Source organism: Bradyrhizobium sp. Ken51 (genome assembly GCF_055807435.1).
Map to the genome: position 1 here is coordinate 57,397 of NZ_JBVVPB010000013.1, position 173,551 is coordinate 230,947.

171 protein-coding genes, 2 tRNA genes and 1 pseudogene are annotated in these 173,551 nt (G+C 64.1%); 80 read left to right on the forward strand and 94 right to left on the reverse strand.

Features of this window, described 5'->3' with window-relative positions; genetic code table 11:
• Positions 1–80: 80 nt before the first annotated feature.
• From AC0L27_RS21920 to pncA, 15 genes are all read right to left on the reverse strand, one after another.
• A complete protein-coding gene (locus tag AC0L27_RS21920) occupies positions 81–416 on the reverse strand; it encodes a hypothetical protein (protein WP_354210279.1) in 336 nt (111 codons plus the stop codon).
• A 158-nt stretch (positions 417–574) separates the two neighbouring features.
• A tRNA-Ser gene (locus AC0L27_RS21925) sits at positions 575–664 on the reverse strand.
• A 287-nt stretch (positions 665–951) separates the two neighbouring features.
• Positions 952–1,278: a hypothetical protein gene (locus AC0L27_RS21930; RefSeq protein ID WP_354210001.1), complete on the reverse strand. Its 327-nt coding sequence runs from the start codon at positions 1,276–1,278 to the stop codon at positions 952–954.
• Between the two features lie 237 nt (positions 1,279–1,515).
• Positions 1,516–3,366: a dihydroxy-acid dehydratase gene (gene ilvD, locus AC0L27_RS21935; RefSeq protein WP_354210002.1), complete on the reverse strand. Its 1,851-nt coding sequence runs from the start codon at positions 3,364–3,366 to the stop codon at positions 1,516–1,518.
• Between the two features lie 272 nt (positions 3,367–3,638).
• Positions 3,639–4,499, reverse strand: coding sequence for an ABC transporter permease (locus AC0L27_RS21940; RefSeq protein ID WP_354210003.1), 861 nt, complete (start codon positions 4,497–4,499; stop codon positions 3,639–3,641).
• Positions 4,496–5,425, reverse strand: coding sequence for an ABC transporter permease (locus AC0L27_RS21945; protein ID WP_219684331.1), 930 nt, complete (start codon positions 5,423–5,425; stop codon positions 4,496–4,498). Before AC0L27_RS21945 ends, AC0L27_RS21940 begins: the two co-directional genes overlap by 4 nt.
• A complete protein-coding gene (locus AC0L27_RS21950; protein WP_354210005.1) occupies positions 5,425–6,417 on the reverse strand; it encodes an ABC transporter ATP-binding protein in 993 nt (330 codons plus the stop codon). Before AC0L27_RS21950 ends, AC0L27_RS21945 begins: the two co-directional genes overlap by 1 nt.
• Positions 6,414–7,397 carry an ABC transporter ATP-binding protein gene (locus AC0L27_RS21955; RefSeq protein WP_354210006.1) on the reverse strand — a complete coding sequence of 328 codons (984 nt, stop codon included), beginning with the start codon at positions 7,395–7,397 and terminating at the stop codon, positions 6,414–6,416. Before AC0L27_RS21955 ends, AC0L27_RS21950 begins: the two co-directional genes overlap by 4 nt.
• A gap of 3 nt (positions 7,398–7,400) precedes the next feature.
• Complete coding sequence (locus AC0L27_RS21960) at positions 7,401–9,038, reverse strand: ABC transporter substrate-binding protein (protein WP_275172529.1); 1,638 nt, start codon at positions 9,036–9,038, stop codon at positions 7,401–7,403.
• A gap of 29 nt (positions 9,039–9,067) precedes the next feature.
• Positions 9,068–9,883, reverse strand: a complete 816-nt coding sequence (locus tag AC0L27_RS21965) for a sugar phosphate isomerase/epimerase family protein (RefSeq protein WP_473320323.1) — start codon at positions 9,881–9,883, stop codon at positions 9,068–9,070.
• A gap of 451 nt (positions 9,884–10,334) precedes the next feature.
• Entirely contained in the window at positions 10,335–11,624 is a 1,290-nt protein-coding gene (locus tag AC0L27_RS21970) for a DUF1236 domain-containing protein (protein WP_354210008.1), read from the reverse strand.
• Between the two features lie 110 nt (positions 11,625–11,734).
• Positions 11,735–12,121 carry a GrlR family regulatory protein gene (locus AC0L27_RS21975; protein ID WP_354059418.1) on the reverse strand — a complete coding sequence of 129 codons (387 nt, stop codon included), beginning with the start codon at positions 12,119–12,121 and terminating at the stop codon, positions 11,735–11,737.
• A gap of 14 nt (positions 12,122–12,135) precedes the next feature.
• On the reverse strand, positions 12,136–14,169 hold the full coding sequence (locus AC0L27_RS21980) for an NAD(+) synthase (RefSeq protein WP_354210009.1): 2,034 nt from the start codon (positions 14,167–14,169) through the stop codon (positions 12,136–12,138).
• A gap of 151 nt (positions 14,170–14,320) precedes the next feature.
• A complete protein-coding gene (locus tag AC0L27_RS21985; protein WP_473320326.1) occupies positions 14,321–15,436 on the reverse strand; it encodes an alpha/beta fold hydrolase in 1,116 nt (371 codons plus the stop codon).
• 16 nt (positions 15,437–15,452) lie between these two features.
• Complete coding sequence (gene pncA / locus AC0L27_RS21990) at positions 15,453–16,091, reverse strand: bifunctional nicotinamidase/pyrazinamidase (protein WP_354210011.1); 639 nt, start codon at positions 16,089–16,091, stop codon at positions 15,453–15,455.
• Between the two features lie 254 nt (positions 16,092–16,345).
• Between pncA and glk the strand changes: the two genes are divergently transcribed.
• From glk to AC0L27_RS22005, 3 genes are all read left to right on the forward strand, one after another.
• Positions 16,346–17,317: a glucokinase gene (gene glk, locus AC0L27_RS21995; protein WP_354210102.1), complete on the forward strand. Its 972-nt coding sequence runs from the start codon at positions 16,346–16,348 to the stop codon at positions 17,315–17,317.
• Positions 17,318–17,461: 144 nt separating this feature from the next.
• The gene (locus AC0L27_RS22000) at positions 17,462–17,665 is read left to right on the forward strand and encodes a hypothetical protein (protein WP_018457896.1); all 204 of its coding nucleotides are present in this window, start codon (positions 17,462–17,464) and stop codon (positions 17,663–17,665) included.
• A 142-nt stretch (positions 17,666–17,807) separates the two neighbouring features.
• The gene (locus tag AC0L27_RS22005; protein WP_007590942.1) at positions 17,808–17,963 is read left to right on the forward strand and encodes a hypothetical protein; all 156 of its coding nucleotides are present in this window, start codon (positions 17,808–17,810) and stop codon (positions 17,961–17,963) included.
• Between the two features lie 61 nt (positions 17,964–18,024).
• Here the strand turns inward: AC0L27_RS22005 and AC0L27_RS22010 are convergent, their stop codons facing one another.
• Together AC0L27_RS22010 and AC0L27_RS22015 are read right to left on the reverse strand one after the other, a co-directional pair.
• Positions 18,025–18,402 (reverse strand): response regulator, encoded by a 378-nt coding sequence (locus AC0L27_RS22010; RefSeq protein WP_354210012.1) that lies wholly within the window; start codon positions 18,400–18,402, stop codon positions 18,025–18,027.
• A 111-nt stretch (positions 18,403–18,513) separates the two neighbouring features.
• On the reverse strand, positions 18,514–19,305 hold the full coding sequence (locus tag AC0L27_RS22015; RefSeq protein ID WP_354210013.1) for a Spy/CpxP family protein refolding chaperone: 792 nt from the start codon (positions 19,303–19,305) through the stop codon (positions 18,514–18,516).
• Between the two features lie 482 nt (positions 19,306–19,787).
• On the opposite strand from AC0L27_RS22015, the gene AC0L27_RS22020 reads away from it, so the two are divergent.
• The 6 genes from AC0L27_RS22020 to AC0L27_RS22045 all read left to right on the forward strand — a co-directional run bounded on the left by AC0L27_RS22020 (position 19,788) and on the right by AC0L27_RS22045 (position 25,925).
• Positions 19,788–21,128, forward strand: a complete 1,341-nt coding sequence (locus tag AC0L27_RS22020; protein WP_354059404.1) for an ABC transporter substrate-binding protein — start codon at positions 19,788–19,790, stop codon at positions 21,126–21,128.
• A gap of 134 nt (positions 21,129–21,262) precedes the next feature.
• The gene (locus tag AC0L27_RS22025; RefSeq protein WP_275171099.1) at positions 21,263–22,201 is read left to right on the forward strand and encodes a carbohydrate ABC transporter permease; all 939 of its coding nucleotides are present in this window, start codon (positions 21,263–21,265) and stop codon (positions 22,199–22,201) included.
• On the forward strand, positions 22,201–23,112 hold the full coding sequence (locus AC0L27_RS22030) for a carbohydrate ABC transporter permease (protein WP_027517994.1): 912 nt from the start codon (positions 22,201–22,203) through the stop codon (positions 23,110–23,112). Before AC0L27_RS22025 ends, AC0L27_RS22030 begins: the two co-directional genes overlap by 1 nt.
• Positions 23,113–23,118: 6 nt before the next feature.
• Complete coding sequence (locus AC0L27_RS22035; protein WP_354210015.1) at positions 23,119–24,219, forward strand: ABC transporter ATP-binding protein; 1,101 nt, start codon at positions 23,119–23,121, stop codon at positions 24,217–24,219.
• 33 nt (positions 24,220–24,252) lie between these two features.
• Entirely contained in the window at positions 24,253–25,242 is a 990-nt protein-coding gene (locus AC0L27_RS22040) for a hydroxyacid dehydrogenase (protein WP_275171101.1), read from the forward strand.
• Positions 25,243–25,409: 167 nt separating this feature from the next.
• Positions 25,410–25,925, forward strand: a complete 516-nt coding sequence (locus AC0L27_RS22045) for a hypothetical protein (protein ID WP_275171102.1) — start codon at positions 25,410–25,412, stop codon at positions 25,923–25,925.
• Positions 25,926–25,958: 33 nt separating this feature from the next.
• Here AC0L27_RS22045 and AC0L27_RS22050 read toward each other — a convergent pair whose 3' ends face one another.
• Positions 25,959–26,456, reverse strand: coding sequence for a DUF1993 domain-containing protein (locus AC0L27_RS22050; RefSeq protein WP_354210104.1), 498 nt, complete (start codon positions 26,454–26,456; stop codon positions 25,959–25,961).
• A 138-nt stretch (positions 26,457–26,594) separates the two neighbouring features.
• Here AC0L27_RS22050 and AC0L27_RS22055 point away from each other — a divergent pair, with 138 nt between their 5' ends.
• From AC0L27_RS22055 to AC0L27_RS22080, 6 genes are all read left to right on the forward strand, one after another.
• Complete coding sequence (locus AC0L27_RS22055) at positions 26,595–27,377, forward strand: transporter substrate-binding domain-containing protein (protein WP_354210016.1); 783 nt, start codon at positions 26,595–26,597, stop codon at positions 27,375–27,377.
• Between the two features lie 172 nt (positions 27,378–27,549).
• Positions 27,550–28,458 (forward strand): DUF2147 domain-containing protein, encoded by a 909-nt coding sequence (locus AC0L27_RS22060; RefSeq protein WP_473320330.1) that lies wholly within the window; start codon positions 27,550–27,552, stop codon positions 28,456–28,458.
• A gap of 324 nt (positions 28,459–28,782) precedes the next feature.
• Positions 28,783–31,695 carry a PAS domain-containing protein gene (locus AC0L27_RS22065; RefSeq protein WP_473320333.1) on the forward strand — a complete coding sequence of 971 codons (2,913 nt, stop codon included), beginning with the start codon at positions 28,783–28,785 and terminating at the stop codon, positions 31,693–31,695.
• 35 nt (positions 31,696–31,730) lie between these two features.
• On the forward strand, positions 31,731–33,320 hold the full coding sequence (locus tag AC0L27_RS22070) for a CHAT domain-containing protein (RefSeq protein ID WP_354210019.1): 1,590 nt from the start codon (positions 31,731–31,733) through the stop codon (positions 33,318–33,320).
• 19 nt (positions 33,321–33,339) lie between these two features.
• The gene (locus tag AC0L27_RS22075; protein WP_354210020.1) at positions 33,340–34,578 is read left to right on the forward strand and encodes a hypothetical protein; all 1,239 of its coding nucleotides are present in this window, start codon (positions 33,340–33,342) and stop codon (positions 34,576–34,578) included.
• A 149-nt stretch (positions 34,579–34,727) separates the two neighbouring features.
• Positions 34,728–35,084 (forward strand): hypothetical protein, encoded by a 357-nt coding sequence (locus AC0L27_RS22080; protein ID WP_354210021.1) that lies wholly within the window; start codon positions 34,728–34,730, stop codon positions 35,082–35,084.
• A 144-nt stretch (positions 35,085–35,228) separates the two neighbouring features.
• Here AC0L27_RS22080 and AC0L27_RS22085 read toward each other — a convergent pair whose 3' ends face one another.
• Both AC0L27_RS22085 and AC0L27_RS22090 read right to left on the reverse strand, forming a co-directional pair.
• Positions 35,229–35,633: a (R)-mandelonitrile lyase gene (locus AC0L27_RS22085; protein WP_354210022.1), complete on the reverse strand. Its 405-nt coding sequence runs from the start codon at positions 35,631–35,633 to the stop codon at positions 35,229–35,231.
• 25 nt (positions 35,634–35,658) lie between these two features.
• Entirely contained in the window at positions 35,659–36,357 is a 699-nt protein-coding gene (locus tag AC0L27_RS22090) for a ribonuclease activity regulator RraA (RefSeq protein ID WP_354059388.1), read from the reverse strand.
• A 247-nt stretch (positions 36,358–36,604) separates the two neighbouring features.
• Between AC0L27_RS22090 and pxpB the strand changes: the two genes are divergently transcribed.
• From pxpB to AC0L27_RS22105, 3 genes are read left to right on the forward strand one after another with little or no spacing between them, the layout of a single operon-like run.
• Positions 36,605–37,336, forward strand: coding sequence for a 5-oxoprolinase subunit PxpB (gene pxpB, locus AC0L27_RS22095; protein WP_354059386.1), 732 nt, complete (start codon positions 36,605–36,607; stop codon positions 37,334–37,336).
• The gene (locus AC0L27_RS22100) at positions 37,333–38,370 is read left to right on the forward strand and encodes a 5-oxoprolinase subunit C family protein (protein ID WP_354059384.1); all 1,038 of its coding nucleotides are present in this window, start codon (positions 37,333–37,335) and stop codon (positions 38,368–38,370) included. Before pxpB ends, AC0L27_RS22100 begins: the two co-directional genes overlap by 4 nt.
• Positions 38,371–38,402: 32 nt before the next feature.
• Positions 38,403–39,173 carry a LamB/YcsF family protein gene (locus AC0L27_RS22105; protein ID WP_354210023.1) on the forward strand — a complete coding sequence of 257 codons (771 nt, stop codon included), beginning with the start codon at positions 38,403–38,405 and terminating at the stop codon, positions 39,171–39,173.
• Here the strand turns inward: AC0L27_RS22105 and AC0L27_RS22110 are convergent, their stop codons facing one another.
• The 5 genes from AC0L27_RS22110 to AC0L27_RS22130 form a co-directional block, all read right to left on the reverse strand.
• Positions 39,174–39,326 carry a hypothetical protein gene (locus AC0L27_RS22110; RefSeq protein ID WP_007590908.1) on the reverse strand — a complete coding sequence of 51 codons (153 nt, stop codon included), beginning with the start codon at positions 39,324–39,326 and terminating at the stop codon, positions 39,174–39,176.
• A gap of 200 nt (positions 39,327–39,526) precedes the next feature.
• Complete coding sequence (locus tag AC0L27_RS22115; RefSeq protein ID WP_354210024.1) at positions 39,527–41,146, reverse strand: sulfite reductase subunit alpha; 1,620 nt, start codon at positions 41,144–41,146, stop codon at positions 39,527–39,529.
• On the reverse strand, positions 41,143–42,924 hold the full coding sequence (locus AC0L27_RS22120; protein ID WP_354059379.1) for a NirA family protein: 1,782 nt from the start codon (positions 42,922–42,924) through the stop codon (positions 41,143–41,145). Before AC0L27_RS22120 ends, AC0L27_RS22115 begins: the two co-directional genes overlap by 4 nt.
• A 331-nt stretch (positions 42,925–43,255) precedes the next feature.
• The gene (locus tag AC0L27_RS22125) at positions 43,256–44,419 is read right to left on the reverse strand and encodes a CmpA/NrtA family ABC transporter substrate-binding protein (RefSeq protein WP_473320345.1); all 1,164 of its coding nucleotides are present in this window, start codon (positions 44,417–44,419) and stop codon (positions 43,256–43,258) included.
• Positions 44,416–45,006 (reverse strand): ANTAR domain-containing response regulator, encoded by a 591-nt coding sequence (locus tag AC0L27_RS22130; RefSeq protein ID WP_106944809.1) that lies wholly within the window; start codon positions 45,004–45,006, stop codon positions 44,416–44,418. Before AC0L27_RS22130 ends, AC0L27_RS22125 begins: the two co-directional genes overlap by 4 nt.
• Positions 45,007–45,117: 111 nt before the next feature.
• Between AC0L27_RS22130 and rimO the strand changes: the two genes are divergently transcribed.
• Complete coding sequence (gene rimO / locus AC0L27_RS22135) at positions 45,118–46,443, forward strand: 30S ribosomal protein S12 methylthiotransferase RimO (RefSeq protein ID WP_354128242.1); 1,326 nt, start codon at positions 45,118–45,120, stop codon at positions 46,441–46,443.
• A 59-nt stretch (positions 46,444–46,502) separates the two neighbouring features.
• Here rimO and AC0L27_RS22140 read toward each other — a convergent pair whose 3' ends face one another.
• The 3 genes from AC0L27_RS22140 to AC0L27_RS22150 all read right to left on the reverse strand — a co-directional run bounded on the left by AC0L27_RS22140 (position 46,503) and on the right by AC0L27_RS22150 (position 48,405).
• Positions 46,503–46,940 (reverse strand): carboxymuconolactone decarboxylase family protein, encoded by a 438-nt coding sequence (locus AC0L27_RS22140; RefSeq protein WP_473320349.1) that lies wholly within the window; start codon positions 46,938–46,940, stop codon positions 46,503–46,505.
• Positions 46,873–47,304 carry a MerR family transcriptional regulator gene (locus tag AC0L27_RS22145; RefSeq protein WP_275171114.1) on the reverse strand — a complete coding sequence of 144 codons (432 nt, stop codon included), beginning with the start codon at positions 47,302–47,304 and terminating at the stop codon, positions 46,873–46,875. Before AC0L27_RS22145 ends, AC0L27_RS22140 begins: the two co-directional genes overlap by 68 nt.
• A gap of 153 nt (positions 47,305–47,457) precedes the next feature.
• Entirely contained in the window at positions 47,458–48,405 is a 948-nt protein-coding gene (locus tag AC0L27_RS22150) for a hypothetical protein (RefSeq protein WP_275171384.1), read from the reverse strand.
• A 404-nt stretch (positions 48,406–48,809) separates the two neighbouring features.
• Here AC0L27_RS22150 and AC0L27_RS22155 point away from each other — a divergent pair, with 404 nt between their 5' ends.
• The gene (locus tag AC0L27_RS22155; RefSeq protein WP_354210027.1) at positions 48,810–50,006 is read left to right on the forward strand and encodes an acetylornithine transaminase; all 1,197 of its coding nucleotides are present in this window, start codon (positions 48,810–48,812) and stop codon (positions 50,004–50,006) included.
• Positions 50,007–50,099: 93 nt separating this feature from the next.
• Here the strand turns inward: AC0L27_RS22155 and AC0L27_RS22160 are convergent, their stop codons facing one another.
• The 3 genes from AC0L27_RS22160 to pcsA all read right to left on the reverse strand — a co-directional run bounded on the left by AC0L27_RS22160 (position 50,100) and on the right by pcsA (position 52,648).
• Entirely contained in the window at positions 50,100–51,074 is a 975-nt protein-coding gene (locus AC0L27_RS22160; RefSeq protein ID WP_247499072.1) for a quinone oxidoreductase family protein, read from the reverse strand.
• A 75-nt stretch (positions 51,075–51,149) separates the two neighbouring features.
• On the reverse strand, positions 51,150–51,884 hold the full coding sequence (locus tag AC0L27_RS22165) for a TerC family protein (RefSeq protein ID WP_354210028.1): 735 nt from the start codon (positions 51,882–51,884) through the stop codon (positions 51,150–51,152).
• A complete protein-coding gene (gene pcsA / locus AC0L27_RS22170; RefSeq protein ID WP_354210029.1) occupies positions 51,881–52,648 on the reverse strand; it encodes a phosphatidylcholine synthase in 768 nt (255 codons plus the stop codon). Before pcsA ends, AC0L27_RS22165 begins: the two co-directional genes overlap by 4 nt.
• Positions 52,649–52,735: 87 nt before the next feature.
• Between pcsA and AC0L27_RS22175 the strand changes: the two genes are divergently transcribed.
• On the forward strand, positions 52,736–53,920 hold the full coding sequence (locus AC0L27_RS22175; protein ID WP_354210030.1) for a UbiH/UbiF family hydroxylase: 1,185 nt from the start codon (positions 52,736–52,738) through the stop codon (positions 53,918–53,920).
• A 6-nt stretch (positions 53,921–53,926) separates the two neighbouring features.
• Here the strand turns inward: AC0L27_RS22175 and AC0L27_RS22180 are convergent, their stop codons facing one another.
• Positions 53,927–54,880, reverse strand: coding sequence for an AEC family transporter (locus AC0L27_RS22180; protein WP_027566999.1), 954 nt, complete (start codon positions 54,878–54,880; stop codon positions 53,927–53,929).
• A gap of 106 nt (positions 54,881–54,986) precedes the next feature.
• Between AC0L27_RS22180 and hspQ the strand changes: the two genes are divergently transcribed.
• Positions 54,987–55,319 (forward strand): heat shock protein HspQ, encoded by a 333-nt coding sequence (hspQ, locus tag AC0L27_RS22185; protein WP_007590865.1) that lies wholly within the window; start codon positions 54,987–54,989, stop codon positions 55,317–55,319.
• Between the two features lie 79 nt (positions 55,320–55,398).
• Here the strand turns inward: hspQ and AC0L27_RS22190 are convergent, their stop codons facing one another.
• Positions 55,399–56,208: an invasion associated locus B family protein gene (locus tag AC0L27_RS22190; protein ID WP_275171120.1), complete on the reverse strand. Its 810-nt coding sequence runs from the start codon at positions 56,206–56,208 to the stop codon at positions 55,399–55,401.
• A gap of 261 nt (positions 56,209–56,469) precedes the next feature.
• Between AC0L27_RS22190 and AC0L27_RS22195 the strand changes: the two genes are divergently transcribed.
• The 3 genes from AC0L27_RS22195 to AC0L27_RS22205 all read left to right on the forward strand — a co-directional run bounded on the left by AC0L27_RS22195 (position 56,470) and on the right by AC0L27_RS22205 (position 61,139).
• Complete coding sequence (locus tag AC0L27_RS22195) at positions 56,470–58,320, forward strand: extracellular solute-binding protein (protein WP_354210031.1); 1,851 nt, start codon at positions 56,470–56,472, stop codon at positions 58,318–58,320.
• A 4-nt stretch (positions 58,321–58,324) separates the two neighbouring features.
• Positions 58,325–59,827 carry an AMP-binding protein gene (locus tag AC0L27_RS22200; RefSeq protein WP_473320361.1) on the forward strand — a complete coding sequence of 501 codons (1,503 nt, stop codon included), beginning with the start codon at positions 58,325–58,327 and terminating at the stop codon, positions 59,825–59,827.
• An 85-nt stretch (positions 59,828–59,912) separates the two neighbouring features.
• Complete coding sequence (locus AC0L27_RS22205; protein WP_354210033.1) at positions 59,913–61,139, forward strand: GGDEF domain-containing protein; 1,227 nt, start codon at positions 59,913–59,915, stop codon at positions 61,137–61,139.
• 125 nt (positions 61,140–61,264) lie between these two features.
• Here the strand turns inward: AC0L27_RS22205 and mfd are convergent, their stop codons facing one another.
• Positions 61,265–64,783, reverse strand: a complete 3,519-nt coding sequence (mfd, locus tag AC0L27_RS22210) for a transcription-repair coupling factor (protein WP_473320365.1) — start codon at positions 64,781–64,783, stop codon at positions 61,265–61,267.
• Positions 64,780–65,070 (reverse strand): FAD assembly factor SdhE, encoded by a 291-nt coding sequence (locus AC0L27_RS22215; protein ID WP_275171124.1) that lies wholly within the window; start codon positions 65,068–65,070, stop codon positions 64,780–64,782. The genes mfd and AC0L27_RS22215 overlap by 4 nt, the downstream gene beginning before the upstream one ends.
• A gap of 184 nt (positions 65,071–65,254) precedes the next feature.
• Between AC0L27_RS22215 and recG the strand changes: the two genes are divergently transcribed.
• Positions 65,255–67,363 (forward strand): ATP-dependent DNA helicase RecG, encoded by a 2,109-nt coding sequence (gene recG / locus AC0L27_RS22220; RefSeq protein WP_473320368.1) that lies wholly within the window; start codon positions 65,255–65,257, stop codon positions 67,361–67,363.
• Here the strand turns inward: recG and panE are convergent.
• Positions 67,360–68,289, reverse strand: a complete 930-nt coding sequence (panE, locus tag AC0L27_RS22225) for a 2-dehydropantoate 2-reductase (protein ID WP_473320371.1) — start codon at positions 68,287–68,289, stop codon at positions 67,360–67,362. The two genes, recG and panE, sit on opposite strands and share 4 nt — an antisense overlap.
• A gap of 247 nt (positions 68,290–68,536) precedes the next feature.
• On the opposite strand from panE, the gene AC0L27_RS22230 reads away from it, so the two are divergent.
• Positions 68,537–69,052, forward strand: a complete 516-nt coding sequence (locus AC0L27_RS22230) for a P-loop NTPase family protein (protein WP_473320373.1) — start codon at positions 68,537–68,539, stop codon at positions 69,050–69,052.
• Positions 69,053–69,080: 28 nt separating this feature from the next.
• Here the strand turns inward: AC0L27_RS22230 and AC0L27_RS22235 are convergent, their stop codons facing one another.
• The 3 genes from AC0L27_RS22235 to glmS form a co-directional block, all read right to left on the reverse strand.
• Positions 69,081–69,938 (reverse strand): NAD(P)-dependent oxidoreductase, encoded by an 858-nt coding sequence (locus AC0L27_RS22235; protein WP_473320375.1) that lies wholly within the window; start codon positions 69,936–69,938, stop codon positions 69,081–69,083.
• 104 nt (positions 69,939–70,042) lie between these two features.
• Entirely contained in the window at positions 70,043–70,813 is a 771-nt protein-coding gene (locus AC0L27_RS22240; protein WP_354210040.1) for a DUF502 domain-containing protein, read from the reverse strand.
• A gap of 88 nt (positions 70,814–70,901) precedes the next feature.
• Positions 70,902–72,728 carry a glutamine--fructose-6-phosphate transaminase (isomerizing) gene (glmS, locus tag AC0L27_RS22245; RefSeq protein ID WP_473320376.1) on the reverse strand — a complete coding sequence of 609 codons (1,827 nt, stop codon included), beginning with the start codon at positions 72,726–72,728 and terminating at the stop codon, positions 70,902–70,904.
• Between the two features lie 219 nt (positions 72,729–72,947).
• Here glmS and AC0L27_RS22250 point away from each other — a divergent pair, with 219 nt between their 5' ends.
• Positions 72,948–73,166, forward strand: a complete 219-nt coding sequence (locus AC0L27_RS22250; protein ID WP_106944786.1) for a hypothetical protein — start codon at positions 72,948–72,950, stop codon at positions 73,164–73,166.
• 6 nt (positions 73,167–73,172) lie between these two features.
• On the opposite strand, the gene glmU is transcribed toward AC0L27_RS22250, so the two are convergent.
• Positions 73,173–74,528 (reverse strand): bifunctional UDP-N-acetylglucosamine diphosphorylase/glucosamine-1-phosphate N-acetyltransferase GlmU, encoded by a 1,356-nt coding sequence (glmU, locus tag AC0L27_RS22255; protein ID WP_473320378.1) that lies wholly within the window; start codon positions 74,526–74,528, stop codon positions 73,173–73,175.
• A gap of 174 nt (positions 74,529–74,702) precedes the next feature.
• Here glmU and AC0L27_RS22260 point away from each other — a divergent pair, with 174 nt between their 5' ends.
• Positions 74,703–76,040, forward strand: a complete 1,338-nt coding sequence (locus tag AC0L27_RS22260) for a hypothetical protein (RefSeq protein ID WP_473320380.1) — start codon at positions 74,703–74,705, stop codon at positions 76,038–76,040.
• A gap of 112 nt (positions 76,041–76,152) precedes the next feature.
• Positions 76,153–76,308, forward strand: coding sequence for a hypothetical protein (locus AC0L27_RS22265; RefSeq protein ID WP_473320382.1), 156 nt, complete (start codon positions 76,153–76,155; stop codon positions 76,306–76,308).
• Between the two features lie 24 nt (positions 76,309–76,332).
• On the opposite strand, the gene AC0L27_RS22270 is transcribed toward AC0L27_RS22265, so the two are convergent.
• Positions 76,333–76,479: a hypothetical protein gene (locus AC0L27_RS22270; protein WP_275171134.1), complete on the reverse strand. Its 147-nt coding sequence runs from the start codon at positions 76,477–76,479 to the stop codon at positions 76,333–76,335.
• Positions 76,480–76,492: 13 nt separating this feature from the next.
• Between AC0L27_RS22270 and AC0L27_RS22275 the strand changes: the two genes are divergently transcribed.
• Together AC0L27_RS22275 and AC0L27_RS22280 are read left to right on the forward strand one after the other, a co-directional pair.
• The gene (locus AC0L27_RS22275; RefSeq protein ID WP_473320384.1) at positions 76,493–76,666 is read left to right on the forward strand and encodes a hypothetical protein; all 174 of its coding nucleotides are present in this window, start codon (positions 76,493–76,495) and stop codon (positions 76,664–76,666) included.
• Entirely contained in the window at positions 76,663–77,043 is a 381-nt protein-coding gene (locus tag AC0L27_RS22280) for a hypothetical protein (protein ID WP_275171135.1), read from the forward strand. Before AC0L27_RS22275 ends, AC0L27_RS22280 begins: the two co-directional genes overlap by 4 nt.
• Here the strand turns inward: AC0L27_RS22280 and AC0L27_RS22285 are convergent.
• The gene (locus AC0L27_RS22285) at positions 77,003–78,562 is read right to left on the reverse strand and encodes a glycoside hydrolase family 17 protein (RefSeq protein ID WP_473320386.1); all 1,560 of its coding nucleotides are present in this window, start codon (positions 78,560–78,562) and stop codon (positions 77,003–77,005) included. The two genes, AC0L27_RS22280 and AC0L27_RS22285, sit on opposite strands and share 41 nt — an antisense overlap.
• Positions 78,563–78,891: 329 nt before the next feature.
• Between AC0L27_RS22285 and AC0L27_RS22290 the strand changes: the two genes are divergently transcribed.
• From AC0L27_RS22290 to AC0L27_RS22310, 5 genes are all read left to right on the forward strand, one after another.
• Positions 78,892–79,488, forward strand: coding sequence for a beta-1-3, beta-1-6-glucan biosynthesis protein (locus AC0L27_RS22290; protein WP_354258212.1), 597 nt, complete (start codon positions 78,892–78,894; stop codon positions 79,486–79,488).
• 214 nt (positions 79,489–79,702) lie between these two features.
• The gene (locus AC0L27_RS22295; protein ID WP_354210043.1) at positions 79,703–82,378 is read left to right on the forward strand and encodes a glycosyltransferase; all 2,676 of its coding nucleotides are present in this window, start codon (positions 79,703–79,705) and stop codon (positions 82,376–82,378) included.
• Positions 82,379–82,694: 316 nt separating this feature from the next.
• Positions 82,695–82,770: transfer RNA gene (locus tag AC0L27_RS22300), tRNA-Lys, on the forward strand.
• Between the two features lie 356 nt (positions 82,771–83,126).
• Positions 83,127–83,438: a hypothetical protein gene (locus AC0L27_RS22305; protein WP_354210044.1), complete on the forward strand. Its 312-nt coding sequence runs from the start codon at positions 83,127–83,129 to the stop codon at positions 83,436–83,438.
• A gap of 538 nt (positions 83,439–83,976) precedes the next feature.
• On the forward strand, positions 83,977–84,357 hold the full coding sequence (locus AC0L27_RS22310; RefSeq protein WP_354210045.1) for a hypothetical protein: 381 nt from the start codon (positions 83,977–83,979) through the stop codon (positions 84,355–84,357).
• 89 nt (positions 84,358–84,446) lie between these two features.
• On the opposite strand, the gene AC0L27_RS22315 is transcribed toward AC0L27_RS22310, so the two are convergent.
• Complete coding sequence (locus tag AC0L27_RS22315; RefSeq protein ID WP_275171141.1) at positions 84,447–84,632, reverse strand: hypothetical protein; 186 nt, start codon at positions 84,630–84,632, stop codon at positions 84,447–84,449.
• Between the two features lie 202 nt (positions 84,633–84,834).
• Here AC0L27_RS22315 and AC0L27_RS22320 point away from each other — a divergent pair, with 202 nt between their 5' ends.
• The 4 genes from AC0L27_RS22320 (at position 84,835) to AC0L27_RS22335 (ending at position 86,176) form a co-directional block, all read left to right on the forward strand.
• Complete coding sequence (locus AC0L27_RS22320) at positions 84,835–85,191, forward strand: hypothetical protein (RefSeq protein ID WP_275171142.1); 357 nt, start codon at positions 84,835–84,837, stop codon at positions 85,189–85,191.
• 110 nt (positions 85,192–85,301) lie between these two features.
• On the forward strand, positions 85,302–85,685 hold the full coding sequence (locus AC0L27_RS22325) for a hypothetical protein (protein WP_354210046.1): 384 nt from the start codon (positions 85,302–85,304) through the stop codon (positions 85,683–85,685).
• A 47-nt stretch (positions 85,686–85,732) separates the two neighbouring features.
• On the forward strand, positions 85,733–85,924 hold the full coding sequence (locus tag AC0L27_RS22330; protein ID WP_084777559.1) for a hypothetical protein: 192 nt from the start codon (positions 85,733–85,735) through the stop codon (positions 85,922–85,924).
• Positions 85,925–85,993: 69 nt separating this feature from the next.
• Positions 85,994–86,176 carry a hypothetical protein gene (locus AC0L27_RS22335; protein WP_473320389.1) on the forward strand — a complete coding sequence of 61 codons (183 nt, stop codon included), beginning with the start codon at positions 85,994–85,996 and terminating at the stop codon, positions 86,174–86,176.
• Positions 86,177–86,815: 639 nt separating this feature from the next.
• Here the strand turns inward: AC0L27_RS22335 and AC0L27_RS22340 are convergent.
• Together AC0L27_RS22340 and AC0L27_RS22345 are read right to left on the reverse strand one after the other, a co-directional pair.
• The gene (locus tag AC0L27_RS22340; protein ID WP_354210047.1) at positions 86,816–86,944 is read right to left on the reverse strand and encodes a hypothetical protein; all 129 of its coding nucleotides are present in this window, start codon (positions 86,942–86,944) and stop codon (positions 86,816–86,818) included.
• A 35-nt stretch (positions 86,945–86,979) separates the two neighbouring features.
• Positions 86,980–88,476, reverse strand: a complete 1,497-nt coding sequence (locus AC0L27_RS22345; protein ID WP_354210048.1) for a DUF6056 family protein — start codon at positions 88,474–88,476, stop codon at positions 86,980–86,982.
• 220 nt (positions 88,477–88,696) lie between these two features.
• Between AC0L27_RS22345 and AC0L27_RS22350 the strand changes: the two genes are divergently transcribed.
• On the forward strand, positions 88,697–89,770 hold the full coding sequence (locus AC0L27_RS22350) for an acyltransferase family protein (protein WP_354210049.1): 1,074 nt from the start codon (positions 88,697–88,699) through the stop codon (positions 89,768–89,770).
• Positions 89,771–89,911: 141 nt separating this feature from the next.
• Here AC0L27_RS22350 and AC0L27_RS22355 read toward each other — a convergent pair whose 3' ends face one another.
• A complete protein-coding gene (locus tag AC0L27_RS22355) occupies positions 89,912–90,118 on the reverse strand; it encodes a hypothetical protein (RefSeq protein WP_275171148.1) in 207 nt (68 codons plus the stop codon).
• A 177-nt stretch (positions 90,119–90,295) separates the two neighbouring features.
• A complete protein-coding gene (locus tag AC0L27_RS22360) occupies positions 90,296–90,958 on the reverse strand; it encodes a hypothetical protein (RefSeq protein WP_275171149.1) in 663 nt (220 codons plus the stop codon).
• Positions 90,959–91,445: 487 nt separating this feature from the next.
• On the opposite strand from AC0L27_RS22360, the gene AC0L27_RS22365 reads away from it, so the two are divergent.
• The 4 genes from AC0L27_RS22365 to AC0L27_RS22380 all read left to right on the forward strand — a co-directional run bounded on the left by AC0L27_RS22365 (position 91,446) and on the right by AC0L27_RS22380 (position 92,937).
• Positions 91,446–91,616, forward strand: coding sequence for a hypothetical protein (locus AC0L27_RS22365; RefSeq protein ID WP_018457957.1), 171 nt, complete (start codon positions 91,446–91,448; stop codon positions 91,614–91,616).
• Positions 91,617–91,937: 321 nt separating this feature from the next.
• Positions 91,938–92,180: a hypothetical protein gene (locus AC0L27_RS22370; RefSeq protein ID WP_007610592.1), complete on the forward strand. Its 243-nt coding sequence runs from the start codon at positions 91,938–91,940 to the stop codon at positions 92,178–92,180.
• A gap of 122 nt (positions 92,181–92,302) precedes the next feature.
• Positions 92,303–92,542 (forward strand): hypothetical protein, encoded by a 240-nt coding sequence (locus AC0L27_RS22375; RefSeq protein ID WP_275171150.1) that lies wholly within the window; start codon positions 92,303–92,305, stop codon positions 92,540–92,542.
• A 104-nt stretch (positions 92,543–92,646) separates the two neighbouring features.
• On the forward strand, positions 92,647–92,937 hold the full coding sequence (locus tag AC0L27_RS22380; RefSeq protein ID WP_275171151.1) for a Zn-ribbon containing protein: 291 nt from the start codon (positions 92,647–92,649) through the stop codon (positions 92,935–92,937).
• 1 nt (position 92,938) lies between these two features.
• Here AC0L27_RS22380 and AC0L27_RS22385 read toward each other — a convergent pair whose 3' ends face one another.
• Positions 92,939–93,325, reverse strand: a complete 387-nt coding sequence (locus tag AC0L27_RS22385; RefSeq protein WP_027518066.1) for an NUDIX hydrolase — start codon at positions 93,323–93,325, stop codon at positions 92,939–92,941.
• 145 nt (positions 93,326–93,470) lie between these two features.
• A complete protein-coding gene (locus AC0L27_RS22390) occupies positions 93,471–94,574 on the reverse strand; it encodes an AI-2E family transporter (RefSeq protein WP_354210052.1) in 1,104 nt (367 codons plus the stop codon).
• A 148-nt stretch (positions 94,575–94,722) separates the two neighbouring features.
• Here AC0L27_RS22390 and AC0L27_RS22395 point away from each other — a divergent pair, with 148 nt between their 5' ends.
• From AC0L27_RS22395 to AC0L27_RS22410, 4 genes are all read left to right on the forward strand, one after another.
• A complete protein-coding gene (locus AC0L27_RS22395) occupies positions 94,723–95,010 on the forward strand; it encodes a hypothetical protein (protein ID WP_354255322.1) in 288 nt (95 codons plus the stop codon).
• A gap of 84 nt (positions 95,011–95,094) precedes the next feature.
• Complete coding sequence (locus tag AC0L27_RS22400; RefSeq protein ID WP_275171154.1) at positions 95,095–95,322, forward strand: hypothetical protein; 228 nt, start codon at positions 95,095–95,097, stop codon at positions 95,320–95,322.
• A 118-nt stretch (positions 95,323–95,440) separates the two neighbouring features.
• Positions 95,441–97,489, forward strand: a complete 2,049-nt coding sequence (locus tag AC0L27_RS22405; RefSeq protein ID WP_354210053.1) for an acetoacetate--CoA ligase — start codon at positions 95,441–95,443, stop codon at positions 97,487–97,489.
• Positions 97,490–97,581: 92 nt separating this feature from the next.
• On the forward strand, positions 97,582–97,884 hold the full coding sequence (locus AC0L27_RS22410; RefSeq protein ID WP_027518070.1) for a hypothetical protein: 303 nt from the start codon (positions 97,582–97,584) through the stop codon (positions 97,882–97,884).
• Positions 97,885–97,887: 3 nt separating this feature from the next.
• Here the strand turns inward: AC0L27_RS22410 and AC0L27_RS22415 are convergent, their stop codons facing one another.
• Both AC0L27_RS22415 and AC0L27_RS22420 read right to left on the reverse strand, forming a co-directional pair.
• The gene (locus AC0L27_RS22415) at positions 97,888–98,124 is read right to left on the reverse strand and encodes a hypothetical protein (protein WP_275171156.1); all 237 of its coding nucleotides are present in this window, start codon (positions 98,122–98,124) and stop codon (positions 97,888–97,890) included.
• A 338-nt stretch (positions 98,125–98,462) separates the two neighbouring features.
• Positions 98,463–98,750 (reverse strand): hypothetical protein, encoded by a 288-nt coding sequence (locus AC0L27_RS22420; RefSeq protein WP_473320394.1) that lies wholly within the window; start codon positions 98,748–98,750, stop codon positions 98,463–98,465.
• A 190-nt stretch (positions 98,751–98,940) separates the two neighbouring features.
• Between AC0L27_RS22420 and AC0L27_RS22425 the strand changes: the two genes are divergently transcribed.
• From AC0L27_RS22425 to AC0L27_RS22435, 3 genes are all read left to right on the forward strand, one after another.
• Positions 98,941–99,528 (forward strand): formyltransferase family protein, encoded by a 588-nt coding sequence (locus AC0L27_RS22425; RefSeq protein ID WP_027567035.1) that lies wholly within the window; start codon positions 98,941–98,943, stop codon positions 99,526–99,528.
• Between the two features lie 212 nt (positions 99,529–99,740).
• Complete coding sequence (locus tag AC0L27_RS22430) at positions 99,741–100,085, forward strand: hypothetical protein (protein ID WP_007610621.1); 345 nt, start codon at positions 99,741–99,743, stop codon at positions 100,083–100,085.
• Positions 100,030–100,575, forward strand: coding sequence for a hypothetical protein (locus AC0L27_RS22435; RefSeq protein WP_275171158.1), 546 nt, complete (start codon positions 100,030–100,032; stop codon positions 100,573–100,575). Before AC0L27_RS22430 ends, AC0L27_RS22435 begins: the two co-directional genes overlap by 56 nt.
• A gap of 52 nt (positions 100,576–100,627) precedes the next feature.
• Here AC0L27_RS22435 and AC0L27_RS22440 read toward each other — a convergent pair.
• Positions 100,628–101,025, reverse strand: a pseudogene (locus AC0L27_RS22440) (RidA family protein).
• Positions 101,026–101,176: 151 nt separating this feature from the next.
• Between AC0L27_RS22440 and AC0L27_RS22445 the strand changes: the two are divergent.
• Positions 101,177–102,052: a DMT family transporter gene (locus AC0L27_RS22445; RefSeq protein WP_354210054.1), complete on the forward strand. Its 876-nt coding sequence runs from the start codon at positions 101,177–101,179 to the stop codon at positions 102,050–102,052.
• A gap of 203 nt (positions 102,053–102,255) precedes the next feature.
• The gene (locus AC0L27_RS22450; protein WP_354210055.1) at positions 102,256–103,686 is read left to right on the forward strand and encodes a caspase family protein; all 1,431 of its coding nucleotides are present in this window, start codon (positions 102,256–102,258) and stop codon (positions 103,684–103,686) included.
• 75 nt (positions 103,687–103,761) lie between these two features.
• On the opposite strand, the gene AC0L27_RS22455 is transcribed toward AC0L27_RS22450, so the two are convergent.
• Together AC0L27_RS22455 and cysK are read right to left on the reverse strand one after the other, a co-directional pair.
• Positions 103,762–104,004 carry a BrnA antitoxin family protein gene (locus AC0L27_RS22455; protein WP_275171161.1) on the reverse strand — a complete coding sequence of 81 codons (243 nt, stop codon included), beginning with the start codon at positions 104,002–104,004 and terminating at the stop codon, positions 103,762–103,764.
• A gap of 3 nt (positions 104,005–104,007) precedes the next feature.
• Positions 104,008–104,985 (reverse strand): cysteine synthase A, encoded by a 978-nt coding sequence (gene cysK / locus AC0L27_RS22460; protein ID WP_354210056.1) that lies wholly within the window; start codon positions 104,983–104,985, stop codon positions 104,008–104,010.
• 223 nt (positions 104,986–105,208) lie between these two features.
• Here cysK and AC0L27_RS22465 point away from each other — a divergent pair, with 223 nt between their 5' ends.
• Complete coding sequence (locus AC0L27_RS22465) at positions 105,209–105,427, forward strand: hypothetical protein (RefSeq protein ID WP_275171163.1); 219 nt, start codon at positions 105,209–105,211, stop codon at positions 105,425–105,427.
• Between the two features lie 33 nt (positions 105,428–105,460).
• Here the strand turns inward: AC0L27_RS22465 and tgt are convergent, their stop codons facing one another.
• Entirely contained in the window at positions 105,461–106,609 is a 1,149-nt protein-coding gene (tgt, locus tag AC0L27_RS22470) for a tRNA guanosine(34) transglycosylase Tgt (protein WP_354210057.1), read from the reverse strand.
• Between the two features lie 203 nt (positions 106,610–106,812).
• Between tgt and AC0L27_RS22475 the strand changes: the two genes are divergently transcribed.
• Complete coding sequence (locus tag AC0L27_RS22475; protein ID WP_354210058.1) at positions 106,813–107,997, forward strand: patatin-like phospholipase family protein; 1,185 nt, start codon at positions 106,813–106,815, stop codon at positions 107,995–107,997.
• 134 nt (positions 107,998–108,131) lie between these two features.
• Positions 108,132–108,878: a TetR/AcrR family transcriptional regulator gene (locus AC0L27_RS22480; protein WP_354210059.1), complete on the forward strand. Its 747-nt coding sequence runs from the start codon at positions 108,132–108,134 to the stop codon at positions 108,876–108,878.
• A gap of 77 nt (positions 108,879–108,955) precedes the next feature.
• Here AC0L27_RS22480 and AC0L27_RS22485 read toward each other — a convergent pair whose 3' ends face one another.
• Complete coding sequence (locus AC0L27_RS22485; RefSeq protein ID WP_354210112.1) at positions 108,956–109,129, reverse strand: hypothetical protein; 174 nt, start codon at positions 109,127–109,129, stop codon at positions 108,956–108,958.
• On the opposite strand from AC0L27_RS22485, the gene AC0L27_RS22490 reads away from it, so the two are divergent.
• Both AC0L27_RS22490 and AC0L27_RS22495 read left to right on the forward strand, forming a co-directional pair.
• Positions 109,128–109,730 (forward strand): PepSY domain-containing protein, encoded by a 603-nt coding sequence (locus tag AC0L27_RS22490; protein ID WP_354210106.1) that lies wholly within the window; start codon positions 109,128–109,130, stop codon positions 109,728–109,730. The two genes, AC0L27_RS22485 and AC0L27_RS22490, sit on opposite strands and share 2 nt — an antisense overlap.
• A gap of 218 nt (positions 109,731–109,948) precedes the next feature.
• Positions 109,949–110,986, forward strand: coding sequence for an aspartate-semialdehyde dehydrogenase (locus AC0L27_RS22495; protein ID WP_354210060.1), 1,038 nt, complete (start codon positions 109,949–109,951; stop codon positions 110,984–110,986).
• Positions 110,987–111,081: 95 nt separating this feature from the next.
• On the opposite strand, the gene queA is transcribed toward AC0L27_RS22495, so the two are convergent.
• The 5 genes from queA to coaD all read right to left on the reverse strand — a co-directional run bounded on the left by queA (position 111,082) and on the right by coaD (position 114,290).
• Entirely contained in the window at positions 111,082–112,152 is a 1,071-nt protein-coding gene (queA, locus tag AC0L27_RS22500; protein WP_354210061.1) for a tRNA preQ1(34) S-adenosylmethionine ribosyltransferase-isomerase QueA, read from the reverse strand.
• 143 nt (positions 112,153–112,295) lie between these two features.
• Positions 112,296–112,760, reverse strand: a complete 465-nt coding sequence (locus AC0L27_RS22505) for a peptidylprolyl isomerase (protein ID WP_007590736.1) — start codon at positions 112,758–112,760, stop codon at positions 112,296–112,298.
• Positions 112,757–113,182 carry a hypothetical protein gene (locus tag AC0L27_RS22510; protein ID WP_354210062.1) on the reverse strand — a complete coding sequence of 142 codons (426 nt, stop codon included), beginning with the start codon at positions 113,180–113,182 and terminating at the stop codon, positions 112,757–112,759. Before AC0L27_RS22510 ends, AC0L27_RS22505 begins: the two co-directional genes overlap by 4 nt.
• 8 nt (positions 113,183–113,190) lie before the next feature.
• The gene (locus AC0L27_RS22515; RefSeq protein ID WP_354210063.1) at positions 113,191–113,754 is read right to left on the reverse strand and encodes a peptidylprolyl isomerase; all 564 of its coding nucleotides are present in this window, start codon (positions 113,752–113,754) and stop codon (positions 113,191–113,193) included.
• A gap of 41 nt (positions 113,755–113,795) precedes the next feature.
• Positions 113,796–114,290, reverse strand: coding sequence for a pantetheine-phosphate adenylyltransferase (gene coaD, locus AC0L27_RS22520; RefSeq protein WP_275171172.1), 495 nt, complete (start codon positions 114,288–114,290; stop codon positions 113,796–113,798).
• Between the two features lie 248 nt (positions 114,291–114,538).
• Here coaD and AC0L27_RS22525 point away from each other — a divergent pair, with 248 nt between their 5' ends.
• Positions 114,539–114,796, forward strand: a complete 258-nt coding sequence (locus AC0L27_RS22525) for a hypothetical protein (RefSeq protein WP_275171173.1) — start codon at positions 114,539–114,541, stop codon at positions 114,794–114,796.
• A gap of 215 nt (positions 114,797–115,011) precedes the next feature.
• Positions 115,012–116,865 (forward strand): potassium transporter Kup, encoded by a 1,854-nt coding sequence (locus tag AC0L27_RS22530; protein ID WP_473320433.1) that lies wholly within the window; start codon positions 115,012–115,014, stop codon positions 116,863–116,865.
• Between the two features lie 135 nt (positions 116,866–117,000).
• Here AC0L27_RS22530 and gyrA read toward each other — a convergent pair whose 3' ends face one another.
• Together gyrA and AC0L27_RS22540 are read right to left on the reverse strand one after the other, a co-directional pair.
• The gene (gene gyrA, locus AC0L27_RS22535; RefSeq protein WP_354210064.1) at positions 117,001–119,745 is read right to left on the reverse strand and encodes a DNA gyrase subunit A; all 2,745 of its coding nucleotides are present in this window, start codon (positions 119,743–119,745) and stop codon (positions 117,001–117,003) included.
• Between the two features lie 372 nt (positions 119,746–120,117).
• Entirely contained in the window at positions 120,118–120,612 is a 495-nt protein-coding gene (locus AC0L27_RS22540; protein ID WP_354210065.1) for a single-stranded DNA-binding protein, read from the reverse strand.
• A gap of 460 nt (positions 120,613–121,072) precedes the next feature.
• Here AC0L27_RS22540 and AC0L27_RS22545 point away from each other — a divergent pair, with 460 nt between their 5' ends.
• The 4 genes from AC0L27_RS22545 (at position 121,073) to AC0L27_RS22560 (ending at position 126,302) form a co-directional block, all read left to right on the forward strand.
• Complete coding sequence (locus AC0L27_RS22545; protein WP_354210066.1) at positions 121,073–121,768, forward strand: outer membrane protein; 696 nt, start codon at positions 121,073–121,075, stop codon at positions 121,766–121,768.
• 284 nt (positions 121,769–122,052) lie between these two features.
• Positions 122,053–125,040 carry an excinuclease ABC subunit UvrA gene (gene uvrA, locus AC0L27_RS22550; RefSeq protein ID WP_354210067.1) on the forward strand — a complete coding sequence of 996 codons (2,988 nt, stop codon included), beginning with the start codon at positions 122,053–122,055 and terminating at the stop codon, positions 125,038–125,040.
• Between the two features lie 47 nt (positions 125,041–125,087).
• On the forward strand, positions 125,088–125,651 hold the full coding sequence (locus AC0L27_RS22555) for a DinB family protein (protein WP_354210068.1): 564 nt from the start codon (positions 125,088–125,090) through the stop codon (positions 125,649–125,651).
• A gap of 18 nt (positions 125,652–125,669) precedes the next feature.
• Positions 125,670–126,302: an HAD-IA family hydrolase gene (locus tag AC0L27_RS22560; protein WP_354210069.1), complete on the forward strand. Its 633-nt coding sequence runs from the start codon at positions 125,670–125,672 to the stop codon at positions 126,300–126,302.
• A 72-nt stretch (positions 126,303–126,374) separates the two neighbouring features.
• Here AC0L27_RS22560 and AC0L27_RS22565 read toward each other — a convergent pair whose 3' ends face one another.
• The 3 genes from AC0L27_RS22565 to AC0L27_RS22575 form a co-directional block, all read right to left on the reverse strand.
• On the reverse strand, positions 126,375–127,328 hold the full coding sequence (locus AC0L27_RS22565; RefSeq protein ID WP_354210070.1) for a YVTN family beta-propeller repeat protein: 954 nt from the start codon (positions 127,326–127,328) through the stop codon (positions 126,375–126,377).
• 2 nt (positions 127,329–127,330) lie between these two features.
• Entirely contained in the window at positions 127,331–127,888 is a 558-nt protein-coding gene (locus AC0L27_RS22570) for an SRPBCC family protein (protein WP_354210071.1), read from the reverse strand.
• Between the two features lie 885 nt (positions 127,889–128,773).
• Positions 128,774–129,541 (reverse strand): AAA family ATPase, encoded by a 768-nt coding sequence (locus AC0L27_RS22575; RefSeq protein WP_354210072.1) that lies wholly within the window; start codon positions 129,539–129,541, stop codon positions 128,774–128,776.
• 271 nt (positions 129,542–129,812) lie between these two features.
• On the opposite strand from AC0L27_RS22575, the gene AC0L27_RS22580 reads away from it, so the two are divergent.
• Positions 129,813–131,885: a DUF1217 domain-containing protein gene (locus AC0L27_RS22580; RefSeq protein WP_473320405.1), complete on the forward strand. Its 2,073-nt coding sequence runs from the start codon at positions 129,813–129,815 to the stop codon at positions 131,883–131,885.
• 16 nt (positions 131,886–131,901) lie between these two features.
• On the opposite strand, the gene AC0L27_RS22585 is transcribed toward AC0L27_RS22580, so the two are convergent.
• Positions 131,902–132,762 (reverse strand): PCC domain-containing protein, encoded by an 861-nt coding sequence (locus tag AC0L27_RS22585; RefSeq protein ID WP_354210074.1) that lies wholly within the window; start codon positions 132,760–132,762, stop codon positions 131,902–131,904.
• A 9-nt stretch (positions 132,763–132,771) separates the two neighbouring features.
• Positions 132,772–134,379 (reverse strand): acyl-CoA synthetase, encoded by a 1,608-nt coding sequence (locus AC0L27_RS22590; protein WP_354210075.1) that lies wholly within the window; start codon positions 134,377–134,379, stop codon positions 132,772–132,774.
• A 179-nt stretch (positions 134,380–134,558) separates the two neighbouring features.
• On the opposite strand from AC0L27_RS22590, the gene AC0L27_RS22595 reads away from it, so the two are divergent.
• Positions 134,559–134,915 (forward strand): hypothetical protein, encoded by a 357-nt coding sequence (locus AC0L27_RS22595; RefSeq protein ID WP_354210076.1) that lies wholly within the window; start codon positions 134,559–134,561, stop codon positions 134,913–134,915.
• Between the two features lie 63 nt (positions 134,916–134,978).
• On the opposite strand, the gene AC0L27_RS22600 is transcribed toward AC0L27_RS22595, so the two are convergent.
• A complete protein-coding gene (locus AC0L27_RS22600) occupies positions 134,979–135,905 on the reverse strand; it encodes a tetratricopeptide repeat protein (protein WP_354210077.1) in 927 nt (308 codons plus the stop codon).
• Positions 135,906–136,008: 103 nt separating this feature from the next.
• Here AC0L27_RS22600 and AC0L27_RS22605 point away from each other — a divergent pair, with 103 nt between their 5' ends.
• Positions 136,009–136,284: a GNAT family N-acetyltransferase gene (locus AC0L27_RS22605; RefSeq protein ID WP_018458006.1), complete on the forward strand. Its 276-nt coding sequence runs from the start codon at positions 136,009–136,011 to the stop codon at positions 136,282–136,284.
• A gap of 54 nt (positions 136,285–136,338) precedes the next feature.
• Here the strand turns inward: AC0L27_RS22605 and AC0L27_RS22610 are convergent, their stop codons facing one another.
• A complete protein-coding gene (locus tag AC0L27_RS22610; RefSeq protein ID WP_275171186.1) occupies positions 136,339–136,722 on the reverse strand; it encodes a DUF3597 domain-containing protein in 384 nt (127 codons plus the stop codon).
• Between the two features lie 331 nt (positions 136,723–137,053).
• Here AC0L27_RS22610 and AC0L27_RS22615 point away from each other — a divergent pair, with 331 nt between their 5' ends.
• Positions 137,054–137,962: a DUF2189 domain-containing protein gene (locus AC0L27_RS22615; RefSeq protein ID WP_275171187.1), complete on the forward strand. Its 909-nt coding sequence runs from the start codon at positions 137,054–137,056 to the stop codon at positions 137,960–137,962.
• A gap of 130 nt (positions 137,963–138,092) precedes the next feature.
• Positions 138,093–138,917, forward strand: a complete 825-nt coding sequence (locus tag AC0L27_RS22620; protein ID WP_354210078.1) for a lytic murein transglycosylase — start codon at positions 138,093–138,095, stop codon at positions 138,915–138,917.
• A 66-nt stretch (positions 138,918–138,983) separates the two neighbouring features.
• Here the strand turns inward: AC0L27_RS22620 and AC0L27_RS22625 are convergent, their stop codons facing one another.
• Positions 138,984–139,310 carry a hypothetical protein gene (locus tag AC0L27_RS22625; RefSeq protein WP_354059208.1) on the reverse strand — a complete coding sequence of 109 codons (327 nt, stop codon included), beginning with the start codon at positions 139,308–139,310 and terminating at the stop codon, positions 138,984–138,986.
• A gap of 625 nt (positions 139,311–139,935) precedes the next feature.
• Here AC0L27_RS22625 and AC0L27_RS22630 point away from each other — a divergent pair.
• The 5 genes from AC0L27_RS22630 to AC0L27_RS22650 all read left to right on the forward strand — a co-directional run bounded on the left by AC0L27_RS22630 (position 139,936) and on the right by AC0L27_RS22650 (position 144,663).
• Positions 139,936–140,088, forward strand: coding sequence for a DUF1127 domain-containing protein (locus AC0L27_RS22630; protein WP_007590701.1), 153 nt, complete (start codon positions 139,936–139,938; stop codon positions 140,086–140,088).
• A 126-nt stretch (positions 140,089–140,214) separates the two neighbouring features.
• On the forward strand, positions 140,215–141,642 hold the full coding sequence (trmFO, locus tag AC0L27_RS22635; protein WP_354210079.1) for a methylenetetrahydrofolate--tRNA-(uracil(54)-C(5))-methyltransferase (FADH(2)-oxidizing) TrmFO: 1,428 nt from the start codon (positions 140,215–140,217) through the stop codon (positions 141,640–141,642).
• 7 nt (positions 141,643–141,649) lie between these two features.
• On the forward strand, positions 141,650–142,744 hold the full coding sequence (locus tag AC0L27_RS22640) for a serine/threonine protein kinase (protein ID WP_354210080.1): 1,095 nt from the start codon (positions 141,650–141,652) through the stop codon (positions 142,742–142,744).
• Between the two features lie 83 nt (positions 142,745–142,827).
• Positions 142,828–143,406: a CAP domain-containing protein gene (locus AC0L27_RS22645; protein WP_354255340.1), complete on the forward strand. Its 579-nt coding sequence runs from the start codon at positions 142,828–142,830 to the stop codon at positions 143,404–143,406.
• A gap of 78 nt (positions 143,407–143,484) precedes the next feature.
• A complete protein-coding gene (locus AC0L27_RS22650) occupies positions 143,485–144,663 on the forward strand; it encodes an aminotransferase class V-fold PLP-dependent enzyme (protein WP_354210083.1) in 1,179 nt (392 codons plus the stop codon).
• A gap of 17 nt (positions 144,664–144,680) precedes the next feature.
• Here AC0L27_RS22650 and AC0L27_RS22655 read toward each other — a convergent pair whose 3' ends face one another.
• From AC0L27_RS22655 to yajC, 6 genes are read right to left on the reverse strand one after another with little or no spacing between them, the layout of a single operon-like run.
• Positions 144,681–145,925, reverse strand: a complete 1,245-nt coding sequence (locus AC0L27_RS22655) for a threonine ammonia-lyase (RefSeq protein WP_354210084.1) — start codon at positions 145,923–145,925, stop codon at positions 144,681–144,683.
• 45 nt (positions 145,926–145,970) lie between these two features.
• The gene (locus AC0L27_RS22660; RefSeq protein ID WP_354210085.1) at positions 145,971–146,834 is read right to left on the reverse strand and encodes a phytoene/squalene synthase family protein; all 864 of its coding nucleotides are present in this window, start codon (positions 146,832–146,834) and stop codon (positions 145,971–145,973) included.
• A complete protein-coding gene (locus tag AC0L27_RS22665; protein WP_007590678.1) occupies positions 146,831–147,214 on the reverse strand; it encodes an Mth938-like domain-containing protein in 384 nt (127 codons plus the stop codon). Before AC0L27_RS22665 ends, AC0L27_RS22660 begins: the two co-directional genes overlap by 4 nt.
• A gap of 60 nt (positions 147,215–147,274) precedes the next feature.
• A complete protein-coding gene (secF, locus tag AC0L27_RS22670) occupies positions 147,275–148,294 on the reverse strand; it encodes a protein translocase subunit SecF (protein ID WP_275171196.1) in 1,020 nt (339 codons plus the stop codon).
• 10 nt (positions 148,295–148,304) lie between these two features.
• Positions 148,305–149,909, reverse strand: coding sequence for a protein translocase subunit SecD (gene secD / locus AC0L27_RS22675; protein WP_354210086.1), 1,605 nt, complete (start codon positions 149,907–149,909; stop codon positions 148,305–148,307).
• Between the two features lie 47 nt (positions 149,910–149,956).
• Positions 149,957–150,322, reverse strand: a complete 366-nt coding sequence (gene yajC, locus AC0L27_RS22680) for a preprotein translocase subunit YajC (RefSeq protein WP_007610701.1) — start codon at positions 150,320–150,322, stop codon at positions 149,957–149,959.
• A gap of 180 nt (positions 150,323–150,502) precedes the next feature.
• Between yajC and AC0L27_RS22685 the strand changes: the two genes are divergently transcribed.
• Positions 150,503–151,519, forward strand: a complete 1,017-nt coding sequence (locus AC0L27_RS22685; protein ID WP_354210087.1) for an ATP-binding protein — start codon at positions 150,503–150,505, stop codon at positions 151,517–151,519.
• Between the two features lie 170 nt (positions 151,520–151,689).
• On the opposite strand, the gene AC0L27_RS22690 is transcribed toward AC0L27_RS22685, so the two are convergent.
• Positions 151,690–153,078 carry a LysM peptidoglycan-binding domain-containing M23 family metallopeptidase gene (locus AC0L27_RS22690; RefSeq protein WP_275171199.1) on the reverse strand — a complete coding sequence of 463 codons (1,389 nt, stop codon included), beginning with the start codon at positions 153,076–153,078 and terminating at the stop codon, positions 151,690–151,692.
• Positions 153,079–153,187: 109 nt separating this feature from the next.
• Positions 153,188–153,838: a protein-L-isoaspartate(D-aspartate) O-methyltransferase gene (locus tag AC0L27_RS22695; RefSeq protein ID WP_354210088.1), complete on the reverse strand. Its 651-nt coding sequence runs from the start codon at positions 153,836–153,838 to the stop codon at positions 153,188–153,190.
• Positions 153,839–154,064: 226 nt separating this feature from the next.
• Between AC0L27_RS22695 and AC0L27_RS22700 the strand changes: the two genes are divergently transcribed.
• The gene (locus AC0L27_RS22700; RefSeq protein WP_007590670.1) at positions 154,065–154,436 is read left to right on the forward strand and encodes a response regulator; all 372 of its coding nucleotides are present in this window, start codon (positions 154,065–154,067) and stop codon (positions 154,434–154,436) included.
• Position 154,437: 1 nt separating this feature from the next.
• On the opposite strand, the gene surE is transcribed toward AC0L27_RS22700, so the two are convergent.
• The 12 genes from surE to AC0L27_RS22760 form a co-directional block, all read right to left on the reverse strand.
• Positions 154,438–155,205: a 5'/3'-nucleotidase SurE gene (gene surE, locus AC0L27_RS22705; protein WP_354210089.1), complete on the reverse strand. Its 768-nt coding sequence runs from the start codon at positions 155,203–155,205 to the stop codon at positions 154,438–154,440.
• Positions 155,206–155,309: 104 nt separating this feature from the next.
• Positions 155,310–155,672 (reverse strand): hypothetical protein, encoded by a 363-nt coding sequence (locus AC0L27_RS22710; RefSeq protein ID WP_354255344.1) that lies wholly within the window; start codon positions 155,670–155,672, stop codon positions 155,310–155,312.
• A 94-nt stretch (positions 155,673–155,766) separates the two neighbouring features.
• Positions 155,767–157,098 (reverse strand): serine--tRNA ligase, encoded by a 1,332-nt coding sequence (gene serS, locus AC0L27_RS22715; protein WP_354210091.1) that lies wholly within the window; start codon positions 157,096–157,098, stop codon positions 155,767–155,769.
• A gap of 197 nt (positions 157,099–157,295) precedes the next feature.
• Positions 157,296–158,108: a twin-arginine translocase subunit TatC gene (tatC, locus tag AC0L27_RS22720; protein WP_354059181.1), complete on the reverse strand. Its 813-nt coding sequence runs from the start codon at positions 158,106–158,108 to the stop codon at positions 157,296–157,298.
• Positions 158,105–158,659, reverse strand: a complete 555-nt coding sequence (gene tatB, locus AC0L27_RS22725; protein WP_354210092.1) for a Sec-independent protein translocase protein TatB — start codon at positions 158,657–158,659, stop codon at positions 158,105–158,107. The genes tatC and tatB overlap by 4 nt, the downstream gene beginning before the upstream one ends.
• A gap of 88 nt (positions 158,660–158,747) precedes the next feature.
• The gene (locus AC0L27_RS22730; RefSeq protein ID WP_007610722.1) at positions 158,748–158,984 is read right to left on the reverse strand and encodes a twin-arginine translocase TatA/TatE family subunit; all 237 of its coding nucleotides are present in this window, start codon (positions 158,982–158,984) and stop codon (positions 158,748–158,750) included.
• 167 nt (positions 158,985–159,151) lie between these two features.
• On the reverse strand, positions 159,152–159,904 hold the full coding sequence (scpB, locus tag AC0L27_RS22735; protein ID WP_354210093.1) for an SMC-Scp complex subunit ScpB: 753 nt from the start codon (positions 159,902–159,904) through the stop codon (positions 159,152–159,154).
• Between the two features lie 21 nt (positions 159,905–159,925).
• A complete protein-coding gene (locus AC0L27_RS22740; RefSeq protein WP_007590654.1) occupies positions 159,926–160,765 on the reverse strand; it encodes a segregation and condensation protein A in 840 nt (279 codons plus the stop codon).
• A complete protein-coding gene (gene nagZ / locus AC0L27_RS22745) occupies positions 160,762–161,790 on the reverse strand; it encodes a beta-N-acetylhexosaminidase (protein WP_354210094.1) in 1,029 nt (342 codons plus the stop codon). Before nagZ ends, AC0L27_RS22740 begins: the two co-directional genes overlap by 4 nt.
• 45 nt (positions 161,791–161,835) lie before the next feature.
• Positions 161,836–163,401 carry an SPOR domain-containing protein gene (locus AC0L27_RS22750; RefSeq protein WP_354210111.1) on the reverse strand — a complete coding sequence of 522 codons (1,566 nt, stop codon included), beginning with the start codon at positions 163,399–163,401 and terminating at the stop codon, positions 161,836–161,838.
• 139 nt (positions 163,402–163,540) lie between these two features.
• The gene (gene argS, locus AC0L27_RS22755; RefSeq protein ID WP_354210095.1) at positions 163,541–165,331 is read right to left on the reverse strand and encodes an arginine--tRNA ligase; all 1,791 of its coding nucleotides are present in this window, start codon (positions 165,329–165,331) and stop codon (positions 163,541–163,543) included.
• Positions 165,332–165,340: 9 nt separating this feature from the next.
• The gene (locus AC0L27_RS22760) at positions 165,341–166,549 is read right to left on the reverse strand and encodes a deoxyguanosinetriphosphate triphosphohydrolase (RefSeq protein WP_275171210.1); all 1,209 of its coding nucleotides are present in this window, start codon (positions 166,547–166,549) and stop codon (positions 165,341–165,343) included.
• Positions 166,550–166,683: 134 nt separating this feature from the next.
• Here AC0L27_RS22760 and erpA point away from each other — a divergent pair, with 134 nt between their 5' ends.
• Complete coding sequence (gene erpA / locus AC0L27_RS22765; protein ID WP_007610737.1) at positions 166,684–167,013, forward strand: iron-sulfur cluster insertion protein ErpA; 330 nt, start codon at positions 166,684–166,686, stop codon at positions 167,011–167,013.
• Between the two features lie 9 nt (positions 167,014–167,022).
• On the opposite strand, the gene AC0L27_RS22770 is transcribed toward erpA, so the two are convergent.
• Positions 167,023–169,353, reverse strand: coding sequence for a hybrid sensor histidine kinase/response regulator (locus AC0L27_RS22770; RefSeq protein ID WP_473320422.1), 2,331 nt, complete (start codon positions 169,351–169,353; stop codon positions 167,023–167,025).
• Between the two features lie 134 nt (positions 169,354–169,487).
• On the opposite strand from AC0L27_RS22770, the gene xth reads away from it, so the two are divergent.
• The gene (gene xth / locus AC0L27_RS22775) at positions 169,488–170,285 is read left to right on the forward strand and encodes an exodeoxyribonuclease III (protein WP_354210097.1); all 798 of its coding nucleotides are present in this window, start codon (positions 169,488–169,490) and stop codon (positions 170,283–170,285) included.
• A 15-nt stretch (positions 170,286–170,300) separates the two neighbouring features.
• Here xth and AC0L27_RS22780 read toward each other — a convergent pair whose 3' ends face one another.
• Together AC0L27_RS22780 and ilvD (AC0L27_RS22785) are read right to left on the reverse strand one after the other, a co-directional pair.
• Positions 170,301–171,122, reverse strand: a complete 822-nt coding sequence (locus AC0L27_RS22780) for a tetratricopeptide repeat protein (RefSeq protein WP_354210098.1) — start codon at positions 171,120–171,122, stop codon at positions 170,301–170,303.
• Entirely contained in the window at positions 171,109–172,833 is a 1,725-nt protein-coding gene (gene ilvD / locus AC0L27_RS22785; protein ID WP_275171213.1) for a dihydroxy-acid dehydratase, read from the reverse strand. The genes AC0L27_RS22780 and ilvD (AC0L27_RS22785) overlap by 14 nt, the downstream gene beginning before the upstream one ends.
• Positions 172,834–173,551: the final 718 nt, after the last annotated feature.

A 173,551-nucleotide genomic window follows, 5' to 3' on the forward strand; every position in this document is an offset into this window, starting at 1 on the left:
CCCCCATGCTCCCGGCTGCCGATCAATTGCGGATCAGAGCGCCGGGAGCGACGCTAGGACTTCCCAGACTCCGGAGGTCGCTATCGCCACAGCCGGCGCGTGATGTTGAACAACGCCGCAAGCGGGATGCCCGCCAAGACACCCAGCATGCTGCACGACGTGACCAGCAGCGCAGCGCTAAGCGGCCCCGCGCTTATCGCAAATCCATAGGCTGCGCCTAAGCCTCCCAGCGTTCCGGCAAAGACGACCATGTTGCGGTCGTTGCGCGCCTCGACGTTATAGATCGGGGGCCATTTGCGGTGAAGAATGGGAGGACCGAACGGCACCTTCGAGCCGCAATTTGGGCAGGCCGACGCACTCGGTGAAACCGGGTGGTCGCAGTCGTGGCAATCGATCAGCTTTTTGGTCCGTCCCATGCCGCAAATCGTAGCGGCGGGGCGGCCAGTCCACAAGTTCGGCAGCTACTCCCAGCACACCGTCCTGCATGACCACAGCAGGGCCGCTCTGATCCCCGCATTCCCCGCGTTTGACTGGCGTTAAAAACCTGCGCGCCGTGCGCCATCGGACTAGGAGATGGCGGAAGGGGTGGGATTCGAACCCACGGTACCCTTGCGGGCACGCCGGTTTTCAAGACCGGTGCCTTAAACCACTCGGCCACCCTTCCAAGTCCGGAATGGCTGTCGCTTAACGCACTCGACGGCCCAAGGCAACGCGAAGTTGGCGCCGGACCCGAAACCCCTCCGCCGCACACGATCTGTCAGGCGAGCGTCAGCCTGTTCCCTTAGCCTGTACGCCTCAGCCATCCGGATAGTGGCGACATCTCCCAAGGCATCGCCGGTTGCGAGGCCCGGTTGGGTACGTCTCCCATCTCAGAGTCTCGTTTGCTGCCTGCAAAAGAAAAACGGCGCCCCGTGAGGAGCGCCGCTTGGAATTCATCGTAGCTGGGTTGGCTCAGTAGCCGCCGCAGGACGCACACCCCATCTGCACTGGCGCGTAATACGAATAGCCCGGCTGGACCATCTCGACGCGCTGGCGCGTGGCGTATTGGGGCGGGATGCGCTCGTACTGGACGCTCGGCGGGGCCACCATCACGGTCTGCGGCACCATCACGGTGCGGTACTGCGCCGGCGCGCGATGCGCCACGACGGAGCCGGGCGACACCATCACGGTCTCATCGACGGTGCGGTATTGCGGCTGCACATATTGCTGCTGATAGCAGGTCGTGCACGGCGGCGGCGTGTAGCAATTGTAGCAGCCGGCGGAAGCGGCAGTCGTCATGGAAATCGCAGCGACGACGGTCGAGAAAACGACAGCGAGAGTGCGAGACATTATTGTTGTGCCCCAATTGCCCGAAATGGATTTGCGAAGGTCGCATCAGTATACGCGGCAAAACCTCGCCTTGCCGAAGTTCGTCGGGGCATCCTTAATGCAAACGGCCGGCTTGCGCCGGCCGTTCAGAACTTGTTGACCATGCGCGATGCGCGATCCTTGCGATCACGCCGGCACGAGACGCTGTTACTTCGAGCGCCGCTTCACCTCGCGCACCGCGCCGCGCGCGGCGCTGGTGGTCAGCGCAGCGTAGGCCTGCAGCGCGGTCGAGACGTTGCGCTTGCGGCCGATCGCCTGCCAGGCGGCATCGCCCTTCGCCTCTTCGGCGGCGCGGCGCTTGGCCAGCTCCTCGTCGGAGACATCAAGGGTGATGCTGCGGTTCGGGATGTCGATGGCGATGCGATCGCCGGTCCTGACGAGACCGATGTTGCCGCCTTCGGCTGCTTCCGGCGACAGATGGCCGATCGACAGGCCCGACGAGCCGCCCGAGAAGCGTCCGTCGGTGACGAGCGCGCAGGCTTTGCCGAGGCCCATCGATTTCAGATAGCTGGTCGGATACAGCATCTCCTGCATGCCGGGGCCGCCGCGCGGTCCTTCGTAGATGATGACCACGACCTCGCCGGCAACGACCTTGCCGCCCAGAATGCCTTCGACCGCGGCGTCCTGGCTCTCGAACACGCGGGCGGGGCCGGAGAATTTCAGGATCGAGGCGTCGACGCCGGCGGTCTTCACGATGCAGCCGTCCTGCGCGAGATTGCCGTAGAGCACGGCGAGACCGCCGTCCTTGCTGAAGGCGTGTTCGAGGTTGCGGACCACGCCCTTCTCGCGGTCGGCATCGAGCTCGTCGTAGCGGCGCTCCTGGCTGAAGGCGACCTGGGTCGGGATGCCGCCGGGCGAGGCACGGAAGAAGGTGCGGACGGACTCGCTCCTTGAGCGCTTGATGTCCCAGCGTTCCAGCGCGTCGCTCATGGTCGGCGCATGCACGGTCGAGACCGAGGTGTCGATCAGGCCGGCGCGGTCGAGCTCGCCCAGAATGCCCATGATGCCGCCAGCGCGATGCACGTCCTCGACATGCACGTCGGCCACCGACGGCGCGACCTTGCAAAGCACGGGCACGCGGCGCGACAGGCGGTCGATGTCCTGCATGGTGAACTCGACCTGCCCTTCATGGGCGGCGGCGAGCAGATGCAGCACGGTGTTGGTCGAGCCGCCCATCGCGATGTCGAGCGTCATCGCGTTCTCGAACGCCTTGAAGTTCGCGACATTGCGCGGCAGCACCGAGGCATCGTCCTGCTCGTAGTGGCGACGCACGATATCGACGATGGTGTGGCCGGCCTCGACGAACAGGCGTTTGCGATCGGCGTGGGTTGCGACCACCGTGCCGTTGCCGGGGAGCGCAAGGCCAAGCGCTTCCGTGAGGCAGTTCATCGAATTGGCCGTGAACATGCCCGAGCACGAGCCGCAGGTCGGGCACGCCGAGCGCTCGATCACCTTGACGTCCTCGTCGCTGACCTTGGAGTCGGCGGCTGCGACCATGGCATCGATCAGGTCGACCGCCTTGGTCTTGCCCTGCAGGGTGACCTTGCCGGCTTCCATCGGTCCGCCCGAGACGAACACGGCGGGGATGTTGAGCCGCAGCGCGGCCATCAGCATGCCGGGGGTGATCTTGTCGCAATTCGAAATGCAGACCATGCCGTCGGCACAATGGGCATTGACCATGTACTCGACGCTGTCGGCGATCAGCTCGCGCGACGGCAGGCTGTAGAGCATGCCGTCATGGCCCATGGCGATGCCGTCGTCGACCGCGATGGTGTTGAACTCTTTCGCCACGCCGCCGGCCTGCTCGATTTCGCGGGCGACGAGCTGGCCGAGGTCCTTCAGATGGACGTGGCCGGGCACGAATTGGGTGAAGGAATTGACCACCGCGATGATCGGCTTGCCGAAATCGCCATCCTTCATGCCGGTCGCGCGCCAGAGGCCGCGGGCGCCCGCCATGTTGCGGCCGTGGGTGGTGGTGCGGGAGCGATAGGCTGGCATGGCGGTTTCCGTCCTCGGGTTTGGCTGGCCGGGCGGGGCAATTTTTCGAAGCCGCCTCAGGCCTTTCCGGCCGGATAGCGCACGGGGGGAACGCGCGCAACGGGAACTTGGGCCCGACCGGGCCTGATCGGCCTTGCGCAGGCCTCCCCTGCTCCCGGCGCGGGAGCACAGGCGATCTCAGCCGTCATGCCCGGGCTTGTCCCGGGCATCCACGTTCTTGATGCCGCGGAAAAGATCGTGGATGGCCGGGACAAGCCGGGCATGCAGAAGCATTATTGCAGCTCGGGATCGAGCCGGTCGCGCAGCCAGTCGCCGATCACGGAGACCGCCAGCGTGGTCACCACGATGGTGGTGGCCGGCGCCAGCATGATCCAGGGCGCCCGGGTCAGGTACTCGCGGCCGTAGCCGACCATGTTGCCGAGGCTGGTCATCGGCGGCTGCACGCCGAGGCCGAGAAACGACAGGCCCGACTCCATCAGGATCACCTCGGGAAAGACCAGCGTGGTCGAGACGATCAGGGTCGAGGCGATGTTGGGCAGGATATGCCGGAGGTAAATCCGCGCCGGCGTCGCGCCGAGCTGGCGGACCGCCGCCGCATAGCCTTGCGCATTGGCCGAGATGGCAAGTCCCCGCGCGATCCTGGCGTAACGCTCCCAGCCGAAGAATCCCATCAGGCCGATCAGGAGCGGCAGCGAGTTGCCGAAGAAGGCGAGCACCGCGAGCGCCATGATCAGGAAGGGCATGCTGGCCTGGAAGTCGGACAGCATCAGCACGAGCTGCTCGACAGGCCCGCGGAAATGCGCGGCAAGGAAGCCGAGGGTGGTGCCGACGATGGCCGAGATTGCGGTGGCGCCGAACGCAATCAGGAGCGAGATGCGGATCGAGACGAGCAGCCGCGACAGCACGTCGCGGCCAAGCTCGTCGGTGCCGAGCCAGTGCGCGACATTGCCGGGTGTAGCGAGACGATTGCGCAGGTCGAGCTGGGTATAGCCGTAGGGGGCGATCTTCTCGGCGAAGGCCGCGATCACCAGCATCGCGACGATCCAGCCGATCGCGACGGCGACCGAGACCGGGATCGCCGGGAAGCTCATGCGGCGGCGGACAGACGTGTCCTTCAGCGTCGCGTCAGTCATGCATGCGCTCCTTTGGCGCGCAGCCGCGGGTCGAGGAAGCCGTAGAGGAAGTCGACGATCAGGTTCGAGGTGACCATGGTCATCGCCACCAGCAACAGAATGCACTGCACGACGGCGAGGTCGCGGTTGGCGACGGCGACGACGAGCAGGCGCCCTACCCCCGGCCACGAAAACACACTCTCGACCACGACCGCGCCCGCGATCAGCGTGCCCACCATGAAGCCCAGAATGGTAACGGTCGGAATCGCCGCGTTCGGCAGCGCATGCGACGTCACGACTTTTCGCCACGGCACGCCCTTCGCCGAGGCGGTGCGGATATAGGGCTGGCCCAGTACCTCCAGCATGGCGCTGCGCGTGAAGCGCGCCAGCACCGCGGCGCCGCCAAGGCTGAGTGTCACGATCGGCAGGATGGCGTGACGCCAGCTGTCCTGCCCGCCCGAGGGCAGCCAGCCGAGCTGCACGGCAAAAACCAGCACGAGCAGCAGCGCCAGTACAAAACTCGGCACGGTGAAGCCGGCGACCGCCGTCATCATCACCGCGCGGTCGATTCCCGAACCCCGATGCAGCGCGGCGTAGATGCCGGCGGGAATGCCGAGCGCGACCTTGAATGCGAAGGCCGGCAGCGTCAGCGCCAGCGTTGCCGGTATTCGCTCCAGCACAAGCTCGATCGCAGGCCGCCCGTCACGCATGGAACGGCCGAGCTCGCCTTTGGCGATCGCGCCAAAATAGTCGAGATACTGAAACCAGATGGGATCATCGAGGCCCCACGCCTTGCGGAAGGCGGCGAGGACCTCCGGCGGTGCTTCCGGTCCCAAAATCATCAAAGCAGGATCGCCCGAGAGACGCAGCACCACGAAGGCGAAGGTGACGACGAGCACGATCGTCAACGCCGCGCGTCCGATGCGAATGGCGAAATAGCGTCCCATCACGCCGCGTCCCGCGTCTCGACTTGCGGCCCGGTCACGAGATGACAGGCGACTTGCCTGTTGCCGCCGACGTTGGACAGCGCCGGCACCTCGCTGCCACAACGCGCGATCGCGCGCGGGCAGCGCGGATGGAAGGCGCAGCCCTGGGGACGGGCCGCCGGGTTCGGCGGATCGCCCGCCAGCACGATGCGGCCTGCGCTGCGGCGACCCGGCGCGGGCGATGCAGAAACCAGTGCCTGGGTATACGGATGCTCCGGCCGCGCGAACAGATCATCGGCGCACCCGATCTCGACGATGCGGCCGAGATACATCACGGCCACCACATTGCTGATCTGCCGGACCACCCGCAAATCGTGGCTGATGAAGAGCAGGGTCAGCGCAAGCTGCGCCTGGAGATCGGCGAGCAGATTCACCACCTGCGCCTGGATCGAGACGTCGAGCGCGCTGACCGGCTCGTCACAAACGAGAAAATCCGGCTTTGTCGCCAGCGCCCGCGCCAGCACGACGCGCTGGCGCTGTCCGCCGGAGAGCGCACCCGGATAGCGCGCGCCATGTGCGGGTGTCAGTTCGACCGCGCGCAGCAATTCGCGGACACGCTCCTCGCGCTCGAGGGGCGTACCGAGGCCGTGAATGTCCAAGGGCTCGCGGATTTGGGCGGCGACCGGCAACCGCCGGTCCAGCGCCCCCAGCGGATCCTGAAAGATCATCTGCATGTGCGCGCGTTGCGCACGCCATGCGGTCGTTCCGGGCGTGGCCATCGGCTTGCCGTCGAACCGCACCTCGCCCTGATCCGGCGGCTCGAGGCCGAGCACGATGCGGCCGGTGGTCGATTTTCCCGAGCCGGACTCGCCGACGAGGCCGAGCGTTTCGCCCTTGCGGATTGTCAGCGACACGCCATCGACCGCATGAACCGCGGCACTTCGGCCGAACATCCCGGAGCGCATGCTGTAGCTGCGCGAAATCGCGGAAACGTCGACGAGCGGACTGCTCATTCGGCAGCCATCCCGAGCAGCGCGCGACGCGAAGCCTCGGCGCGGACGCAGGCAACGGCGCGATCCGCCGCGATCGGCGCGAGGGTTGGGGCCACAACGCCGCACGGCGCCTCTGCGAGCGCACAACGCGGCGCGAAGGCGCATCCATCAGGCATCCTCGCGGGATCGGGCACGGTGCCGGGAATGGCGGTCAGGCGGCGCCTCGGCCCGTCGAGCGGAGGCAACGCGCCGATCAGGCCCTGCGCATAGGGATGGACGGGATCGGCGAAGAGCTGGTTCGCCGGCCCCTCCTCGACGATGCGGCCCGCATACATCACGGCCACGCGGTCGCAGTTTTCCGCGACCACGCCGAGGTCATGGCTGATCAGGACCATCGCCATGCCCATCTCGTGGCGGATGGTCGAGAGCAGCTCTAGAATCTGCGCCTGAATGGTGGCGTCGAGCGCGGTGGTCGGCTCGTCCGCGATCAGCAGGTCGGGATTTCCGGCGAGCGCCATCGCGATCATGATGCGCTGGACCTGGCCGCCGGAGAACTCATGCGGATAGGCTTCGAGCCTGCGCGCCGCGTCGGGGATGCCGACGAGATCGAGCAACCGCCGCGCTTCCGCTTTCACCGCGCCGCCCGAGAGATCGCGATGCAGCGCCAGGGACTCGCAGAGCTGCCGGCGGATGGTCAGCACGGGATTGAGTGCACTCGCGGGGTCCTGGAAGATCATCGCGACGCGTCCGCCCCTGATACGGTCGAGTTCGGCGGCCGGCGCACCAAGGATCTCGCAACCCTCGAGACGAACGGAGCCCGAAACGCGGGCATTCCGCGGCAAGAGCCCGAGTGCCGCAAGCCACGTCACCGACTTGCCGGATCCGGACTCGCCGACGAGGCCGAGCGCCTCGCCCTTGTGCAAGGCGAGATCGACACCGCGCAGGACCGGCACGCCGTGGAAGGCGACACTGAGGTCCCTGATGCTGATCAGCGGCGTCACCGATCAAGCCTCGAAATTGCCGGCGCGGAAATCCATCGCGAACGCCGGCGACGCCTTCCACTTGATCGACTTCGGCTTGGCCGTGAAGGTCGCGTTCTGGTGCAGCACCGTATAGGCTGGGTCTTCGCGCTCGGCGATCTCCAGCATGCGGCGGAACGCCTTCTTGCGGGCGGCCCGGTCGATCGAGGTTTCCAGGAACTCCGAAAGCGTGTTCAGCTCGGCATTGGTCCACTCGCCGATCTGCTGCTGCTGGCCGTTGGGTCCGTGCTGGGCAACCAGCGAGGACACCGGATCGTTGAAGGCGGCCGAGTTCGACCAGTCGCGTACCGCGCGCGTCGGCGCGCGTTCCATGATTTGCGACCAATTCTCCTTGGTCTCGATCTGGACGTTGAGGCCGACCGACTTCCACATCTCGACCAGCACCTGCGCGGTCGCGACCTGGTTGGTGTAGTAATTGTTGAGCAGGCGATAGGGAATCGGATCGCCCTTGTAGTTCGCCTGCTTCAGCAGGTCCTGCGCCAGCTTGGGATCGTAGGCCGGCACGTTCCAGTCGGCATTGAACATGTCGCCGTAGAACTCCCACTGCAGGCCCTTCGGGACGCGGGTGCGGCCGGCCCACAGGCTGTCGACGATCGCCTGGCGGTCGATCGCGTGGGTGAAGGCGCGCCTTACAAGCGGATTGGCGAGCTGGGCGTGGTTCTTGTCGAATACGGTCAGGCGATGATTGAGGATGGTGCCGCCCTGCACTTCGAAGGCTGAATTTTTCTCGATGCCGGCGATCTGGTCTGGCGGGATGTCGCAGGCAAACTGGTACTCGCCCGACAACAGGCCGTTGATGCGGCTCGCGACCTCGGGGACCTCGAGGAAGCGAATGCGCTTGAGCGGTGGACGACCGCCCCAATATTCGTCGTGCGCTTCGAGCGTCAGCGACACGTCGGGCTTGAGTTCGACGACCTTGTAGGGGCCTGTGGTAACAGGCTTGCGCGCCCAGTCGAGATAGCTCGCGGATTCAGCCCAGGCGCGACGGTTCGCGATGTCGGAGCCGTAGCGCGACAGCCGGCCCTCGATCGTGACGTCGGGCGTCGCGTTGTAGAAGCGCACCGTGTACTTGTCGACGGCATCGACGCGGACGAGATCCGGCCAGATCCGGCGTGCAACCGCCGGAACATCAGGCGGCAGCTCCTTGCCCGGCCGCGGCGTCGGGATCTTCTCGAAAGCCTGGATGGTGCTGCGGCTCTTGGCTTCGGTCTCGCCGAACATACGCTCGCGGCTGAACGTGAAGACGACGTCCTCGGCCGTCAGCTCGTCGCCATTGTGGAATTTGACGCCCTGGCGCAGCTTCACCTCCACAGTCTGGTCGTCGATACGGCGCCACTCGGTGGCAAGCCCCGGCACGGCCTCAAGGCTGCCGCGCCAGTTCTTGGAGATCAGGCCTTCCCAGATCGACGAGAAGAACACGCGCTCGCCGACATTGGACTGCTCGCGCAGCACGTCGAGCACGTTCGAATTGGTCACCTTCTGGACGGCAATCGTCACCGAAGGACGGTTGTCGGCCTGCGCGATGGCAAAACGCGGCAGAAGCAGTGTGCTTGCGGCAGCGCCGCCTGATTTCAGAATGGTGCGACGGGTAAGCTTGCTCATGACGGGAACCCCTGCCCTGGATGATGCGGTTATTCGGCGAGACCAAGCGCGGCGAGATGGGCTGCGCCGGCGCGGACGTCGTCGTGATTGCGAAGTTCGAGGATCAGGCGGGGGTTGGAATTCAGCCGGCCCAGCGCGCGGAATACGGCCACCCACGGGATATTGCCTTCGCCCGGGGCCCAGTGCCGGTCGGCAAAGCCATCGGTGTCCTGCAGGTGGACATGCGTCAGCATGTCGCCGGCGGTCTCGACATAGTAGTCGACCGGCGGCGCGCCGGTGGAGATGTGCGCGTAGTTGGCGTGGCCAGTGTCGAGGGAGACGCGCACCTTGCTGCTTTCGATCGCCTTGGCGAGACGCACGCGATCGCGCGGATCCTTGTCCTCGATGTTCTCGATCACGATCTCGCAGCCGATGGTTTCGGCGCGCACAATCACCTCGGCGAGTGTCGCCTTGACGCGTTCGACGATATTCACGCGATTATCTGGATAGAGATCGAGATTGTTGTGGTCCCAGGTCGTGAACGGCGAATGGATCACCATCTGCGTCGCGCCGAGGAACTCGGCGGCATCCAACCCCTGAAGCAGACGTCGGGTCACCGCCTGACGGATCATGGGATCGTGGCTGTCGATCTTGAAGCCCCAGAACGGGCCGTGGATGCCGAGCCGGCCGGTATGGCCCGAAAGCATCTGCTTGATCTCGCCGGCCGTGCTCCGCCAATCGCTATCGAGCAGATCCGCGCGAAAGAAATCCTGGATTTCGAGGTCGCGCTGCCGTTCGAGAAGCCAGTCGCGATGCGCAGGGATCGATTTGATGGACAATGCGGCGCCCAGTACCGGCTTCGACATGACTTGCTCCTCGGCCGTCAACAATGACGGGAGCAGCGCTAGACCAGTTCAACGACAGGCCGGTGAAATGCAGGTTCCGAAGCGCTGAGGAGATGTGGACATCCCGGCGATCGCGTGCATCGAATTCAGGCAATGCGATTGCGGCGCGTGCAGACGCATGCATCCGGGCGCGGATCAAGCGCGTTCGAGTCCGTAGTGATCCGGAATGGAATCCTATTCCGATGTCGCGTACATCGCGGGACATCGATCGGCGGCCTTCCAAGGGCATCACCCTCTGATCGCGCTACATGGGGTTGGGGGACCACATGGGGCGGGGGGATCAAAGGCTGAGGCAAGGTTACGAGGTCCGGACTCCTAGGCACTCCGGACCTCGGGACTTTCAAGATTGAACGTGATTTCGCGCCGCCGGCTTGATCAGCCGTGCGGCGCGAAGTCGTTTTGTGGGTGTTTCTTAACGCGTCTGCGGCTCGATCGTCACCGTGCAGTCGCCCTGCCCTTGCGTCGCCACCACGATGTTACCCGCGGGAGCACCGAGGGCGATCGGCGCGGACGAGCCGCCGCCGGGCATCTGGACCGTCACGCTCAGGGAATCGGTTCGCGCGGTCGAGCCTACGGTCGAGGGTTCTGCCTGGGCCACATTGCCCGACGCGTCACGCCGCATGATCTGGCAGTTCACATTACTGCCCCCGGCGCTGTCCCCGGCGGCCGCCATGCTCGATGAGGTGCCGCCGCTCATTTGGGCGCGGGCTCGCGACGGATCGCGAGGCACCTGGCTGACGATGCGATGGGTCCGCGGCTCCACAATGACGACCTCGTCACCCGTTGAGAAATACTCGTAGTCTCGATACTCGGGCTCGATCGCGACGATCTCGGGCGGAAGCCTGTGAAGGCGCACGCGCGAGGGAATGGTCTCGCCGACCCGGATCGAGATGTTCAGATTACGCTCCGGCTCCGCCAGGCGTGCGCGGCTCACCGTTTCGGAGATCCGCACCTGCTTCTCGGACGTCACCTGGGTCTGCTGATTGACCTGCGTGTTGGTCTGGGTCGTCTGATTGGCTTGATTGGTCTGCGTGCCCGAGGTGGCAGGCGCGGTCTGCGCATTGTTGGTCGGGGCCGTCCGGTTTGTGTCGGTGGCGGTGGCCGGTCGGTTGTTCTGCTGCGCCGGCGGCTGCTGCTCGGCCGCATTGCGCGGCGGCTGGGTCTGGTTGCGCTCGTTCTGGTTGGCCGCCGTGCCCGGGCGCTCGTTCTGCTGGCCAGTCGAGCCGGACTTGGACTTCTCGGACTCCGCCGTTGATTTCTGCGGCGCGGACTTATCCTGCTTCGTCTCGGCGCTGCTCTTGCTGTCGCGTCCCGGCTTGGTGTTCTCGGCGTCGCGGTTGCGATCGCGCGAAGGCTCCCGGGAGGGCTCGCGGGAGTCTTGGGCCTGATCCTTCGACTTCGGCTGGTTGCGCTCGGCAGAACTGGCCGGCTGGCGCTTGTCGTCACTCGCGTCCTGCCTGGCAGCGCCGCCCTTCTCCTCGCGGCCGGCGCCCTGCGATCTCTCCTGGGCGCCCTGCGCGCGCTCTTGAACACGCTCTTGAACGTGCTCTTGGGCGCCGCCGCGCTGCGGCGCAGCGCCTTTCGCTGGCTCCTCGGTCCGTCTCGGCTCGTCCCTTCGCTCACCGGGCGCCTGGGCGTAGGCGATGCCGGAAGCAAGCATCAGTCCGATAGCTGCGGTCGATAACATCAAGTGCTTGCGCATGGTCCCTCTCCTCGGAAATTCGCAACAACAGACGCGAACGTTCTATGGGTGCGAAGGTTCCTGACCAGGAACGAGGGCCGATCACGCGGGTCTCACATTTCAGGCGGGTCTCACATCGGGTCCTTCAGCGTGAGCCGCGCCGTGAATGTCACGCTGGTCTTGCCAACCAGCGCCATGCCTTCGACTTCGGCGCCGTCGGCGGAATAGTCGCCTGAAAAGCCGCAGGTCACTTCCCTGCCACCGAACGCGAGCGGCTTGCCAACGGCCTCGGTGTGCTGATTGACGGTCATATCGCCGCGCCATTTCCCGTTCCGGAACGTGTAGCTGCCGGTGTAATAGAAATAGCTGTCGCCGCCCATGATACGGCCATCGCAGAGCACGACGACGCCTTTGGCCTGGCCGCGCTTGCCGTCGCGCATCTCAATCTCAAAGATGTAAAGGCCGTTGAGGACCTTCTTTGGGTTGCCGCCCTGCTCGGGCCCATCGCCGGCCGACATCGCTCACCTCCCGATCAGTTCGGCACATTCCGTTCGAGATCTTCAAGCCACGCCGCCGCGCTCGAATCCGACGGCGCACGCCAGTCGCCCCGCGGCGACAATGAGCCGCCGGCCGAAACCTTGGGGCCGTTCGGCATCGCCGAGCGCTTGAACTGGCTGAAAGCGAAGAAGCGGCGCAGGAACACCTCCAGCCAGCGGCGGATCTCCTTGAGATCATAGGCCTTGCGCCTATCGGTCGGGAACGCCGGCGGCCATTCGCCCTGGGCAACGTCCTTCCAGGCCTGCAGCGCCATGAACGCGATCTTCGACGGCCGCATGCCGAACCGCAGCGTGTAGAACAGGTTGAAATCCTGAAGCTCGTAGGGACCGACGGAGGCTTCCGTGCTTTGCGGCTTCTCGCCGGGCTCGACCGGAACCAGTTCAGGCGAGATTTCAGCAATCAGGATCGAGCCAAGCGTCCGATTGACGTCGTCGCTGAACTGCTTGGAGGCAATCACCCAGCGGATCAGATGCTGGATCAGCGTCTTCGGCACCCCGGCGTTGACATTATAGTGCGCCATCTGGTCGCCGACGCCGTAGGTGCACCAGCCCAGCGCGAGCTCGGAGAGATCGCCGGTTCCGATGACGATGCCGCCATGATGGTTGGCTAGCCGGAACAGATAGTCCGTGCGCAGGCCCGCCTGCACGTTCTCGAATGTGACGTCGTAGACCTTCTCGCCCTTGCCGAAGGGATGACCGATATCCTTCAGCATCTGCGTCGCCGTGGTGCGAATGTCGAGCTCCTGCCAACTCGTCTGCAACGCCGTCATCAGCGCCAGCGCATTGGTCTTGCTCTCGCTGCCGGTGGCAAAGCCGGGCATCGTGTAGGCGAGAATGTTCTCGCGCGGCAGGCCAAGAAGATCGACGGCCTTGGCAGCGACGATCAGGGCGTGGGTGGAATCGAGCCCGCCCGATACGCCGATGACGACGCGCTTGGTGCCGGTCGCCCGCATGCGCTGGACGAGGCCGGCGACTTGAATGTTGTAGGCCTCATAGCAGTCCTGCTCGAGCAAGCTCTCGTCGCTCGGCACGAACGGAAAGCGCTCGACCTTGCGCAGGAAGCCGATATCGGCGGCCGGCGGCTTCAGGGCGAAGCCGACTTTCCGGAAGAAGGCCTCGCGCTGCCGGCGATTGTCGTCGAACGTTCCCATCAGCGCGCGTTCCTGCCTGAGCAGGTCCAGATCGACATCAGCCAGCGTGATCTGGCCGCCCTGCCGGAACCGCTCGCCCTCGGCCAGCAGCACGCCGTTTTCGTAGATCGAGGTCTGGCCGTCCCAGGCAAGATCGGTGGTCGATTCCCCTGCCCCGGCCGCGGAATAGACGTAGGCTGCGAGACAGCGGGCCGAAGTCGATTGACACAAGAGCGCGCGCGAGCGGGCGCGGCCGATCGTGATCGGGCTGCCCGAGAGATTGATCAGCACGCTCGCGCCCGCGAGCGCGAGCTCGGAGGCTGGCGTCACCGGGATCCACATGTCCTCGCAGATCTCGACGCCGATGGTCAGGCCCGGAACGTCGTCGGCCGCGAACAGGAGGTCGATGCCGAACGGGGCATGCAGCCCGCCAAAGGCGACCATCTCTCCGACGATGCCCGCACCGGAGGCGAAATGCCGTCCCTCGTAGAATTCGCGATAGGTCGGCAGGTAGCTCTTGGGCACGACGCCGAGGACTTTGCCGCGATGGATGACGGCCGCGCAATTGTAGATCCGATTGCCAAAGCGCAGCGGCGCGCCAACGATCAAAACGGTCATCAAGGACGAGGATGCCTCGACGATGGCCACGAGCCCGCGCTCGACTGCATCGAGCAGCGGATCCTGCTTCACCAGATCTTCGATCGCATAGCCGCACAGGCACAGCTCGGGAAACACGGCAACCGCCACCGATTGCGCGTGGCAGTCCTTCGCCGTCGCCAGAACCGCAGCCGCGTTTGCGGTGGGATCGGCCACATGAGAGGTGGTGACGCAGGCCGCCACACGCGCAAATCCGTGGGCATAGATCGAGTGGAAACTCATCGAGCACAGTCCCTTTGTCTCGTCGCGACCGGCCTCCGCCAGCTCTGGACTCCATTTAACCCATCGACATGGCCCCGTGCAGGCCCTTCAACGGCATGCATAACGGATTTGCAGCTTCGCTGCCCGGCGCCGCGACCCTTTGGGGGCAGTCTCAGGCGCTGCGCGCCAGCGTGCCGGGCAGATCATCGCGCAGCCACTCGGCGATCCGGAGCCAGGCATGAGCGTGGGTCCGCGCGCCCATGAACAGGCCAAGATGGTTGCTGGGCTCGGAGGTCGCCGTGATGAAGGCCGGTGGGGTGCCGAGCAAGCCGGCGGTGGCGAGCGCCTGCGCAGCCGGCACGACGTCGTCATCGAGCCCGCCCAAAAGGAAGACCGGCGCCTTGACGTCCTTCAGATCTGTCACGCGGCCGAGTGCCGTGAACTGGCCGCGCGCGATCCGGTTCTCCCGGAAAATCCAATTGACGATCTCGAGATAATAGGTGCCGGGCAGATTGAGAGGCTCGGCGTTCCAGCGCTCGAACCGTGCCAGCAGCGCCGCACCCTTCTCGCCGGAGAGGTCTCTCTGCAGCGCCGTCGCGATATCGTCGCGGCTCGGCGCCTTCGACCAGACACGCAGCATCTCCTCGCCGCTGACATTGCCGCCCCCGCGCGCGACGAGCTGGTCGTAGACCATCGCCGGCGCGTTGCGGGCGAGCTGCGACAGCCTGGAGTCGATCGAGAGGTCGACGGGCGCGCCTGCTAGCACCAGCCGCCGCACCTTGGCGGGAAAGCGCGCCGCATAGAGCAGCGACAGCCAGCCACCCTGGCACAGGCCGACGAGATCGACCGGCGCGCCGATCTCGTCGATGGCGACGTTGAGATCGCCGAGATAGCTGTCGATCGAGAGATAGCGCATGTCGGGTGCGGCCGAGCGCCAGTCGGTAAGATAGACCCGCTCGATGCCGCCATTTTGTAGGGATTGCACCACGCTGTGGCCGGGGGCGAAGTCGGCGATCAGGGCCCGGTGCAGCGCATAGGGCGCGCAGACCAGTGCCGGCTGGCCGGACCCCATCCGCGTGCAATCGCGCAGGCGCATGGTCGCAAGCTCCAGCGCGACAGAGTTGGGCGTGGTCCACGGCAGGCTGCTATCGGTCGGCTCCGGCGAGCCGCGCTCGAGCCATCCGAAGCAGGCGTCCATGGCAAGCCGAGCCGCTGCGAACGGCCACAGCAGCGGGTCATCGGGGACCGGCCCCGGTGCGCGCTGCTGTTTTCCGGTCTTCTCCGCCATGGCTATCTCACGGCGCTCACAGGAAGGCCTCGAAGCTGACGAGCGAAATACCGCGCTCCCGAAAACTCTGATGGGTCGCTGCCACCGAGCCGTCGAGATCGATGCCGCGGCAGGCGTCCTCGATGACGGCGACCTCGAACCCCGCCTTGCGCGCATCCTCCGCCGAGAAGCGGACGCAGAAGTCGAACGCGAGGCCCGCCACGAAGACGGTGTTCAACTCGCGTTCGCGCAAATATCCGAGCAGGCCGGTCGGCGTCTTCCTGTCGTTCTCGAACAGCGCCGAATAGGAATCGATGCCGCGCCGAAACCCCTTCCGCACCACCAGACTTGCGCGAGCGGCGTCGAGATCGCGGTGAAATTCAGCGCCCGCCGTGCCCTGGACGCAATGGCTCGGCCAGAGCACCTGGACGCCGTAGTCAAGCACGATGGTCTGGAACGGCTGTTTGCCCGCATGGTTCGGCGCAAAGGAGACATGATCGCGGGGATGCCAGTCCTGCGTCAGCACCACATTGGCGAATTTTTGGGCGATCCGATTGATGGCGGGGACGACTTTCTCGCCGCCGGGCACCGCGAGCGCCCCGCCCGTGCAAAAATCGTTCTGCACGTCGATGACCAGCAACACGTCCCGGTCGGAAATCTTCATCGCAAGGTCCATTAAAGGCCATCCCGCGCGACCGGCGCCGAACGCACGTCTCCAGTGTCGATCTTCCCGCGCTCCTTCGCAACCACCCGCAGGTGCGGCCATCTGCGCAAATGCCCCCGTCGGTCCCGGGATGCAACGGTTTGGGCTCATGCGTGTTGACTAGATCCACCCGGGGACGGATTCTGATAAGCCGTTCGCAACTTGCGATCGGATAGAGCGGAGGAAGCGGTTCCCGCAGCCAAAAGGGCTGCGGCAGCCATATGGACATGACCATCGGCAAGACAGGACAGATTCTTCTCGCCGATATCGGCGGCACCAATGCGCGCTTCGCGCTCAGTCAGGGCAACCAGACCGGACCGATCGACTACGTCAAAGTGGCAGACTTTCCGACCGTCCGGGAAGCCATTGCCGATGTTCTCGTGCGTCACTCCGACGGCAAACCGCCCCCAAGGGCCGTGCTGGCCGTCGCGGGCCCGGTGACCAACAACCGCTGCGTCATGACCAACAGCCCGTGGGTCATCGACGGCAATGAGCTCCAGCCGGCCCTGGGCTTCGACAGCGTCCATGTTCTCAACGATTTCGAAGTGGTGGCCTGGTCCCTCCCCGCCCTGCAGCCCGCCGACCTGATCCCGCTCGGCGGACAAGATGGCCTTCCCGGAGAGCCGTTGCTGGTGGTTGGCCCTGGAACCGGCTTTGGCGTTTCCTGCCTGGTCGAGCGCCACGGCTCACGTCTGGCCGTCGTCACCGAGGCCGGCCACGCCACCTTGCCGGCGGAGGACGAGCGCGAGGAACGCGTGATCGCGTGCATGCGCCGACGGCTCGGCCACGTCTCCATCGAGCGTGGCGCGTTGTCCGGTTCCGGCCTGCAAAGCCTCTACGAGGCGCTGGCCGAGGTGGAAGGCGCTCAGGTGCCGCATCGCGATGCCGCCGCCATTACGAAGGCGGCGTTGGAGGGCAGTTGCGAGCTCTGCCGCGCGACGCTGGAGATGTTTTGCGCCATCCTCGGCTCGGTCGCGGGCAATCTCGCGGTGACCTTCGGTGCCCGCGGCGGCGTCTATATCGCCGGCGGAATCGTGCCGCGCTTTCCCGAGTTCCTTGCAGCCTCCGCATTCCGGGCGCGCTTCGAAGCCAAAGGACGCTTCCAGGATTATCTGCGCAACATCCCGACCAGGCTGGTCACGAAACCTGATGCGAGTTTCCTCGGCCTGACGATGTTCGCGGAGCACAACCAGCCTTAACGGCGCGCGTCTCCGTTCGCGCGAGTTCGAGTAATTCACAGCTGATTAACGAGCACGCGCGCCCGAAGCGGGATCATGCTTGCGCGCACGTCTCGGATGAGAAACAATCCTGGCTTGTGTGTGGCGTAGTTGCGGGGGCGTGACATGCGTAAGCAGGATTTGGGTTTCGACTATCACCGCTATCACCGCCTGCTGCTCGAGGCGGACGACGAGGGCAAGCGGCTGGCGCTGATCGAGCTCTTGATCGAGGAAAAGGCGCGTGACCGCCTCGCCGCCCAGCGCGCTTCGGACCGCGCCGCCATGACAGCCCATACCATCGCTACGGTGTTGAAGAACGGGCGCCACTGAACGAGTGATCGCGCTCCAGTGCCTGAAAATGCGGGATCGATTGCGATTACGTTAACGATCCCTCGAAAGCTCGCGTCAAACTTTTTGCTGTAGGAGTTCCCTTACCTGATCCAATTCAGGGGCAACAAAGGGGGGAATGAACATGAGCATGATTTCGATCGCCGCGATGCCGGCCACCATCGAAACGCGTTTGGCCGATTCTTCGTTCAAGACCATCTTGCTGTTTTGCTGCACGGGCCTGGTCGCCTCGTTCGGCCTGATGGCGCGCGGCATCGATCTCGGCGCCGGCCTGATGTGAGACCGCGACGAATTCCGTCGCGAATGGCCGCCCTGACGGGCGGCCATTTTTTGTTTTGGTCTCAGTGCGGCGTCTTCGCTGCTGCTTCCGGAAACATCGAATCGATCATCGCTTTGAGCTGATCGATCGAAATCGGCTTGCGCAGGATCGGCCGACGCCGGAGCAAGGATGGCAGCAGCTCCGGGCCGTAGCCCGTGGCAAACAGAAACGGCTTGCCGCGGCGCTCGATCAGGTCGGCGACCGGATCGACGTAGAGGCCCTTGAGATTAATGTCGAGGATCGCAAGATCGTACTGCGCGGTCATGGCGAAAGCACTGGCGTCCCGGACATTGTCCGCTTCCGCGGCGACGTGGTGGCCGAGTTCCTCCACCATGTCCGCCATCATCATCCGGATCAACGTCTCGTCTTCGACCAGGAAAACGGAGAGTCCGTCCGCCATATCAACCCCGCAATCAGCTTCCGAAGCTAATCATAACCGAATCGCGAAGAGGATTCACGACTTCGTGGCGGGGGCCGTTAATTCAAACGCGCCCGATCCGATTCAACTTGATCAATCCAGTCCTCGTTCGTGGCTGAGCCGCACCATCTCCTGTACGAAGACCTGCTTTTGCTTGTCATCGAGGCTCGAATAGAGGGGCTCGGCGGCGTCGGCGACATTGCGTTGGTCGGCAGCGCGGTCGATGAGGAATTGGGCCTCGTTGCGCATCTGCTCGACGATGTCGTCGGGCGGATCCCGCTTGGCGCGCGCAACCCGCAGGTTGAGCCGCTCGGCACCGTTATGCCCGAGGTAGTGCATGGCGCTCGAGAAGCCGTACCAGTGCTTCTCCTGGTCAGGCGTGAGGTTCAGTTCGGCCTTGATCCGCTCGATGTAGGAGTCGCTGTTGGTGACGATCTGGTCGGCGGTCAATTGCGGCGCGCCGGTCTGGGTGAGGACCGTGACATCCTTGTCCTGCGGCGCGTTCTTCGCCTCCTTGCTCGCCTTGGCGCCCTTGCCTGACTTGGCGCTCTTGGCGTCCTTGTCCTTGCCGGCACCCTGCTTGGCGTCCTTGGCAGCGTCCTTGCTCGAGTCCTTGCTCGGATCTTTGGCGGCAGGCGCCTGATTGCCATTATTGCCAACGCCGAGCACGCCGGTGAAGACACCGACCACACCGCCGATCGCGCCGCCGAGCACGCCGCCGACCGGACCAGCCGCCTTGTTCCCCGCCGCGGCTCCTTCCTGAACCCCCTTGACCAGGCCTTGAGCGTTCGCCACCGCGGCTGCGCCGAGCAACATCACGAGAACGGACCCCAGCGCGAACCATCGTCGCAGGTTAAGCCGCGCGGGAGGCGCCGGGTTGATCATTCTGGTCTCCATCTCGATTTGTCGGGCTGTTGGGGGTGAGAACCCCTCGCCAGTTGCAACTCTATCGTTTTCACCGCTTCGAGGTCTAGCCGCCGCAAATGCTATCCACGCCCGAAAAGTGTTTGGCGCGAGGCGCTTATGCAGGCTTATTCGAAACTGCGGCGTATTTGCGCATGTATCGCCCGGGCGGACGGCGCAAAGTGTGCGTCGCAAAACGGCCGAGCGTGGTTCATGGCCCGCGCACGACCATCGAGCGCACTGCCGCGTTCCCGGACACAACGTTAGTTCTAGGCGCAAGCCGTTCGGCTTTCTCGACAGACGCCATCAATCATGATCTGATCGCGCTACCAATTTGCCTTCGAAGCCGACGGCATCAATAAGAAACGTCGAACAAGAAACTTTCAAAAACAAAATCAAAAGTAGAACTCGGAAGAGTTCAGAGGAAACGCCAGAACAATAAAACACCCAAGCGAGGAAACGAGATGTCACGCAAGACACTGACGCGACGTCAATTTGTGGCTGCCACTGCAATGTCCTCTGCGGCGCTGATCACGGCGCCCTATGTCCGGGGCGCCTACGCCGCCGGTAAGCTCTCGATCGGCTTCTGGGACCACTGGGTGCCGGGCGCCAACAAGGCCTCCACCGACCTCGTCAACGAATGGGCGGCGAAGGAGAAGGTCGAGGTCTCCATCGACTACATCACCAGCAACAACAAGAAGCTCGAACTGACCGTCGCCGCCGAGGCGCAGGCGAAATCCGGTCACGACATTCTCCAGATGCCGACCTGGTGGCCGCACGCCTATGCGGACCAGCTCGAGTCGGTCAGCGACATCATGGAGCCGATCATCAAGCAGAACGGCGAGGTGAACGGCACGACCAAATATCTCGGCCAGGCCGGCGGCAAATGGCTTGCCGTCCCTGCCACCGTCGGCAGCCAGATCAAGGGCCCCTGCTCGCGCATCGACCTGATGAAGAAGCATGCCGGCATCGACGTTCAGGAGATGTATCCGGCCGGTGGCGTGCCCAAGGACGAGAACTGGACGATGGACGCCTTTCTCAAGGCCGCCGAAGCCTGCAACAAGGCCGGCGTCCCGTTCGGGATCGGACTCGGCGAGACCACCGACAGCGTCGATACCGCTGGCGCGATCTTCCAGTCGTTCGGCGCCGAGCTCGTCAACGCCAAGGGCGACATCACCGTAAAGACTGACGCCGTGCGTCAGGCTCTCGAATTCTACAAGAAATTGATCGCGGTGCTTCCGGCGGATGCGGCCTCCTGGGATGATGCGTCCAACAACAAATGGCTGATCTCAGGCCGCGGTGCACTGATCCTGAATCCGCCGAGCTCATGGGCCGTCGCCAAACGCGACGCACCACAAGTCGCCGAGCAATGCTGGACGCACGGCATGCCGGCCGGTCCGAAGGGCCGTTTTGCACCCTTCCTGCCGTATTTCTGGGGCGTCTGGGCGTTCGGCAAGAACAAGGAAGCCGCCAAGAGCCTGCTGACCCATCTGTCGCAACCGTCATCGATCGAAAAGTTCGTCGCGGCGAGCGGCGGCTACGATCTCCCGGCTTTCGCGAACATGACGAAGCTGAAGACGTGGGCTGAGGAAGGGCCGCCGAAGGGCACGCTCTATAGCTATCCCGACCCACATGGCCGCCAGACGATGTCGATCGCGGCCTCGCCGGCGCCGCCGAAGATCGCACAGCAGATCTACTCCCAGGCGACGCTGACCAAACTGGTGCTGCGTTACGCACGGGGCGAGACCATCGAGCAGGCGCTCGCCTGGGCCGAGGGCGAGTGCGAAGGCTTCATGCGGAGCTGATGCCGGGCATGTGCCGTGGCGGTTCACGCGTTCGCGCGTGAGCCGTCCGGGATTCACCCTTTCCATCGCCTTCCAAGGGATGCCGACCGATGCGGGCGGCTTCCCTTTCTAACGTCCCGTAAGAAAGTCTGACCATGGCCGATGTCGTCGTTCAGCAAGCTCGCTCCGTCCGTGCCGCGAGCCCGCGCAAACGGGCGAGCCTCAAAAATGCACTCCGGCGGAAGTCGACGATGGCGTTCTTCCTGACGCTGCCGCTGATTCTCCTGATCGCGCTGTTCGTGCTCTATCCTGCCTTCTACTCGATGCATCTCGCCACGCTGAACAAGTCGATGCAGAAGTTCGTCGGCTTGAGCAATTTCACCTTCCTGTTCAAGCGCGACACCTTCTGGATGGTGGTGAGGCAATCCTGCATCTTCGCCCTCACCGCGGTGTTCTTCAAAGCGCTGATGGGCTTCATTGTCGCTCATTTCGTCCACAACCTTCCGGCCAAGGGCCAGCGCAAGTGGCGCGGCATGCTGCTGGTGCCCTGGGTGATCCCGCCGGCGATGAGCACCCTGGCCTGGCTGTGGCTGTTCGATCCCTCCTACAGCGCCTTCAACTACACGCTGTCGTTCTTCGGTGTCGGCCCGATTCCCTGGCTTGGCGACACCTTCTGGGCCCGTTTCTCCGTCATTCTCGTCAACGTCTGGTACGGCGCACCGTTCTTCATGATCATGTATCTGGCCGCGCTTAAATCGGTGCCGGACCAGCTCTACGAGGCTGCCGCCATTGACGGCGCCAATTGGTGGCAGAAGATCTGGCACATCACCCTGCCGATGATGCGCAACATCATCGCCATCACGACGCTGTTCTCGTTGATCGTCACCTTCGCCAATTTCGACATCGTGCGCATCCTGACCTCGGGCGGCCCGTTGGATTCGACGCATCTGTTCGCCACCTGGGCCTTCCAAGTCGGAATCCAGAGCAGCGATATTCCGCTCGGCGCATGCGTCTCGCTGTTCATGGTACCGATCCTCGCAGTCGCGGCGATCTTCATCCTGCGCGATGTCAACAAACGTGGGAACGAAGCCTGATGAGCACGCTTGCAATCGACAAGGGCGGTCCCACGCGCAAGGTCAAGTACCGGAGCATGAGCCGGGATCGGACCTGGGCGCTGCGCTGGTCCTACTTCTTCCTGGTGCTGTTCGCGATTTTTTCGCTCGTCCCGCCGATCTACATGCTGATCACTTCCCTCAAGAGCAGCGCGGAGATTTCGGCGGCGACCAATCCCTGGTGGGTATTTCATCCCACCCTGGCGAACTACGTCGAGCTGTTGACGTCGAACCAGTTTTTGCGCTTCTTCTGGAATTCGGCGGTCGTCTCCATCGTCGTTGTGTGCGTCACCATGCTGATCAGCATTCCTGCGGCCTTCGCGCTGGCAAGGATGAAGTTCTGGGGCTCGACGACGCTCGCGACCGGTGTTTTTCTGACCTACCTGGTTCCGGACAGCCTGTTGTTCATTCCGCTGTTCAAAATGCTCGCAGCGGTCCAGGACATCACCGGCATCACGCTCCTCAACCGATGGTACGTGCTGCTGTTCATCTATCCGACGCTGACCGTGCCGTTCTGCACCTGGATCATGATCGGTTATTTCGCCTCGATCCCGAAGGAGCTGGACGAGGCGGCTCTCATCGACGGCGCCTCATGGCTCCAGACCCTGACGCGGATTTTCATCCCCGTCGCCCTGCCCGGCCTGATCGCGGCGACCATCTTCGCCTTCACTGTCTCATGGGCGCAGTTCCTCTATCCCCTGGTGTTCACGACATCCATCGACCAGCTCGTGCTGCCGGTCGGCATCACCACCACGCTGATCAAGGGCGACGTCTTCAATTGGGGTCAGATCATGACCGGCGCGCTGCTGGGCGCGGCCCCGCCGCTGATCATCTACGCCTTCCTGATGGACTATTACATTGCCGGCCTGACCGCCGGCGCGACAAAGGGTTGATGTCTTATGGCTGAAGTTGCGTTGCGGAAGGTCGTCAAGCGTTACGATGAGGTCGAGGCGGTGCGCGGCATCGATCTCGACATCTCGGACCATGAGTTCATCGTGCTGGTGGGGCCATCGGGCTGCGGCAAGTCGACGACATTGCGGATGATCGCGGGACTCGAGGACATCACCGACGGTGACATCATGATCGGCGGGGACGTCGTCAACGACGTGCCGCCGAAGGACCGCGACATTGCGATGGTGTTTCAGAACTACGCGCTCTATCCGCACATGACCGTCGCGGAGAACATGTCGTTCGGGTTGCGGCTCAAGCACTATCCCAAAGCCGAAATCAAGGCGCGGGTGACCGAGGCCGCCCGCCTCCTCGACATCACCGACCTGATCGACCGCAAGCCGAAGCAGCTCTCCGGCGGTCAGCGCCAGCGCGTCGCCATGGGGCGGGCGATCGTGCGCAACCCAAAAGTCTTCCTGTTCGACGAGCCGCTATCCAATCTGGACGCCAAGCTGCGCGTGCAGATGCGGATCGAGATCAAGAAGGTGCACCAGAAGGTGCGTACCACGACGGTCTACGTCACCCACGACCAGGTCGAGGCGATGACGCTGGCAGATCGCGTGGTGGTGATGAACAAGGGCCGCATCGAGCAGATCGGCACCCCGAACGAGCTCTACCACAAGCCGGCGACGCGCTTCGTCGCGGGCTTCATCGGCTCACCGGCGATGAACTTCATTCCGTGCCGGCTCGAGGACGTCGGCGGCAAGCTCAACATCCGCCTGACGGACCGCATCTCGTTCCCGTTGCCGTCGGCCCGCGCCGCCCGTTACAGCGCGCTGCCCCGAGCCGAAAACCTGTTGCTCGGCATCCGTCCCGAACATCTCACGGAATCGCATGCCCATCTGGAGCCGGGAGTCGAGACCTTCGACACTGTGCTTGATGTCACCGAGCCAATGGGAATGGAGACGCTGGTCTATTTCGGCCTGGAAGGCACGCCAATTTGCGGCCGTGTCGATCCCAATGCGGGCGCCAAGGACGGCGGCCCCATGCGTTTGGCGATGGACCTCAACAATATGCACCTGCTAAACGAGGCGACCGGCGTCGTATTGTGACGACCGGTCGGGAAACTCGCGCAGGTAGGAACGATGTCGACCAACAAGAAGAAAATCTTTGTCACGCAAACTTTGTCGCAAGGGGCGCGCGCCCTCCTCACCCAGCGAGATGACATCGAGCTCATCGAGTTTCCGAACCTGATCTCCGCTAGGGATTTCGAGGCCTTGCTGAAGAGCCACGCGCCGGTCCATGGCGTGGCGCTCGGCGCCACCGCTTTCGGCGAGACCGAGCTCGAAGCCTCAAAGGATATGAAGGTGGTGACCCGGATCGGCGTCGGCTACGACGCCGTCGACGTTCCCGCCCTCTCCCGCCGCAAGGTGCCGCTGATGGTCGCGGGCAGCGCGAACTCGCCCTCCGTCGCCGAGCAGGCGCTGTTCATGATGCTGACACTGGCCAAACGCGCGCAGGAGATGCACGCCTGCGTCAAGGACGGCAAATGGGCCGACCGCCTCGGCATGCTGCCGTTCGATCTCTACGGCAAGACCGTCCTCATCATCGGCTTCGGCCGCATCGGCACCCGCACCGCCAAGCGCTGCCTGGCGATGGACATGAATGTGCAGGTCTATGATCCCTACAAGGGAGTCGCAGAGATCAAGGCGGCAGGCTGCGAGCCGGTCGCCGATCTCGATGCCGCGCTGCCACACGCCGATTTCGTCACCATCCACTGCCCGAAGACGCCGGAGACTGTCGGCCTGTTCGACGCGGCGCGGATCGGACGGATGAAGCCGAAATCCTACCTCATCAACACCGCGCGCGGCGGCATCGTGAAGGAGGCGGCGCTGTACGACGCACTGGTCTCGGGCAAGCTCGCCGGTGCCGGCATCGACGTGTTCGAGGTCGAGCCGCCGCCGGTCAGCAACGCGCTGTTCGCGCTGCCCAACGTCATCATGGCCCCGCATGTTGCGGGCGTCACGGTCGAGGCGGTGAGCCGGATGAGCGAGCAGACCGCGCGAAACATTCTGAGTGTGCTGGACGGCGATCCCATCCGGCAGAACATCATCAATCAGGATGTCCTGGGCTGAGTATTTCCAGGGCGGCCCGGCCGCCCCCCGCCTTCGGAACGCCAGAATGAGTCCCATTTTGGTGCAGATCGAGCCCTCACTCAGCCTTAATCAAACCCGCGTAATAGGTCCGGCCGCGGCGGCAATGGGACAGACTTGCCGGCCGCGTCGAGCTGGAGGATGGACCCTTGTCAGAGATCGACCCGACCGACCACGCGTTGGCAACCATCGCCAGCATCCTGGAGCACCCTGAACCCGTCCTCGTCGTGCGCGAGACCGAGACCGTGCGCGAGACCGAAACCGTGACCGTGACCGAAATGGTGGTTGCTGGTGAGCATGGGGTCGCCGACGAGCACCCGTTAGTCGACGAGCACCCGATGGTCGATGAGCATCCCGTCGTCGAGGAGCAGCCGCTGGTGCCGGAGCACACCGATGCCGACGGCTACAGCAAGGTCGGGCCCGGGCCGATGGTGGCGATCCGTCTGAAATGGACGGTCCATCGCGGCGATGACGGCCAGTTCTACGTCCACGAGACCATCGGCGAGCAGTCCGTGCCCGTGGTCAGCGGCCCGATGACCGGCGAAGCCGCAGTGCATTTCGTCGACGCGCACGAGGACGAGGCACATCGGCGCTTCGAAGAGCTGCGCAGCGAGATCGCTGGCCGCAGCTCGCTCGCCGATTACGAGCGCAAGGGCGAAGCCTAGCGCGCTTTCGAACGAAGTGGATGCCGGTTCGGCCTATCGTCGTCCGAGATAATCCTTCTTCACGAGCTCGACGCCTGCGTGCCGCAACAGGTCGTAGGCGGTCGTGACGTGAAAGAAGAACTGCGGGACGCTGAAGGTCAGCAGCAGCGTCCGCCCGGTGAAGGGCAACTCGGTCCCGTTCTTCAGCCTGAAGAAGACATTCCGTTCCGCCGCAGCATTGATCTCCGCGCGCGGCAGGCCTTCGATGAACTCGATTGACGTCGCGATGCGGGCCTGGAGTCCGGCCATGTCGTGCTCCAGCATCGGCAGCATCACCGGCTCGCGGTCGGCCAGCAAGGCCGCGGCGACCGTGGCATGGCGGCAGGCCTCGCCGATCTGTTGCGCCAGATCGTACATGTCGGGCGCAATGCGCATGCCGAGCAGGACGGCTGGATTGAACTTCCGGGCTTCGGCATAGGCTAAGCCCTTGTCGAGCAGTGCGGACAGGTTGCGCAGATACGGCACGAAGACGCCAACCGAGGCGTCATGCATCGAGATCGTCACTTCAGAATTCCCTTCAATTCCGCCTCGCCAGCGACGGGCATCTGGTCTAAATCCAAGCCTCAAGACAGGCATCGAGAGCTGCACAATGACAGCTCGGGCATGGGTGGAAAAGAGATGATCGTTCGAATGACCAGTCGAATTTTGGCGACTTTGGCCGTGGTCCTGCTGGCAAACGTTTCGGCCCACGCGCAGCCGGCGGCGCCGTCCCGCCTCGACGAGATCGTCAAGCGCGGCACTTTGCGCGTCGGCATGACAGGCGACTACAAGCCCTTCACCTATCTCGACAAGACGACGCAGCAGTTCAACGGCTTCGACGTCGACATGGCGGAGGCGCTCGGCAAAGCGCTCGGCGTCAAGGTCGAATTCGTGCCGACGGCATGGCCGAAGCTGATGAAGGATTTCGAGGCCGACCAGTTCGACATCGCCATGGGCGGCGTCTCGGTCACGCTCGACCGGCAGAAGAAGGGTTTCTTCTCCACGCCGATCATGCGCGAGGGCAAGACGCCGATCGCGCGCTGTGCCGACGTCGCCAAATACCAGAGCATCACCGACATCGACAAGAAGGGCACCCGCGTGATCGTCAATCCCGGCGGCACCAACGAGCGCTTCGCGCGTGCCAACATCAAGGAAGCCGACATCACGGTCTTCCCGGACAACACCGTGATCTTCGACGAGATCGCCAAGGGCAATGCCGACCTGATGATGACGGACGCCTCCGAGACGCGCTACCAGCAGAAGCAGCATCAAGGCGTGCTCTGCGCGGTGCACCCCGACAAGCCGTTCGACTTCTCCGAGAAGGCCTATTGGCTCCAGCGCGACATGGCGCTGAAGGCGTTCGTCGATCAATGGCTGCACATTTCCATGCAGGACGGCAGCTACAAGAAGATCTACGCCGCCTGGTTCGATTAGGGACCGCGTCCTCCTGTCGCTTGCCCCGGCCAAACTTTGGACCGGCTGCGGTGTTATTGAACCCGAAACCGCCGGACCACGACTCATACGGTGACAGTGATCTAGATCACTTTTTGCGATCGAACCGGGGCGTAGCGTCGGTCCGGGGACCACCTGTTTCAGGAGACGCGAAATGAGGAAGCTGTTGGCCACGGCCGCATTCCTTCTGGCGAGCACCGCTGCGCAGGCGCAGTACACCTTCGACTATGGCGGGCGTACTATCCGCATCGATCCCGACCGCGGCACGGTGCAAATCCCGGGCGTCTACGACAACACCGGCCAGGGCAAGGCGAAGAAAACCAAGAACGATGCCAAGGGGGCTCCAAAAGCGGACCCGCAGGCACCGCAACAAGCCAAGGCTGACCCGCAGGCCCCCGCCAATCCGGCGCCGGCCCCGGCACCTGTCACGGCGCCGCCGGCGGCCGAGCAAGCCCCCGTCCAAGCCCCCATCCAAGCTCCCGTGGCCGTCGCGCCTCCTGCCCCGCCGCCGCCTCCGGCCGCCACGGCCAACAATGCTCCGGCCGAAGACGCGCTAGTGCCGCCGCCTCAGCCGACCCCGAGTGCTGCCCCGACCGTGGCGGCAGTCCCGCCCGCACCGCCTCCGCCGCCCGCCCCGACGGTCGCAGCAGCGCCTCCGGCTCCGCCTCCCGTTCCGGCACCTGCGCCCGCCCCCGTTCAGTCGGCTGCCGTCGCGCCACCGGCTCCCGCAACCGCGCCTACGCGCGATCTCAATTCACCGCTCGGCGTCTGGCTCACCGAGGAGAAGGAGGGCAAGGTCCGGATCGAGCAATGCGGCAGCAATCTCTGCGGCTACTCGGTCGATTCGAAATCGAACCAGAATGGTGAGCAGGTTCTGATCAACATGAAGCCCGGCAAGGACCAGAACAAGGACCAGAAATGGTCCGGCCGCATCCTCGATCCGAACTCCGGCTCGACCTACGATTCAACCATCGCGCTGAAGGGCACCGATCGCCTGCGCGTACAGGGCTGCGCCTTCGGCGGCATGTTCTGCGGCGGCCAGACCTGGACGCGGGTGAACTGAAGGTCCTGTCACGCGCGCGTGACACGGTGGGATTGAGCGTTACCCTGCGCCAGCGGGCAACGAGGATTGCCGCTGCGCCTGTGCTTGCCCGGCAAAGACACAGCGTCGGACCCGATCGCTGAAATTCAGGCCGTTTCTGTGAACTAGTTAATACTAGGACGGCCGCGATCGCCTCTAGCTTAGGTTGAACGACGAAATTCCGCGGTCAAAAGTCGCCTTGGCGCCTCTGATCCCGCCGATGCGCTCAGACCGACAGCCCTCGAATTTTTGTGCCGGCTCAAGCACCTTATCGTTTCGCTCCACAGTTGCGTTAGCGAGGTTGTTATGGAGGAACTCCGTGCAGCGCCATCGCTCATCTCAGGTGACTGGGACCAGGATTACTTGAAAACTGAGCAAGGTATCCGGCGCCATGTGATCGGCGCGCTCAGGAGCAGGCAGAACGGCCTGAAGACCGCGCTCAAGCCCCTCGTCGACGAGCTGGCCCGAATGCTCGTTTCGGAGTTTGGTCTGGCCGCCGAAGCCGTCGACAAGATCCTTCAATCGCAAACCACGCTCCTGAGTGTGCTTTCCGATCGGTACGACGCGCTCGATGAGGCCGCGCATCACAGCGACATCCCGTTCGTCGAACTGGCAGGCGATGGCCGCATCGTCTATGCGAATGCGGCGTTCGACAAGCTCGTTCCCGACGGCCGCAACGCTCCGTTTCCCCGGCTATTCGGGTCCCGTGCGGCCGACGTGGGCGCAGCCCTCAAGGCAAACCACAACACAAGCCTGCGCGTAGACATCCGGACCAATAAGTTGATCCGCCAGGTCAGGGTCGAGATCGGCCCGCTGCGCGACGAAGACGGGCAGCAAGGCAATTATGCCCTCCTCCTGGATCAGAGCGCCGAACGGAGCCGCCTTGACGCCTTGCAGGACGGCGTGCTCAGGACCGATCGGGCGGGCAAGATCCGGTTCGCAAACGAGCGAGCCGTGCAGATTCTCGGGTTCGCCGAGGCGGCTCTCAAGGAGATGTCGCTGTCCGATGTCTTCGCGCCCGACGACGAAGGCACGACGAGCCGGTTTGACGAATGGATCGGCACACAAACGGGATTTACGGATTTCGTGCGGCTTCGCCCGATGGATGGCCGTTCCGTTCTGGCGAGAGTCAGTGCAGCGCCGTACATGGAGGAACAGAATAGCTCGACCGGGCTGTTGTTGTTGTTCGCTCCCCTCAACGAGGATTTGGCGCGCCAGCAGCTGAAGACCGTTCTTGCCGAGCACGCAGACCCGCAAGAGATCATCGAGGCCATGCTGCGGGTCGTCGAAAAGGTCATTCCGTTCGAGATGTCTGCATTCGGGGTCTACAACGACCTCAGCGACCATTGGCGAGCGCTCACCGTCTTTCCTAAACCTCGCTGGGAGTGGAGTACACGCTGGTTCAAGGTAACGGCCGATGTGATTCAATGGCTCGAACAGGGCAAGACGTGGAATAACGACCTGAGCAAATTCGTCGAGCAGCTCAACCCGGAGGAAAAGGACAACCCCGTCAGCAAGGCGATCCTCTCCGACGATTTCAAATCGATGGTTGTGTTGCCGATTCGGAAGGCGGGCGGCCGGTTCGGAAGCTCGCTGGCTCTCATGTCCCGTAACCACAAATATACGGCCGCCGACCTCCGGACCCTGCAGAATCTCGGAGTCGAGGAAATCCTGCAGGCTGCGGACGCGGCCATCGAGCACGCTCAGGCGCGCGCCTTGCGCGAGCTCAAGGACAATTTGAACAAGGCGCCCAGCGCCCGCACCATTGCCACACTGCTGGCGACCGGCACGACACAATGCTTCGGCTGGGAGTACGTCGGTGTATTCCGGGTGGACCGCGCCCGTGGCAAGTTCGTGCTGGTCGCCGAGCACGTCAAGAACGACCGAAACCTGCTCGTGAAGTCCGCCGCCCAAAAGTCCGAATACATCCAGGACCTATCCAGCGGAATGCTCGGCAGCTGTCTCGTCCAGCGGTCCATTCTTGTCGTTCCAGACATCAGCGATTCCAAGCGGAACTACGGCTTCATTCAGACCGCGCCGGATCAGCGATCCGCGATGACCGTCCCCCTCTTCGTGAATGGCAAGATCGAGATGATCCTCGATATGGAATCTTCGGAATCCAACGCCTTTCTCGGACCCGATCGCGAAGCGGCCCGCGGACTCGCCGCCGACTGCGAGCAGATTTTTGCGGCGCGCTGGCACGAAGCGATCGAGCTGGCGCTTATGAACAGGATTGAGCAGGCGGCGGTCATCGTCGACGCGGTCGGCAAGATCTGTCACATGAATGTCGCGGCCGAGAGCATTTTTGGTCAGGCACGAGACCGCGAACTCGTGTCGTTCGGGGCACGAGACGAAGATATCGAGGAACTGTCGCAATCTGGTATCCAGCACCGACTTCACATCCACCTGACGATCGGCGAGGCACCGCGCACCGAGGTGACCACCCTTGCAAACCGCGAGCCGTTGAATGACGACTATGGCCACCACCTATGGCTGTTCACGAGCCTCGCCGATCAAAGCCGAGAGAGCGACTGGGGATATCTGGAGGAGACGGTCACGGCTGTTGCGCGCGAGACCCGGGCTCCCCTGCTCATGGCCGATGGTTTGTTGCGCAGCGCCCAGTCCCTTCTAAGCAAACCCGAACTGATGAGAAATTGCGCCAACATGCTGGAGCAGGCGGCCAATCATCTCCTGAAGGCTGATCTCACCTTCGAACGTCTGTCCGAACGTTTGACCGTGCAGCAGACGCCGCAGGAGGCACCGACCTCGTTCAACGTATTGGAAGCGCTCTATCACGAGATCGAGGGCCTTCCCGTCGACGATCGTGACGCGATCGATATAGAGGGCGACATCACGGACGAAGCTCGTCTGATCGTCAGCGGCTGGCTGGAGCGATTGAGCTTCGCATTTCGTTCGGCGCTCAGCTCGCTTCTTTCGCTCCGCGTCGCCCCGACCGATCGGCTCACCGTGACCATCGCGGAACGACCACCGCATCGTCTGTTCGTATCCATGCGCATCCCTGCGGTCACCGCGCAGCCGCTGGATCCGTCGGCCGCCGATCTGATCGAGCGGAGTCAGTCCCGGGCTCGGCAAATGGCCAGCGTCGCCGTAGAGGCGATACAGAAAGCCGTCGAGCAGCATGACGGGAGCTTGACCGAACTGGACGGCATGGGATTCGAATTCGACTTGCCATTATGTGCGCAGGAGGCATCAGCATGACCGCAAGGATAGCGATAGCCACGGCCGAACCGGGCATGTTCGAAACACTGCGCACGCATCTGCTCGCGGCAGGCGTCGATCCCGAGAACCTGCACGACAAGCAGCTGATGACTACGGACCAGACCAACGAGTGGCTCATTGCGAACGACACCGAGTTGCTCGTCCTCGATGCCGGATTGCCGATGGACCCGCGCGTCCATCGCGACACGCGAACGACAGTCGCCGCGCAGGATTTGCTCAGCACCGTCGTGCAGGCCCGAGACCCTCACACGTCCGTCCTCGTCATCGCTCCGTCGTTCGGGGCCTGCCCTGATCTCGAGCAGGAGTGCAGCAGAGCCGACAACGCTCTGATCCTGCCAATGGACGCCCTGCAGCTCCACCGGCATCGAATCCTCAGGCCGTTCATTGCGATGCTGACCGGGCATCCCGATGAGAAGGGCGCCATTCCTGGCGCGTTCCGGGTGATCGAAACGGAAATCCATAGCGCCAAGGTAGAATGCCGTCTCGGAACCGGCGACGACGGCTCGCCAATGCTGCGCTGGAACACAGTCAGCGATCTGGATGATCTGAAGTCTGCCGCCCGGGATTATGGGCGGGACGAGATACCCCAGGACCGCGCGGATGCGGGTCACTGGATCGGCACCAGCCTGCCCAAGAACTGGCTCGCCCAGACGCGGGGTGTCGGAACACGGCTGTTCAAGAGCTTCGTCGTCAAGGCGATCGGCGAGCACCTGTTTTCGCAGATCGAGAGGGCGGCCGGTGGGCTGGCAGGACTGTCGTTCCGCTTCGTGATCAACGATGCCGGATATTATCCTGTCCCCTTCGAGGCGAGCGTGCGGTATCTCGCTGAAGAGAACGGGCCATTCGTGCTTCTTCATGCCCCGATCGTCCGACGCGTGCCGTCGGTTATTCGGCTGCAGAGAGGGGCGAGAGCCGAGCGCGGGCGCATCGAGCCAGGCTCGAGGCTCATGTTCGTTCGCTCGCAGGTCGGCGAGCACCCAGACCGCAAGCTCGAACGGGTGATCTGTGACGGCAAGACGTTCGACAAGCTCGGCAATATCGACGTTGAACTCCGATACCTGAAGGAATTGGCCGCCACAGGGTGCTTCGAGCTGGAGGTTGTCGACCTCTCCGGCACTCCCGGCAATGAGGCCGTGCCCCATTTGCTGCAGCGGCTTGCTCATTTTCGGCCGTCGATCCTCCACTACGCCGGCCATGCCTGGAGTGACGGCCAGAAAACCGTGTCTCTCGTCCTTCCCGGCACAAGGCCGGAAGAAGCGATCGGGCTGAAGCTCGACAGAATGGTCGCATCCGAAGGTCTTTCGTCGACCACGCTGGTCTATCTCTCCGCTTGCCGCGGCATCTCCAGGGGCAGCGTGCAACAGCTGGTGATGAACGGAATCCCCTATGCCTTGGGATTCCGCTGGAACGTGGAGGATGACCGCGCGCCTCATTTCGCCAAGGCGTTCTACAGCGAACTGCATGAAACGCGGTCCGTTTGCCTTGCGTTCCGGAAGGCATGCCGAGCTTCTTGGGAGCGTCTCGCCGACGACGAGGACAGCCCGATCTGGCTTTCGCCCATCTTGCTCGCGCAGTCGACGGATTGGGCAACACGCTGCAATTGAGCCGAGATCGGATCCTGTCATGACTGTCTGGACCACATTCAAGAACACTGTCGAACATTGGGCGAGCCGCGAATTGAAGCGTCCCTATGTCGGCTATGTGCCCGCTTCTGGCGACAACGCGATTTCGACGGGAGCAGCCTTCGTTCCCGAAGCAAGCTACTTCGGACTCCGCATGGTCGAGATGGGACTGAGCGAAGGCGGCAAATTCTTCAGTTCGTTCCTGCCGCTTGGCGTCGTCCTGACGGAGTTCAGCTTTGGCGACGGCCGGCAGCGCAGGCCGACGATCTTGAGCAATGACGAGATCGCCGCCCAACTCAAGTCCGCGGGGGCGGCTGCTCCGGGCTATATCGAGTTCAGGAATATCTACGCCGTCAGGCGCGCGCCCATGAAGGAAGACAATCTGTCCCTGTTCGTGGGCCTGTTCCGCCTGCCCTACCATGACGTCGCCCAGCAAATCCTGCAACTTGCGGCCGACCTGACGACGCAGACCGGGCTGGTGCCCGGCGTGTCGGAGGGCGTGCGTGTCGCAGAAAAAGTCTACGACCGCGTCGCTGGCTTGTTCGGACTCAACATCGTCACGCCACTGTTGTCCTATGCGGACGGAAACGCGCTCGGCCGCAGCGGCTATCTCCTGGTCGCAGGCCCCGAACTCGACGAGGCCGCGGCAAAGCGATTGGTCGTCACCGACGACCAGCTGTTGTCGGACGGCAAGCGTGTCGCCGGATTGAACTACTGTCTGCTCGCCGTCGAGTTTACGGGCACTCTGTTCGCCGACGGACCGGACACGATCAATCCGCTGACGCAGCTGGGCTTCCATCGGCGCTGGCAAGACGTCGCACGCGTCGTCATGATGCGAGATTTCGACCGTGCAGAGGAGCAGATGCTGGCGTTGCGCTCCGAGGTCATCACGTCGCCGGAATTGGCTGAAAACGATCGCCTCATCGCCATCGGCGCCTACCAAACGAGCTTCGACAAGCTCGTCGAACGAATGACGCCGAAAAACGCCCACCGCGGCTCACGGGGACCTCTCTTGAACGGAGCCCTCGGCAAAAGCGCAACGCCGGCCGTGGCGCAGGTTCTGGGAGGGATGCAGCTCAGCCTCCTCTCCGGCGTCACCGGAGCCCCGGACGATCCGGACAGACTTTTCGCATCCGAGGCGTCCGAATTGAGGAAAACGATCGCCAAGGTGGCGCGGGTCGATGCCAACTCCGCCGTTGCGCTAGCGCGCGTGCTCGATCGCACTTCGACGTCAAAATGACCGTTTATGGCAGGCCCGTCCGGGCTTGAAGCCGAGCAAACCCATTCCGACACCCCGGAACACTGCTCCGGTGAGGTGCGTGACGCCCCTCACATCGTCCGCCCGCCGCGTCTGTCATGGTGCCCCCGGATCAACCCAAGGGGCGTGTCATGAACGGATTTCGCAAGGGTCTCTTCGTCACCATTGTCGCCATCGCCTTCCCGCTGACGCAGGCAGGCGCGGCCACCTCCACCTTTGACGGCGCATGGAATGTCCGCATCTCGTCATCGAGCGAGACCTGCGGCAACGGCGCAACGGTCGCGATCGGGATCAGCAACGGCCAGATCGCATCGAGCAGCGCCGTGGTGTCCGCGTCGGGCCGCGTCGCGGACGCCGGCAGCATCAACGTCACCTTGAGCACCGGCATCAAGCGCGCCGTCGGCTTCGGCCGGCTCAGCGGCACCTCTGGCTCCGGCACGTGGCGCGGCAGCATGTGCAAGGGCACGTGGACGGCGGAGCGGATGTAAGTGCTCTTGTCCCGGACGCGGTGCAGCGTGCAACGCTGCTCCGCAGAGCCGGGACCAAGCATTCTTCGTGGGTCCCAAATCGCTGAGTCCCGGATCGGCGCCGCATCGCCTTGCGGCGACGCGTCTTGTCCGGAACACGAGACGCTAGCCGACCGGAGCCCCATACTCGACGTCGGTCACCGGCTCCAACCAGGTCGAGAACACGCCGTCGAGCGCTTCCTGCATGGCGATGTGGGTCATGCCGTTGGTCGGCGACCCGCCGTGCCAGTGCAGCTCGCCCGGTGGAATCCAGACGGTGTCGCCCGGACGGATTTCGATGACAGGCCCGCCCTTGGTCTGGACCCGCCCGACCCCCGAAATCACATAGAGCGTCTGCCCAAGCGGATGGTGATGCCAGTTGGTGCGCGCACCCGGCTCGAACGAGACGCGCGAGCAGTTCAGCCGCGCCGGCGCGGGCGCCATGATGACGGGGTCCTGCCAGACCGTGCCGGTGAAGTGTTCCCCGGGCGCACGACGGGTCGGCCGCGTGCCTGCAACAGTGATCTCCATTGGATTTACCTCACTTCTTTCCCGGTCACTTCTTGCTTGCGGCGTAGCGCGCCTTGGTCTCGGCGTTCATGGGATAGAGGCCCGGGAGCACCGCGCCATTGTTCACCTCGTTGACGATCCAGGCTTCCATCCGCTCCTGCTCGACACCCTCGTTGAGCACGTGCTCGAGCATCGCCTGCGGGATCAGCACGCAGCCGTCCTGGTCGGCGACCACGATGTCGTTCGGGAAGACCGCAACGCCGCCGCAGCCGATCGGCTCGCCCCAGCCGACGAAGGTCAGACCGGCAACTGACGGCGGCGCGGCATAGCCGTCGCACCAGACCGGCAGATTAGTGCCGAGCACGCCCTCCACGTCACGCACGACTCCATCGGTTACGAGTGCGGTGACGCCGCGCTTCATCATGCGCGCGCACAGGATGTCGCCGAAGATGCCGGCGTCGGTAATGCCCATGGCGTCGACCACGGCGACGCAGCCCTCCGGCATCGCCTCGATCGCGGTGCGGGTCGAGATCGGCGACGACCAGGATTCCGGCGTCGCCAGATCCTCGCGCGCCGGCACGAAGCGCAGCGTGAAGGCCGGTCCCACCAGGCGCGGCAGACCCGGGCGCAGCGGACGCGCGCCGCGCATCCAGATGTTGCGCAGGCCCTTCTTCAGCAGGACCGTTGTGATGGTGGCAGTGGTGATGCCGGCGAGGGTCTTGCGGGCTTCGGGGGACAGCGACATGGAAACAGACGAGCTCCGGATGGGCGGGAAAGAACGCGCGCATCTTGCGGGGTGCGGGCCTTGCGTCAAGGGCCAACAAGCTACCAATCATGCAGGGCCGCAGCGCTGTTATGCGTCGCGATAACAAGGCATTATCGTCTCCCCCTGCATTAATTTATTGGACTTGCGGGCGCATTTACGCGAAGCAGGAACAAGCGGACCTCAAGGCCGAGCCCGCGTATCTCCAGAAGCCCGATTTCGACAGCCCATGTCCGCGACGCTTCCCCCGCCCCGCCTTCTGCCCAGTGGCGACAGCGCCGTCACGGTCGAGTTCAGCCGTACCATTGACGACGACGCCAACCAGCGCGTGCTGGCGCTCGACAAGGCGCTCGCGGCAAGCGCGATCGATGCCATCACCGAGTCCGTGCCGACTTATCGCTCGCTGCTGGTGCATTACGACCCGGGCAAGATCGGCTTCGACGCGCTCGGCGAAAAGCTGCTCGCGCTCGCCAGCCAGCCGCTGCCGCCGGCCACCAAAGCGCGCCGCTGGCGTATTCCCGTCGCCTATGGCGGCGAGCACGGCATCGACCTCGAGGACGTCGCGAAGGCGCTGAATACCACACCCGACGACATCGTCGCGCGTCACGTCGCCGGCGACTACAAGGTTGCCATGATCGGCTTCACGCCGGGGTGGTCCTATCTCAGCGGCCTCGACAAATCCCTGCAGATGTCGCGGCGGCAGAATCCGCGGCTGCTGACGCCTGCCGGCACGATCTCAATCGGCGGCATCCAGGCCGGAATCCAGTGCCTGGCAGCGCCGAGCGGCTGGCACCTGCTCGGCCGCACTCCAGTGCGGACCTATCAGCTCCACCGCAATCCGACCTTCCTCACCGAACCCGGCGATCGCGTGACGTTTTTCGCCATCGACCACAAGACGTTCGAGGAACAGGACCGCGCCGCCGAAGCCGGCGAGATCATTGCCGAGCAGGTGGTCGCATGAGCCGGCTCGTGATCGCCAGCATCGGGCCTGCAAGCTCGGTCCAGGACGGCGGACGCCATGGAGCGCAGCGCTATGGCCTGACGGTCAGCGGCGCGATGGACCGCCTCTCGCTCGCGGCAGCGAACACGCTTGTCGGCAACGAACCGTTCGCAGCCGTTGTCGAGGTCGGCCCGTTCGGCGCCTCGTTCACCGCGCGCGACGGTGCCGTGCGCGTCGCCATTTCAGGCGCGCCGCGCAATGCGGAAATTGCCGGCAGTCCGGTCGCCATGGACACATCGGTGACGCTGAAGGACGGCGAGACGCTGACGCTGGGTTTTGCCCGCGGCGGGGCGTTCACTTATCTGGCGATCGAAGGCGGGATCAAGGGCGAGCCGGTGTTCGGCAGCCTTGCGGTCAACGCCCGTGCCGGTCTCGGCAGCCCCTACCCGCGCCCGCTGCAGGCCGGCGACGAATTCACCGTCGATGCCGCAAGCGGTGCACCGGACCTGCGCATCGAACTGCCGAAGCCATCGAGCGGTCCGATCCGCGTCCTGCTGGGACCGCAGGACGACGAGTTCGACGACGCCAACAAGGCGCTGTTCCTCGACAGCGAGTGGAAGATCTCGGCGACCTCCGATCGCATGGGCTACCGGCTCGAGGGCCCCGCGATCAAGCATCTGCATGGCCACAACATCGTCTCCGACGGCACGGTCAACGGCAGCATCCAGGTGCCCGGCAACGGCGCGCCGATCGCGCTGATGATGGATCGCGGCACCTCCGGCGGCTACCCGAAGATTGCGACCGTGATCACGGCCGATGTCGGCCGTCTCGCGCAAACCTCGGCAGGAACCGCGTTCCGCTTCAAGGCGGTCAGCATGGCCGAGGCGCAGGACGAGGCGAGAAAATTCGCGCAGCTGATCCGCAACCTGCCCGATCGCCTGCGCTCCGCCGACACCGTCGCGCTCAACATCGAAGCGCTCAGCGATGCCAACGTCGCGGGCTATGCTGTCAGTGCCGTCGACGCCCGGACCTGGCAGGTTGCGGCCGAGCCGTAAACGACAAGACGACCAGAGATGGAGAGCACCCCATGAAGACGATCGATCTCAATTGCGATCTCGGCGAAGGTTTTGGCGCGTGGGAGATGGGCAACGATGCCGCCATGATCGAACTGGCGAGCTCGGTCAATGTCGCCTGCGGCTTCCACGCCGGCGATCCCGATATCATGCGCCGGACGGTCGAGCTGGCGAAGGCGCGCGGCGTCTCGGTCGGCGCGCATCCTGGCTATCGCGACCTGCACGGCTTCGGCCGCCATCCTATCGCGGGCCTGAAAGCCTCCGAGATCGAGAACCTCGTCGTCTACCAGATCGGCGCCCTGCAGGCGATCGCGACCGCGGCCGGCCACAAGGTGACGCACGTGAAGGCGCATGGCGCGCTCTCCAATGTCGCCTGCGAGGACGACATGACCGCGAAGGCGATCGCCGCCGGCATCAAGGCGGTCGATCAGAGCCTGATCTTCGTCGTGCTCGCCAATTCGAAGCTGGTGAAGGCCGGCGAAGCCGCCAATCTGCCGATGGTGCACGAGGTGTTCGCCGACCGCGCCTATGAGGACGATGGCAATCTCGTCTCGCGCAAGAAGCCGGGTGCGGTGCTGCATGACGCTAAGGCGATCGCCGACCGCGTGGTGCGCATGGTACAGGACGGCGCGGTGGTCTCGGTCACAGGCAAGGTCATCAAGATGCGCACCGACACGGTGTGCATCCACGGTGATACGCCGGGCGCCGTCGACATCGCGCGCGGTTTGCGGCAGGCCTTGAAGGATGCAGGGATCGAGGTCGCGCCGTTCAAGCGCGGGGCGTGATCAGAACGGGTGCACCGACAGCGTGCCGAACACGATCGCGGCGATAACCGCGAAGGCGCTGTACATCGCGGCATGATGCACGCTCGCCCCGGTCCGCCGCGAGAGCGAACGCGCGTAGAAGTGCAGCCGGGCTTCCGCCGATAGTTCGCGCATGGTCGATCTCCAACGCCCCATATGCGGGATTATGAGGGATCAACCGGGGTGGCGGGCAAGAGACCCGCGGAAATAGCGATGCGGGTTCTCTGAAAACCCCGCATCGCAGGACCAAATTCTACCCGCCCGCAGGTTCCGAGAATCTTATTCGTTCAAATCCGAGCCAGTTGGAACCGGCTCGGATGACGGTGGGATGACAGCTAGTAGACGTCAGCCTGGAAGCGGCCCGTCTTCTTGAGCTCGGCGACAAAACTGACGGCTTCGTCGGTCGAACGCGCCCCGAACTGGGCGACGATATCGACCAGCGCGCGCTCGACGTCCTTGGCCATGCGCTTGGCATCGCCGCAGATGTAGAGATGCGCCCCCTCGGCAAGCCACGTCCATAGCTCGCGGCCGACCTCGCGCATGCGGTCCTGCACGTAGAACTTCTTCTCGCCGTCGCGCGACCATGCCAGCGACATGCGCGTGAGCAGGCCCGAGGTCTTCATCGCGTTGAGCTCCTCCTGGTAGAAGAAGTCGCAATCGCTGCGCTGGTGGCCGAAGAACAGCCAGTTCTTGCCGGGCGCACCGGTCGCCTTGCGGTCGAACAGGAAGGCACGGAACGGCGCAATGCCGGTGCCGGGGCCGATCATGATGATCGGCGTCTTCGGATCCTGCGGCAGGCCGAAATTGTGCGCCTTCTGCACATAGACCTTGAGCTTCTCGCCCTCGGCGATGCGCTCGCCGAGGAAGGTCGAGGCGACGCCGATGCGCTTGCGTTTGCCGATCACGTAGCGCACGGAATCGACCGTCAGCGAAAGCTTCCCAGGCGTCGCATTGTGCGAGGACGAGATCGAATAGAGCCGCGGCTGCAGCGGCTCAAGCGCCTCGACGAAGGCTTCAGGATGCGGCCGCGTACCCGAAAACTTCTGCAGCGCAGCCATGACGTCGAGCGCGGCGGCGTCGCCATCGGGATCCTCGCCTTGCGCCAGTGCCCGTGCCCTCTCGCGCTGCGCGCCGCCGGTGATGAAGGAGAGCAGTTCGAACAGCGTGTCGGGCGCCGGCGAGAGCGAAACGTCGTCGATCAGCACCTCACGCAGCGTCTTGCCGTTGACCTTCGTCGTGTGGGAGGCACCGAGCAACGCGATGACCTGGTCGACGAGGCCGAGCTCGTTGCGGGCGAACACGCCAAAACTGTCACCGACGACATAGTCGAGCTTGCTCTCGGAAAGATCGAACTCGACGTGATAGGTTTCCTTCTCCGACTTTCCCTTGTTGAGAAGACGGCGCGACAGGAAGGTCGCCGCAACAGGATTGTCGCGCGAGCGGCCGGGCTCGGCGATCGTCACGGTCACGGCGGGGGCCGCCACCGCGTCGACCTTGTCGGACGCCTTGTCGCCAGCCTTGGCCGCCGGCGCCTTGTCCAGCTCTTCGTGCAGCGACTTCAGCATCCGCGCGGTTTCCTTGCCGCCGGGGACGCAGAGGTTGAGCCGCGCTTCACTGCGGCTCGCGATCGCCTCCGAATAGTCGTGGCAATTGTAGCCGCACTGCCCGCAATCCTGCTGCGCCATCGCCGCCATCATCTTGCGCCGCACGGGACGGCCTTCGGCGAGCTTCATCCGATCGGCGATCGGCATGGTCTGGTCGTGCCAAGGCGCTTCACCGTCGTCACCATCACCGGCTTGCATGACCGCGGCGCCCTGCTCGGCCGACAGCGGCGCGGCCGCGTCAGGCGACAGCAGCCCGGCAAAGAAGCCGTTCAGCCAGGAGCGTTGGGCGTCGGAGAACGGGGCGCTCGTGGGAATGATGTCGATTTTCGGCGGAGGGCTGATCTGGTTCATGAAGACACCTCGGCATCGGCAAGCTTGCGCAGCGTCTCGCCGTCGTGGCGGCGCGCAAAGGACAGGAAGGTTTCGTCGGAAGACGAGCGATGGGCGATATAGGCCTTGAGCAGTCCTTCGACTGTCTTCGGCGCGTCCTCGGCCTTGAGGTCGTGATAGACCTCCTGCCCGACGTCGGCGTCAGGACCGAACCCGCCGCCGGTGAAGAGATGATAGCCCTCGACCGTGTCCTCCTCGTTGACAGGCACGCGCGCCCCGATCAGGCCGATGTCGCTGATGTAATGCTGGGCACAGGAATGGTGGCAGCCGGTGACGTGGATGTTGACCGGCTTGTCCATCTCGACGCGCGGCTCGCACCAGTCGCCGATCTCGGCGGCGTGGCGCTTGGTGTTGGAGGCGGCGAAGCGGCAACCGGCATTGCCGGTGCACGCGATCAGGCCGGCGCGGATGTGCGAAGCCTCGACCGCAAGCCCGATCTGCTTGATCGCCGCGATGGCAAGCTCGACATTCTCGTCGCGCACCCCTGATATCAGCAGGTTCTGCCAGACGGTCAGACGGATCTCGCCGTCGCCGAGGTCCCGCGCCACCTTGGCGAGGCCCCGCATCTGATCGCTGCTGATCTTGCCGAGCGTCAGCGACACGCCGATCCAGTTCAAGCCGTCCTGCTTCTGCTTGTGCACGCCGATATGCGCCATGCGGTCCGCGGCCGGCCGCGGCGCAAACGCCTCTTCCGGCACGCGCGTGAATGGTGTCTTCAGCCGTTCCTCGACGATCTTGAGAAAGCCGTCATGGCCCATGGCGTCGAGCACGTATTTCAGCCGCGCCTTGTTGCGGTTGGTGCGGTCGCCGTGCTCGATGAACACGCGCACGATGGCGTCGGCAACGGCGGTGGCGTCTTCAGGCTTGACGACGATGCCGGAATATTTGGCAAAGTCCTTGTGGCCGGTGATGCCACCGAGGCCGAGGCGGAACCAGATCCCGGGCTCGACGCCGAAGCCGTCCTGCACCTCATATGCCGTGAAGGCGATATCATTGGTCTCCTCGAGCACGGCGATCCTGCCGGCGCCGTCGAAGGCGACGTTGAACTTGCGCGGCAAGCCATACAGCGAGCGATCGTTCAGGATGTGGTAGTGCCACTCGCGCGCATAAGGCCGCGTGTCGATCAGCTCCTGCGGGTCGATGCCCGCCGTCGGCGTTCCCGTCACGTTGCGGATGTTGTCGGCGCCGGAGCCGCGCGAGCACAGGCCTAAGTCCTGAATGCCTTCGATCAGCTTCACGGCGTTCTTCGGCGGGATCTCGCGAAGCTGCAGATTGGCGCGAGTCGTGACGTGGCTGTAGGGCCCGCACGTTTCATCGGCGAGATCGGCAAGGCCGGCCAGCTGCCAGTGCTTCATGATGCCGTTCGGAATGCGCAGACGGCACATGTAGGAGTCCTGCGTCGGCGCGACGTAGAAGATGCCGTAATAGCGCCAGCGGAAATTGTCCGCCGGACTCGGCGGCGTATTGTCGAGCGCCTGCTGGCGGAGACGCGGATAGGCATCGAAGGGATGCTCGTCGCGCTTGACCTTCTCCTGGTCGGCGAGCTTCTTGCCCGCCGCGATGACCTTGTCCTGCGCCTTGATGTGCACGGCATCGGGACCGGTGGGCTCGGCGTTCGCCTTGCCGGCGCCGCCGCCAAGACCGCGACCGACGCGACTGATCTGCAGACCGGTCGTGAAGCCTTCGAGGTAGCGTTTCTGGTCGTCGGTAAAGTCGACTGAGACGGTGTCGATTTTCATGGTCAGTAACGAAGCTCCTGCGGCCACCTGAGTGGTATCGACGGAAAGTGCACGACCCGCGAGGAGCTCGGCTGGCTCGAGAGCCGGCTGCGCACCCAACGGTCCGATCAGCTTCGTTGCTGGGGACTGGCGCAGCAGGCATCTGTGACAGGCTGGCCGCACTGCAACATTCAATTTGCGTGCCAGCTTTGACGAAATGAAAATGTGTCTAGTATCAAGCAGCTAAGAGCACAAAAGGGAACTCAGGGCCCTGGAGCTCTTACGAAATTCGAGCAGTCGGCCTAAAATTTAGACGCGGATCCCCAGCGCTCAAAAACGATGCAGGCCCGAATCACGCCTTCCAGCGACCCACCTCGAAGGCCTCAAGATGACCCCGAATATTGGCGGGATCAAAAGCCGGCCCGGCGAATGCGCCGAATGCCGCGGGGGCCTGGCCGGGGGGCTGGCGGCCGAGGGCGCCGTCGTAGAGGTCGGGCCTGAACACGGCCATGGCCGTCTTGACGCCGTCGGGCGTCAGCGTCGTCTGCCCCCAGCGCACCATCTGCGCATAGAGCCAAGCGGCCTGGACCGGATCGGGGCGCCCTGCTTCCTCACGTCCCACCAGAAGGTAGCTGCCGCTCTCGCGAACGGTGCCGTCCGGCGAAATCTTGAGGCGCCCGGTGAGGGTGCGCTGGATGACTTCGGCATCGACGCCGATCCGCTCGGGCTGCGCCAGGATCTGCGCCGCTTCGGTCCGGTTTTCCGGATGCTCGATGAACTCCGCGGCTTTCACCGCCGCGCGCACCAGGCTCGCGACCACGTCCGGATTCTTGTCGGCCCAGACCTGGCGGAGCGCCAGCACCTTCTCCGCCGCATGGGCCAGGATGTCGGAGACGAAATGCAGGATGTGGCCGATCCCGAGATCGACCGCGATCGAATTCCAGGGCGCGCCGACGCAGAACGCATCGACATGACCGTTGGCGAGACTGTCGACCATATAGGGCGGCGGCAGCACCACCAGCCGCACGTCCTCGTCGGGATCGACGCCGGCCGCCGCCATCCAGAACCGCAATTGATAGTTGTGGGTCGAGAACGGGAAGGTCATACCGAAGGTCAACGGATCGGCCCCCGCTTTGCGCCGCTTGGCGACCACGCGCGCCAACGCTTTTGCCGTGGCGAGCGGATCGAAGCGGTCGCCGTCGATCTCCTCCATCAGCGCGGCATGAAGCGCCGGCGAGACCGTGATCGCATTGCCGTTGATGCCGAGATTGAAGGGCGCCGCGATCGGCACCTTGACATGACCGAGCCCGAGCGAGGACGCAATCGCGACGGGCGCGAGCAGATGCGCGGCGTCGAACAAGCCGATATTGAGCTTGTCGCGGACGTTGGACCAGGAGACCTCGCGGACCAGTTCGACCTCGAGCCCTTCGGCCCCGGCAAATCCCTTGTCGACGGCGACGATCAGCGCTGCGGCATCGACCAGCGGAATGAAACCGATGCGGAGGGGAACGGTCATTTCAGCATCTCCGACGCGGTGATGATCGACTGGGCGATCTCACCGATTTTCTTTTTCTCGCGCATCGCGGTAGAGCGCAGCAGCACATAGGCCTCGTCCTCGGTCAGGCCCTTCACCTTCATCAGGATGCCCTTGGCCTTCTCGATGACCTTGCGATCCTCGAGCTGCGACTTGGTGCGCTCCAGCTCCTCCTGGAGTTTTGCGAAGGCATTGAAGCGCGACACGCAGAGGTCGAGGATAGGCTTGATGCGCTCCTTCCTCAGCCCGTCGACGATGTAGGCGGAGACCCCCGCCTCGACTGAAGCCTGGATCGAGGATGAATCGCTCTGATCGACGAACATCGCGATCGGGCGCCGCACGGCGCGGCTGACCTGGAACATCGCTTCCAGCACGTCGCGGCTGGGGTTTTCCAGATCGATCAGGATGATGTCAGGGTCGACCGCATAAATACGGGCGAGCAGGCTTTGCATCTCGCTGATATGGACGATCTGCGTGAATCCGGCCTCCCGCAACCCTTCCTCGAGGATCGCAGCCCGGATCGGGCTTTCGTCGACGATCACGATTTTGGGCGACTGTTCGGCGCTCATTGCTCACTCACCACCAGTGATTCATCCATAGCATGCCCTCAGGCCCTGCAAAGGGTTGTAATTATGGGCAATTGGGACTAGCTCAACCCTGTCAATCAGGCAGATTTGGATATGGATCAGACGGCTGCGCCCAAGGTCAGCTTCGTGTCGCTCGGGTGCCCCAAGGCTTTGGTGGATTCCGAGCGCATCATCACGCGCCTGCGCGCCGAGGGTTACGAGCTCGCCCGCAAGCATGACGGCGCCGACATCGTCATCGTCAACACCTGCGGCTTCCTCGACAGCGCCAAGCAGGAATCGCTCTCGGCGATCGGCGAGGCCATGGCCGAGAACGGCAAGGTGATTGTGACCGGCTGCATGGGCGCGGAACCCGAGCAGATCGAGCAGGCCTATCCCGGCGTGCTCTCCATCACCGGCCCGCAGCAATATGAGAGCGTGCTGGACGCCGTGCATCGCGCGCTGCCGCCCGCCCACAATCCGCATCTCGATCTGGTGCCGCCGCAGGGCATCAAGCTGACACCGCGCCACTACGCCTATCTGAAAATCTCCGAGGGCTGCAACAACCGCTGCACCTTCTGCATCATTCCGAAGCTGCGCGGCGATCTCGTCTCCCGTCCGGCCAACGACGTGCTGCGCGAGGCCGAACGCCTGGTCGACGCCGGCGTCAAGGAACTGCTGGTAATCTCGCAGGACACCTCGGCCTACGGCGTCGATCTCAAATACGCCGAGAGCCCGTGGAAGGATCGCCAGGTCCGGGCCAAATTCATCGACCTCGCGCGCGAGCTCGGCGAATTGGGCGCCTGGGTCCGCTTGCAATATGTCTACCCCTACCCGCATGTCGACGAGGTCATCGCGCTGATGAACGAGGGCAAGGTGCTGCCCTATCTCGACATCCCGTTCCAGCACGCGAGCCCCGAGGTGCTGAAGGCGATGAAGCGCCCGGCGGCGCAGGACAAGACGCTGGCGCGCATCAAGCGCTGGCGCGAGCAATGTCCCGATCTCGCTTTGCGCTCGACCTTTATCGTCGGCTTCCCCGGCGAGACGGATGCCGATTTCGCCTATCTGCTCGACTGGCTGGACGAAGCCGAGATCGATCGGCTCGGCTGCTTCAAGTACGAGCCGGTCGCCGGCGCGACCGCGAACGCGATCGAGAACCCCGTGCCGGAAGAGATCAAGCAGGAGCGCTACAACGCGCTGATGGCGCGCCAGCAGAAGATTTCCGCGCGCAGGCTGAAACGTAAGGTCGGCACGCGCCAGCAGATCATCATCGACGAGGTCGGCCCGACCGTCTCAAAAGGCCGCTCCAAGGCCGATGCGCCGGAGATCGACGGCGCCGTCTACCTGTCGAGCCGCCGCCCCTTGCGCGTCGGCGAGATCGTCACCGCGAAAATCGAACGCGCCGACCAGTACGACCTGCACGGCAGCGTCGCGGGATTCTGAGATTCCGCCTGCGGCACACCGGCAAGACCGGCGCGCCTCAGGCATTCCACCAGCCGGCGTCAGGCTGGGCGTGCCGAACATGTCACTTCTCCCGACGCCTGCTGTTCGTCACGCGCGGCGAATACTTCCTTGGCTGCGAACAGCCCGTTCAGCGCCGCCGGGAAGCCCGCATAGACGGCCATCTGCATGATGATCTCCACGATCTCGTCGCGAGACAGCCCGACGTTCAGACCCGCCTCGAGATGCACCTTGAGCTGAGGCGCGGCATTTCCGACCGCCGTCAGCGCGGCGATCGTGGCGATCTCTCGATCGCGCAGGCCGAGGCCGGGGCGGCAGTAAATGTCGCCGAACGGAAACTCGATCACGTATCGTGCGAAATCCGGAGCGATGTCGGCGAGTGAAGCGACGACCTTTTCGCCGGCGCTGCCGTCAATGCGTGACAGGGCCCGCTGGCCGCGATCGAACCGGCTTGCGTCTTGTGTTTGGGCGTGCGTCATTTTCCTTCGTCCTCTGTTCGTCGCTGGCATAGCCGGCGATCTTGGTATCAAGGACGAGCAGGCATTCCTGGAGTTCGGCGATCTGCGTGCGCACCTGTTCGCGGTGGACTTCCAGCATCTGCCGCCGGCTTGTGCCGGTAGCGTCGCCTTCGTCACGAAGCGCCGCGTAACGCAACATGTCCCGGATCGACATTCCCGTGGTCTTGAGCCGACCGAGGAATTCGATCCATCTGAGGATCGATGCGTCAAAGTCACGCTGGCCGGAGCGATCCCGGTCAGCGTATGGCAGCAGCCCGATGCGCTCATAATAGCGCAGCGTGTGCGTCGACAGGCCGGTCCGTTTTGCGAGGTCGCCGATCTTCATGTGTGCCCGTTCTCGTACTGACGCACGTACAGATACCCCTTCGAGCGCGCTCTAAGTCAAGATCGAAGGTGCCGTTCCCGCAACGTCGTGATAGCGCGGCAGCGGAACATTTCGGTGCGCGAGCTGGGCGGCAGCATCGCGGGATTCCGAGCTTCAGGATCCCGCTAGCCATTTCGGCACCCAGCGCTCCGGCCGCGGCGCGCAGGCAAGATCAGCTTGCGCCTCCGAGAGCAGCGCAGGCTCGCCGCCGATGCTCGGGCGCAGATCGTATTCGAAGTTCGGCATGACGCGGCCGTCGGCATAGAGGCCGAATTTCATCGCGTACCACAGCCCGAGCTCCGGCTGCGCGCGGCGCATCTCCTCGCGCAGATCGCGCAGCAGGGATTCGATCGAGGCGGCTTCCTCGAACGCCTGCGGCCCGCGCGTCAGGACGCGCGCCTGGTATTGCCTGCCGACGATCGCGATCTCGAAGCTCGTCCTGTCCCAGGGCTTCTTGCCCTTCGGCAGATGCGCGGCGAGGCGCCAGCCGAGTTCGGCCATCAAGCGATGATTGGCCCAGTAGTCTTCGCGATCCCGGCTCCATTTTTCCATGAAGCCGCGAAAGTCGGGCAGCTCCGACGGATCGTCATCGGGCGCCACCATCTCCCCGCTCAGCCGCCCGGTGAGCCATTGCGCGAGCTCGACCGTCTGACATTCGACTTCGTCGTGCGGCTTCAGATCGCTCCAAGCATTGTCGAATTGTTGCGACGTCAGTTTTGCGAGCAGGCCATCGAGGCTTGGCGCCAGCAGCTCGTAATCGCCCTCGGACCCAAGCCCCACGATCGGCGGATTGTCGCGGTCGAGACCCGCGCCATACCAGCCGCCAACAGCCGAGCCATCCGGCAGCCGCATGAACAGCGAAAACCGGTCGCGCAAGGGACTGCCGTCGACAATCGGCGCCTGATCGGAAAACTGGCCCTGCAGCGAGAAGCAGCCGACGCTGCCCCAGGGGCGCCCGTTCAGCCATCCGGCGAAGTCCAGCAACAGCGACGGCGCCTCGATGCCCGGCGGAAACGCGCCGCGAATGCTGTCGAGGTCGATCGGATAAGGCGTGTCGGACAAGGCTTTAAAAACAATCTGGTTGGTCCCGCCCCTCTTGGTCCGAACCGTCATGCGTTCGGTTCGAACCAATTCGCGTGCTGTGATCACAAACGCGCTAGGGACGTAATGGTTTCCAGGGGCGCATCTTTCACCTACCCCATGCACGCTGCGCGTGTGGCCTGTAAAGCGCCCGCTTGACAAGCCGTGCCATTCGCATGTATTGCCGCGCCCCATGATCAACGCTCGGACCCATCAGCGCACCGAAATGCTCCGCCGTCGCTTCCGCGACGATGAGAGGGTGCGCCATGTCCGACGACGCCGCTGAACCACTAAGTTCAGCCCCGTTCTCGAAAAGGCCGCACCCGCAAGGTGCGGCCTTTTTGCTTTTCCCGCGGCCTTTCCACCCACCTCCAGAGGAGTTCGACATGACCAACGCCACCCATCCGTATGCCGCGTTGATGGACATCACCGCCCGGCCCAAGACCGTGTTCGTCCGCGGCGCCGGCTCCTACCTCTGGGACGACAGCCGCAAGCGCTATCTCGATTTCGTGCAGGGCTGGGCCGTCAACTGCCTCGGCCACTCCCCGCCCGCGATCGCCGACGCGCTTGCCGCGCAGGCCAAGCGGCTGCTGACGCCGAGCCCGGCCTTCTACAACGAACCCAGCCTGAAGCTCGCTGAGCAGCTTGTCGCAAACAGCGCGTTCGACCAGGTGTTCTTCGCGAATTCCGGTGCGGAAGCCAACGAGGGCGCGATCAAGCTCGCGCGCAAATATGGCGGCATCCATCGAGGTGGCGCGTTCGAGATCATCACCTTCGAGGGCGGCTTTCACGGCCGCACGCTGGCGACGATGTCGGCCTCAGGCAAGAAGACCTTTGAGCCGCTGTTCGAGCCGAAGGTCGCCGGTTTCAAGAAGGCGAAGCTGAACGACATTGCGTCAGTCGAAAAGCTGATCAACGACAACACCGTCGCCGTGATGCTCGAGCCGATCCAGGGTGAATCAGGCGTATGGCCGGCGACCGATCAGTTCTTGCAGGAGTTGCGCGCCCTCACCCACGCGCACGGCCTCCTCTTGATCTTCGACGAGATCCAGACCGGGATGGGCCGAACCGGCAAGCTCTTCCACTACGAGCACACCGGCATCGCGCCCGACGTCATGACGCTCGGCAAGGGCATCGGCGGCGGCGTGCCGCTCGCAGCGTTGCTCGCGACCGAACGCGCGGCCTGCTTCGAGCACGGCGACCAGGGGGGCACGTTCAACGGCAACCCGATCATGTGCGCGGTGGGGCTCGCGGTGCTCGACGAAGTCAGCAAGCCGGATTTCCTCAAGACGGCGACCGAAACCGGGCTGCTGCTCGAAAGCGAATTGCAGAAGGTCTCGGCGCGCCACGGGCTCGGCGAAGTGCGTGGCCGGGGGCTCCTGCTCGCGCTCGACCTCAAGCTGCCGATCGCACCCGGCATCGTCGCACAGGCATTCGAGGCCGGCGTGCTCCTCAACGCGCCGCAAGTCGACACGCTGCGCTTCATGCCGGCGCTGAACGTCACACGGGCCGAGATCGCCGAGATGATCGATTGTCTGGACGGGATTTTGACCAGGGCCGGCGCGGCACGGCGCGTGGCGTAAGCTCGTCATTGCGAGGAGCGCAGCGACGAAACAATCCAGACTGCCTCACGGAAAGATTCTGGATTGCTTCGCTTCGCTCGCAATGACGGTGAGTTACGGCTTCAAGATCGACGCACCCGTAGTCTTGCGGCTTTCGAGATCGATATGCGCCTTGGCGGCGTCCTTGAGCGCGTAGGCATGGTTGATCGGCACGTGCAGCTTGCCGTTGATGACGGCGGCAAACAGCGTGTCGGCGCCTTCGAGCAACTCCTTGCGCGTACCGATATAGTCGTTGAGCTTCGGCCGGGTCGCAAACAGCGAGCCGTGAGTGTTGAGTTCGGCGATCGAGAATGGCGGCACCGGGCCTGAGGCATTGCCGAAGGAGACGAACATCCCGCGCGGCTTCAGGCAAGACAGCGAGCCCGGGAACGTCGCCTTGCCGACGCCGTCATAGACCACGTCGCAGCCCTCGTTGCGGCTGATCTGTTTGACGCGCGCGACGAAGTCTTCCTCGTTGTAGAGGATGACATGGTCGCAGCCATTGGCCTCGGCAAGCGCAGCCTTCTCGCGCGAGCCGACGGTACCGATGACGTGGGCGCCCATTGCCCTCGCCCATTGGCAGGCGAGCAAGCCGATGCCTCCCGCCGCGGCATGGATCAGCACGCGATGATGCGGCTCGACCTTGAAGGTCTTGTGCAGGAGGTACCAGACCGTCAAACCCTTCAGCATCAGTACGGCGCCCTGCTCGTAGGTGATGTGGTCGGGCAGCTTGACCAGCCGCTCCCAGGGGATGTTGCGCTCCCCGGTATAGGCGCCGAGATTGTGGTAGTAGGCGACACGGTCGCCCGGATGGAAATTCGTCACGCCCGGCCCGACCGCGACGACTTCGCCCGAGGCTTCGTTGCCGGCGATGAAGGGCAGCCCCGGCGCCTTGTAGAGGCCGGTGCGGTAATAGACGTCGATGAAGTTCAGGCCGACGGCATGCTGGCGGATGCGCACCTCGCCGGGCCCGGGCGCCGGAACATCGACGCTCTCATAGACCAGGGCTTCGGGGCCTCCGACCTTGTGCACACGGACGGCTTTGGTCATCACCTGACCTCCTCTTCTGGCGGGCCAGCGAAAGACATCGCGCCCGCCTTGTCAACTCGACGCCGGCTGGAACGTCTAGACCGACGGCTTGCGGCTGTTCCTGCGGTTGCGTTTCGCCAGCACGTTGAAGAACTCGACCGTCGCCGAGAACGCAATCGCGAAATAGATGTAGCCGCGCGGGATGTGGAATTGGAATCCGTCCGCAACCAGCGCCACGCCGATCAGCACCAGGAAGGCCAGCGCCAGCATTTTCGTGGTCGGATGCTCCGCGACGAATCGCGACACCGGTCCGGACGAAATGTACATGATCACGCAGGCGATCACGACGGCCGCGATCATGATCTCGATGTCCTGCGCCATGCCGATCGCGGTGATGATCGAGTCCAGCGAGAACACGATGTCGATGATCACGATCTGGACGATGACCCAGAAGAAAGCGCTACGAGGCGACCTCGCGTCGCCCTCGCCGTCATCGGCTTCGACCTCGCCGTGGATCTCGTGCGTCGCCTTCGCGATCAGGAACAGGCCGCCGCCGATCAGGATGAGGTCGCGCCACGAGAAGCCGTAGCCCGAAAACGAAAGCACCGGGGCGGTCAGGCCGATCAGCCAGACCAGGAGGCTGAGCAGGATGATGCGGAAGATCAGCGCCAGCGCGAGCCCGATCTGGCGGGCACGGTGCGCCTGCTTCTCGGGAATGCGCGAGACGATCACCGACAGGAAAATGACGTTGTCGATCCCCAGCACGATTTCGAGCGCGGTCAAAGTCAGGAGCGCGGCCCAGGCTTCGGGGCTGGTCAACAGGTGCATCATGCGAAGGATCTTGTCAGCCGTATCAATGCGTCGCTGAAGCTGATCCAGAGCGCGATCGCGCAGAGCGCGACAGTCACGCCGGTGCCGACGCGAAAGTCCATCTGCAGCGTGTAGAAGGAGAGCAGAGCCCAGATCGCAATCAGCGTCATCGTCAGCCAGCGCAGCCGCACGACGCGCACCGGATGCAGCACGTGGAAGGGCACGAAGGTCAGCACCACCAGGCTTGCGACCAGCAGCGTCGACAGCAGCGGCGGCCAGTGCAGCAGGAACAGATAGAACGCCGCCGCATTCCACAGCGCCGGAAAGCCGCGGAAATGATTGTCGTCCGCCTTCATGCGCAGATCGGCGAAATATAATGCGCTGGTGACGATGATGGCGACGCCGAGCAAGGGAGCAGCGACCGGCAGCAGCAGGCCGCTGGCCACGATCGCATAGGCCGGCACGAAGACGTAGGTGACGAAATCGACCACGAGATCGAGCACGTCGCCCGACCAGTTCGGCTGCACGTCCTTGACGTTGAGCCGGCGCGCAATCGGCCCGTCGATCGCGTCGATGATGAGGGCGACGCCCAGCCATTGAAACATCGCCGCCCAGTGCTCGCGCACGGCCTCAAGCATCGCCAGCAGCGCGATCGCCGCACCGAACGCGGTGAAGATGTGCACCGAGAAGGCAGCGGCGCGGATCGCGGGCCTGGGCTTCAGGGAATCCTCTTGGCTGTCCATGGCTTCTGCTACCAGAATGACACCGATTTGCACATAAGCCATTGCGGCGCCCGGTCGCACAATTCGTCATAAAATCAGGGAAATATGACTGGGCTTGAATTTGCCGCGGGGCGTGTCCAATGTCGTTCCATGACAGATGCATCGACACTCTTTGACGCCGCCGTGATCGGCGGCGGACCGGCGGGACTTGGCGCGGCCATCGCATTGGCGCAGGCGGGCGCGCGGACCGCGCTGGTGGCGCGTCGCGTGCCCTATGCCGACAATCGCACCACGGCGCTACTCGGTGCCTCCGTCGATCTGCTGGAGAGCCTCGACGTCTGGCCGCGCTGCAAGGACAAGGCGGCCGCGCTCGAAATCATGCGGCTCGTCGACGACACCGGTCGGCTCTTCCGCGCGCCTGAGGTCCGGTTCTCCTGCCACGAAATCGGCCTCGATGCCTTCGGCTACAACATCGACAATCGCTCGCTGATGCTGGCGCTGGAAGCGCGCGCGGCCGAACTGCCCGGTCTCGTCCGTTTCGACGACGAGGCCGAAACTGTCGTCATCGAAGCCGATGACGTCGCGATCCGCACGGCCGCTGCGCAATTTCTCTCGGCCCGCCTCGTGGTCGGCGCCGACGGCCGGCATTCGCTTTGCCGCGAAGCCTCCGGCATCGCGGTGACGCGGCGCCAACTGACCCAGACTGCGCTGACCTTCAACGTCGGCCACGCGCGGCCCCATCGCAACGTCTCGACCGAGTTCCACACGCCGCAGGGCCCTTGCGTGTTCGTGCCCCTGCCTGGCGATCGCTCCAGCGTCGTCTGGGTCTCGGCGCCTGCGGACGCCGAGCGGCTTCGTGGCCTGAGCGACGAGGAATTGTCCGCCGCGATCGAGAAGCAGTCCCATTCGATCCTCGGACGCATGACGGTCGAGCCGGGCCGCCATCTGTTCCCGCTGGCGATCGAACGTCCAAAATCCTTCGGCCGCGACCGCATCGCGCTGGTCGGCGAAGCCGCCCATGTAGTTCCCCCGATCGGCGCCCAGGGTCTCAATCTCGGTCTCCGCGATGCCGCCGACATTGCGAGGCTTGCAGGTGAGGCCATCGCATCAGGCCAGGATCCCGGCGCAGCAGACGTGCTCAAGCGCTACGACCGGGCCCGGCGTCCGGACATCATGAGCCGGACCTTTGCGATCGACATCGCCAACCGCTCGCTGCTCAACGATTTCCTGCCGCTCCAGCCGGTCCGCGCGGTCGGCATGCACCTGCTCGGCGCGATCGGCCCTCTCCGGCGTTTTGCGATGCGCGAAGGCCTGACGCCGACTTGGCGGCGCTAGGCCCGCTTACGGAAACGCCAGCCGGCCGGTCTGGATCGCCCACATCACGCTGGTCAGGGTGACTACGGACGCAAACGTCCCGAGCAGCACCGCGACCGAGGCGGATTCGATCCAGGCGTCGTTCTGCCGGGCGATGACGAACACGTTCAGCGCCGGCGGCAGCGAGGCCATCAGCACGGCGGTCGCAGCCCAGGGCTGCGCGAACGGGCCGAACGCCAGCATCAGGCCGAAAGCTGCGAGCGGGTGGATCAGGAGCTTGACCGCGATCACGCCCGGCACTTCCCACGGGACCCGATCGAACGGACGAAGCGCCACGGTCACGCCGAGCACGAACAGCGCGGTCGGGGCGGCTGCGTTCTGGAGGAAGGTGATGGTGCGATCGAGTGCGACGGGCATCTCGATATGCAGCGATGCGAAGGCCGCGCCAAAACATGCCGACATGATCAGCGGGTTGAGCACGATCTGCTTCAGCACGACGCCGAAGGCATGCACGATCGAGGGATGATCGCGGTCCGAGAGCTCGATCAGCAGCGGCACGATCGTGAACAGGAAGATGCTGTCGCAGCAGAAGATCAGCGCGGTCGGCGCCGAGGCCTTCGGCCCGAGCACGGCGAGCGCCAGCCCCGGTCCCATGTAGCCGATATTGCCGTAGCCGCCGGAGAGCCCGGCGAGCGTCGCCTCGCGCAGCGTCAGCCCGCCGAGAACTTTGCCGACGACTAGCGCGAGTGTGAACGCCGCAACTGTCGACAGCGTGGTCGCGACCAGGAACGGCGGGTTGTTCAATTCGGAGAACGGCGTCTTCGACATGATCGCAAACAGCAGCGCCGGCAGCGACACATAGAGCAGGAAGAAGTTCATCCAGGCCAGGCCCGATTCCGGCAGCGATTTGACCTTGCCACAGGCGAATCCAACGAAGATCAAGCCGAAATAAGGTAGAGCCAGATTGAGGATATCGACCATTGATGAAGTGTTTTCTGAACATTGGGGGGCTATCTGCCCCGCAACCGCGGGTTAATTCCAGATCAGGGCACTAGCATCGGCCACAATCCTGGTCTATCGACGGGGAATGATTAAAGCGCGGACCGCCAAATTCCAGATCGGACAGGTCGTGCGCCACCGGATCTTCTCGTTCCGGGGCGTGATCTTCGACATCGATCCGGAATTCAACAACACCGAGGAGTGGTGGCTGTCGATCCCCGAGGAGGTGCGGCCCCACAAGGACCAGCCGTTCTATCACCTGCTTGCGGAGAACTCGGAGTCGGAATACGTCGCCTATGTCTCCGAGCAGAATCTCGTGCCGGACGATTCCGGCGAGCCGGTCCGGCATTCCCAGGTCGCCGAGATCTTCGTCAAGGACAAGACCGGCGGTTACCGCCCGCGCAATCCGTCGCTGAACTGAGTTTTCGCAGCCATCAACTGGCCAGCAAAAAAGGCGCTCGAAACCGAGCGCCTTTTTCATGTCCGGGATCGGGTCCCGATTACTTCTGGCCGGCGGGCGGCGTGCCCTGCTGCTCGAGCTTCTTGCGCTGCTCGTCAGCCTTCTTCTGAAGCTCTTCCTGGAGCTTCTTCTGGGTCTCCTCGAACACCTTCGGATCCGTCGGCGGACCATCATAGGCCTTCTGGAATTCGCCGGCGAGCGGCAGCGGCAAGGTCAGCGGTGCGCCGTTCGCATTGATCGCCTGAACAACGAGGTTCTGACCCTTCTTCATGTTGTTGATGAACTCGGGCGTGGCCTCGTAGTCGGACATGCAGCCGTTCTGGAAACAGATCACATAAGGGCTCTGCAACGGCGGATTGTTGTCCACGATGATGCGGGTACCGTGCACCAACTGCATGCCGAGCGGCAGCGTCACGCGCAGGATCTTCTTCGGCTCGCCTTCCGGCTCGATGATGACGGCCGCGATGACCGGCTGGCCCGACTCGATACGACCGTCCTTGCCGGTGAAGCAGACCTGCTTGGCATTGGCGTCCTGGCCCTTGAGGCAGAACTTGGTCCAGGGGGCATAGATCAGCTGGATCTGCTGATCGGCCGGCTGGGCCGCACCCTGCTGGGCCGGCGCTCCTTGTTGGGCGGGAGCCGGCTGGGCGGGTGCCTGAGCGGCCGGCGCCGGCGCTTTTGGGGCAGCCTTCGGGGCGGCCTTCGGGGCAGCCTTGGGCGCGGGCGCGCCCGGAGCTGGCGCGGGAGCCTGGGCCTCGGCGGCAAACGGGACGGCCAACGCCGTCGCCGTCAACAAGGCGAGAAGTCGCCCGCGCGGCCGGACGGACGCGGCCAAGTAACGGAAATTCATTGCGGAAAACCCTTTCTGAACGGGAAGTGCCCGAACCGCTTCGACGCACCGAGCCTGGCCGCGTTGGGCGCGGCTCTCTCCCCGTCAAATGAGGCGGATAAGTGACGGGCTCGGCGCTCTTGCGCGATTGCGTGCCTTCTTAACGTGGCCGACGAAAAGATCAATGCCGACAACCGTCTTTGGCCGCGTGCCGGCGTGGGCCCGGGGAAAATCCCTGTGATAGGATTCAGGCCCGCCCGGTCCTCGAATCAACGTGTCCAGATGTTCATGTTCCAGCGCCTTCTCGAGGGCCGCCCAGTGGGTCTTTGCGTCCGCCTCTGTATACTGGCTTTCGCCTTGGGGCTTCCGGCAAGCGGTGCAGGGGCCGGGGAAGCCCACGCCATCGCCATGCACGGCAAGCCGGCGATGCCTGCCGATTTCACCCACATGCCCTACGTCAACCCTGACGCCCCCAAGGGCGGCCGGCTGACCTGGGGCGTTCTCGGCACCTTCGACAGCCTCAATCCCTTCATCGTCAAGGGACTGGCCGTGCAGCCTGTACGGAACTACGTGGTCGAGAGTCTGCTCGCGCGCGGCAATGACGAGCCGTTCACGCTCTACGGCCTGCTCGCCAGATCGGTCGAGACCGATGACGAGCGCAGCTTTGTCACGTTTCACATCGATCCCCGCGCCCGCTTCTCCGACGGCAAGCCGGTCCGCGCCGAGGACGTGCTGTTCTCCTGGCAGTTATTGCGCGACCACGGCCGTCCCAACCACCGGCAATATTACGGCAAGGTCGCAAGTGCCGAGGCGCCGGATCCGCTCACCGTCCGCTTCGACCTTGCGGGCGCCAATGACCGCGAACTGCCGCTGATCCTCGGCCTGATGCCGATCCTGCCGAAACATGCGGTCGACGTCGCGGCTTTCGAGGAGACGACGCTGACGGGCCCGGTCGGCTCCGGCCCCTATCGCGTCACCGCAGTGAGGCCCGGTGCCAGCGTGACGCTCACCCGCAATCCCGACTATTGGGGCCGTGACCTCCCCATCAATCGCGGGCTCTACAATTTCGACGAGATCAGGCTCGACTATTTTCGCGAGGCCAACGGCCAGTTCGAAGCCTTCAAGCGCGGCCTCTATGATTTCCGCATCGAGCACGAGCCGCTGCGCTGGCACGACGGCTACGACTTTCCCGCGGCGAAGAATGGCGATGTGATCCGCGACACCTTCAAGCCGGGCGTGCCGCAACCTTCCGAATTTCTGGTGTTCAACACGAGGCGTCCCATCTTCGCCGACATCCGCGTGCGCCAGGCGCTGACGCTGCTGTTCGATTTCGAGCTGGTCAACCGCAACTACTTCTTCAACCTCTACTCGCGCGTCGCCGGCTATTTTGCCGGCTCGGACCTGTCAGCGTATGGCCATCCCGCCGATGCGCGCGAGCGCGAGCTGCTCAAGCCGTTCGCCGCGCAGATCCCGCCTGACATCCTGGACGGCAGCTACCGCCTGCCGGTGACCGACGGTTCTGGGCGCGACCGTACCACTCTACGCGCGGCTCTGAAGTGGTTGTCGGAGGCCGGCTACGATCTCGACGGCACCGTGCTGCGCAACCGCGCCACCAAGGCGCCCTTCACCTTCGAGATCCTGGTCACGACCCGCGACCAGGAACGCGTCGCGCTTGCCTTTCAGCGCGACCTCAGGCGCGCCGGCATCGAGCCCAGCGTCCGATCGGTCGATCCCGTGCAGTTCGACCAGCGCCGGCTCGCCTACGAATTCGACATGATCCAGAACCGTTGGGACCAGTCGCTGTCGCCCGGCAATGAGCAATATTTCTACTGGGGGAGCGCTGCCGCCGACAGTCCGGGCACCCGCAACTACATGGGTGCCAGGGATCCCGCGGTCGATGCGATGATCGCCGCACTGCTGGAAGCCCGTGAACATACGGCTTTCATGTCGGCAGTGCGGGCGCTCGATCGCGCTTTGATCTCCGGTTTCTACACAATCCCCCTGTTTAACGTATCCGAGCAATGGATCGCGCGCTGGAATCGGATAGAACGGCCAGAGGCCACCTCGCTGTCCGGCTATTTGCCGGAGACCTGGTGGTCGAAGGGGCAGCCGCAAGCTCATCAAGCAAAGTGACGCCGTGAACCAGCCAGCCGTATCGCCGACGCTCGACACGCTGTTTCAGCGCACGCTGATGCGGCAGCCGCACGCGACCGCTCTGCTCGACCCGCTGAACAAGTTCCGCGTGACCGGGCACCAGCCGCGGCGGATGAGCTATGCCGAGGCTGACACGGCCATCGAGGCGCTGTCGGCGTATTTCGTCGAATCAGGCCTGCCGGCCAATTCCGTCATCGCCATCCAGCTGCCGAATACGGTCGAGTTCGTACTCACCGTCCTCGCCGCCCATCGCGCGGGACTCGTCGTCGCCGTGCTGCCGCTGCTCTGGCGCCATGCCGAACTGACCGCCGCTCTGAACCGCACCGCGGCGCGCGCCATCGTCACCATGAGCAAGGTCGACGGCGTCAACTATGCCGACCTCGCAATGCATGCGGCCGCGGAAGCCTTCTCGATCCGCCATGTCTGCGGCTTCGGCACCGACCTGCCCGAAGGCTTGGCCTCGCTCGACGACGTCTTGGCCCGTCCGCCCGGCACCGCGCGCGCCGTGATTCAGGATGGCCGCAAGGCGGCGATGATCTCCTTCGACGTCACCGCGGAAGGCTTTCGTCCGGTGCCACGGCCGCATTTCAGCCTGATCGCCGGTGGGCTCGCGATGTCGCTGGAAGCCGACATCAGGCAAGGCGCGACCGTGATGGCGGCGTTCACGCCGATGTCGTTCGCAGGGCTCGCCTCCTCGCTCGCGGTGTGGCTGCTGTGCGGCGGCACACTGGCGCTGCATCATCCGTTCGAGAACGACGTGCTGGAGCAGCAGATCAACGCGCACGAATGCGACGTGCTGATCGCACCGGCGCAATTTGCCCAGCGGCTCGGCGATTCCGATCTCGCGGCGCGGATGCCGACCTTGCGCAACGTCATCGGCCTGTGGCGCGCCCCCGAGCAGGTGGCGGCGAGCGAGGCATGGATCGCGCCGCACGCGCCGTTCACGGACGTCTATCTGTTCGGCGAGGCCGGATTGTTCGGCGCCCGGCGTGGCGAAGACGGCATGCCGGTGCCGGTGATGCCGGGACCGCACGGCGCGCCGCGCGAGCAGTCGGGTTCGTCGATCGCCGGCGAGATTCTGCTGACGCCGAAAGGCACGCTCGGCCTGCGCGGCCCGATGGTGCCGATCGCGGCCTACGCCCCGCCGCCGCCGGTCGGCGACACCCTGATCGCGCAGCCGCCACGCGACTATGTCGATACCGGCTATGCCGCGCGGCTCGACCGTCCCAGCGGCGCGATCTGCATCACCGCGCCGCCCTCCGGGATCATGGCGGTCGGCGGCTACCGCTTCCTCTCCAACGACCTCCAGGAATGGGCGCGACGGCTCGGCCAGGGTGCGCTGCTGACCGCGCTGCCCGACCGGCTCTCCGGTCACCGGCTCGCGGGCCGCGCCCAGGACAATGCCCGCGCCCGCGAGGCGCTCAGCGAACTCGGGCTTAACCCGCTGATGGTCGAAGCTTTTCGCGATCGATCCGGGCCGGTCTAAGCGAAGTTTCGACCGTTCCATTGACGCTGCATTAAGGCGGCCGGACTAGATTGCGCGGCACCTGTCGCGTGATCAGAGTCTCTCGATGTCCCAGGCTGGCCCGATCCTGTTTGTGTCCAATGGCGAACGGCCGGCCTTCATTGCGGCGCTGGACGAGGCGCGATTCTTCCCCGTGATCGACACCGGCTGGGCCGGCGCGGTGCGCGCGGTCGAAGAGGTGCAGCCGGCCGTGGTTCTCGCCGCGATGCATGCCGGGCACGAGCCGCATCTGGCGTTGCTCGCCAGGAAGATCGCGGAGCAATCACCCTACCTCCCCTTCGTGGCGCTGGATGCGGCGGGCGCGCTCCCGCACAACGCCCTGCCTTTCTCCTCCTCGCGCGGCGGCCATTCCGAACGCCTGATTGCGCGGCTTCGCGCCGCGCTGCGCATTCGCACCCTTCATGCCACGGTGCTGCGCCGGCTGCCCGAGGTGAAAGTCGCGCTACCGGAGGCCGATCCCGCACGCGATGCTACGGTGCTTCTGATCGGCCGCGGCTCGGCTTACCCTGCGCTTTCCGTCGCGCTCGGCGAGCGCGTCGGCGTCGTCGGAGCGCTCTCGATCGAGGCCGCGGCCAAGCATCTCAACACCCGCGACCTCGACGGCGTCGTGCTCGCCGAAGGTTTTACCGCCCGCGTGACCGATGCCTTCCTCACGGTGCTCGCCGAGGACACCCGCTTCCGCAGCCTCCCCGTGATCCTCACCGCGCATCAGTTGACGCAGACCTACGACCTGCCCAATCTCGAACTGATCCCGGGCGAGCCGGCGAAAGTCGCCGCCAACGCACTGCCCCTGATCCGCCAGCACGCGATGGAAGCTCAGCTGAGCCGCACGCTGCGCTCGATCGATGCCGGCGGCTGGCTCGACCCGCGCAGTGGCCTGCTCACGGTGGAAGCTTTTGCGCGCGATTTTGCCAAGGCGGTCGAGCAGACGCTGGCCCGCGGCGGCGGCCTCTCGGTCGCGCGCTTCGCCTTCGACCCCGGCAATTCCCGCGCCCAGCTCGATGCCGCGCGTATTCTCAGCCGCCTGATGCGGCAGATGGATTTTGGCGCGGCGCAGAAGGACGGTTCGGTCATCGTCGTGTTCGCGGAGACCGACTTCCGCACCGCGCACATGATCGCCCGCCGTCTCTCCGCGGTGATGCGGCACACCTCGAACGGCAAGCACGAGATGCGCAGCGATCCCGTCGTCTCGGTGGATTCGCTCTCGCCGTCGGATACGGCAAGGTCGCTGCTCGGAAGGCTGTCGGCCGACGCCTCACGCGCGGCGTCGTAGGTACCTCGCGAGCTGCCACAACAAACACCGTCATTGCGAGCGTAGCGAAGCAATCCAGACTGTCTCCGCAGAGGGACTCTGGATTGCTTCGCTGCGCTCGCAATGACGTGGTGAGACCTGAAGCCTCACGCCGCCTTCTTGCTCTGCGCGAGCTGTGCCAGCTGGCGCATGATCTCGGTGGTGCCGGCCAGACGATCTTCCGGCGTTTCCCAATCCTGCAGGAACACCACCTTCATGTCCGGCCGCACCTTCGCGGCCTGGCCGTGGCTGCGGATGAAGCTCACCAGGCGATCGGGATGGGCAAACGAATTGTCGCGGAAGGCGATAACGGCGCCCTTCGGGCCGGCATCGATCTTGCCGACATTTGCCTGACGGCAGAACGCCTTGATCGCGGCGACCTTGAACAAATAGCGCACCTCGTCCGGCAGCACGCCGAAACGATCGCGCATCTCGGCGCCGAAGTTCTCGATCTCCTCCTCGCTGTCGAGGTCGGCGAGCCGGCGGTAGAGCGACAGCCGCACCGAGAGATCGCCGACATAGTCCTCCGGAATCAGCACGGGCATGCCGATGGTGATGGTCGGCGACCAGCGATCGGCGGCGGGCTCCGACACGCCGGCCTTGAGGTTGACGATCGCCTCCTCCAGCATCGACTGGTAGAGTTCGAAGCCGACCTCCTTGATATGGCCGGACTGCTGCTCGCCCAGAATGTTGCCGGCGCCGCGGATATCGAGGTCGTGCGAGGCGAGCTGGAAGCCCGCGCCCAGCGTCTCCAGCGATTGCAGAACGGTGAGCCGGCGCTCGGCCTGCGCCGTGATCTTCTGCTGCGCCGGCAGCGTGAACAGCGCATAGGCCCGCAGCTTGGAACGGCCGACGCGGCCGCGGAGCTGATAGAGCTGGGCGAGGCCGAACATGTCCGCGCGATGCACGATCAGCGTGTTGGCGTTGGGGATGTCGAGGCCGGATTCCACGATCGTGGTCGACAGCAGGATGTCGAACTTGCCATCGTAGAACGCGGTCATGATGTCCTCGATCACGGCGGGCGGCATCTGCCCGTGCGCGACCGCGACCTTCATCTCCGGCACGTTCTTGTCGAGGAAGTCCTTGACCTCGGCGAGGTCGTCGATGCGCGGCACCACGTAGAACGCCTGGCCGCCGCGATAGCGCTCGCGCAGCAGCGCCTCGCGGATCATCAAGGGGTCGTGCGGGGCGACGAAGGTGCGGACCGCGAGGCGGTCGACCGGCGGCGATGCGATGATCGAGAGCTCGCGCACGCCAGTGAGCGCCAGCTGGAGCGTGCGCGGGATCGGCGTCGCCGACAGCGTCAGCACGTGCACCTCGGCGCGGAGCTGCTTCAGCCGCTCCTTGTGGGTGACACCGAAATGCTGCTCCTCGTCGACGATCAGCAGGCCGAGATCCCTGAACTTGATCGACTTGCTGAGCAGCGCATGCGTGCCGACGACGATGTCGACCGAGCCGTCGGTGAGCCCTTTCTTGACCAGATTGAGCTGCTTGGCCGGGACCAGGCGGGAGGCCTGCGCGACCTGGACCGGGAAACCCTTGAAACGGTCGGTGAACGTCTTGTGATGCTGACGGGCGAGCAGCGTGGTCGGCACCACGACCGCGACCTGCTTGCCTTCGAGCGCCACGGCGAAGGCGGCGCGCAAGGCCACCTCGGTCTTGCCGAAGCCGACGTCGCCGCAAATCAGCCGGTCCATGGGACGGCCGAGCTCGAGGTCCTTCAGCGTGGACTCGATCGCGCCAAGCTGATCCTCGGTCTCGTCATAGGGGAAGCGCGCGCAGAACTCGTCGTAGAGGCCCGGCTGCACCGGCAGCTTCGGCGCCTCGTGCAGGTGGCGCTCGGCGGCGATCTTGATCAGGTCGCCCGCGATCTCGCGGATGCGGTTCTTGAGCTTGGCCTTGCGCGTCTGCCAACCCGAGCCGCCGAGACGATCGAGTTCGACCGAGGTCTGGTCGGAGCCATAGCGCGACAGCAGCTCGATGTTCTCGACCGGCAGGAACAGTTTTGTCTCGGCGGCATAATGCAGCTCGAGGCAGTCATGGGGCGCGCCGGCGACGTCGAGCGTCTGCAGGCCGATGAAGCGGCCGATACCGTGATCGACGTGGACCACGATGTCGCCGGCGGCGAGGCTCGTCACCTCCGAGATGAAATTGTCGAGCTTGCGGTTCGCCTTGCGCGGCCGGACCAGGCGATCGCCAAGGATGTCCTGCTCGCTGATGACAGCGATCTCGTCGGTCTCGAAACCGCTTTCCAGGCCGAGCACGGCCAGCATGGTCTCGTTGCGCGGGGTGGCCTGCACCGTGCGCCAGCTGTTGACGCTGGTCACTGGGGTGAGCTTGTGATCGCGCAGCATCGAGGTCATGCGGTCGCGCGAGCCCTCCGTCCAGAGCGCGATGACCACCTTCTTGCGGCTTGTCAGCAGCACATGCACATGTGCGACGACGGCTTCGAAGACGTTGACCTTGCTATCGTTGCGCTCCGGCGCGAAGTCGCGGCCCTTGCGTGCGCCGGCATCGACCACGCTGGTACCATCTGCAGGCACCGAAAACTGCGTCAGCCGCACCAGCGGCATCCCGCTCTCGCGCTTGCCCCACTCCTCCTCGGTCAAATAGAGCCTGTCAGGCGGCAGCGGCTTGTAGATGGCGCCGCCGCCCGGATGCTCCATCGCGTCGCGGCGGGCCTGGTAATAATCGAGGATCTGCTTGAAGCGCTCGCGGATGGCATCCTCGGCCTGCGGCTCGATCGCGACGGCTGCCCCTTGCAGATAGTCGAACAGCGTGTCCATCCGGTCCTGGAACAGCGGCAGCCAGTGCTCCATGCCAGGATGGCGGCGGCCCTCGCTGACGGCTTCGTAGAGCGCGTCGTCGCGTTCGGGTGCGCCGAACTCGGCGACATAACCCATGCGAAAGCGGCGGATGGTGTCGGTGACGAGCTGGAATTCGGAGATCGGCACGAGATTGAGCGCGCGCATGTCGAGCAGCGTGCGCTGGGTCTCGGCATCGAAGGTGCGGATCGATTCCAGGCTGTCGCCGAAGAAGTCGAAGCGGACCGGCTGTTCCAGGCCGGCCGGAAACAGGTCCAGAATGCCGCCGCGCACGGCGTATTCGCCGGGCTCGCGCACGGTCGAGGAGCGGTTGTAGCCGTTGTGTTCGAGCCAGGCCACGATGGTGTCCATCGGCACGACGTTGCCCGGCGCGACCGACAGCGCCTGCGCCGCGACGAGCTCGCGCGCCGGCACGCGCTGGACGACCGCGTTCACCGTGGTCAGCACGATCAGGGGCTTGTCGCTGCCGGTCAGTGACGCCAGGCGTGCCAGCGTCGTCAGGCGCTGGGCGAGAACGCCGCCATGCGGCGAGACGCGGTCATAGGGCTGGCAGTCCCAGGCGGGGAAAGTCAGCACGGGCAAATCGGGCGCGAAGAATTGCAGCGCACGTTCGAGCTGCTGCATCCGCGGCCCGTCGCGGCAGATCACCGCGAGGCTGACAGCCGGCTTCTTCGGCCGCGCCGCGATGGCGCGCGCGAGATCGGAAACGACGAGGCCCTCGGCGCCCTCGGCGACATTGGCAAGCGTCAGCGCGCGGCCGGGCGTGAGCAGCTCGGCCGGCGATTTCATCCCCTGCTTCATACGTCGCGGTCCGCGATCGGAAACGCCTTGATGCGCGCAAACAGCGGGCCGATGACTTCGGCGGGAAGCACCTTGTCGCCGGTGATGGCGGCATAGAGGTCGGGATCGGCCTCTTCGAGCAGGGTCTCGAGCTGCGTCAGTTCGTCATCGGACAGATTGCCGATCTCGGCATCCGCGAAGCGGCCGAGGATCAGGTCCATCTCGCGCGTGCCGCGGTGCCAGCAGCGGAACAGAAGCCGCTTGCGGCGGTCGTCCAGCCCGTTGCTCGATCGTGTCGTTCCCGTCATGTCTCAATTCCAGTCAAACGCCAAAAGCCCGGACGTGCCGGGCCGGGGTGATATAGCCACTCGGGCGGGCCCTGTCAGCCCTCGATTTGTCATGGCCCGGTGCCGCCGCGGGGAAACGAAAAAACACGTGGATGCTGGGCATAAAGCCGGGCATGACGAGCGAAAACGATCCTAGGTTCGCCTGATGCGCCCCAGCCTGCTCAATCCGCTGTTTGCCCCCGTGACCAGCCTCTCCGGCGTCGGTCCGAAGCAGGACAAGCTGCTGCAATATCTGCTCAGCCGCAATGAGACGCCGCGGCTGATCGATCTGTTGCTGCATCTGCCGAGCCAGGTCATCGACCGCCGCGCCCGGCCGAAGATCCGCGACGCCGCGCAGGGAACCATGGTGACGCTGGAGGTCACCGTCGACCGCCACCGCCCGCCCCCGCCACGCAATGCGCGCGCGCCGTATCTGGTTTACGCCAGCGACGATACCGGCGACGTCGTGCTGACGTTCTTCCGCGCCAAGCCCGGCTATGTCGAGAAGCTGCTGCCGATTGGCGAGAAGCGCTTCGTCTCCGGCACGCTCCAGATGTATGACGGCATTCCGCAGATCGTGCATCCCGACCGGGTGCTGGACGAGGAGGCGATTTCAAAACTCTCCGGCATCGATCCCGTCTATCCCTTGACCGAAGGCCTCGCACTCGGCTCGCTTCGCCGTGCGGTCGCGCAGGCGCTGCAGAAGCTGCCGGCGCTACCGGAATGGATCAGTCCGGAAGTGCTGCGCCGCTGCGGCTTCCCGCCGATCGCCGAGGCGCTCACCCGCGTGCATCAGCCGGTGGAGCTCACCGACATTCTGCCCGACCAGCCGTTCTGGTCCCGGCTCGCCTTCGACGAGTTGCTCGCCGGCCAGCTGGCCCTTGCCTTGATCCGCGCCCAATTGCGTCGCCCGGCCGGCGTGCGCAATGCCGGCGATGGGCAGCTCCGCAACAAGATCATCGATGCCCTGCCCTATGCGCTGACGTCATCCCAGCGCGACGCAGCAGCCGCAATCGCCAATGATCTGCAACAGCCGGTGCGCATGTTGCGTCTGCTCCAGGGCGACGTCGGCTCCGGCAAGACCGTGGTCGCGCTGCTCGCCGCCGCTGCCGTCACCGAGGTCGGCAAGCAAGCGGCGCTAATGGCGCCGACCGAAATTCTGGCCCGTCAGCACATCAAGACCATCGCACCGCTCGCAGAGCGCGCGGGCATGCGGGTCGCGATCCTCACCGGCCGCGAAAAGGGCAAGGAGCGGCGGGAACTGCTGGCACAACTCGAAGCCGGCGAGATCGATCTGCTCGTCGGCACCCATGCGCTGATCCAGGACGACGTGATCTTCAAGGATCTCGCCCTCGCCGTCGTTGACGAACAGCATCGTTTTGGTGTGCGCGAGCGGCTGGCGCTGACGTCAAAGGGCGAGGCAGTCGACGTACTGGTGCTGAGCGCCACGCCGATCCCGCGCACGCTGGTGCTGACTTATTTCGGCGACATGGACATCAGCGAGCTCAGGGAGAAACCCGCCGGCCGCCAGCCGATCGAAACCCGCACCATCTCGATGAGCCGCCTCGGCGAGGTCACCGACAGCATCGGCCGCGCGCTCGAATCCGGCAAGCTGGCCTACTGGATCTGCCCACTGGTCGAGGAATCCGAGGCCGAGGGTACCGAGCACCTGACCAATGCGACCAAGCGCTTCGAAACTCTGCAAAAGCGTTTCGGCGACCGTGTCGGCCTCGTCCACGGCCAGATGAAGGGCACCGAGAAGGACCGCGTGATGGGCCAGTTCGCCGCCCACGAGATCGGTCTGCTGGTCGCGACCACCGTGGTCGAGGTCGGTGTCGACGTGCCGGCGGCGACCATCATGGTGATCGAGAACGCCGAACGCTTTGGGCTCGCCCAGCTTCATCAATTGCGCGGCCGCATCGGGCGCGGCTCGGAAGCCTCGACCTGTCTTCTGCTCTACTCCGATCCGCTCGGCGAGATGTCGAAGGCACGGCTCAAGGTGATCCGCGAGACCACCGACGGTTTTCGCATTGCCGAGGAAGATCTGAAGCTGCGCGGCGAAGGCGATGTGCTCGGCGTGCGCCAGAGCGGCCTGCCCGGCTACCGCATCGCCCGCTCCGAGGTGCACGGCCAGCTCATCACGCAGGCCCGCGACGAGGCGCTGCGCATCCTGAAGGACGATCCGAAACTCAAGGGCGAGCGCGGCGAGGCGCTGCGATGCCTGCTGTATCTGTATGAGCGCGATGAAGCGATCCCGCTGATCGGGGCGGGTTAGCTGACCGCTCTCTGCCGCCCGATCTCGTAGGCCGCCACATGCGCCCGGGCGAGATCCAGCAGGGGCGTGTCGATGCCGAGCATACGGGCGCGATTGGCCATATCGCCAAGGATATGCTCGGCCTCGGTGATCGAGCCACGCTCGATATCACGCAGCATCGAGGCCTTGAGCGGGGAGTCTGGAGTCGTGAACAGTTTTCGGTCAAACTCGATGAAAGGCGCTCGCGGCTCAAAACCCGAGGCGGTCGCGACGGCGCAGCATTCGGCGAACAGTCGGAAGATGGATTGCTCGCCGTTCGGCACGGCCAGAATGTCTCCGATGCTTGCACGCATCAGGCAGGTGATGCCGGCGAGCGTCGAGAGCTGGACGAATTTCTCCCACATGTCCTGCATGATCGCTTCGCTGGCGCGCACGTCGATACCGGGCACGTGCAGCAGCGTCTCCAGGGCCAGCACACGCTCGCTCAATGAACCCTCGATCTCGCCGAACACGATGGTCTGATTGGCCATGAACTGAACGACACGGCCATCCGCATCGAGCCCGGCACTGACGTTCGCAAGCCCGCCGAGCACCTGCGCGGCGCCGAACCGCACAGTCAGTGCGTCGACATGTTTCAACCCGTTGAGGATCGGCAAAATCATCGTGTTGGCGCCGACCGCTGGGGCAAACTGGGCCATCGCATCGTCGAGCGAGTAGGATTTCACGCCGACGAGCACGACGTCGAACGTTTCCTTGAGATCGTTGGCCAGGATGACCTTCGGCTGCACGGCGAAATCGCCGTGCGGGCTCACGACCTGCAATCCATTCCGCCGCAATTGCTCCGCACGCCCAGCCCGCACCAGAAAGGTCACGTCGCCGCCGGCTCGGACCAGGCGCGCTCCGTAATAACCTCCGAGCGCACCCGCGCCAATCACAAGTACTCTCATTCGAACTCCCGTTGCGGAGGAATTGCCTCCGCAGAAACAATAACAGATGGGCCACGCGCCGTCTCCTCCTCGTCATTGCGAGCGCAGCGACTTGTCCGCCGAAGCTTTAGCGAAGGCGGAAGAAATCCAGAATCTTTCCGCCGAGGGACTCTGGATTGCTGCGCTTCGCTCGCAATGACGATGCGGATAAGCCCGGCTCTTAAGACTCCCCCTTTCATCGCGGCTGGCTTTGTGAAATCTTCCCATCATGCGCCGGATCATCGTCGTAGGCTGTCAGGGTAGCGGAAAGACGAGCCTCTCCCGGAATCTCGGGCGAATGCTCGGGCTGCCCGTGGTGCATCTCGACGTGCTCTACTGGCGGCCGGGATGGAAGCCATCCGACAAACCGAGCTTCCGGGCGCGTGTCACCGATGCGATCGCGGGCGACGAATGGGTTGTCGACGGCAGCTTCTCGGGACTCGCATTCGATCTCACACTCGCGCGTGCCGATACGCTGGTCGTCATCGACCGCCCGCGCTGGCTCTGCCAGTGGCGCATTCTCCTGCGCTCCGCCCTTGATCGCGACAAGACCCGGCCTGACCTCCCGGAAGGGTGCCCCGAACAGTTCGACTGGAAATTGATGCGCGAGGCGTGGCGCTACGACACCGAGCGCGCGCCGGTCATCGAGGCCGAGCGTGTGCAGTACGGTGCTGACGTCCCGGTCGTGCGCTTGAGACGCGATCGGGACATCCAGGGTTTTCTGGATTCGGTGCACGGCAGATGATCGATGGCCGTGACGTGAGACCGGACGATCAGGATTTCTTCTGCGCGATACGCGCGGCGAATGCCTTCATCAGGTCGGTATCCGCTGCGTCGCCTTTGGCGTCCTCGGCGAGATGCTCGAACCAGCGCGCAAAGCCTTCGTAAACTTGGCTCGCCGGATGATCGGGGCCGAGGAAGCCGGAAATCTCCCGCATCTCCGCGACCCAGCGATAGGCTTTCGGGATCATGTCCGGCAGCGCGACTTCGAGCCGGGCCAGAACCGCGGGCTGGCTGAGCGCGAGTTCGTCGCGCAGCGCATCGGCCGCGCCCGCTTTCGTTGCCGCGACCACCATCGCCGAGCCGATGCCGGCGAGGCCCTTGACGATCCCGGCATATGACATTTTCAGCGCGGACGCGGCACCGACCGGCCCTTCGACGATCCGCACGTCGAGCCCGAGATCCTTCAGCACGGTGACGTCCTTGGCGTGCTCGCCGGACATGTAGAAGGCCGGGCTCTTGCCGCCGGGCTCGGGCGGGAACCCGATGATGCCGGCATCGACGAACGGCGCCTGTGCCGAGGCGATGATCTCCTCGATCCTCATCACGGTATCGACGTTGACGGCATTGCAATCGACCACGACCGGCTTCTTCTCGCGCCGGACGATCAGCCCCGCCAGCCGCTCGGCGAGCGCCACGGCTTCGCCCGGCGGCACGATCGAGAGGATGATGTCGGCGTCCGCGATCGCGTCGTCCTCGGCGCCGATCATGCCGGCATCCGCCGCGCGTTTGCGCGTCGCCTCGCTCCGCCCATTCAACGACGTCAGCACCCGCGCACCGTGCTCGCCGAGACGTTGGGCCACCGCACTGCCCATGGCACCGGGCGCGAGGATCGCAATGGTTTTGGACATCGTGCACTCCAGATCGAATTCCGAGCAATGCGCTCGGTTCAACCGGAGACTAGCAGAGGACGGGACGCCCGCGTGATCGGCGGCCATCCCGCAGAGGAATGGCCCTACTCCACCTTCGCAGGCTGAGGCTGGAGCGCCGAGGCGTTGGCAATACGCGCGGCATTCGCCATGCCCGCCAGCGCCGCTGCCTTCTTCGAATCGGGCGCCGAGCCCGGCTGCACCACGCCGGCCGACATGATCAACGTCGCGGCGTCCTCGGTGCTCATGTCGACCTCGACGATCTTGCTCTTCGGCACGTAGAAGAAGAAGCCGGTCGTCGGGTTCGGCGAGCACGGCAGGAACACCGAGACGTGCTCCTCCTGACCCGGCAGGCTGCGGGAGACATCCTCGTTCGGCGATTGCGAGATCAGCACGATCGACCACATGCCCGGCGAGGGAAACTCGACCAGGCCGACTTTGCGGAAGCTCGAGCCCTTGCCCGAGAACAGCGTCTCGAACACCTGCTTCAGGCCACGGTAGATGGCGCGCACCGCCGGGATCCGGCCGAGGAAGGTCTCGCCGACATCGACCAGCGTTCGGCCGATGAGATTGGCCGCGAGGAAGCCGACCAGAGTCAGCGTGAAGAATGCGACGATCAGTCCCCATCCGGGGATGACGTACGGCATGTAGGTTTCGGGTCGGTAGGCCAGCGGCACGAACGGCCGCACCACGCCATCAACCCAGGTGACGAACCACCAGACCAGATAAAAGGTGATCGCGACCGGTCCCGTCACCACGAGACCGGTGAGAAAATAATTGCGGAAGCGGCCCATCAGGCCGGTATGCGGCTCCGGCAGGGGATCAAGAGGCGCAGGCGCGTCGTCACGGGGGTTCATTCGGGTTCCAGGTCGGTCGCTTCGTCCAAGCTAGGGTCTTCTAGCAGGTTTTGGAAGACCACGAAGCGTTCCGGCCCGGCCCTTCTGCCTATTCCACCGTCACGGATTTCGCGAGGTTGCGCGGCTGGTCGACATCGGTCCCCATGATCACCGCCGTATGATAGGCGAGCAGCTGAACGGGGACGGCATAGACCATCGGCGTGAACGCTGCCGCCATATCAGGCATGACGATGGTGACGAGGGACTCGACGGTCGCCTCCGCCACGCCTTTGGCATCGGTCATCAGGATGATCTTGCCGCCGCGAGCGGCGACCTCCTGCATGTTGGAGACGGTCTTCTCGAACACACGGTCGTAGGGCGCGATAACGACGACCGGCATGGTCTCGTCGATCAGCGCGATCGGCCCGTGCTTGAGCTCGCCGGCGGCATAGCCCTCGGCGTGGATGTAGGAGATCTCCTTCAGCTTCAACGCGCCTTCGAGCGCGAGCGGGAAACTGGTGCCGCGGCCGAGATAGAGCACGTCACGCGATTTGGCGATCTCGCGGGCGAGCTTCTCGATCTGGACCTCGGTGGTGAGCGCATCCGACATCAAACGCGGGATCTCGACGAGCCCGTGGACGAGCTTGGTCTCGTCCTCGTCGGACAGTTCGCCGCGGGCCTTGCCGGCCGCGATCGCAAGATTTGCCAGCACCATGAGCTGGCAGGTGAAGGCCTTGGTCGAGGCGACGCCGATCTCCGGGCCGGCCAGCGTTTGCAGCACGGTCTCGCTTTCGCGCGCGATCGTCGAGGTCGGCACGTTGACGACGGCCACCGTGTGCACGCCTTCGGCCTTGGCGTAGCGCAGCGCAGCCAAGGTGTCGGCGGTCTCGCCCGATTGCGAGATGAAGATGGCGAGATCACCCTTGCGCAAGGGCGCCTCGCGGTAGCGGAATTCGGAAGCGACATCGACCTCGACCGGCACGCGCGCGAAACGCTCGAACCAGTATTTTGCGACGAACCCGGCGTAGCTCGCGGTGCCGCAGGCCGTGATGTTGATGCGTTGGATATTCTTGAAGTCGAACGGCAGCTTGACCGGCAGCGAGACGCGCTCGGTCGCCATGTCGACATAGCGTGCCAGCGTGTGGCCGACCACTTCCGGCTGCTCGTGGATCTCCTTGGCCATGAAGTGGCGGTAATTGGCCTTGTCGACCAGCGAGGTCGAGGCGGCGTGCTTGGTCTTCTCGCGCTGGACGGCGTGGCCGTCCTTGTCGAAGATCGCAGCGCTCGTGTGGGTCAGCACGACCCAGTCGCCGTCCTCGAGATAGCTGATCGTGTCGGTGAACGGCCCGAGCGCGATGGCGTCGGAGCCGAGATACATCTCGCCGTCACCATAGCCGATCGCGAGCGGCGGACCGTTGCGGGCGCCGATCATCAAATCGTCCTCGCCGGCGAAGATGAAGCCGAGCGCGAACGCGCCGCGCAGCCGCGCCAGCGCCAATTTCACCGCTTCCACCGGCTTGTTGCCGCGCGTGAGCAGATCGTCGACGAGATGCAGCACGATCTCGGTGTCGGTCTGGGTGTGGAACACCGTGCCTTTCTTCTCGAGCTCCTCGCGCAGCTCGCGGAAATTCTCGATGATGCCGTTGTGAACCACGGCGACACGCTCGGTCGCGTGCGGGTGCGCATTGTTCACGGTCGGCTTGCCGTGGGTGGCCCAGCGGGTGTGACCGATTCCGGTCGTGCCCTTGAGCGGCTCGGCTTCCAGCCGCTTCTCCAGATTCTTCAGCTTGCCCTCGGCGCGGCGGCGCTCGAGATGCTTGCCTTCGAGCGTGGCGACGCCCGCGGAATCATAGCCGCGATATTCAAGACGTTTGAGCGAATCCACCAATTGCTCTGCAACCGGCTCGCGCCCGAGAATGCCGACAATCCCGCACATGCGGATCACTATCCCCCAAATCGTCGAAAAATCGCCTAAACGACGCGCTCGGTTTTTAGCGAAGTTCCTAAGGAACCAGATACTCAATAATTATTGCTGATTGAGACAGCACCGACGGCAACGAGCCTCGCCTGCGTCGAACTGGCTGGGCCATAAACCGCGCGCGTTAACTTGTTGTCAACAAATTTGGCCAACCCTCGCGTATCAAGGAGAGAGGCCATGAAAGGCTCATCCGACCGCAAAAGTCTGTCATCGATGTCTGTGCGCGCCAGCGAGACTACCGGCACGCACCTTGCGCACTGGCCGCCGCCCCAGCGCGGCAAGGAAAGCAAGCCCGTCTTCATCAAGCACGTCGCCGGCGAGCCGGCGAAGCGTGCCAAGCCGCGCGGCTGGCGCCTGACTCGCGCGATCTTCTCGGAATTCGCCGACGACGAATAGCGGCGCTCATTTTTCCGGCTTCTTGCCACCCGTCTTCATCTCGCGATAGCGCGCCGCGCCACCGTCGCGGATGGTCTGCGGGCTGCGCTCCAGCGCCATGGCGTCATCAGGCACGTCGCGCGTGATCACCGAGCCCGAGCCGATATAGGCGCCGTTGCCGATTGTAACAGGTGCGACCAGCGAGGAGTTGGTGCCGACGAACGCGCCCTGCCCGATGATCGTCTTGTGCTTCTTGAAGCCGTCGTAGTTGCAGGTGATGGTGCCGGCGCCGATGTTGGAATTGGCACCGATTGTGGCGTCTCCAATGTAGGAGAGATGGTTGACCTTGACGCCGGCCTCCAGCGTCGCGGCCTTGGTCTCCACGAAATTGCCGATGCGCGCGCCGTCGCCGAGCGAGGTGCCGGGCCGCAGCCGCGCATAGGGGCCGATGGAGACCTTCTTGCCGAGCGACGTCTCGACGATATGCGAAAAGGAATGGACCACCGTGCCGTCGCCGATCGAAACGCCGGGGCCGATCACAACGAAGGGCTCGATCGTCACGTCCTTGCCGAACACGGTATCCCCGGCGAGGTAGACGGTGTCGGGCGCGATCAGCGTCACGCCGGACTCCATCGCTGCCTTGCGCAACCGCGCCTGCATCACGCTTTCGGCCTCGGCGAGTTGCGCCTTGGTGTTGATGCCGCGCACTTCGTCCTCGCTGGTTTCGATCACCACGGCATCCCACCCCTGTTCGCTGATAATGCCGACCGCGTCGGTCAGATAATATTCGCCCTTGGAATTCGCATTGCCGATCTTGTCGAGGATCGCGAGCGCGCGGCGGCCGTCGATCGCCATGACCCCGGCATTACAGAGGTCGATCCTGCGCTCCTCGGCGCTGGCATCGGCCTGCTCGCGGATCGCGACCAGGCGGTCGCCCTCGACGATAAAGCGGCCATAGCCGGTGGGATCGGCGGCACGGAATCCGAGCGCCGCAATTGCGGCGCCTTTGGCCAGCGGCGCGCGCAGCCGCGCAAAGGTCTCGGCCGAGATCAGCGGCGTGTCGCCAAACGCAATCAGCAGATCATCCACGCCCCCCGCAATGGCATCACGCGCCGCCAGCACCGCATGCGCGGTGCCGAGCCGGTCCTGTTGCACGAAGGTGAGCGCGTCGGGGCGGATGCGCTTTGCTTCGTCCGCCACCGCCTGATGGTCGGGTCCGATCACGACCGCGAGCGAGGTGCCGGTTCCCCTGGGCGCCGCGGCAAGCACGTGGGCGAGCAGGCTCTGGTGCGCGACCGGATGCAGCACTTTCGGCAGGTGTGAGCGCATACGCGTGCCTTCGCCGGCGGCGAGCACGATCGTGAGGCTGGAACGGGCGGTCATCGAAATCCTGTCAATCGGCCGAATCGATCGGCGCCAGCGGGCGACGGGCCGCCCTCATCAGCTATCGCCTTGCTACCCCCGCAAACGCCCGGAGTTCAAGTGCGACACGCTTTTCCTGTTAATGTTCCCTGATTGATTCGGGGAAGCCGGACAGGGGTTGGGCACTTAACGTTCATGGCAAAGGATTCCGACCCACTGGCGGATGCCTTCGGCGACAAGGAGACCGGCGGGCTGTTCTCCGGCCTCGTGGCCGAGGAGAGTTCGTTCGATCGCGGCATGATGTGGCGGCTGGGCTCATGGGGCGTGGCGGCCGTCGGCGCCGTGGTGATTGCCGTGTTCGCCAACCAGGCCCAGCTCGGCTGGCGGCGCGACCAGGTTGCGTCCGCCGATCTCGCGCGCCAGGCCGACCGGCTCCAGATGCTGACCAAAGAGAGCCAGAACGAGGCCCGACGCCTCGCCTCCGCCATCGAGACGCTGAACACCGATCGCGACCGGCTCTATTCGCGCGTCACCGTGCTAGAGCAAGGGCTGGATTCCGTCACCGGCGCCATCGCCAAGCAGACGACAACGCCGCCGCAGGCATCCGTTGCGAAACCTCAGGACGCGCCGGCTTTGATCGGGCCGCCGGCGCCCGGCATCGGGCCGGTCGCCTCGACACCGGCTTTGGCCAACGACAAGCCGCGCGCAGAGGCTGCAAAGGAGCCATCGAGCCCGCCGCCACAAAGCGCGGCCGCGGCCTCGCTGGTCGCGCAGTTGCCGGCAACGAATTCGGCACTGCCGATGCTTCCGCTGGTCCCATCCAAATCGATCATGGCGCCGCCCGATCCGGCCGCCCCGAAACTGGTTCAGCCCGAGACCACTGAGAAAGCTGCCGAGAAGAAGCCCGATCCGGCGCCCGCGCCCATCGAAGTCGCCGCTGCACCAGCCAAGCCGCCGGAGGCCGCCGAAAGCGAGGCTCCCGCGATCGCGGTCCAGCAGACGCGCTTTGCGATTGATCTCGGTGGCGCCAACTCGCTCGAAGGCCTGCGCGCATTGTGGCGCGGGGTCACCAAATCCAATCCTGAGATCGCAGCGTTGCGGCCGATCATCATGATCAAGGAAGGCAACACCGGCCTCGGCATGCAGCTCCGCCTCGGTGCCGGCCCGCTGATCAACGCAGCGGCTGCAGCAAAACTCTGCGCCGGCCTCGCCGAGAACGACCGCCACTGCGAGACCACCGTGTTCGACGGCCAGCGGCTGTCAATGCGCGGCGGGCAGGAAAAACAAGAAAAGACTCAGGATCGAGTTCAAGAGAAGAACTCCGACAAGAACCAGGACTCGGTGCCACAAGCCGAGACCGTCCCGGCGCCCGCGCCCGCCGCCAAGCCTGACAAGCATCGCCGCAGCTATTCCTCAAAACGCTCATCGAAGCGCGAGGAGCCCGCGCCTGCTCCTGCGGCGCAGCCGGCCGCACAGCCGAAGCCGGAGACGGCGTCGGCGGGATCGACGCTGTCGTCGTTCTTCAGGCGGTAGACGCGGCATCCGCTCTGCGGCGAAGACCATCTCGCGTCCGACGTATCAAACGATACGAAGGCCTCAGACCCAAGACGGCAGTATCCGCGACGAACAATGATTCGGAGCGGAGATGGCGGACGAGACGTTTCTGCGCGAGCACCTCGCGCTCATCCGCGAGCTGGCCGAACAGGCCGACCCCTATATCAAGAGGCGATTGCTGGCCTTGGCCGAAAAATACGAACGTCGGCTGAGCGAGCAGAACCGGACGATGCAAAATCGGCCTTGATGCCTCATCGGCGCACGCAATCACTTACTCCATGCGCGCCTTTTCCTTCAGGTCGCGAATGCGGTTCTCAGCTTCATCCCTCGACTGGACCAGTTCCGACCAATCCTCGACCCGAGCTTCCTTGCTCAGCCTCTTGAGTTCGTCCAGTTGCTCCCGAGTTGGCTTTTCCATGCTCGCTCCTTGCATGCAGCATGCGTTGCGCGGTCACACCGTTTCAAACCTGCGCGACCCCAGCCTGTTCCTGGATATCTTCGGGCCGGGCGCGGCCGCCTTGCTCATTCCGCAAGGGCCCGCGATCGACATAAAGTCACCTTCCCTGTTGCCCGCCCGCGCCTTCCCGACCATATTGCCACCATGACAAAAAAGCCCTTCCGCCTCACGCCCTATCAGGTGCAGTTCCTGATCGTCGTCGGCTTCGCCAGCGTCGGCTATGCGCTCTATCTGCGCTACCTCGGAATCGAAAACTCGCAGGTCGGTCTCGCCTGCGACGCCGGGCTTCAGACCCTGGTCTGCAAGGCGCGATCGGTCGCGACCGTGCTGTTCAAGAATTCCGTGTTCGGCATCGTCGCGCTGGTGGTGGCGACGTTGAACCTGATGCGGCCGTCGATCGTGCTGCTGACCGTCGGCATCATCGCCGCCGGCCTCGGCATCGTGCTCTACAATGTCGTGCTGTCGGGCCTGGCGATCGGCCTGCTCATTCTTGGATTTGCTCGGCCCGCGCCCGCCACAGCGTGAGCGCGAACAAGAGATAGATCGCGCAGGTCCACAGCGACTGCCAATTATCGCGGCCCTCGTTGACGAGCACATAGGCCGCCGACAGCGTCAGCACGCCGGCGAAGACGGACTCCGCGATCGGACGCTGGCCGATCTGCGGCCGGTTCAGCATCAGCAGCGCGAACGGCACCACCGCCATCGTCAGCGCAGCGTAAGGGAAATCCTTGTAGCGCGGATCGAACACGAAGCCGAGTGCGGTCTGCGCCGCAATCACCGCCGTCACTGCCAGCGTCAAGCCGAGCACAGCGGTGAGCTTCGACCATTTCCGGCCCTCGCGCGGACCGAGCAGATCGAGAAAGGTCGGAAGGCTGCGGCCGATCACCATCGCCTGCGCGCAGAAGATCGGCGATAGGATGCCGGCCGCGAGCAGCGTGCCCCACAACAGCCAACCGCCGATGCCATAGCTCTCGTAGTACATCTTGTCGGCGCCGATTCCGAGCAGGATGCCGGCCGAGGTCGCCGAGATCGCCACGCCGAGCCAGGCCGAGAAGCGCGGCGTCCACGGCCTGCGCCGCAACGTCAGGCCGGCCACCGCGAACACAAGCACGGAGAGGCCCATGCCTGCGCCCATGTACCATTTCCAGTACGGGAAATTGCTGATCGGCTGGCCCGGCGGATATTTCAGACTCCGGCGCACCGAGTCATAGAGGCCCCAATAGCCGCCGACGGTGCCCTCCAGCTTGCGCTTCCACGGCTGGTCGTAGGATTCGATCAGATTGACGCGGAATTTCTGCGCTTTCGCCAGGCTCAGGATCTCCGAGACCACGCGCGCCTGGTTGGTGCGCGACGGCAGCGCGCCCTCGCGCATGCGCCCCTCGCTCGGCCAGCCGGTCTCGCCGATCAAAATTTCCTTGCCGGGAAATGCGACCGCCATGCGCTCGCGGATCTGTTCGACATGGGAGGCGGCAAACTTCGCCTTGACCGGGAAGTCCTCCCAATAGGGCAGGATGTGGATCGTGACGAAGTCGACGGCGTCATAGATCTCGCGATTCCTGAGCCAGAACTCCCAGACATCGGCATAGGTGACGGGCACGCTGACCTGCGCCTTCACCGAGCGGATGATGGAGACGAGGTCCGCGGTCGTCATCTCGCCGCGCAGCAGCACTTCGTTGCCGACGATGATGCTGGTGATGATTCCGGGGAAATCCTTGGAAAGACGAATGGCGAGCGCCGCCTGCTCGAAATTCTTGGTGCGGTTGCTGGAGAGCCAGATGCCCTGGAGCACCTTCAGCCCGCCGATCCGGGCCGCGATCGCCGGCACCTGGTCGAGCCCGTTCTCCATCGAATAGGTGCGGACGCAGTCGGTGATCTCCTTGAGCTGGCGCAGGTCCTGCTCGATCTGGTCGGCCTCGATATGGGTCCATGCGTTCAGCGGCGACTGCTCGCCGCGGAACGGCGCGTAGGAGACGCATTGGACCTTGTCGGCGGGATCGATCGGGGCGCGCGCGAGCGAGATCGGCGTGGCAAGCCACCACCACACGGCAGCGATCGCACCCAATGAAACGAGCAGAAGCGCCAGTGGCGTACGAAGAGAAATCGGTTCCGTCCTCCGCGAAGGGCCGTCGATTACCTGCTAGCACGGCGTCTGCCAAGGGGGTGACTCCGTTATGGATCCATCCCTCCCCTGAGGAATTTACCTGCGGCCGTTCGACCGAGGCCTAGGATCGTGACTTTGCTGGACAAAATTCCAGATTCAGGCCATGGACTCGGGAGGACTTTTCCGCCGCATTGGAGACCCATTTGGACGCCATCACCGGGCGCGTCCGCGAAGGTCCTGACGCGGACGGGCAGTGATATATTGGGGAATTCATGCGGCAACGGGTGTTCGAGTTACGAAATGCGGTCCTGCGGCAGTTCGCCGCCACCTTGGCCGTTTCTTCCCTTGTCATCCTGATGGGTATCGGCGCGGCCTCCGCCCAGAGCGGCACGCCCGCTCCAGACCAGAGCAAGGCAGCCGCCCAGCCCGCCGACGCGGCCAAGGATGCCGCCCAGAACCAGCGCCGCACCGACGAGTTCGCCGAAGCAGCCCAGGTCATCAACGGTCCGGCCGGCAACCCCGAATGCGTCTGGCTCGGCCGGCGCGTGGTGCGGCTGATGTGGCGGGATGACCTCGATACCGCATTCCGCCATCTCGACCTCTACGATCGCTTCGGCTGCCCCGGCGGCCACATCCAGGCCGCCTTCCGCTGCTTGACCCGCTTCGGTGGCCAGATCGATCCCAAGGTCGCCGAGACCCTGGACAGCCGCGTGCACGCTTGCTGGATCAACCCGGCGTCGCAGCCGCAGCAGGCGGCGGCCGCGGCCGCGGCCTCGCAGCCGGCCGCGCCGGCAGCGGGCAATGCGCAGCCGCAGCCGGCCGCGAGCCCCTCGCCGGCGGCAAGCCCGTCACCGGCGCCCCCGAAATAGCCGCGATTGTTTCAGCCTCCGTTCAGGAACGATCGGCGATAGAGGCAATTGGCACTGCTGCGAATTTCGAAATGTGCATGCCCTCATACGGTCATGAGGCGATGACAGTTGTGAAACCGCGCGGCAGAGGTATGCTCCATTTGCCGCGGACTTGGTCGGATCTCGGGGTCGGATCCGCTTCCCTGCCCCCTCAGCCCCTTTTGGTTTAGCCGCGATGCGGGTTGTCGCCGCCGTTCTGTTGCTTGTGTCCGCGCTCCACGCCGGCCTCTGGGGAGTCTTGCGCGACAAGGAACCCGCGCCCGACTTCAAGGGCTTGCTGCCCAGTGTCTCCTACGCGCCGTTCGAGGGCTCGGCTCACCCCGACATCGACAACATTCCGTCGGTGGAGAAAATCCGCGCCGACCTGAAGACGCTGTCGACGATGACGCGCGCGATCCGTCTCTATTCGTCCACCGGCGGCGTGGAACTGGTGCCGCCGATCGCGGCCGAGTTCGGCCTCAAGGTCACCGTCGGCGCCTGGATCGACAAGGACAAGGATCGCAACGAGCGCGAGATCAAGGCCGCCATCGAGCTCGCCCGCAAGAACAGCAACGTCAACGGCGTCGTCGTCGGCAACGAGGTGATCTATCGCGGCGAGCAGAAGGTCGAAGACCTCATCGAGATGATCAAGAAGGTCAAGGGCTCGGTGCGCGTGCCCGTCACGACCGGTGAAATCTGGAACATCTGGCGCGACAATCCCGACCTCGGCTCCAACGTCGACTTCATCGCCGCCCACGTGCTGCCCTATTGGGAGAACTTCCGCTCGGACCAGGCGGTCGATCAGGCCGTCGACCGCTACAATCTGTTGCGCAACCTGTTCCCCGGCAAGCGCATCGTGATCGCCGAGTTCGGCTGGCCGAGCGCGGGTTACAATTTGCGCAACGCCGACCCCGGTCCGTTCCAGCAGGCACTGACCTTGCGCAACTTCGTCAGCCGCGCCGACGCCATCGGCATGGAATACAACATCGTCGAGGCCATCGATCAGCCCTGGAAATACTTCGAAGGCGGCGTCGGTCCGTACTGGGGCATCCTCAACGCCAGCCGCGAGCCGAAGTTCGCCTGGACCGGGCCGGTGGAGAATCCCGACTATTGGAAGCTGATGGGCGTCGCCCTCCTGGTCGGAATCCTGCTGTCGCTGCCGATCCTGCGGCTGCAGCAGCCGACGGCGAAGCAGGCGTTCCTGCTGTCGGCCACCGCCAATGGCGTCGGCGCCTGGGCCGCCACCGTGTTCGCGTTCTGGAACGGACACTATTTCATCTTCGGCTCCGCCTTCGCGCTCACGCTCGGCATGATCCTGCTTGTTCCCCTCGTGCTGATCGCGATGGCGCGCATCGACGAGATCGCGGCCGTCGCGTTCGGCCGGCCGCCGCAGCGGCTGCTCACGAAAGGCAAGCCGGTCGAGGACGTGCCCGAGAATTATTACCCGAAGGTCTCGATCCACATTCCCGCCTATTTCGAGCCGGTCGAGATGCTCAAGCAGACGCTCGATGCGCTGTCGCGGCTGAATTATCCGAACTACGAATGCGTCGTCATCATCAACAACACGCCCGACCCTGCCTTCTGGCAGCCGATCCAGGATCATTGCCGCGCGCTCGGTGAACGCTTCAAGTTCATCAACGCCGAGAAGGTGCAGGGCTTCAAGGCCGGTGCGCTGCGCATCGCGATGGACCGCACCGCCGTCGACGCCGAGATCATCGGCATCCTCGACGCCGACTACGTCGTCGATCCCGACTGGCTCAAGGACCTCGTGCCGGCGTTCGCCGATCCCAGTGTCGGCCTGGTGCAGGCGCCGCAGGAACATCGCGACGGCGACCTGTCGATCATGCACTACATCATGAACGGCGAATATGCCGGCTTCTTCGACATCGGCATGGTCCAGCGCAACGAGACCAACGCCATCATCGTGCACGGCACGATGTGCCTGATCCGCCGCGCCGCGATGGACATGGCCGGCGGTTGGTCGTCCGACACGATCTGCGAGGACAGCGATCTCGGCCTTTCCATCCAGCAGCTCGGCTGGACCACGCACTACACCAACCACCGCTACGGCCAGGGCCTGCTCCCCGACACCTACGAGGCCTTCAAGAAGCAGCGTCACCGCTGGGCCTATGGCGGCCTCCAGATCGTCAAGAAGCACTGGCGGAACTTCCTGCCCGGACGGAGCCGGCTGACGCCCGACCAGAAGCGCGAATATGGCCTGGGCTGGCTGAACTGGCTGGGTGCCGAAAGCCTCGGCGTGGTCGTGGCGCTGCTCAACCTCGTCTGGGTGCCGATCGTCGCCTTCGCCGACATCGCCATTCCCGACAAGATCCTGACGCTGCCGATCATCGGCGCCTTCATCGTCTCGCTCGTGCACTTCTTGTCGATGTACCGTGCGCGCGTCGCGATCAAGCCCGGCCAGATGCTGGGCGCGATGATCGCGGCGATGAGCGTGCAGTGGACGGTGTCGCGCGCGGTGGCGCAGGGACTGATCACCGAGCACATTGCGTTTGCACGCACGTCCAAGGGCGGCCTGTCCAGGATGTCGATCGAGTTCCAGGCGTTCTGGGAGGCCGTGATCGGTGCCCTGCTCCTGATCGGCGCCGGCGTGCTGGTGGCCTCCAACAGCTATCGTCAGATCACCGAGATCTACATCTTCGCCGGCGTGCTGGTGCTCCAAAGCCTGCCGTTCCTGGCCGCGGTCGCCATCGCCATCCTCGAGCTCAGCCGCATCAACTCGTTCCAGTTCTGGCGCGACAGCGCGATCCGCACCGCCGAGCTGATCGGCCTGCGCCCGGTCGCGCTGCCGACCCCCGCCGGCACGCCGCAGCAAGTGCCGGTGCCAAGCGAGGTCCGGCGGGAGGCGAACTGACGGGGCTCCGAACGCGGCATCCGGCCTATCGGCGAACGTCGCGGGTTCTTCGGCGTGGATGGCGGCCCGCCATTCCGGTTGAAAATCCCGGCTCAAGCATTGGAAACGGCGAGCGAACTCCCGCTGTTGCCTTCAACTTCGGCAACCACCCGAGCTATTGACCTCCGCGCCCCATCCCCCTACACAGCGCGGGCCGAAAGCATGATCCGGAAACAGCCGGTTTTTCCGCAACCCTTGCGTCAAATTGGCGGCAAGACATGCTTTTCCAAATGACCGAAGACGATGGCGATCTCTTCAAAGCCATCGGCGGCCATGGGAGCGCGTAGCTCAGCCGGTAGAGCACGTGACTTTTAATCACGGGGTCCTGGGTTCGAGCCCCAGCGCGCTCACCAAGCAAAATCAAGCGCCTAGCCGAGAAAACAAACCTCCTACCCTCCTCCCGAAAATCATGTGCACACACCATGCACACGGGAGAGCAGCTTTGACAGCGCTCGTGGGGCTCATCCGTCGGATGGTGCGGGGTCGTGTGCGAACTCGCGAGCAGATGGAGCAAGTCTGCCGTGAATGGGCTGAGAGGATTCAGCACGAGCCGAGTCGAGCTGCGCTTCTGGAAGTTCCCGAGAACTATCTCAAGGCCACCTGCTAGGACAGAGCCCAAGTTATCGTCCGTGCAAGAATGCTCCCTAAAAAGTACAGCCAAGCCGCCATGGAAAAAAGGATACCGAACCCGAAAGTTAGGGCGATGGCGATGTCCGTCAATCTGGCCTTTGATGATGTTTCCGGCGCTGCCTCGCCGATCTGTTCCAAAGCATTCATTACGCCACCCCCGCGCGATCGGGAAAAGCGCCAACCGGGAGGAAAGCAGTTCGTTCCTAAAGCAGTTGAGCTAATCACGGGTAACGCCTCGGTGAATGAAACCATTCGCCGCTTCCGCGAAGCACTGACGAAACATTGGGGGTTCAGTTTCCCCTCGCCCACGAGGGGATCTCAAAATAATCGTATTCAACACCTTTGCAGTCGTTCTTGGTGCCGGCGTCCTTTTCACGATGTACTCCGGTGACCTGGGCACGGACGTGGTTCTCGCCATTGTCGCCTGCTTTGCATAAGGCCCGCCGGCGTGAATCTCGTCCATACGAGAGGCCGCCCACTGAGGCGGCCTACCTTCCTCCCGTCACGACATGAAAACGACGGGCCGCCAGTTTGTCAGGCGGCACGCGAACCGGATTGAACTTTGTATCGTTCCGCTGAGCGCGCTTGCAGTGGGGGCAGACGAAAAGGTGGGCGATGATCTCTTCCTCTTTGCCGCGGACTAGCTCCGAGCGAAACCATCTCATGGTGACGCGGCAATTCGGACACTCCGGGGGTTCAAGTTGCCCCATTGCTTTCTTTAGTAGGTCCATGCCACGCCCCCTGTTCGGGAAATAGTAGCAAAGCGTATCCGAGCGCGACGTATCAAACGATACACAAGGGGCGATCCTGAACGCGAAAACTTCTGACTCCAAAATAACAATTGTTGTCTCTGGAACATAGGCGACCGGGAAAACTAGGCAAGCGGGTGAGCCTGCCGATTGTGAAATAGATCATATTGCGAGCCAGAGATGCCGCGATACGATCATCGCACCGGGGCTGGCTGCATATTTCACTTAGACCTTTTTCACCCGGCTTTTTTGACAATGAGGCCGCAGCAGCCCCCTGCTGCGGCCTTCGTGTTCACGGCGCTTAGTACCAATGAGTTCGGCGTCCTGTGCCATGGAGAAGGTATTGTGTCCAAAGAGAAAAATTGCTTGATCGTTCGTGCTGCCGGAAGACAGCTGGATCTTTTGCGCGGCGAAGCCTCCCGCATCGCGAAAGGCAGTAACGTCGATTGGTGGATCGATCAGGCGGAGATCGGCACTCGCTTCTGCTTCGAAGATGCAAAGGCAAAAGAGTCATTCGCTCTCGCTTGTGACAACTTCGGTATTCCCTGCCAAGACGCCTAGCCCCCGCTTTGGCAACTGACGAGTAGGCCCACCAGCGTGAACCGGCGGCCCTGTGGCACGGGCATTGCTCATATCTAGTTGGCTGGGGATTAAGAGGACCCAGTTTGGTACAGGGCGCCGCCGGGACGCTTCATTTCGAGCCCGGCGGCGTATCTTTCTGGAACATCAAAGGCGATGCAGCGCTTGCTGAGCAGAGCAAGGTACATACTGGCCCTTAGGGCGTAGCGGGTCAGCCGCAACCGGTAGCGCATGAGCAGGAGCTGGATCAGGCGCATGGAGGCTCCCCATGCCAAGCGGCTCGGTAGTTGCGCTCCAGCTTGTCCAACATTTCGGACAAGTGAAACACGGCAAAGCACAGCTCTGTCCGCTCGCTGGACCCGTGAAACTGCTCACAGGCGATTGCGTAGCCGGTACGGCCTTGGGCCGGAACGATCGTCCGGCCGGACGATTGCTTCCTCTTTGAGTAGGAGTTGCGTCATGCGTCATGCGCCGTCGATTGTGCCGCTGGATCGTCTCGACCGGGACATTTACCTGGTGCTGGAAGACTTCGGCGCACGCGCCGGCTGCTCCTGGCGCGAGACCGACGAGCAGGACACCGACGTCGAGACCATCATCCGCGACCTGCTCTCCGGGCAGTACGCCTATCCGGTCCGTATTGTCGCCTTCAACGCGATCGAGGGCCGATCTCGCGATGCCACCAGCGAGATCGCAGATGAGCTTGCCGAGCGTGTCACGAGTAGCGAGATCACGCCGGCCTTGCAGGCCTTCGTCCAAGCAAATGCTTCCCGACCTTTTGCTGTACAACTGGCGCTGCCTCTACGGGGAGCCGCCTGACATCAAATCTGTGATCGTGATGTTGCGTGGCAACGCAGTGACGGTGCACGACAGGCACATCATCGGAAGTTCGCGCTTCCCCTCGGCTTGATTTTTTGGTACCAAATAAAATGAAACCAGCAAAAAAGATTCGTGCCAAAAAACATCGCGGCCGCCCCGCTACTGGTCAGGGCGTCCAGATCGGCACGCGCTGGCCGGAATCGACTGTCGCTCGGATCGACGCCTGGGCGTCGTGGCAGGAAGACACTCCGGCTCGCTCTGAATCCATTCGTCGGCTGGTCACGATTGGCTTGGGCAAACCCGCCCCGGCCGTCGCGGTCACGTCGGCCGCCAAGGCCTCCTCCGAGCGGGCTCGGGAAATGGCGGGTAACGCGATCGACAAGCTCAAAGACAACAAAGCGAGCCCGGATGACCAGGCCAGCCGCAAGCGGCGGCTCGTCAAGGGGCCCGAGGAATTCCAGAACGTTCGACGCGACCGGCCAAATCGAAAATAAATTGACCGGCGACCGCTTGGTCAATCTCGGCCTGAAGGCAACAGCAAATGATCAAACCCAAACGTTCGGCCGAGCAACAAGTCGCGGACGAAGCCAATCGAAAGACCCTCAATCCGATAGGATCGAGACAGACCATAGCGGACAGTCAAGCCACTCCGGAGTTTCAGGAGAACCTCAAACGCCTGAAGTCCGAGCGGCTGGAGCGTGAGGCTAGACTGAATCCGAAGCGCAAGGTCTGATTCGAGCTCATCGACCTTTCGCCTCGCCTGGTTGGGCCGGTCAGGCGAACGGGCCGCGTTGGATGGAGGGTGCAGAAGGTCATGGGAATGTTGAAGCGACGGTGGATGATCTTCCTGCTGGTTTCCGTGGTGATTGTTTGCTCGATCTACGCAAGCGCTCGGTACTATCTCAGCAAATGTCATGGCATGGATGCGTGCGCGGCCGCCGAAGCCGAGAACCATGAGCGAGATAAGCCAGCCGAGCCACAATAGTTTTCAGGTGAAAAGCCGGCTGCAAAGGCGGCGCCTGGGCCGCGGCCGGTGCAAGGTCGAAGGGCACTCGGCCGTGGTGAAACCTCAGCTATTCACATCGGGTTCATGCGTTCCAAGTCACTCTGCGATCTCTGGAGGCTTCCGATGATTATGACCGTTCTTGCAGCCGCGTTGATGATCGGACCGGCCACGTCCGATACGGGCCCCCGACCTTCCATCCAGCAGATCCAATATGGTATCCCCAGACACCCGCCCCCGTGCGGTCACGGCTGGGATCTGAGTTCGCGCGACGGGCTTTGCTATCCGAATGGCGCTCTGCCACCCGAGGAGCAAGCCGGGCGCCGGCAATACTACCGAGGCGATGGAGGATACGGCTATCCCCGCTACGGCTCCGGCAGATACCCGGTACCCTGCGGCGGCGATGGCGTTGATCTCGACGTTCGAGACGGCCAATGCTACCCAACCGGAACAGTGCCCCGGCGCTTTCAGAACAGGCCGCAGTATTACTACCGGTATTGAGCCATGGAGTGATGGCCCGCCAGCGTGAACCGGCGGGCCCAATTGCTGCGTGAGCAAGTCAGGATTAACTTGCTCGGTTGCCTTCTAATCGTGCCTCAACCGCGGCCTCCACACATTGCTCTACGATGGCGCAAGATCGGCGAGGCCCACGAATTTGAGCACCTGCCAGAACATCTTGAGATCGTGACCCCAGCCATCGGTGATCACCCACTCGTCATGCAGGCTGGGGATCCTGTATCTCGGATCCATAAGTGAAGCCCAGAAGCCGAGGGTCACGCTGTCGCCTACTCAGCGCGTTGCACGCTAAGCGTACCGGCGGGCCCCGCTACGATGCTCTCCTTTTGATAGAAGCTCGCGATGCAGTCGTTCGGAAGTCGGCTGGGGTCATTGGTCACATCGCTGTTCATCAACGTCGTTGGGTGAACCGTGTGCTGCGCTACCACCAGCCGTTGCTCAGGTGACAGGGTCAGACGCGCATGACGCTCCATGCTCTCGAGCCAAAAGACACTGAAGCTGTCTCGCTCCGACCGAATTTGCGTGCCGACTTTGCTGTAGTTCAACGCTACTGCCAAGCTGGCGCCGAACATCAAAGGCACAGCAATACCCATGACCGACGGAGGCAAAGGTGAGGCGGCGAGGAGCTTCGAAATTCGGTCTCGATGCGATCGGGCAAAAAGTGTGGCGCTCATGGTCAGACTAAATAGCACGAAGGCCAGCACCTCATTCTGCGCCCTCTCCACAAGACGATTCCCGGTCGCATATTGGTGCACGAAATATCCGAAATAGGCGCCGCCTATACCAATGAAAGCAACTCCTACGGCCAAGAACTTTCTGTTTCTCGAATCCACGTATTTCGGCTGCGGCAATGCGGTGGTGACCAACACTACAAACAAAAGCCACGTGCCCGTCGCGGGCTCTCTAAACAGGCGACCTAAGCCGATCAAGCCGAAAAGAAACGCCTCCTTCAGTGAGTTCGAAAAATCACCCGCCATCGGAAACTGACTCATGCGCACGGAATTGCCAGGCGCCGAGACTACGACGGCGAGACCAGTGAGGATCGCGAGACCAATCCACAAATGTGCAGCGACCTGGAGGCGTTGCGTAAATAACCAGCGAGCCAGTAGCGAGCAGGAGATCATGCCTATCAGCCAAGCCGCCGTGAACTCATTGCACATAGCCGCGACCAAACCACCGAACGCCATCATCGCTGTCGATGCGCGCGAGAGATTTACTCCATTTTCCGTGGCATTTATGAGTTCAGCAAACATCAAGAGGACGATCGCCGCAGCAACGGTGTAACAAGCGACACCTGGCAACCAGTAGAACATTTGCTGCAGGCTCGGAGCCTCGCTCCCGAGCACAGCCGCGAAGGCCAGCCCGAGCGCAATCTGCTGCAAGATGTTTGTGTCAGGCTGAATCCGTCGCGCGAGAAATATCATCGACACCACAAAGGTGACCATGAAAGCAACCATGATCAGCACGTAGCAGATGAAAAGATCTATGCCTGTCAAGGTGCGGAGGACAGCAGGAAGCTGCATCAGCAGCAACGGTGTGATACGCCCTATCGCGCTATGGTAGAATACCGATACCGTTTCGACGATGCCGTATTGGTTGTTCGTATAAAAGAAGCAAAAATCGTCGGACTCTGGGATCGAATATAGCGCCAAGCTTAGTAGCTTCAGGATGAACGCGCCCGCTACAACAACGACAATGGTCCACGCAGCCAGTTGCAAACGCGCACATCGAGCATCGGCGTATGCAAAATTGACGTTGGTGTGCATGCATTGTTCTTTGAAAGAAAGCGCACTTCTGGTTGTTCAATGACGCATGACAGCGCCTAAAGGTTGAGCTGTCAATAAGGGCGTACGCTCTTACACAGTGCATGAGCTGCGTTGCCGCCTAGCCGCGCATGCAGGCGGGCCGCCGCGTTTGCTGCTGCAGCGGGTATTGCTCAAAACTACTCGCAGTGATACACGCGCATCCTGAGATTGAGGAAGGCCGATGGATTCCAAGTTGCCTGGCATTCAGGTGGGTCGCGCGATAGCCGCGATCTCAGTGTTCTATTTTCATTCCTACATCGGCCTGACGTATTTTGATAAGGCAAGCCTCCACACCTTCGACTGGCTGGCCGTGCAGGGCGGATCTGGGGTAGATTTGTTCTTCGCGATTTCTGGGTTCATCGTCTGCTATGTGGCGGCACGGCCCGACTTCACAACCGGCTCTTTCCTGTTAAAGCGGTTCTTCCGCATCTATCCATTGAACGCGCTTGTCACGCTGATTGTGGCCGCCATCTGTTTTGCCAACATCCGGATATCTGACGATACCAGCTTCTCGCATATCATTTGGTCCATCCTGATCCTGCCGCAGAAAGCACCGGTGAACTCCGTCGGATGGACTTTGGAATACGAGGTGGCGTTCTACCTCGTTGCAGCCATCCTTCTGCCGCGTGGCGGGCCGGCGGTCCTTCTTGCCTACTGCGCCGCCTCTTACGAGCTATACTATCTGGTGCTGCCGGAAAGCCCGTTTATCCTGCGCTTTGTCACTGAACATCACGCGGCTTTCGGCGCCGGCATCTTGGCGTACATGATGGTCACACGACTCCCCGTGTTGCCTCTCATGGCAAGATGGTTGTTGTCGGCGGCGCTTGCGGCAGCCGGTCTAGCGGTATTTCTGTGGGCATATAGTTTTTTCAACAGCCCGTTGATCACTCCGGCAGCGTGCATGCTTGCTGTGATGGGCGCGGCTCTTTTGCCGTCTGCCCCGGGATGGGCGGTGCGCTTGGGAGATATCTCATATGGATTCTATTTATTGCATTGGCCAGTGGTCTGCATTTCCTATTGGACGGCCGCTTCCATCGTTAAGCCAAACCCCGCGGCCGGTGAACTTTGGCGCTGGGGCTTGTTTCTCGTGGTGCTGGCATTGGCCAACCTCTCGTGGGTGTTTTTCGAGAAGCCTCTAAATCGTATGGCGCGCCGCCTAACAAATCGCACCGTAAACTCGGAAAACGGTGTCGGCGATTATGTAGCCAGTAGTGGCCGCACCGGAATTGTTCAGCGTGTTGGTGCAGCCGACTGACATGCCGATGCCGATGACGTTGACCTTGGCAATCGGACCACCTTGTCGCGTTAGCAACCGGACAAAGCCCCACACACACCGCACCGCATCTGCGGATGAAAGTCGCTGCCGCGAGCGAAGCCAGGAGACCGCGACGGCGGACTACACCACGCCGCCGAAATCGATGCCTTCCTTGGCAAGCGCCTCAGCTTCCTCGGCGGACGCTGTCGGCTTCGTCTCGAGGTAGGGGAGCTCAGTTGCTGGCAGAATGGTGCGGATGTTCTGGCCGTCTGTCCGCGTGATGCGAGCAACCCAGCGCTTGGGCTCGTGCTCAAACCGTTCGATATGGTACTGCTTGTACGTAATCATGACCTTCGGACGCAACTGACGCTGACACAGGCTTTGTTGTATCCAACATAGCACCGCCGTCCAACAGTTTCTTAAAGCTAGGTTAAGACCCGCGCGCGCGGACCGCCGGATATCAGGCAAAAAAAGCGGCCTCAGGGACACCCCAGAGGCCGAGAAGGTGATTTGCTCGATCTGACTTCAGCTCTCCGGGGCCGAAACTGGAGCAGGCACACTCAGCGGCGCACCCCCCACCGAAACCGGCCCTATATATTTCGGCTGCCGGGCGATCCGTTTGCGGATCGCTGCGGACAGTCCGTAGCGAGCATGCGCTCTTCGAACGGAGGACGTGACGTCCGACATCATGGCATTTTGCAGCGAGTCGATCTTCGCAATCAGCGTGGACAGCTGCGAAGATACCTTCCTCACATCGACCCGTTCGTCCGTGATGCTCTGTCGCAGCGAAAGCAGCACCATCGAATCCGCCTGCAGCACAGCCGCGTTTTGTTGCAATGCCTGATTGCTCTCCTGCAGCGAAGCCGTGTGTTGCTGCTGGGTCGACTGAATATCCTTCAAGGCAGCGACAACCGGATCCGGCTTTGGCGCCGAAGCTTCTTGCCGCGGAAGCAGATCAGCCAGGCTGCTCAGATTCAGCGATGGCAAGCCGGACGGCCATGTGTAGATCGCCGCCGCGCCGTTGATGGCCAGGGCACACACCGACAGCGCCATGATCGACGTCCGGCTGGACCGCTTGATCGGTTCTGGAGCGTCCAAGATTTCGGGTTCGTGGGCCGCGATGGCCGCAGCAAGTGCTGCAGGGTCGAGCTGTTCGACAAGGCCTTGGCTTTCGAAAGTCGTGGTCATGGCATTGACCCCAATGAGCGAGCAACAGGAAGCCGTCGCCGGAACGTCCTCGCGACGGCTCCCTTACGCAGCACCCATCTACAACTGTCTAAAATTGTGAGCTTTTCAGCTTAATTCCAAGTTAGCGGCCGCGGCCTGCCGCAGACTCCGCCACCCCGGCCGACTACGGGGTCCGTGCGACGGACATGACTCGCATGCCGGTGCAAGTGCTCCTCCGATCCCGGGACGCCGTCTCGGTCCAAAGCGGATTTTCCGAAGTTGGCAAGTTACCCCTGTTTTGCCCGACGCGTCAAACGGCATCTCCGCCGGATGCAGGACCGCCGTGTGCCAAAAAGAAAGCGTTGTGCCAGCAGGACTTAGCTACTGTGCATGGGGTTGTTTTCGCGTTTTGACCAGCGCCTGGTCATCCGCCCGGTATCCCTGTCCCAAAAGCCGCGAGACAACCCGCTCAAAAAGTGTAGGATTCGACAAAACAGGGAGGAGCGGCATGTTTGAAATCAGCGGTTTCGACACGGCAGGAATCGTCAGCCTCAAGCGGCTGTCACTCGCCGCCGCCCTCAAGAAGGCGAAGGAGCTTATCGCCGACGGGTGCTGGGGCGTTCAGGTGATTGGTCCAGGGGGCCAGGTCTACACCTCGTTCGAGGAGCAAGCCGCATAGTCGCCCGCCTTCTGCATCAGCCTTCGGCATCATTCGGAAAGCACCCGACCGATCGCGCATCGCGCGCTCCGGCGGTTGAGGTGATCAACGTGAAAACCCCAGCGCCTGGTGGAGCGCTGGGGCGTTTTCAAAATATCAATCGGTAAAGCAATGACGCCTTCGTAGCAGCGATCCCGACCATCGCTTGTGAACTGCTTCACACGGCCTTCGATCTTTCCACACTTTGAAGACGCTCAACTGCCGCGCGCCGCGCCGTTGCCAATCAACTCGTTTGGGAGCACGCTCTCTCCAGGCGCGCAGACGCCGCTCAGGGAGAAAGCCATGAAGGAAACGGGCCTGGATCATCGCCACCGCGACAAGGATGGCGCGATCAGCAAGAAGCACGGCAACACGCTGGTCGGTACGTTGCGCAAGATCTACGGCAAGGGTTTTGCCGCCGGTTATCCGGATACGACTGAACTCAGCGAGGTCTTGCATCAGTTGAACGAGACATCGCTGAGCCAGTTGCGGCGCGATCACGACACCGGGCATCTCGGCCACAAGATCGACCACGTCCCGAAGTGACGGACCTCCCTAGTTCCAACTTCAGGTAGATGAATTCAACTTCGCTGCCGGTCGACACGGCGAATTTGCCGTTTGAGCCCTCGCGGACCGAGCGCTAGGATGAGCCTTTTACGGAGGCTCATTTGAAACAGTTCATTATCATCACCGCCATTGCACTCGCCGTGACGGCTCCCGCCCGCTCGCAGGCCCTCGTCGATCCCAACAAGGTTGCTCCCGAATATCGCGAGGCAGCCGAGAAGCGGCGGGCCGAGCAGATGCGGCAGCGCGAATGCGCGCTGAAGGCGGATCTCGAGAAGGTGCTGCCCAGGGATCGCACCGTCTTTCTCAACCATTGCCTGGACACGATAGCGGCCAAGCAATAGCGGCCGATCGAGCGGCATGAAGTCGCCGACGCGTTCAAGCTTTCTTCAGACAATTGGGGTCACCTGACGATCCATTTCCATCAGTCATTGTCGATCGACCGCGCATGAGTTTCGTCCAGATTCAGTGCACGCGCTGCAAGACCGTATTCCGCGACCGCGCGGGACGGTTGCAGGACGGCTATTCCAGGCAATGTCCGAGCTGCGAGGTGGTGCTGTTCTTCGCGGAGGATTCGCCGAACCCTCAGGTCAAGCAGGCCATGAAGCGCGCGCGCAAGGCCCGCAAGGAGCAGCGCGAAACCGAAATGGCCAGGGTGTCCGCACCGCAAGCGCGCAGCAATTTCTCGCGGGCCGTCGCCGGACGGATACAGCACTCGTCGGAGGACGACGAGGCCTAGCTCACCCGCGCTTCCGCGGAAACAGGCGGTCGCGGATATAGCGCGAGGTCGGCGTCAGGCGGATGCCGCGCGGCTTCTGCCAGACGGCGCGATCGATCTCGTTCTTGTCGCCGATCGCGAGCCTGCCCTTGGCGCCCTTGGCGATGAAGATCGCGTCGCTCATCTTGCGGCCGGAGCGCTTGTTCCTGGCCGTCACTTCCTTCCAGAGGCTGATCCGGCCGAGCTTCAGCTTGGGCAGCTCCTCCTTGATCTCCCGCCGCAGGCAGTCCTTGTCCGACTCGCGCGCGCGCTTGCGGCCGCCCGGGAACATCCACAGGCCGTCCGACCGGCGTCTGACCAACAATACCTTGCCGCGCTTGGCGGCAACCAGTTTGGAAGACTTCGCCATGTCCGTCGTAATCGAAAAAAGAATCGAGCCCATGGTAACTTGTCTAGTCGGATAGACAAGTTCGGGATGGATCTTGATCACACGGGGCAAGGCCATCAGGTCTGATTGGACCCGGCAGGCCGATCCCGCCGTTCGAGGCGCCCGATCAGCCCTCGCCCGCCGCTGTCCCCGTCATCGACCCCGCCTCAGCCCGGTCCTCCGTCCTGATCCAGGCCATCATCATTTCCCAGGCCACCGACAGGATGATCGGGCCGATGAACAGGCCGACGATGCCGTGGGCGAGCGTGCCGCCGATCACGCCGACGAAGATGACGATGGTGGGCGTGGTCAGGCCGCGCCCCATCACCAGCGGCTTCAACATGGTGTCGAGGAAGCCGACGACGACGAGAAACACGGTGAGCAGCAGCGCGGTGGTGACGTCTTTGGCGGTCCAGATCCAGATGATCACCGGCAGCAGCACCAGGAAGGCGCCGATCTGCACGATCGAGAGCAGCAGCACGATGAAGGCGAGCAGGCCTGCGCTCGGCACCGCGGCAAGCTTGAAGCCGATGCCGGCGAGCAGTGCCTGCACGATCGCGACGCCGATCACGCCTTGCGCCACGGCGCGGATGGTCGCGCCCGCGAGCCCCAGGAAATGCTCGGTTTGTTCGGGCACGATGCGAAACAGGAAGCCGCGGCCGGCCGCGACCAGCCTGGGCCCGTGCGGAAACAGGAAGCCGGCCACGAACACCGAGACCAGGAACTGGAGCGTGCCGACGCCGGCGTCTCCCGCGAGCCCAAGCAATGGTCCCGCCAACGGCTGAAGATACGGCGCCACCTCGCGCAGCACCGCGCGGATGTTGTTGTAGGCCTGCTCCCAGAGGTCGAATAGCCAGGGTCCAACGAGCGGCCACGACTTGAGCTGCTCCGGCGCCGACTGAAGCGCGAGGTCGCCGGTGCCGAGCTGGTGCGCCAGCTCGCGCACGCCATCCACTGCGCTGATGCCGAGCCAGGTCGCAGGACCGATGACGATGCCGAGCGTGATCAGGGTCAGGATCGCCGCCGCGGTCTTGGGCCGGCCGCCGAGGATTTTGGCGACCCAGCTGAAGGCCGGGTAGAACGCGACAGCGAGCACGCCGCTCCAGGCAAGGATCGGCACGAAGGGGCGGATGATGAGGAAAGTCCAGATGATCAGCAGGCCGAGCAGGCCGACGCGGATCACGAGCTGGATGATGTCCTCGCCGGTCAGGAGCTGACGCAGACTTTTCACGGGCACGGCTTTCCTTGCGGCATCGACGCGGGTTCCGGCACTTGCGCGGCCCAGCGTTATTGCCAGCTGCGCACCCGGCGTCAAGACGACGGGGCCGGCCCGAGCCCGGCGATTAGGAACGCATCGGGCCATTCTGCATTCCGAGACGATGGCACGCCGTCCCAGAGAGCCTGGCGCACATGCGGGAATTCACCGCGGCATCCACTTTTCACTGAAGCCAAACGCCGCACCGGGCTATTGGCGCTACGCCTATGCCGTCGGCGACAGGGCCCGCTCCGGGCGCGTGCAAGGCAGGCTGCCCTTGCTCGCCATCAGGCGCGTACAGATGCGCATCGACCGGGACATGCGGAGCATCCGGCCCGGCGATGCGGTGGCGCCGCGCATTGAGCGCCGGCAAGGCCCGCAACCGACGGCCGGCTTGGCTAACGACGATTAACCGGATTTCGGCCGACCGGTTTACGCCGTTGCAAAGGCGGGCATCTACGCTTCCTTCGAGGTCCCCCAAACCACTTTTGGTGCAATGGCCAATACCATCTGGACGATCGAAGAATTCACCTGCGCGGGTTGCGGCATGAACTACACCGCGACAAGGGAGGAGCACGCCGAAGCGCATTCCGGCAGCTTCAAGTGCAGCATCTGCAGCGGTGTGGTGCACACCTGGTCCGGCAAGCACCATTTCTTCGGTTGGGAAGCGGTGAAGACCAAGCCACCCGTGTTCGGAAGGCGCTGGGCCGGCGCGGGCTGGTAGGCTGCTTCCGGCGGACCCAGACCCGCTACTCCCGTCAACGCTGCCTGCCCGAACTGCGGCTTCTGCTACTTTGCGGCACCGGTTACACTCCCCGCCCCGCAACTGAAGTCGATACGCAATGACCGCAGCTTTCGTTCCCCAGATTGCCCTTTACCGCACCTGGCTCGCCGAACACCGCGGCCTTACCTTCGCCAGCTACGAGGACATGCGGCAATGGTCGGTGCGCGATCTCGACGGCTTCTGGCGTAGCATCTGGGACTATTACGATCTGCAATCGCCAACGCCGTTCGCGGCCGTGATCACCGAGCGCAAGATGCCCGGCGCGGTCTGGTTTCCCGGCGCCCAGGTCAACTATGCCCGGCAGGTGTTCCGCCATGTAGACGCGGCCGACGCCGCCGGCTTGCCCGCGATCGTCAGCTGCGGCGAGGACGGCAGACTTTGCGAGACGAGCTGGCCGGAGCTGCGGCGCAAGGCGGCTGCCCTCGCACTGCATCTGAAAGAAAAAGGCATCAAGCCCGGCGACCGCATCGCCGCCTATCTGCCCAACATCCCCGAGACCATCATCGCGTTCCTGGCGAGCGCCAGCATCGGCGCGGTCTGGAGCGTGTGCGCGCCCGACATGGCCGCGCCAGCCGTGATCGACCGCTTCAAGCAGATCGAACCGAAAGCGCTGATCGCCTGCGACGCCATCACTTATGCCGGCCGCCGGCACGATCGCAAGGATGTCCTCGCCGAACTGCGGCGATCGCTGCCGACGGTCGAACACGTCATCCTGCACAGCGAGGCCGCCGCGCCCGCAGCGGCGGACGCCCTGCTCTCCGACATCGTCGCAGCAACGGGCGCCGCGATCGACGCGTTCGAGCCAGCGTGGCTGCCGTTCGATCATCCGCTCTGGATCGTCTATTCCAGCGGCACCACCGGCCTGCCGAAGCCGATCGTGCACGGCCATGGCGGCATCGTCATCGTGGTGCTGGCACTGCTGGGATTGCACAATGATCTCGGCTGCTCCTACCACGAGAACTCGTTCGGCGAGCGCTATCACTGGTACTCTTCGACCGGCTGGATCATGTGGAACAGTCAGGTCGGCGGCCTGCTCAGCGGCACCACCTGCTGCATCTTCGATGGCAGCCCCGGCGGCACCAGGGACAAGCCGGACTGGACCACGCTGTGGCGCTTCGTCGCGCAATCGAAAGCGACCTTCTTCGGTGCGGGCGCGGCGTTCTTCGCCAACTGCGCCAAGGCCGAGATCAATCTCGCAGCCGCCGGCGATCTCTCACAGCTTCGTTGTCTCGGCTCGACCGGCTCTCCGCTGAGCGCCGACACGCAAGCCTGGTTCAACAACCGCTTCGCGGCGCTCGCGAAGAGCAACGGCAGCAAGGCGCAGGCTGATATCTGGTGGGCCAACATCTCCGGCGGCACGGATTTCGCCGGCGCCTTCATTGGCGGCGATCGCGAACTGCCGCAGACGCCCGGCGCGATGCAGTGCCGTCTGCTGGGTGCCGCCGTGGAAGCCTTCGACGAACGGGGCCGCGCCGTCATCGGCGAGGTCGGCGAGCTCGTTTGCACCGAGCCGATGCCGTCGATGCCGCTCTATTTCTGGAACGACGAGGGCGATGCGCGCTATCGCGCGAGCTATTTCGAGACCTATCCGGACAATTTCGACGGCAGCGGCCGCGGGCCGGTGTGGCGGCACGGCGACTGGCTCAAAGTCGACCCGGACGGCTCCTGCATCATCTATGGCCGCAGCGATGCCACCATCAACCGCCACGGCCTGCGCATGGGCACCAGCGAACTCTACTCCGCGATCGAGGCCTTGCCGGAGGTGCTGGATTCCCTCGTCGTCGATCTCGAATATCTCGGCCGTGACAGCTACATGCCGCTGTTCGTGGTGCTGCGCGACGGCGTCGCTTTCGATGGCGCGATGCAGGCGAAAATCAACAAGGCGGTCGAGGCCGGCCTCTCCCGCCGTTTCCTGCCCAACGAGATTTTTGCGGTCGCCGAAATTCCGCGCACGCTCTCGGGCAAGAAGCAGGAGCTGCCGATCAAGAAGCTGCTGCTCGGCCAGCCGGTCGAGAAGGTCATCAACCGGGAGGCGATGGCCAATCCCGCCTGCCTCGACTGGTACCTCGCCTTCGCACGCGACTATCTGGCGCGGACCGAGACTTGAGGGGAGATCGCCCCAATTGCGCCGAAGCCGTTTGGACTCCGTTCACCGATCGCCGCTAGAGCAGGATGGATCTTCCGCAACGAACGCGCGCCATGGCCGACCTCAACGCCGTCCTCACCAGGCTCAACGACCGTCTGCTCCGCCTCGAGGGCGAGCTGTTCGTGCTGCGCTCGCTGGCCCGCGCGACGCTGACGGCGGGCGATGACCATGCGGCGCGAATGCGCAAGCTGGTCGAGGCCGCAAAGGTCGCGCTCGACGACGAGGCCACGCGTCCCCTCGACAAGCCGACGCGCAAATATGTCGATGCGGCGACCGCGCTGGTGGAGGAATTGCTGGTCGAGCCGACCCAGGCACGGCCGTTATTCACCGTCATCGACGGCGGCCGGCGCGACTGAGCCTCAAACTGGCCGGCCGTCGTCCGTCGCGGCGATATCGCCCGACTTGAGCCGGCTGAGGCCGGCTTCGATGATCGCGATCTCCTCGTCGATCTGGCCGATCGGCAGGCTGAAGTCGTAGCCGGACCTGCTCTTCAGATCGACCGCAAGCCGCTGTCTGTGCATCATCAGCGCGTCGAGGCCGCGCCGGTTCTTCAGCCGGACATAGACGTCGACGATCTGCTCAATCGCGCTCGGCATGAAATCGGTCCCGGCGAAAAAGCCCGCACGGCGCACCCACGCCGGCGGGACAATCTCGGTGTCGCGGTACGCAATACAAATCCGCGACGGATTCGTCGATACGCCAAGCTGGTTGAGATCATGTTACCATCGGATGATTTCGTGATGGCCGTGCATGAAAAAGCCGCTGGCGATCCCGCCAGCGGCCAAATCCGGGTTCGAAAACGGATGCGGGTTGAAATGTCGCCAGCCCCGGTGGGTCCAACTTCTAACGGCAAATCCTGGATCTCTCTGTTAAGAACGAAACACAGGAACCGGCCTATCTCCACTTGCCGCCCGACCGTGGTGGCGCGGCCACGCTAGTCAGAAACGCAGAAATATTTGCGCGGCAGCCTGCGGTAGGCGCTGTAGCGGTAATGCGGCCGGTACGCGTAGCCGCGATAGAGAGCGGGCGGCTCCTCGCCGTAATAGGCGCCGTGATAGAAATTGATGACCGGCCCTTCGGCGCAGCGATAGGTGTCCCAAGTCGGGCCGATGAAGGGTGCCACCCCAACTTCGGGCGGAACCGCGGGATAAGGTGGTCCGCCGGCGCGCGCCGGAAGGGTTGCGACCAGGGCCGCGAGAAGGACAAGCCACGCGCTCCGCATGCGTTCGCTCCGAGCCGATGCCATGCGCGCATGGAAGCACCGGACCGGCCGACGCCGCAATCGCGGAATTCATCGCGCACCCCTCGCCCGGTGCATTGTTGATAACCGGCGCAAACCCGGCGCGGGTGGTGACAGGACGTCCGGACGTGTTATCGGGAGATGACGCAGTTGCGAGACGGATCGGACACTCATGCGCATTACCCTCGTCGGCTCCCGCCATTTCGGCGTGACCACCCTGAACATGCTCCGGGAGCACGGTGTCTCGATCGTGCGGGTCGTGGTGGCCGACGCCGAGGATCGTCTCGCCGCGACAGCCAAGGCGGCGGGCATCGAGGTCGTCGTTCAGGCCAATCCCAAGCTGGTGGTGGCCTCCGAGATCGCCCCCGATACCGATCTGATCGTCACCGCGCACAGCCACGCCCGGATCGGCAAGGACGCGCTCGAGGCGGCGAAGCTGGGCGGGATCGGCTATCATCCTTCGCTGCTGCCGCGTCACCGCGGCAAGGCGGCCGTGGAATGGACCATCAAGGAAGGCGACCCGATCGCCGGCGGCACGATCTATCACCTCGCCGACCGCATGGACGCCGGCGCCATCGCCGCCCAGGAGTGGTGCTTCGTCAAGAAGGGCGAGACGGCCCGGGAGCTGTGGGAGCGCGCGCTGGCCCCGCTCGGGCTCAAATTGCTGGCTGACGTGATCGATTACGCCAAGGTCCACAAGGCGCTACCGTCCAAGACCCAGGACGAGCAGTTCGCGACCTCAGCGCCAAGTCTTTCCTGAGACCTCTTTCCTGAGCCCCTTTCCTGAGTCGATGTCCTGACGTTTACCCTTAACGTGAAGGGGCGTTGATTCTGCTTCGAGAATTGCAGCCGGAAACCCAAATAAACCATTGTTCCTACAGGAACAATTTTCAATTTGGCGCCGCACCAAATTTCCGTCACATTTTGTCCGAATAAGCGTCAGCATATCAGACAGATTCAAGGACGGATTTTATGCGTTTTGCTCGCATTGCGGCGTTCTGTGCCGCTTCAGTTATCACCCTCGCCGCTCCCGCTTTCGCCCAGACTCCTTATGACGGCAACTGGCAGGTCACCATCGTCACCAAGAGCGGTTCTTGCGAGCCGACCGCAAGCTCCTTGCTGACGGTTGCCGACGGCAAGATCACTGCTCCCGGCGCTAACGTTTCCGGCACCATCGGCCGGGAGGGTCTTGTGAAAGTTTCGATCAATGGTGCATATGCCAACGGTCAACTCAGCGGCAACGCCGGATCGGGGAAGTGGAATGGAGCATCTGCAGGCATACCGTGCAGCGGGCGGTGGGAAGCATCGCGCCAATAGAAAAATCGTGACGAGTGGACTAAGCCGGCGGCTGCTGATCGCGGCCGCCGTTATGTTCGCGGCCGGAATTGCCAACTCCGAGAGCAAGGCCCAGTCGGGCCCGTTCGCCCCGCTGGCGGGCAGCTGGAGCGGCTCAGGCACGGTCACCTTGGATGACGGTTCGACCGAGCGGATCCGCTGCCGGGCCAAATACGCTCCGATCGGACCGACCATGGAGTTGTCTCTGACCTGCGCCAGCGACGCCTACAAGTTCAACCTCGGCGCCAACGTCAAGGCTGAAGGCAGCGCCATCGCGGGGAGCTGGTCCGAGGCCAGCCGCAATATCAGCGGCTCCCTTTCGGGCCGTGGCGCCGGTGGAAACTATGAGCTGCTCGCCTCCACCGCCGGCTTCAACGCCAACATCTCGCTGAAGACGTCCGGCAACAAGCAGAACGTCACGATGCGCGCCGACAGCCAGTTCCGCGGCGCCAACATCTCGCTGTCGCGCTAAGCCGATACGAGTAGACATGCAATCGACCCGGCGATCTCGCCGGGTCGATTTTTTATGTGCCCGGCACGAACGCCGTGACCTCGATCTCGACCTTGGCCCGGTCGTCCACGAGACCGCCGACGTAGAGCAAGGTCGAGGGCGGGAAATTACGCCCCAGCGTTTCCTTCCAGGCCGCGCCAATTCCGGCCCCGGCAGTTTCATATTCGCTGCGGCTGGTCAGGTACCAGATCAAGCGGACGATATGCTCGGGGCCGGCGCCGGCCTCGCCAGGAGCGTGATGATCCGCTTCAGCGTGGTTCCGACCTGCGCGGCCATGTCAGGCGCGTAATTGCCGGTCTCGTCGCCGCCGGTCTGGCCGGCCAGCACCACCCAGCGACCCGGCCCCTCGACCACGACACCATGGGAAAAGCCGCGCGGTTTTTTCCACTCGGCCGGCTGCAAGATATGCATGAGCGAAGATCTCCCGATTTTTCTCGTTGTTCAGTGATGCCTTAGCACGCCGCCATGCATCGCTGCACCGGCAGATTTGGCCGTTGCAAACGGCGACGATGTCGCCGATACCGGCCCTCCCTCAGGACCCTCGCCTCCCAAACCTCCGCCCATGAACACGACACCGTCCAAAACGATGGCTGCCCTGTGGATGGCGGGCTGGCTGTCGCTGATGCTGGTCATGGCGGTCGCCGGGCGCGAGACCACGCGCGAGCTGAATGTATTTCAGATCATGGAGGTGCGTTCACTGATCGGCTTCCTGTTGCTTTCGCCGATCATCTATCGGGCCGGCAGCTTCAAGGTGCTCAGGACATCGCGCCTGCCGCAGCACGTCGCGCGCAATTTGGTGCACTATGTTGCGCAGCTCGGCTGGTTCTTCGCGCTGACGCTGATCCCGATCGGCCAGGTGGTGGCAATCGAGTTCACCATGCCAATCTGGACGGCGCTGCTCGCAGCGAGCCTCCTCTCCGAACGCATGACGCCGTGGAAGATCGCCGCCATCGCGCTTGGCCTGATCGGTGTGATCGTCATCGTCCGACCCGCCACCGGCGAAATCAATCCCGGTCAACTCATCGCACTAGGCGCCGCGATGGGCTTTGGTGTGTCCATGGTGCTGGTGAAATCGCTGACCCGCACCGAAAGTGCACTGTCGATCCTGTTCTGGATGCTGGTGGTGCAATCGGTCGCAGGCTTCATTCCGACGCTGTTCGTCTGGACGTGGCCCTCCGCCTATGTCTGGGCATGGGTCGGCGTGATCGGCGTCTGCGGCACGTTTTCGCACTACTGCCTCGCCAGTGCGATGCGCTATGCGGATGCGACCATCGTTGTTCCCATGGACTTCCTGCGGGTTCCATTGACCGCGACCGCTGGCTGGCTGCTGTATTCGGAGCGGCTTGACACCTGGACGGTGGTCGGCGCCGCGCTGATCCTGTTCGGCAATCTCCTAAATCTAAAACCAGCTCCGCCGGTTCCTGCTCCCGCACGCTGAACCTCGCGCCGCCTCGCGCGACAAAACCAAGTGGCCGTGTGATTTGGATCACGTTGGAGCGGCATTCCATCGTGCACATTCTGCCACACAGCAGCGGGTTGAACGCGACGAACTGCCGTTTTGGTGGCGCCAAGTCGGGCACTTCGTGTAAGTTCGTTGCCAATTTGTTGCTGCCTGCAATTCGATTCTGTTGGGGATTCCAGATGCGCACTCTCACCCTCCTTGCGTCGCTGATGTGCATGGCACTGTCGATCAGTGCCGCGAAGGCCGACCGCCGTGTTGCTTTCGTCGTCGGCAACGGCACCTACAAGAACGTCGCACAATTGCCGAACCCGCCGATCGACGCCAAGGCGATGGCGGCAACGCTGCGCAATGTCGGCTTCGAGGTGATCGAAGGTTCGAACCTCTCGCGCGACCAGATGACTGAGAAGCTGCTGGACTTCGGCCGCAAGGCGCAGGGCTCCGATGTCGCAGTGTTCTATTATGCCGGTCACGGCATCGCGGTCGGCGGCTCCAACTATCTTCTGCCTGTCGACGCCGACATCAAATCGGAGATGGACGTCAAGCTCGGTGCCGCCATCAACATCGATCTGACGCTTGAGCAGACCATGGGCGACGCCAAGGTCAAGCTGGTCTTCCTTGACGCCTGCCGCGACAATCCGTTCGCCGCCAAGATCAAGTCGAACTCCGCGACCCGCAGCGTCAACGTGCAGAGCGGTCTTGCCGAGATGAAATCCGGCGAAGGCACGCTGATCGCGTTCGCCACCGGCCCGGGCCAGACCGCGCTCGACGGTCAGGAGGGCAACAACAGCCCGTTCACCCGTGCGCTCATCGACAACATCACCAAGCCTGGCATCGAGATCCAGCAGGCGATGACGTCGGTACGCGCCCAGGTCAATGAGGAGACCCACAAGGGTCAGCTGCCCTGGGGCCACACCAATTTGATCGGCGCGGTCTATCTCAACCAGGCTCCGACGACCCAGGTCGCCAATGCAGCACCGACGGCTGCTGGCAGCGTGCCAATGGCGACGGGCGGCAATTCGGACGGTGTCGAGCTCGAATACTGGCGCTCGGTCAAGGAGAGCAACAAGTCGGAAGAGCTCAACGCCTATCTCTCCGCCTATCCGAACGGCCAGTTCAAGGCGCTGGCGCTGGCACGCCTCGCGGCCATCAAGAGCGGCCCCTCGACCGCGACGCGTACCCTCACCGCTGGCGTCGATCCCGCGACCTTCACCGATGAGGCCAGCCAGCTTACCGAGGACCAGATCGGCCTCGACAAGAACCAGCGCCGCGACGTTCAGCGTCGCCTCGGCGGGCTCGGCTTCGACAACAAACAGACGGGCGTGTTCGGCGACGAGACCCGGTCGGTGCTCAAGCGCTGGCAGGCGGCGCGCGGCTATCCCGCGTCAGGTTACCTGAACAAGCTCCAGCACAAGGCTCTGCTTTCGGAGGTCGTGGCGGGCCCGCCGACCGCGAGCGACAACAGCCAGAAGGCAGCCCGCCGGGCCGCCGCCCCCGCGGCCAGCAGCGCGCCCGCACCGGCCCCCCATCGCAGCAGCGGCGGCGATCCTGCCGGAGCAGCCTTCGTCGGCGGTGTCGTCGGCGGCATGATGGGCGGCATGTTCCGCCGCTGAGGCGAGGCCAATCGCAAATACAAAAGCCCGGCTCGCGCCGGGCTTTTTCGTTGCGAGTCGCCCAACCTTTGGCGCCTACTTCCCCGCGGCCTTGCGCAGCGCCTCGTTGATGCGGTCCTGCCAGCCGGGGCCGTCGGACTGGAAATGCTCCAGCACGTCCTGGTCGATCCGCAGCGTGACCTGCTCCTTGATCCCCGGCGTGACGTTCTGCTTTGGCGGCGCCGCGGCGACCTTGGCCGTCACCTTCTTAAACGCCGCCTCGGCCTCCGTTCTGGCATCGCCCAACGTCCGCGGCCGCCTCGGTGGTTGATCCGCCATGTCCTAAATTCCCTCAAACAGAGCCGTCGAAAGATACCGCTCGGAGAACGACGGCAATATAGCCAGGATGGTCTTTCCCGCAGCTTCCGGCCGCTTGCCGATCTCGAGGGCCGCGGCGATCGCGGCACCCGAGGAGATGCCGCCCGGAATGCCCTCATGTCGCGCCAGCGCCCGCGAGGTCTCGATTGCGGTCGTCGAGTTGATCTTGACGATCTCGTCGATCACCGAGCGGTCGAGGATGTCAGGGACGAAGCCCGCACCGATGCCTTGGATCTTGTGCGGCGTGTGCTGGCCGCCCGACAGCACCGGACTTTCCTCGGGCTCGACCGCGACCACGCGCAGCGAGGGCTTGCGCGGCTTCAGCACCTGGCCGACGCCGGTGATGGTGCCGCCGGTGCCGACGCCGGCGACGAAGAAGTCGATGTTGCCACCGGTGTCGTTCCAGATCTCCTCTGCAGTGGTGCGGCGGTGCACCTCGGGATTGGCGAGATTCTTGAACTGCTGCGGCATCACCGAATTCGGCGTCGTCTTCAACAGCTCTTCGGCCGTCGCGATCGCGCCCTTCATGCCTTGCGCGGCCGGTGTCAGCACCAGCTCCGCGCCCAGAAAAGCCAGCATCTTGCGGCGTTCGATCGACATCGACTCCGGCATGACCAGCTTGAGCCGATAGCCGCGCGACGCCGCGACGAAGGCCAGCGCGATGCCGGTATTGCCGGAGGTGGGTTCGATCAGCACGGTGTCGGGCTTGACGATGCCGGCCTTCTCCATGGCGATGATCATGGCCGCGCCGATGCGATCCTTCACGCTAGCGGCGGGATTGAAATATTCAAGCTTGGCCAAAATGGTCGCGTTCACGCCGTGCATGCCCGGCAGCCGGCGCAAGCGCACGATCGGCGTGTCGCCAAAAGCATCGACGATCGAGTCGTAGATCCGGCCGCGGCCGGGCTGGTGCGCTGCACCCGTGGTGGACGATGCGTCCATGATCAACTCCCTGTGGCGACGATTTGCGCTTCTGTTGCAGCTCTTGCGCAGTTACAGACAGCCTGCGGCGACACGCAAGCGGCATTGCGGTACATGTTAAATACGCTGCATCGCAAAATCGCGTGAGCTGCAATTATCAGAAAACCAACGCATTTGTGTTGCGACCTCGTCAACTGATTCTGCTTATGTTAGACTTAGGTCTCAAAGCTGAGAGGTCACCACGATGTCAGCAGTCGCTGAAGTGTTGTCGACCGCCGCATCGAACCGCGCTCCGCGGTGCAGTGAGTTGCCCACCTGTCCCGTCTGCGCCGACTCCATGGTCGCCGCCGAAGGTTCTGCGTATGTGTCGGAACACCTCATCAGCTATCTCTGGACCTGCGACAATTGCGGCTACGGCTTCGTGACCAAGCACGCCGTCAAGCAGCGGATCGTCTGCAACTGACGTTTCCTCTTCATCCGACCTTGCGGAATTGACCTAGCGCGGGGCGATGTCGCCCCTCGCCCAGTCTTCGCGCGTACGCCGATAGAACGCCTCGAACGTGCCCTGTGCGACCGCGTCCCTGATGCCCTGCATCAGGAACTGGTAGTACGCGATATTGATCTCGGACAGCAGCATCGCGCCCAGCGTCTCGCCCGCCTTGACGAGATGATGCAAATAGGCGCGCGCGTAGCTGCGCGCCGACGGCCAGGAGCTCTCTTCGTCGAGCGGACGGGGATCGTCGGCGTGGCGCGCGTTGCGCAGATTCACCTGGCCGAAGCGTGTGAAGGCAACGCCATGCCGCCCATTGCGCGTCGGCATCACGCAATCGAACATGTCGATGCCGCGCTTGACGGCCTCGAGGATGTCGTCCGGCGTGCCGACGCCCATCAGATAGCGCGGCCGCTCTCTGGGCAGCAGCGGCGCTGTCTCGTCGATCATCGCCAGCATCACGGCCTGCGGCTCACCGACGGCGAGGCCGCCAATGGCATAACCATGGAAACCGATCTCGATGAGGCCTTGCGCGCTGGCATGGCGAAGCTGGGGGATGTCGCCGCCCTGCACGATGCCGAACAGCATGTAGCCTTCGGGCGCGCTCTCGAAGGCGCGCTTGCTTCGCTCGGCCCAGCGCAGCGACAATTGCATCGCGCGGTCGATGTCGGCGCGCTCGGCGGGCAGTCGCACGCATTCGTCCATTTGCATCGCGATGTCGGAGCCGAGCAAACGCTGCACCTCGATCGAACGCTCCGGCGACAGCTCGACCTTGGCGCCGTCGATATGCGAACGGAACGTCACGGCCTGCTCGCTGACCTTGCGTAAATCCGCCAGCGACATCACCTGGAAGCCGCCGGAATCCGTCAGCATCGGCCCGTTCCAGCCGGTGAATGTCTGCAAGCCGCCAAGTGCTGCGATCCGCTCGGCGCCGGGACGCAGCATCAGATGATAGGTGTTGCCGAGCACGATGTCGGCACCGGCCTCATGGACCTCGCGCCAGTGCATGCCCTTCATCGCGCCGGCGGTACCGACCGGCATGAAGGCAGGCGTGCGCACCACGCCGTGCGGCGTGGTCAGGCGCCCGGTGCGCGCGGCGCCATCAGTGGCGAGCAGTTCGAAATGATTGGGCAGACCGGTGTCAGGACGATTCATGACGGTGCTTATTGCGTGTCGGAGCAGGCCGATCAACCCGCTCAGGCGATGCTTCGGCCGGCTGATGCATCAGACTGGGACAATGGACACTGATATCCGACACGGAATTGTGCGCCCGCAGCGCTTGTTAAACAAAACGATACAGTGTAGTTTTACCTTGGGGGTTGGACGAGCTGCCGCGGCGACGTTGCCGGCGGCGGTAAATGCGTGATCGCCAGCCACCGACAATGTCCTTCCCCTCAAGTTCGACTGACACGGCCGGCCCAGGCGCCCGCCTGTTCGGATTGCTGGTCCTGACGTGCAGCCTGGCGCTCGGCGCCTGCACCTCCCTGCCCCGCACGCCCTATACGGCCACCGAAGCCAGCACATCGCGCGTGCTCGATATCGACGGGCTCCGGCGCTATGCCGACGAACCCATCACGAAATTCAGCTTCGAGAAGGACACCAGCACCGCGACGAAGTCCTACCTGGCGCTGTCAGGCGGCGGCGCGGATGGCGCCTACGGTGTCGGCGTGCTCAACGGCTGGACCGCGGCCAGAACCCGTCCCACCTTCTCGGTCGTCTCGGGCGTGAGCACCGGCGGCCTGATTGCACCCTTTGCGTTTCTCGGCTCGCGATATGACGACACGCTGAAGGAGGTTTACACCAGCGGCGTCGCCGAGAGCCTGTTGAGCGATCCCAGCATCATGCGCGTGCTGTTCGGATCCGGCCTGTTCGGTAACACGCGGCTGCGCGAGCTCGTCGCCCGCTATGTCGGGCCTGAGATCATGGCGCAGGTCGCGCGTGAAAACGCCAAGGGCCGAAGGCTGCTGGTGGTGACGACCGATCTCGACACCCAGCGCACCGCGATCTGGGACATGGGCAGGATCGCGGCGGTCGGCACGCCTGAGGCGCTCAAGCTGTTTCGCGACGTGATGGCGGCCTCCGCCAGCATCCCGCTGGTGTTTCCGCCGATCATGATCGACGCCGAAGGCGAGGGCCGCAGGTTTCAGGAGATGCATGTCGACGGCGGCGTGACAGCCCCGGTGCTGACGCTGCCGGAAGCCCTGCTTTTCCAGGGCAGTCGCCTTCCCGGCCCTGCGAAGCTGGACATCTACATCCTCGTCAACAAGAAGATCGAACGCAATTTCGAGCTTGTCTCCAACAGCACCATCGACGTCGCCTCACGCAGCCTGTCCTCGATCACCCAGTCGCAGACCCGCTCGATCATCTTCTCGACCTATGATTTCGCGAGGCGCAACCGCCTGGGCTTCCATCTCTCCTATATCGCGCGCGACTATCCGGCCGCCCCCTCGGAAGGGTTCGACACCGCCTATATGCGGGCGCTGTATCAGTACGGATATGAGAAGGCCGCTTCAGGCCAAGCCTGGACTTCGACGCCTCCGTAAGCGCTCGCTGAGGAACGGGGCGGTGCCGAGACGGTTGACGATGCGGCCCATCCGGCCAGATTAGCCATGACGCACCCGTTGCTGCGCGTTATAGAGCAATCACTGATGTCACGACCGCGCAGGAATCATTGGGCATGGGATTGACTGCGACCAAGACAAGACCGGCAGCTCAGCGGCGCGAGGTGCCGAAATCGCGCGGCGGCCGCCCGACGAAAAGCGCCGCTATCGAGCGCGATCAGCGGCTGATCGAGGTCGCCACCCGCCTGTTCCTGGATCGCGGCTTCGACGCCACCTCGCTCGATGCAGTCGCGGAAGCCGCGCGCGTGAGCAAGCCCACCGTCTATGCCCGGTACGGAGACAAGCGCGGATTGTTCGCCGCCGTGCTGCGGCGCGAGATCGCGCGATGGCTTGCACCGCTATCCGCGGCCGCCGAGACGCAACTCGGCAGCGCCTCGGACATCTCGGTCGAACAGCGGCTCGTCGAGATCGGGCGCGAGATGCTGAGCTTCACCTGCGGTCCCGATGCCGTCGCCTTCAGCCGCATGATGACGTCACAGGCCATCAACTTCCCCGATATCGCCAAGCTCGGCAAGGAAGAAGGCTGGCTCAAGGCCGTCGCCACCACGGCACGCTTTTTCGATCATCTGGTGGAGCAACGCGCGCTCGATATGGAAGACACCACGATCGCAGCCGAGGTGTTTCTCGACGTCGTCGTGGGGCATACCCACCGCATGGCGACGTTCGGAACGACGCTCGAGCTGAAAGACGCCGAAAAGCGCATGCGGATTGCCATCAAGCTGTTCCTGGCCGGTGCGCTTGGCCCCCCGGACCGCCTCCAGGACGCCGCCAAGACCACGCGGCGGCGGCGCCCGTCGCGCTGACAATTCCGTGAGGTTGCGATCTTTCCAAGGAATCCCGCGCCCGCGCCGTTGACCAAAACAAAACGATACGGTATGGTTTAATTATAGGGCGATGCGGATCGCTTTTTCACCAGCCCCAAAGAGGTCCGCACCGCCTCGATCGCCGCGGCGGTACAGCCCGTCACGACGCTCAGCGGCCGACCGATGCCCAAGGTCGGCCGCAAATTCTTTACGATCATCCGGCACACTCGCTGGCCGAGGGTTTCGAGCATGACGACAGCCAAACGACGGATCTCGGGATTGCTCGCGATCGCCCTGTCCGCACTCCTCCTCGCAGCGCCGGCGCGAGCGATCTTGAGCACGGGCACACCGACCGCCCTTCACAGCGACACAGATGGTGACGCCGAGATCGACCGCCAAGCGGTCAGTCGCGAGATCGAGCGCTTCCGCAGCTCGTCGATCTCGATCAACCAGGCCATGGCGATTGCAGAAGCCCGCCACGCCGGTGCCACCACGGCGGATGTGAGTTTCGACGGGGCCTCCGGCGTGCCGGTCTACCGGGTGAAGACCCTGCACAACGACCGGATCTGGCGCCACACCATCAATGCCGCGACCGGCGAGCTCGTCGGCGGCGAAGCCGCCCTCCCTCTCGCCGAGCTCGACCTCGACGACCGCAGCAACCTCGCAGCGCTCGGTGCCATCAAGCACCGACTTGCGGATGCCGTGCACGTGGCCGAACGCGCGGCCTCCGGCAAGGCGATCAGCGGCGGGCTGGTGCGCGAACGCGGCCGGCTGAATTTCGCGATCGTCGTCATCAGTGGCGACAACCTCAAGGAGGTCATCCTCGAACCGCCGGGCGCCCGGACCAAATAGCGGCGGCCAATCCCGCCGAAAAGCCATTGACGGGCGCAAAACTCTCCCGCATAAGCTCCCGCCATGTTCACGACCACCAAACGCACGACCAAAACCACCACGGCCTTCGGGGCCCGGGGAGGCGTGCGCGTGTAGTCGTCGACTAGAACGCAATCCACTCTACCGAAGCCCCGCCCTCGTTGGTCCGGGGCTTTTTTGTTGTCTGAATTCTCAAATCAATGGAGGACAAAGTGAGTAACGATCCCGTCGTCGCGATTGTCGGCGTCACCGGTGCGGTGGGCGCCGAATTCATCGCCACCATGGACAAGCGCGGCTTTCGCGTCGGCAAGCTCAAGGCGCTGGCCAGCGCCCGCTCGGCCGGCAAGACGGTGTCGTTCCGCGGGCAAGACGTCGTCATCGAGGAGCTGACCGAACGCGCCTTCGAAGGCGTCGACATCGCCCTGTTCTCCGCCGGCGGCAGCATCTCCAAGAAGTTCGCGCCGATCGCGGTCAAGGCGGGTGCCGTCGTCGTCGACAACTCCTCCGCCTTCCGCATGGACCCGAACGTGCCGCTGGTGATCCCCGAGATCAACGCGAACCGCATCCGCGACCACAAGGGCATCATCGCCAACCCGAACTGCGCCGCCATCACCGCGCTGGTGCCGCTGTGGCCGATCCACCAGACCAACCGCATCAAGCGCGTGATCATCTCGACCTACCAGGCTGCCTCCGGCGCCGGCGCTGCCGCGATGGAGGAGCTGGTCGAGTCCACCCGCGCCAACCTCAACGGGCAGGTTTATACGCCGAAGGTGATGCCGCATCCTTACGCGTTCAATCTCTTCAACCACAACACGGCGATCGACCCCGACACCGGCTACAACGACGAAGAGACCAAGGTCATCAACGAAACCCGCAAGATCTTCGAGGACGACAACATCGCGATCGGCGTCACCTGCGTGCGCGTGCCGGTGTTGCGGGCTCATTGCGAGGCCATCACCTTTGAATGCGAGAAGCCGATCAGCGAGGATCAGGTCCGCGCCATCATGGCGCGAGCGCCCGGCGTCAAGATCGTCGACGACCGTGCCAGGAACTACTTCCCGATGCCGATCGACGCCTCGGGCCAGGACGATGTCCTGGTCGGCCGCATCCGCAAGGACCTCAGCGACCCCTCCGGGCATTCGATCTCGATGTTCGTGGCGGCGGACCAGCTGCTCAAGGGCGCAGCGCTCAACGCGGTGCAGATCGCGGAGCTGCTGCCGCAGCGGGTGATGGCGTAACGGGAGGTGCGTAGGGTGGGTTAGCGACAGCGTAACCCACCACTGTCTCTACCGCGTAAACAGAAGCGGTGGGTTACGCCTTACGGCTAACCACCCTACGGTGCCCGAAACAACAAACACGCATCGCCATACGAATAGAACCGATAGCCGGTCGCGATCGCGTGTGCATAGGCCTGTTGCATCGTCTCCAGCCCGGAGAACGCCGACACCAGCATGAACAGTGTCGACTTCGGCAAATGGAAATTGGTCAGCAAGACATCGACGGCGCGAAAGCGATAGCCGGGGGTGATGAAGATCGACGTCTCGGCGGCAAACGGCTCAATGGTGCCGTCCTCGCCGGCTGCGCTTTCGAGCAGACGCAACGACGTGGTGCCAACCGCGATGATGCGCCCGCCGTTCTTGCGCGCGGTGTTGAGCCGCTCCGCCGTCTCGGCCGAGAGCGTGCCCCACTCGGCATGCATCTTGTGCCCTTCGGTGTCGTCCACCTTCACCGGCAGGAAGGTCCCTGCCCCGACATGCAGCGTGACGCGATTGATGCCGACGCCGCGCGCGTGCAGCGCCTGCTCCAGCGCCGGGGTGAAATGCAGGCCGGCTGTCGGCGCGGCAACGGCGCCCTCATTCGCGGCGAACATGGTCTGGTAGTCGGCGAGATCCTGATCGTCAGGCGTGCGTTTCGAGGCGATGTAGGGCGGCAGCGGCGGGCTGCCGAGATCTGCGATGGCCTGATCCAATGTCGGGCCGTGGAACGAAAATGACAGCGTCACCTCGCCTTCTGCGCCCTTGGCCTCGACTTCGGCGTCGAGATGGCCGAGCAGGCAGACCTTGCCCTCATTGCCAAAGCGGATGCGGTCGCCGGCCATGAGTTTCTTGGCGGGCTTCACCAGCGCCTGCCAGCGCGAGCCGTCGAGGCGTTTGATCAGGGTCGCCTCGATCTTCGGCTCGGTCTCGCGGCCGATGCGACGGCCTCTCAATTGCGCCGCGATCACCTTGGTGTCGTTGACGACGAGCTGGTCGCCCGGCTTCAGCCATTGCGGCAGGTCGGCGACGATCTGGTCGCGCAGCGTGCCGTGATCGACAACCAGCATCTTCGCGGAGTCGCGCGGGCTCGCCGGGCGCAAGGCGATGCGCTCGGCGGGCAGATCGAAATCGAAGAGGTCGGTGCGCATCGCGTGCTCACGGCCGTACAGTCACTCCTCATCCTGAGGAGCGCAGAACGCGCGTCTCGAAGGATGAAGGCCCCGCTGCTGCAGCTCGGCCTTCATGGGTTCGAGACGGCGCTACGCGCCTCCTCACCATGAGGGTTGAACGCCTACTCCGCGTCAGCCGCCATCCGCGCCTTGACGATTTTGTCGGGGTTCTGCACAGGCTCGCCGCGCTTGATCTTGTCGACGTTCTCCATGCCCTCGGTGACCTTGCCCCACACCGTGTACTGGTTGTCGAGGAAGCGGGCGTCGTCGAACACGATAAAGAACTGGCTGTCGCCGGAATCCGGGCTGGCGGCGCGCGCCATCGAGGTGGTGCCGCGCACATGCGGCTCCTTGTTGAACTCGGCCTTCAGCTTCTTGCCGGAGCCGCCGGTGCCGGTGCCCTGCGGGCAGCCGGTCTGCGCCATGAAGCCGTCGATCACGCGATGGAACACGATGCCGTCGTAGAAGCCTTCACGCACGAGTTCCTTGATGCGCGCGACGTGGCCGGGCGCCAGATCAGGCCGCATCTCGATGGTGACGGGGCCCTGCGTGGTCTCGAGGATCAAAGTGTTTTCGGTGGCGCTCATGCTCGTCTCTCTTGGGTTGGGGGTGAAGTCCTGTCAGGTGAAGTTTTGCGGTTGCGAAACTGGATCGCGAATGGACGCCCCGCAGCGGCGCCGGCCATCGCATCGGTAAATGGCATCGGCGTGCAGCGTTGCAATGCCTCCATTACCGCTACCCGGTATTGCAGCCGGTCATCGTCGGAGGCCTCCGCGGATTCATAGGTAATCCTCGGATGGCCCAGAATGTTTCCAGCCCGGTTAAAGCTCACGACGACGGTGATGTCGATCGGGCGGGCCCTGGCGGCGGGCGGCGGCTTCCAGCAGGTGCGCAGATGCCGGAAGATGTCCTGGATGGTGTTGACCTGTGCGTCCTCGGCGACCGCGCCGGAGACGCCGAGCAGCAGCACCGCGGCAATTAGCAGGAGCTTGCCACCGCTGCGCGCCATCGCCTCTCCTACTTGATGTCGGAAGCGACCTGCACCTTCACCATCTTGTCGGGATCGGTGACGGTGCCGCCGCTTGATCCGGGAGGTGCCTTCTTCAGCTTGTCGACGACGTCCATGCCCTGCACGACCTCGCCGATCACGGTGTACTGGTTGTCGAGGCTGCCGCCGTCGGCGAACATGATGAAGAACTGCGAATTGGCGGTGTCGACGCTGTCGCCGCGCCGGGCCATGCCGACGATGCCGCGCGCAAAATGCACCTTGGAGAATTCCTGCTTCAGGTTCGGATATTTCGAGCCGCCGGTGCCGTTGAAGTTCTGACCGTCGCCGGTCTGCGCCATGAAGCCATCCATGACGCGGTGGAACGGCACGTTGTTGTAATAACCCTCGCGCGCGAGCTGCTTGATGCGCTCGGCGTGCTGGGGCGCAAGGTCCGGCCTCAGCTTGATGACGATGCGGCCCTTGGTGGATTCGATGACGATGGCGTTGGCCTTGTCGAGGCCGGCCGGCAAGGCTTGCGCGAAGGCCGGCACCGCGAACAGAACCGCGGCAACAAATGCGAGAATTCGGATCATGATAACTCCGGATCAGAGATGAGACAGGAAACGCGCCGTTATCAGGCGAATTTTGCCTTGAGCAGCGCCGCAACCAGCGGCGGGACGAAGGCCGAGACGTCCCCGCCCATGGCAGCGATCTGGCGCACCAAAGTGGCGGTGATCGGGCGGACCATGGGAGAAGCCGGCAGGAAGACCGTATGCACCTCGGGCGCCATGGCCTCGTTCATGCCGGCGAGCTGCATCTCGTAGTCGAGGTCGGTGCCGTCGCGCAGGCCCCGAATCATGATCGTCGCACCGTGCTTGCGCGCCGATGTCACCGACAGATCGTCAAATGTCGCGGCTTCGAGCACGCAGCCGGCCTGGGCCGCCACCGGCCCACAGACGTCATGGAGCATCTTCAGCCGCTCCTCAGTCGAGAACAGAGGCTTCTTGCCGGGGTGCACCCCGATCGCGACAACGAGTCTGTCGCACAGCGACACGCTGTGGCGGACCACGTCCAGATGGCCGTTGGTGATGGGGTCGAAGGAACCTGGATAGAAAGCAATGCGGGGCATGGCCACGTCCTACCGCGCCCTGCCCGGCCCGGCAAGCCGGTCCGGTTCCCTGGCGGTTTTTCCGCAAGAACCGCGTCGGAATGCGCCCAATTGTTTCGTCCTGAGGGCGGCCACGAAACAAAACGGAGCGCGAACGAAACCATTTCCCGCGTTCGCGAAGACGTCCGGAAACTGGCCATGGTTACTAATCCGGCCAACGAACGACGGGCCGCACACTGGGCGTAGCGGCCGCATCACAGGGGACTGTCATGATCAAGGCTCTTTCGGCGATCGCCATCTCTGCGTGTGTTGCTGCCGCCCTCACCCTCCTGCCCGGCTTCGCCCCGACCGTCGAGGCGAGCGTGCCGCAGCCGCTCGCCAAGAGCGACCGGCTCGATATCCGCACGGTCGGCAAGGACTGCTCGCAGCAGGCCTGGCCGAACTTCGAGGCGTCTTGCCTTCGGCAGGCCGGCACCAAAGCCAATATCCGCGAGGCTCGCCTCGTGACTGCCAACCGCACTCCGTAGCCGGGTCTGTCAGTTTCGCGTCAGGAATCCTCGCGATAAGTCCCAACGACAAACCCCAAAGATAACCCATGGATATTTGCGACGTCCCGTCGCAGACTGCCTGATGCTCGCGCCCGTCGGAATGACCCGTCGGGCGCGATCCCATCGGGGGGTCGCCATTGTCCAGTACGCCCGCGGTTGCCTCCGGCCATCAACCTGATCCACTGCCGCTTGCGATGACCATGGGCGCCCTCGGGGTGGTCTATGGCGATATCGGCACCAGCCCCCTCTACGCCCTGAAGGAAGCCGCCAAGGCCGCCGCCCATGGCGGCACATTGACGAACGACGCCGTTCTGGGCGTTGCCTCCTTAATCCTCTGGGCATTGCTGCTGATCATCTCGCTGAAATATGCGCTGTTGATTCTGCGTGCGGACAACCGCGGCGAAGGCGGCATCGTCGCCCTGCTGGCCTTGCTGCATGCCCGCAACGCCCAACCCGGCACCTGGCGCGCGCATCTGCTGGTCGTCGGCCTCGTCGGCGCCGCGCTACTGTACGGCGACGGCGCGATCACGTCGGCCATTTCCGTGCTCAGCGCCATCGAAGGTCTGAAGGTCGACGCCCCCTCGCTCGCGCCGGCGGTCGTGCCCGTGACCGTCGTCATCCTGATCGGACTGTTCATGATGCAGAAGCAGGGCACCGGCTTCATCGGCCGCATCTTCGGACCGGTGATGCTCGCCTGGTTCTTCGTGCTGGCAGCGCTCGGCATCCACGGCATCGTCAAGGCGCCGGCGGTGCTGGCGGCGCTGAGCCCGCTCTATGCGTTCGACTTCCTGATCCACCAGGATTTTCATGTCTCCTTCGCGATCCTGGGGGCCGCCTTCCTCGCCGTGACCGGCGGGGAGGCCATGTATGCCGACATGGGGCATTTCGGCCGCCTGCCGATCCGGCTGGCCTGGTTCGCGATCTGCCTCCCCGCGCTGGTGCTAAACTATTTCGGCCAGGCCGCACTGCTGATCACCGACCCCACCATGATCGAAAATCCGTTCTTCCAGCTCTGCCCTGACGCCCTGCATTATCCGCTGGTCGCCTTCTCGGCGGTCGCGACCGTGATCGCCTCGCAGGCGATCATTTCCGGCGTGTTCTCGCTGACCCAGCAGTCGATTCAGCTCGGCTTCCTGCCGCGCATGCAGATCCGTCACACCACGAGCGACGCGATCGGCCAGATCTACGTGCCGCTGGTGAACTGGCTGCTCGCCGCCGCAACCCTCGGCGCCGTGCTGAGCTTCGGCAGTTCGGAGGCGTTGGCCGGCGCCTACGGCATCGCGGTGTCGCTGTTGATGGCGATCACGACGCTGCTCGCTGCCCTGGTCGCGATCCAGTGGGGCTATTCGCCGTGGCTGGTGGTGGCCGTGAACGGCTTCTTCTTCGTGATCGACGTGATCTTCTTCTCGGCCAATTCGATCAAGCTGTTCGAGGGCGGCTGGTTTCCGCTGATGCTCGCGGGGTTCGTCGCCTTCCTGATGCTGACCTGGCGCAGCGGCGTGAAGCTAGTCGAAGCGGCACGCGCGAAGCTGCGCCAGCCCGAGGAGGATCTGATCGAGACCGCGGTCAACAAGTGCAGCGCCAGGCTCCCCGGGACCGCCGTGTTCCTGGCGTCGGCGCCGCGCGGCGTGCCGCTGGCGCTGACCCAGTTCGTCAAGCACAACCACGTGCTGCACGAGCGCATCGTCCTGGTCACCGTGTTGATCGAGGAGCTTCCTCACATCGCCGACGAAGACCGCATCGAGGTGATCGAGATCATTCCCGGCATTACCCGCGTCATCCTGCATTACGGCTTCATGCAGAATCCGACGATCTATGACGGGCTGACCCTGGCCTGCCGCCACGGCAAGCTGCCCGGCATCGACCTCTCCGACATCACCTATTACGTCGGCCGCGAGACCATCATCCCGCGCGAGGACGTGCCAGGCATGTGGGTCTGGCGCGAAACCGTGTTCGCCTTTCTGCAACGCAACGCCGAACGCTCGGCCGCGTTCTTCGGCGTGCCGACCAAGCAGGTGGTGGAGTTCGGCACAGAGTTGGAGATTTAGCTGGTCAGTGCACTAGCCCGGATGGAGCGACTTGTCCGCCGTCGCTCGGAGAGCGAAGGCGCAATCCGAGACAACCGTTCGAATGAAGAACCCGGATTTCGCTCGCGCTCCATCCGGGCTACGGGGGGTGACGCATCACTCCCCGTTTGAGTCTCCATTCGTCCCGTTCCCGCTCTCGGCCTCTTCCGTGATGTGCTCGACCGACACGACGTGTTCGTCCTCGGCGGTGTCGAACACGATTACGCCCTGGGTCGAGCGGCCGGCCACGCGGATGCCTTCGACCGGGCAGCGGATCAGCTGGCCCTTGTCGGTGACCAGCATGATTTGATCGGCATCCTCCACTGGGAAGGAGGCGACCAGATTGCCGTTACGGTTGTTGACGCTCATGGCGACGATGCCTTTGCCGCCGCGGCCGGTGGTGCGGTACTCGTAGGACGAGGTCCGCTTGCCGTAGCCGTTGACGGAGACGGTCAGCACGACCTGCTCGGCCGCTGACATCTCGATATAACGCTCCTGGGCGAGCTGGAAACTGCCGGAGGTCTCCTCGGCCTCGGCATCCGCCGCCGGCTCCTCAGCCGCAGCTTCGCCGGCCACTGCACGACGCATCTTCAGGTACGCCGAGCGCTCGTCGGATGTCGTCTCGACGTGGCGCAGGATCGCCAGCGAGATCACCTTGTCGCCCTCGGCAAGCGCAATGCCGCGCACGCCCATCGAGGTGCGCCCGGTGAACACGCGCACGTCGGTGACGGGAAAACGGATGCACTGGCCGCCGGCGCCGGTCAAAAGCACGTCGTCGTGCTCGGTGCAGATCTGCACGTCGACGATAGCTTCGTTGTCGTCGAGCTTCATCGCGATGATGCCGGAGCGGCGGACATCGACGAAGTCGGACAGCTTGTTGCGCCGGACGTTGCCGCCTGTCGTGGCGAACATCACGTCGAGATTGCCCCAGGTGGACTCGTCCTCCGGCAGCGGCATGATGGTGGTGATGCGCTCGCCCTGCTCCAGCGGCAGGATGTTGATCAGCGCCTTGCCGCGCGCATTCGGCGCGGCCATCGGAAGGCGCCAGACCTTGATCTTGTAGACCTGGCCGCGCGAGGAGAAGAACAGCATCGGCGTATGCGTGGACGCCACGAACAGCCGGCTGACAAAATCCTCGTCGCGGGTCTGCATGCCGGCGCGGCCCTTGCCGCCACGGCGCTGGGCCCGGTAGGCCGACAGCGGCACGCGCTTGACGTAGCCGGCGTGGGAGACGGTGACCACCATGTCCTCGCGCTGGATCAGGTCCTCGTCCTCGACCTCGCCTTCCTGCTCGATGATGACGGTGCGGCGCGGGGTCGCGAACTCGGCCTTCACTTCGGCAAGCTCGGACTTGATGATTTCAAGCACGCGGTCGCGCGAGCGCAGGATGTCGAGATAGTCGGCGATCTCGCCGGCGAGCTTGTCGAGCTCCTCGCGGATTTCGTCACGGCCGAGTGCGGTGAGGCGTTGCAGGCGCAAATCGAGAATGGCCCTTGCCTGCTCCATCGACAGCCGGATCGTGCCGTTCTCGCTGATGCGGTGGCGCGGATCGTCGATCAGCGTCAGCATGTCCTCGACGTCGCGGGCCGGCCAGTCGCGCGACATCAGGGTGTCGCGCGCGGTGGTCGGATCGGGCGAGGTCCGGATGACGCGGATCATCTCGTCGATATTGGCGACTGCGATGGCGAGACCGACCAGGATATGGGCGCGATCGCGGGCTTTCGCGAGCAGGAACTTGGTGCGCCGCGTGACGACGCGCTCGCGGAAGTCGACGAAGATCGCCAGCAGGTCCTTCAGATGCATGATCCGCGGACGGCCGCTGTCGAGCGCCACCATGTTGACGCCGAAGCTCGTCTGCAGCGGCGTGAACCTGTAGAGCTGATTCAGCACCACATCCGGCACGGCATCGCGCTTCAGTTCGATGACGACGCGGTAGCCGTCGCGATCGGATTCATCGCGCAGGTCGCCGATGCCCTCGATCTTCTTTTCCTTGACCAGCTCGGCGATGCGCTCAACCATCGTCGCCTTGTTCACCTGGTAGGGAATCTCGGTGATGATGATCGCCTCGCGCTCCTTGCGGATGGTCTCGATCGCGACCTTGCCGCGCATCATCACGGAGCCGCGGCCGAGGTGATAGGCGGCGCGGATGCCCTGCCGTCCGAGGATGACGCCGCCGGTCGGGAAATCCGGTCCCGGCACGATGTTGATGAGCTCGTCGATGGTGAGCGTGGGGTTGTCGATCAGCGCGACGCAGGCGTCGATGACCTCGCCGAGATTGTGCGGCGGGATGTTGGTCGCCATGCCGACCGCAATGCCGCCGGCGCCGTTGACGAGGAGATTCGGGAACTTGGCCGGCAAGACCGACGGTTCGGTCTCGTTGTTGTCGTAGTTCGGCTGGAAGTCGACCGTGTCCTTGTCGATGTCGGCCAGCAGAGCCAGCGCCACCTTGGTCAATCGGGCTTCGGTATAACGATAGGCCGCCGGAGGATCGCCGTCGACCGAGCCGAAATTGCCCTGGCCGTCGATCAGCGGCACGCGCATGGAGAAGTCCTGCGCCATCCGGACCATGGCGTCGTAGATCGACTGGTCGCCATGCGGATGATATTTACCGATGACGTCACCGACCACGCGGGCGGACTTGACGTACTTCTTGTCCGGCGTGTGCCCCTGCTCGTTCATCGAGTACAGGATGCGGCGATGCACCGGCTTGAGACCGTCGCGGGCGTCAGGCAGCGCCCGCGCCACGATCACGCTCATGGCGTAGTCGAGATAGGACTTCTTCATCTCCTCGAAGATGGAGACGGGGCGAATATCCGAGGGTTGCGCCGGCTGGTCGCCGGGCTTGTCGTCGTCGTCAGCCAAGGGGAAATCCGGTGAGGTTTTATCTGGGAATCATATAGCGCATCGAGCCTCTGATAACCACCCTCGCGGCGATCTGGGAAGCGCTTTTTCCGCCTATTTTTCCAATAACTTAAGCCCTCGCGAGCAGTGTCTCGGTCAGCCCCCGCATCGACCTTGCAAAATTGCCGGTCACGCGTGGAAAACCGCGCGCCGAGCCTGCCCCATCAGCGCGTTTGCCAAGCCGCAATCCGAACTCAACCCAAACATGAAGCGGGCCCGGAAATCCCGAGCCCGTCCTGCCGATTAGCGGGATTTTCTGACACGAGATGAGAAGCGCCGCCCATCCGGCCGGCGCGTCCGCATCGAGACGCCGCGTTCTCAGAACGGTATCGCTCAGAACGGGATATCGTCGTCCATGTCGCTGTTGCGGCCACCGCCGCCGGCCGCTACAGGGCGCCGCGGCGCGCTGCTGACGGGACCGGAGGAGCCGAAATCGCCGCCCGGCTCGTCGCCGAAGCTGCCGCCTCCGCCGCCGCTACGACCGTCCAGCATCGTCAGGGTGGAGTTGAAGCCCTGCAGCACGACTTCGGTGGAGTACTTTTCGACGCCGCTCTGGTCGGTCCATTTGCGGGTCTGGAGCGCACCCTCGACGTAAATCTTGGCGCCCTTCTTCAGATATTGTTCGGCGACCTTGCAGAGCCCTTCATTGAAGATCACGACGCGGTGCCACTCGGTCTTTTCCTTGCGCTCGCCAGTCGCCTTGTCGCGCCACGTCTCCGACGTGGCGACGCTCAGATTGGCGATCGGCCGCCCGTCCTGGGTGCGGCGGATTTCGGGATCCTTGCCGAGATTTCCAACCAGAATGACCTTGTTGACGCTTCCCGCCATCTCCGCTCTCCACTCCGAATGCCACTGAATTCAAGAAGGCCGGTCCGCTCCCCGCGTTCCGCCGTGCCCGTCGAGGCGACCCTATACGCTCGCCGAACGCTTGCGGCCGCCGATCCGTCCGTCACCCCTCCGGTTATCCCCACATATAGCATCGACCTCCAGTTCGTTCCAGATTTGTTCTTGGCGAATGACAGGACCGAATGTGTGGGATCGATCGCCAATGTGCTGTGAAAAGGCACGCGTCAAATGGACCTTTGTAGGTTCCTGGAAAGGAAGGAAGGCTTGCCCTCTACGGGAACAATAGGTCAGCAACTGCACCATTTTCAGGCCGCTGTGGCTTTCCAGTGACACAACTTGCGGCTTCAATGGTGTAAGTACGGCCTTAGTTGGGCAAGTGAGTCCGATGCCCTTCCCTATCGTGGAAGGCACAATCAGAAACTGGGACTGGGATTAGTTGAAAATGAAAAAGGTTTTGTTGGCTTCGGCCTGTTTGTTCGCTCTCGCTGCCCCGGCTTCGGCCGCTGATCTCGCGGCGCGCCCCTACACCAAGGCCCCGGTGGCCATGGCTTCGGTTTATAACTGGACCGGCTTCTACCTCGGTGTCGTCGGTGGCGGCGCCTGGGAAGATTCGAACAGCCCGCGGATGCAGGGCGGCTTCGTCGGCGGCACCGCCGGCTACAATTGGCAGACCGGCAATGTCGTGTTCGGCATCGAGGCCGATGGCGCCTGGGCTGACGTCAACGCGTCTGTGACTGGTCCAGTTGCCGTCCCCGGATTTGGCGTCGTCAGCACCACCTTCAGCTCGAAGACCGATGCGATGGGCACTGTGCGCGGCCGTATCGGCTACGCCGTCAACCAGGTGCTGTTCTACGGCACCGGTGGTTACGCCTGGATCGACAACAAGCTGAGCATCAGCGCGCTCGGCGTGACCGCTTCGGACAGCAAGTGGCACTCCGGCTGGACCGTCGGTGCGGGCGTCGAAGCGTTCTTCGCTCCGCAGTGGTCGGTCAAGGGCGAGTACCTCTATCGCAGCCTCGGCAGCGAGAACTACTTCTCGAGCCTCGGCGCTGCGCTGCCGTCCGGCACGCTCAACTTCCACACCGTGCAGGTCGGCGTGAACTATCACTTCGGGGGCCCGGTGGTCGCCAAGTACTGAGTTCAGTACTTAGCTCCAACGCCATCCGCGTTACGAAAGGCCGGCCTTGCGCCGGCCTTTTTGTTTGACCGGCCGCTCCTGCGCAGTTCCGCAAGGCCCTGCTCCTGCCAGATGCCGCCAGCGCGCCAACAATCGGTTGACGATTCGCAAGTCCCACTGGAAATCCGTCCTCGTTCTTCCTACGTTCGCTTACATACCCATCGGCGCCGATCCCGGTTCCGGGCGAAGCGCGCCTATTGCGTTGGCGCGATCGCGCGCTTTTGGATTCCCTGAGGACCACCAGGATGGATGAAGTGATCAAGGCGAAGCGCCAACAACAGAACGCGGGATCAAACCTGCGCGCAATTACGATCCGTGGCGCGCGCGAGCACAACCTCAAGAACGTCGACGTCGAGATTCCCCGCGACAAGCTGGTGGTGTTCACGGGGCTGTCGGGCTCCGGCAAGTCCTCGCTCGCGTTCGACACCATCTACGCCGAGGGCCAACGCCGCTACGTCGAATCGCTGTCGGCCTATGCCCGCCAGTTCCTGGAGATGATGCAGAAGCCTGATGTCGACCAGATCGACGGCCTGTCGCCGGCGATCTCGATCGAGCAGAAGACGACGTCCAAGAACCCGCGCTCCACCGTCGGCACCGTCACCGAAATCTACGACTATATGCGCCTGCTGTGGGCACGCGTTGGCGTGCCCTATTCGCCCGCCACCGGCCTGCCGATCGAGAGCCAGACCGTCTCGCAGATGGTCGATCGCGTGCTGGCGCTGCCCGAGGGCTCGCGGCTCTATCTGCTCGCGCCCGTCGTGCGCGGCCGCAAGGGCGAGTACCGCAAAGAACTCGCCGAATGGCTCAAGAAGGGCTTTCAGCGCGTCAAGATCGACGGCGCCTTCCACGAGCTCGCGGAAGCCCCTGTTCTCGACAAGAAATTCCCGCACGACATCGACGTCGTGGTCGATCGCATCGTGGTGCGCGCCGACATCGGCCAGCGCCTCGCCGAAAGTTTCGAGACCGCGCTGAAGCTCGCCGAGGGTCTTGCCGTCATCGAATTCGCGGACGCGCCGGCTGCGGCAGCACCCGCGGAAGAGAAAGAGAAAAAGAAGACCGCAAAGATCCACGACAAGAGCGGACCCGAGCGCATGCTGTTCTCGGAAAAGTTCGCATGCCCGGTGTCCGGCTTCACCATCCCCGAGATCGAGCCGCGACTGTTCTCGTTCAACAATCCCTATGGCGCCTGCCCCGCGTGCGGCGGCCTCGGCGTCGAGCAGCATGTCGACGAAGACCTCGTCATCCCCGACAAGGAGCTCGCCATCGGCAAGGGCGCGATCGCGCCCTGGGCTAAATCCTCGTCGCCCTATTACATCCAGACGCTGACTGCGCTCGGCAAGCACTACAAGTTCACGCTGACCACCAAATGGAAGGATCTGCCCAAGAAGACGCAGAACGCGATCCTGCATGGGTCCGGCGAGGACGAGATCAAGTTCTCCTACGAGGACGGCGTCCGCTCCTACGACACCAAAAAGCCGTTCGAAGGCGTCATCACCAACATCAACCGCCGCTATCGCGAGACCGAAAGCGAGTGGGCGCGCGAGGAGCTCGCGAAGTACTTCCACGACGTGCCCTGCGAGGCGTGCCACGGCTTTCGGCTCAAGCCCGAGGCGCTCTGCGTCAAGATCGGCGGCAAGCACATCGGCGATATCTCGGAGATGTCGGTGAAGGGCGCCGGCGCGTGGTTCGAGACCGTGCCGGAGGCGCTGAACACCCAGCAGAACGAGATCGCCGGCCGCATCCTCAAGGAGATCCGCGAGCGCCTCACCTTCCTGCTCGACGTCGGCCTCAACTATCTCACGCTCTCCCGCTCCTCCGGCACGCTCTCCGGCGGCGAAAGCCAGCGCATCCGCCTGGCCTCGCAGATCGGCTCGGGCCTGACAGGCGTGCTCTATGTGTTGGACGAGCCCTCGATCGGCTTGCACCAGCGCGACAACGCGCGCCTGCTCGACACCCTCAAGAGACTTCGTGACCTCGGCAACACCGTGATCGTGGTCGAGCACGACGAGGACGCAATCCTGCTCGCCGACCACGTGCTCGACATCGGCCCCGGCGCCGGCATGCATGGCGGCAACATCATCGCCGAAGGCACGCCCGCCGAGATCATGCGCAACCCCAACTCGCTGACCGGCAAATATCTCACCGGCGAGCTCGAGGTCGAGGTGCCGGAGCGGCGCCCGCCGAACCATCGCCGCACCATCAAGGTGGTCAACGCGCGCGGCAATAACCTCAAGAACGTCACTGCCGAAATTCCGCTCGGCCTGTTCACCTGCGTCACGGGCGTCTCCGGCGGCGGCAAGTCGACGCTGCTGATCGATACGCTGTACAAGGCGATCGCGCGCAAGCTGAACAACGCCAGCGAGGGCGCGGCTCCACACGACCGCATCGAGGGCCTCGAGCACATCGACAAGATCATCGACATCGACCAGTCGCCGATCGGCCGCACGCCACGTTCCAACCCCGCGACCTATACCGGCGCCTTCACGCCGATCCGCGAATGGTTCGCCGGCCTCCCCGAGTCGAAGGCGCGCGGCTACGAGCCCGGCCGCTTCTCCTTCAACGTCAAGGGCGGCCGCTGCGAAGCCTGCCAGGGCGACGGCGTCATCAAGATCGAGATGCACTTTCTGCCCGACGTCTACGTCACCTGCGACGTCTGCAAGGGCAAGCGCTACAACCGCGAGACCTTGGAAGTCCTGTTCAAGGGCAAGAGCATCGCCGACGTACTCGACATGACCGTCGAGGAAGCCGCCGAGTTCTTCAAGGCGGTCCCACGCGTGCGCGAGACGTTCCAGACGCTGCATCGCGTCGGCCTCGACTACATCCATGTCGGCCAGCAGGCCACGACGCTGTCCGGCGGCGAAGCCCAGCGCGTCAAACTGGCAAAAGAGCTGTCCAAGCGCGCCACCGGCCGCACCCTCTACATCCTGGACGAGCCGACCACCGGCCTGCATTTCCACGACGTCAAAAAGCTCCTGGAAGTGCTGCACGAGCTGGTCGCGCAGGGCAACACGGTCGTCGTCATCGAGCACAATCTCGAAGTCATCAAGACCGCCGACTGGGTCATCGACCTCGGCCCCGAAGGCGGCGACGGCGGCGGCGAGATCGTCGCCTGGGGCCCCCCGGAAGACATCGCGAAAGCGCCCCGGAGCTACACGGGCAAGTTCCTGGCCCCGGTGCTGGCAAAGGCGCGGAAGCCGAAGCGAAGGCGTGCGGCGAGCGAGGCGGCGGAGTAGGTTACGCAGCGGGAGCATGCCGACACATTGTCTGAGGGAGACTGAGTTTGCCTGCCGGACTTGTGCAAACCTATCGTGCGTTCGCCCACAATAATGCTTGGGCGAACCATCGGCTGCTCACTGCTTGCGCCGCGCTGTCTCAGGCTGACTTCGAAGCCGCACGAACCGGCTTCTTTCCAAGCTTGCAGCGCACGCTCAACCACATCCATGTCATTGACCTCTTCTATGTCGATGCGCTGGAGGGCGGATGGCTGGGACCGGCGGCTTGGAAGAACCAGGTGCCGCACCTTTCACTTGCCGCGCTGAAGCCCGCGCAATCCGCGATCGACAAGCGCTTGATTGCTGTCTGCGATGCGCTGACGCCCGAGCTTCTCGACGGTCTCGTGCGGATCAATCGCGACACCCGCGTGCAGATCGAACGTCGCGACCGGCTGCTCATGCATCTGTTCCAGCATCAAATTCACCATCGCGGACAGGCGCATGCCATGCTGTCCGAAACGCACGTTGGCCCGCCTCAGCTGGACGAGTTCTTCGCCGAAGGAGAGGCGCCGCTCAGGGCTTCCGAATTCGACCAACTGGGATGGACCGAAGCAACCGTGTGGAAAGCCTAGCGGTGTAGCCTCGCCTCCATGCCCTACTCCCTCGCCATCTTCGACCTCGACGGCACGCTGGCCGACAGCTTTCCGTGGTTCCTGCGCACCATCAACGACGTCGCCGATCGATTCGGCTTCCGCCGCGTCGCGGATGAGGATGTCGAGGGGCTGCGGCATGCTTCGTCGCGCGAGATCCTCAGGTGGCTTGAGGTGCCCTTGTGGAAGCTGCCGGCGATCGCCCGGCATGCGCGGCGGCTGAAGGCTGAGGCTGCGGCGGAGATTTCGCTGTTTGCGGGCGTCGAGGCGATGCTGCGGACGCTGACGGAGAACGGCGTGCAGCTCGCGCTGGTGACCTCGGACAGCGAAGCCAATGCGCGCGAGAAGCTCGGCGATTGCGCGGCGCTGTTCGCGCATTTCGACTGCGCGGCCTCGCTGTTCGGCAAACCGTCGAAATTCCGACGGGTCATGCGGCGTGCCGGCGTGGAGCCGGGCAAGGTCATCGCGATCGGCGACGAGGTGCGCGACATCGAGGCGGCGCGGGCCGTGGGGATCGCCTGCGGTGCGGTGGCCTGGGGTTATACGGCGCCGGCGGCGCTGCGGGCGCTGGCGCCGGATCATATGTTTGAGCAGATGGATGAGATTGCGCGCACAGTGCGCCCGGCGTCGTAGCCCGGATGGAGCAACGCGCAATCCGGGAAAGTGTCCCCGCATTCCGCTTCGCTCCATGCGGGCTACACGCCCCTACTCCGTCCTGCGCAAGAACGCCCCGAACGCGCGCGGGCCGTCGCCGGTCTTGACTTCGCCGATCACTTTCATCTCGGCCGCGTCGATGATGCTGAGTGTATTGCTCTCCCAGCAGGCGACGATGACGCGTTTGCCGTCCGCGGTCGCGGCGATGCCTTCGGGGTAGTCGCCGACATTGATCCGCTTGATCGGCTTCAGCGTCGCCAGGTCGAACACGCTGACAGTGCCGCCATACTGGTCCGTGACGAAGCCGCGGCCCTGCGCCAGCGCCACGGCATAGGGACGCATGCCGACCGGTACGCGGCCGGTCTCGGACCCGGCGCCGATGTCGATCACCGAGACATCGTTGGAGCCGACATTGGCGGTGTAGGCGCGTTTGCCCTCGGCATCGACGGTGACGCCGAACGGACGCGTTCCAACCTTGATGGTCGCCCTGCGCTGGCGCGTCGCGGTGTCCGCCACCGAGACGCTATCATCGTCGCGATCGGCCGAGAGCAGCAGCTTGCCATCCGGCGTCACTGCGAGCCCCGACGGCGAGGCGCCGACCGCGATGCTGGCTGTGACGCTGCGGCTCGCCGCGTCGATCACCCGCACGGCCGCCGCGTACCAGTCCGCGACGTAGACGGTGCGGCCGTCCGGCGCGACGGCAATGCCAAGCGGTCCGCCGCCGACCTCGATCCGCCCCACAAGCTGCCGCGTTGCCGCGTCCACCACCGTCACGGCCTTGGCATCCGGGCTCGTGACATAGGCAAAGCGCCCGTCCGCGCTGACGGCGACGCCGGCGGGTTTGCCGCCGATCGGGATCGTCGCGACGCTGCGCGCCGTGGCGAGGTCCACGACCATCAGATCGTCGCTGAGCTGGTTGGTGACGAAAGCCTCTTCGGCGGACACATGGGCAATGCCGGCAAGGCAAAGGCTGGCGGCGGCCGCCGCCAGGACCAGCGCCCGCACCGTCAGCTTCCGCTCTCGATCTTCTTCTTCAGTGCCTCGAGGCCGGCCTGATACAGCCCCTTCACTGCCTTGACCGCGGCTTCGTCACTCAGCTCCGGCGGCGGGTCGTTGTTGGGAAAGCCGCGGTAGAACGCGCCGGCCCATTCCAGCGTCGAGCCCTTGCCGTCGGCACTCGGCGTCACCGTCAGCGTCGAGGAATAATTGGTCACCGGCAGCACCTTCACGTCCACATTGGTGATCCGGTAGGAATAGCTCATCGCGGCGGCGTCGAACTTGTAGAGCTCCTCGTCGACGGTCGCGCCTCCCGTCAGCGTCAGCTTCCGCGTCGCGCCGATCTCGTTGCCCTTCTCGCCCTCGGTCTTGGTAACAGGCGGCAGCCAGCTCATGTCCTGGAAATTGCCGATTGCGGCCCACACCTTGGCCGGGGCAGCGTTGATCTCGATGGATTCGCGCACCTTCTGCCGGGTCGGCCCGTGGGCCCAGGCCGATGTCAAAGCCACCGCGCCCGCGGCAGTGAGCACCGCGGCCAGGACCGTGCGCCGTCCAATCGTCACCCTCATCTCGTTTCCTCATGCGTCTCATTGATCATGCGCGACTTGAAGCGCGCTGGGATCATGGTAGCGCATTTTGCGGCCGAGGGGAGACCCGTTCGTGGCCGCGTTGCGGCGGGCGTCCGGGCGCCCCACAACCCCTTGCCGCCCGGCGGGCAAAACACCCAAGCAGAGGGTCAATCACGGCTCGCAAAAATATTTCTCGTTATCCGTATTTCGGTTTATCGTATAGACGACCATCCCAACCCGGCCGAGGGGCGGATCGCGATCGTCACGAACGCGGGATGGGACGTGGTGGACGCAGGCGGCGTCGGCGCGAAGGGCTTTGCAGGGCGGGAAACCGTGAGCGATGGCGTCGCGCACACGACCGGTGCAGCCTGCGTACGGCAAAATCGTGTGGTCCTAGCGCCCGGGGTCTGTGCGCCAAGTCTTGCGGTGATGTGGCGGCCCGACCGGGCGCGCGCATCAGCCATCCGCAAGGCGGCGGGGGCAATAGTGCATCGCTCCCCGGGGAGAGCGCGACATAAGCCGTCAAACCACTGCGCAGGGAAGGCCGTGTGTTGGGCTTCACCTGTATGCCGCTGTGCAGCCTCTTGTAGCGCAACCTTCGCACAGTGGACCGTGGGTGCCAGCCGGCACCCGGCCTTCCCTGCGCCCTCGGCATTTTGGGGGCGACCGTACTGGCAAAGCTCGGGCGCGATGTGCCGCGAGGAGGCGAAGATGTGTTTACGATTCAGAAGCGAGTTGGTGGAGAACAACGAACGCTTCTCGCGCCGTCATTGCGAGCACAGCGAAGCAATCCAGAGTACCTCCGCGGAGAGACTCTGGATTGCTTCGTCGCAAGCGCTCCTCGCAATGACGACCGAGACAGTGAGTGGCTGTCGCGTCCCTCGCTCACTCCCCCAGCGTCGCCTCCACGAACCCGCGCGGGTCGTCATAGAACTCCCGCATCACCCGGTAATGATCGGTCTGCTCCACCGTCGTCGGCTCCAGGCCGTATTTCCCGAGCCGGAGCAGCTGTGCGTTGGGATAGGCCATCAGCATCGGCGAATGGGTTGCCATGATGACCTGGCAGATGCGGGACTCCTCCATGCATCTCAGCAGCTTCAGAAATTCGATCTGGCGCGCAGGCGACAACGCCGATTCAGGCTCGTCGAAGATGAAAATGCCCTGGCGCTGGCAGCGCTCCTCGAAGAAGCGCAGGAATCCTTCGCCGTGGGAATGCGACAGGAAATCGGGGCCGACCTGCCCGGCATCACGTGCGGCCTTGTCGAGATATCGCGCCACCGAGAAAAAGCTCTCGGCGCGAAAAAACCAGCCATTGGTAATCTTCGGCAGCCAGCTTGCGCGCAGCGCCCTGGAGAGTTGGCCGCCCATCGTCTCCCTCGCTTCGGAGTGATCGACGGGCATATAACCCTTCCCGCCACCCGCATCGTCGTAGCCGGCGAGCGCGGCAATCCCCTCGAGGATCGTCGACTTCCCGGTGCCGTTCTCGCCGACGACGATCGTGATGCCGGCGTCGAAGTTGAGCTCGAAATCGTCCGGAAAGATGGGTAGGCAAAACGGATAGACTTCGCGATCGTGGACCTGCAACGGGTCGAGCCAGATCCGCTTCAGATAAGGCGCCGGCAGGTTGATCGTTCGACCACGTCTTCGGCTCATGCCCGGCCCTCAACCCTTCCCACCGATCTCTTAACCTGAACATATCAGGAACGAAACCCTCGCGAAAGCTGCATCTGAGAAACAGATGGAAACAAACGGCACAAACCCGATATGCGCCACTTGGACGCAAATTATAACCTCAGATTGTGGGCCGAATTCATCCTTGGGATACGCAGCTGAGACAGTTTCCTGGCATGAGGCCAGCCCCCACCTCGCGACCCCGCAATGATTGACGGACGTCCGGGACTGTAAGAGCCGCGAGGAGTGCGCGATGGTATCAACGTATTTCAGTTACAGCTACATCGCGCGCAATCTCAAGCAGTCCCTGACGCGGGTCGAACAGCAACAGGACGTGGCGCGAGAGGCCGCCTACTACAAAGCCCACATCGGCAAGGTGAAGTCCGTCGACGACTTCATGAAAGACTATCGCCTTTATCACTATGCAACGAAGGCATATGGCCTGGAAGACATGGCCTACGCCAAGGCCTTCATGAAAAAGGTGCTGGAGAGCGACCTCTCCGACGCAAACAGCTTTGTCAACAAGCTGGTCGACAAGCGTTACCGCGAGTTCGCCGCGGCATTTTCCTTCAATGGCAGCGCCACGCCGGTTGCGCAATCGGAGAACCAGACGGATGAGATGATCGGTCTGTATACGGCGACCAGGAAGAGCCAGGTCGATGCACTTACCGGCGACTCGAATTACTACAGCGCCGAAATCGGCAACATCAGCAGTGCAGACCAGTTCCTGAACAACGACCGTCTTCGCAACTATGTCTATTCGGCGTACGGGATCGATCAAGGCAAGTGGTCGCGTGACACGATAAGTCAGGTCTTGCGCAGCGATCCATCCGATCCCAACAGCTACGTCAACACCACTTTCGCCTCTCAGCTGAGTGGCCTCAACGCCGACCTTGCTCAGGCCCGATCGGATGTCACCGCAGCCAATTCAAGGATCGCCGACTACACCGCCCAACTCTCGCAACCGGGCGCGAACGTGACCCAGTTGAACGTCCAGATCCTGGTCGAAAAGTATCACCTGGAGTCATATGCGAACAGCATTTCCAGCCTCAGCGACCAGATAGGGACGATCGGCGGGTTTGTGGACCTCGCCGGCGCGTTCGAGTTTTCCTCCGACGGGTCGCTTCCGTCAGGCGTATCCGCGCAGAGTGCTGCAAACGTCACGATCACGAAACAGAGGTTCGACGACAGCAAGTCCGACGTCTATTCGGCGGCGAGCCCGTTGAACGAAGCTTTTGCGATCAGGCAATTCAGAACAGCCATCCTCAAGATCAATTCAGTCCAGGCGTTCGTATCGACACCAGGCGTGTATGATTTTGCGCTGGGAGCCGTCGGCCTCGATCCCGCAAACGTCTCGCCGGCGACTGTGACGGCCGTGCTCGAAAGCGATCTCAACGACCCCAACAGCTACGTCTATACCCTCAAGGACAATCGATATCTGGAGCTGGCACGCGCCTTCAACTTCGACGCAAAGGGCAATCTTACGACCCCCTTGGTGGCTCAGGACTCGGCTGAAGTCCTCCAGATCGCGAAGGACTATGTCGTTGCAGCGGTGAAGAGCGCAAGCACGGCAACTCCCCAGCAGCAGGCGGCAGTTCGGGCACAGGCCACGAAGGATGCGTCGGAATATCAGCAAGCCATCACCGGGATCGACAGTGTTTCCGATCTTCTCGCAAACAGGCCGATGGTTGATTTCATCCTCCTGGCAAAGGGCTTGGACCCCAGGAAGGTCAGCACGGAATTTCTCAAGAAGATCTTCAGCTCCGACCTGAACAATCCAAAGAGCTTCGCGAACACCGAGAACGATCCTCGCTTTGCCGAAATCGTCGCGTCGTTCAATTTCGACAGCAAGGGCAACGTCGCGCGCCTTCCGATGATGGGGCCGCAGAAGCGGGATCAGTTTCGGGAAACACAGGCGAATTATGTCGAGCAAAGCCTGGAGCAGCAGCAAGGGGATGCGAATCCCGGCGTGCGCCTGGCGATCTATTTCCAGCGGAAGGCGGGGGACATCACGTCCGCGTACGACATCCTTGCCGACAAGGCGCTTTCGGAGGTGTTCAGGACCACCTTCGATCTGCCTGACTCGATGGCGGCGATGCCGATCGATCAGCAGGCCAAGTTCGTGGACAGATTCATGAAGATCAAGGACCTGTCCGATCCCGCGAAGGTTACAAAGCTGCTGAACCGTTTCTCCGCCATGTATGACATCAGAAACAGCCAGAGCACCGGGCAGGGTCAATCCCCCCTGCTCAACCTGTTCCAGGGATCCGGTTCGGGGATCAGTGACTCCACATACTTGGCCATTGCCAAGCTACGCACCCACTGATGATCGCTCTTCGGGGCTAGCCCAACACCTCGAGCACCAGCTCCATGGTCATCAGCACGGGATTGTCGCCACGGATCAGACGTCCCTCCGCCATGCCGCCGGTGTAGTCGATCAGCGCGACGTCGAGTGCGGCTTCGAGGGCGCCGGAGGGACCGGCCGCAATCGTGCCGGCGGTTACTGCAAGCTCGGTCGCGAAGGGCTCGGTCACACCGCCATGAGTAAATCGGGCGCCGATGGTCGAACCAACACCGCCATGAATCTTCCCGCTCGCGATACCCTGCGCGCGGCAGAAGTCTTCGAGACAGCCGGCAAAATCCTGATTGGGGCGCAGCCGCAGCGCGAAAGCGCGGCTGGTCGTGCGCGCGCCGGTGCGCGCAGCCGCCACTGGCCCGAACAGCTTGAAGTTGGTCTCGGGATCGAACTCGGCGCTAAACATCGCACCATCGATGCCGAAGGCCTCGACCTCGAACGGCTCGGCGACATCGGTCTCGTCCGGCAGCATGTGGCCGCCACTGGCGCGGCCATCGGCCTCCGTCCACAGCCCATGGCAATGAAAGAACGGCGCGCCGTCGCGCATGCCCAGCGTCATGCTGCCGAGCCTGGTGCGCGTCACGCCGCTTGGCCGGAATGTGTCGCTGTAGAACGCGGCGTTCTCGCTGGTCTTCGACAGCGCCGGCATGACATAGCCGAACGGCCTGAGCGCGCCGCGCCCGAAGCAGAGCACACCGCCGGCAAATCCCTCCGCGGCAAAACCGCGGCGCGCCCCCTCCAGCAGCGGCAGTCCTGCTTGAAGCGTGAAGGAGAAAGCGCGTCCCCTCGCCTCCACCCATTGGATGCGTTCGGCGACCGGCGCGCCGGGCTGCTTGATGCTGCGCATGACCTTCGCTCAGCCCACTCGTGTCTTATCGAGATCGAGCAGCCCGCGTGCCTCGAGCTCGTCGCGAACCATCCGTTTGGGAATCTTGCCGTAGCCGGATTTCGGCAAGGCCTCCCAGAAGAAGAACCGCTTCGGCATCTTGTAGCGCGGCACTTTGGGCGACAGGAACGCCGCCATCTCCGCTTCGCTCACCGGCTTCGCGCCTTCGCGGGCGACGCAGACGGCAACGCCGACCTCGCCCCAGGTCGCATCGGGCACGCCGAGCACCGCGACCTCGCCGACGCAAGGATGGGTCAGGATTTTCTCCTCGATTTCGCGCGGATAGATGTTGGAGCCGCCGGAGATGTACATGTCGGAGGCTCGTCCGGTGATGTAGACGAACCCCTCCTCGTCCATGTGGCCGAGATCGCCGGTGCGGAACCAGCCGTTGCGGAACGCCTTCGCGTTGGCATCGGGATTGTCGTAGTAGCCGGCAAGCACCGCGGGGCCGATTACGCAGATCTCGCCGCTCTGGTTGGCGCCGAGTTCGCGGCCCTCGTCGTCCTGGATCGAAACCTGCATGCCGGTACGCTCGAAGCCACAGGTGCCGATCTTCGCGTGCGGCCCGTCCTCGGGATCATGCAGCGCCGCCGGCAGCACCGTGATGTTGCCGGTCACCTCGCCGAGGCCGAAATACTGCACGATGACCTTGCCGAGCTTCTTCAGCGCAGCCTTCTGGTCCTCGCGATACATCGGCGCACCCGCATAGATCACCTGGCGCAGCGAGGAATGATCGTATTTGTCGGCGGCGGGATGCTCGACCATCATCTTCAGAATGGTCGGCACCACGAAGAGATTGCTGACCCGATGCGCCTCGATCAGGCGGAACGCCTCGTCGATGTCGAATTTCTCCGTCGGCAACAGCACGGTGCACACGCCGCGCGCGGTCTGCACCAGCTGATGCACGCCGGCGCCATGCGACAGCGGCGCCACCACCAGCGAGGCATCCGCTTCGGTGACGCCGGGGGTGAGATCGGCGAGATGGTTGGTGACGACAAAACCCATCTGACCGTGGGTGAGCACCGCAGCCTTGGAGCGGCCGGTGGTTCCCGATGTGAAGAAGAACCAGCAGGGATCGTCGTGCTCGACCGCGACGTTCTCGACCACCGTGCCTGCGCGCAAAGCGACGGCATCCGCAATCGACGTCTCGGCAAATGGCGCCCGACCGTCGATGCTCCAGGTGAATTCCAGCTCTCCATCCTTCACCGCCGCCGCGTGCTCGGGAAAATCGACGTGGCACAGAAACGCCTTCGCGCCGGAAGCCTCCGCGAGATAGGCGACCTCGTCCGGCATCAGGCGGAAATTGGTCGGCACCCAGACGGCGCCGAGCCGAAACGCGGCGAACATCGAGAAGAACATCTCGTCGCCGTTCTTGGAATGGACGAGGATGCGGTCGCCCTTGGCGATGCCGCGGGCCGCGAGCGCTGCGGCCAGCGCCGAGACCTGCGCGTCGATCTCGCGCCAGGTCCAGGATCTGTCGCCCCAGACGAAACCGGGACGCGCTCCATGCCGCCGCGCATTCTGGGTCAGCATGTGAGCGAGATTCATGACGCGGCGGGACATGCGCAGGGGCTGCATCGGGTTTCCTCTTCGGCGGCGGACGGCACACGAACCGCCCGCTCATTGCAGCCCATTTATCGCCATCGCCAGTACCCCTGCAAGGCTGCCGGGCGCAGTGCAGCCCATCCAACCGTTCAGGAAATTTTAAACATGATCGGCGCAACCTTCGTCAGTTCTCGCGTAAAGAGTGCCGCATCATGGTCAAAGCGCCCGCCCTCCTCCTGCTATCGCTGGCGCTTGCCGGGTGTGCCGTGGGCCCACAAGCGCACTTCGCCTCCGATCCCGCCTTCAAGTCTACTCGCTATGCCTGGGACGGCGCCGGCGAGAATCCCAATCACCCGCGCGCTGCCTCGGAACCAGCACGGACCGCCCGATCCGAGCGCAACAGATCGCAAGCCGGGCTTCAGCCCTATTCAAAGGAATGGTGGCAGGCGCAGGACGGCATCGAGGCTGAACAGGACGCCAGGGTCAACCGTTCCCTCGTCATCTGTCAGGGATGCCTGCGCCCGCAGCCGCAGCCCGAGGATTCCAGGCTCGCCAAGGCGACCGATTGAAGCATCCGGACTATCAGGACCCGGAGAAAGTCCAGCCCCGTCGTCGCGAGCAGCGACCGAGAGCTACAACGCCCCGAGCTTCCGCAATGACTCCTGTGCGGTCTGCAGGCCCGGTTTCAATTCCAGCGCCTTCCTGAAATCGGCAATCGCGCCCTGTTTGTCGCCGAGCCGCAGCTTAGCCTGTCCGCGGTTGTTCCACGAGAACACGTCGGAGGGATCGTATTGCAGCGCCTTGTCGTAATCGGAAACGCCGCCCTTGCTGTCGCCCTGATAGAGCCGGATCATGCCGCGATTGCGCCAGCCCCGCGCGTCGGTCGGCGCAACACGGATCGCCGCACCATAATCGGCGGCGGCGCGATCGAGCTGCTCGCTGTCGCGATAGACGTTGCCGCGGTCGATATAGGCGAGCACATCGGGCGCGAGCTTGATCCGCGTCGTGTAGTCGGCGATGGCGTGCGCCATGTCGTGCCTGCGGTAATACACCAACGCACGATTGGCGTAGGCCATGGCGTATTTGGGATCGCGCTTGATCGCGGCATCAAAGTCGGCGAACGCACCGTCGAGATCGCCCTTGTTGAAACGCGACTCGCCGCGATTGCCGTAGGCCAGCGCCAGCGAGGGATCGAGCTTGATGGCCAGGTCGTAATCGGCAATGGCGCGATCATAGTCGCGCTTGAAACCGTAGACACGGCCGCGATTGCTGTAGGCGCAGGCATAACCGGGGTCGAGCCTGACCGCCTCGTCGAGATCGGACAACGCCGCCTCGAGCTCGCGCTTCTCGGTGAGGCCATGACCGCGATTGCAATAAGCGCCGGCGAGCCGAGGTCCGCTCTCGCTGTTCGTTTCGATCACGGTCGAGCAAGCCTTGATCCGCTCGTCCGGCGTGCTGGTCAATCCGACGCAAGCCTCCCAGGCCGGACCGCCTGCCGCAGCCGGCGCCGGCGAGATCAGCGCGGCGAGCAGCGCCAGGAGGCTGAGCGGGACACGCATTTTCCGGATATCTCCCCTGCGGCAACCTCTCTTGGTCGCACCTTGGCAAGGGCCGGTTCAGGCGCCTAAATCAGAGGCAAGCAGCATGTCGGGAGGATTTTGCATGGCGCCATCGGTACGGGACAACAAGGACAGAAGCCGCTTCGAGCTCGATGTCGGCAGTGAAATCGCCTTCGCCAATTACCGGCTGACGCCGTCGGCGGTGATCATCACCCACACCGAGACGCCGCGCGCGCTGCGCGGCCGCGGCATCGGCTCCGAGCTGGTCAAGGGCGCGCTGGAATTGATCCGCCGCGACGGCAGGAAGGTGATCGCCGGTTGCGGCTTTGTCGTCGACTATCTCGACAGGCATCCGGAAGATGCGGATCTCGTCGCCTGAATGCAAAAGGGCCCGCGCGATCGCGGGCCCTTGGGTTACGACCGGCGATCTCGGTCAGTGCTTGATCTCCGGCGGCAGCTTGCCGCCGTTCGCGGCGAGCTTCGACATCACCTGCTTGTGCAGCCAGACGTTCATGCTCGCGGAATCGTTGGTGTCGCCGCTGTAGCCGAGCTCCTTGGCGAGGTCCTTACGCGCAGCGAGGCTGGAATCGATGTCGAGCGCCTTCATGAGGTCGACGATCGAGGTACGCCATTCCAGCTTTTCGCCCTTGTGCGCGGCGACCGCCGCGTCGACGATCGAGGCAACGTCCACCGCTGGCGCCGATCCGCTCGGCGCTGCCCCCGCGGGCGCGCTGCCCGATGGTGCGCTGCCTGCGGGCGCCGCGGAAGCTGGATGGCTACCGAAGATCGCGCCCATAATTTTCCCGAAAATGCTCATGTCTGCTCCCCGAAAAGGACCCGTGGAAGGGCCTTGAGTGGCCCTTATAGACCAAGTTGCGTCATTGCGCCCGCGAAGTTCCGCGAGCCAACACGCAGCATCAGCTTATCTGCGGCGAAATGACGACCGAATGACATCGTCGAGGTTGCGCTGCGGCATCGAATCTCACCCAAGCGTGAGGGACAGGACTCGCAAATGGGCGTACGCTTCACGTTCAGTTCGCGATGCCATCCAGAATCGCGTCTGGTTGAGATCGCGAAACTCAGAACAGCGGCCGCTCGCGCCGTTTGCTGGCGCCAGATGCGGCCGCATGGCAAGGGAGCTAGCGACCATGGCCACACTCTACCAGGGCAATGTCCCCACCATGGCCCAGACCGCCGAAGCGGCTGGACCGGTGATCCGAACCATCCAACTCTCCGATCTGAACGATGCGCTCAAGCGCGGCTGGGAAGATTTCAAGGCGGTGCCGAGCCACGCCATCATCCTCTGCGTGATCTATCCTGTGCTGGGCCTTGTGCTCGCCCGCGTGGTGATGGGCTATTCAGTGCTGCCGTTGTTGTTTCCGCTGGCCGCGGGCTTCGCGCTGATCGGCCCGTTCGCCGCTCTCGGTCTCTACGAGCTCTCCAGCCGGCGCGAGCGCTATGAAGAAGCCAGCGCCTGGGATGCCATGGAGGTGCTGCGTTCGCCCTCCTTCGGCGCTATGCTCGGCCTCGGCGCGCTGCTGCTGGCCCTGTTTGTGACCTGGGTTGCGACCGCGCAGGCGATCTACGTCGCCGCTTTCGGCTATGAAGGCGCGTCCGGGATCTCGGATTTTCTGACGCGCGTTCTCACGAGCCGGCAAGGCTGGTGGCTGATCGTGGTCGGCTGCGGCACCGGCTTCCTGTTCGCGCTTGCCGCGCTCTGCATCAGCGCCGTGTCGTTCCCGCTGATGCTCGACCGCCATGCCGGCGCGTTCGAGGCAATGGTGACGTCGCTGCGCGTCGTCGCGAAGAACCCGGTGCCGATGGCGGCCTGGGGCCTGATCGTGGCCGTCCTGCTGGCGCTGGGCACGATTCCCGCCTTCCTCGGCCTTGCCGTGGTGGTCCCCGTGCTCGGCCATGCCACCTGGCATCTCTACCGCAAGGTGATCGCGGCCGATCCGGGCGCGCGCCCGGTGCCGCCTCCACCGCATCGTCCACGCAAGCCGGCTGCCGATTTCCCCGCCAACCTCTTCCCCTGGCGCAATCGGACCGACGCCTGACGATATCGTGACGTGCGATCCTGCCCCGGTGCGGGCAGGATCGCGCACCGCCATGCGCCTTGCTTTGGCCGCGGTTTCCACCGAGATTGCGCCCGCCGTTCAGATCACTTCACGGAATTTATTTGCTCGAATGACCCCGACGATTTCTCGTCTCGCCCTCGCAGCCTTAGCCATCACCGCGTCCATCTTATCCGCTCAGCCAGCGCTTGCCGCTGTTGCCTGCGGTTCAGGCAATTTCGACGCGTGGCTTGCAGATTTCAAAACCGACGCCGCGGCCAAAGGCGTCTCGCAACAGGCCATTTCCGCCGGGCTCGCCGGTGTAACGCTCGATCAAAGCGTGCTCAACCGCGACCGCTCGCAGAAGGTCTTCACCCAGAGCTTCGAGGAGTTTTCCGGCCGCATGGTGCCGCCGCGCCTGACGCGCGGCTCCAACATGATGAAGCAATACGGCTCGGTGCTGTCGCGCATCGAGCAGACCTACGGCGTGCCTGGCGAGGTGCTGGTCGCGATCTGGGGTCTCGAGACCGATTTCGGCGTCAATACCGGTAAGTTCGCGACCATCCGCTCGCTGGCGACGCTGGCCTATGACTGTCGGCGCTCCGAGCAATTTCGCGCCGAGCTGTTGGATGCGCTCCGCATCGTCCAGCGCGGCGACCTCGCACCGGCCGACATGAAGGGCGCCTGGGCCGGCGAGCTCGGACAGACCCAGTTCATGCCGTCGTCATGGATGAAATACGCCGTCGATTTCGACGGCAATGGCAAGCGCGATCTCCTGCACAACGCCCCTGACGTGCTCGCCTCCACCGCGAACTATCTTGCCGGTTATGGCTGGCAGAAGGGTAAGGATTGGCAGCCGGGCAGTCCAAACTTCGCGGTGCTGCAGCAGTGGAACAAAAGCGAGGTCTACTCGAAGACCATCGCGTATTTCGCCACCCAGCTCGCGCGCGCCCCTTAGCAGCCCCTCGTCAAAACGCGGAAGGCCAATCGCCTGGCGACCGGCCCTCTCTGTGCGTTTTTACCCCTATTTGCCCATGGTGGCGTGCATCGCCTTGTTCAGATGCGCGCCGCACGCCCCCATTTTGCCGTTGAGCAGCGAGTCCTGCGCGGCTGCGATCTCCTTTTGCGCGACGAACTTGCCGTCACCATCGGCCATGTTCTCGATCGCGGTCTCGGTCTTCTCCAGATTGGCCGAGCTGCAGCCGCCGGCGGCGTGCTTGGCGGCTTGGGCCGGCGCGACGGCGAACGCGACAGCGGCAATTGCGATAACCCCGAGTAACTTCGTCATGACGTTACCTTCCTTCTCTTGTTCTTGGGCCAGAGCCAGCGACATTGCCGGATTCTGCGACATCACCTTCCTCCGGGCGCGGCAACTTGACGCAATGAATTCCCCGCGAGTATTGCGTGATGTTGCGCGCCACGCAGAGCCACATGCAAAATTTCTGATTTTCATTACACGTTTGTAATCAACGCCACACGTTCGGCGTGTGTTCACCGCGCCCGGGCGGCGGTTGGCGCTGACCAAGCGGAATGAATTCGTCCCTGTCTGGCCGCCGTTTGTCACGTCGATCCAGGTGAATCGCTGGCCGCAGTGGAAAGGTACCGCACAGGCTAGCGAGATGAACACAAATTCACTTTTTTCACTCTGTCCATCATGCGATTCGCGCATGCGAGACTTGGGTATAGGAGCTAGTCAATCAGCTTGCGAGGACCGGAAAGCAGCCTATTTGCCTCTGATGGAACCGGCTGAGCCAAGACAAATCCGTGAATTAACGGGCATTTTTAGCGCGATGTCCCCTGTTCCGCCTACCCTTTGGGCGGGAGTGCTTCCGGGTTAATCGTCCGTTACTAGTGCCATGCATTGAGCGCTTAGCTGCATCGCAACGTCGGAACTTTCGCACTGCACCACTCTCACCTATATTCATTTCAACGATGAGGCTCGGGCAAGAGCTGAATCGAACTACAGGAGACTACCAATGCTGCTCTCGCTCATCCGCATGATCCAGGCTTTCCGGGACTATCAGCGCAATGTTGCCGAGCTGTCCCAGCTCAGCGATCGCGAGCTGGCCGACATCGGCCTCGATCGCTCGGACATCCCGCGCGTTGCCGCCGGTCAGTATCAGGGCTGATATCGTTCAGCCCCAAACCGGACGAACCGATAGCGCCCGCCTCGTGCGGGCGTTGTCGCATCCGGAGGCAGAAAACTCGATCTCGGCGATTTCACTGATCGCCGAAAAGCGCTACCTGTCCGCCCCATGACAGGACTCCAATCAGATACCGTGCACGTGATCGGCGCAGGCCTTGCCGGCTCCGAAGCCGTCTGGCAGGTGGCCAAATCGGGCGTGCCCGTGGTGCTGCACGAGATGCGGCCGACCCGCATGACCGAGGCACACCGCACCGATGGGCTTGCCGAGCTTGTCTGCTCCAATTCGTTCCGCTCGGACGATGCCGCCAACAACGCCGTCGGCCTGCTGCACGCAGAGATGCGCCGCCTCGATTCGCTGATCATGCGCGCAGCCGACGCCAACCAGGTGCCCGCCGGCGGCGCGCTGGCGGTGGACCGCGACGGCTTCTCAGCGGCCGTCACCAAGGCGCTGAACGATCATCCCCTGATCGAGATCGCCCGCGGCGAGGTCGCAGGCCTGCCGCCGGCCGAGTGGAGCAACGTCATCGTTGCGACCGGCCCCCTCACTTCGGCGCCGCTGGCCGACGCGATCAGAGAGTTGACCGACGAGAACGCCCTCGCCTTCTTCGACGCGATCGCGCCTATCGTGCACCGCGAATCCATCGACATGTCGGTGGCCTGGTTCCAGTCGCGCTACGACAAGGTCGGCCCCGGCGGCACCGGCGCCGACTACATCAACTGCCCGATGACAAAGGAGCAGTATGACGGCTTCGTCGCAGCGCTGGTCGCCGGCGAGAAGACCGAGTTCAAGGAATGGGAGACCAACACGCCCTATTTCGACGGCTGCCTGCCGATCGAGGTCATGGCGGAACGCGGCCCCGAGACTCTTCGCCACGGGCCGATGAAGCCGGTCGGCCTCACCAATCCGCACGACCCCACCACAAAGGCCTACGCGATCGTGCAGCTGCGCCAGGACAACAAGCTCGGCACGCTCTACAACATCGTCGGCTTCCAGACGAAACTGAAATACGGCGAGCAGCAACGCATCTTCCGCACCATCCCGGGGCTGGAGAAGGCGGAATTTGCTCGCCTCGGCGGCCTGCATCGCAACACCTTTCTCAACTCGCCAAAGCTGCTCGACGGCCAGTTGCGCCTGCGGGCGCAGCCGCGACTGCGCTTTGCCGGCCAGATGACGGGCTGCGAGGGCTATGTGGAATCCGCCAGCGTCGGCCTGATTGCCGGTCTCTATGCGGCAGCGGAGGTGCGCGGCGAGACGCTTGCGAGTCCGCCTGCTACGACTGCGCTCGGATCCCTGCTTGGCCACATCACCGGCGGCCATATCGAGACCATCGAGCCCGGCACGCGCTCGTTCCAGCCGATGAACATCAATTTCGGCCTGTTCCCGCCGCTCGCCAGCGCACCGACGAAGAAGCCCGACGGAAGCCGGCTGCGCGGGAACGAGAAGACGGTGGCCAAAAAGCAGGCGATGAGCGCGCTGGCGCTCGCCGATCTCGATCGCTGGATCGCCGATCACCTGCGCATTGCCGCCGCGGCGTGAGTTTTCGATGAACCTTCCCAAAGACGACGCCGCAACACTCTCGGCGCGCTGGACCGAGGGCGTGCTGCTCAAGCGCGACGTGTTCTCGACCGTCGAGCGTGGCCGATTCCGCGACGATGACGGCGAGGTCGACGCGGTGCTGCGCCGCCTCGACGAGGTGCCGTGGTGGTCATTCCTTTTGGCGCGCCATCTGTTCGCCCGCGAGAAGCATGCGCTGGCACTCGCCAAGGGACTCGATGTCGGCCCGGAGCTGCTGTGGGCCGGACGCCGCGCGCTGGTGCGCAGCTTCGTCGATGGTGTCGCACTGCATCTGGCGAAACCGCATGGCGACCTCGCCTATTTTCGCTCGGCGAAGGCCGCGCTGCGACGGCTGCGCCGCGCCGGCATCTGCCACAACGATCTTGCCAAGGAACAGAACTGGCTGGTCGGCCGCGACGGTCGCGCCTATGTGACGGACTTTCAGCTCGCGGCCTGCTTCGACCGTCGCGGCCGGCTTTATCGCATCCTCGCCTATGAAGATCTCCGGCATCTGCTCAAGCACAAGCGCTCCTACGCACCCGAGGCGCTAACGCCGCGCGAGCGCAAGATCCTGGCGAAGAAGTCGTTCGCCGCCAGCCTCTGGCTCGCCACCGGAAAGAAGGTCTATCGGGCAATCACCCGCGGCCTGTTCAACTTCACCGACCGTGAAGGCGGCGGCCGCCGCCTCGTCAACGACGCGCCGGTGCTGGCGGAACTGATCCGCAAGAACCCCGCCGTGCGCGACACCGCCATCGTCGCCTTTGCCGACCGCCGCTCCGGCGTCGGCCTCTATGCCTTCGTCGAAGCCGATCAGGCCGCGCTCGAAGGCCAATTGCGGAACGAGCTCACCGCCGCAAAGGGGCCGAAGCCCCCGGAACACATCCAGGTCGTGCACGCACTGCCGCGTAACCCGGACGGCAAGCCGCGCACGGAGATCCTGCAACTGGTCGCCATGAACCAGCTCGATCTGATCGAGCCCATGATGAAGAACGACCAGGACCGTGCTTTCCTCAAGGACATCCTGGAGCAGCGCAAGAACCTGCGCGACCGCTTCAATTTCGAAGCCGACCTGCCGGCGGGCTAGCGTGGATCACGCCTTGAAGCGTCCACATTGGCGATAGAGAAGCGATCCGATATTCGAGCTTGGCGGAGGGACTTGGCGGGGTCATGAGCACTCGGGGGACGATGATGCATCGTGTGGTTGGCGGCCTGATCGCCGGCCTTCTGCTGCTCGCCACCACGCCCGCAATGGCCGAGGCTCCGGCCGAGCTGATCTCCAGCTTCCGCCTCAAGCATGGTGAGGTCCGCGTCGTCCGCGATTCGACCCTCGACCGCATCGCCATGGACCAGGCGCGCGCGATGGCGACGAAGGACGACCTCAGTCACGACGCCCTCGGCCCGTTCAACCGCCGCGTCGCACCTGCCGGCGCAGGCCGCGCCGCCGAGAACATCGCCTACGGCTACGACAATTTCGAGAAGACCCTCGGACAGTGGATCGACTCGTCGGGACACCGCAAGAATCTGCTGCTGCACAACGCTTCCCGCGTCGGGATCGCGAGCGCGAAAAACGCCAGCGGGAAGCGCACCTATTGGGCGATGGTGATCGCCGGCGACTACGAGCCGAAGGGCAAAGGCAAAGGTAAGAAAGACGGGGAGCCTCTGGTAGCCGTGAAGCGCGAGGCCGCGCCCGCGAGCAAGCCGAAATCCAGCGGCTGCCACATCAAGCTGCTCGGCCTCTGCATCTGAGATCAAGCCCGGCCGTCTTGCCCGCATCTCTCGACCCGTTTAATCCATGCACGAGGATCGCGAGACGCGGAGGCATGGATGATGGATATCGACCGAATTCGTCGCGACACGCCGGCTGCCTCTCGGCTCGCCTATCTTCATAACGCGGGCGCGGCGCTGATGCCAGTGCCGGTGGTTGCGGCGATGAAGGAACACATCGACCTCGAGTGCGAGATCGGAGGCTATGCCGCCGCCGATCGGGAGTCGCGCCGACTCGAATCCGTTTACGGCTCGGTCGCCCGCCTGCTAAATGCCGCGCCTGATGAGATCGCGCTGATGGAGAACGCGACGGTTGCCTGGCAGATGGCTTTCTACGCGCTTCAGTTTCGCGAGGGCGATCGAATCCTGACCGCCGAGGCGGAGTACGCGGCCAACTATGTCGCCTTTCTTCAGGTCGCCAAGCGCACAGGCGTCGCGATCGACATCGTGCCGAGCGATGCCAGCGGCGAGCTCGATCTCGCCGCGCTCGAACGCATGATCGACGAGCGCGTGAAGCTGATTGCGATCACCTGGGTTCCGACCAATGGCGGGCTGGTCAATCCGGCTGCAGCCGTCGGCAAGATCGCGCGGGCGCACGGCATTCCTTATCTGCTCGACGCCTGCCAGGCAGTCGGACAGATGGCGGTCGACGTCGAGGCCATCGGCTGTGACATGCTGTCGGCGACCGGCCGCAAATTCCTCCGCGGCCCGCGCGGCACCGGCTTTCTCTACGTCCGCCGGGCGATGCTGCAGCAGCTCGAACCGCCAATGATCGATCACTTCGCCGCACCCTGGGTCTCGCGGGACGCTTATCGGCTGCGTGACGATGCGCGCCGTTTCGAGACCTGGGAGAACAACTACGCAGCCCGGCTTGGGCTAGGCGCGGCTCTCGATTATGCCCTCGATATCGGGATCGGCCCGATCGAGCGGCGTTGCCGCATTCTGGCGGACCGCCTTCGGGGTGGCCTTGCGTCGATTCGCGGCATCAGAATTCGCGACCTCGGACGCGCTCCGGGAGCCATCGTCAGCTTCACGGTGGAAGGCTACGGGGCGGAAGCGGTCGTCAGCGACGCGGCCGCGGCCGGCATCACGATCGGTGTCTCAGATCCGTCGAGCACACGCATCGATGCCGAAATTCGCTCGCTGCCACCGGTGGTGCGCGCCTCCCCGCATTACTACAATACGGAAGCCGAGATCGATCGACTGATCGCCCATTTGGCAGGTTTGACGCCGCGATAGCGGCGGGCGCGCAGAGCTCAGGTACAGCGCGCACTCAATCCGGATGCGCCAAGCTTCGCCATGACCTCGTCGAGATGGGCGCTGTCGCGGGTCTCGATCACCAATTGCAGCAACGTCGCCTTGGCCGGAAGATCCGAGAAAGTGCGCTGGTGCGAGACCTCGATGATGTTGGCGCCGGCCTCGGCCAGCAGTGCCGCGACCGCAGCCAGTTGGCCGGGCCTGTCGGGGATGTCGAGCGACAATTGGGTGAGCCGCCCCTCGCGCGCCAACTCGCGGGTCAGGACCGATGCGATCAGACGTGTGTCAATATTGCCGCCGCTCAGCACCAGCCCGACCTTCTGGCCGGCGAAACGGGACGGGTCGGACATGAGCGCGGCGAGGCCGGCGGCGCCGGCGCCTTCGACGACCGTCTTCTCGATCGAGATCAGAGTAGCGACCGCGCGCTCGAGCTCGGCTTCGTTCACCAGTGCGATATCGTCGACGAGGCGGCGGACGATTTCGGCCGTGATCTTGCCGGGCGTTTTCACCGCGATGCCTTCGGCGAGCGTGTCGCCGCGTGCCGGCAGATTGCCGTCGTGGATGGCGTTGTACATCGAGGGGTAGAGCCAGGCCTCGACGCCGAGGATCCGCAGCGACGGCTTGATCGATTTCGCGGCAATGGCGATCCCGCTGATCAGGCCACCGCCGCCGATCGGGACGACCAGCGTATCGAGCTCCGGCACTGCCTTGAGTATTTCCAACCCGACCGTGCCCTGCCCCGCGATGACGAGCGGATCGTCATAGGGATGGACGAAGATCATGCCGCGGGCGTCGCCGTGGCTGCGCGCAAACGCGGCCGCCTCCTCCAGCGTGGCGCCCGTCACCACCACCTCGGCACCGTGATGCCTGGTGTTTTCGACCTTCACCATGGGTGTGCCGACCGGCATGACGATGGTTGCGGGAATGCCGAGCCGCTTGGCGTGATAGGCGACGCCCTGCGCGTGGTTGCCCGCCGACATCGCGACCACGCCGCGCGCGCGCTCGTCCGGCGTCAGCGCCGTGAGGCGGTTGAGCGCGCCGCGCTCCTTGAACGAGGACGTGAACTGGAGGTTCTCGAATTTCAGCCAGATGTCGCAGCCGCAGATACTGCTCAGCGTGCGACTGAAGCTACAGGGCGTCTCGACGACCGCGCCGCGGATGGTCGCGGCGGCGGCATGAATGTCGCTCAGCGAAACCGGGAAGGCGCCGAGATCAGTGGCGATGCTTTGGGACAACTCAGCCATGGGACAGCATAGAGCATTTGGCAGTTTGAGGCGATAAGCCAACCGCTATTTGGTAAACTTTGGGGAACGCGAGGCCCGCCACAGCGTCCACAGCGTGCGCAGCCGCGACGATGGCTGCGGCGTAAAGGGATCGCGCCCTGGCTGCGACAGGCGCTCGAGGTCGGCCCGTACCTGGCTCAAAGGCAGAAACGCTGGCCGTGCCGACACCGGCACCTCGGGCAACAGCGACAAGGCCGTGGTCAAATGCTGCTTGGCCTCGCTCGCGAGCTGGTCCAGGACGGCGCGCAAATTCGGCGTCTCCTTGCCGGCGAACACGTCCTCCATGTTGCAATTGTGGCTGGTCAGCAGCTGCTGCGGCAGGAACAATTGCCGGTGCGCCGCATCACGCGGCAAGTTCGTGATGACTTGCGCGATGCCCTGAGCCAACCCGGCATGCCGCGCGAGATGCTCGGCTGGGTCTAGGGGTGACGCCATGATCCGCGCCGCGAGAGCGAACAACGCCGAGCAGGTCGCGGCCAGATAGCCTTCTAGAGCCGTCATGGTCGGCATTGGGTCGTTGTAGAGATCGAATTGATGCTCGTCGGCGAGCAGCGACAGCGGCTCGACCGGCAGGCCGAAATCACGGATTGCGCGGAGCAGCTCCGCCGCCACCGGATTGCCCTCGGCGCTGCCATGGACCTGGCCCGACAGCATGTCGGTCCACCATTGCAGGCGGATTTCACCGGGCAAGGGCTGGCTCACCTGGTCGCGGACGCGGACGATCTCGACATTGAAGGCATAGAGCGCCAGCAGCGCGCGGCGCTCGGCAGCGGGCGCGAACAGGGTCGCGGCATAGCGCGGAAAGTCGTGGCTGCGCACGAGGTCAGCACAGAACGCAGCAGAATCCGGCGGCGGCGCGGAGCCACTCATGGCACGGCGATCAGCGCGGCCGCGACGCGCCGCCGTTCGCCGATCATGATGTTGTAGGTACGCACGGCGGGACCGGTCTGCATCGTATCCAGAACCACCCTCGCCGCTTTGAGCGCCTGGCGCAGTTCCGCCGGCGGCAGCCAGACCCCGGTTCCGGTGCCGATCAGGAGCGTGTCGATGCTGTTGGCGGACTTGAAAACTCGATCCAGCGAATAGCGGTCGATTTTCGCGGGGTCCGTTATGTCCCAGGCCCAGATCGCGTCGGGCAGGCAAAGCAGTGATCCCCGATGCGACATGCCGGCAAAGGCAAAGCCGCCCTTGCCGTAAGCTTCGATCGGCGCCGAGCGTGGGAAATGCGGTGCGTTGGGATCGCCGGCCATGAGCTTCGTCCGAATGAGCTTACTGCCCTCGCAAACTCCTGCGAGGGCACGCAGTTCGGATCATGCCTTGCTTTTCTTCGCGGGCGTAGCGCTATCGACCGCATCCTCGCGATGCTCGCCGACGCCGAGGTAGATCAGGATCGGGGCCGCGATGAAGATCGAGGTGTAGGTACCGACCAGCACCACGCCGAACATCATCACCGCGGTGAAGCTGTGGATGGCATGGCCGCCGAACAGCAGCAGAGCCAGCAGCGCCAGCGTCACAGTGAAATGGGTGATGATCGAGCGCGACAGCGTCGAGTTGATCGATTCGTTGAGGAGCTGCGGCATCGGCATCTTCTTGTAGCGCCGTAGCATTTCACGGATACGGTCGTAGATAACGACCGTGTCGTTCAGCGAATAGCCCAAAATGGTCAGAAGCGCCGCGATGCTGGTCAGGTCGAAATCAACCTGGCTGATCGACATGAAGCCGATCGTCAGCACGATGTCGTGCACGTTGGCGATCATGGCGCCGAGCGCGAACTGCCACTCGAAGCGGAACCAGAGGTAGACCAGGATCGAGACGATCGCCAGCATCAGGCCGAGCATGCCGTACGCGAGCAATTCGCCCGATACGCGCGGTCCCACCACCTCGACGCGGCGATAGTCGACGGAATCGCCAAGCGCGGTGCGGACCTTCTGCACGGCCTCCTGCTGGGCGGCGTCGCCGCCCGGCTGCTCCGCGACGCGGATCAGGACATCGGCGGGACCACCGAATTGCTGCAACTGGACTTCGCCCAGACGCAAGCCATCCAACGTCGTACGCATCGCCGCGATATCAGCGGTGCCGGACTTGGCCTGCACCTCGAGCAGCGTGCCGCCGCGGAAGTCGATGCCGAAATTCAGGCCATGGGTGAAGAACAGCGTGATCGCGACGATCGACAACGCCGCCGAGATCGGGAAGCTGATGCGGCGGAACCGCGTGAAGTCGAAATGGGTATCGTCGGGGACGATGCGCAGCGACGGCAGCCAGCCGAATGCAGCAACCACGGTGAGAATGGCAATCAGGACGCCGAGCCCGATGAGAACGGTGTGATTCACGATCAGGCTCCTAGATCGGCACGCTCTGCGGCCGCTTCCACCGCACCCACCAGGCCACGATCAGCCGGGTCAGGGTGAAGGCGGTGAACACCGTGGTGATGATGCCGATTCCGAGCGTCACGGCGAAGCCGCGCACCGGACCGGTGCCGATGTAGAACAGCACCGCGGCGGCAATGAAGGTGGTGATGTTGGAATCGAGGATGGTCGCCAGCGCCCGCTTGAAACCGGCATCGATCGCCGAGATCGCGTTGCGGCCGCCACGCAATTCCTCGCGGATGCGCTCGTAGATCAGCACGTTGGAATCGACCGCGATGCCGACGGTGAGCACGATGCCGGCGATGCCGGGCAGCGTCAGCGTCGCGTTGAGCAGCGACAAGAGGCCGAAGATCATGGCGACGTTGATGGCCACCGCGATGTTGGCGAACACGCCGAACAGGCGGTAGGTCAAAAGCATGAAGATGATGACGAGGATCGAGCCGACGTAAGCCGCAAGCTCGCCCTTCTCGATGGAGTCCTGACCGAGGCCCGGACCGACGGTGCGTTCCTCGACCACCGTGAGCGGTGCCGGCAGCGCGCCGGCGCGCAGCAGGATCGCGAGATCGTTGGCCGATTGCACGGTGAAATTGCCGGAGATCTGGCCCTGTCCGCCGGTGATCGGTTCGCGGATCACGGGCGCCGAGATGACCTTGTTGTCGAGCACGATCGCGAAAGGCAGCCCGACGTTCTCTTGCGTGGCCTGCGAGAACTTGCGCGCACCCGACGTATTGAACTTGAAGCTCACGACGGGTTCACTGGTGCGCTGGTCAAAGCTCGCCTGGGCATCGGTCAGATCGCCGCCGGCGACCAGCACCTGCTTCTTGACCACATAGGGCGTGGGCGGCGGCGACGCGCTCATCAGAAGCTCGGATTCCGGCGGCAAACGTCCCTGCTGCGCCTGATCGGGCGGCACAGACGCATCAACCATGCGGAATTCCATCTTCGCGGTCTTGCCGAGCAATTCCTTCAGACGGGTCGGGTCCTGGAGGCCGGGGACCTGCACCAGGATGCGGTCGTTGCCCTGGCGCTGGATGACGGGCTCGACGGTACCGAGTTCGTTGACGCGGCGTTCGACGATCTGGATCGACTGCTCGATGGTCTTGCGCATGCGGTCGAGCATCGCGGCCTGCGGGATGGTAAGGCGGATCACGCCGCCGCCGGCGTCAGTCACCTCCAGGTCGCGCTGACCGCTGGATCCGACCAGTCCGCCCAGCGGCTGGGACAGCTCGCGCAGCTTGGCGAGCGCAGGCTGCAGGTCCGATTCCTTGGTGATCCGAACCTCGGCCGCGTCGTTGCGCACGGTGACGCCGCCGGTGAAGCCGATCTTGGCATCGCGCAGCGTCCGGCGAACGTCGTCGCGGACCTGGTCGAGCCTTTCCTTCTTCACATAGTTGCCGTCGACCTCGAGCAGCAGATAGGAGCCGCCTTGGAGATCGAGGCCGAGCACGAGCCGACGCTGCGCCCAGGCGGGCCAGGTCTTGACCTGCGCTTCGGGAAAGAAGTTCGGGACCGCGCAGAGGCACACGATCAGCGCCGTCAGGATAATCCCGAGCGCCTTCCACCGCGTGAAATACAACATCGACTGGACCTGTCAGATCAGGAGATTTGAGAGACTCGCGGAAGCACTCACTTCGACGCGGCGTCTTCCTTGGCGCTTTCCTTGGATTCCTTGGCCGGCTCGCCCTTGGCGCGCACGCCGGAGACCATCGAGCGCATCTGCCGCACGCGCACGCCATCGGCGATCTCGAATTCGATCTGGTCGTCGTCGACGACCTTGGTGACCTTGCCGACGAGACCGCCCGAGGTCACGACGGTGTCGCCGCGGCGGATGTTCTTCACGAGGTCGGCGTGGTCACGGACCTTCTTCTGCTGCGGACGCAGAATCAGGAAGTACATGATCACGAAGATCAGGGCGAACGGCAGCAGCGACATCAACATGCCGCTGGTGTCGCCGGCGCCCGCAGCCTGGGCATACGCAGGGGTAATCAGCATTCGGACGATCCTCGTGAGAACGGGGGAAAACCGGTCAGGCCCAAATGGCGACCGGTTCGGTCAAATTCGCGCGGACTATAGCGGCCATTGCCCCAATTGCAACGCTGCCAGACCGCCCTTTTAGCCACCTTGCGGCGCGCGCTCAGGCCCGATAAGGCTGCATTCTCAGGAACTTCGGACATGCCCCAAAAACCAAGCAAAAGTCCGGCCGGCAAAGGCCCCCAAACCCCTGCCACGAAGCCAGCCCGCGTCGCGGCAAAACGTCCCAAGGCGGCCCTCAAAGCGGCTTCCAAGACGATTTCCAAGACGACTTCGAAGGCTAACCAAAGCGTTTCCCAGGAGCGCATCGTTCGCGCGCTGGAGACGATTGCGGCGCACCTCTCCGCTCAAGGCAAGCCCGCCGTCGAACGCGAGTCGTTCAAGCAGTCGGATGCTTTCGTCTGGCATCCTGACGGCCGCCTTGCGGCGGTGCCGCGTGTCAGCCGCGTCGAACTGTTCCTGCTCAAGGGCGTCGACCGGATGCGCGACATCCTGATGGAGAACACCGAACGCTTCGCCAACGGATTGCCCGCCAACAACGCACTGCTCTGGGGCGCGCGCGGCATGGGCAAGTCGTCGCTGGTGAAAGCAGCGCATGCCAGCATCAACGCCGAGCGCAAACCGGCCGACAGACTGAAGCTGATCGAGATTCATCGCGAGGACATCGAGAGCCTGCCGGCCCTCATGGAGCAGCTTCGCGCCTCGTCCTTCCGCTTCATCGTGTTCTGCGACGATCTCTCCTTCGACGGCAACGATGCATCCTACAAATCGCTCAAGGCGGTGCTCGAAGGTGGCATCGAGGGTCGGCCGGAGAACGTCATCCTCTACGCCACCTCCAACCGCCGCCATCTGCTGGCGCGCGAGATGATCGAGAACGAGCGCTCGACCGCGATCAATCCCGGCGAAGCCGTCGAGGAGAAGGTCTCGCTGTCGGATCGCTTTGGCCTATGGCTCGGCTTCCACCGCTGCAGCCAGGACGAATATCTCGCCATGGTGCGGGGCTATTGCAGCCATTTCGGCGTCAAGGTCGACGATAACGCGCTGGAGCGCGAGGCACTCGAATGGTCAACGACGCGCGGCTCGCGCTCGGGCCGGGTCGCCTGGCAGTTCGTGCAGGAGCTTGCGGGACGGCTCGGCGTGAAGCTGGCGGCGACGTAGTCAGTCGGGAGCTTTCGCCCTGTACACCACTGTCATTCCCCCCGCGCAGGCGGGGAATCCAGTATTCCAGAGACGGTTTTGATCGATCGAGACGCTGCGGCGTACTGGGTCGCCCGGTCAAGCCGTGCGACGACACCGTGTTTGTTGCGATGGCGCGCCCGACTTCAGGCTCACGCCCCGTTCAGGAATTGAAGCGGGTCAACCGGGCTCGATCCCTTACGGATCTCGAAGTGGAGCTGCGGCGACGCCACCTCCCCGGATTGACCCGACTTGGCAATGACCTGACCGCGCTTGATGGTATCGCCGCGCTTCACCATCAGCTCACTCGCATGGGCATATGCGGTGACGTAGCCGTTGGAGTGCCGAACCAGGACGAGATTGCCATAACCTTTCAGCTCGTTGCCGGAATAGGCAACGACACCGTCTTCAGCCGCCTTGACCGGCGTACCCTCGGGCACCGCAAGATTGATGCCGTCGTTGGACTTGCCATTGGTCTTGGCGCCGTAGCTCGTGACCACCTTGCCACGCACCGGCCAGCGGAAAGTCGGCAACGCGCTGGTGGTCTCCGCAGCTTTCGCCGGAGCTTCCGCGGCCTTCTCCTCGACATTGGCCGTGGCCTGGGCCAGGCGCGCGCTTTGCACCGGCGCGACGGCCGCCATTTTGGTGGCGGGCGCAGGCGCGGCCGCAACGGGCTGCAGCGTTCCCGCGACGGGAGCGGCTCCGACCGGAGCCGCGGCAAGCGGTGCTGCGACAGCGGCGGTCTTGGCGCCGGGCACGGCCAGCCTGGTGCCGAGCTTGAGCTTTGCAGAGGGATCGAGGCGGTTGGCGCGGGCCAATTCGGCCGCCGAGATATGGTTCTTGCGGGCAATGCTGGCGAGCGTGTCGCCGTGGTTCACGAAGTGCGTGCTTGACGGCGCGGCAACGGCCGCAACCGGCCTCGCGGCAGGCGCCAGCGCGGGGGCAGCGGCGACGGGAGCCATGAGCGGCGCGGGCGCGGCGGCCGTAGCCGGGTGCGGGATGATCAGTTGCTGGCCGGGCGAGAGCGCGCGCGGCCCCTTGTAACCGTTGGCGGCGAGGATCGCCTGCGGCGTGACGCGATAGCGTTTGGCAAGCAGGTCGAGCGTATCGCTGGTGCCGACGATGATCTTGGTTCCACCGACCGGCTGGGCGGCTGCGACCGAGCGCGGCGGCACGGTGGCCGTGGTCTCGAGGTGCGGCTGCGCCGGGGGTGCGTAGGAGCCGACACCGCGGCCGCCTCCGGACACGCCGCCTGCGGCAACCGGATAGGATTGCGGCGCGGACACCGCCGGCGGCAAAGGCTGCGACTGATAATAACCGGGCTGCGTCTGCGGCCGCGAATATTGCGGCAATTCACGCTGCGGCGGCGGTGCCTGCTGCACCGAACCGGTCGATTCCTGCGCGAAGGGATTGGAGAAGTTCGACTGGGACATGCGCGACGACATGTCGGCGCTGCACCCTGCGAAGCTGAAGGAGATCAGCGCCAGCACCGCGACCTGCGGCACACGGCGCGAGTAAAGCAACTCGGCGGCAACGGACATGGTTACTCACTCGTACGCAACAGAACTGGTGTTTTAAGTAAACACGCGCCGAGTAAATAACGGCTTAACCCTCCCAATAAGATGTTGGCAGCACAGCCAATCCGGAATTCTACAGCTCCCGCGCCACGCCGGGCAGCGCCGGCACGAACCGGACCTCGACGAGTTCCTTGCGCTCGATCCCGGCTTCGGTCCGGCTCAGGCGGATCAGCGTCTGCACGCCCTGATGCGGGCCGACGGGCGCGATCAGGATGCCGCCCACCTCCAGCCGCTCGACCAGGTTGTCCGGGAGTTGCTCCATCGCGGCCGTGACGATGATGCGGTCGAACGGTCCGATATTGGGAGGCAGATTGAGTCCGTCGCCCAGCATCACCTCAACGTTATGATAGTTGAGCTTTTCAAGCCTGATACGTGCGGCATCCGCAAGCTTGCGGTAGCGCTCGACCGTCAACACCTGGCCAGCGAGCCGCGACAGCACCGCCGCCTGGTAGCCCGAGCCGGCGCCGATTTCGAGCACGCTGTGCTTCTTCTGAAGCTGGAGCTGCTCGGTCATGTAGGCGACGACGAAGGGCTGGCTGATGGTCTGCCCGCAGGCGATCGGCAGCGCACTGTCGCGATAGGCGCCGTCGCGATCGGCGTCGTCGACGAATTGATCGCGCGGCACCTCCTCCATGGCCCGCAAGACCGCCTGGTCGCTGATGCCCCGACGCCTCAGCGTGAGCTGAAACATCATCTTTTCCGGCGGGTGCTGATGGGAGGTCATTGCCTGCTTGCGCTGTCTTTTGGTGTCCGGGACGCCAACCTGGGCCGCGAGATTCTTGTTCCGGCTTAGGGAACCCATGATAGGCTTCGGATGGCGTAGTTGACCACAAATTGGCTTGCAACGGGCGAGCCGCGACGGCCATTTTCAGGCATCCGTTCGTCGAAACGCGCATTGCGTCGATTCATGTTATCTGCGAACGTTTTTGGCGATGGGCAAGGACTCGACCATGACTGCGACGGGGCTTACCGGCCGCTCTGTATTCCTCGTCGAAGACGAGGTGATGATCAGGATGATGGTCGCAGACATGCTCGAAGAGCTTGGCTACAAGATCGCGGCCGAGGCTGGCGACATCACCGAAGCCATGCGGCTCGCCCAGGCAACCGAGTTCGACATTGCCATTCTCGACGTCAACGTCAACGGCAAGGTCATCTCGCCGGTCGCCGATGTCATCAAGGCGAAGGGCTGCCCGTTCATCTTCGCCACCGGATACGGTTCCTCCGGCCTGCCCGAGCAGTACCGCGATCGGCCGGCGCTTCAGAAGCCGTTTCAGCTCGATGCCCTCGGCAAGACCATCGAAGCCGCGCTTCGCGGCGGCTAGGCTACTTCAGCGTCGCACTCAACGCCTCGGAAAACGCCTCGTTGGTCCGGTCGAGCCTGAGCGGCGTGACGGAGACGTAGCGTTCGCGGAGCGCCGCGAGATCGGTGCCATCGGCCGGCGTATCCATCATCGCGGTGCGCTCGAAGCCGATCCAGAAATAGGGATTTCCACGGCCGTCCCTGCGCTCGTCGATCTTGAGGAATCCGAGATTGCGCTTGCCCTGCCGGGTCACGCGGATGCCCAGCACATCCTCCGGCGCGCAGGCCGGGAAGTTGACGTTGATGACGGTGTCCTTTGGGATCCCGGCGGCGATCACCTTGCGCAGGATGTCGGGCCCGAATTTACGCGCGGTGTCCCACAGCGGCCGGTCGCGGGTCTCGACGCTGAATTCCTGCGACAGCGCGAACGACGGCAGCCCCAGGATGGTGCCTTCCAGCGCGCCGGCGATGGTGCCGGAATAGACCACGTCCTCGGCGACGTTGCGGCCCTTGTTGACGCCGGACAGCACGACATCGGGCAGCTTGGCGCCGAGGATGTGGCGCGCGCCCATGATGACGCAGTCGGTCGGCGTGCCGCGCACCGCGAAGTGCCGCGGACCGACCTCGCGCAGACGCAGCGGATCGTTCAGCGACAGCGAATGCGACACGCCGGACTGGTCGAGCTCAGGCGCGACCACCCAGACGTCACCGGACAATGCGCGCGCGATCTCCTCCAGGACCTTGAGGCCGGGGGCGTGGATGCCGTCGTCATTGGTGCAGAGAATGCGCATGGGAAAGGTCGATTCCTGAAGCGGGTCTCAGCCGTCTTATCCGGCCGGGGCCTATCAGGCAAACCGGCCGACCGGGACCGGACCCCCGTTGCCGGCTTGGCCGACTATCGGCGGACGCGCCATTGCGGCAGAAAGCGCGCCAGCCGGCCCTCCGCGTGCAATTTCATCGCCGGCACGACAGGGCTCACGATCGGTGCCTCGATGACGCCGAGCGCCTCCAGCTGTGCGACGAACGGGTCCGCCACCGGCGCCTGCGGAAAGCGCTCGCGTGCCAGCGTCAGTGCCTGGTCGAAATCCACGGCATTCACACCGGGCTTGGCCCGCCGGCTCTGGATCAGATCGTCGTCCCAGAGCCGCGTGATCTCGATGTCGAGCACGCCACGCAGCCGCTGATCGACGGCCTGGATGCCGGCACCCGTCACCGCCCATTGTCTGCCGACCCAGAAGATGTCGCGGTGCAAGGCCATGAACGATGGGTTCGCGTTGTCGGGTGGCCGGCAGGATAACCGGCCGCCCGATCTTCGCAACCAAACGTTTCTCCATTTCAGATGGGCAACGCGCCTAGTCGCGTGCGACCACCTTAAGCCCGCCCATATAGGGCTGGAGCACGCTGGGGACCGCAATCGAGCCGTCCTCCTGCTGATAGGTCTCCATCACGGCGATCAGCGCGCGGCCGAGCGCGGTGCCGGAGCCGTTGAGCGTGTGCACGAACCGCGGCTTGCCATCGGGGCCGCGCGAGCGCGCGTCCATCCGGCGGGCCTGGAAATCGCCACACACGGAGCAGCTCGAGATCTCGCGGAATGCCCCGCCGTCGCCCTGGCCCGGCATCCAGACCTCGATGTCATAGGTTTTTTGCGACGAAAAACCCATATCCCCGGTGCACAGCGTCATCACGCGGTAATGCAGGTCGAGCCGCCGCAGCACTTCCTCGGCACAGGCGAGCATGCGCTCGTGCTCGTCCTTGCTCGTCTCCGGCGTCGTGATCGAGACCAGTTCGACCTTGGTGAACTGGTGCTGCCGGATCATGCCTCGGGTGTCGCGCCCAGCGGCGCCCGCCTCCGCGCGAAAACATGGCGTCAGCGCGGTCAGCCGCATCGGCAGCTGCTTTTCGTCGAGGATGGATTCGCGGACGAGATTGGTGAGCGCCACCTCCGCGGTCGGAATGATCCCGAGACGCTCGGTCCGGAGCCGCTCATGGTCGGGCGCGGCTAGCAATTCGCCCTTGATCGCCCAGAACTGGTCGTCCTCGAACTTCGGCAATTGTCCGGTGCCAAACATGATCTCGTTGCGCACGAGCAGCGGCGGATTGATCTCGGTATAGCCGTGCTCGTCGACGTGTAGATTCAGCATGAACTGACCGAGAGCGCGTTCGAGCCGCGCCAGCCCCTTCTTCAGCACGACGAAGCGCGCACCGGAGAGCTTTGCCGCCGTCTCGAAGTCCATGTCACCGAGCGCGGCGCCCAGATCGTCATGGGGTTTTGGCGCGAACGCGTACTCGCGCTTCTTGCCAAAGACATGGCGCTGCACATTGCCGTGCTCGTCCACACCATCGGGCACCTCGGCGAGCGGCAGATTGGGGATCGCCGCCAGCTCCTTGGCTAGCTCGTCGTCGGCAGCCTTCGCGGTTGCCTCGAGCTCCGGCATCGTCGTCTTGAGCTCGGCGACCTCCGCCATCAGCATTGCCGCGCGCGCCTCGTCCTTGGCCTTCTTGGCATCGCCGATTTCCTTGGAGGCCGCATTGCGCCGCGCCTGCGCCTGCTCGGACGCCAGGATCGCCGCCCGCCGCGTCTCGTCGATCGCAAGCAGCGATGCCGACAACGGCTTCAGGCCGCGTCGGGCGAGGCCGGCGTCGAAGGCTTGCGGGTTGTCGCGGATCGATTTGATGTCGTGCATGGCCGTGGTCCTGGGGCTTGTTGCAACCCTGCAAATCCGGGATTTGCATTCATGCAAATGGCTGCTTCCCCTAGCACGGCTGTCATCGCCCGCGAAAGCGGGCGATCCAGTATTCCAGAGACATCACTGATTCCCCGATAGGCCGCGGCGTACTGGATTCCCCGCCTGCGCGGGGAATGACAGCGAGGGGTGTGCCCCTACTCCGCCGGATTAGCCGGCGTCGATACGTCGGTGCCGCTAGAGGCTTGCGAAGCTGCCGCCTTCTTCTCCACGATCCCCACCGCGATGATCGAGCCCTCGTAGAGCAAGAGCAAGGGGATCGCGAGCGAGCACTGGCTGAGAACGTCGGGCGGGGTCAGAACGGCCGCGATGACGAAGGCGATGACGATGAAATAGCGGCGCTTCTCGCGCAGCATTTTTGACGTGACGATGCCGATACGGCCGAGCAGCGTCAGGATCACCGGAAGCTGGAAGGCGATGCCGAAGGCGAAGATCAGCGACATCATCAGCGACAGATATTCGCCGACCTTGGGCAGCAGCTGAATCTGCGCGGTCTCGTCACTGCCGGCCTGCTGCATACCGAGCGAGAAGCGGACCAGCATCGGCAGCACGACGAAATAGACCAGTGCTGCGCCCAGCACGAAGAAGAACGGGGTCGCGACCAGATACGGCAGGAAGGCCTGCTTTTCGTGCTTGTAGAGGCCCGGAGCGACGAACTTGTAGATCTGCGTCGCGACGATCGGGAACGAGATGAAGCCGGCGCCGAACAGCGCGAGCTTGAGCTGAGTGATGAAATATTCCAGCAGCGCCGTGTAGATGAATTTCGAATTCTCGGGACCAGCGACCCACACGAACGGCCAGACCAGCACGTTGTAGATCTGCTTGGCGAAGAAGAAGCAGAAGATGAAGGCAATGCCGAATCCGAGCAGCGCTTTGATCAGCCGCGAACGCAGCTCGATCAAATGGTCCATCAGGGGAGCTTTGCTGGCCTCGATATCGGCGGCGCTCATGACGCTTTGGCGTCCTTGATGGCCTCGGCCGGCGCAGTGTCCTGGGTAACCGAACCTTGCGCGACCGAACCTTGCGCGACCTGCGCCTGCTCGACCTCACGCGTGATGGCGAGCGGCTCGTTCACGGCCGCATGTGCCTCGGCTTCCACGAAGGTCTCGGGCGTCGGCGCTTCCGGTGTGGTGGGCGTCGCCGGCAAGTCGCTTGAAGTCGCCGACGGTTCGATATCGGTGGTGCTCGAGGTCTCGGCCGGCTTGTCCAGCGCATCGACGCGGAGCGCGTCGCTGACGTCCTTCTGAAGCGAGGTCATCAGATTGTTGCCGGCAAAGCCGGAAGCCGCTTCCTTGACCTCGTCGAAGCTCTTCTTGAGGTCGGCCATCTCGGCTTCGCGCATCGCTTCCTGGAACTGGCCCTGGAATTCGGCGGCCATCTTGCGCGCCTTGCCCATCCACTGCCCGACCATGCGCAGCACGCCCGGCAGCTCTTTCGGGCCGATGGCGATCAGGGCCACGACCCCGATCAGGACCAGTTCACTCCACCCGATGTCGAACATGAGGTCTTCCGTTCACGCCAGCCGCAGCCGGCCCAATCCCTCGCGCGCAGGATCGGGTCCGCTACCCGCGTCTCGCGTGCTCTCTGGCTTAGACGGCCTTGCTGCCGACGTCGGACCGTGCCGCGGTTGGCGCGGCATTGTTGTGCTCGATGGACTTGGCCGGCTCGGGCTTGTCGGCGACCTTGTCGTCGTCCTGCATGCCCTTCTTGAACGCCTTGATGCCCTGCGCCACGTCGCCCATCAGATCCGAAATCTTGCCGCGACCGAACAGCAGCAGGACCACTGCGATCACCAGGACCCAGTGCCAAATGCTGAGTGAACCCATCCTGCAACCCTCCAAACGCGCATGGCCGGGGACCCGGCCGATCTTCACCGAAACCTAGGCTTGGCAGGTGTCAAAAACAAGGACCAAGGCAGCGCCAATTCGCTGTTGGCGCTACGTAATTTTGCTAGTGTTAACTGGTCGCAGGGGGCCCGTAATAGGCCGGGACATCAGTCTTCGCTGCCGCCCTGGCCGCCCTCATTGCCGCCTTCCGGCGGCGTCTCGGGCTCGACAGCAGGCGCCAACGCGAGATCAAGGTCCTCGCCCGGTTCCAACGGATCCTCGTCCTCACGCAAAGTCGGGTCATCCGACGGCGTCGGCACGCTGAATCCGGTCGGCAGGCGCGAATCCAGGAGCCCCGTGCCCTTCAGCTCCTCCAGACCCGGCAGATCGCCGAGCTGTTCCAGAGTGAACTGCGACAGGAAGTCCTCGGTGGTTCCGAAGGTCAAGGGACGGCCCGGCGTCTTGCGACGGCCACGCGGCTTGATCCAGCCGGTTTCCAGCAGCACGTCCAGGGTGCCCTTCGAGGTGATGACGCCGCGAATTTCCTCGATCTCGGCGCGCGTCACCGGCTGGTGATAGGCGATGATCGCCAGCACCTCGATTGCGGCGCGCGACAGGCGGCGGGTCTCGGTGCTCTCGCGGGTCATCAGCCAGGCGAGATCGCCCGCGGTGCGGAAGGTCCATTTGTTGGCGACCCGCACGAGATTCACGCCGCGCAGGGAATAGTCGGCCTGCAACTGCTCGAGCGCGGCCTTCACGTCCACGCCCTCGGGCATGCGCTTGGCCAGCGTCGCGGTATCCAGCGGTTCATTCGAAGCGAACAGCAGCGCTTCCAGCAGCCGCAATTCTTCGGGACGTGCCTGGGACTCGTTCTCCATCGGCTCGGCCTCTTCTACCCGCACTTCAGCCAGGCTTGCCATGGCAGATTCTCCTTGTTGCACTTAAGCGACCGGCGCATCGGGCGCAGGAGCTGCGTCCATGACCGGCTTGGGGCGCCCCTTCCGGAAATAGATGGGCGCAAACGCCTCTTTCTGATTCAGCTCGAGCTGACCTTCGCGCACCAGCTCGAGCGCAGCCGCGAAACTCGAGGCGAGCACCGTCGCGCGCTGCGTCGGATCGGCGACATGCTGAAGCAGAAAATCGTCGAGAACGCCCCAATCGTCTTGCTCGCTGATGCTGCCGACCAGCCGCTCCAGCGTGGCGCGCGCCTCGGCGAGCGACCACACCGTGCGCTTGGCCAGATGCACGCTCGCCAGCACGCGCGACTGGCGCTGCGCGGCATAGGCGGTGAGCAGGTCATAGAGCGTTGCGGTGTATTTCGGATGCTTGATCTCGGCGATCTGCTCGGGCTCACCGCGCGGAAAGATGTCGCGCAGCAATTGCTGCCGATTCATCAGCCGGTTGGCGGCTTCACGAATGGCCTCCAGCCGGCGCAGGCGGTTGGCGAGCGCCGTCGCCATCTGCTCGGCGCTGGGGCCTTCCGCACTCGGCGGCTCCGGCAGCAGCAGGCGCGATTTCAGGAAGGCGAGCCAGGCCGCCATCACGAGATAGTCGGCGGCAAGCTCCAGGCGGATCTTTCGCGCGGCTTCGATGAAGTGGAGATACTGGTCGGCGAGCGCCAGGATCGAGATCTTGGCGAGATCGACCTTCTGCTGCCGCGCCAGCGCGAGCAGCAGGTCGAGCGGACCTTCATAGCCCTCGACGTCCACCACCAAAGCCGGCTCACCCTCGGCGAGCTCTGCGGGCCGCCCGGTTTCAAACGATAGGATTTCTGCGGTCATGCCGATGCCGTGTTTGCCCGTGCGATCAATGCGTCCAGTTCGGCGCGTGCGGCCGCGCGATCGAACGGTTGCGGTCCTTTACGCGCCGCGAGCGCGGCGTTCGCGCGCTCCAGCGCCCTGCCCGCCAGTTCGGGTGTCTGGCCGGCGACCTCACGCATCTCTTCGATGTTGCCGTTGCAATGCAGGGCCATGTCGCAACCAGCCGCAAAAATCGCGCGGGTCCGCTCGGCGATATTGCCCGACAGCGCGTTCATCGACACGTCATCACTCATTAACAAACCCTGGAACCCGATTGTGCCGCGAATCACCTCAGCGATCATTGTCGCAGATGTCGTCGCCGGATGGGCGGGGTCGACCGCGCTAAACACAACATGTGCAGTCATGGCCATCGGCAAATCCGCCAACGGTTTGAATGCCGCGAAGTCGGTGCGATCGAGCTCGTCTCGCGATGTGTCGACCGTCGGCAGCTTGAAATGGGTATCGGCCGTCGCTCGGCCATGGCCGGGGATGTGCTTGAGAACCGGCAGCACGCCACCCTCTTCCAGGCCTTCGGTGACCGCGCGAGCGATCGCGGCGACCTTTCCCGGTTCGGTGCCGTAAGCCCTGTTCCCGATGACGGCGTCGGCGCCAGCCACCGGCACGTCAGCCAGCGGCAAGCAGTCCACGGTAATGCCGAGATCTGCGAGATCGGCCGCGATCAGCCGGGCGCTGAGGCGCGCCGCGGTCAGCCCGAGCGCCGAATCAATATCGTAGAGGCCTGCGAAAATTGCGCCCGGCGGATAGGCCGGCCAATGCGGCGGCCCCAGGCGCTGCACCCGTCCGCCTTCCTGGTCGATCAGGACAGGGGCATCAGGAAAGCCTGCGACCGCCCGCAATTCCGCAACGAGTGCAGCAACTTGAGCCGGCGTCTCGACGTTGCGCTTGAAGAGGATGAAGCCCCATGGGCGTTCGCTGCGGATAAACTCCCGCTCGGCGGCGGTTAGTTCCGTTCCGGAAACGCCGGTAATGAAGGCCCGCGTGCTCATACGGCCGATTAACCCTGACCCGCGAGAGGGTCAAGGAAACGGCCGTTAATTCCTCTGGACGAAGCAGGCAGACAGGCCAGCGGATTTCAAACTGTTGCAGGCCTGGTTCGCCTCTTCGAGCGAGCCGTAGGGCCCAGCGAAGGCGCGGTAGACGATTCCCTTGCCCTTGTCGGTCAGGTCGACCCGCTTGACCACCGGTGCGCGGGAGCCAAGCACGCTGCCGTACTTGCTCTGAAGCACCCGGTAGGAGGCGTGGGCGCTATCCTCGGTCTGCTGCGAGGAGACCTGCACGACGTAGCCGCCGCCACCGCTGCTCGGGGGCGCAATTTGCGTCGGATTGGTCGCAGCCATCCGCTGCGGCGGCTCCGCAGCCGGCGCCGATTGCGGCGACAGCGAGAGCGGCTGATTGGCGCTGGCATTGGCCGAGGTCGGCGGCGTGCGCGGTGCAGCCGGTGCCGCAACGGGCTTCGGGAGAGCTGCCGGCTTCGCGGCCGTGGCGGCTTGCGACGCCGTGGCATCGGTCTGATCGCCCTTCACGGCCACAGTCCTGATCGCGCGTGGCGAATTGTTCGGCAGCGTGCCGTTGCTCGGGATCGGCCCCGCACTCGACGCCGGGATGCTGGACGGCGACACGCTCGCGACCGGTGGCGGGTTCGCGTTCTGGTTCAGCGGAGGGAATACCACGCGGGGACCTCCCGCCTTGGCATTGACGTCGACAGGCGCCTCCTCGCGCGGCACGATCTTCTCGGTGCCATCACCGGTGACCATGCGGTCCGGCACCTTGGCCGAGGAGTCCGACGGCGCCGGCACGATTTTGGTCGGCGTGTTGTCGGCCTTGATGATCGGCGGCTCGCCGCTGCGGGGCGAGCCCACATAGGTCTTGTAGGCGAACGCAGCGCCGGTCCCGACCACGGCAAGCGCCAGGATCGCCGCGACCGTCATCATGCCGCCGCGCTGCTTCTTCGGCTCGTCGAGGTCGGCCTCGGGGTAGTCGCTCTGGAATGCGTAAGGATCGTCGGGATAGGCGGGATCGCGCTGATAGTCCTGCTCGCCCGCCTCCAGCCGTCCGTAGAGCGCATCGTCATAGCGCGCCGGATCGGGCTGCTGATAGGCCTGCTCCTGGTAAGCCTGGTCGTGCTGCTGGTAGGCCTGATCCTGATAGGCAGGAGCTTGATAGACAGGAGCTTGATAGGCCTGATCCGGATAGGCCTGCGGCTGACGAAAATCAGGTTCGGGCTCGGGCGCAGTCGGCTGGGCTGAATAACGATGCAGTGGATGAACCGGGTTTACGGAAGCGGGATAGGCAGGCTCAGATGGCGCCGTCTGCGGCTGCACATTGGCGCGCCGCATCCATGAGGGCGGTCCGGGCGGTGGCGCCTGCTCGGCATAATCCTGCTGGCCATCGTCCTGGCGGTAGTCGTCGTCCTGATAGCTCTGGGCGGGCGCAGGCGGTGCAGGCGGCTGCGCACCCGGCCGCCCTTGCGCTGCGAACGGATCGGTCTGCCCGATCAGGCGGGCAAGTTCGGCCAAGGGATCGCCGCCCCCATGCTGATCGCCACCGCGACCATAGTCATCGGAAGGAAACGGTCTGTCCTGATATCGTTCGGCCATCGTGATGATGCGTCCCTTCGGGAAAGCCGCGCGCCCCTCGACCAAGGCACGGCCTTCGACCCACAAGGCTTTCAACCAAGTCTAAGCGATCCGGCTTCTGCCGGTTACCCCCGAAATCTCTTAAGTAGTTCGCCCCAAACTACCGCATCTCGTCCGGAGCATGGACGCCGAGGATGGCGAGGCCCGATGCCAGGACAGAGACGACGCCCTGGACCATGGCCAGCCGCGCCTTCGTTAGATCTGCATCATTATTGATAATGAAGCGTAAATAGGGCAAATCGCGCCCCTTCGTCCAAAGTGCGTGAAATTCACTCGCTAAGTCATAGAGATAGAAAGCAATTCGGTGCGGCTCGTGGGCGCTTGCCGCCGCTTCCAGCATGCGCGGAAAAATTGCGAGCCGCTTAAGAAGGTCGAGTTCAGCCGGGTCCGACAGCCGTTCCACGGCCGACTCACCGAGCCAGGCGATGCGCTTTTCGGTTTCCTCCGGGAGTTCCGGGAACACCTCGGCCCGGGCGTTGCGGAAGATCGAATGGCCGCGGGCGTGGCCGTACTGGACATAGAACACCGGGTTGTCGCGCGACTGTTCCATGACCTTGGCGAGGTCGAAGTCGAGCACCGCGTCGTTCTTGCGGTAGAGCATCATGAAGCGGACAGCGTCCTGGCCGACTTCATCCACCACCTCACGCAAGGTGACGAAGTCCCCGCTCCGCTTGGACATTTTCACCGGCTCGCCGTTGCGCAGCAATTTCACGAGCTGGACGATCTTGACGTCGAGCGCCCCCTTGCCGGAGGTCGTCGCCTTCACCGCCGCCTGCATGCGCTTGATGTAGCCGCCATGGTCGGCGCCCCAGACGTCGATCATCTCCGCGAAACCACGGTCGAACTTGTTCTTGTGGTAGGCGATGTCGGCGGCGAAGTAGGTGTAGGAATTATCCGACTTGATCAGCGGGCGATCGACGTCGTCGCCATAGGCGGTCGCCTTGAACAGCAACTGCTCGCGATCTTCCCAATCCTCGGCCGGGGCGCCCTTTGGCGGCGGCAGACGGCCCTGGTAGATGTCGCCCTTGGCGCGCAGGAAATCGATGGTCTCGGCGACCTTGTTGTTGCCGGCGTCCTGCAGCGAGCGTTCGGAGAAGAACACATCGTGACGGATGTTGAGCGCGGCGAGATCGTCCTTGATCTCGTCCATCATCATCGCGATGGCCTTGGCTCGCACCGTCGGCAGCCACGCGCCCTCGCTCATTGCGAGGAGCTTGCCGCCGTGCTCCTGCGCCAGCGCTTGCCCGACCGGCTTCAGATAGTCGCCGGGATAGAGGCCTTCCGGGATCGCGCCGATGTCCTCGCCGAGCGCCTCGCGATATCTGAGGAACGCGGAGCGGGCGAGCACGTCTACCTGCGCGCCGGCGTCGTTGATGTAATATTCGCGCGTGACGTCACGGCCCGCGAACTCGAGCAGGCTCGCCAGCGCGTCGCCGAACACGGCGCCGCGGCAATGGCCGACATGCATCGGTCCGGTCGGGTTGGCGGAGACATATTCGACGTTGATCTTGGAGCCGCCGCGGACGCGGCCGTAATCGGCGCCCTCGCGCAGCACGGTCCGTAGCGCCTCGGCCCATGCGGCCGGCTTCAGCGTCAGGTTGATGAAGCCGGGACCGGCGACGTCGACCTTGGCGATCAGGGCATCCGCGCGCAGCCGTTCGGCGATCTGCTCGGCGAGATCGCGCGGCTTTGCCTTTGCCTCTTTCGCAAGCACCATGGCCGCGTTGGTCGCCATGTCGCCGTGGGAGGCATCGCGCGGCGGCTCGACCACCACGCGCGAGAAATCGATGCCCTCGGGCCAGCTGGCTTCCGCCGCGAGCGCGCGGCAGACCGCGTGCACGCGTGCGAGCACGTCGGCGAACAGGTGCAGTGCTGAGGATGTGTCGGGCATGGGCGCCGCCTAACGCAAATCCGGGGTCGAGTCAAAGAGCCGCTGGTGCTCGGTCAGGGCGAAACGGTCGGTCATTCCAGCAATGAAATTCCCGATCCGGCGGGCCCGGTCGCCCTCATTGTCCGCCTCCGCCCCGACCAGCCATTCCGGCGGCAGCTCGCCGGGCGATTTGAGGTATTTCGCGAACAGGTCGAACAGGATCTGTTCGGCCTCGCCCATCACCCGCATGACCCGCTTGTGGCGGTACATGTGCTGATAGAGAAAGCGCTTGATGGCGGCTTCCTGCTCGGCGACCGCGGCGGGGAACGCGATCAATGCCCGGCTCTGCTGGCGGACGTCCTGGGCGGATTGCGGTTTCACGGCGGCGAGGCTCTTCTGCGCCTCGGCGAACACGGCACCGATCAGGTGCGAGATCAGCTCGCGCACCAGCTCGGCGCCGCGCCTGACGTCTTCCAGATCGGGGTAATGCGCCGACGTCTCGGCGATGATCTCCGCGGTCAGGGGCATCACCTTGAGGTCGTCGAGGTGAAACAGGCCGGCGCGCAGACCGTCGTCGATGTCGTGGGCATCATAGGCGATGTCGTCGGCGATCGCGGCAACCTGTGCCTCCAGCGAGGCGAAACTCCACAGTTGGAGATCGTACGTCTTGATGTAGTCGGCGATGCCGACGGGAATGCCGTGCTCGCGATAACGCCCGACCGGCGCACCGCTGCGATCGGTCAGCGGACCGTTGTGCTTGACGATGCCCTCCAGCGACTCCCAGGTCAGGTTGAGTCCGTCGAATTCGGGATAGCGGTGTTCCAACGCAGCAACGACGCGGAGCGTCTGGGCGTTGTGGTCGAAGCCGCCAAAATCCTTCAGGCAGGCGTCCAGCGCCCGCTCGCCGGCGTGCCCGAACGGCGGATGACCGAGGTCGTGGGCGAGCGCGAGGGTTTCCGTGAGGTCCTCGTCCAGCCCGAGCTGCCGCGCCAGCGCCCGGGCGATCTGCGCCACCTCCAGCGAATGGGTCAGCCGGGTGCGGTAGTGGTCGCCTTCGTGGAACACGAACACTTGGGTCTTGTACTTCAGCCGGCGGAACGCGGTGGAATGGATCACCCGGTCGCAATCCCGCCGGAATGGGCTGCGGGTCCGGCTCGGCGGTTCCGCGACCAGCCGGCCGCGACTGCGCTCGGGATCGCAGGCATAGGGCGCGTGGGGGGCAGCCATTCCGACGGACACGGCGAATTTAGTCCCTATCCATTTGATTCTGCGTATTGTGGCACTTAACTATGCCGGACGCGGGATACCAACTGAATTGGGCAAGCGACCTTCAGGTGCCCTTGGTGTGCCCGCGGGGCTATCGGAGACGAACGATGACGACTGACGTGACCATCAGTGACAAGGCCGCACGCCGGATTGGGGAGATCCTCAAGGGCGAAGGGTCTGGCGCGATGCTGCGGATCTCGGTCGAGGGCGGCGGCTGCTCCGGCTTCCAGTACAAGTTCGACATTGACCGTGCCCGCACCGACGACGATCTCGTGATCGAGCAGGACAATGCAGTGGTGCTGGTCGATTCCGCCTCGCAGCCGTTCCTGGCGGGGTCGCAGGTCGATTTCGTCGACGATCTGATCGGCGCCTCGTTCCGCGTCAACAATCCGAACGCCACGGCGTCCTGCGGCTGCGGGACCAGCTTCTCGATCTGACGTCGCCGGCTAAGCGCCGGTGATCAGCCTTTCCTCGTCCGTCCAGTCCGCCTCGACCGGCATCTGCTCTGGCTGAAGCGGTGCCTCCTCCGACACCCATTGGCCGTCCAGCGCGCGCAGCAGCGCCGTCACTAGCGCGGGCTTGCGCAGCGGTTTGGCCAGGAAGTCGGACATCCCCGCCTCGCGACAGATCTTGACGTCCTCGGGAAAGGCATTGGCGGTCAGCGCGACGATCGGCAAGGCCGCGAAGCGTCCGCCCTCGGCGCGGATCGCGCGGGTCGCGGCAAGGCCGTCCATCTCGGGCATGCGGACGTCCATCAGCACGATATCGTAATCGCCTTCGGACACGGCCGCGACGGCCTCGACACCGTCGGTCGCGACGCGCAACTCGACATCGAAGGCACCGAGCATCTTGCTCACGACCATGCGGTTGACGGCGTCGTCCTCGGCGACCAGCACCTTCAGCGGTCGGTCGAGGCCCGCGATGCGCGCCTTGAGATCGTCGGCTTCCTCGCGGCCTGCGTCGTGATCGGACGTTTGCACCTGGCTCCACGGCAGCACCAGCGTAAAGCGGAAGGTCGAGCCTTCGCCCGGCGTCGAGGTGACGCCGATGGTGCCGCCCATCTGCTCGATGATGCGCCGGGAGATCGCAAGCCCAAGCCCGGTGCCGCCGAAGCGGCGGCTGATCGAGGCGTCGGCCTGGGCGAAGTCGGAGAAGAGCTGGCCAAGCTTCTCGGGGGCGATGCCGATGCCGCTGTCGGTCACGCTCCATTCGACGGTGGCGAGCAGATCGCGGCGGGCCTGACAGACGGCCGCGATCGTGACTTCGCCTTCGTCGGTGAACTTCACCGCGTTGGAAGCGAGATTGAGCAGGACCTGGCGGATACGCGCGACATCGCCGCGCAGCGTCGGCGGCAGGTTGGGATCGAGCTCGACCTTGACCGCGAGCCCCTTGCTCTTGGCGCTCGCGCGCACGACGGTCGCCACCGCTTCGACCAGCGCCTGCGGCGCGAAGTCGATCACCTCGAACGCGAAGCGTCCGGCCTCGAGCTTGGAGAGGTCCAGGATGTCGTTGAGGATGCGCTGGAGATTGTCGCCGGACTCGCGGATCGTGGTGACGGCCTCGTGCTGCTCCGGATCGAGTTTTGTCTCCAGCAGCATGCTGGCAAGCCCGAGCACGCCGTTCATCGGCGTGCGGATCTCGTGGCTCATCACCGCCAGGAAATCCGATTTGGCCCGGCTCTCGGCCTCGGCCTTTTCCGCGCGCCAGCGCTCGGTCACGTCGCGGCCGAAGCCGCGATAGCCGAGGAATTGACCGTCGCGGTCGTGGGCCGGCTTCGCAGTGAGCGACCACAGCCGCGCCTCCCCGCCGGCGACCACTTTGAGGTTCATCTCATGCAGCGGTTCGGCGTGCTCCATCAGGCCGACGACGTTGTAGGCCGCACTCTTGTCTTCGGGGCACAGCATGTCGAGCACGTCGGCGAAATGCGCGCCCTTCAGCAGCGGCAGTGGCAGCTGTGCGACGGCGGCGAAGCGCTCGGGCACGTCGACCAGATGCCCTTCGGCATCGGTCTGCCACAGCCAGTCGCTGGCGTTCTCCTGAAAGTCCTTCAGCAACAGCGAAATGATCTCGGTCTGGCGCTCGAGCTCGAGCTGGGCCTTCAGATTGCCGAGGAACAGATTGCCTTGCGAGACGATGTTGCGCGCCATGAAGAACGCGAACAGCAGCAGGAACACCGCGGTCACGAGGTAAGGCCCGGTGCCGCACAACAGCAACGCACCGGCGCAGGCGATCGTCGTCGTCGCGAGATAGACGAGGCCCGCGCGCGGGAAGGTCGAGAGCGTGAAGGCGCCGCCGGACATCATGCCGACCATCAGGCAGGCCAGAATGAGCTGGCTGGTCGGCTCGATGCGGCTGAACAGCGCGACTGGCAGCGTGCCCCAGATCGCGGCGAGGAAAAACGCCTGCCGCAACATCTGCCGCGCCGCGCGGGGCGAGGCTTCCTGGGGCGGGCTCTGGTGGGAGCGCCGCCACGCGCGCACCGCGAGCGAGGCGGCGGTGGCGAGGGTCATGCCCCAGATCGCGAGAAAGTCGTTCCAGCCCCTGCCCCAGAACAGTATCAGCACAACGGCAACGTTGAGCATGGTGACAGCCATCGTCACGGGGATCAGCTGTATCACCGCGTCGATCTGCTTGGCGCGGATGCGGCTCAGTTCGCGCTCGCTGAGACCGGCGGTCAAGCCGTCCTCGATCTCGTAGCCGCCGAGCCAGTACAGGAACGCGCCGATCAACCCGTGGCGGGGCTCGGTTCGCTTCATGGATTTGTCCGGCCATCCCATTCGAAAAACCTTTTCACGATCAATGGCCCAGGCCCGACTTAAGCCGGGTTAATTTTGTGGGAGATTTCGCAGCCTCCTTGACGGGCGCGTTTGCATTTTGTTCTAACCATGACCCCTGCCAGGAGCCCGCCGACATGCCCATCAGAATCGCCACCTGGAACGTGAACTCGGTCCGGCAGCGGATCGACCTGTTGCTGACCTGGCTGAAGGAGTGCCAACCGGACATCGTCTGCCTCCAGGAAATCAAATGTGTCGACGAGGCCTTCCCGCGGCTGGAGATCGAGGCGCTCGGCTACAACGTGGTCACTCATGGGCAGAAGACGTTCAACGGTGTCGCCCTGCTCTCGAAGCTTCGGTTCGACGAGACCAAGTCGGGGCTGGCCGGCGACGACGAGGATGCGCACGCCCGCTTCCTCGAAGGCGTGGTGACGCTCAAGCGCGGAGTGCTGCGTATCGCCTGCCTCTATCTGCCCAACGGCAATCCGGTCGGGACCGAGAAATATCCCTACAAGCTCAAATGGATGTCGCGGCTTCTTGAGTATTCGAAGGAGCGCCTCAAGACCGAGGAGCCGCTGATCCTCGCAGGCGACTTCAACGTCATCCCGCATGCCCGGGACGTCCATAATCCCGCCGCCTGGACCGAGGACGCCCTGTTCAAGGCCGAGACGCGGGAGAGTTTTCAGTCCCTGCTCGGCCTCGGCCTGACCGATGCGCTTCGGGCCGTCACCGACGAGCCCGGGCTCTACACTTTCTGGGATTACCAGGCCGGCGCCTGGCAGAAGAATCACGGCCTGCGGATCGACCATCTGCTGCTGTCGCCACAGGCCAGCGACCGGCTCGCCAATGTCGGTATCGACAGCTATGTGCGCAGCTGGGAGAAGCCGTCGGACCACGTGCCGGTGTGGGCGGATCTCGATCTCGAGGCGGCGTGAGGCCGCCCCGACCCATCACTCCCGGCGGCCTTGCACCCACTGCTCCAGCATTTGCAGGCACATGGCGCGATCGTCGTCGGAGGCCTTTGCGAAGGCGCGGTTGTAGTTTTCCTTGATCCAGGTCTCGTCGCTGCCTGCGCTGTCCCGCGCCAGCGTCAGCCACATCAGGCCGCGCGCGGCCTGCCGCGGCAGGCGGTCGCCGTTGAACAGCATCTGGCCGAGCAGCGCCTGGGCCTCGTGCTGGCCCTTCTGCGCGGCGAGCCCAAGCCAGCGCGCGCCGTAGCGGAAATCCTCGCGCGAAGCGTCCGGTGTCTTCAGGTACAGGCGGGCGAGATCGTATTGCGCATCCGCATTGCCGAAATAGGACGCGGCATAGGAGAACATTTCCCGCGCCCGCTCGTGGTCCGGCTTGACCTTCGAATTCGGGATGCCGCTGAGATAATAGCGGCCGAGCGCCACAAAGGCGTTGGCGACGATCTGCGCCTGCGGCGCGGACGGGCTGTCCTCGGCATGCGCGTTGGCGATGCGGGTGAAATACTCGAACGCGCGCACATCGTCCTGGGCGACGCCGTCGCCATTGGCGTACATGCGGCCGAGCTTCCACTGCGCGATGGGGTGGCCCCCCTCCGCGGCATATTGCAGGGCGCTGAGCGAGGTTTCCTGGGGCACGACTGGCGGTACATTGCGCACCTTGCCTGCTGCGCCCGGCAGGGTCGTGACCACCGGGATGGCCGCATCCTTCTGGCTGACGGGTGCGCCGTCAAAGGCGAGCGCCGGCGCGGCCAGCGCGGTGGCCCCCAACACAAACGCAACGATTGTACGCCTAGATGTCCGCATAGCACTGTTTCTCGTGCGCGCCGCCCGGATGGGTCACTGCCCCACCGACCGCTGGTCCAACCTGCTGAGCATATTTCCAGAGCGCGCCCGTCGTGTGGTTAGTCGCGCGAGCGGTCCATTTGGTCTTGCGCTGGGCAAGCTCTTGGTCGCTCAATTTTACGTTAAGGGTACCGGCGACCGCGTCGATCTCGATGATATCGCCGTCCTCGAGCAGCCCGATCGGGCCGCCGATGGCGGCTTCCGGCCCGACATGGCCGATGCAGAAGCCGCGGGTGGCGCCGGAGAAGCGGCCGTCGGTGATGAGCGCGATCTTGCCGCCCATGCCCTGGCCGGTCAGCGCCGCGGTGGTCTGGAGCATTTCCCGCATGCCGGGACCGCCCTTGGGCCCCTCGTAGCGGATCACGATGACTTCGCCTTCGCGGTAGGTGCGCTTCTGGACGGCCTCGAAAGCATCCTCCTCACGGTCGAAGCACCTGGCCGGACCGGTGAACCTGAGGTTGGACATTCCCGCGACTTTCACGATCGCACCTTCTGGCGCCAAATTGCCCTTCAGACCAACCACACCGCCGGTGACGGTAATGGGCTTGTCTGCCGGGTGCACCACGTCCTGGTGCGGATTCCACTTCACGCTTTTGAGGTTTTCGGCGATCGTTCGACCGGTGACGGTCATGCAGTCACCGTGGAGAAATCCGTTGTCGAGCAGCGTCTTCATCAGAAGCGGTATGCCACCTACTTCAAACATGTCTTTGGCGACATAACGGCCGCCCGGCTTCAAATCCGCGACGTACGGTGTCTTTTTGAAGATTTCGGCGACGTCGAACAAGTCGAACTTGATGCCGCACTCGTGCGCGATCGCCGGCAGGTGCAGTGCAGCATTAGTTGAGCCACCGGACGCGGCGACCACGGCGGCGGCATTCTCCAGCGCCTTGAGGGTGACGATGTCGCGCGGCCGGATGTTTTGAGCGATCAACTCCATGACCTGCTCGCCCGCGGTCATGCAGAAGGCGTCACGAATTTCATAGGGGGCCGGAGCTCCAGCCGAGTACGGCAGCGCCAGCCCGATCGCCTCGGAGACGGTCGCCATCGTGTTGGCGGTGAACTGCGCGCCGCAGGCACCCGCCGAGGGGCACGCCACGCGCTCGATCTCGTCGAGGTCCTCGTCGGACATCGCGCCGACGGAGTGCTTGCCGACGGCTTCGAACATGTCTTGCACGGTGACCTGCTGGCCCCGGAAATTGCCGGGCAGGATCGAGCCGCCATAGATGAAGATCGAGGGCACGTTGAGGCGGACCATCGCCATCATCATCCCCGGCAGCGACTTGTCGCAGCCGGCGAGGCCAACGAGGGCGTCATAGGCGTGACCGCGGATCGTCAATTCGACGGAATCGGCAATGCATTCGCGTGACGGCAGCGAGGAGCGCATGCCGTCATGGCCCATGGCGATGCCGTCGGTCACGGTGATGGTGCAGAATTCCCGTGGCGTGCCGCCGGCGGCTGCCACGCCCTTCTTCACCGCCTGCGCCTGGCGCATCAGGGAGATGTTGCAGGGCGCGGCCTCGTTCCAGCACGAGGCGACGCCGACGAAGGGCTGGTGGATCTGCTCGGTGGTCAGACCCATGGCGTAGAGGTAGGAACGATGGGGCGCGCGCGCAGGGCCTTCCGTCACGTGACGGCTCGGCAGCCTCTTCTTGATGTCGGTCTTCGCGTCCATCGCAAACCAGTTTCCCCGGCCAACCCTTTCAGACCCGAAAAATCAGAGCCAAGATTTGAATCGACCTTTTGGATCGACCTTGGGGATTTCCCGTCGCCTTCGAGGACCACCGACTGCCGCTAAAACATTAGAGTGATTTTATTCATGTTCGGGTGTGGCCAAAAAGCGGCGTTGATGCGAACGGACAGAGATGATGGTTAAATCCGTGGCGGGTGTTGCGCGGACGGCACAATTGTGGCCTGAAGGACACGAGCGCGCTTACTGTGATACCCCTCTTGGGAGGACAATCCACAACTTAAGGTTTTCAGTACGCGTGCGACGCCTCATTTCGGCGCGCTAAGAGGCCCGCCAGGTGAGTCGGCGCCTTCAGCATCGCCCACTGCGTCTCCCACATGCGCTAAGGGCGCTTGACGTTGCTGCGCGCGTCGGCGGCACGAGAGCGAGTGTGGCGCACACTCTCTCCACATCGTCGCAGCGAAGCAATCCAGAATCTTTCCGCGGCGACAGACTGGATTGCTTCGCTGCGCTCGCAATGACGGAGCAAGGGGTAGCCGCATCGCTCTTCCATCTCGCATTTTGAATTGCAGACACGGCTTCGCGTCCTCGCGGCGCGTTTCGCCCGAGCTTTGCCTGGTCACTCCTCCACCCTCTTATCCAAGAGGGCGCAGGGAAGGCCGGGTGCCGGCTGGCACCCGCGGTCCGCTGCGCGAAAAGCACA

What these genes read in the sequence shown, in the direction of transcription:
- AC0L27_RS22625 (WP_354059208.1), bottom strand. Translation starts at nt 139,310, where the DNA reads ATGTCGCAGAATCCGGCAATGTCGCTGGCTCTGGCCCAAGAACAAGAG.
- AC0L27_RS22370 (WP_007610592.1), top strand. Translation starts at nt 91,938, where the DNA reads ATGAAGGAAACGGGCCTGGATCATCGCCACCGCGACAAGGATGGCGCG.
- AC0L27_RS22690 (WP_275171199.1), bottom strand. Translation starts at nt 153,078, where the DNA reads ATGTCCGTTGCCGCCGAGTTGCTTTACTCGCGCCGTGTGCCGCAGGTC.
- AC0L27_RS22425 (WP_027567035.1), top strand. Translation starts at nt 98,941, where the DNA reads ATGCGCATTACCCTCGTCGGCTCCCGCCATTTCGGCGTGACCACCCTG.
- ilvD (WP_275171213.1), bottom strand. Translation starts at nt 172,833, where the DNA reads ATGGACGCGAAGACCGACATCAAGAAGAGGCTGCCGAGCCGTCACGTG.
- AC0L27_RS22055 (WP_354210016.1), top strand. Translation starts at nt 26,595, where the DNA reads ATGACCAGTCGAATTTTGGCGACTTTGGCCGTGGTCCTGCTGGCAAAC.
- queA (WP_354210061.1), bottom strand. Translation starts at nt 112,152, where the DNA reads ATGCGCACCGACCTCTTCGATTTCGATCTGCCCGCCGAGCGCATCGCC.
- ilvD (WP_354210002.1), bottom strand. Translation starts at nt 3,366, where the DNA reads ATGCCAGCCTATCGCTCCCGCACCACCACCCACGGCCGCAACATGGCG.
- AC0L27_RS22100 (WP_354059384.1), top strand. Translation starts at nt 37,333, where the DNA reads ATGAGCCGGCTCGTGATCGCCAGCATCGGGCCTGCAAGCTCGGTCCAG.
- AC0L27_RS22585 (WP_354210074.1), bottom strand. Translation starts at nt 132,762, where the DNA reads ATGCGCAGCATCAAGCAGCCCGGCGCGCCGGTCGCCGAACGCATCCAA.
- AC0L27_RS22140 (WP_473320349.1), bottom strand. Translation starts at nt 46,940, where the DNA reads ATGACGCACGCCCAAACACAAGACGCAAGCCGGTTCGATCGCGGCCAG.
- AC0L27_RS22600 (WP_354210077.1), bottom strand. Translation starts at nt 135,905, where the DNA reads ATGCGTGTCCCGCTCAGCCTCCTGGCGCTGCTCGCCGCGCTGATCTCG.
- AC0L27_RS22060 (WP_473320330.1), top strand. Translation starts at nt 27,550, where the DNA reads ATGAGGAAGCTGTTGGCCACGGCCGCATTCCTTCTGGCGAGCACCGCT.
- AC0L27_RS22385 (WP_027518066.1), bottom strand. Translation starts at nt 93,325, where the DNA reads ATGGCGAAGTCTTCCAAACTGGTTGCCGCCAAGCGCGGCAAGGTATTG.
- AC0L27_RS22000 (WP_018457896.1), top strand. Translation starts at nt 17,462, where the DNA reads ATGCGTAAGCAGGATTTGGGTTTCGACTATCACCGCTATCACCGCCTG.
- hspQ (WP_007590865.1), top strand. Translation starts at nt 54,987, where the DNA reads ATGATTAAAGCGCGGACCGCCAAATTCCAGATCGGACAGGTCGTGCGC.
- AC0L27_RS22580 (WP_473320405.1), top strand. Translation starts at nt 129,813, where the DNA reads ATGGTATCAACGTATTTCAGTTACAGCTACATCGCGCGCAATCTCAAG.
- AC0L27_RS22295 (WP_354210043.1), top strand. Translation starts at nt 79,703, where the DNA reads ATGCGGGTTGTCGCCGCCGTTCTGTTGCTTGTGTCCGCGCTCCACGCC.
- AC0L27_RS22380 (WP_275171151.1), top strand. Translation starts at nt 92,647, where the DNA reads ATGAGTTTCGTCCAGATTCAGTGCACGCGCTGCAAGACCGTATTCCGC.
- AC0L27_RS22120 (WP_354059379.1), bottom strand. Translation starts at nt 42,924, where the DNA reads ATGAAAATCGACACCGTCTCAGTCGACTTTACCGACGACCAGAAACGC.
- AC0L27_RS22330 (WP_084777559.1), top strand. Translation starts at nt 85,733, where the DNA reads ATGATCAAACCCAAACGTTCGGCCGAGCAACAAGTCGCGGACGAAGCC.
- AC0L27_RS21930 (WP_354210001.1), bottom strand. Translation starts at nt 1,278, where the DNA reads ATGACGACTGCCGCTTCCGCCGGCTGCTACAATTGCTACACGCCGCCG.
- AC0L27_RS22010 (WP_354210012.1), bottom strand. Translation starts at nt 18,402, where the DNA reads ATGGCGGACGGACTCTCCGTTTTCCTGGTCGAAGACGAGACGTTGATC.
- AC0L27_RS22485 (WP_354210112.1), bottom strand. Translation starts at nt 109,129, where the DNA reads ATGCTCGAAACCCTCGGCCAGCGAGTGTGCCGGATGATCGTAAAGAAT.
- AC0L27_RS22280 (WP_275171135.1), top strand. Translation starts at nt 76,663, where the DNA reads ATGACAAAAAAGCCCTTCCGCCTCACGCCCTATCAGGTGCAGTTCCTG.
- AC0L27_RS22080 (WP_354210021.1), top strand. Translation starts at nt 34,728, where the DNA reads ATGAACGGATTTCGCAAGGGTCTCTTCGTCACCATTGTCGCCATCGCC.
- AC0L27_RS22430 (WP_007610621.1), top strand. Translation starts at nt 99,741, where the DNA reads ATGCGTTTTGCTCGCATTGCGGCGTTCTGTGCCGCTTCAGTTATCACC.
- uvrA (WP_354210067.1), top strand. Translation starts at nt 122,053, where the DNA reads ATGGATGAAGTGATCAAGGCGAAGCGCCAACAACAGAACGCGGGATCA.
- AC0L27_RS22235 (WP_473320375.1), bottom strand. Translation starts at nt 69,938, where the DNA reads ATGTCCAAAACCATTGCGATCCTCGCGCCCGGTGCCATGGGCAGTGCG.
- AC0L27_RS22685 (WP_354210087.1), top strand. Translation starts at nt 150,503, where the DNA reads ATGCCCCAAAAACCAAGCAAAAGTCCGGCCGGCAAAGGCCCCCAAACC.
- xth (WP_354210097.1), top strand. Translation starts at nt 169,488, where the DNA reads ATGCCCATCAGAATCGCCACCTGGAACGTGAACTCGGTCCGGCAGCGG.
- AC0L27_RS22475 (WP_354210058.1), top strand. Translation starts at nt 106,813, where the DNA reads ATGCGTGATCGCCAGCCACCGACAATGTCCTTCCCCTCAAGTTCGACT.
- AC0L27_RS22590 (WP_354210075.1), bottom strand. Translation starts at nt 134,379, where the DNA reads ATGCAGCCCCTGCGCATGTCCCGCCGCGTCATGAATCTCGCTCACATG.
- AC0L27_RS22405 (WP_354210053.1), top strand. Translation starts at nt 95,441, where the DNA reads ATGACCGCAGCTTTCGTTCCCCAGATTGCCCTTTACCGCACCTGGCTC.
- AC0L27_RS22240 (WP_354210040.1), bottom strand. Translation starts at nt 70,813, where the DNA reads ATGAACCCCCGTGACGACGCGCCTGCGCCTCTTGATCCCCTGCCGGAG.
- AC0L27_RS22575 (WP_354210072.1), bottom strand. Translation starts at nt 129,541, where the DNA reads ATGAGCCGAAGACGTGGTCGAACGATCAACCTGCCGGCGCCTTATCTG.
- AC0L27_RS22610 (WP_275171186.1), bottom strand. Translation starts at nt 136,722, where the DNA reads ATGAGCATTTTCGGGAAAATTATGGGCGCGATCTTCGGTAGCCATCCA.
- AC0L27_RS22710 (WP_354255344.1), bottom strand. Translation starts at nt 155,672, where the DNA reads ATGGCCTTGCACCGCGACATCTTCTGGGTCGGCAGACAATGGGCGGTG.
- AC0L27_RS22345 (WP_354210048.1), bottom strand. Translation starts at nt 88,476, where the DNA reads ATGCACACCAACGTCAATTTTGCATACGCCGATGCTCGATGTGCGCGT.
- AC0L27_RS22640 (WP_354210080.1), top strand. Translation starts at nt 141,650, where the DNA reads ATGAACCTTCCCAAAGACGACGCCGCAACACTCTCGGCGCGCTGGACC.
- AC0L27_RS22655 (WP_354210084.1), bottom strand. Translation starts at nt 145,925, where the DNA reads ATGGCTGAGTTGTCCCAAAGCATCGCCACTGATCTCGGCGCCTTCCCG.
- AC0L27_RS22260 (WP_473320380.1), top strand. Translation starts at nt 74,703, where the DNA reads ATGGCAAAGGATTCCGACCCACTGGCGGATGCCTTCGGCGACAAGGAG.
- AC0L27_RS22020 (WP_354059404.1), top strand. Translation starts at nt 19,788, where the DNA reads ATGTCACGCAAGACACTGACGCGACGTCAATTTGTGGCTGCCACTGCA.
- AC0L27_RS22445 (WP_354210054.1), top strand. Translation starts at nt 101,177, where the DNA reads ATGAACACGACACCGTCCAAAACGATGGCTGCCCTGTGGATGGCGGGC.
- AC0L27_RS22155 (WP_354210027.1), top strand. Translation starts at nt 48,810, where the DNA reads ATGACCAACGCCACCCATCCGTATGCCGCGTTGATGGACATCACCGCC.
- AC0L27_RS21985 (WP_473320326.1), bottom strand. Translation starts at nt 15,436, where the DNA reads ATGGCGGAGAAGACCGGAAAACAGCAGCGCGCACCGGGGCCGGTCCCC.
- AC0L27_RS21960 (WP_275172529.1), bottom strand. Translation starts at nt 9,038, where the DNA reads ATGAGCAAGCTTACCCGTCGCACCATTCTGAAATCAGGCGGCGCTGCC.
- tgt (WP_354210057.1), bottom strand. Translation starts at nt 106,609, where the DNA reads ATGAATCGTCCTGACACCGGTCTGCCCAATCATTTCGAACTGCTCGCC.
- AC0L27_RS22305 (WP_354210044.1), top strand. Translation starts at nt 83,127, where the DNA reads ATGTCCGTCAATCTGGCCTTTGATGATGTTTCCGGCGCTGCCTCGCCG.
- secD (WP_354210086.1), bottom strand. Translation starts at nt 149,909, where the DNA reads ATGTTGTATTTCACGCGGTGGAAGGCGCTCGGGATTATCCTGACGGCG.
- AC0L27_RS22395 (WP_354255322.1), top strand. Translation starts at nt 94,723, where the DNA reads ATGGCACGCCGTCCCAGAGAGCCTGGCGCACATGCGGGAATTCACCGC.
- AC0L27_RS22340 (WP_354210047.1), bottom strand. Translation starts at nt 86,944, where the DNA reads ATGGATCCGAGATACAGGATCCCCAGCCTGCATGACGAGTGGGTGATC.
- AC0L27_RS21950 (WP_354210005.1), bottom strand. Translation starts at nt 6,417, where the DNA reads ATGAGCAGTCCGCTCGTCGACGTTTCCGCGATTTCGCGCAGCTACAGC.
- AC0L27_RS22570 (WP_354210071.1), bottom strand. Translation starts at nt 127,888, where the DNA reads ATGAGGGTGACGATTGGACGGCGCACGGTCCTGGCCGCGGTGCTCACT.
- tatB (WP_354210092.1), bottom strand. Translation starts at nt 158,659, where the DNA reads ATGTTCGACATCGGGTGGAGTGAACTGGTCCTGATCGGGGTCGTGGCC.
- AC0L27_RS22650 (WP_354210083.1), top strand. Translation starts at nt 143,485, where the DNA reads ATGATGGATATCGACCGAATTCGTCGCGACACGCCGGCTGCCTCTCGG.
- mfd (WP_473320365.1), bottom strand. Translation starts at nt 64,783, where the DNA reads ATGAAGCAGGGGATGAAATCGCCGGCCGAGCTGCTCACGCCCGGCCGC.
- AC0L27_RS22695 (WP_354210088.1), bottom strand. Translation starts at nt 153,838, where the DNA reads ATGACCTCCCATCAGCACCCGCCGGAAAAGATGATGTTTCAGCTCACG.
- AC0L27_RS22465 (WP_275171163.1), top strand. Translation starts at nt 105,209, where the DNA reads ATGTCAGCAGTCGCTGAAGTGTTGTCGACCGCCGCATCGAACCGCGCT.
- AC0L27_RS22660 (WP_354210085.1), bottom strand. Translation starts at nt 146,834, where the DNA reads ATGAGTGGCTCCGCGCCGCCGCCGGATTCTGCTGCGTTCTGTGCTGAC.
- pcsA (WP_354210029.1), bottom strand. Translation starts at nt 52,648, where the DNA reads ATGGCTTATGTGCAAATCGGTGTCATTCTGGTAGCAGAAGCCATGGAC.
- AC0L27_RS22505 (WP_007590736.1), bottom strand. Translation starts at nt 112,760, where the DNA reads ATGAGCGCCACCGAAAACACTTTGATCCTCGAGACCACGCAGGGCCCC.
- AC0L27_RS21940 (WP_354210003.1), bottom strand. Translation starts at nt 4,499, where the DNA reads ATGACTGACGCGACGCTGAAGGACACGTCTGTCCGCCGCCGCATGAGC.
- AC0L27_RS22525 (WP_275171173.1), top strand. Translation starts at nt 114,539, where the DNA reads ATGATCAAGGCTCTTTCGGCGATCGCCATCTCTGCGTGTGTTGCTGCC.
- surE (WP_354210089.1), bottom strand. Translation starts at nt 155,205, where the DNA reads ATGCGCATTCTCTGCACCAATGACGACGGCATCCACGCCCCCGGCCTC.
- glk (WP_354210102.1), top strand. Translation starts at nt 16,346, where the DNA reads ATGACCATCGGCAAGACAGGACAGATTCTTCTCGCCGATATCGGCGGC.
- AC0L27_RS22515 (WP_354210063.1), bottom strand. Translation starts at nt 113,754, where the DNA reads ATGATCCGAATTCTCGCATTTGTTGCCGCGGTTCTGTTCGCGGTGCCG.
- AC0L27_RS22450 (WP_354210055.1), top strand. Translation starts at nt 102,256, where the DNA reads ATGCGCACTCTCACCCTCCTTGCGTCGCTGATGTGCATGGCACTGTCG.
- AC0L27_RS22310 (WP_354210045.1), top strand. Translation starts at nt 83,977, where the DNA reads ATGCCGCGATACGATCATCGCACCGGGGCTGGCTGCATATTTCACTTA.
- recG (WP_473320368.1), top strand. Translation starts at nt 65,255, where the DNA reads ATGCGCCCCAGCCTGCTCAATCCGCTGTTTGCCCCCGTGACCAGCCTC.
- panE (WP_473320371.1), bottom strand. Translation starts at nt 68,289, where the DNA reads ATGAGAGTACTTGTGATTGGCGCGGGTGCGCTCGGAGGTTATTACGGA.
- AC0L27_RS22180 (WP_027566999.1), bottom strand. Translation starts at nt 54,880, where the DNA reads ATGGTCGATATCCTCAATCTGGCTCTACCTTATTTCGGCTTGATCTTC.
- AC0L27_RS22750 (WP_354210111.1), bottom strand. Translation starts at nt 163,401, where the DNA reads ATGGCCGAACGATATCAGGACAGACCGTTTCCTTCCGATGACTATGGT.
- AC0L27_RS22545 (WP_354210066.1), top strand. Translation starts at nt 121,073, where the DNA reads ATGAAAAAGGTTTTGTTGGCTTCGGCCTGTTTGTTCGCTCTCGCTGCC.
- AC0L27_RS22275 (WP_473320384.1), top strand. Translation starts at nt 76,493, where the DNA reads ATGCAGCATGCGTTGCGCGGTCACACCGTTTCAAACCTGCGCGACCCC.
- AC0L27_RS22075 (WP_354210020.1), top strand. Translation starts at nt 33,340, where the DNA reads ATGACTGTCTGGACCACATTCAAGAACACTGTCGAACATTGGGCGAGC.
- AC0L27_RS22490 (WP_354210106.1), top strand. Translation starts at nt 109,128, where the DNA reads ATGACGACAGCCAAACGACGGATCTCGGGATTGCTCGCGATCGCCCTG.
- glmS (WP_473320376.1), bottom strand. Translation starts at nt 72,728, where the DNA reads ATGTGCGGGATTGTCGGCATTCTCGGGCGCGAGCCGGTTGCAGAGCAA.
- AC0L27_RS22730 (WP_007610722.1), bottom strand. Translation starts at nt 158,984, where the DNA reads ATGGGTTCACTCAGCATTTGGCACTGGGTCCTGGTGATCGCAGTGGTC.
- AC0L27_RS22110 (WP_007590908.1), bottom strand. Translation starts at nt 39,326, where the DNA reads ATGCGCGAACTATCGGCGGAAGCCCGGCTGCACTTCTACGCGCGTTCG.
- AC0L27_RS22540 (WP_354210065.1), bottom strand. Translation starts at nt 120,612, where the DNA reads ATGGCGGGAAGCGTCAACAAGGTCATTCTGGTTGGAAATCTCGGCAAG.
- AC0L27_RS22360 (WP_275171149.1), bottom strand. Translation starts at nt 90,958, where the DNA reads ATGACCACGACTTTCGAAAGCCAAGGCCTTGTCGAACAGCTCGACCCT.
- AC0L27_RS22315 (WP_275171141.1), bottom strand. Translation starts at nt 84,632, where the DNA reads ATGCGCCTGATCCAGCTCCTGCTCATGCGCTACCGGTTGCGGCTGACC.
- glmU (WP_473320378.1), bottom strand. Translation starts at nt 74,528, where the DNA reads ATGACCGCCCGTTCCAGCCTCACGATCGTGCTCGCCGCCGGCGAAGGC.
- AC0L27_RS22510 (WP_354210062.1), bottom strand. Translation starts at nt 113,182, where the DNA reads ATGGCGCGCAGCGGTGGCAAGCTCCTGCTAATTGCCGCGGTGCTGCTG.
- AC0L27_RS22615 (WP_275171187.1), top strand. Translation starts at nt 137,054, where the DNA reads ATGGCCACACTCTACCAGGGCAATGTCCCCACCATGGCCCAGACCGCC.
- AC0L27_RS22630 (WP_007590701.1), top strand. Translation starts at nt 139,936, where the DNA reads ATGCTGCTCTCGCTCATCCGCATGATCCAGGCTTTCCGGGACTATCAG.
- AC0L27_RS22415 (WP_275171156.1), bottom strand. Translation starts at nt 98,124, where the DNA reads ATGCCGAGCGCGATTGAGCAGATCGTCGACGTCTATGTCCGGCTGAAG.
- AC0L27_RS22455 (WP_275171161.1), bottom strand. Translation starts at nt 104,004, where the DNA reads ATGGCGGATCAACCACCGAGGCGGCCGCGGACGTTGGGCGATGCCAGA.
- AC0L27_RS22115 (WP_354210024.1), bottom strand. Translation starts at nt 41,146, where the DNA reads ATGAACCAGATCAGCCCTCCGCCGAAAATCGACATCATTCCCACGAGC.
- AC0L27_RS22410 (WP_027518070.1), top strand. Translation starts at nt 97,582, where the DNA reads ATGGCCGACCTCAACGCCGTCCTCACCAGGCTCAACGACCGTCTGCTC.
- AC0L27_RS21980 (WP_354210009.1), bottom strand. Translation starts at nt 14,169, where the DNA reads ATGAGTTTCCACTCGATCTATGCCCACGGATTTGCGCGTGTGGCGGCC.
- AC0L27_RS22040 (WP_275171101.1), top strand. Translation starts at nt 24,253, where the DNA reads ATGTCGACCAACAAGAAGAAAATCTTTGTCACGCAAACTTTGTCGCAA.
- coaD (WP_275171172.1), bottom strand. Translation starts at nt 114,290, where the DNA reads ATGCCCCGCATTGCTTTCTATCCAGGTTCCTTCGACCCCATCACCAAC.
- AC0L27_RS22780 (WP_354210098.1), bottom strand. Translation starts at nt 171,122, where the DNA reads ATGCGGACATCTAGGCGTACAATCGTTGCGTTTGTGTTGGGGGCCACC.
- AC0L27_RS22325 (WP_354210046.1), top strand. Translation starts at nt 85,302, where the DNA reads ATGAAACCAGCAAAAAAGATTCGTGCCAAAAAACATCGCGGCCGCCCC.
- AC0L27_RS22070 (WP_354210019.1), top strand. Translation starts at nt 31,731, where the DNA reads ATGTTCGAAACACTGCGCACGCATCTGCTCGCGGCAGGCGTCGATCCC.
- AC0L27_RS22085 (WP_354210022.1), bottom strand. Translation starts at nt 35,633, where the DNA reads ATGGAGATCACTGTTGCAGGCACGCGGCCGACCCGTCGTGCGCCCGGG.
- yajC (WP_007610701.1), bottom strand. Translation starts at nt 150,322, where the DNA reads ATGCTGATTACCCCTGCGTATGCCCAGGCTGCGGGCGCCGGCGACACC.
- AC0L27_RS22595 (WP_354210076.1), top strand. Translation starts at nt 134,559, where the DNA reads ATGGTCAAAGCGCCCGCCCTCCTCCTGCTATCGCTGGCGCTTGCCGGG.
- AC0L27_RS21920 (WP_354210279.1), bottom strand. Translation starts at nt 416, where the DNA reads ATGGGACGGACCAAAAAGCTGATCGATTGCCACGACTGCGACCACCCG.
- AC0L27_RS22165 (WP_354210028.1), bottom strand. Translation starts at nt 51,884, where the DNA reads ATGATGCACCTGTTGACCAGCCCCGAAGCCTGGGCCGCGCTCCTGACT.
- AC0L27_RS21970 (WP_354210008.1), bottom strand. Translation starts at nt 11,624, where the DNA reads ATGCGCAAGCACTTGATGTTATCGACCGCAGCTATCGGACTGATGCTT.
- AC0L27_RS22215 (WP_275171124.1), bottom strand. Translation starts at nt 65,070, where the DNA reads ATGACGGGAACGACACGATCGAGCAACGGGCTGGACGACCGCCGCAAG.
- AC0L27_RS22195 (WP_354210031.1), top strand. Translation starts at nt 56,470, where the DNA reads ATGTTCATGTTCCAGCGCCTTCTCGAGGGCCGCCCAGTGGGTCTTTGC.
- AC0L27_RS22420 (WP_473320394.1), bottom strand. Translation starts at nt 98,750, where the DNA reads ATGCGGAGCGCGTGGCTTGTCCTTCTCGCGGCCCTGGTCGCAACCCTT.
- AC0L27_RS22400 (WP_275171154.1), top strand. Translation starts at nt 95,095, where the DNA reads ATGGCCAATACCATCTGGACGATCGAAGAATTCACCTGCGCGGGTTGC.
- AC0L27_RS22665 (WP_007590678.1), bottom strand. Translation starts at nt 147,214, where the DNA reads ATGGCCGGCGATCCCAACGCACCGCATTTCCCACGCTCGGCGCCGATC.
- AC0L27_RS21965 (WP_473320323.1), bottom strand. Translation starts at nt 9,883, where the DNA reads ATGTCGAAGCCGGTACTGGGCGCCGCATTGTCCATCAAATCGATCCCT.
- AC0L27_RS22495 (WP_354210060.1), top strand. Translation starts at nt 109,949, where the DNA reads ATGGAGGACAAAGTGAGTAACGATCCCGTCGTCGCGATTGTCGGCGTC.
- AC0L27_RS22175 (WP_354210030.1), top strand. Translation starts at nt 52,736, where the DNA reads ATGACAGATGCATCGACACTCTTTGACGCCGCCGTGATCGGCGGCGGA.
- AC0L27_RS22230 (WP_473320373.1), top strand. Translation starts at nt 68,537, where the DNA reads ATGCGCCGGATCATCGTCGTAGGCTGTCAGGGTAGCGGAAAGACGAGC.
- AC0L27_RS22355 (WP_275171148.1), bottom strand. Translation starts at nt 90,118, where the DNA reads ATGATTACGTACAAGCAGTACCATATCGAACGGTTTGAGCACGAGCCC.
- nagZ (WP_354210094.1), bottom strand. Translation starts at nt 161,790, where the DNA reads ATGAGCACGCGGGCCTTCATTACCGGCGTTTCCGGAACGGAACTAACC.
- argS (WP_354210095.1), bottom strand. Translation starts at nt 165,331, where the DNA reads ATGCCCGACACATCCTCAGCACTGCACCTGTTCGCCGACGTGCTCGCA.
- AC0L27_RS22645 (WP_354255340.1), top strand. Translation starts at nt 142,828, where the DNA reads ATGAGCACTCGGGGGACGATGATGCATCGTGTGGTTGGCGGCCTGATC.
- AC0L27_RS22480 (WP_354210059.1), top strand. Translation starts at nt 108,132, where the DNA reads ATGGGATTGACTGCGACCAAGACAAGACCGGCAGCTCAGCGGCGCGAG.
- pxpB (WP_354059386.1), top strand. Translation starts at nt 36,605, where the DNA reads ATGTCCGCGACGCTTCCCCCGCCCCGCCTTCTGCCCAGTGGCGACAGC.
- AC0L27_RS22015 (WP_354210013.1), bottom strand. Translation starts at nt 19,305, where the DNA reads ATGATCAACCCGGCGCCTCCCGCGCGGCTTAACCTGCGACGATGGTTC.
- AC0L27_RS22205 (WP_354210033.1), top strand. Translation starts at nt 59,913, where the DNA reads ATGTCCCAGGCTGGCCCGATCCTGTTTGTGTCCAATGGCGAACGGCCG.
- AC0L27_RS22130 (WP_106944809.1), bottom strand. Translation starts at nt 45,006, where the DNA reads ATGAGCGCCGAACAGTCGCCCAAAATCGTGATCGTCGACGAAAGCCCG.
- AC0L27_RS22105 (WP_354210023.1), top strand. Translation starts at nt 38,403, where the DNA reads ATGAAGACGATCGATCTCAATTGCGATCTCGGCGAAGGTTTTGGCGCG.
- pncA (WP_354210011.1), bottom strand. Translation starts at nt 16,091, where the DNA reads ATGGACCTTGCGATGAAGATTTCCGACCGGGACGTGTTGCTGGTCATC.
- AC0L27_RS22320 (WP_275171142.1), top strand. Translation starts at nt 84,835, where the DNA reads ATGCGTCATGCGCCGTCGATTGTGCCGCTGGATCGTCTCGACCGGGAC.
- AC0L27_RS22145 (WP_275171114.1), bottom strand. Translation starts at nt 47,304, where the DNA reads ATGAAGATCGGCGACCTCGCAAAACGGACCGGCCTGTCGACGCACACG.
- AC0L27_RS22620 (WP_354210078.1), top strand. Translation starts at nt 138,093, where the DNA reads ATGACCCCGACGATTTCTCGTCTCGCCCTCGCAGCCTTAGCCATCACC.
- AC0L27_RS22350 (WP_354210049.1), top strand. Translation starts at nt 88,697, where the DNA reads ATGGATTCCAAGTTGCCTGGCATTCAGGTGGGTCGCGCGATAGCCGCG.
- AC0L27_RS22605 (WP_018458006.1), top strand. Translation starts at nt 136,009, where the DNA reads ATGGCGCCATCGGTACGGGACAACAAGGACAGAAGCCGCTTCGAGCTC.
- trmFO (WP_354210079.1), top strand. Translation starts at nt 140,215, where the DNA reads ATGACAGGACTCCAATCAGATACCGTGCACGTGATCGGCGCAGGCCTT.
- AC0L27_RS22700 (WP_007590670.1), top strand. Translation starts at nt 154,065, where the DNA reads ATGACTGCGACGGGGCTTACCGGCCGCTCTGTATTCCTCGTCGAAGAC.
- AC0L27_RS22065 (WP_473320333.1), top strand. Translation starts at nt 28,783, where the DNA reads ATGGAGGAACTCCGTGCAGCGCCATCGCTCATCTCAGGTGACTGGGAC.
- AC0L27_RS22160 (WP_247499072.1), bottom strand. Translation starts at nt 51,074, where the DNA reads ATGACCAAAGCCGTCCGTGTGCACAAGGTCGGAGGCCCCGAAGCCCTG.
- AC0L27_RS22270 (WP_275171134.1), bottom strand. Translation starts at nt 76,479, where the DNA reads ATGGAAAAGCCAACTCGGGAGCAACTGGACGAACTCAAGAGGCTGAGC.
- AC0L27_RS22265 (WP_473320382.1), top strand. Translation starts at nt 76,153, where the DNA reads ATGGCGGACGAGACGTTTCTGCGCGAGCACCTCGCGCTCATCCGCGAG.
- AC0L27_RS21945 (WP_219684331.1), bottom strand. Translation starts at nt 5,425, where the DNA reads ATGGGACGCTATTTCGCCATTCGCATCGGACGCGCGGCGTTGACGATC.
- AC0L27_RS22770 (WP_473320422.1), bottom strand. Translation starts at nt 169,353, where the DNA reads ATGGGATGGCCGGACAAATCCATGAAGCGAACCGAGCCCCGCCACGGG.
- AC0L27_RS22035 (WP_354210015.1), top strand. Translation starts at nt 23,119, where the DNA reads ATGGCTGAAGTTGCGTTGCGGAAGGTCGTCAAGCGTTACGATGAGGTC.
- AC0L27_RS22190 (WP_275171120.1), bottom strand. Translation starts at nt 56,208, where the DNA reads ATGAATTTCCGTTACTTGGCCGCGTCCGTCCGGCCGCGCGGGCGACTT.
- AC0L27_RS22290 (WP_354258212.1), top strand. Translation starts at nt 78,892, where the DNA reads ATGCGGCAACGGGTGTTCGAGTTACGAAATGCGGTCCTGCGGCAGTTC.
- cysK (WP_354210056.1), bottom strand. Translation starts at nt 104,985, where the DNA reads ATGGACGCATCGTCCACCACGGGTGCAGCGCACCAGCCCGGCCGCGGC.
- AC0L27_RS22740 (WP_007590654.1), bottom strand. Translation starts at nt 160,765, where the DNA reads ATGACCGCAGAAATCCTATCGTTTGAAACCGGGCGGCCCGCAGAGCTC.
- AC0L27_RS22435 (WP_275171158.1), top strand. Translation starts at nt 100,030, where the DNA reads ATGGAGCATCTGCAGGCATACCGTGCAGCGGGCGGTGGGAAGCATCGC.
- AC0L27_RS22025 (WP_275171099.1), top strand. Translation starts at nt 21,263, where the DNA reads ATGGCCGATGTCGTCGTTCAGCAAGCTCGCTCCGTCCGTGCCGCGAGC.
- AC0L27_RS22560 (WP_354210069.1), top strand. Translation starts at nt 125,670, where the DNA reads ATGCCCTACTCCCTCGCCATCTTCGACCTCGACGGCACGCTGGCCGAC.
- AC0L27_RS22050 (WP_354210104.1), bottom strand. Translation starts at nt 26,456, where the DNA reads ATGCATGACGCCTCGGTTGGCGTCTTCGTGCCGTATCTGCGCAACCTG.
- AC0L27_RS22125 (WP_473320345.1), bottom strand. Translation starts at nt 44,419, where the DNA reads ATGACCGTTCCCCTCCGCATCGGTTTCATTCCGCTGGTCGATGCCGCA.
- AC0L27_RS22005 (WP_007590942.1), top strand. Translation starts at nt 17,808, where the DNA reads ATGAGCATGATTTCGATCGCCGCGATGCCGGCCACCATCGAAACGCGT.
- serS (WP_354210091.1), bottom strand. Translation starts at nt 157,098, where the DNA reads ATGCACGACATCAAATCGATCCGCGACAACCCGCAAGCCTTCGACGCC.
- AC0L27_RS22365 (WP_018457957.1), top strand. Translation starts at nt 91,446, where the DNA reads ATGTTTGAAATCAGCGGTTTCGACACGGCAGGAATCGTCAGCCTCAAG.
- AC0L27_RS21975 (WP_354059418.1), bottom strand. Translation starts at nt 12,121, where the DNA reads ATGTCGGCCGGCGATGGGCCCGAGCAGGGCGGCAACCCAAAGAAGGTC.
- AC0L27_RS22090 (WP_354059388.1), bottom strand. Translation starts at nt 36,357, where the DNA reads ATGTCGCTGTCCCCCGAAGCCCGCAAGACCCTCGCCGGCATCACCACT.
- AC0L27_RS22530 (WP_473320433.1), top strand. Translation starts at nt 115,012, where the DNA reads ATGACCATGGGCGCCCTCGGGGTGGTCTATGGCGATATCGGCACCAGC.
- AC0L27_RS22030 (WP_027517994.1), top strand. Translation starts at nt 22,201, where the DNA reads ATGAGCACGCTTGCAATCGACAAGGGCGGTCCCACGCGCAAGGTCAAG.
- tatC (WP_354059181.1), bottom strand. Translation starts at nt 158,108, where the DNA reads ATGAGCGCCGCCGATATCGAGGCCAGCAAAGCTCCCCTGATGGACCAT.
- erpA (WP_007610737.1), top strand. Translation starts at nt 166,684, where the DNA reads ATGACGACTGACGTGACCATCAGTGACAAGGCCGCACGCCGGATTGGG.
- rimO (WP_354128242.1), top strand. Translation starts at nt 45,118, where the DNA reads ATGGATCAGACGGCTGCGCCCAAGGTCAGCTTCGTGTCGCTCGGGTGC.
- AC0L27_RS22250 (WP_106944786.1), top strand. Translation starts at nt 72,948, where the DNA reads ATGAAAGGCTCATCCGACCGCAAAAGTCTGTCATCGATGTCTGTGCGC.
- scpB (WP_354210093.1), bottom strand. Translation starts at nt 159,904, where the DNA reads ATGGCAAGCCTGGCTGAAGTGCGGGTAGAAGAGGCCGAGCCGATGGAG.